This is a genomic window from Stenotrophomonas sp. AB1(2024) (assembly GCF_037482345.1).
Lineage (GTDB): Bacteria > Pseudomonadota > Gammaproteobacteria > Xanthomonadales > Xanthomonadaceae > Stenotrophomonas.
In genome coordinates this window covers 57,672-288,357 of record NZ_JBBHKO020000001.1, presented here as the reverse complement: position 1 = coordinate 288,357, position 230,686 = coordinate 57,672, and the positions used below count along the sequence as shown (strand labels likewise).

The 230,686-nt window shown below is 66.8% G+C and carries 198 protein-coding genes, 1 tRNA gene and 1 pseudogene (2 of these 200 only partly in view); 94 read left to right on the top strand and 106 right to left on the bottom strand.

Features of this window, described 5'->3' with window-relative positions; translation table 11 throughout:
* The 8 genes from WIX41_RS01220 to guaA all read left to right on the top strand — a co-directional run.
* Positions 1–397, top strand: the 3' portion of a protein-coding gene (locus WIX41_RS01220) for a YfgM family protein (protein WP_339445375.1). Its footprint begins 242 nt before the window's first position; the window shows 397 of its 639 coding nt (coding positions 243–639); its start codon lies beyond the left edge, outside the window; its stop codon occupies positions 395–397.
* Positions 397–1,605, top strand: coding sequence for an outer membrane protein assembly factor BamB (bamB, locus tag WIX41_RS01215; protein ID WP_409187292.1), 1,209 nt, complete (start codon positions 397–399; stop codon positions 1,603–1,605). Before WIX41_RS01220 ends, bamB begins: the two co-directional genes overlap by 1 nt.
* A gap of 12 nt (positions 1,606–1,617) precedes the next feature.
* Positions 1,618–3,015, top strand: a complete 1,398-nt coding sequence (der, locus tag WIX41_RS01210; RefSeq protein ID WP_339445373.1) for a ribosome biogenesis GTPase Der — start codon at positions 1,618–1,620, stop codon at positions 3,013–3,015.
* Positions 3,016–3,084: 69 nt separating this feature from the next.
* Complete coding sequence (gene moeB, locus WIX41_RS01205; protein ID WP_339445372.1) at positions 3,085–4,224, top strand: molybdopterin-synthase adenylyltransferase MoeB; 1,140 nt, start codon at positions 3,085–3,087, stop codon at positions 4,222–4,224.
* A gap of 125 nt (positions 4,225–4,349) precedes the next feature.
* Positions 4,350–6,179: a monovalent cation:proton antiporter-2 (CPA2) family protein gene (locus WIX41_RS01200; RefSeq protein ID WP_339445371.1), complete on the top strand. Its 1,830-nt coding sequence runs from the start codon at positions 4,350–4,352 to the stop codon at positions 6,177–6,179.
* 200 nt (positions 6,180–6,379) lie between these two features.
* Positions 6,380–7,255: a bifunctional methylenetetrahydrofolate dehydrogenase/methenyltetrahydrofolate cyclohydrolase FolD gene (gene folD / locus WIX41_RS01195; protein ID WP_339445370.1), complete on the top strand. Its 876-nt coding sequence runs from the start codon at positions 6,380–6,382 to the stop codon at positions 7,253–7,255.
* Positions 7,256–7,462: 207 nt separating this feature from the next.
* Entirely contained in the window at positions 7,463–8,917 is a 1,455-nt protein-coding gene (gene guaB / locus WIX41_RS01190) for an IMP dehydrogenase (protein WP_409187291.1), read from the top strand.
* A 107-nt stretch (positions 8,918–9,024) separates the two neighbouring features.
* Positions 9,025–10,590, top strand: coding sequence for a glutamine-hydrolyzing GMP synthase (guaA, locus tag WIX41_RS01185; protein ID WP_339445369.1), 1,566 nt, complete (start codon positions 9,025–9,027; stop codon positions 10,588–10,590).
* Between the two features lie 442 nt (positions 10,591–11,032).
* Here guaA and WIX41_RS01180 read toward each other — a convergent pair whose 3' ends face one another.
* The gene (locus tag WIX41_RS01180) at positions 11,033–11,419 is read right to left on the bottom strand and encodes a type II toxin-antitoxin system RelE/ParE family toxin (RefSeq protein WP_339445368.1); all 387 of its coding nucleotides are present in this window, start codon (positions 11,417–11,419) and stop codon (positions 11,033–11,035) included.
* Between the two features lie 16 nt (positions 11,420–11,435).
* On the bottom strand, positions 11,436–11,765 hold the full coding sequence (locus WIX41_RS01175; protein WP_409187290.1) for a type II toxin-antitoxin system Phd/YefM family antitoxin: 330 nt from the start codon (positions 11,763–11,765) through the stop codon (positions 11,436–11,438).
* An 80-nt stretch (positions 11,766–11,845) separates the two neighbouring features.
* Between WIX41_RS01175 and WIX41_RS01170 the strand changes: the two genes are divergently transcribed.
* Together WIX41_RS01170 and WIX41_RS01165 are read left to right on the top strand one after the other, a co-directional pair.
* Entirely contained in the window at positions 11,846–12,433 is a 588-nt protein-coding gene (locus WIX41_RS01170; RefSeq protein WP_339445367.1) for a TetR/AcrR family transcriptional regulator, read from the top strand.
* Between the two features lie 86 nt (positions 12,434–12,519).
* Positions 12,520–13,020: a hypothetical protein gene (locus WIX41_RS01165; protein WP_339445366.1), complete on the top strand. Its 501-nt coding sequence runs from the start codon at positions 12,520–12,522 to the stop codon at positions 13,018–13,020.
* A 5-nt stretch (positions 13,021–13,025) separates the two neighbouring features.
* Here the strand turns inward: WIX41_RS01165 and WIX41_RS01160 are convergent, their stop codons facing one another.
* Positions 13,026–14,015 carry a helix-turn-helix domain-containing protein gene (locus WIX41_RS01160; RefSeq protein ID WP_339445365.1) on the bottom strand — a complete coding sequence of 330 codons (990 nt, stop codon included), beginning with the start codon at positions 14,013–14,015 and terminating at the stop codon, positions 13,026–13,028.
* Between the two features lie 169 nt (positions 14,016–14,184).
* Between WIX41_RS01160 and WIX41_RS01155 the strand changes: the two genes are divergently transcribed.
* The 9 genes from WIX41_RS01155 to WIX41_RS01115 all read left to right on the top strand — a co-directional run bounded on the left by WIX41_RS01155 (position 14,185) and on the right by WIX41_RS01115 (position 24,702).
* Entirely contained in the window at positions 14,185–16,740 is a 2,556-nt protein-coding gene (locus tag WIX41_RS01155) for a TonB-dependent receptor plug domain-containing protein (protein WP_339445364.1), read from the top strand.
* 11 nt (positions 16,741–16,751) lie between these two features.
* Positions 16,752–17,324 carry an FMN reductase gene (gene msuE / locus WIX41_RS01150; RefSeq protein ID WP_339445363.1) on the top strand — a complete coding sequence of 191 codons (573 nt, stop codon included), beginning with the start codon at positions 16,752–16,754 and terminating at the stop codon, positions 17,322–17,324.
* A gap of 160 nt (positions 17,325–17,484) precedes the next feature.
* Positions 17,485–17,847: a DUF3088 family protein gene (locus tag WIX41_RS01145; RefSeq protein WP_339445362.1), complete on the top strand. Its 363-nt coding sequence runs from the start codon at positions 17,485–17,487 to the stop codon at positions 17,845–17,847.
* Positions 17,848–17,857: 10 nt separating this feature from the next.
* On the top strand, positions 17,858–18,853 hold the full coding sequence (locus WIX41_RS01140; protein WP_339445361.1) for an MsnO8 family LLM class oxidoreductase: 996 nt from the start codon (positions 17,858–17,860) through the stop codon (positions 18,851–18,853).
* A 17-nt stretch (positions 18,854–18,870) separates the two neighbouring features.
* Positions 18,871–20,214 carry an LLM class flavin-dependent oxidoreductase gene (locus WIX41_RS01135; protein WP_339445360.1) on the top strand — a complete coding sequence of 448 codons (1,344 nt, stop codon included), beginning with the start codon at positions 18,871–18,873 and terminating at the stop codon, positions 20,212–20,214.
* 10 nt (positions 20,215–20,224) lie between these two features.
* Positions 20,225–21,436, top strand: coding sequence for a M20 aminoacylase family protein (locus tag WIX41_RS01130; protein ID WP_339445359.1), 1,212 nt, complete (start codon positions 20,225–20,227; stop codon positions 21,434–21,436).
* The gene (locus tag WIX41_RS01125; protein ID WP_339445358.1) at positions 21,433–21,978 is read left to right on the top strand and encodes a GNAT family N-acetyltransferase; all 546 of its coding nucleotides are present in this window, start codon (positions 21,433–21,435) and stop codon (positions 21,976–21,978) included. Before WIX41_RS01130 ends, WIX41_RS01125 begins: the two co-directional genes overlap by 4 nt.
* Positions 21,975–23,711, top strand: coding sequence for an amino acid ABC transporter permease/ATP-binding protein (locus tag WIX41_RS01120; RefSeq protein WP_339445357.1), 1,737 nt, complete (start codon positions 21,975–21,977; stop codon positions 23,709–23,711). The genes WIX41_RS01125 and WIX41_RS01120 overlap by 4 nt, the downstream gene beginning before the upstream one ends.
* 22 nt (positions 23,712–23,733) lie before the next feature.
* Positions 23,734–24,702 carry an ABC transporter substrate-binding protein gene (locus WIX41_RS01115; RefSeq protein ID WP_339445356.1) on the top strand — a complete coding sequence of 323 codons (969 nt, stop codon included), beginning with the start codon at positions 23,734–23,736 and terminating at the stop codon, positions 24,700–24,702.
* A gap of 44 nt (positions 24,703–24,746) precedes the next feature.
* Here the strand turns inward: WIX41_RS01115 and WIX41_RS01110 are convergent, their stop codons facing one another.
* Positions 24,747–27,836 (bottom strand): discoidin domain-containing protein, encoded by a 3,090-nt coding sequence (locus WIX41_RS01110; RefSeq protein WP_339445355.1) that lies wholly within the window; start codon positions 27,834–27,836, stop codon positions 24,747–24,749.
* Between the two features lie 226 nt (positions 27,837–28,062).
* Between WIX41_RS01110 and WIX41_RS01105 the strand changes: the two genes are divergently transcribed.
* The gene (locus WIX41_RS01105; RefSeq protein ID WP_339445354.1) at positions 28,063–29,088 is read left to right on the top strand and encodes a phosphotransferase enzyme family protein; all 1,026 of its coding nucleotides are present in this window, start codon (positions 28,063–28,065) and stop codon (positions 29,086–29,088) included.
* A gap of 70 nt (positions 29,089–29,158) precedes the next feature.
* Here WIX41_RS01105 and WIX41_RS01100 read toward each other — a convergent pair whose 3' ends face one another.
* Genes WIX41_RS01100 through amaB form a run of 7 tightly spaced genes read right to left on the bottom strand, consistent with a single transcriptional unit; the run spans position 29,159 to position 35,660 of the window.
* Positions 29,159–30,046: a DMT family transporter gene (locus WIX41_RS01100; RefSeq protein WP_339449377.1), complete on the bottom strand. Its 888-nt coding sequence runs from the start codon at positions 30,044–30,046 to the stop codon at positions 29,159–29,161.
* A 32-nt stretch (positions 30,047–30,078) separates the two neighbouring features.
* A complete protein-coding gene (gene murB, locus WIX41_RS01095; protein WP_339445353.1) occupies positions 30,079–31,128 on the bottom strand; it encodes a UDP-N-acetylmuramate dehydrogenase in 1,050 nt (349 codons plus the stop codon).
* A complete protein-coding gene (locus tag WIX41_RS01090) occupies positions 31,125–32,180 on the bottom strand; it encodes a quinone-dependent dihydroorotate dehydrogenase (protein ID WP_339445352.1) in 1,056 nt (351 codons plus the stop codon). The genes murB and WIX41_RS01090 overlap by 4 nt, the downstream gene beginning before the upstream one ends.
* 9 nt (positions 32,181–32,189) lie before the next feature.
* Positions 32,190–32,960, bottom strand: coding sequence for a class I SAM-dependent methyltransferase (locus WIX41_RS01085; RefSeq protein WP_339445351.1), 771 nt, complete (start codon positions 32,958–32,960; stop codon positions 32,190–32,192).
* Positions 32,961–32,967: 7 nt separating this feature from the next.
* Positions 32,968–33,252: a DUF4190 domain-containing protein gene (locus WIX41_RS01080; protein WP_339445350.1), complete on the bottom strand. Its 285-nt coding sequence runs from the start codon at positions 33,250–33,252 to the stop codon at positions 32,968–32,970.
* 51 nt (positions 33,253–33,303) lie between these two features.
* Positions 33,304–34,131: an SDR family NAD(P)-dependent oxidoreductase gene (locus WIX41_RS01075; protein WP_409187289.1), complete on the bottom strand. Its 828-nt coding sequence runs from the start codon at positions 34,129–34,131 to the stop codon at positions 33,304–33,306.
* Positions 34,128–35,660, bottom strand: a complete 1,533-nt coding sequence (amaB, locus tag WIX41_RS01070; RefSeq protein WP_339445349.1) for an L-piperidine-6-carboxylate dehydrogenase — start codon at positions 35,658–35,660, stop codon at positions 34,128–34,130. Before amaB ends, WIX41_RS01075 begins: the two co-directional genes overlap by 4 nt.
* 177 nt (positions 35,661–35,837) lie before the next feature.
* Between amaB and kdsA the strand changes: the two genes are divergently transcribed.
* From kdsA to WIX41_RS01055, 3 genes are all read left to right on the top strand, one after another.
* Positions 35,838–36,683, top strand: a complete 846-nt coding sequence (gene kdsA / locus WIX41_RS01065; RefSeq protein WP_339445348.1) for a 3-deoxy-8-phosphooctulonate synthase — start codon at positions 35,838–35,840, stop codon at positions 36,681–36,683.
* 124 nt (positions 36,684–36,807) lie between these two features.
* A tRNA-Arg gene (locus tag WIX41_RS01060) sits at positions 36,808–36,884 on the top strand.
* Positions 36,885–37,455: 571 nt separating this feature from the next.
* Positions 37,456–37,740: a hypothetical protein gene (locus tag WIX41_RS01055; protein ID WP_339445347.1), complete on the top strand. Its 285-nt coding sequence runs from the start codon at positions 37,456–37,458 to the stop codon at positions 37,738–37,740.
* On the opposite strand, the gene WIX41_RS01050 is transcribed toward WIX41_RS01055, so the two are convergent.
* Positions 37,685–38,206, bottom strand: a complete 522-nt coding sequence (locus WIX41_RS01050; protein WP_339445346.1) for a GNAT family N-acetyltransferase — start codon at positions 38,204–38,206, stop codon at positions 37,685–37,687. The two genes, WIX41_RS01055 and WIX41_RS01050, sit on opposite strands and share 56 nt — an antisense overlap.
* Positions 38,207–38,351: 145 nt before the next feature.
* Here WIX41_RS01050 and WIX41_RS01045 point away from each other — a divergent pair, with 145 nt between their 5' ends.
* The 6 genes from WIX41_RS01045 to thrC all read left to right on the top strand — a co-directional run bounded on the left by WIX41_RS01045 (position 38,352) and on the right by thrC (position 45,229).
* Positions 38,352–39,080 carry a helix-turn-helix transcriptional regulator gene (locus WIX41_RS01045; RefSeq protein ID WP_339445345.1) on the top strand — a complete coding sequence of 243 codons (729 nt, stop codon included), beginning with the start codon at positions 38,352–38,354 and terminating at the stop codon, positions 39,078–39,080.
* A 73-nt stretch (positions 39,081–39,153) separates the two neighbouring features.
* Positions 39,154–40,101, top strand: a complete 948-nt coding sequence (locus WIX41_RS01040; protein ID WP_339445344.1) for a DMT family transporter — start codon at positions 39,154–39,156, stop codon at positions 40,099–40,101.
* A gap of 126 nt (positions 40,102–40,227) precedes the next feature.
* Positions 40,228–40,365 carry a hypothetical protein gene (locus WIX41_RS01035; RefSeq protein WP_339445343.1) on the top strand — a complete coding sequence of 46 codons (138 nt, stop codon included), beginning with the start codon at positions 40,228–40,230 and terminating at the stop codon, positions 40,363–40,365.
* An 87-nt stretch (positions 40,366–40,452) separates the two neighbouring features.
* On the top strand, positions 40,453–42,975 hold the full coding sequence (gene thrA, locus WIX41_RS01030; protein WP_339445342.1) for a bifunctional aspartate kinase/homoserine dehydrogenase I: 2,523 nt from the start codon (positions 40,453–40,455) through the stop codon (positions 42,973–42,975).
* Positions 42,972–43,907 (top strand): homoserine kinase, encoded by a 936-nt coding sequence (locus WIX41_RS01025; RefSeq protein ID WP_339445341.1) that lies wholly within the window; start codon positions 42,972–42,974, stop codon positions 43,905–43,907. The genes thrA and WIX41_RS01025 overlap by 4 nt, the downstream gene beginning before the upstream one ends.
* A gap of 32 nt (positions 43,908–43,939) precedes the next feature.
* Positions 43,940–45,229, top strand: coding sequence for a threonine synthase (gene thrC / locus WIX41_RS01020; RefSeq protein WP_339445340.1), 1,290 nt, complete (start codon positions 43,940–43,942; stop codon positions 45,227–45,229).
* Positions 45,230–45,376: 147 nt separating this feature from the next.
* On the opposite strand, the gene WIX41_RS01015 is transcribed toward thrC, so the two are convergent.
* Positions 45,377–46,126: a Crp/Fnr family transcriptional regulator gene (locus WIX41_RS01015; protein WP_339445339.1), complete on the bottom strand. Its 750-nt coding sequence runs from the start codon at positions 46,124–46,126 to the stop codon at positions 45,377–45,379.
* A 141-nt stretch (positions 46,127–46,267) separates the two neighbouring features.
* Here WIX41_RS01015 and hisS point away from each other — a divergent pair, with 141 nt between their 5' ends.
* From hisS to WIX41_RS00945, 14 genes are all read left to right on the top strand, one after another.
* On the top strand, positions 46,268–47,665 hold the full coding sequence (gene hisS, locus WIX41_RS01010; protein WP_339445338.1) for a histidine--tRNA ligase: 1,398 nt from the start codon (positions 46,268–46,270) through the stop codon (positions 47,663–47,665).
* 374 nt (positions 47,666–48,039) lie between these two features.
* Positions 48,040–48,366: a YerC/YecD family TrpR-related protein gene (locus tag WIX41_RS01005; RefSeq protein WP_339445337.1), complete on the top strand. Its 327-nt coding sequence runs from the start codon at positions 48,040–48,042 to the stop codon at positions 48,364–48,366.
* An 11-nt stretch (positions 48,367–48,377) separates the two neighbouring features.
* Positions 48,378–49,289, top strand: coding sequence for an ATP phosphoribosyltransferase (gene hisG, locus WIX41_RS01000; RefSeq protein WP_339445336.1), 912 nt, complete (start codon positions 48,378–48,380; stop codon positions 49,287–49,289).
* Entirely contained in the window at positions 49,286–50,581 is a 1,296-nt protein-coding gene (hisD, locus tag WIX41_RS00995; protein WP_339445335.1) for a histidinol dehydrogenase, read from the top strand. The genes hisG and hisD overlap by 4 nt, the downstream gene beginning before the upstream one ends.
* Positions 50,578–51,666, top strand: a complete 1,089-nt coding sequence (hisC, locus tag WIX41_RS00990; protein ID WP_339445334.1) for a histidinol-phosphate transaminase — start codon at positions 50,578–50,580, stop codon at positions 51,664–51,666. Before hisD ends, hisC begins: the two co-directional genes overlap by 4 nt.
* Positions 51,663–52,736 (top strand): bifunctional histidinol-phosphatase/imidazoleglycerol-phosphate dehydratase HisB, encoded by a 1,074-nt coding sequence (gene hisB, locus WIX41_RS00985; protein WP_339445333.1) that lies wholly within the window; start codon positions 51,663–51,665, stop codon positions 52,734–52,736. The genes hisC and hisB overlap by 4 nt, the downstream gene beginning before the upstream one ends.
* Positions 52,733–53,335: an imidazole glycerol phosphate synthase subunit HisH gene (gene hisH, locus WIX41_RS00980; RefSeq protein WP_339445332.1), complete on the top strand. Its 603-nt coding sequence runs from the start codon at positions 52,733–52,735 to the stop codon at positions 53,333–53,335. Before hisB ends, hisH begins: the two co-directional genes overlap by 4 nt.
* Positions 53,332–54,066 carry a 1-(5-phosphoribosyl)-5-[(5-phosphoribosylamino)methylideneamino]imidazole-4-carboxamide isomerase gene (gene hisA, locus WIX41_RS00975; protein WP_339445331.1) on the top strand — a complete coding sequence of 245 codons (735 nt, stop codon included), beginning with the start codon at positions 53,332–53,334 and terminating at the stop codon, positions 54,064–54,066. Before hisH ends, hisA begins: the two co-directional genes overlap by 4 nt.
* Entirely contained in the window at positions 54,060–54,836 is a 777-nt protein-coding gene (hisF, locus tag WIX41_RS00970) for an imidazole glycerol phosphate synthase subunit HisF (RefSeq protein ID WP_339445330.1), read from the top strand. The genes hisA and hisF overlap by 7 nt, the downstream gene beginning before the upstream one ends.
* Entirely contained in the window at positions 54,826–55,449 is a 624-nt protein-coding gene (gene hisIE / locus WIX41_RS00965) for a bifunctional phosphoribosyl-AMP cyclohydrolase/phosphoribosyl-ATP diphosphatase HisIE (protein ID WP_339445329.1), read from the top strand. The genes hisF and hisIE overlap by 11 nt, the downstream gene beginning before the upstream one ends.
* A gap of 89 nt (positions 55,450–55,538) precedes the next feature.
* Entirely contained in the window at positions 55,539–57,137 is a 1,599-nt protein-coding gene (locus WIX41_RS00960; RefSeq protein WP_339445328.1) for a calcineurin-like phosphoesterase family protein, read from the top strand.
* 277 nt (positions 57,138–57,414) lie between these two features.
* Complete coding sequence (locus WIX41_RS00955) at positions 57,415–58,404, top strand: glucokinase (protein ID WP_409187426.1); 990 nt, start codon at positions 57,415–57,417, stop codon at positions 58,402–58,404.
* A gap of 54 nt (positions 58,405–58,458) precedes the next feature.
* Entirely contained in the window at positions 58,459–59,457 is a 999-nt protein-coding gene (locus WIX41_RS00950) for a N(4)-(beta-N-acetylglucosaminyl)-L-asparaginase (protein ID WP_409187288.1), read from the top strand.
* A gap of 2 nt (positions 59,458–59,459) precedes the next feature.
* Positions 59,460–60,197 (top strand): copper homeostasis protein CutC, encoded by a 738-nt coding sequence (locus WIX41_RS00945; RefSeq protein ID WP_339445325.1) that lies wholly within the window; start codon positions 59,460–59,462, stop codon positions 60,195–60,197.
* 599 nt (positions 60,198–60,796) lie between these two features.
* On the opposite strand, the gene WIX41_RS00940 is transcribed toward WIX41_RS00945, so the two are convergent.
* Positions 60,797–63,886 (bottom strand): TonB-dependent receptor, encoded by a 3,090-nt coding sequence (locus WIX41_RS00940; RefSeq protein ID WP_339445324.1) that lies wholly within the window; start codon positions 63,884–63,886, stop codon positions 60,797–60,799.
* Between the two features lie 365 nt (positions 63,887–64,251).
* Between WIX41_RS00940 and WIX41_RS00935 the strand changes: the two genes are divergently transcribed.
* The 8 genes from WIX41_RS00935 (at position 64,252) to WIX41_RS00900 (ending at position 75,140) form a co-directional block, all read left to right on the top strand.
* The gene (locus WIX41_RS00935) at positions 64,252–66,714 is read left to right on the top strand and encodes a GH92 family glycosyl hydrolase (protein ID WP_339445323.1); all 2,463 of its coding nucleotides are present in this window, start codon (positions 64,252–64,254) and stop codon (positions 66,712–66,714) included.
* A 72-nt stretch (positions 66,715–66,786) separates the two neighbouring features.
* Positions 66,787–67,857, top strand: a complete 1,071-nt coding sequence (locus WIX41_RS00930; protein ID WP_339445322.1) for a LacI family DNA-binding transcriptional regulator — start codon at positions 66,787–66,789, stop codon at positions 67,855–67,857.
* A gap of 43 nt (positions 67,858–67,900) precedes the next feature.
* Positions 67,901–69,211, top strand: a complete 1,311-nt coding sequence (gene fucP / locus WIX41_RS00925; protein WP_339445321.1) for an L-fucose:H+ symporter permease — start codon at positions 67,901–67,903, stop codon at positions 69,209–69,211.
* A gap of 7 nt (positions 69,212–69,218) precedes the next feature.
* Positions 69,219–70,217, top strand: coding sequence for a carbohydrate kinase family protein (locus WIX41_RS00920; protein WP_339445320.1), 999 nt, complete (start codon positions 69,219–69,221; stop codon positions 70,215–70,217).
* Positions 70,214–71,407, top strand: a complete 1,194-nt coding sequence (locus tag WIX41_RS00915; RefSeq protein WP_339445319.1) for an AGE family epimerase/isomerase — start codon at positions 70,214–70,216, stop codon at positions 71,405–71,407. Before WIX41_RS00920 ends, WIX41_RS00915 begins: the two co-directional genes overlap by 4 nt.
* 49 nt (positions 71,408–71,456) lie before the next feature.
* On the top strand, positions 71,457–74,084 hold the full coding sequence (locus tag WIX41_RS00910) for a beta-mannosidase (protein WP_339445318.1): 2,628 nt from the start codon (positions 71,457–71,459) through the stop codon (positions 74,082–74,084).
* Positions 74,085–74,553: 469 nt separating this feature from the next.
* Positions 74,554–74,820, top strand: a complete 267-nt coding sequence (locus tag WIX41_RS00905; RefSeq protein WP_339445317.1) for a hypothetical protein — start codon at positions 74,554–74,556, stop codon at positions 74,818–74,820.
* Positions 74,820–75,140 carry a hypothetical protein gene (locus WIX41_RS00900; RefSeq protein WP_339445316.1) on the top strand — a complete coding sequence of 107 codons (321 nt, stop codon included), beginning with the start codon at positions 74,820–74,822 and terminating at the stop codon, positions 75,138–75,140. Before WIX41_RS00905 ends, WIX41_RS00900 begins: the two co-directional genes overlap by 1 nt.
* Before the next feature lie 318 nt (positions 75,141–75,458).
* Here the strand turns inward: WIX41_RS00900 and mtnC are convergent, their stop codons facing one another.
* The 5 genes from mtnC to WIX41_RS00875 form a co-directional block, all read right to left on the bottom strand.
* Positions 75,459–76,157: an acireductone synthase gene (mtnC, locus tag WIX41_RS00895; RefSeq protein ID WP_339445315.1), complete on the bottom strand. Its 699-nt coding sequence runs from the start codon at positions 76,155–76,157 to the stop codon at positions 75,459–75,461.
* A gap of 3 nt (positions 76,158–76,160) precedes the next feature.
* Positions 76,161–76,718 (bottom strand): 1,2-dihydroxy-3-keto-5-methylthiopentene dioxygenase, encoded by a 558-nt coding sequence (locus tag WIX41_RS00890; RefSeq protein WP_339445314.1) that lies wholly within the window; start codon positions 76,716–76,718, stop codon positions 76,161–76,163.
* 191 nt (positions 76,719–76,909) lie between these two features.
* Complete coding sequence (locus WIX41_RS00885) at positions 76,910–77,548, bottom strand: methylthioribulose 1-phosphate dehydratase (protein WP_339445313.1); 639 nt, start codon at positions 77,546–77,548, stop codon at positions 76,910–76,912.
* Positions 77,549–77,627: 79 nt separating this feature from the next.
* Complete coding sequence (locus WIX41_RS00880) at positions 77,628–79,052, bottom strand: amino acid permease (protein WP_339445312.1); 1,425 nt, start codon at positions 79,050–79,052, stop codon at positions 77,628–77,630.
* Between the two features lie 4 nt (positions 79,053–79,056).
* Positions 79,057–80,532 carry an amino acid permease gene (locus WIX41_RS00875; protein WP_339445311.1) on the bottom strand — a complete coding sequence of 492 codons (1,476 nt, stop codon included), beginning with the start codon at positions 80,530–80,532 and terminating at the stop codon, positions 79,057–79,059.
* 208 nt (positions 80,533–80,740) lie between these two features.
* On the opposite strand from WIX41_RS00875, the gene WIX41_RS00870 reads away from it, so the two are divergent.
* On the top strand, positions 80,741–81,325 hold the full coding sequence (locus WIX41_RS00870; RefSeq protein WP_339445310.1) for an NUDIX hydrolase: 585 nt from the start codon (positions 80,741–80,743) through the stop codon (positions 81,323–81,325).
* A 75-nt stretch (positions 81,326–81,400) separates the two neighbouring features.
* Here the strand turns inward: WIX41_RS00870 and serA are convergent, their stop codons facing one another.
* The gene (gene serA / locus WIX41_RS00865; protein WP_339445309.1) at positions 81,401–82,642 is read right to left on the bottom strand and encodes a phosphoglycerate dehydrogenase; all 1,242 of its coding nucleotides are present in this window, start codon (positions 82,640–82,642) and stop codon (positions 81,401–81,403) included.
* Positions 82,643–82,884: 242 nt separating this feature from the next.
* On the opposite strand from serA, the gene WIX41_RS00860 reads away from it, so the two are divergent.
* From WIX41_RS00860 to WIX41_RS00845, 4 genes are all read left to right on the top strand, one after another.
* On the top strand, positions 82,885–84,273 hold the full coding sequence (locus WIX41_RS00860; protein ID WP_339445308.1) for an FAD-binding oxidoreductase: 1,389 nt from the start codon (positions 82,885–82,887) through the stop codon (positions 84,271–84,273).
* Positions 84,274–84,335: 62 nt separating this feature from the next.
* Positions 84,336–84,632, top strand: coding sequence for a DUF2388 domain-containing protein (locus WIX41_RS00855; RefSeq protein WP_339445307.1), 297 nt, complete (start codon positions 84,336–84,338; stop codon positions 84,630–84,632).
* Positions 84,632–86,464, top strand: coding sequence for a DUF4105 domain-containing protein (locus WIX41_RS00850; RefSeq protein WP_339445306.1), 1,833 nt, complete (start codon positions 84,632–84,634; stop codon positions 86,462–86,464). The genes WIX41_RS00855 and WIX41_RS00850 overlap by 1 nt, the downstream gene beginning before the upstream one ends.
* Before the next feature lie 26 nt (positions 86,465–86,490).
* Positions 86,491–87,228, top strand: a complete 738-nt coding sequence (locus WIX41_RS00845) for an MliC family protein (protein WP_339445305.1) — start codon at positions 86,491–86,493, stop codon at positions 87,226–87,228.
* Between the two features lie 187 nt (positions 87,229–87,415).
* Here WIX41_RS00845 and yeiP read toward each other — a convergent pair whose 3' ends face one another.
* From yeiP to WIX41_RS00820, 5 genes are all read right to left on the bottom strand, one after another.
* Entirely contained in the window at positions 87,416–87,982 is a 567-nt protein-coding gene (gene yeiP / locus WIX41_RS00840; RefSeq protein ID WP_339445304.1) for an elongation factor P-like protein YeiP, read from the bottom strand.
* Between the two features lie 38 nt (positions 87,983–88,020).
* Positions 88,021–88,791, bottom strand: a complete 771-nt coding sequence (locus tag WIX41_RS00835) for an SDR family NAD(P)-dependent oxidoreductase (RefSeq protein WP_339445303.1) — start codon at positions 88,789–88,791, stop codon at positions 88,021–88,023.
* A 79-nt stretch (positions 88,792–88,870) separates the two neighbouring features.
* Entirely contained in the window at positions 88,871–91,435 is a 2,565-nt protein-coding gene (locus tag WIX41_RS00830; protein WP_339445302.1) for a sensor domain-containing protein, read from the bottom strand.
* The gene (locus tag WIX41_RS00825; protein WP_339445301.1) at positions 91,432–92,325 is read right to left on the bottom strand and encodes a hydroxymethylglutaryl-CoA lyase; all 894 of its coding nucleotides are present in this window, start codon (positions 92,323–92,325) and stop codon (positions 91,432–91,434) included. Before WIX41_RS00825 ends, WIX41_RS00830 begins: the two co-directional genes overlap by 4 nt.
* A 178-nt stretch (positions 92,326–92,503) precedes the next feature.
* Positions 92,504–93,292, bottom strand: coding sequence for an enoyl-CoA hydratase-related protein (locus WIX41_RS00820; RefSeq protein WP_339445300.1), 789 nt, complete (start codon positions 93,290–93,292; stop codon positions 92,504–92,506).
* 117 nt (positions 93,293–93,409) lie between these two features.
* Here WIX41_RS00820 and WIX41_RS00815 point away from each other — a divergent pair, with 117 nt between their 5' ends.
* The 13 genes from WIX41_RS00815 to WIX41_RS00755 all read left to right on the top strand — a co-directional run bounded on the left by WIX41_RS00815 (position 93,410) and on the right by WIX41_RS00755 (position 110,837).
* Positions 93,410–93,664 (top strand): FeoA family protein, encoded by a 255-nt coding sequence (locus tag WIX41_RS00815; protein WP_339445299.1) that lies wholly within the window; start codon positions 93,410–93,412, stop codon positions 93,662–93,664.
* Complete coding sequence (gene feoB / locus WIX41_RS00810) at positions 93,661–95,517, top strand: ferrous iron transporter B (RefSeq protein WP_339445298.1); 1,857 nt, start codon at positions 93,661–93,663, stop codon at positions 95,515–95,517. The genes WIX41_RS00815 and feoB overlap by 4 nt, the downstream gene beginning before the upstream one ends.
* A complete protein-coding gene (locus WIX41_RS00805) occupies positions 95,517–95,765 on the top strand; it encodes a DUF6587 family protein (protein ID WP_339445297.1) in 249 nt (82 codons plus the stop codon). The genes feoB and WIX41_RS00805 overlap by 1 nt, the downstream gene beginning before the upstream one ends.
* A gap of 87 nt (positions 95,766–95,852) precedes the next feature.
* Entirely contained in the window at positions 95,853–96,581 is a 729-nt protein-coding gene (gene dapB / locus WIX41_RS00800; RefSeq protein ID WP_339445296.1) for a 4-hydroxy-tetrahydrodipicolinate reductase, read from the top strand.
* Positions 96,582–96,807: 226 nt separating this feature from the next.
* Positions 96,808–97,938 (top strand): glutamine-hydrolyzing carbamoyl-phosphate synthase small subunit, encoded by a 1,131-nt coding sequence (gene carA / locus WIX41_RS00795; RefSeq protein WP_339445295.1) that lies wholly within the window; start codon positions 96,808–96,810, stop codon positions 97,936–97,938.
* A 93-nt stretch (positions 97,939–98,031) separates the two neighbouring features.
* Entirely contained in the window at positions 98,032–101,274 is a 3,243-nt protein-coding gene (carB, locus tag WIX41_RS00790) for a carbamoyl-phosphate synthase large subunit (protein WP_339445294.1), read from the top strand.
* Between the two features lie 8 nt (positions 101,275–101,282).
* On the top strand, positions 101,283–101,747 hold the full coding sequence (gene greA, locus WIX41_RS00785) for a transcription elongation factor GreA (RefSeq protein WP_409187425.1): 465 nt from the start codon (positions 101,283–101,285) through the stop codon (positions 101,745–101,747).
* A 7-nt stretch (positions 101,748–101,754) separates the two neighbouring features.
* Complete coding sequence (locus tag WIX41_RS00780; RefSeq protein WP_339445292.1) at positions 101,755–102,672, top strand: hypothetical protein; 918 nt, start codon at positions 101,755–101,757, stop codon at positions 102,670–102,672.
* 51 nt (positions 102,673–102,723) lie between these two features.
* Positions 102,724–104,457, top strand: coding sequence for a single-stranded-DNA-specific exonuclease RecJ (recJ, locus tag WIX41_RS00775; RefSeq protein ID WP_339445291.1), 1,734 nt, complete (start codon positions 102,724–102,726; stop codon positions 104,455–104,457).
* An 83-nt stretch (positions 104,458–104,540) separates the two neighbouring features.
* Positions 104,541–105,666 (top strand): peptide chain release factor 2 gene (prfB, locus tag WIX41_RS00770; RefSeq protein WP_099047393.1). Its coding sequence is split into 2 segments (ribosomal slippage): positions 104,541–104,615 and positions 104,617–105,666, totalling 1,125 coding nucleotides; the frame shifts between segments, so codons are not numbered across the junction.
* Between the two features lie 96 nt (positions 105,667–105,762).
* Positions 105,763–107,280, top strand: a complete 1,518-nt coding sequence (gene lysS / locus WIX41_RS00765; RefSeq protein WP_339445290.1) for a lysine--tRNA ligase — start codon at positions 105,763–105,765, stop codon at positions 107,278–107,280.
* Between the two features lie 202 nt (positions 107,281–107,482).
* Positions 107,483–108,622: an HD domain-containing phosphohydrolase gene (locus WIX41_RS00760; protein ID WP_409187287.1), complete on the top strand. Its 1,140-nt coding sequence runs from the start codon at positions 107,483–107,485 to the stop codon at positions 108,620–108,622.
* 1 nt (position 108,623) lies between these two features.
* Entirely contained in the window at positions 108,624–110,837 is a 2,214-nt protein-coding gene (locus WIX41_RS00755; RefSeq protein ID WP_339445288.1) for an ATP-binding protein, read from the top strand.
* A 58-nt stretch (positions 110,838–110,895) separates the two neighbouring features.
* Here WIX41_RS00755 and WIX41_RS00750 read toward each other — a convergent pair whose 3' ends face one another.
* From WIX41_RS00750 to acnA, 3 genes are all read right to left on the bottom strand, one after another.
* Complete coding sequence (locus WIX41_RS00750) at positions 110,896–111,765, bottom strand: crotonase/enoyl-CoA hydratase family protein (protein WP_339445287.1); 870 nt, start codon at positions 111,763–111,765, stop codon at positions 110,896–110,898.
* 297 nt (positions 111,766–112,062) lie between these two features.
* Positions 112,063–113,739: a long-chain fatty acid--CoA ligase gene (locus tag WIX41_RS00745; RefSeq protein WP_339445286.1), complete on the bottom strand. Its 1,677-nt coding sequence runs from the start codon at positions 113,737–113,739 to the stop codon at positions 112,063–112,065.
* A 213-nt stretch (positions 113,740–113,952) separates the two neighbouring features.
* On the bottom strand, positions 113,953–116,706 hold the full coding sequence (gene acnA / locus WIX41_RS00740) for an aconitate hydratase AcnA (protein ID WP_339445285.1): 2,754 nt from the start codon (positions 116,704–116,706) through the stop codon (positions 113,953–113,955).
* 278 nt (positions 116,707–116,984) lie between these two features.
* On the opposite strand from acnA, the gene WIX41_RS00735 reads away from it, so the two are divergent.
* Genes WIX41_RS00735 through acnB form a run of 3 tightly spaced genes read left to right on the top strand, consistent with a single transcriptional unit; the run spans position 116,985 to position 120,260 of the window.
* The gene (locus WIX41_RS00735) at positions 116,985–117,209 is read left to right on the top strand and encodes an AbrB/MazE/SpoVT family DNA-binding domain-containing protein (RefSeq protein WP_079221776.1); all 225 of its coding nucleotides are present in this window, start codon (positions 116,985–116,987) and stop codon (positions 117,207–117,209) included.
* Between the two features lie 7 nt (positions 117,210–117,216).
* On the top strand, positions 117,217–117,615 hold the full coding sequence (locus tag WIX41_RS00730; RefSeq protein WP_339445284.1) for a type II toxin-antitoxin system VapC family toxin: 399 nt from the start codon (positions 117,217–117,219) through the stop codon (positions 117,613–117,615).
* Between the two features lie 59 nt (positions 117,616–117,674).
* Complete coding sequence (gene acnB, locus WIX41_RS00725; protein ID WP_339445283.1) at positions 117,675–120,260, top strand: bifunctional aconitate hydratase 2/2-methylisocitrate dehydratase; 2,586 nt, start codon at positions 117,675–117,677, stop codon at positions 120,258–120,260.
* A 375-nt stretch (positions 120,261–120,635) separates the two neighbouring features.
* Here acnB and WIX41_RS00720 read toward each other — a convergent pair whose 3' ends face one another.
* Positions 120,636–121,889, bottom strand: coding sequence for a LysR family transcriptional regulator (locus WIX41_RS00720; RefSeq protein WP_339445282.1), 1,254 nt, complete (start codon positions 121,887–121,889; stop codon positions 120,636–120,638).
* A 100-nt stretch (positions 121,890–121,989) separates the two neighbouring features.
* Between WIX41_RS00720 and WIX41_RS00715 the strand changes: the two genes are divergently transcribed.
* From WIX41_RS00715 to WIX41_RS00690, 6 genes are all read left to right on the top strand, one after another.
* On the top strand, positions 121,990–122,661 hold the full coding sequence (locus WIX41_RS00715; protein ID WP_339445281.1) for a 4-carboxy-4-hydroxy-2-oxoadipate aldolase/oxaloacetate decarboxylase: 672 nt from the start codon (positions 121,990–121,992) through the stop codon (positions 122,659–122,661).
* A complete protein-coding gene (locus tag WIX41_RS00710) occupies positions 122,654–123,709 on the top strand; it encodes a 4-oxalomesaconate tautomerase (protein WP_339445280.1) in 1,056 nt (351 codons plus the stop codon). Before WIX41_RS00715 ends, WIX41_RS00710 begins: the two co-directional genes overlap by 8 nt.
* A gap of 42 nt (positions 123,710–123,751) precedes the next feature.
* Positions 123,752–125,065, top strand: a complete 1,314-nt coding sequence (dctA, locus tag WIX41_RS00705; protein WP_339445279.1) for a C4-dicarboxylate transporter DctA — start codon at positions 123,752–123,754, stop codon at positions 125,063–125,065.
* An 80-nt stretch (positions 125,066–125,145) separates the two neighbouring features.
* Entirely contained in the window at positions 125,146–126,426 is a 1,281-nt protein-coding gene (locus tag WIX41_RS00700) for a carbohydrate porin (protein ID WP_339445278.1), read from the top strand.
* Between the two features lie 22 nt (positions 126,427–126,448).
* Complete coding sequence (locus tag WIX41_RS00695; RefSeq protein ID WP_339445277.1) at positions 126,449–127,471, top strand: amidohydrolase family protein; 1,023 nt, start codon at positions 126,449–126,451, stop codon at positions 127,469–127,471.
* Positions 127,471–128,358, top strand: a complete 888-nt coding sequence (locus WIX41_RS00690; protein ID WP_339445276.1) for an amidohydrolase family protein — start codon at positions 127,471–127,473, stop codon at positions 128,356–128,358. The genes WIX41_RS00695 and WIX41_RS00690 overlap by 1 nt, the downstream gene beginning before the upstream one ends.
* Positions 128,359–128,385: 27 nt before the next feature.
* Here the strand turns inward: WIX41_RS00690 and WIX41_RS00685 are convergent, their stop codons facing one another.
* From WIX41_RS00685 to flhB, 25 genes and pseudogenes are all read right to left on the bottom strand, one after another.
* On the bottom strand, positions 128,386–129,810 hold the full coding sequence (locus WIX41_RS00685; protein ID WP_339445275.1) for a hypothetical protein: 1,425 nt from the start codon (positions 129,808–129,810) through the stop codon (positions 128,386–128,388).
* 96 nt (positions 129,811–129,906) lie between these two features.
* A complete protein-coding gene (locus WIX41_RS00680) occupies positions 129,907–130,974 on the bottom strand; it encodes a protein-glutamate methylesterase/protein-glutamine glutaminase (RefSeq protein ID WP_339445274.1) in 1,068 nt (355 codons plus the stop codon).
* On the bottom strand, positions 130,971–131,567 hold the full coding sequence (gene cheD / locus WIX41_RS00675) for a chemoreceptor glutamine deamidase CheD (RefSeq protein ID WP_339445273.1): 597 nt from the start codon (positions 131,565–131,567) through the stop codon (positions 130,971–130,973). Before cheD ends, WIX41_RS00680 begins: the two co-directional genes overlap by 4 nt.
* A complete protein-coding gene (locus WIX41_RS00670; RefSeq protein ID WP_339445272.1) occupies positions 131,564–132,430 on the bottom strand; it encodes a CheR family methyltransferase in 867 nt (288 codons plus the stop codon). Before WIX41_RS00670 ends, cheD begins: the two co-directional genes overlap by 4 nt.
* Before the next feature lie 12 nt (positions 132,431–132,442).
* On the bottom strand, positions 132,443–134,710 hold the full coding sequence (locus WIX41_RS00665; protein ID WP_339445271.1) for a methyl-accepting chemotaxis protein: 2,268 nt from the start codon (positions 134,708–134,710) through the stop codon (positions 132,443–132,445).
* Positions 134,711–134,908: 198 nt separating this feature from the next.
* Entirely contained in the window at positions 134,909–137,293 is a 2,385-nt protein-coding gene (locus tag WIX41_RS00660) for a methyl-accepting chemotaxis protein (protein WP_409187286.1), read from the bottom strand.
* Between the two features lie 94 nt (positions 137,294–137,387).
* Positions 137,388–137,771 (bottom strand): hypothetical protein, encoded by a 384-nt coding sequence (locus WIX41_RS00655; RefSeq protein WP_339445270.1) that lies wholly within the window; start codon positions 137,769–137,771, stop codon positions 137,388–137,390.
* Between the two features lie 147 nt (positions 137,772–137,918).
* A complete protein-coding gene (locus WIX41_RS00650) occupies positions 137,919–138,410 on the bottom strand; it encodes a chemotaxis protein CheW (protein ID WP_339445269.1) in 492 nt (163 codons plus the stop codon).
* A gap of 449 nt (positions 138,411–138,859) precedes the next feature.
* On the bottom strand, positions 138,860–139,636 hold the full coding sequence (locus WIX41_RS00645) for a flagellar brake protein (protein WP_339445268.1): 777 nt from the start codon (positions 139,634–139,636) through the stop codon (positions 138,860–138,862).
* Positions 139,637–139,801: 165 nt separating this feature from the next.
* The gene (locus WIX41_RS00640) at positions 139,802–142,039 is read right to left on the bottom strand and encodes a methyl-accepting chemotaxis protein (RefSeq protein WP_339445267.1); all 2,238 of its coding nucleotides are present in this window, start codon (positions 142,037–142,039) and stop codon (positions 139,802–139,804) included.
* A 644-nt stretch (positions 142,040–142,683) separates the two neighbouring features.
* Entirely contained in the window at positions 142,684–144,669 is a 1,986-nt protein-coding gene (locus tag WIX41_RS00635; RefSeq protein WP_339445266.1) for a chemotaxis protein CheA, read from the bottom strand.
* 46 nt (positions 144,670–144,715) lie between these two features.
* Complete coding sequence (locus WIX41_RS00630; RefSeq protein WP_038688521.1) at positions 144,716–145,081, bottom strand: response regulator; 366 nt, start codon at positions 145,079–145,081, stop codon at positions 144,716–144,718.
* Positions 145,078–145,386, bottom strand: coding sequence for an STAS domain-containing protein (locus tag WIX41_RS00625; RefSeq protein ID WP_339445265.1), 309 nt, complete (start codon positions 145,384–145,386; stop codon positions 145,078–145,080). Before WIX41_RS00625 ends, WIX41_RS00630 begins: the two co-directional genes overlap by 4 nt.
* A gap of 176 nt (positions 145,387–145,562) precedes the next feature.
* Positions 145,563–146,327, bottom strand: a pseudogene (locus tag WIX41_RS00620) (chemotaxis protein CheW); the annotation flags it as partial.
* Between the two features lie 101 nt (positions 146,328–146,428).
* Positions 146,429–147,211 (bottom strand): ParA family protein, encoded by a 783-nt coding sequence (locus tag WIX41_RS00615; RefSeq protein WP_339445263.1) that lies wholly within the window; start codon positions 147,209–147,211, stop codon positions 146,429–146,431.
* A gap of 4 nt (positions 147,212–147,215) precedes the next feature.
* Positions 147,216–148,208, bottom strand: a complete 993-nt coding sequence (gene motD / locus WIX41_RS00610) for a flagellar motor protein MotD (RefSeq protein WP_339445262.1) — start codon at positions 148,206–148,208, stop codon at positions 147,216–147,218.
* 1 nt (position 148,209) lies between these two features.
* Positions 148,210–148,950 carry a flagellar motor protein gene (locus WIX41_RS00605; RefSeq protein ID WP_339445261.1) on the bottom strand — a complete coding sequence of 247 codons (741 nt, stop codon included), beginning with the start codon at positions 148,948–148,950 and terminating at the stop codon, positions 148,210–148,212.
* Positions 148,951–149,042: 92 nt separating this feature from the next.
* The gene (locus WIX41_RS00600; protein WP_339445260.1) at positions 149,043–150,884 is read right to left on the bottom strand and encodes a chemotaxis protein CheA; all 1,842 of its coding nucleotides are present in this window, start codon (positions 150,882–150,884) and stop codon (positions 149,043–149,045) included.
* A 4-nt stretch (positions 150,885–150,888) separates the two neighbouring features.
* A complete protein-coding gene (locus WIX41_RS00595; protein WP_339445259.1) occupies positions 150,889–151,503 on the bottom strand; it encodes a protein phosphatase CheZ in 615 nt (204 codons plus the stop codon).
* Positions 151,503–151,895: a chemotaxis response regulator CheY gene (cheY, locus tag WIX41_RS00590; protein ID WP_017357461.1), complete on the bottom strand. Its 393-nt coding sequence runs from the start codon at positions 151,893–151,895 to the stop codon at positions 151,503–151,505. Before cheY ends, WIX41_RS00595 begins: the two co-directional genes overlap by 1 nt.
* Positions 151,896–151,911: 16 nt before the next feature.
* Positions 151,912–152,658 carry an RNA polymerase sigma factor FliA gene (locus WIX41_RS00585; RefSeq protein ID WP_339445258.1) on the bottom strand — a complete coding sequence of 249 codons (747 nt, stop codon included), beginning with the start codon at positions 152,656–152,658 and terminating at the stop codon, positions 151,912–151,914.
* Positions 152,655–153,542: a MinD/ParA family ATP-binding protein gene (locus WIX41_RS00580; RefSeq protein WP_339445257.1), complete on the bottom strand. Its 888-nt coding sequence runs from the start codon at positions 153,540–153,542 to the stop codon at positions 152,655–152,657. The genes WIX41_RS00585 and WIX41_RS00580 overlap by 4 nt, the downstream gene beginning before the upstream one ends.
* Entirely contained in the window at positions 153,529–155,220 is a 1,692-nt protein-coding gene (locus tag WIX41_RS00575; RefSeq protein WP_339445256.1) for an AAA family ATPase, read from the bottom strand. The genes WIX41_RS00580 and WIX41_RS00575 overlap by 14 nt, the downstream gene beginning before the upstream one ends.
* A 151-nt stretch (positions 155,221–155,371) precedes the next feature.
* Positions 155,372–157,474, bottom strand: a complete 2,103-nt coding sequence (flhA, locus tag WIX41_RS00570; RefSeq protein WP_339445255.1) for a flagellar biosynthesis protein FlhA — start codon at positions 157,472–157,474, stop codon at positions 155,372–155,374.
* Positions 157,471–158,601, bottom strand: coding sequence for a flagellar biosynthesis protein FlhB (gene flhB, locus WIX41_RS00565; RefSeq protein ID WP_339445254.1), 1,131 nt, complete (start codon positions 158,599–158,601; stop codon positions 157,471–157,473). The genes flhA and flhB overlap by 4 nt, the downstream gene beginning before the upstream one ends.
* A 568-nt stretch (positions 158,602–159,169) precedes the next feature.
* On the opposite strand from flhB, the gene WIX41_RS00560 reads away from it, so the two are divergent.
* Positions 159,170–159,997: a DMT family transporter gene (locus WIX41_RS00560; RefSeq protein WP_339445253.1), complete on the top strand. Its 828-nt coding sequence runs from the start codon at positions 159,170–159,172 to the stop codon at positions 159,995–159,997.
* A 102-nt stretch (positions 159,998–160,099) separates the two neighbouring features.
* Here WIX41_RS00560 and WIX41_RS00555 read toward each other — a convergent pair whose 3' ends face one another.
* From WIX41_RS00555 to WIX41_RS00370, 38 genes are all read right to left on the bottom strand, one after another.
* Positions 160,100–162,241, bottom strand: a complete 2,142-nt coding sequence (locus WIX41_RS00555) for a putative bifunctional diguanylate cyclase/phosphodiesterase (protein ID WP_339445252.1) — start codon at positions 162,239–162,241, stop codon at positions 160,100–160,102.
* A 213-nt stretch (positions 162,242–162,454) separates the two neighbouring features.
* Positions 162,455–163,246: a flagellar biosynthetic protein FliR gene (fliR, locus tag WIX41_RS00550; RefSeq protein WP_339445251.1), complete on the bottom strand. Its 792-nt coding sequence runs from the start codon at positions 163,244–163,246 to the stop codon at positions 162,455–162,457.
* A 7-nt stretch (positions 163,247–163,253) separates the two neighbouring features.
* A complete protein-coding gene (locus WIX41_RS00545) occupies positions 163,254–163,523 on the bottom strand; it encodes a flagellar biosynthetic protein FliQ (protein WP_017356083.1) in 270 nt (89 codons plus the stop codon).
* Positions 163,524–163,530: 7 nt separating this feature from the next.
* Positions 163,531–164,313 carry a flagellar type III secretion system pore protein FliP gene (gene fliP / locus WIX41_RS00540; RefSeq protein WP_339445250.1) on the bottom strand — a complete coding sequence of 261 codons (783 nt, stop codon included), beginning with the start codon at positions 164,311–164,313 and terminating at the stop codon, positions 163,531–163,533.
* 2 nt (positions 164,314–164,315) lie between these two features.
* Positions 164,316–164,717, bottom strand: a complete 402-nt coding sequence (fliO, locus tag WIX41_RS00535) for a flagellar biosynthetic protein FliO (protein ID WP_339445249.1) — start codon at positions 164,715–164,717, stop codon at positions 164,316–164,318.
* Complete coding sequence (gene fliN / locus WIX41_RS00530; RefSeq protein WP_409187285.1) at positions 164,714–165,055, bottom strand: flagellar motor switch protein FliN; 342 nt, start codon at positions 165,053–165,055, stop codon at positions 164,714–164,716. Before fliN ends, fliO begins: the two co-directional genes overlap by 4 nt.
* Complete coding sequence (gene fliM, locus WIX41_RS00525) at positions 165,052–166,059, bottom strand: flagellar motor switch protein FliM (RefSeq protein ID WP_339445248.1); 1,008 nt, start codon at positions 166,057–166,059, stop codon at positions 165,052–165,054. Before fliM ends, fliN begins: the two co-directional genes overlap by 4 nt.
* Positions 166,060–166,068: 9 nt before the next feature.
* Positions 166,069–166,602 (bottom strand): flagellar basal body-associated FliL family protein, encoded by a 534-nt coding sequence (locus WIX41_RS00520; RefSeq protein WP_409187284.1) that lies wholly within the window; start codon positions 166,600–166,602, stop codon positions 166,069–166,071.
* A 296-nt stretch (positions 166,603–166,898) separates the two neighbouring features.
* Positions 166,899–168,059, bottom strand: coding sequence for a flagellar hook-length control protein FliK (locus WIX41_RS00515; RefSeq protein WP_339449370.1), 1,161 nt, complete (start codon positions 168,057–168,059; stop codon positions 166,899–166,901).
* Positions 168,059–168,514, bottom strand: a complete 456-nt coding sequence (fliJ, locus tag WIX41_RS00510; protein WP_339445246.1) for a flagellar export protein FliJ — start codon at positions 168,512–168,514, stop codon at positions 168,059–168,061. Before fliJ ends, WIX41_RS00515 begins: the two co-directional genes overlap by 1 nt.
* A 3-nt stretch (positions 168,515–168,517) precedes the next feature.
* Positions 168,518–169,900 carry a FliI/YscN family ATPase gene (locus WIX41_RS00505; RefSeq protein ID WP_214903414.1) on the bottom strand — a complete coding sequence of 461 codons (1,383 nt, stop codon included), beginning with the start codon at positions 169,898–169,900 and terminating at the stop codon, positions 168,518–168,520.
* Positions 169,897–170,532: a FliH/SctL family protein gene (locus tag WIX41_RS00500; RefSeq protein WP_339445245.1), complete on the bottom strand. Its 636-nt coding sequence runs from the start codon at positions 170,530–170,532 to the stop codon at positions 169,897–169,899. Before WIX41_RS00500 ends, WIX41_RS00505 begins: the two co-directional genes overlap by 4 nt.
* A complete protein-coding gene (fliG, locus tag WIX41_RS00495) occupies positions 170,529–171,515 on the bottom strand; it encodes a flagellar motor switch protein FliG (RefSeq protein ID WP_409187424.1) in 987 nt (328 codons plus the stop codon). The genes WIX41_RS00500 and fliG overlap by 4 nt, the downstream gene beginning before the upstream one ends.
* 22 nt (positions 171,516–171,537) lie before the next feature.
* Positions 171,538–173,184, bottom strand: coding sequence for a flagellar basal-body MS-ring/collar protein FliF (gene fliF, locus WIX41_RS00490; protein ID WP_339445243.1), 1,647 nt, complete (start codon positions 173,182–173,184; stop codon positions 171,538–171,540).
* A 12-nt stretch (positions 173,185–173,196) separates the two neighbouring features.
* The gene (gene fliE, locus WIX41_RS00485; RefSeq protein WP_339445242.1) at positions 173,197–173,559 is read right to left on the bottom strand and encodes a flagellar hook-basal body complex protein FliE; all 363 of its coding nucleotides are present in this window, start codon (positions 173,557–173,559) and stop codon (positions 173,197–173,199) included.
* A 348-nt stretch (positions 173,560–173,907) separates the two neighbouring features.
* A complete protein-coding gene (locus WIX41_RS00480) occupies positions 173,908–175,395 on the bottom strand; it encodes a sigma-54 dependent transcriptional regulator (RefSeq protein WP_339445241.1) in 1,488 nt (495 codons plus the stop codon).
* Positions 175,392–175,769 carry a response regulator gene (locus WIX41_RS00475; RefSeq protein WP_339445240.1) on the bottom strand — a complete coding sequence of 126 codons (378 nt, stop codon included), beginning with the start codon at positions 175,767–175,769 and terminating at the stop codon, positions 175,392–175,394. The genes WIX41_RS00480 and WIX41_RS00475 overlap by 4 nt, the downstream gene beginning before the upstream one ends.
* Before the next feature lie 14 nt (positions 175,770–175,783).
* On the bottom strand, positions 175,784–177,193 hold the full coding sequence (gene rpoN, locus WIX41_RS00470; protein ID WP_409187283.1) for an RNA polymerase factor sigma-54: 1,410 nt from the start codon (positions 177,191–177,193) through the stop codon (positions 175,784–175,786).
* 301 nt (positions 177,194–177,494) lie between these two features.
* Entirely contained in the window at positions 177,495–178,127 is a 633-nt protein-coding gene (locus tag WIX41_RS00465) for a response regulator transcription factor (protein ID WP_339445238.1), read from the bottom strand.
* A 156-nt stretch (positions 178,128–178,283) separates the two neighbouring features.
* Complete coding sequence (locus WIX41_RS00460) at positions 178,284–178,865, bottom strand: PilZ domain-containing protein (protein WP_339445237.1); 582 nt, start codon at positions 178,863–178,865, stop codon at positions 178,284–178,286.
* On the bottom strand, positions 178,862–179,176 hold the full coding sequence (locus tag WIX41_RS00455; RefSeq protein ID WP_339445236.1) for a hypothetical protein: 315 nt from the start codon (positions 179,174–179,176) through the stop codon (positions 178,862–178,864). The genes WIX41_RS00460 and WIX41_RS00455 overlap by 4 nt, the downstream gene beginning before the upstream one ends.
* Entirely contained in the window at positions 179,176–179,592 is a 417-nt protein-coding gene (fliS, locus tag WIX41_RS00450) for a flagellar export chaperone FliS (RefSeq protein ID WP_339445235.1), read from the bottom strand. Before fliS ends, WIX41_RS00455 begins: the two co-directional genes overlap by 1 nt.
* A gap of 102 nt (positions 179,593–179,694) precedes the next feature.
* Positions 179,695–181,053 (bottom strand): flagellar filament capping protein FliD, encoded by a 1,359-nt coding sequence (gene fliD, locus WIX41_RS00445; protein ID WP_339445234.1) that lies wholly within the window; start codon positions 181,051–181,053, stop codon positions 179,695–179,697.
* Between the two features lie 741 nt (positions 181,054–181,794).
* Positions 181,795–183,024 carry a flagellin gene (locus WIX41_RS00440; RefSeq protein ID WP_339445233.1) on the bottom strand — a complete coding sequence of 410 codons (1,230 nt, stop codon included), beginning with the start codon at positions 183,022–183,024 and terminating at the stop codon, positions 181,795–181,797.
* A gap of 507 nt (positions 183,025–183,531) precedes the next feature.
* The gene (locus WIX41_RS00435; protein WP_339445232.1) at positions 183,532–184,758 is read right to left on the bottom strand and encodes a flagellin; all 1,227 of its coding nucleotides are present in this window, start codon (positions 184,756–184,758) and stop codon (positions 183,532–183,534) included.
* A gap of 216 nt (positions 184,759–184,974) precedes the next feature.
* On the bottom strand, positions 184,975–186,147 hold the full coding sequence (locus WIX41_RS00430; RefSeq protein ID WP_339445231.1) for a flagellin: 1,173 nt from the start codon (positions 186,145–186,147) through the stop codon (positions 184,975–184,977).
* Between the two features lie 247 nt (positions 186,148–186,394).
* Complete coding sequence (flgL, locus tag WIX41_RS00425) at positions 186,395–187,600, bottom strand: flagellar hook-associated protein FlgL (RefSeq protein WP_339445230.1); 1,206 nt, start codon at positions 187,598–187,600, stop codon at positions 186,395–186,397.
* On the bottom strand, positions 187,597–189,483 hold the full coding sequence (flgK, locus tag WIX41_RS00420; RefSeq protein ID WP_339445229.1) for a flagellar hook-associated protein FlgK: 1,887 nt from the start codon (positions 189,481–189,483) through the stop codon (positions 187,597–187,599). Before flgK ends, flgL begins: the two co-directional genes overlap by 4 nt.
* Before the next feature lie 8 nt (positions 189,484–189,491).
* On the bottom strand, positions 189,492–190,718 hold the full coding sequence (gene flgJ / locus WIX41_RS00415) for a flagellar assembly peptidoglycan hydrolase FlgJ (protein WP_339445228.1): 1,227 nt from the start codon (positions 190,716–190,718) through the stop codon (positions 189,492–189,494).
* The gene (locus tag WIX41_RS00410; RefSeq protein ID WP_339445227.1) at positions 190,718–191,776 is read right to left on the bottom strand and encodes a flagellar basal body P-ring protein FlgI; all 1,059 of its coding nucleotides are present in this window, start codon (positions 191,774–191,776) and stop codon (positions 190,718–190,720) included. Before WIX41_RS00410 ends, flgJ begins: the two co-directional genes overlap by 1 nt.
* A 167-nt stretch (positions 191,777–191,943) precedes the next feature.
* Positions 191,944–192,636: a flagellar basal body L-ring protein FlgH gene (gene flgH, locus WIX41_RS00405; protein WP_214903357.1), complete on the bottom strand. Its 693-nt coding sequence runs from the start codon at positions 192,634–192,636 to the stop codon at positions 191,944–191,946.
* Positions 192,637–192,658: 22 nt separating this feature from the next.
* A complete protein-coding gene (gene flgG / locus WIX41_RS00400; RefSeq protein WP_214903354.1) occupies positions 192,659–193,444 on the bottom strand; it encodes a flagellar basal-body rod protein FlgG in 786 nt (261 codons plus the stop codon).
* A gap of 105 nt (positions 193,445–193,549) precedes the next feature.
* Complete coding sequence (locus WIX41_RS00395; protein ID WP_339445226.1) at positions 193,550–194,302, bottom strand: flagellar basal body rod protein FlgF; 753 nt, start codon at positions 194,300–194,302, stop codon at positions 193,550–193,552.
* Positions 194,303–194,337: 35 nt separating this feature from the next.
* On the bottom strand, positions 194,338–195,561 hold the full coding sequence (flgE, locus tag WIX41_RS00390) for a flagellar hook protein FlgE (protein ID WP_339445225.1): 1,224 nt from the start codon (positions 195,559–195,561) through the stop codon (positions 194,338–194,340).
* 31 nt (positions 195,562–195,592) lie between these two features.
* Complete coding sequence (locus WIX41_RS00385) at positions 195,593–196,273, bottom strand: flagellar hook capping FlgD N-terminal domain-containing protein (RefSeq protein WP_339445224.1); 681 nt, start codon at positions 196,271–196,273, stop codon at positions 195,593–195,595.
* 26 nt (positions 196,274–196,299) lie between these two features.
* Complete coding sequence (gene flgC / locus WIX41_RS00380; protein ID WP_214903342.1) at positions 196,300–196,707, bottom strand: flagellar basal body rod protein FlgC; 408 nt, start codon at positions 196,705–196,707, stop codon at positions 196,300–196,302.
* A gap of 3 nt (positions 196,708–196,710) precedes the next feature.
* Positions 196,711–197,106 (bottom strand): flagellar basal body rod protein FlgB, encoded by a 396-nt coding sequence (gene flgB / locus WIX41_RS00375; protein WP_339445223.1) that lies wholly within the window; start codon positions 197,104–197,106, stop codon positions 196,711–196,713.
* Positions 197,107–197,322: 216 nt separating this feature from the next.
* On the bottom strand, positions 197,323–198,267 hold the full coding sequence (locus WIX41_RS00370; RefSeq protein ID WP_339445222.1) for a chemotaxis protein: 945 nt from the start codon (positions 198,265–198,267) through the stop codon (positions 197,323–197,325).
* A gap of 106 nt (positions 198,268–198,373) precedes the next feature.
* Here WIX41_RS00370 and flgA point away from each other — a divergent pair, with 106 nt between their 5' ends.
* The 4 genes from flgA to WIX41_RS00350 all read left to right on the top strand — a co-directional run bounded on the left by flgA (position 198,374) and on the right by WIX41_RS00350 (position 201,062).
* On the top strand, positions 198,374–199,039 hold the full coding sequence (flgA, locus tag WIX41_RS00365) for a flagellar basal body P-ring formation chaperone FlgA (RefSeq protein ID WP_339445221.1): 666 nt from the start codon (positions 198,374–198,376) through the stop codon (positions 199,037–199,039).
* A gap of 82 nt (positions 199,040–199,121) precedes the next feature.
* A complete protein-coding gene (flgM, locus tag WIX41_RS00360; protein WP_339445220.1) occupies positions 199,122–199,424 on the top strand; it encodes a flagellar biosynthesis anti-sigma factor FlgM in 303 nt (100 codons plus the stop codon).
* Complete coding sequence (locus WIX41_RS00355) at positions 199,421–199,759, top strand: flagellar protein FlgN (RefSeq protein WP_409187282.1); 339 nt, start codon at positions 199,421–199,423, stop codon at positions 199,757–199,759. Before flgM ends, WIX41_RS00355 begins: the two co-directional genes overlap by 4 nt.
* A gap of 79 nt (positions 199,760–199,838) precedes the next feature.
* The gene (locus tag WIX41_RS00350) at positions 199,839–201,062 is read left to right on the top strand and encodes an ATP-binding protein (RefSeq protein ID WP_409187281.1); all 1,224 of its coding nucleotides are present in this window, start codon (positions 199,839–199,841) and stop codon (positions 201,060–201,062) included.
* Between the two features lie 51 nt (positions 201,063–201,113).
* On the opposite strand, the gene WIX41_RS00345 is transcribed toward WIX41_RS00350, so the two are convergent.
* Together WIX41_RS00345 and WIX41_RS00340 are read right to left on the bottom strand one after the other, a co-directional pair.
* On the bottom strand, positions 201,114–202,871 hold the full coding sequence (locus WIX41_RS00345) for an EAL domain-containing protein (protein WP_339445217.1): 1,758 nt from the start codon (positions 202,869–202,871) through the stop codon (positions 201,114–201,116).
* 3 nt (positions 202,872–202,874) lie between these two features.
* Entirely contained in the window at positions 202,875–204,968 is a 2,094-nt protein-coding gene (locus tag WIX41_RS00340; RefSeq protein ID WP_339445216.1) for a PAS domain S-box protein, read from the bottom strand.
* Between the two features lie 143 nt (positions 204,969–205,111).
* Here WIX41_RS00340 and WIX41_RS00335 point away from each other — a divergent pair, with 143 nt between their 5' ends.
* On the top strand, positions 205,112–207,916 hold the full coding sequence (locus WIX41_RS00335) for a bifunctional diguanylate cyclase/phosphodiesterase (protein WP_339445215.1): 2,805 nt from the start codon (positions 205,112–205,114) through the stop codon (positions 207,914–207,916).
* Between the two features lie 255 nt (positions 207,917–208,171).
* On the opposite strand, the gene WIX41_RS00330 is transcribed toward WIX41_RS00335, so the two are convergent.
* The 6 genes from WIX41_RS00330 to WIX41_RS00305 form a co-directional block, all read right to left on the bottom strand.
* Positions 208,172–208,426, bottom strand: coding sequence for a hypothetical protein (locus tag WIX41_RS00330; RefSeq protein ID WP_339445214.1), 255 nt, complete (start codon positions 208,424–208,426; stop codon positions 208,172–208,174).
* A gap of 97 nt (positions 208,427–208,523) precedes the next feature.
* Positions 208,524–209,714 carry a methyl-accepting chemotaxis protein gene (locus tag WIX41_RS00325; protein ID WP_339445213.1) on the bottom strand — a complete coding sequence of 397 codons (1,191 nt, stop codon included), beginning with the start codon at positions 209,712–209,714 and terminating at the stop codon, positions 208,524–208,526.
* 156 nt (positions 209,715–209,870) lie between these two features.
* Entirely contained in the window at positions 209,871–210,485 is a 615-nt protein-coding gene (gene hflD / locus WIX41_RS00320) for a high frequency lysogenization protein HflD (protein ID WP_339445212.1), read from the bottom strand.
* On the bottom strand, positions 210,482–211,621 hold the full coding sequence (gene mnmA / locus WIX41_RS00315; protein ID WP_339445211.1) for a tRNA 2-thiouridine(34) synthase MnmA: 1,140 nt from the start codon (positions 211,619–211,621) through the stop codon (positions 210,482–210,484). Before mnmA ends, hflD begins: the two co-directional genes overlap by 4 nt.
* Positions 211,618–212,079, bottom strand: a complete 462-nt coding sequence (locus WIX41_RS00310; protein ID WP_339445210.1) for an NUDIX hydrolase — start codon at positions 212,077–212,079, stop codon at positions 211,618–211,620. The genes mnmA and WIX41_RS00310 overlap by 4 nt, the downstream gene beginning before the upstream one ends.
* A 1-nt stretch (position 212,080) precedes the next feature.
* Entirely contained in the window at positions 212,081–212,545 is a 465-nt protein-coding gene (locus WIX41_RS00305; protein WP_339445209.1) for a hypothetical protein, read from the bottom strand.
* 94 nt (positions 212,546–212,639) lie between these two features.
* Here WIX41_RS00305 and clpS point away from each other — a divergent pair, with 94 nt between their 5' ends.
* Both clpS and clpA read left to right on the top strand, forming a co-directional pair.
* On the top strand, positions 212,640–212,969 hold the full coding sequence (clpS, locus tag WIX41_RS00300; RefSeq protein WP_068851786.1) for an ATP-dependent Clp protease adapter ClpS: 330 nt from the start codon (positions 212,640–212,642) through the stop codon (positions 212,967–212,969).
* A 591-nt stretch (positions 212,970–213,560) separates the two neighbouring features.
* The gene (clpA, locus tag WIX41_RS00295; RefSeq protein WP_339445208.1) at positions 213,561–215,843 is read left to right on the top strand and encodes an ATP-dependent Clp protease ATP-binding subunit ClpA; all 2,283 of its coding nucleotides are present in this window, start codon (positions 213,561–213,563) and stop codon (positions 215,841–215,843) included.
* 76 nt (positions 215,844–215,919) lie between these two features.
* Here clpA and WIX41_RS00290 read toward each other — a convergent pair whose 3' ends face one another.
* The 4 genes from WIX41_RS00290 to WIX41_RS00275 all read right to left on the bottom strand — a co-directional run bounded on the left by WIX41_RS00290 (position 215,920) and on the right by WIX41_RS00275 (position 218,719).
* Entirely contained in the window at positions 215,920–216,273 is a 354-nt protein-coding gene (locus WIX41_RS00290) for a hypothetical protein (protein WP_339445207.1), read from the bottom strand.
* A gap of 219 nt (positions 216,274–216,492) precedes the next feature.
* Positions 216,493–216,711, bottom strand: coding sequence for a translation initiation factor IF-1 (gene infA, locus WIX41_RS00285; RefSeq protein ID WP_005409596.1), 219 nt, complete (start codon positions 216,709–216,711; stop codon positions 216,493–216,495).
* A 146-nt stretch (positions 216,712–216,857) separates the two neighbouring features.
* Complete coding sequence (gene aat, locus WIX41_RS00280; protein ID WP_339445206.1) at positions 216,858–217,592, bottom strand: leucyl/phenylalanyl-tRNA--protein transferase; 735 nt, start codon at positions 217,590–217,592, stop codon at positions 216,858–216,860.
* Complete coding sequence (locus WIX41_RS00275) at positions 217,589–218,719, bottom strand: GNAT family N-acetyltransferase (RefSeq protein WP_339445205.1); 1,131 nt, start codon at positions 218,717–218,719, stop codon at positions 217,589–217,591. The genes aat and WIX41_RS00275 overlap by 4 nt, the downstream gene beginning before the upstream one ends.
* Positions 218,720–218,821: 102 nt before the next feature.
* On the opposite strand from WIX41_RS00275, the gene WIX41_RS00270 reads away from it, so the two are divergent.
* On the top strand, positions 218,822–220,423 hold the full coding sequence (locus WIX41_RS00270; protein WP_339445204.1) for an N-acetylmuramoyl-L-alanine amidase family protein: 1,602 nt from the start codon (positions 218,822–218,824) through the stop codon (positions 220,421–220,423).
* An 18-nt stretch (positions 220,424–220,441) separates the two neighbouring features.
* A complete protein-coding gene (locus WIX41_RS00265; RefSeq protein ID WP_339445203.1) occupies positions 220,442–220,924 on the top strand; it encodes a hypothetical protein in 483 nt (160 codons plus the stop codon).
* Between the two features lie 101 nt (positions 220,925–221,025).
* On the opposite strand, the gene trxB is transcribed toward WIX41_RS00265, so the two are convergent.
* Positions 221,026–221,997: a thioredoxin-disulfide reductase gene (trxB, locus tag WIX41_RS00260; protein ID WP_339445202.1), complete on the bottom strand. Its 972-nt coding sequence runs from the start codon at positions 221,995–221,997 to the stop codon at positions 221,026–221,028.
* Between the two features lie 197 nt (positions 221,998–222,194).
* Between trxB and WIX41_RS00255 the strand changes: the two genes are divergently transcribed.
* From WIX41_RS00255 to WIX41_RS00230, 6 genes are all read left to right on the top strand, one after another.
* A complete protein-coding gene (locus WIX41_RS00255) occupies positions 222,195–224,561 on the top strand; it encodes a DNA translocase FtsK (RefSeq protein WP_339445201.1) in 2,367 nt (788 codons plus the stop codon).
* A gap of 57 nt (positions 224,562–224,618) precedes the next feature.
* Complete coding sequence (locus WIX41_RS00250) at positions 224,619–226,583, top strand: DUF3857 domain-containing protein (protein ID WP_339445200.1); 1,965 nt, start codon at positions 224,619–224,621, stop codon at positions 226,581–226,583.
* A gap of 65 nt (positions 226,584–226,648) precedes the next feature.
* On the top strand, positions 226,649–227,287 hold the full coding sequence (lolA, locus tag WIX41_RS00245; protein WP_339445199.1) for an outer membrane lipoprotein chaperone LolA: 639 nt from the start codon (positions 226,649–226,651) through the stop codon (positions 227,285–227,287).
* 105 nt (positions 227,288–227,392) lie between these two features.
* Positions 227,393–228,694 carry a replication-associated recombination protein A gene (locus tag WIX41_RS00240; protein WP_339445198.1) on the top strand — a complete coding sequence of 434 codons (1,302 nt, stop codon included), beginning with the start codon at positions 227,393–227,395 and terminating at the stop codon, positions 228,692–228,694.
* Positions 228,694–229,101 carry a fluoride efflux transporter CrcB gene (gene crcB, locus WIX41_RS00235; RefSeq protein WP_409187423.1) on the top strand — a complete coding sequence of 136 codons (408 nt, stop codon included), beginning with the start codon at positions 228,694–228,696 and terminating at the stop codon, positions 229,099–229,101. The genes WIX41_RS00240 and crcB overlap by 1 nt, the downstream gene beginning before the upstream one ends.
* 109 nt (positions 229,102–229,210) lie before the next feature.
* On the top strand, positions 229,211–229,483 hold the full coding sequence (locus WIX41_RS00230) for a hypothetical protein (RefSeq protein ID WP_339445196.1): 273 nt from the start codon (positions 229,211–229,213) through the stop codon (positions 229,481–229,483).
* On the opposite strand, the gene WIX41_RS00225 is transcribed toward WIX41_RS00230, so the two are convergent.
* A protein-coding gene (locus tag WIX41_RS00225; RefSeq protein WP_339445195.1) for an ATP-binding protein crosses the window boundary here: on the bottom strand, positions 229,428–230,686 show its 3' portion. Its footprint extends 1,096 nt past the window's final position; the window shows 1,259 of its 2,355 coding nt (coding positions 1,097–2,355); its start codon lies beyond the right edge, outside the window — the gene reads right to left on this strand; the stop codon is at positions 229,428–229,430. The genes WIX41_RS00230 and WIX41_RS00225 overlap by 56 nt on opposite strands.

The window sequence follows — 230,686 nt, the reverse complement described above, 5'->3', positions numbered from 1 at the left end:
GGAAGCGGGCAAGGTGCGGATCTATGGCGACCTGGCAGCCCTGCAGCTGGCCAAGGCCCAGGTCGATGCAGGCAAGAACGAGGAGGCCCTGGCCACCCTTCGTGCCATCAAGGCCGACCCGGAGTACAAGTCTGCGATCGACCAGCGCATCGCGCGTCTGTTGATCGCCACCGGCAAGCAGGATGAAGCCATCACGCTGCTGGGCAGTGCCACCGACAGTGCGAGCCTGGAAATCCACGGCGACGCCTTGATGGCACTGGGTAAGCGTGACGAAGCCCGCGGGCAGTATGAGAAGGCGCTCAAGACGCTGGACGTGGCAGCGCCGCAGCGGCGCGTGCTGGAAACCAAAGTGATGGATGCCGGTGGCACCGTCACCGATCCTGCGGAGTCGGTGTAATGAAGCAGATGGTCATGATCAAGCGTGTCGCCACCCTGGTTCTGATGGGCGTGGCGCTGTCCGGTTGCACCACCGTCAAGGGCTGGTTCGCCGGCAAGGACGCTGAAGCGAAGAAAGCGCTGGAGCCGGCCGAGCTGGTCAAGTTCGAGCCGACCGTGAAGGTCGACCGGATCTGGAGCACCAACCTGGGCAAGGGCGAGAAGCGCATCGGCGTCCGCCAGGGCCCGGTCGTGGCCGACGGTCGCGTGTTTGCAGCGGCGATCACCGGCGGTGTGCATGCGCTGGACCTGCAGACCGGCAAGACGGTGTGGACCTACGAGCCGGCCAAGGTCAAGAAGCAGCCCAAGCTGCGCCTGTCCGGTGGCCCGGGCGTAGGCGAAGGCCTGGTGGTGATCGGGACGCTGGACGGCCAGGTCATCGCGCTGGACGCCAACGACGGGACCGAGAAGTGGCGCGCCAAGGTGCCTGGCGAAGTGATCGCCGCCCCGGCCGTGGGCCAGGGCATCGTGTTCGTGCGCAGCAACGACGGCCGTGTGACTGCTTTCGATGCAGGCAACGGCACCCAGAAGTGGTTCAACCCGCGCGAGCAGCCCATGCTGACCGTGCGCGGCAACGCGCCGGTGGTGGCTGGGCCGGGCGTGCTGTTCATCGGCAATGATGACGGCAGCATCTCCGCGCTGGGAATGCAGGATGGCCGCACCGTGTGGGACCAGATGGTCGCCAACGGCGAAGGCCGCACCGAGCTGGAGCGCATGTCCGATGTGGACGGTGCCCCGGTGCTGGAAGGCAACACCCTGTTCGTAAGCAGCTTCAAGAACCAGACCATGGCGATCGAAGGCCCGACCGGCCGTCCGCTGTGGGCGCGTGATCATGGCGGCGCCGGTGGCGTGGCCCTGACCTCGGGCAATGTGATCGTCACCGACAACAAGGGCGGCGTATTCGGCCTGGACAAGGCCAGCGGCACGGCCATGTGGTCGCAGACGGGCCTGGCCCGGCGTTCGCTGACCGGGCCGGCGGTGCACGGTGATTACGTTGTGGTCGGTGATTACAAGGGCTATCTGCACTGGTTGCGGACAGACAATGGTGAACTGGCCGCGCGCGCCAAGAGTGGCGGCGATGCCCTGCTGGCGCAGCCGGTGGTCGCCGATGGGATTCTGCTGGTGCAGAACGTTGATGGAAAGCTGACCGCGTTCCGGTTGGCACAATAAGGAGTTACCGCGATGCTGCCCTTGGTCGCCCTGGTTGGACGGCCGAACGTCGGCAAGTCCACCATTTTCAATGCGCTGACCCGTACCCGTGACGCCCTGGTCCATGACCAGCCCGGCGTCACCCGGGACCGCAACTATGGTGTTTGCCGTCTGGACGAGGACAACCATTTCCTCGTCGTCGACACGGGCGGTATCTCGGAGGATGAGGAAGGCCTGGCCGGTGCTACCGCCGACCAGGCCCGCGCTGCCGCTGCGGAAGCCGACCTGATCCTGTTCGTGGTCGATGCCCGTGACGGCACCTCCGCGCTGGATGACGAGATCCTGTCGTGGCTGCGCAAGCTGTCGCGGCCAACCCTGCTGCTGATCAACAAGATCGACGGCACCCACGAAGATACCGTGCGCTCGGAATTCGCCCGCTACGGCTTCAGCGAAATGCTGACCGTGTCGGCCGCGCATCGCCAGGGCCTGGACGACCTGCTTGAAGAAGTGGTCCAGCGCCTGCCCGAGGAGGGCAGTGGCGAAGAGATGGTCAACGATCCGAACCGGATGCGCATTGCCTTCGTCGGCCGCCCCAACGTGGGCAAGTCGACGCTGGTCAACCGCATTCTCGGCGAGGAGCGGATGATCGCTTCGGAAGTGCCCGGCACCACCCGCGATTCGATCTCCGTGGACCTGGAGCGCGACGGTCGCGAGTACCGGTTGATCGACACCGCCGGCCTGCGCCGCAAGGCGCGGGTGGAAGAGGTCGTCGAGAAGTTCAGCGTCATCAAGACCCTGCAGGCCATCGAGCAATGCCAGGTGGCCGTGCTGATGCTCGACGCCACCGAAGGCGTGACCGACCAGGACGCCAGCGTGCTGGGCGCCGTGCTCGATGCCGGGCGCGCGTTGGTGGTGGCGATCAACAAGTGGGACGGCCTGACCGACTACCAGCGCGAGCAGGCTGAAACGCTGGTGTCGCGCAAGCTGGGCTTCGTGCCATGGGCCGAAACGGTGCGCATCTCGGCCAAGCATGGCTCGGGCCTGCGTGAGCTGTTCCGGGCGATCCACCAGGCGCACGCCTCGGCCACCCATGAGTTCAGCACCAGCGAAGTCAACAAGGCGCTGGAGATCGCCTACGAGACCAACCCGCCGCCGGCGATCCGTGGTCACGTGTCCAAGCTGCGTTACGTGCACCCGGGTGGCTCCAATCCCCCGACCTTCATCGTGCACGGTACCCGACTCAAAGACCTGCCCGAGTCGTACAAGCGCTACCTGGAAAACTTCTTCCGCAAGCGTTTCAAGCTGATCGGCACCCCGGTGCAGTTCATCTTCCGCGAGGGTACCAACCCTTACGAAGGCAAGAAGAACGTGCTGAGCGAACGCCAGATCGCCAAGAAAAAGCGCCTGATCAAGCACGTAAAGGGCCGCTGAAACACCTCGCCGCGGGGGTGACCCCTCGCGGCGCTGCTCTACGAACCGGGCACGCGCGATAATGCGGCCATGACCGCCATCCCCGAGATCACTCCCGACCAGGCCCGCAAGCGCCTCACCCTCGACGCCCTGCTGATCGACGTGCGCGAAGCGCACGAGCGCGCCACCGGCATGGCCGAAGGTGCGCTGGGTATCGCGAAGGGGGAACTGCAGGCGAACCCGACCGCCCACCTCCCAGCGCGGGACCGCGAGCTGATCCTCATCTGCCAGAGCGGCAAACGCTCCATGGAAGCAGCGCAGGCGCTGATCGACCTGGGCTACCCCAACATTGCCTCGGTCCACGGCGGCACCACCGCCTGGCGTGTTGCCGGGCTGCCTCTCGTACAGCCGTTGCAGAGCGACGACGAGCGCGATTTCAACGAGCGTTATTCACGGCACCTGCTGCTGCCGCAGATAGGCGTTGCCGGCCAACAAAAGCTGCTCGGCGCACGGGTGCTGCTGCTTGGCGCCGGCGGCCTCGGCTCCCCGGCCGCGTTCTACCTGGCGGCCGCCGGCGTAGGGCACCTGCGCATCGCCGATGACGACGTGGTGGACCGCAGCAACCTGCAGCGGCAGATCCTGCATACCGAAGCCAGCATCGGCCAACCCAAGGTGGGCTCGGCACGCGAACGGCTGCTGGCGCTCAATCCGCGCCTGGACGTGGAGGCGGTGCAGGCGAGGGCGACCTCGGACAACATCGATGCGCTGCTCGACGGCGTGGACGTGGTGCTGGACGGGTCGGACAACTTCCCGCTGCGCTACCTGCTCAACGATGCGTGCATCCAGCACGCCATCCCCCTGGTGTACGGTGCCGTGGAGCGTTTCACCGGCCAGGTGTCGGTGTTCGACGCCGGGCGGCACCGTGGGCAGGCGCCGTGCTACCGCTGCCTGTTCCCGGAACCGCCGCCGCCCGAGTTCGCGCCCAACTGCGCCGAGGCCGGCGTGCTGGGCGTGCTGCCGGGCATGGTCGGCCTGCTGCAGGCCACTGAAGTACTCAAGCTGCTGCTGGGCATCGGTGAGCCGCTGGTCGGGCGCCTGTTGACCTTCGACGCGCTGGGCATGCGCTTCCGCGAGATCCGCCTGGGGCCGGACCCCGCATGCCCGCTGTGTGCCCCCGGTCAGGCCTTTCCCGGATACATCGATTACGCCGCGTTCTGCGCCGGCTCGTAGGACGATATGGTGATTTACTGACCGGTCGTTCCACCTGCGGCACGATGATCCGCGCCTGCGTGCTATGTCCCTGCGCCAACTTGCCCTATCGTGACGACTGATCGGAGTTGCAAGGGACGGACCGCATGGCGGTGGAAGCTGGTGCCAGTGAGTTGGTGAAAGTGGTCGCCCTGCTGGGTGCGGCAGTGGTGATGGTGCCCTTGTTCCGCCGCCTGGGGCTGGGCTCGGTGCTGGGCTATTTCGCCGCCGGATTGGCGATTGGCCCGTTCGGCTTCGGTTGGTTCTCCGACCCGCAGGCGATCCTGCACACCGCCGAACTGGGCGTGGTGATGTTCCTGTTCGTGATCGGACTGGAGATGCGGCCCTCCCACCTGTGGAGCCTGCGCCGGGAAATCTTCGGGCTGGGCACGCTGCAGATCGTGGTCTGCGGTGCGGTGCTGACCGGGGTCTGCATGCTGTTTGGATTCCCGTTGCCGGTGGCCTTCATCGGCGCGGCCGGTTTCGTGCTGACCTCCACCGCCGTGGTGATGCAGCTGCTCGTCGAGCGCGGCGACATCGCGCTGCCGTCCGGGCAGAAGATCGTCTCGATCCTGCTGTTCGAAGACCTGCTGATCGTGCCGCTGCTGGCGGTAGTGGCGTTCATGGCGCCCGTGCAGGCCGACGCCGGGACCGGCTCGCGCTGGATCAGCGTGGCCATCGCCGCTGGGGCGATCATCGGCCTGGTGCTGGTCGGCCGCTTCCTGCTCAACCCGCTGTTCCGCATCCTGGCCGCCGCCAAGGCGCGCGAGGTGATGACCGCCGCCGCATTGCTGGTGGTGCTGGGCGCGGCGCTGCTGATGCAGCTGGGCGGGCTGTCGATGGCGATGGGCGCGTTCCTGGCCGGCGTGCTGCTCAGCGAGTCCACTTTCCGCCACCAGATCGAAGCGGACATCGAACCGTTCCGCGGCATCCTGCTCGGGTTGTTCTTCCTCAGCGTGGGCATGGCACTGGACCTGACCGTGGTGGCCAACAACTGGCCGCTGATCGTGTCCGGCGTGCTGGCGCTCATGCTGGCCAAGGCCGTGTGCATCTATATGGTGGCGCGCATCCTCGGCAGCGACCACCGCCAGGCACTGGATCGCGGTGTGGTGATGGCGCAGGGCGGCGAGTTCGCATTCGTGCTGTTCTCGGCGGCCGCCACCGCCGGGGTGATAGGTGTGGAGGTCAATGCCAACCTGACCGCCATCGTGGTGCTGTCGATGGCGCTGACCCCGCTGTTCGTGCTGCTGCACGACAAGCTGATGCCGGCGCGCGAGGTCTCGCTGGAAGGCGTGGACACCGCCGAGGGGATGTCCGGCAGCGTGCTGATGATCGGCTTCGGCCGCTTCGGCCAGGTGGCCAGCCAGTCGCTGCTGGCCCGCGACGTGGACGTGACCATCATCGACAACGACGTGGACATGATCCACAACGCCGAGCGTTTCGGTTTCAAGATCTATTACGGCGACGGCACCCGGCTGGATGTGCTGCATGCCTCCGGCGCAGCCACGGCGCGTGCGATCGCAGTGTGCGTCAACAACGCGCAGGATGCCGACCGCATCGTCGAGCTGGCCGCGCATGAGTTCCCGCAGGCCAAGCTGCTGGTGCGCTCGTTCGACCGCGAACATTCGCTGCGCCTGATCCACGCGGGGGTGGACTATCAGATCCGCGAAACGTTCGAGTCGGCGCTGCTGTTCGGCCAGGCGGCGTTGGTGGAACTGGGTGCGGAGGAAGACGACGCCCGCAACATCGCCGAGCAGATCCGCGAACGCGACGCCGAGCGCTTCGAGCTGGAAATGGCCGGCGGCGATCTGCGCGCCGGGGCCCACATGGTGTTCGGCACCGCGCTGCCCGGCGTACCCACGCCGACCCCGTTCACCGCACCCAAGCGCAGGGCGCGCACCCTCAACGCCGACGAAGTGCCCGAGGAAGAGGAATGACGGTAGCGCCGGCCGTTGGCCGGCCCAGGCGGTAATGAGGGCCGGCCAACGTTATGCCCTCCATCCCTGGAGGCCCCCCTTCGGGCCGTCGCGGCGCGACGTTGCGAACGGCTCCTGCCGTTCGCTTCGGCGCTACCGGGTGTCCGGCACTTCATTAATCGGGGACAATACGTTCCCCGCCGCCCCACGCCGCACATTCGATGACCGACTCCGCCGCCCCCCATCCCGCCCGCATCCTGGACGGACGCCGCATCGCCGAAGACCTGCTGGACAGCCTGAAGGTGCGCGTTGACGCCCGCCTGGCCGCCGGTGGTAGCCGGCCGGGGCTGGCCGTGGTGCTGGTAGGTGGCGATCCCGCGTCGACCGTGTACGTGCGCAACAAGCGCCGTGCCGCCGAAAAAGTCGGGATCGAAGCGTTCGACTACGACCTGCCGGCCGGCACCAGCGAAGCCCAGCTGCTGACCCTGATCGACCAGCTCAATGCCGATCCGAAGATCCACGGCATCCTGGTCCAGCTGCCGCTGCCGGGCATCCCCGATGCCAGCCGCCTGATCCACCGGATCGACCCGCGCAAGGACGTGGACGGCTTCCATCCGGAAAATGTCGGCCACCTGGCCCTGCGTGAATTCGGCCTGCGCCCGTGCACCCCGCGTGGCATCACCACGCTGCTGGGCCATACCGACCAGCCGGTGCGTGGCCGCAACGCCACCATCGTGGGCGTGAGCAACCACGTCGGCCGGCCGATGGGCCTGGAGCTGTTGATCGCCGGCTGCACCGTGACCAGCTGCCACAAGTTCACCCCCAAGGACGTACTGGAGCAGTCGGTGCGCAACGCCGACATCCTGGTGGTGGCGGTGGGCCGCCCGGGCATCGTGCCCGGCGAGTGGGTCAAGCCGGGCGCGGTGGTCATCGACGTGGGCATCAACCGCCTGGACGACGGTCGCCTTGTTGGCGACGTGGGCTTCGAGGCGGCGGCCGAACGGGCCAGCTGGATCACCCCGGTGCCGGGTGGGGTAGGGCCGATGACGGTGGCCACGTTGATGCAGAACACGATAGAAGCTGCGGAAGGGTCCTGACGCCGGGACGCCGTGACGACCAACGGTCGTCACCTACCGGGGCGCTGCCCATCGTCGGTAGCGCACGACCGTTGGTCGTGCGGCCCGCCACGGTCGGTCGCCGCATGAACGGGCGGTCGTGGCGCGACACAGCGTCGCATCCGCCCCCTGCCCATCGGGGCGAAATCAGGGTAAAATGTCGCGCTTCCCCACATCTCGGGTATGCCGATGCTGCGCATCCAGGCTGAAGCACTGACTTACGACGACGTCTCGCTCGTCCCCGCCCATTCCATCATCCTGCCCAAGGATGTCACCCTGGAAACGCGCCTGACGCGCGACCTGCGGCTGAAGCTTCCGATCCTGTCGGCTGCCATGGATACGGTCACCGAAGCACGCCTGGCCATCGCCATGGCACAGCTGGGTGGCATGGGCATCATCCACAAGAACCTGAGCGTGGACCAGCAGGCTGCCGAAGTGGCCAAGGTCAAGAAGTTCGAGGCCGGCGTCATCCGCGACCCGATCACGGTCGGTCCGGAAACCACCATCCGCGACGTGCTGGCGCTGACCCAGGCGCGCAACATCTCCGGCGTGCCGGTGGTCGATGGCGGCCAGCTGGTGGGCATCGTGACCCACCGCGACATGCGCTTTGAAACCGAGCTGGACGATCCGGTCCGCCACATCATGACCAAGAAGGATCGCCTGATCACGGTCAAGGAAGGCGCCGCGTCCGCGGAGGTGCTGCAGCTGCTGCACCGCAACCGCATCGAAAAGATCCTGGTGGTCAACGATGATTTCGCCCTGCGTGGCCTGATCACCGTCAAGGACATCCAGAAGAACACCGATTACCCCAACGCCGCCAAGGACATCGCCACGCGCCTGCTGGTGGGTGCCGCAGTGGGCGTCGGTGGCGATACCGATCGTCGCGTCGAAGCGCTGGTCGCTGCCGGCGTGGACGTGCTGGTGGTGGACACCGCGCACGGCCACTCGCAGGGCGTGCTGGACCGCGTCAGCTGGGTCAAGAAGCACTTCCCGCAGGTGCAGGTGGTCGGTGGCAACATCTGCACCGGCGAAGCTGCACTGGCGCTGCTGGACAGCGGCGCGGACGCGGTCAAGGTCGGCATCGGCCCGGGCTCGATCTGCACCACCCGCGTGGTCGCCGGTGTCGGCGTGCCGCAGATCACCGCGATCGACCTGGTGGCTGAAGCGCTGCAGGACCGCATCCCGCTGATCGCCGACGGTGGCATCCGTTACTCCGGCGACATCGGCAAGGCGCTGGCCGCCGGTGCATCGACCATCATGATCGGCGGCCTGCTGGCCGGTACCGAGGAATCGCCCGGTGAAACCGAGCTGTTCCAGGGCCGTTCGTACAAGAGCTACCGCGGCATGGGTTCGCTGGCAGCGATGGAGAAGGGGTCCAAAGATCGTTACTTCCAGGACGCCTCCAGCGCCGACAAGCTGGTGCCCGAAGGCATCGAAGGCCGCGTGCCGTATCGCGGCCCGGTTGGCGGCATCATCCACCAGCTGATGGGCGGCCTGCGCGCCACCATGGGCTACGTGGGCTGCGGCACCATCGAAGACATGCGCAGCAAGCCGAAGTTCGTCAAGATCAGCGGCGCCGGCCAACGTGAGAGCCACGTCCATGACGTGCAGATCACCAAGGAACCGCCGAACTACCGCGCCTGATGCGCCGGTGAGCAAAGAGGAACGAGGAAGCTGATTCCCGTTCCTCTTTCTCTATCCGCCGCTGCTTTTTTGTCATTCCGTTTTCATTCCTGCTTTGCCTGGGCGCCATGACCAACATCCATAACGACAAGATCCTCATCCTCGATTTCGGCGCGCAGTACACCCAGCTGATCGCGCGCCGCATCCGCGAGCTCGGCGTGTACTGCGAAATCTGGGCGTGGGACCACAACCCCGCCGAGATCGCCGCGTTCGGCGCCAAGGGCATCATCCTGTCCGGCGGCCCCGAATCGACCACGCTGCCGGACGCGCCCGCCGCGCCGCAGGAAGTGTTCGACAGCGGCCTGCCGATCTTCGGCATCTGCTACGGCATGCAGACCCTGGCCGCGCAGCTGGGTGGTGCTACCGAGGCTGCCGACCAGCGCGAATTCGGCCATGCCGAAGTCAACGTGGTCCACCCCGATGCGTTGTTCAAGGGCCTGAGCGACCACGGCGGCGAGCCGCGTTTGAACGTGTGGATGAGCCACGGCGACCACGTTTCCGTGGCCCCCCCGGGCTTCACCATCACCGCCACCACCGACCGCATCCCCGTGGCCGCGATGGCCAACGAGGAAAAGCGCTGGTACGGCGTGCAGTTCCACCCGGAAGTGACCCACACCCTGCAGGGCCAGGCGCTGTTGCGCCGCTTCGTGGTGGACGTGTGCGGCTGCCAGACGCTGTGGACCGCAGCCAACATCATCGACGACCAGATCGCCCGCGTGCGCGAACTGGTGGGCGATGACGAAGTGATCCTGGGCCTGTCCGGCGGCGTGGATTCGTCGGTGGTGGCCGCATTGCTGCACAAGGCGATCGGCGACAAGCTGACCTGTGTGTTCGTCGACACCGGCCTGCTGCGCTGGCAGGAAGGCGACCAGGTGATGGCGATGTTCGCCGAGCACATGGGCGTCAAGGTGATCCGCGTCAATGCCGCGGACCGTTACTTCAGCAAGCTCGAAGGCGTGAGCGACCCGGAAGCCAAGCGCAAGATCATCGGCAACCTGTTCGTGGACATCTTCGACGAAGAGTCCAACAAGCTGAGCAACGCCAAGTGGCTGGCGCAGGGCACCATCTACCCCGACGTGATCGAGTCGGCCGGCAGCAAAACCGGCAAGGCCCACGTGATCAAGAGCCACCACAACGTGGGCGGCCTGCCCGAGCACATGAAGCTGGGCCTGGTGGAACCGCTGCGCGAACTGTTCAAGGACGAAGTGCGCCGCCTCGGCGTCGAACTCGGCCTGCCGCGCAGCATGGTCTACCGCCACCCGTTCCCGGGCCCGGGCCTGGGCGTGCGCATCCTGGGCGAAGTGAAGCGCGAATACGCCGAACTGCTGGCCAAGGCCGATGCGATCTTCATCGACGAACTGCGCAAGGCGGACCTGTACGACAAGACCAGCCAGGCGTTTGCGGTGTTCCTGCCGGTGAAGTCGGTGGGCGTGGTGGGCGACGCACGTGCCTATGAGTGGGTGATCGCGCTGCGCGCAGTGGAAACCATCGACTTCATGACCGCGCACTGGGCGCATTTGCCGTATGACTTCCTGGGTACGGTGAGCAACCGGATCATCAATGAGCTGCGCGGGGTGTCACGGGTGGTGTATGACATCTCCGGGAAACCGCCGGCTACGATCGAGTGGGAGTGAGTTGACGCCCTTCGGGGACAATCTCGCTCACCATGCGGGCTTTTATCGTCTTTGACGGTAAAAGCCTTCTCGAGAATGAACGTAACGGTATTCCCGCGCGGTTCTTCCCGCGTGATGAGTATTTGGATATGTTGTCATTGTCGTAATCAGACTACGACTTGAGACACCAGATCAAATTGGCTTGCGCTTGGGAAAGTTGTAGAGGTCGTGGCATGGCTACGACTATCAAATAAGTTGAATGCCCTCTACATCCGGGCTGGCACCGGGAAGGCCGCTGACGTCTCGTGGCCAGGTTGCAGACACAGCCGCACGGTCTTGACGTTCGTGCAGTGCTGCGACAACTCGCACAACACGTCTCCCTTTAATCACGCGGATTTGCGTGACTTGTTGATGGTCGAGTGGAAGTGAATTGAATGGAAAGGGCGCCGCAAGGTGCCCAATGTCACTCCGGCCAATGCCGGGCCAGATCGAACGAGAGCTGCTGGTGGTGGCGGAGCGAGAGGAGGTACACCGTGCCTTCGATCAACGCATACAGCAGCAGATAATCCTTCATCAGATACTCGCGTACTTCAGCGCCTGCTGCAGCGCGAGCCAGCTCCGCACTCAATCGTGCGGTTGCCTGTGCGGCTTCAACCGAGCGGGTAGGGTGGGCAAGGAAGGATCGGCCCATCCTTGGAAACCGTTCGAGGTTGGGCACAACGAAGTCGGTCAGGTCTTCCAGCAACGCGTCGAATGCATGCGATGCGTCGCTCTCGCGAAGATGGATCTCGACTTCATCCAGGTTGCGTTCGAAGTTCGGCGTCAGCTTGACGGTGCACAGCTCGGTCATGATGCCTGTCGCCCTATCAACCCATTTCTTCAGTGCGACGCCGTTTGCGCGCTTCGAGGGCGCTACGCGCGTCCTTTACGTTGCCCGCAGCCACATCGGCCAGTCCCTTCGTTGCATCGTCGATCAGCAACAGATGGATGCGCTCCCGCTCCAACTGGTGGTAATAGTCCAGTCGTTGCGCATCGATGATGGCGACGTAGCTTTCGCCATTCTTGGTCACGATCTTTTCCGCACCCGCCTTGACCTGATCGGCGAGCTCCGACAGGTTGGCCCGGGCTTGCGATAGCGGGATTACGTCACGCGCTGAGACGGCCATGGGCGCTCCAGTGAACTTGATGATGTACATAATAGCGTACAAAAAAAGGCGCACCACATGGCTCCCGTGTAACGTTGACGGATTGGCCTACCAACTAGTAGAGTGGCTGCATGCAGTCTGACCTCTCTCCCAAAGCCGCTGAAATCGTCGCCCAGGCTAGAACCCTTCTGGAGGCGGGCGGCTACAACGGCTTCAGCTATGCCGATATCTCGGCCCGGGTCGGCATCAGCAAGGCCAGCATCCATCACCATTTCCCGAGCAAGGCCGAACTGGTGCGGACGGTAGTGGCGCTGTACCGCGCGGAAGCGCGGGAGGGCCTGGCCATGCTGGACCGACAGCTGGGCGATCCGCTTCGCGAGCTCAATGCCTACGTCGACTACTGGTCCACCTGCATCACCGGTGGCACTGCGTCGTTCTGCATCTGCGCCATGCTGGCGGCAGAGTCGCCGATGATCCCACCGGAAATTGCGGAGGAAGTTCGCGGGCACTTCGAGGATCTCAGTGGCTGGTTGACCGCCACGTTGGAGAAGGGCGTCGTCCAAGGACAGTTCCGGTTACAGGGCGTTCCCGCGGATGAAGCCAGGGCTTTCATGGCCTCCGTGCACGGGGCCATGTTGGCGGCTCGAGGTTTTGGTGATGCGCAGACCTTCGTGGCGCTGGCGCAGCTGTCGGTTGCCCGGGTGGTCGCACCGCGTTGATTCGTTATCCGTAAGCCCGCTTTGCGCGGGCTTTTTCATGCTCCAGACGTCTACCTACTAGTAGGTTCAATCAAGGATTCGCCGCCATGACACATCCGCTCTCAACACTCGGTGTACTGCACACCGCCATCAGCCTCATCCCCGTACTGGCCGGTCTATACGGATTTGTGCGGCACCGGAAGATCGATCCCGCCACTACCTCCGGCAAGCTCTATCTGCTGGGCCTGGTCCTGGCGGTGGCGACCTCGTTTACCGTCTCCAGCACTGGCGGCCTCAATCCCGGCCATGCCTTCGGCATCATTGTGCTGCTGGTGGCGTTCGGTGGCGTGCTGGTGAACAAGCTGGGCTTTCTGGGCCGACTGCGGCCGTACCTGTCCGCCTTCGCGCTGTCCTTCAGTTTCCTGCTCGGGTTGGTGCCTGCCGTCAACGAATCGCTGACCCGCCTGCCGGTCTCGCATCCGCTGGCGGCTGCACCGATGGCGCCGGTGGTGCTGCAGACCCTGCTGGGCTGCTTCGTCGTGTTCCTCATCGGTATCGCCGCGCAGGGCTGGATGATCCATGCGCGCAACAAACGCGTTCAGCGCTGACGCCGTCAGCAACCGGTCAACGCGTATGCGTTGGTGCTGCCGCGATGTTGCTCGCGATAGGTCGTGGGGCTGAGCTCGGTCTGCCCCCGAAAATGCCGGCGGAACGACTCCTGCGAACCGAAGCCGGCCTGTTCGGCCACCCAGTGCAACGGGCGGTCGGTGGTTTCCAGCAGCTCGCGTGCGAAGGCCACGCGCTCGCGGATCAACCAGTCGATCGGTGACAGGCCGGTGGCTTCAAGGAACTGGCGCTGCAGGGTGCGCTGGCTGAGTGAGGCCTGTTCGGACAGGCTGCGCAGCGAATGTTCTTCGCGCAGGTTGCGGCGGATCCATTCCATCAGTCGCGCCAGTCGCGTGGGTTCCCCGTTGGGAATCGAGCGCACCACGCGCTGGCTGCGTTCGGCGTCGCGCCATGGGGCCAGTACCAGCCGCTCGGCCACCCGATTGGCCACGTGCGCGCCGTAATCCTTGCGTACCAGGTGCAGCATCATGTCCATGCCGGTGGCCGAGCCTGCCGAGGTGATGACGTTGCCGGTGTCGACGTAAAGCACATCCTCGCGCACGGTGATGGCGGGGAACTCGCGTGCGAGTGTTTCGGTCAGGCGCCAATGCGTGGTCGCGCTGCGCCCGTCGAGCAGGCCGGCCCACGCCAGCACGAACGCGCCCGAGCAGATGGAGGCGATGCGGGCGCCACGTTTGTGCGCGCGGATGAGTGCGTCGAGCAGTGGCTGTGGAGGGCGTTCGCCGGGGTCGCGCCAGCCCGGCACGATGATGGTGTCTGCGTTGTCGAGCGCTTCCAGCCCGTGTGGGAGCTGCACCTGGGTGCTGCCGAGCATGCGCAGCGCGCCGGGTTCGGCCGCGCATAGCTGGGTGGTGTACCAGGGGACGTCGAGTTCGGGGCGGATCGGGGCGAACAGGCCTGCCGCGCAGCCGAATTCGAACAGGCCTTGGCCGTGGGCGGCGACGATGGCGACGGTTGGGGGCGGGTGGGGGGCCATGTTCTGGATGCTAGCCGGGTCTGCGCAGCCACGCAGGGCGTGGCTCTACTGAGTTTATAACTGCGTGTCATGTGGGTGGCGGGATGTGGGGTGTGGGTGGCGTGTTGATGGCTGTTGCGGGATGAGCGCTGTTTGTTGAATGGGGGCCTGTCCTCGATCAGGTCCCGACATGCTGCTGCGTCCGCTTTCCGTGATGATCGCCTTCGTCCTTGCCGCCCCTGCCGTGGCCGCCGGTCCCGATACTCCGCCCGAGGCACTGGCCAGCTCGTCAGTGGCTGCCGCTTCCACGCTTGATGCCGTGGTGGTGACCGGCTCGCGCACCAGCAACCGCACGGTGAAGAACAGCTCCACGCCGATCGATGTGGTGTCGGCCGAGGATCTGGTGGCCACCGGGCAGGCCAACCTGCTGGAAGCGCTGCAGCGCAGCCTGCCGTCGCTGAGCCAGATCGGGGGCTACCAGAGCGACCAGGAGAGTCTCATCCGTGGCTACCAGCTGCGCAACCTGTCGCCGGGCTACACGCTGGTACTGGTCAATGGCAAGCGCCGCAACGCCAGCGCCTATGTGAGCGGCGCCAACGGCGGCGGTTTTCCTGGCCATGCGTGGACCGACCTGGCGCTGATCCCGGTGGCGGCGGTGGACCATATCGAAGTACTGCGCGATGGCGCTTCGGCGCTGTATGGCTCCGATGCGATCACGGGGGTGATCAACGTCATCCTCAAGTCGCAGGCGCAGGGCGGCGATGTTTCGGTGGAGAGCGGGCAGAGCATCGATGGCGATGGCACCCGCACCAGCGTGCGCGCCAACGTCGGCCTGCCGTGGGGGGTGGATGGTTTCGTGAACCTGTCCGGTGAGTACACCCGCCAGCACCACGCCATCCGGCCGCGCCGGTATATCGATGACTACCTGAGCTACCCGGCGATCGATGCCGACGGCAACCCGGTGGCGCTGCTTCCCAACAACCGGCTGCCGCCCAACACCACCGAGAACCCGGCCGAGGCCACGCGCAACCCGGAAGCCAACACGATCCTGAGTTCGCCGTCGTACACGCTAAAGGCGCTGGCGGCCAACGTCGGCCATGGCCTGGGTGAGAACGCGCAGTTCTACGCCACCGCCACGGCCAGCGACCGCACCGCGCAGGCGATCCAGAACTTCCGCCTGCCGGCGACGATCTTCGGCACCTACAAGGCACCGACCGTGTTGAACGTATGGCCGGATGGCTTCCTGCCGATCCTGCAGACCAAGGAAAAGCAGACCACCGGCACCGCCGGGGTGAAAGGCAGCGTGGCAGGGTGGGAGTACGACACCAGCCTCACCGCCAACCGCAGCACGGTGCGCACCTACACCCGCGATTCGGCCAACTTCTCGTTGATCTATCCCGGTGCACCCACCGACTTCTACGTGGGCCGGCTGGATTACCAGCAGCGCATCGCCAACCTGGACCTGCGCCGGGGTTTCGACGTGGCCGCGTTCGCATCGCCGCTGCAGGTCAGCGCCGGTGCCGAGTACCAGCATGAGAAGTACGAACGCGGGGCAGGGCAGTGGGAGTCCTACATCGGTTTCGGCGCCGCTGCCTTCGTCGGCTATTCCACCGCCGACGCTGTGGAGGCCACGCGCAACAGCAAGGCCGTGTACGCCGGGGCGGCCACCAACGTCACCTCGCGCTGGTACCTGGACGCGGCGGCACGCTGGGAAGACCACTCCGACTTCGGCAGCGTGTCCACCGGACGCCTGACCACGCGCTTCGACTTCACCGACGCCTTCGGCGTGCGCGCCACGGTCAGCAACGGTTTCCATGCACCCAGCCTGGGCGCCCAGTACTACCAGGCTACCGGCAGCTGCCCGTGCGGCACCACGCTGGTGGCACAGGTCTCTTCACCGGCCGCCATCGCGCTGGGCGCAACGCCGCTGCAGCCGGAAAAGGCCAACAACTACAGCCTCGGCGTGACCTGGGATCCGAGCCCGGCCTTCCACGTTGCGCTGGATGCGTACCAGATCGACATCCGTGGCCAGCTCGGACAGTCCAGCCAGATCGGCTACAACGCGCAGGATCCCAACCGCATCACCGACAACAGTGGCACGGTGCTCACTCCCGCGCAGAAGAACACCATCGATACGCTGCTGGCCAGCGCCGGCATCAGCATCCTGCCGGGCGATGCGTTCTACGCCAGCTACTTCACCAACGTGGGCGACACCCGTACCCGCGGGTTGGAACTGACCCTGGAAGCCAACCAGGAAACCGGCTGGGGCAAGCTGCGCTGGACCTACGCCGCCAACGTGGGCCGCACCACCATCCAGAAGGTGCGCGACATCCCGGTAGTGCTGCAGGGCCTGCCCAACATCAACCTGCTGACGAAATCGAGCGAGTACGCGCTGCGTTTCCGCACGCCGTCCTATACGCAGGTGGCCGGGCTCGGCTGGCAACAGGGCCGCTGGCGTTCCAACCTCGATTTCACCTGGTACGGTCCGATCAAGCGGCTCAACAACGGGGTGGAGTACCGGCAGCCGCCGGTGCTGGTCACCAACCTGTCCGGCGGCGTCGAGTTGGGTTCGGGCTGGAGCGCGACGCTGGGCATCAACAACCTGTTCGATGAGCGCACCCGCAAGGTGCCCGAGCACGCACGCAGCGCCACCGACGTGGCCAGCATCGAAACCACCTGGGACACCGGCGATGTGCTGAGCACCATCGGCGCCTTCTGGTATGGCCGCGTCCACTATCGCTTCTGAGGGAGAGCTGCATGACCACCGCCTTGAATGTCGTTGCCCTGGTCGGTTCGCCGACCGCTTCGGCCACCTCGCGCACCCTGCTGCTCGTGCGCCACCTGCTTGACCAACTTCGGCTTCGGTTGCACATGGACGTGCAGCTGATCGAACTGGCGCCCATCGCGCGCTCGCTGGGCCAGGCCCTGAGCCGCGACGAGGTGGAACCGCGCATCGAACAGGCGCTTGCCCGGATCGAATCGGCCGACCTGCTGATCGCCGCCGCCCCGGTGTATCGCGGTTCGTACCCGGGGCTGTTCAAGCACCTGGTCGATTTCATCGGGCTGGACGCGCTGGTGGATACGCCGGTGCTGCTGGCTGCCACCGGCGGCAGTGAACGCCATGCGCTGGTCATCGACCACCAGTTGCGTCCGTTGTTCAGTTTCCTGCAGGCGCACACGCTGCCGATCGGGGTGTATGCCACGCCGGCCGATTTCGACGAGGTGGAAATCCGCAGCGTCGCGCTGCAGGCGCGCATCGAGCTGGCGGCCGAACGTGCGGCCAGCCACCTGCAGACGGCACCACCGGTGGTACTGCGGCGGATCGCCTAGATGCCGCCATAACCACCAGCAGTCTGGTCATGTCCAACGCGCATCTGCGTGGCCGGATCCGACCGCCGATTGTCGAATTGCGGCGCAGCCCCGCGCCGGTCCTTCTCTAGCATCGATAGTCCAACGGCACTGCGGTGCCGGCCAGATCGAGGAGCGTTTCGTGTCTGCACAGTCCACCCACAAGCCGATCCTGTTCCTGCTGGATCGTGAATTCGAAGATGGCCAGCTGCCTGGGCAGCGGTTCTTCTGCCGGCACAGCCTGCTGCTGGAGGGAGCGCTGTCGAGCATCGACGGGCTGGATACCCAGTTGGATGTGCGCCGCATTGGTTTCGCACGGCCACGACGCGAGGTGATCGCCGAGATCGGCGAGCAGGACCAGTCGCTGCCCAAGCTGGTGCTGCCGCAGGGCGTGCAGTCGGCGCATGCCACTGGCATCCACGAAGAGCGCCAGGTCGTATCCGGGGCCGAGCCGATCCTGGCCGCACTGAACGGGTTGCTCGGCATTCCCGTGGCCCATCCGTGAGGACGCTGCGATGAGCTATCTGATCAGCGTGCTCGACAAGAGCCCCGTGGCCGAAGGCGGCAACGCCGAGCAGGCGCTGCGCGACAGCCTGCGGTTGGCGCTGCATGCCGAACACCTGGGCTACCACCGCTACTGGTTCGCCGAACACCACGCTGCGCCGCAGCTGGCCAGTCCTGCGCCGGAAGTACTGGCGGCGTGGGTGCTGGCGCAGACGCGGCGGATCCGGGTCGGTACCGGCGGCGTGATGCTGCGCCACTACGCGCCCTATAAAGTCGCTGAAACCTTCAACCTGCTTGCCAGCCTGGCCCCGGGGCGGGTGGATCTTGGCGTGGGCAAGGCACCGGGCGGGCTTCCTGCGTCCACGGCGGCACTGGCCGCAGGGCGCCCGCCAGTGGGCCCGTTCGAACAGCAACTGCACGATCTGGAAGGCTTCCTCTCGGGAACGCTCGCCGCTGACCATCCGCATGCCGATGCGCAGGCGCGCCCGCTGCCGCAGACCGGGCCGGCGCGGTTCCTGCTCGGCGCCAGCGCGCAGAGTGCGCGGCTGGCCGGGGAACTGGGATGGGGTTTCGTCTACGCAGCCCATTTCGATGGGGATCCGCGCAGTATCGAAACGGCCTTCAGCGCGTACCGTGAGGTGTCCACGCACGCCCCGCTGTTGGCCACGGTGGCCTTTGCCGCACGCAGTGCCGAGGCCGCCGCCGCGCAGCTGGGCGCACTGCGCATCTACAAGCTGCACCTGGGCCCGGGACAGACCGTCAACCTGCCCAGCGCAGAAGGTGCTGCCGAGTACGCGCGCCAGGTCGGCGTGACTGATTACCGCATCGAGGAAACCCATCCCAGCGTGCTGTCCGGCGATGGCCACCAGGTGCGCCGTGCACTGGACGAGCTGCACCAGCGCTTCGGCGTCGGCGAATTCATCCTGGACGCGCCGGTGGCTGACGTCGATGCGCGCCTCACCTCACTTGAACTGCTGTCGCCCGCGCCCCGCGCGGCGGTGGCCTGACCCGCAGGAGCGTCGCCATGAGCAAGACCCCGCGTCCCATTCCCTTCGGCATCATGCTGCAGGGCCCCGGCAGCCACATGCATGCCTGGAAGCATCCCTCCAACGTGGCCGATGCCAGCGTCAACCTCGATTACTACATCGATGTGGCGCGCACGGCCGAGAACCACGGCATTGCGTTCGGTTTCGTTGCCGATGGGCTGTACATCAACGAAAAATCCATTCCGCATTTCCTCAACCGCTTCGAGCCGATCACCCTGCTGTCGGCGCTGGCCACGGCCACCTCGAAGATCGGTCTGGCGGGCACGCTGTCCACGTCGTACAGCGATCCGTTCACCGTGGCGCGTCAGTTTGCTTCGCTGGACCTGATCAGCGGCGGGCGTGCCGGCTGGAACGTGGTGACCTCGCCGCTGGAGGGATCCGGGCGAAACTATGGCCGTGCGCACCCCGAGCACGCGCTGCGCTACCAGATCGCCGATGAGTACCTGGAGGTGGTGCAGGGCCTGTGGGATTCATGGGACGACGATGCCTTCGTGCGCGACCGCGACAGTGGCACCTTCTTCGCGCAGGAGAAGTTCCGCCGCCTGGACCACAAGGGAAAATTTTTCCAGGTTGAAGGCCCGCTCAACATCCAGCGCTCGCCGCAGGGCCAGCCGGTGATCTTCCAGGCCGGCGCCTCCGACGATGGCATCGCCCTGGCCGGCAAGTACGCCGATGCGGTGTTCACCCACGCGCCCTCGCTGGAGGAGACCCGCGCGTTCACCCAGAAGGTGAAGAACGCAGCGATTGCCCATGGCCGCAGCGCGTCAGATGTAAAGATATTCCCCGGCATCGGCCCGATCGTGGGCCGCACCGCCGAAGAAGCGGAAGCGAAGTACCAGGCCATTACGGCACTGGCCACCCTCGATGACGCGCTGGCGTACCTGGGCCGCTTCTTCGACCACCACGATTTCAGCCAGTACGACCCGGATGCGCCATTCCCGGCGCTGGGAGACATCGGCAGCAATTCGTTCCGCTCCACTACCGACAAGATCAAGCAGGACGCGCGCGAGCAGGGCCTCACCCTGCGCCAGGTGGCGCTGCAGGCGGTCAGCCCGCGGCCCAACTTCATCGGCACGCCGGAGCAGGTGGCCGACGAACTGATCCGCTGGTTCGACGCCGGTGCCAGCGACGGTTTCATCCTTGGCTTCTCCGTGCAGCGCGAAGGCCTGGATGATTTCGTCGGCCTGGTGCTGCCGATCCTGGAAGTGCGCGGTTATCACCGCGGCACGCTGGACGGCGGCACGCTGCGTGATCACCTGGGCCTGCCGCGCAAGGCCAGCCGCCATGCGGCCGACGCCGTGCCCGCGCGCAAGGTCGGCTGAGGAGAACGCCATGACGGTCCTGCACCGCCCACCCCTGGATCTGTCCGCGACGACCGGTGGCGTACTGCCGCAGATCGCGGCACGCATCGACGATGCCATCGCCACCCGCCACGACCTGCACCAGCACCCCGAGCTGGCCTTCGAGGAGCACCGCACGAGTGCGCGGGTGGCTGAGCTGCTGCAGCAATGGGGCTACGCGGTCACCACCGGTATCGGCGGGACCGGGCTGGTCGGTACGTTGCAGCGCGGGCAGGGCACCCGCCGCCTGGGCCTGCGTGCGGACATTGATGCGCTGCCCATCCATGAAGACTCCGGCCTGTCTTATGCCAGCCGGCGCGACGGCTTGATGCACGCCTGCGGCCACGACGGGCACACCGCCATCCTGCTGTCAGCCGCGCACTATCTGGCACACCACGGCCGCTTCGATGGCACGCTGCAGCTGGTGTTCCAGCCGGCCGAAGAAACCGGATCAGGCGCGTCGAGGATGATCGCCGACGGCCTGTTCGAACGCTTTCCGGTGGATGCGATCTACGGCCTGCACAACTGGCCGGGCGTGCCGACGGGTCACTTCGGCTTCGTCGACGGACCGGCGATGGCGTCGGTGGACTGGGCGCAGTTGCGGGTGGTCGGCAATGGCGGCCATGGCGCCGAGCCGCAGCATGCGGTGGATCCGATCCTGGCCGCCGCGCATATCGTCACCGCGCTGCAGAGCGTGGTGTCACGCAACGTGGATCCGCGCCAGATGGGCGTGGTCACGGTGGGCTCGATCCATGGCGGCAAGGCCGCCAACGTGATTCCCGACGTGGTGGAGTTGACCCTTACCGTGCGTGCGTACCTGCCCGAGGTACGCGACACGTTGCGCCGGCGGGTGATTGAAATTGCCGAGCAGACCGCTGCCGCGTTTGGGGCGCGCGCGGAGATCTCCTTCCCGCGCGGATTCCCCAGCGTCATCAACCATCCCGAACAGACCGCGCTGGTCCGCGAGGTGGCACACGCAGCGTTCGGACGCGGGCAGGTGGTGGAGGACTTCGCGCCGCGCACCGCGAGCGAGGATTTCGCGTTCCTGCTGCAGGCACGCCCGGGCAGCTTCGTGTTCGTCGGCAACGGCGACAGCGCGCCCCTGCACAGCCCGCGCTACGTGTTCAACGATGCGGCGATCGCGCCGGCCGCCAGCCTGTGGGCGCGGCTGGCCGAACACTACCTGGTGGAGTCCACGACATGAGCGAGCGCTTCCTGTACACCTCGGTGAACGACCCGCTGGCGCAGCCGCTGTTCGACGGGCTGGAGCAGGAGTACGAACACCGCTACGCCGACGTGCAGCGCCGGATCGGCGGAACCGCCCGCGAAGAGCTGCAGCGCTATCCCGCCGAAGCCTTCGCCGCGCCGGTGGGGGCCTTCGTGCTGCTGCTCCGCGATGGCCAGGCCATCTCCGGCGGTGCGTTCATGCCACACCGCGATCCGGACACGGCCGAGTTCAAGCGGATCTGGACGCTGCCGGGCCTGCGCCGCCAGGGCATCGCCCGGCGCGTGCTGCAGGAGCTGGAAGACCAGGCCGTGCGCCAGGGCTACCGGCGCGTGTTCCTGACCACCGGCTTCCGACAGCCCGAAGCGGTGGGGCTGTACCTCAGCCATGGCTACGCCGCCCTGTTCGATCTGCAGGCAGACCCGGAGACGGTGGCGCACCTGCCATTCGAAAAGCATCTTGGCGCAGTGCGGCCTGTCATCGCTGACGCGTACGCGCTGGTGCCTGGAGCACATGCATGAGCGCCCCCTCATCCACGCTGGGCGGCATCGCAACACCAACCCCCGCGCTGCACATCGTGCCCGCGCGGCATCCGCTGCAGCTGTTCGGCACGCTGTTGGCGCTTGCGCTGATCCTGCTTGCGGCGCAGTCGGTGCTGGGCAACCCGCGTTGGGGTTGGGGCACCTTTGCAGAATGGTTCTTCGCGCGGCCGGTGCTGGAAGGCCTGGCGCGCACGTTGTGGCTGACCGCGCTGGGTACTGCCTTCGGCTTCGCGCTGGGTACGGTGCTGGCGCTGGCACGGGTCTCCGGCTCGCCGTTGCTGGCGGCGGTGTCCTGGGGCTATGTGTGGCTGTTCCGCTCGATCCCGCTGCTGGTGCTGCTGTTGCTGCTCAACAACCTGGGCTACCTGTACAGCACCATCGTGCTGGAGGTGCCGTTCACCGCGATCACGCTGTTTTCCTATCCCACCACGCAGCTGATCGGGGTGTTCACCGCGGCGGTGCTGGGGCTGACCCTGAACCAGGCGGCGTTCTCGGCCGAGGTCATCCGCGGCGGCATCCTGTCGGTGGACCACGGGCAGTATGAAGCGGCGGCGGCGCTGGGCCTGCCGCGCGCACGCCAGATCCGCCGCATCATCCTGCCGCAGGCGATGCGTTCGATCCTGCCGGCGGCGTTCAACGATGTGATCGGGCTGGCCAAGAGCACCTCGGTGGTCTACGTGCTGGCGCTGCCCGAGCTGTTCTACACCGTGCAGGTGATCTACCGGCGCAACCTGGAGGTGGTGCCGCTGCTGATGGTGGCGACGGTGTGGTACCTGGTGATCCTGACCGCACTGTCGCTGGCCCAACACCGGATCGAGCGACGTTTCGCACGCGGCCAGCTGGAGCGCGAGCGCAGTGTGTCGCGGGTAGTGTCACGACCACGCAGCATGCCAGGGGCAGCACCCCGCGTCACCACGCGGCCGGGGCTTGCCAACCCGGTGGCGGCGGGGCAGGGCGCGGCAGTATCGCTGCAGGGGGTGAGCAAACACTTTGGTGATACTCCCGTGCTCGACGATGTACGGCTGGAATTGAAGGCCGGCAGCGTTACCGTGCTGATCGGTCCCTCGGGTGCCGGCAAGTCCACCCTGCTGCGGCTGATCAATCATCTGGAGCGCGCTGACGGCGGCTTCATCACCGTGGGCGGGCAGCTGGTGGGCTACCGCCGCGACGGCGACACCCTGTACGAGCTGCCCGAAGCCGAGATCCGTCGCCGCCGCGCAGAGGTAGGCATGGTGTTCCAGGCGTTCAACCTGTTCCCGCACCTGACCGTGCTGGAGAACATCATCGAAGCGCCGATCGCGGTGCGTGGGGTATCGCGTGCGCAGGCCGAGCAGCAGGCGCATGACCTGCTGGAGCGCGTGGGGCTGTCGGAGAAGGCGAACGCCTACCCGCGCCAGCTCTCCGGCGGGCAGCAGCAGCGCGTGGCCATTGCCCGTGCGTTGGCGCTGCAGCCGAAGGTACTGCTGTTCGACGAGCCGACGTCGGCACTGGACCCGGAGCTGGTGTCCGAAGTACTCGGTGTGATCGAAGAACTGTCCCGGTCTGGCACCACGCTGGTCATCGTCACCCATGAGCTGGGCTTCGCGCGGCGGGTGGCCGACCACGTGGTGATGATGGACCAGGGACGGGTGATCGAGCAGGGACCGCCGGAGCAGGTGTTCGACCGGCCGCGCCAGCAGCGCACTGCCGAGTTCCTTGCCAAGACGCTATGACCGCCTCCTTCCAGGAATCCACATGAGCAGCCCGCGCACCCGCCGCCTTCCCGTCAGTACCATTGTCATCGCCACTGCGTTGATCGCCGGTGTCGGCGCCATCGTCTACTCGCGCGTGACAGCAGCCCCCGAACCGACCCACGCCGCCGCATCCCACCAGGCTGACGTGGCCGCACTGGCCGGTACGCCTGATCCACAAGCGCAGGCCCTGATTCCAGCGGACTACGCGTTCGTCACCCCGGGCACGCTGACAGTGGCCACGCACCCTGGGCAGCTGCCGCTCGCCGATTATGGTGCCGACAGCAGACAGATCATCGGCGTGGAGCCGGATATCGCCAAGCTCATCGCCGATGGGCTCGGCTTGAAGCTGGTGCTGGTGCCGGTGGCGTGGGCGGATTGGCCGCTGGGGTTGGAGTCGGGCAAGTACGATGCGGTGCTGTCCAACGTGACCGTTACCGAAGAGCGCAAGAAGAAGTTCGACTTCTCCAGCTACCGTTTCGACCTGCTGGGCATCTATACCCGCACCGACGGCCCGCTGCAGAAGATCGAACGTCCCGCCGACGTGGCGGGATTGAAGGTGGTGCTGGGGGCCAGCACCAACCAGGACCAGATCCTGCGCCAATGGGATCGCCAGAACATCGCCGCCGGGCTCAAGCCGGTGGAGTATCAGTACTTTGATGATGCCGTGGTGGGACGGTTGGCCGTCATCACCGGGCGTGCCGATGTGTCGTTCGAACCCAATGCCACCGGCGCCTACTCCGCGCGCGATGGCAAGGTGCGGCGGATCGGCCTGTTCCCGGGCGGCTGGCCGAACGCGGCGGCGATCTCGGTGACCACGCGCAAGGGCAGCGGCCTGGCCGCCTCCATCACCCAGGCGCTCAACACCCAGATCGCCTCCGGCACCTACGCCCAGGCGCTGACGCGCTGGAACGTAGGCGAAGAAGCAGTAGCCCGCTCGGAAACCAACCCCCCAGGCCTACCCGCCCCGTAGAGCCACGCCCTGCGTGGCTGCACCAACAACCGGGTCGCCCGTAATCACCACACCGCCTCCAGCGTCCTGAAGGGCTTGCCCACCAGTACCCCCTTGGCATCGAAGTCCTGCACTACGCGCCCATCCACACGCACCTGCGTCGGACGGGTGCGCGAAGGCCACCACACCCGCACCGGCGTGTCCTTGCGCAGCCCCTTGCCCACCGTCACCTGCAGCGCATCGCCACGCTGCACCGCCTGCATCTGCAGCGTTCCAAACGCCGTCGGCAAGCGCTCCACCGCCAGCCCATCGCCGCCCAGCCACGACGGCGGCGTGCCCGGCAACAGCGACAGCGCATCATCGTCCTCGCGCATCAACATGCCGAACAACGTGCGCCCGTATTCGGCACCAATCCAGGTATGCGGCATGTCACCAAGGTAGCGCGGGAAGCGCAGCCGCGAATGCACCACCTCGGCCAGCACCTGCCATTCCAGCGGGCGGCGGTCGCGCAGCAAACCCTGCAGCAGTTCATCGGCGGCCTCGGGCTGATCCAGGTGCACATAGCTGAGCACGTTGCGGATTTCATACGGCGTGTAGGCGTACAGCGCGCCGGGTTGATTGCGCTTGCGCACGTCATCCAGGTAACGCGCGAAGGTGGTGCGCAATGCCTGTTCGGGCAGCACGTCCTGCGCACCGGTGGGATCCAGCGCGATGGACACGCCGGTCGGGTCGCCATCGCCGAGATCGGCCGAGGAGGGAATGAAGTCGATGCCCTTCCACGCCATGGTGGCGCGGATCGACGCGGCCAGCGCGTCGTGCAGGGCGCGGTATTGCTCCCGGGCCCACTTGGCGGTTTCGTGATCGCCCAGCGACTCGGCCAGCCACGCGCCGTCATGCCAGCCCTTCAGGCCCCAGTAGTCGTCCCAGTAGCTGTGGGTCGGCGAGGGGTAGCCTTCGTGGCTGATCGACGGCGCCAGGATGCCGGCAAAGCGTTCCGGCGCCGGCTGGCTGGCCATGTAGCCGGGCACCAGCGTGCGTTCTCGCAGTTCCTGCAGGAAGCGCAGGGCCGCCTTCACCTTGGGCAGGTAGGCGCGCACCGATTCCGGCCCGCCATCCAGCCGCGCGACATCGGCGACCAGGGCAACGTACTGGCCCTGGCTGTCGTACTCGATATCCGAGCCGAAGCCGGTGTTGACGCTGCCATCGTTGTTGAGGATCGGTGAAACCAGGCCATTGGCATGCACGCCATGCCCGGTGTACCAGGCCAGGTAGTCACGGGCGATGCGCGCTTCGCCCATGCGCAGCAGCACCGCCGAGGTGGCCATGCCATCGCGGATGAACGAGCGGTTGTAGTTGCGCGGTCCAGGTTGCATCGCCGGGCCGGTCTGGTTGATCAGCATGTACGCCGCCTGGGCGCGCAGCATGTCCACCAGCGAAGGGTCGGGCAGGCGCAGGCCGACCTGGCCAAGCCGGGCCTGCCAGTCGTTGGAGACACGGGTTGCCAAGGCATCGAAAATGGCATCCGGATCGCGCCCTTTGATGCCGAACGTGATCGGTAGCGGCTCCGGGAGCGCGCCGTCGCTGCTGGCAGGCGCAGTGCCCAGCGGGAAAGCAACCACGACCGATCGGGTGGCGCCGGGCGCGAGCTGGATGGTGTAGGACAACGCCGCTGCGGCCAAGCCATCCGGGTCATCGGCCTGCTGCGCGCGTGGCAGTTCGCCCTTGGCCACCGCGGCGGTGACCTCGGTGCTGCCATCAGTGCCGAATGGCGCCACGCCGGCGGCATCCACCGGCGTGAGCGAGTTCAGCAGCGAGCGACCATTGACCCGCACCGTGGTGCCGTCGACGGCAATCGCACGGATGGGCGAGAGACCCCCGTTCTGCCACGGCGGGTTCATCTGCATCGGGCGCACCACCAGTGCCAGGCTGCCGGCGATGGGGGACGTGCCAACATTGCGCAGCCGGTGGCGCACCAGCGTGACCGGTTGGCCGTCCAGCTCCACGGCGAAGGCCTCGCTCTTCAACTCCAACCCGGGCTGCGGCTTCCACGTGACCGAGGGCATCGGCTTCCAACCGTCGCGCAGGGCATGCTGCACCGGCTGCTCGGCCGCTCCGGCGGTGACGCCATCGGCGTTGCGCCAGATCGGCTGTACCAGCGGTGCGCCCTTGAACGCCTCGATGTTGCCGTACTCGTCGAAGATCGATTTCTGCAGGCCCCCATGCACGCCTACGGCGGTCCAGTAGGTCTGCTGCATGTGCAGGGAGGCCGGGAACAGGGCACGCTGCGCGCCGCTGGCGGCGGTCTGGTAGCGCTTCATCGGCGTCATTACCGCCGCCGGGCCAAGCAGGCGCAGGCGCGCGATCTTCGGTGCATCGCCCTCCACCTGCAGGCGCAGCGCCTGTGCCATTACCGGTGCGGTGCCAGCCAGCCAGCTCTGCTGCCGGCTGCCGGCTTGAGGGTCGTACGCGAGATCGCTCCAGCGTCCCTGTGCGTCCTGTACCTGCAGGCGGGCGCTACCATGCGCGCCGGCCCAGTCCACTGCCAGCCCGGTGGTGGAGATGACCTGTGGCAGCGCTATCGCCAGGACGTGGCTGCCGTCCTTGCCGACAGGAACGGGAACCGCACCGCCGCCTTGCCACACTGCCGCTGCCTGTGTCGCATCCAGCCCGGAAATCCGGGCGGATGCGCGCTTGTCCAGCGGCTCAAGTTCGAAGATGGACACGCCCCAGTCCGACGTCCGCTCGGGACTGGCCAGCCGCAGATACCGGGCAGGGCGGGGCGCGAAGTAGAGGGTCTCAATGCCGCCGAGCGAATCGCGCATGGTGTAGGCGGTCTGCCACTGCTTGCCATCCAGCGACGTCTGCAGGCTGTACCCCTCAGGATTGGACACGTCCCAGGTCAGGCGCGCGCCGCTGAGCGCACTGGGTTTCCCCAGGTCCACCTGGAACCAGTGGCCCGGGCTGAACGCGCCGCCGGTGACCGTCTTGGGGTCGCCGTCGATCAGATGGCCCACCGCCATGGCGGGAACCTGCTGGGAGGAGCTGCTGGCGCGCCACTGGCTGCGGTCTGGAAGATCCTGGGCGAAACTGGACGAAGCGCAGGCCATGCTGAGCAGGGAAAGCGCCACCACGCGTCGATCAACATACAAACCCATCAAAAAGTTCCTTGATTGATATGCCTCGCTGATGAGGCGGCGCCAACGCTAGCAGGGGATGTAATCGGTTACATGACGCGGCGCAATATCGATCCGTGGTGATGCGGTGGCGAACTGAAGGCCAGCGAGACAAATGATTAATTGCGTCTCTTCGTGACGCATTTCCCTGTGTGCTTTAGAGCGATTCTGAGATAGTGGTGCGATGTTCGTGCGCCACGGCGGAGTGATGCTGCATCCCCAGGAATTGTCTTCGTCGCAGATCGGCGCCGTATTGGCGCAAGCTTATGGCGTGCACGTCAGCCACGTAATGCAACGGCCGGCAGGTGCCGATGCCGGAGCCACGGTGTACCAGGTGACTGCTGGCGGTGGTGCGCGCTGGTGGTTGAAGTGTCGCCGGTATGCCGTGCCCGATGCGGTCTGGAACGTCGTCCAGTATCTGCGCGGTTCGCTTGGGCTGGACGAGGTGGTGGCCCCACAGCCTGCCCTCGATGGTGCCCCGGCACTGCAGGCCGAAGGCCTGCAGTGGACGCTGTTTGCCTATGTCGATGGCGAGTCGGGTTTCGAGGCGGCACTGTCGCAGGCGCAGTGGCACCGGCTTGGCCAGGTGTTGCGCCGCGTGCACGACACGACATTGCCGGCCTCGCTGGCGTCAGGTCTGGCGCAACCCGGTTTCGATGACGACACGGCGGTGGAACGGGTCGGGGCGTGGTTGCAGCGCGGTGATGACCGTTGGCCGATTCCCGACGCTCTGGCCGAAGCGTACCGGCGTATCTGGCGGCAGCGGCAGGCGCAGGTTGCCGAGGTCTGGCAGCATTGCGTGGGGTTGCGCGAGCGCCTGGCGGGCCAACGCTGGTCGCGTGGCCTGTGCCATGGCGATCTGCATGCCGGCAACCTGCTGCTGCGTGCCGATGGGGGATTGCGCCTGATCGACTGGGACGACATGGTCCTGGCGCCGCGCGAACGCGACCTGATGTTCGTCGGCGCCGGCGTGGGCGGTCGCTGGGGGCGTGATGATCCGCCGCGCTTCCGCGAAGGGTATGGCGCGGTTGCACTGGACCCGGTCCGGCTCGCGTATTACCGCCACTGGCGGATCCTGCACGACCTGCAGGAGTTCCATGACCTGCTGCTTGAACCAGGTGCTGCGTCGCGTCCGCCGAGCCAGCGGCGACAGGCATTGCGCTACATGGAGGAGCAGTTCGCGCCGGGCAACGTGGTCGACGCGGCCACCCGCAGTTGGAGGGCGCTCCCATGACGCCGCCGCGAAGACGCCAGAACTGGCCAGTAAACCCGGTATTTCCGCAGTAAGTGGACCGTTGTGGTGCTTACTCGCCCGGCTTTGCGCCAGCCGTGGCGGCTTCCGATGCCGCGCGTCGCACCAGCACCGCCTCGCGGTGGGCGATGTAGGCATTGGCGGCAAGAATGATGCCCGCCCCGATGACGGTCCATCGGTCCAGCGTTTCATTGAACAGCAGCCAGCCCAACAGGCTTACCAGCGGCAGCTGCATGAAGCTGATCGGGGTCAGCGCTGAGACTTCGCCCAGGCGCAGCGCGCGGGTCCACAACAGCTGTCCCAGCGTGCCCAGCAGGCCGGTAGCGGCCAACCAGACCCACGCAACGCCGCTGGGCCAGACCCAGCCGAACAGGGCAGGTACCAGCGACAGCGGTACCCAGAACACATAGGTGTAGAACACCACCGTGTCGGCCCCGTCCACGCGGGTCAGCTGCTTGATCTGGATGGCCACCAGCGAGCTGAGCACGGCGGCCAGCACCGCCACCAGCACGCCCGGGCTGAATGTCGCAGCGCCCGGTCGTACGATGATCAGGACCCCGATGAAGCCGCAGATCACTGCCGCCCAACGGCGCACGCGCACGGTTTCACCAAGGAACAACACCGCGGCGATGGTGACGAACAGGGGCGTGGAGTACGAGAGCGAGATCGCCTGCGACATCGGCAGGTGGCCGATGGCCCAGAACGCGCACAGCATCGAGGCCAGCCCGATCAGGCTGCGCACGAAGTAGCGCGGCAGCTGCCGGGTGCGGAACGGCGAGCTGCCCGGGCGCAACAGGAACGGCAGCAGGGCCAGCAGGCCGAACGCATTGCGGAAGAAGGCCACTTCCTGGGTGGGCACGTAGCGGGTGGCATAGCGGATCGCCACGGCCATCAACCCAAAGGCCATGGTGCTGCCAAGCATCAGCAGCGCCGCACGCATCGGTGTCGGCGCTGGAAGAGCGAGCGGCGGGGTCACCACTGCGCGCCGATCAGGCGCGGCTCCGGTTCGATGGGAACGCCGAATTTCTCCAGCACCGATGCGGAAATGCGCCGCGCCAGTGCCAGCAACGCTGCGCCGGAAGCGTTGCCGTGATTGACCAGCACCAGCGCGTGCTGGGGCGCCACGCCGGCATCGCCTTCGCGATACCCCTTCCAGCCGCAGGCTTCGATCATCCAGGCGGCCGAGAGCTTGCGCCGATCGTCCTGGTCGCACGGGTATACCGGCAGGTCGGGGAAGTGCTGAAGCAGCACCTCCACCTGTTCCAGCGGCAGTACCGGGTTCTTGAAGAAGCTGCCGGCATTGCCCAGCACATCCGGGTCGGGCAGTTTGCGCCGCCGGATCGCGATCACCGCGTTGGCCACATCGGCTGCCACCGGTAGCTCCACGCCCATGGCCTGCATTTCCTCGGCGATGCCCGCATAGCCCAGGCGCAGGTCGTGCAGCAGCGGCAGGCGCAGTTCGATCGTGCTGATCAGGTAACGGTCGGCGTCATGCTTGAAGATGCTGTCGCGGTAGGCGAACGCGCATGCGTCAGCGTCGAAGCGCACCCATTGGCCGGTCTGGCGATCCCAGGCGTCCACGGCCTGGATGAACTCGTCGACCTGCACGCCATACGCGCCGATGTTCTGGATCGGTGCCGCTCCGGCAGTGCCGGGAATGAGCGCCAGGTTCTCCAGCCCGGACAGGCCGTTCTGCAGCGACCACATCACCAGGCCGTGCCAGTTCACGCCAGCGCCGGCCCGCACCACGGTGTGGTCGGCACGGTGTTCCAGCACCTCGATTTCGCGGTTGGCAAACACCAGCACGGTGCCAGGCACATCATCGGCGATGAGCACGTTGCTGCCGCTGCCCAGCACCAGCAAGGGATGGCCGGCGACCTGGGGCAGGGCCAGCACCTCGGGCAGCAGGGTGGGGTCGTGCAGTTCCAGCAGCTGCGCCGCCATGGCGTCGACGTGGAAGGTGTTGAGGGCCTTCAGTGAGGCGTTTTCGGTCAGCGACCAGGCAGGCATTGCAGTACTCATAGGGGGGCCACCGCGCCCCGGCTTGGCGCTTCGCGGCGTCGGCGGATCGCTTCGACGCAGTCGTGCACCAGGGCCGGGCCGCGGAAGATCAGGCCGCTGTAGCACTGCACCAGTGCAGCACCGGCGGCCATCTTGGCAACGGCATCGGCACCGGACTGGATGCCGCCGACGCCGATCAGCGGCGTGGATTCGGGCAGGCGCGCGCGCAGGCGGCGCAGCACCAGGGTGGACTGGCCCAGCAGCGGCGCACCGGACAGGCCGCCGGCTTCGCCGGCGTGCGGATCGCCCGCCACCGCACTGCGGTCGACGGTGGTATTGGTGGCGATCACACCGTCGACCTTCAGCTCACCCAGCACGCGCGCGGCGGCATCGATGTCGCGGTCGCTGAGATCCGGGGCGACCTTGACCAGCATCGGGACCCGCTTGCCATGCCGGGCGGCGAGGGCTTCCTGGCTTTCGCGCAGTTGCGATACCAACTGGCGCAGTGCGGTTTCTTCCTGCAGTTCGCGCAGGCCGGCGGTGTTGGGCGAGGAGATGTTGACGGTGATGTAATCGGCCAGCGGGTACACCTTCTGCAGGCAGTGCTGGTAATCGTCGAACGCGCGCTCGTTGGGCGTGTCCTTGTTCTTGCCAATGTTGATGCCAAGCAAGCCGTTGCGGCGCTGTGTGCGCTCGACATTGCGCACCAGCGCATCCACGCCCTGGTTGTTGAAGCCCATGCGGTTGATGATGGCTTGGTGGGCCGGCAGCCGGAACAGGCGCGGCTTCGGGTTGCCCTCCTGCGGACGCGGGGTGATGGTGCCGATCTCGACGAAGCCGAAGCCCAGCGCGAACAGCGCATCGATATGTTCGCCGTTCTTGTCCAGGCCGGCGGCCAGGCCGACCGGGTTGGGGAAGCTCAGCCCGAATGCATTGGTCGGCAACGGGGCCGGGCGGCGCGCCACCAGCGGCGTGGTGCCGGTGCGGTAGGCGAGCTCAAGCGCACTCAGGCCCAGGCCATGGGCGCGTTCGGCGTCCAGGGAGAACAGGAAGGGGCGGGCTAGCGAGTACATGGCGTCCAGTCAGTCCAGCGTGCCGATGAAGGCACGGGTTTGGTATTCAAAAGCGATGCTGCCATCCACGGCGTGCGCGTCGAACAGCTGCTGCAGCGCTTCCAGCATCGGCGCGTGGCACGGGTGGCCTGGCGGTGGTGCGTATGAAGAGGACAGCAGGCGGCCGCGCAGGCCATCGGCGTCCATGTGCTGCGCGTTGGGGAACTGCGCGATGCCCCGCAGGCCGGGGCCGAACCACGCGCGCATGGCCTCGTCGTCCTGGTAGCGCTCGGCGACCTGGGTGTAATCGGTACCGAACTCCAGCAGCAACTGCTCATAGCCGACCAGGAACGGCGAGGCGTCGAGCAGGCGCGAGTTCCAGAACACCAGCGCCAGGCCGCCCGGGCGCAGAATGCGCTTCCATTCGGTGCGCACCGCGTCGGTGTCGAACCAGTGGAACGCCTGCGCCGCAGCGACCAGGCCCACGCTGTCGTTGGCCAGGGTGGTGGCTTCGGCGGTGCCGTCCACCAGCTTCAGGCGCAGGTATTCCTTGCCCAGCAGTTTCTCGGCCGCCTCGCGCATCGGCGCGTTGGGTTCCACCGCGATCACCGGGTGGCCGCTGGCCAGGAACAGCCGGGTGGAGATGCCGGTGCCGGCGCCGATGTCGGCGACCAGGGTTTCAGTCGGCACGCCCATTTGGCCATGGACCCAATCCAGCAGCGCCGGCGGGTAGTCGGGCCGGTAACGGACGTAGTCCGCCACCCGGTTGCTGAAACGTTCGGTTGCGTCCGATCCGCTCATGGGCACCTCACGATTGCAGGGAAACGAACCAGGCCAGCCCGCCGAAGAACAGCACGATGGCCAGCAGCGCCAGCAGGCTGCCGATCACCACCACCCAGCCCATGATCAGGCCGGCCAGCGCCAGGCCATCGCCTTCCAGTTCCAGCGGGCGGCGGCGGATCTCGGCGCGGGCCATGTGCCCGGTGATGATCGCCACCACGCTGCCCAGGAAGGGAAGGGCGGTCCAGCCGAGGATGCCGGCGATCAGGCTGATCAATGCCATGACGCTGGTTTGACGCGGCGGGAGGCTCATGCGACTCCTGGGAGGTGGGGGGACAAGGGAATGATAGGGCCAGCCAGGGGTTTATCCCATCAGGACCTGGCCGCCATCGACATTCAGGGTGTGGCCGGTGATCCAGCGTGCCATCGGCGAGCACAGGAACAAGGCGGCATCGGCGATCTCCTGCGGCTGCCCGAAGCGGCCGAACGGAATCCTGGCCAGCGTGCCGTGGTACAGCGCCGGGTCCTGCTCGCGCCGACGCGCCCACAGCCCGTCCTCGAACTCGATCGATCCCGGGGCAATGGCATTCACCCGGATCCGGTCCGGGGCCAGCGCCAGGGCCTGTGAGGTGGTGTAGTGCATCAGCGCCGCCTTGGCCGCACCGTACGGGGCCGCGCCGGGTCGCGGTTGCTGGGCCGCGATCGAGGCCAGATTGAGGATGCAGGCATCGTCTGACTGCTTCAGCCAGGGCAGGGCAAGCCGGGAGGCGCGCACCGCCGACATCAGGTCCACGCCCAGGCTGGCTTCCCAGCCGGCTTCGTCGTCGGTCATGCCGTAGCCGGTGGCGTTGTTGATCAGCACATCGATGCCGCCGAGTGCTTCGGCAGCACTGGCCAGCCAATGCTCGATATCGTCCAGGCGCGACAGGTCGGCGACGGTGGTATGCAGCAACAGCCCTTGGGCAGCAGCGTCATCGCGCAGCGCGGCCAGGCCGGCCTCGCCGCGGGCGCACACCGAAACACGGGCACCGGCAGCAGCGAAGGCCAGCGCCATCGCTCGGCCGATGCCTTTGCTGCCACCGGCCACCAGCACCCGGCGCCCGGTGAAATCGAGGGTAGGGCGGCGCAACGCCGCTTCACCCGCCAGGTACCGACCGTGGGTCGGCACGCCTTCGCCCGGTTCGACCATCACAGGTCGAACTTGATGCCCTGCGCCAGCGGCAGCGAATCGGAGTAGTTGATGGTGTTGGTCTGGCGGCGCATGTAGACCTTCCATGCATCCGAACCGGACTCGCGACCACCGCCGGTATCCTTCTCGCCGCCGAACGCGCCGCCGATCTCCGCACCGGAGGTGCCGATGTTGACGTTGGCGATGCCGCAGTCCGAACCGGCCGCAGACAGGAAGCGCTCGGCCACCTTCAGGTTCTGGGTGAAGATCGACGAGGACAGGCCCTGCGGCACGCCGTTCTGCATGTCGATGGCTTCATCCAGCGTGCGGTACTTCATCACGTACAGGATCGGTGCGAAGGTTTCGTGCTGCACCACTTCGTCGCTGTTCTTCAGCCCGGTCACGATCGCCGGCAGCACGAAGTTGCCGGCGCGGTCGATGCGCGTACCGCCGGTTTCGATGGTGCCGCCGCTGGCCTTGGCCTTCTCGATGGAGGCCAGGAACTGCTGCACGGCGCTGTCGCTGTTGAGCGGGCCCATCAGGTTGGCCGCATCGGTCGGATCGCCGATCTTGCCTTCCACCTGCTTGTAGGCCTTGACCAGCGTGGCCAGCACGTTGTCATGGATGGATTCATGCACGATCAGGCGGCGCGTGGTGGTGCAGCGCTGGCCGGCGGTGCCGACCGCACCGAACACGATGCCCGGGATGGCCAGCTTCAGGTCCGCGCTCTCATCCAGGATGATGGCGTTGTTGCCACCCAGTTCCAGCAGGCAGCGGCCCAGGCGATGGGCGACCTTCTCGGCGACCTGGCGCCCGACCTGGGTCGAACCGGTGAAGCTGATCAGCGGCACGCGCTTGTCGGCCACCAGCTTCTGCGACAGCTCGGTGCCGGCGTCGTTGACCAGGAAGAAGATGTCCGGGAAACCTGCGCCACGCAGCGCTTCGTTGCAGATGCGCATGGACGCGATGGCGGTCAGCGGGGTTTTGTTGGACGGCTTCCACAGGCACACATCGCCACAGATCGCGGCCAGGAACGAATTCCACGCCCACACCGCGACCGGGAAGTTGAACGCACTGATGATGCCGACCAGGCCCAGCGGCTGGTACTGCTCGTACATGCGGTGGCCGGGGCGTTCGGAATGCATGGTATAGCCGTACAGCATGCGGCTCTGGCCCACGGCGAAGTCGGCGATGTCGATCATCTCCTGCACCTCGCCGTCGCCCTCGGGCTTGCTCTTGCCCATTTCCAGCGCGACCAGCGAACCCAGCGTATCCTTGTTGGCGCGCAGCGCTTCGCCGCACAGGCGCACGGCTTCGCCACGGCGCGGGGCCGGGGTCGTGCGCCACACCTTGAAGGCTTCCTGGGCACGGGCCACGATGGTTTCGTAGTCGGCGTCGGTGGTGGCGTGCACCTGGGCGATGGCCTCGCCGGTGGTCGGGTTGACCGAGGTGATCACGCCCGCGCTGGTGGCCGACGACCACTCGCCGTTGCCAAGGTAGGTGCCAGCGTTGGTCGCGTCGAGGCCGAGCGCCTTGAGCAGGTCAGAGGACATGCAAACTCCTGTTGCGGATCGTAGAGGGCGCAGCCGCTGGCAGGGTGGGGGTGCGGCGTGCAGACCCATGATTCTATCAGGACGGCCCACCGGGCATTGCCGCAATGCCACACGGCGCTGCCCTCCGGATTGCGGCGGCCGGTAGAATGAACCCATTGTTCGCCCCCAGGAATCTGAATGAACGTTACCGTTGCAGAAGGCGTGGTGGTCGGGAACCGTCTCCCGTTCGTGCTGTTTGGCGGCCTGAATGTGCTTGAAGACCTCGATTCGACCCTGCATGCGGCCGAACACTTCACCACGGTGACCGCCAGGCTCGGCATCCCGTACGTGTTCAAAGCCTCGTTCGACAAGGCCAACCGCTCCTCGATCCATTCCTTCCGTGGCGTGGGCCTGGATGAAGGGCTGCGCATCTTCGAAGAGGTCAAGCGCCGTTTCGGCGTGCCGGTGATCACCGACGTGCATGAAGTGGCCCAGGCCGCCCCGGTGGCCGAAGTGGTCGACGTGCTGCAGATTCCGGCATTCCTGGCCCGCCAGACCGACCTGGTGGTGGCCATTGCCCAGACCGGCCGTGCGGTCAACATCAAGAAGCCGCAGTTCCTGAGCCCCACGCAGATCAAGCACATCGTGTCCAAGATCCGCGAAGCCGGCAACGAGAACATCATCCTGTGCGAGCGCGGCGCGCAGTTCGGCTACGACAACCTGGTCGTGGACATGCTGGGCTTCCGCGAAATGATCGAATCCACCGGCGGCCTGCCGGCGATCTTCGACGTCACCCACAGCCTGCAGCGCCGCGATGCCGGCAGCGAAGCCTCCGGTGGCCGCCGCCGCCAGGTGGCCGAACTGGCCCGTTCGGGCATGGCACTCGGCCTGGCCGGCCTGTTCCTGGAAGCGCACCGCGACCCGGACCATGCCCGTTGCGACGGCCCCAGCGCCCTGCCGCTGAACGCGCTGGAACCGTTCCTGGCCCAGATCAAGGCCGTGGACGAGCTGGTCAAGGGCTTCGCGGAACTGGAAATCCGCTGAGCCGGCGGTACCCAAACGGCGGCATCGGCCTTGGTCCGGACGCTGAATGTGGGTATCCTTCACCGCTGCATGTACGCAATGTGCGTGCAACCTGCGGCCAGGCACGCTCGCCTGGCCCGCACATGGCCCCGTAGCTCAGCTGGATAGAGCGTCCCCCTCCTAAGGGGAAGGTCGCCCGTTCGAATCGGGCCGGGGTCACCATCATCAAGGGACCATGCGAGGCACTCGTCCTGCCCAACCCGAAAAACCGGTTCCTGTTCAACCGCGAGTCGGGGCTGAAGTGCGTGACGCGGGTGGATCCGTGACAACGCGACGGGCGTTGCACGCTGCCGTCGCTGGGAATTGACGATCCGCCTGTCAAGGTGGCTGCAACGCCACTGCGCAGTAAGGTCACCATGTCATACATCGATCACCACCTCGAGTTTCCGTGGCAGCCGGTAGCGCAGGTGCCGGCGCCTGATCCGTCGCCGGAGGCTCCTTCGCCGCCCCTGGAATCGCCGCCGGCGCAGGATCCACCAAACGAAGTGCCGCCCGACCAGGACCCTCTGCCGGAACAGCCTCCATTGGAAGCGCCGGAGCCCCCGAAGCCGGAATGAAATACATCAGTACCCGCGCCGCGTTCCACGCGGCGTTTTCATTTTGATGTGTAACCGCAAGCACGCCGGTTCAGCCGGGGCGCATGCGTATCAGTCAGGTGCGCGACTCCAGACGCTCGTCTACGGCCCTCCCGGATATGGTGCATACTCGATTACATATACCGCCGGGATTGCTCATGGAACACATGCGTTGGCTCACGCTTCGTCTTGGCAACAATCAGTCCATCGGACCGGGGGTTCTGAAGGACCTGTGGTCCAACGCGTGCGAGACAAATCAGTCATCCGTGACCCGGGATACCGACGGTCGTTCGACAGCCTATGCGCTGCATGCGCCTACTTCGTTGGCCTACCCGAAGCGGGCCGAGCTGCGCATGCGCAAGCTTCTGGAAGAAGCCGGCTATACCTTCACCATGGGCTCGCTGGCCGATCGCCCGGCGCCGCAGCCGGTGCGCTTCCGCTGAGCGGCAGTGCGCGGCGCATGATGCGTACGGCCACGCCGGTGCGATGTGTCTGCTGTTCCAGCCGCTCCCAACCCAGCGGTGCATACAGGCCGCCATCGTCGTGCTCGGTCTGCAGGAACACTTCGCGCACGCCGTAACCGTATGCCTTGCGCATCAGTTCCCTGATCAGTTCGCTGGCCAGCGCGTGCCCGCGGTACGCCGGACATACGAAGACCCCGCCCAGCCAATGCAGGCGCTCGGGGCGTTCGGTGCGTTCATGGAACTTCAGCTGCGCCGCCGCGATGGGGGCGTCGTTGTGCGTGGCCATCAGCAACACCGGAAGCTCGTTGTCGTGAAGGAATACTTCCAGGCGCTGCTGTTCGTCTTCCAGCGTCCAGCCCGTCACGCGGTGGCCCCACGTGTCGAAGTACCAGCGCGCAACAACGGGCAGCAGATGCGGGGCCTGGCTGAGGGTGAGGAACGGCATCGAGTACTCCCTGTACTAAGCGGCGGCACTGCCCAACGCGATAACTCCGTTATACCACCGGGGTATCAGGCCCTTGCCGTGACCGATTGCAGGTTTTGGCAACCGCGCGCAGACTCATGCGCTCAGGTCGCCGCTGTTTCACGCCATGTCTTCACCTGCTTTCAACCTTCGCTGCTATGGCCCTTCCTCGAACGTGGACCATCACGCGTTCGCGCAATGGGTGGTGCCGGTGCGTGGCGAGCTTGCGTTCGAGCTGGAGGGGCGGAGCGCACGATTGGATCGGTTGCAGGGGGCGTTCGTGGCGCCAATGGCCGGTCATGCGCAGGCCGCGGGCGAAGAAGACCGGTTTCTGATCGTGGACTGTCCGGCCGACATGTTCGACGACGATACCCTTGAGCGTCTGCATCGCCAGCCAGTGTTGGCCCTGCCGGCCCAGGTGCGGGCGATGGCGCAGCGGGTAGGAGGAACCCCGCACGAGCGGGTCAACGACGACACGGTGCGGTGCGAGTTGCCCGGACTGCTGCAGGCGTTCTCGCTGGCTGGCAGTGCGACCCGCCTGCAGGCGGTCTGCGCGCGCATTGAAGGTTCACCTGGCCAGGCGTGGCCGGTGGAGCGCATCGCCAGCGAGGTCGGGGTCAGCGGCAGCCGACTGCACGCCTTGTTCCGGCAGGCGTTCGGGCTCAGCCCGCAGGCCTGGCTCAGTGCGAGCCGGTTGCGCTGGGCGCGGGGCAGGCTGACGGCCAGCGATGCGTCCATTGCCGACATCGCCCAGCATGCCGGCTACTCCGAGCAGAGCGCGCTGACCCGTGCGCTGCGCCGGGAGTGGGGCATGACCCCGGCCGATTACCGGCGCCGCTACCGCCCCGCGCAGTAGTCCGGGTCAAGATCGTCCGCCACACCGTGCCTACACTTGCGCGGTCTTTCCATTGCCGGGCATGTGGTCGCTGATGAATCGTTCGATGGGCGTGGGTATTGCCAATGGCGTCGCCGCCGGTGCGCTGTGGGGCGTGGTGTTCCTGGCACCGGCGGTACTGAGCCAATTCAGCGCCGTGCAGCTGTCGGCCGGACGCTACCTGGTCTACGGGCTGATCGCGGTGGTGCTGCTGGCACCACGCTGGCGCGAACTGCGTCAGCGGATCGGCTTGGCCGAATGGCGTGGGCTGCTGTGGCTCAGCCTGGCCGGCAACCTGGTGTACTTCGTGCTGTTGGCCCACGCGGTGCAGTGGGCAGGCGGGGCGGCGGCCTCGCTGATCGTCGGTTTGATCCCCGTGGTGGTGACGGTGGTCGGTGTGCGTGAGGAGGGCGCGGTGCCGCTGCGCCAGCTGGCGCCGGCGCTGGCCTTGTGCCTGTTGGGGGTGGGGCTGGTCGGGCATGAGGCGCTGCAGTCAGACCATGCCCAGGGCTCGGCCAACCAGCGATTGCTGGGCTTGCTGTGCGCGTTCGGCGCGCTGTTTTCATGGGCGTTGTACTCCATCGGCAACAGCCGCTGGCTGGCGCGTCGCCCGGACATTTCCGGCCACGACTGGTCGTTGTTGACCGGCGTGGCGACCGGTGCGCTGGCGTTGCTGCTGGTGCCCGGTGCATTTGTCGTCTCCGGCCCGTCGCATGCGCCGGTCGACTGGCTGTGGTTCTGGGTCATCAGTGCGGGCGTGGCGGTGGTCGCCTCGGTGCTCGGCAATGCCTGCTGGAACCGGGCCAGCCGCAACCTGCCGCTGACCCTGACCGGGCAGATGATCGTGTTCGAGACGCTGTTCGCGCTGTTGTACGGATTCGGCTGGCAGCGCCGCTGGCCCACCCTGATGGAGGCGCTGGCGATCGTGTGCCTGGTCTCCGGCGTGCTGCTGTGCGCGCATGCACACCGGCCACCCCGGGCGGTGGCCGAACATGCGGGCTGATGACGTTGCGCAGTGCGAATGGTCACATTCGCAACTTTTTTGCCGACGATGCCTGCTGATCGCTGCATTCGACTTTTTGCGGCGCAGCACTTGACAAGCAGTGGGCCGGCGTAGTTTTCTTGGCCCATGGTCCTTGCCGCCGCCACCGTCACGCTGTTCTCCACCGCCTTCACCGGCGGCATGCGCAGCGTTGCCCTGGCCACCGGTACCACCACCATTACCACCGTCACCACTCGCCTGGTGCGGCCCGTCGTCTTCGCGTAATTTCCGAAAACAACGGCCCCGCACCAGATCAGGTTGCGGGGGATCTCCTTCAGCCTGAATGACGCGGGGCCTCGAATCGAGGTCAGCATGTCTTCTGTCGCCGCTTCACCCGATGCCGTCGCATCGCCTGCATCCTCCTCGCCGCTGCGTGCGGCAACCTCGACCGTCGTGCACAAGTTCGGCGGTACCTCCGTGGCCGATGCCGATCGCTATCGGCACGTCGCCCAAGTGCTGCTGGCCCGCGACGAGGCGGTGCAGGTCACCGTGGTGTCGGCCATGAAGGGCGTGACCGACGCGCTGATCGCGCTGGCCGGTGCCGCCTCGGACAATGCCCCGCAGTGGCGCGACGATTGGCACGCATTGCGCGCACGCCATCGAGGCGCCGCCGTGGCCCTGCTGGGCGAGCAGGCGGGCGACACGGTGGAATGGCTGGATGCGCGTTTCGACCATCTGGCCGAGGTGCTGGGCGCACTGGCGGTGATCGGCGAACTGCCGGGCGAGGTGCTCGACCGCGTGCAGGGCCTGGGCGAGGTGTATTCCGCACATCTGCTCGGCCACTACCTGCGCAGCATCGGCGAGGACTGCGCGGTGCTGGATGCGCGCGAGGTGCTGGTGGTGGACCGCGGCGAACTGGGCGTGGATGTGGATTGGGTGCAGAGCGCGCAGCGTCTGGCACGGTGGCGGGAAGTGCATGCCGCGGCGCGCGTGGTCGCGACCGGATTCGTGGCGCGCGACCGCCGCGACCGGGTAACCACGCTGGGGCGCAACGGCAGCGACTATTCCGGCGCGATCTTCGCCGCGCTGTTCAACGCCGACGAGCTGCACATCTGGACCGACGTGGACGGGGTGCTTTCGGCCGACCCGCGGGTGGTGCCCGAAGCCGTGCAGCTGGAGGCGCTGAGCTACGACGAAGCCTGCGAACTGGCCTACTTCGGCGCCAAAGTGGTGCATCCGCAGACGATGTCGCCGGCCATCGAGCGTGGCCTGCCGATCATCATCCGCAACACCTTCCGTCCCGATCATCCCGGTACCCGGATCACCGCCGAGCGCACCACCTCCGGCCCGATCAAGGGACTGACCCTGAGCCCGGAACTGGCGCTGCTCAACCTGGAAGGCACGGGGCTTATCGGCGTGCCGGGCACGGCCGAGCGCGTGTTCGCCGCGCTGCGTAACGCGCACGTGTCGGTGGTGATGATCTCGCAGGGATCTTCGGAACACTCGATCTGCTGCGTGGTGCGCCAGGCCGAAGCGCAGCGTGCGCGTGACGCCCTGCTGCATGCGTTCGCGCACGAACTCAGCCTGGGCCAGGTGCAGCGCGTGCAGCTCACCGACAACGTCAGCGTGCTGGCGGCCGTCGGTGATGGCATGGCCGGGCAACCGGGGGTAGCCGCGCGTCTGTTCGAATCGTTGGGACGCGCCCAGGTCAACATCCTGGCGATCGCGCAGGGCTCTTCCGAGCGCAACATCTCGGTGGCGGTGGACAGCCGCCATGCGACCAAGGCCCTGCGCGCGGCGCATGCCGGTTTCTGGTTGTCGCCGCAGACCTTCTCGGTGGGTGTGATCGGCCCGGGCAACGTGGGCGCTGCGCTGCTGGACCAGCTGCTGGCCGCGCAGCCGACGCTGCTGACGCGGGCCAATGTGGACCTGCGGGTGCGTGCGGTGGCATCGCGCAGCCGCATGCATCTGGATGCGCGCGGCGTACAGGGCGACTGGCGCGCTGCGCTGGCCGGGCAGGCGCAGGCGACCGACCTCGACCAGTTCACCGGGCATCTGCTGTCGGCGCACCTGCCGCACGCGCTGATCATCGATTGCAGTGGCAGCGCCGACGTTGCCGACCGCTATGCCGGCTGGCTGCAGGCCGGCATCCACGTGGTCACCCCCAACAAGCAGGCCGGCGCCGGCCCGCTGCAGCGCTACCATGCCATCCGCGAGGCGGCGGCTGCCACCGGCGCGCGCTTCCGCTACGAGGCAACCGTTGGCGCGGGGCTGCCGGTGATCACCACGCTGCGCGACCTGGTCGATACCGGAGATGAAGTGCTGGCCGTTGATGGCATCTTCTCCGGCACGCTGGCCTGGTTGTTCAACAAGTACGACGGCCTGGTACCGTTCTCCGAACTGGTCGCGCAGGCGCGGGCAATGGGCTACACCGAACCCGACCCGCGCGACGATCTTTCTGGCGTGGATGTCGCGCGCAAGCTGGTGATCCTGGCGCGCGAAGCCGGCCGCGAGCTGAGCCTGGAGCAGGTGACGGTGGAAAGCCTGGTGCCCCAAGCGCTGCGTCAGGCCAGTGTGGATGAATTCATGAGCGGACTGGCATTGGTCGATGGCGTGTTCGCCGAGCGCCTGGCACAGGCGCGCGCGCGTGGCGCGGTGTTGCGTTACGTGGCGCGTCTGTCGGCTGATGCGGCGCAGGTCGGCCTGGTGGAACTGCCGGTCGATCACGCGTTCGCCAACCTGCGCCTGACCGACAATGTGGTGCAGTTCACCACGCGCCGCTACTGCGAGAACCCCTTGGTGGTGCAGGGCCCGGGTGCCGGCCCCGAAGTGACCGCCGCCGGTGTGTTTGCCGATGTGTTGCGGGTTGCCGCTGGCGAAGGAGCGCGCTTGTGAATACAGGTAGTGCAGCGAGGCAGGCACGTGCATTTTCGCCGGCATCGGTGGGGAACGTTGCGGTGGGGTTCGACATTCTTGGTCATGCCATCGCAGGTGTCGGTGACACGGTGACCGTGCGCCGCACCGATGTGCCGGGCGTGCGGATCCTCGCGATCCGGGGCACCACGGTTGATCTGCCGTTGGAGGCGGCCGACAACACCGCAGGTGCGGCGTTGCTGGCGATGATCGATGCGCTTGCGTTGCCGTTCGGGTTCGAACTGGAGATCGACAAGGGCATCGCATTGGGTTCGGGCATGGGGGGCTCGGCGGCGTCGTGCGTGGCCGCGCTGGTGGCGGCTAATGCGCTGCTGGATGCGCCGCTGTCGCGCGAGGCGCTGTATCCGTTTGCGCTGACCGGCGAAGCGGTGGCCAGTGGCGGCCGGCACGGCGACAACCTGGGGCCGATGCTGCGGGGGGGGCTCGTGCTCAGCACAGCGGATCGGTTGGTGAGCATTCCCGTCCCCGCCGAGTGGCACAGCCTGCTGGTGCACCCGGACGCGGTACTGGAAACCCGCCGCGCGCGCGCGGCGCTGCAGGGCAGCTATGGCCTGCCGGAGTTCGTCACCCAGAGCGCGCATCTGGCGCTGGTCCTGAGCGGCTGCTTTCTCGGCGATGCCGAGCTGGTCCGCGCCGGCCTGCACGACGTGCTGGTGGAACCCCGCCGTGCCGGGCTCATTGTGGGGTTCGCTGCCGCCCGCAAGGCCGCGTTGGGTGCTGGTGCGCTGGGCGCCAGCATTTCCGGGGCCGGCCCCAGCGTGTTCGCGTGGTTCGACAACCAGGCGGCTGCGCACGCCGCGCAACCCCTGGTGCAACAGGCCTTCGCTGCCGCCGGCTTCGACAGCCAAGGTTGGGTATCGCCGCTGAACGCGCCCGGGGCGCGGCTGCTGTGAGCGCTGCTTTTTCTCTTCTGCCAGGATCTGCCATGCATTTCGTTTCGACCCGACACGCCGCACCCGCTGCAACTCTCAGTGCCGCCATCGCGGCCGGTCTGGCCCCCGACGGCGGGCTGTATGTCCCGCAGCTGCGACCGCAGCCGCAACGCTGGCAGGCGCAGGGCAGCCTGGCGCGAAACGCGGAAGCGGTGCTTGCGCCGTTCTTTGCCGGCGACGCGCTCGCGCCGCACCTGGCCGCGCTGTGCGAAGAGGCGTTCAACTTCCCCGCACCGCTGCGTGCGCTGTCCACCCCGGGCGACCACGTGCTGGAGCTGTTCCATGGGCCGACCGCCGCATTCAAGGATTTCGGCGCGCGCTTCCTGGCGGCCAGCCTGGCCCAACTTCAACGTGACCGTGCGCGGCCGTTGACCATCGTGGTCGCCACCTCCGGCGACACCGGGGCGGCCGTCGCAGCTGCGTTCCATGGCCAGCCAGGCATCCGCGTGGTGGTGCTGTATCCGGATGGCCGCGTGTCGCCGCGCCAGGCGCATCAGTTGGGATGCTTTGGCGACAACATCCAGGCGCTGCGCGTGGCCGGTTCGTTCGATGACTGCCAGGCGATGGTGAAGCAGGCACTGAGCGACCGCGATCTGCAGGCAGAGGTCCCCCTGAGTTCGGCCAACAGCATCAGCCTCGGTCGTTGGCTGCCGCAGATGAGCTACTACGCCGATGCCGCGCTGACCCATCATGCGGCCACTGGCGAGGTACTGAACCTGGTGGTACCCACCGGCAACCTCGGCAATGCCATGGCGGCGGTACTGGCACGTGCGATGGGCCTGCCGCTGGGGAAGATCGCGTTGGCCACCAACGCCAACGACGTGCTGCCGCGTTTCTTCCAGGGCGGTACCTACCGGCCGCAGCACAGCGTGGCGACACTGGCCAACGCGATGGATGTCGGCGCGCCAAGCAACTTCGAACGACTGCGCTGGCTGTTCGATCAGGACGACGACGCACTGCGCGCCGCCTTCCGCGCCGAAGCAGTGGGCGATGTGGCAATCCGCGAACTGATCGCGCGGCGCTACGCAGCGGCGGGCGAGGTGTTCTGCCCGCACACCGCCACGGCGGTGAAGCTGCTGGAAGCGCTTCGTGCTGAAGGCGTGCAGGGCGATTGGGCGGTCGCAGCGACGGCGCACCCGGCCAAATTCGAATCGGTGGTGGAACCGCTGATTGGCCGCGCCGTCGAGGTGCCGCCAGCCTTGGCCGCACTGCTGGAACGTCCCGCACACGCCGAACCCTGTCCGCCGCATTACGCGGCGCTGCGCGAATTCCTGCTTTCCTGATGTATCCAGATCCCAACCCGGGACGTAGAAATTCGTGGGGTCGACCGTTGGTCGACCACCGCGCAACGCGCGGCGCAAGCCTCCGAAACCGGATCATTTACATGGGTGCATGCCCGACCGGCGTTTAACAACAACCGAAGCCGCGCCTCAGGCCCCGCACAGCCCCTGCAACCCAGCCTCGTCCAGAATCTCAACGGTATTCAGATGGGGCAGGGCAATCAAACCCTGCTGCCGCAGTTTGGTGAACGTGCGGCTGACCGTCTCCATGGTCAATCCAAGATGGTCGGCAATGTCGCTGCGGCCCATCGGCAGGGTCACCCGCAACCCATTGCCGCCCAACCGGGCTTCACGCGCGGCCAGCCGCAGCAGGAAATCGGCCAGCTTCTCCGTCGGTTGCAGGCGGCCCAGCGCCAGCGCCGCATCGGCGGCCTCGTCCAGCGCCTGACAGGCGCGCTGCAGCAGCTTGCGCTCCAGGTGCGGGTAACGCGCGCGCAGGTCCTTCATCGGGGCCAGGGCCACGCGGCAGACGCGGCTGTCGGCAATGGCTTCGATGTCGTAGCGGTGGTGGTCGCTCCCGGTCAGTCCCAGGTAATCGCCCGGGAGCACGAACCCGTTGATCTGGCGGCGGCCGTCGGCCAGGGTGCGCACCAGCCGCAACGCGCCGGAGGTCAAGGTATAGACATGTTGGCGCGGCTCACCCGCGCGGGCCAGGGTGCCCCCCAGCGGCAGCGGCTGCGACACTGTGACCCGTTCCAGCGCCTGCACTTCGTCGGGCGACAGCGCCGAACACACGGCCAGGTGCCGCACCGAGCAGTGCAGGCAGTCACCCAGCGGCGAGCAGCCCGGGGCGGGGTCGTCTACGGCGGCAACGGCGGTTCCGGAGTGGGGCCGGGTCATGTCGAACCAGGAAGCTGGGCCTGCCTATGATACGGCATGCGGCCGTTGGGCCGGTCCGGCAGGGTCGATGACGGCTGCGGCGGCCGGCTGCGGCTAGAATATGCAGCTCGCTCATCCCCACGTTCCGCAGGAGTTCCGCAAGTGATCAAGCCCCGTACGCCGCCCGGCATCATGGAATTGCTGCCGCGCGAGCAGATCGCGTTCCAGCGCATGCTGGACGTCATCCGCCGCAACTACGAGCGGTTCGGGTTCCTGCCGGTGGAAACCCCGGTGTTCGAGCTGTCCGACGTGCTGTTGACCAAGTCCGGCGGCGAGACCGAGCGCCAGGTGTATTTCGTGCAGTCCACGGGCGCGCTGGCCAATGCGGCCGAAGCCGGCGACAGGAGCCTGCCCGAGCTGGCGCTGCGCTTCGACCTGACCGTGCCGCTGGCGCGCTACGTGGCCGAGCACGAGCACGACCTGACGTTCCCGTTCCGCCGCTACCAGATGCAGCGCGTGTACCGCGGCGAGCGCGCCCAGCGCGGCCGTTTCCGCGAGTTCTACCAGTGCGACATCGACGTGATCGGCAAGGACAGCCTGAGCACCCGTTATGACGCGGAAGTGCTGGCCGTCATCCACGCAGTGTTCGCGGAGCTGCGCATCGGTGACTTCTCGGTACAGCTGAACAACCGCAAATTGATGCGCGGTTTCTTCGAAAGCCTGGGCGTGGCCGACGGCGAGCGCCAGATGGCGGTGCTGCGCGAGGTCGACAAGCTCGACAAGCGCGGCCCGGATTACGTGCGCGAAACCCTGACCGGCGAAGGTTTTGCCATCCCCGCCGAGCAGGTCGACCGGATCCTGGCGTTCGTGGCGGTGCGCTCGAGCAGCCACGCCGATGCGCTGGCGCAGCTGGACGCACTGGTGGCCGATGGCAATGCCAGCGAGACCTTGAAACTCGGCGTGGCCGAGCTGCGCGAAGTGCTGCAGCTGGTCAAGGCGCTGGGCGTGCCGGAAAGTGCGTACTGCCTGAATTTCTCGATTGCGCGCGGCCTGGATTACTACACCGGCACGGTGTACGAGACCACGCTCACCGACCACCCGCAGATCGGGTCGATCTGTTCGGGCGGCCGTTACGAGGACCTGGCCAGCCACTACAGCAAGTCCAGGCTGCCGGGCGTGGGCATCTCGATCGGCCTTACCCGCCTGTTCTGGCAGCTGCGCGAAGCCGGACTGATCGCGGGCATCGAAGACAGCAGCGTGCATGCACTGGTGGCGCTGATGGACGACAACGGCCTGGCCGATTCGCTGGACATCGCCCGCCGCCTGCGCGTGGGCGGGATCAACGCCGAAGTGCAGATGGAGCCGAAGAAGATCGGCAAGCAGTTCCAGTACGCGGCCAAGGCGGGCATCCGTTTCGTGGTGTTGGCCGGTGAAGACGAGCTGGCGCGCGGCGTGGTGGCGGTGAAGGATCTGCTGCGCGAGCAGCAGTTCGAGGTTGCCCGCGATGAGCTGGCGAGTGCATTGCAGGTGGAGCTGGAGCAGACCCGCGCCATGGCGTGACGGGCTCCCGCGACTGTGTATCCAACAATGGCACCTTCGGGTGCCATTGTTGTTTCTACGGTCGCGCCCACCGTTGGTCGGCCCTGGTAACCCATGATCGTTCGGGGTCGTTCCCGGTAGCGCCGACCGTTGGTCGGCCTTGGGAGCCCGTGACCGTTCGTTGAAGTCCAGCGTGAACGTCAACGGCGTACAGCCGACGTCTCATTGCCGGCCGCCCCGTACCGTGTCGTGTGCGGCGGGGAAGAGCAGCCGGGCACAGCAGCCGGGCACAGCCCGGATTTATGGGTTCCGATCCACGCTGAATGGAAGGTTCGATGAATTTGGCATTTCGTTCCGTTTGCGCTAATGTAATAGCACGCTATTACATTGATACGATGAAAATCCGTCCTGTCCCCCGCGAAAAAGACCCCCAGGCCGACCTGGATAGCCTGGCCAGCGCCTTTGCCGGCCTGTCCAGCGCCGACCAAGTAACCGCCTTCCTGCGCGATCTGTGCACCCCGGCCGAGCTGGAAGCGCTGTCGGACCGCTGGAAGGTGGTGCCGCTGCTGCGCCAGGGCGTGCCGTATCGCGAAATCCATGAATTGACCGGTGTCAGCGTGACCACCACCGGGCGCGTGGCGCGCTCGCTGGACCACGGCCACGGCGGCTATGCCGCCGCCATTGCCGCGACCGCCACGCCTGCAGTCCCCGAATCCGAGTAGAGACCTCCCCCATGAGTGCAACCCAGACCGCCCCGGCACGTGACCGGCTGCGCATTGCCATCCAGAAGAACGGGCGCCTGGCCGAACCGGCGCGCGGCCTGCTCACCGCATGCGGGCTGAGCTGGCGGCAGAGCCGCGACAAGCTGTTCTGCTACGGCGAATCGCTGCCGGTGGACCTGCTGTTGGTGCGCGACGACGACATCCCCGGGCTGATCGCCGATGGCGTGTGCGATTTCGGCATCGTCGGCCGCAACGAGCTGGACGAACAGGGCGCCGCGCGCCGCCGGATCGGCCTGCCGGATGCCTACCAGGCCCTGCGCGGGCTGAACTTCGGCCAGTGCCGGCTGATGCTCGCTATACCGGAAGAATGGGATTGGCAGGGCGTGAAGCAGCTGGCCGGCAAGCGCATCGCCACCAGCTACCCGGCCATCCTGGCCAACTGGCTGGCCGAGCGTGGCGTGGACGCGCAGGTGGTGGAACTGTCCGGTTCGGTGGAAATCGCCCCGCGTCTCGGCACGGCCGATCTGATCTGCGACCTGGTCTCCAGCGGTGCCACCCTCGCGGCCAACCAGCTCAAGCCGGTGGAAACGTTGCTGGAAAGCGAAGCGGTGCTGGCCGGCCCGGTGAAGACCCCCGACGATGCCCGCGCCGGCCTGATGGCGATGCTGCTGCGCCGCCTTGACGGCGTGGTGAAGGTGCAGGACAGCAAACTGCTGATGTTCCGTGCCGAACTGGACCGCGTGTCCGAGCTGGCCCGCCTGCTGCCCGATGCCGACCCGCTGGTGCAGTTGCCCGATGACGGCGGCCGCCTGCGTTTGCAGACCATGTGCCACGGCGCATTGACCTGGCAGCGGCTGGAAGAGCTGGAGCGCGCGGGCGCCCAGGGGTTGATGGTATTGAGCGTGGAGCGGTCGCTGGCATGAATCGTCTGCAATGGTCCCAGTTGAGCAGCACCGCCCAGGCCGAGGCGTTGCAGCGCCCGGTGCAGGCGGTAGCTGCACGTACGCGTGAATCGGTCGCGGCGTTGATCGCGGTGGTGCGCAACGATGGCGATGCCGCGTTGCGCGAGATCAGCCTGCGCTTCGATGGCGTGGCGCCTACCTCGTTCGAAGTGAATGACGAAGAGTTCGCCGCCGCCGAGCGCGCGGTACCGGCTGAGCTGCGCCAGGCGATGACCGAAGCGGCCGAACGCATCCGCCTGTTCCACAAGGCCGGCATGAGCCAGGGCTACGCGGTGGAAACCGCACCGGGCGTGCGCTGCGAACGCATGGTACGGCCGATCGGCCGGGTCGGCCTGTACGTGCCGGCGGGCAGCGCGCCGCTGCCATCCACCGCGTTGATGCTGGGCGTGCCGGCGCAGCTGGCCGGCTGCCGTGAAGTGGTGCTGTGCACCCCGCCGCGCCGCGATGGCAGCGCTGATCCGGCGGTGCTGGTGGCCGCACGCCTGACCGGCGTGCACCGGGTATTCAAGCTGGGCGGCGCGCAGGCGATTGCGGCGATGGCTTACGGCACGGCCAGCGTACCGGCGTGCGACAAGCTGTATGGCCCGGGCAACAGCTACGTGACCGAGGCCAAGCAGCAGGTCGCGCAGGATGGCGCGGCGGCCATCGACATGCCGGCTGGTCCCTCCGAAGTGCTGGTGATCGCCGATGCGGGCGCCAACCCCGCCTTCGTCGCCGCCGACCTGCTCTCGCAGGCCGAACACGGCCCCGATTCGCAGGTGCTGCTGCTGACCGATGACGCCGACATGCTGGCCAAGGTCGAAGCACAGGTACAGGTGCAGCTGGTGCAGCTGTCGCGCGCCGACATCGCCGCGCAGGCGCTGCAGTGCTCGCGCCTGATCCTGGTCGATTCGCTGGTGCAGGCGTTCCAGATCAGCAACCGCTATGCGCCCGAACACCTGATCCTGGCGTTGCGCGCGCCGCGCGACTGGCTGGCGCAGGTGGAAGCGGCCGGCTCGGTGTTCCTCGGCGACTACACCCCCGAAGCGCTGGGCGATTATTGCAGCGGCACCAACCACGTGCTGCCCACCGCCGGTGCCGCACGCGCCTACAGCGGGGTGAGCGTGGCCAGCTTCCAGAACATGATCAGCGTGCAGGCTGCCACCGCGCAGGGCATCGCCGCCATCGGCACCTGCGCCCGCGTGCTGGCGCGTGCCGAAGGGCTGGATGCGCACGAGAACGCCGTGGCATTGCGCATGGAGACGGCCGCATGAGCGCCGCCACCGTGCTCGATCTGGTTCGCAGCGACCTGCGCGTGTTCGCCGGGTACTCCTCGGCGCGCAGCAGCGCGCTGGTGGGTGACGTGTGGCTCAACGCCAATGAATCGGCCTGGGCCAATCCTGCGGACGCGCAGGGGATTGCCCGCCGCTATCCCGAACCGCAACCCGAAGCGCTGCGTGCGCGGTTGGCGGCGCTGTACGGCTGCTCCCCGGACCAGCTGCTGATCGGCCGGGGCAGCGATGAGGCCATCGACCTGCTGGTTCGCGCATTGTGCGAACCGGGCCGCGATGCCGTGCTGGTGACCCCACCGGTGTTCGGCATGTACGCGGTGTGCGCGCGACTGCAGAATGCACCGCTGCTGGAAGTGCCGCTGCGTGATTCGGGTGATGCGCTGGAGGTGGATATCGACGCCATCGTCGCCGCTGCGCTGGCTGGCAATGCCAAACTGGTGTTCCTGTGCACGCCGTCGAACCCGGCCGGCAGCACGATCTCGCTGGAAGAAGTCGAACGCGTCGCCCGGGCGCTGCAGGGCAGGGCGCTGGTGGTGGTGGATGAGGCCTACGGCGAGTACGCGGAGCAGCCATCGGCCGCCACCTTGCTGGCGCACCGCGACAATGTGGCGGTGCTGCGCACCCTGTCCAAGGCACACGCCCTTGCAGCAGCACGTATCGGCAGCCTGATCGCCGCCCCCGCGTTGATTCAGATGCTGCGCCGTTGCCAGGCGCCGTATCCGGTGCCGGCGCCGTGCGCGGCGCTGGCCCTGGCCGCGCTGGACCCCGCCGCGCTTGAAACTACCGCCGGGCGCGTTACCCAGGTCAAGAGCGAACGCACCCGCCTGGCGGCTGCCTTGCAGCGGGCGCCAGGCGTGGTGCGCGTGTATCCCTCGCACGGCAACTACCTGCTGATCCGTTTCAGTGACGCACAGGCCGCGTTCGATGCGCTGCTGGCGGCCGGCGTGGTGGTGCGCGACCAGCGTGCCGCGCCGCAACTGCACGATGCGCTGCGCATCACCGTTGGCAGCCCGGAAGAGAACGACCGCGTGCTCCAGGTACTCAGCGCCCGGAGGGCCGCCGCATGACCCCCATCCTGTTCGTCGACCGTGACGGCACCCTGATCGAAGAACCCGCCGATTTCCAGATCGACGCCTACGAGAAGATCCGCTTCGTGCGCGATGTGATCCCGGCGATGCTGAAGCTGCGTGACGCCGGCTACCAGTTCGTGATCGTCAGCAACCAGGACGGGCTGGGCAGCGAAGGCTACCCGCAGGCGTCCTTCGATGGCCCCAATGACCTGATGCTGCAGATCTTCGCCAGCCAGGGCATCGTGTTCCGTGACGTGCTGATCGACGGCAGCTGGCCGCACGACAACGCGCCCACGCGCAAGCCGGGCATCGGCATGATGCTGCCCTACCTGCAGGACCGCAGCATCGACTGGGCGCGCTCGGCGATGGTCGGCGACCGCCCGACCGACATCCAGTTCGCGCAGAACATGAACATCCGCGGCTTCCAGCTGCGCACGGAGCAGTTCGGTGGTGAGTGGGACTGGAACGGCATCGCCCACGAGCTGGCCGACGCGCCTCGCCGCGCCACCGTACAGCGCAATACCAGGGAAACGCGCATCCGCGTCGAGGTCGACCTGGACCGCACCGCCGAACCGCAGACCCACACCGGGCTGCCGTTCTTCGACCACATGCTGGAGCAGATCGGCAAGCACGGCGGCTTCGCGTTGAGTGTGCAGGCCGAGGGCGACCTGCACATCGACGAGCACCACACCATCGAAGACACCGGGCTGGCCCTGGGCCAGGCGCTGCGCGAAGCACTGGGCGACAAGCGCGGTATCGGTCGCTACGGCTTTACCCTGCCCATGGACGAGACCCTGGCCAGCGCCGCGCTGGACTTCAGCGGCCGCCCGTACTTCGTGTTCGAAGGCGAGTTCAAGCGCGAGCGCGTGGGCGACATGCCGACCGAGCTGGTGCCGCACTTCTTCCGCTCGCTGTGCGATGCCTCCGGCCTGAACCTGCACCTGAGCGTGCGTGGCGACAACGACCACCACAAGGTCGAAGCCTGCTTCAAGGCACTGGCCCGCGCATTGCGCCAGGCATTGCCGCGCCAGGGCACGGCGCTGCCCAGCACCAAGGGGGCGCTGTGACCGACGTTGCACTCATCGATGCCGGCGGCGCCAATCTCGGCTCGGTGCGCTACGCATTGGAACGCCTTGGCGCGCGCGTGACGCTGGTGCGCGATGCGGCGGGCCTGCGCGGGGTATCGAGGGTGATCCTGCCGGGCGTCGGCGCCGCACCGCACGGCATGGCGCGGCTGCACGCACAGGGGCTGGTGCAGCCGCTGCGCGAGCTGCAGGTGCCGTTGCTGGGCATCTGCCTGGGCATGCAACTGCTGTTCGAGCATTCCGAGGAAGGCAACGTGGAATGCCTCGGCCTGCTGCCGGGCGTGGTCCGCCACCTGCACCCGGCCACCGGCATCCGCGTTCCCCACATGGGCTGGAACCGGCTGCTGCCGCTGCGCCAGGCGGCGCTGATGGACGGCGTGGCCGACCGCGCCAGCGCCTACTTCGTGCACAGCTATGCCGCGCCTTTGAACGAACACACCGTGGCCGCGTGCGACCACGGCGGGCTGTTCGCGGCGGTGGTGCAGCGTGGCCGCCACAGTGGTGCGCAGTTCCACCCCGAGCGTTCCGCCGCCACCGGCGCGCGGATCCTGCGCAACTTCATCGAGAACGAACCTGCATGAGTTTCACCGTCTATCCCGCGCTGGACATCCGTGAGGGCCGCGTGGTGCGCCTGCTGCAGGGCGACTACGCCCAGCAGACCACCTACGGCGACGACCCGCTGCCACGCGCGCGCGCGTTCGCCGCTGCCGGTGCGACCTGGATGCATCTGGTCGACCTGGACGCCGCGCGCGCCGGTGGCTACACCCTGGCGCCGCTGCTGTCGGCGATCGCCAACGAAAGCGGCCTGAACGTGCAGACCGGGGGTGGCATCCGCCGTCGCGACGATGTGGCGCGGCTGCTGGATGCCGGCGCGGCGCGGGTGGTGGTGGGCTCGGTGTCGGTGCGTGAACCGGACACCGTGATCGACTGGCTGCGGGAGTTCGGCGCCGAGCGCCTGACCATCGCACTGGACGCGCGCCAGGCCAACGATGGCCGCTGGCTGCTGCCGGTACATGGCTGGACCGAAACCGCCGATGTGACCTTGGACGTGCTGGCCCAGCGCTACGCGCAGGCCGGCATGCGCCACCTGCTGTGCACCGACATCGCCCGCGACGGCATGCTGTCCGGCCCGAACATCGACCTCTACCGGCATCTGTCCGCGCTGCTGCCCGGCGTGGCGGTACAGGCCTCCGGCGGCGTACGCAGCGCTGCCGACGTGGCCGAAGCCAGGGCCGTGGGCTGCGGCGGTGCGATCCTGGGCAAGGCCTTGCTGGAAGGCCGCATGACCCTGCAGGAGGCGCTGGCATGTTGAGCCGCCGGCTGATTCCCTGCCTGGACGTGCGCGATGGCCGCGTGGTCAAGGGCGTGCGCTTCCGCGACCACGTGGACATGGGCGACATTGCCGAACTGGCGCTGCGCTACCGCGACCAGGGGGCTGACGAACTGGTGTTCTATGACATCGGCGCGAGCCCGGAAGGGCGCGCCGTGGATGTAGGCTGGATCGAGCGCATCGCGCGCCGGATCGATATTCCGTTCTGCGTGGCCGGCGGCATCAGCGACGTGGAGACCGCCCGCAGGGTGCTGTATGCCGGCGCGGACAAGATTTCGATCAACTCGCCCGCGTTGGGCCGTCCGGCCCTGATCGAGGAGCTGGCCGATGCCTTCGGCGTGCAGTGCGTGGTGGTCGGCATCGATTCGGTCCGCGAGCCCGACGGCGAGTGGCGCGTGCGCCGCTTCAGCGGCGACCCGGAAAAGACCCAGGCCGTACCGGTGCGCACCCTGGACTGGCTGGTCGAGGCACAGCGCCGTGGCGCCGGCGAGATCGTGCTCAACTGCATGGACAGCGACGGCGTGCGCCGCGGCTACGACGTGGCCCAGCTGCGCCGGGCGCGGGCGCTGTGCCACGTGCCGCTGATCGCCTCCGGCGGCGCTGGTGACATGCAGCACTTCGCCGATGTGTTCGACCAGGCCGACGTCGATGGCGCGCTGGCCGCCAGTGTTTTCCACAGTGGCGCCATCGCCATTCCCGCGCTCAAGCAGTTCCTGCGCGAACAGCAGATCGAGGTACGGGATGTCTATTGAAGTATTGCCCTCGCACGAGGCGCTGGAGCAGCTGGCCTGGGCCAAGGGCGATGGCCTGCTGCCGGTGGTGGTGCAGGACGCCGATACGCTGGCTGTGCTGATGCTGGGCCATGCCAATGCCGAATCGCTCGCCCTGACTCTGGAAACCGGGCACATGACCTTCTACAGCCGCAGCAGGCAGCGGCTGTGGACCAAGGGCGAATCGTCCGGCAACGTGCTGGCGGTGGTGGCCATCCGGGTGGATTGCGACCGTGACACCCTGCTGGTGAGCGCGCGTCCCGCTGGGCCGACCTGCCACACCGGCAGCGAAAGCTGCTTCGCCCAGGCGCCCGGCAACTTCCTTGGCCGTCTCGACGCGCTGGTACGCGATCGCGAACAGCGCCGCCCGGCCAACAGTTACACCACCACGCTGTTTGAACAGGGTCTGCACCGGATCGCGCAGAAGGTGGGCGAAGAGGGTGTCGAAACGGCGCTGGCCGGCGTCGTCCAGGACGATGGCGCGCTGCTCGGCGAATCCGCGGACCTGCTGTTCCACCTGACCGTGCTGCTGCGCGCCCGTGGGCTGTCGCTGCAGGATGCGGTCGGGGTGCTGGTGGCCCGCCACGCCGGATGAGCGGGCGGCATGTCGTTTAACGTCGTTGAAACGGGCCACACGCGATCATGTGCCGCTTTACAACCGCCCACCTCCAACGGAACGCCTCGATGACCCGCACTGCTGCCTGGCTGGCCTGCCTGCTGTTGATGTCCGCACCTGCCTGGGCCAGCGAGGCGACCGTGACCGGCAAGGTCTACCAGGAGCGCGACGGCAAGCCCGGCCGCGGTCCGACCGATCCGGCCCTGGCGGGGGTGCAGGTCTCCAACGGTGAACTGATCGTGCGCACCGCGGCCGATGGCAGCTACAGGCTGCCGGTCCGCGAGGGCCAGACCGTGTTCGTGATCAAGCCCGACGAGTACCGCTTCCCGGCGGCCGCCAACGGCATGCCCGGCTACTGGCGGCACTATGCCCCGCAGGGTTCGCCGCGGCTGAAGTACGACGGCATCGCCGCCACCGGCGGCAATGTCGGCAACTGGGATTTCGCGCTGGAGCCGGTGAAGGACGCCGATGCGGCGCGGGCCGGTTTCGAGATGCTGGTGTTCACCGATTCGCAGACCGCCAGCCGCCAGGACGTGGACTACTACCAGCGCGCCATCGTCGAACCGATCATCGGCAAGCATCCGGCGCGGCTGGGCACCACGCTGGGCGACATCGTCAACGACGATCTGTCCCTGTATCCCCAGATCAACCAGGTCACCGCACAGCTGCAGGTGCCGTGGTTCCATGTGCCGGGCAACCACGACCTGGACATGGATGCCGGTGACGACCGCCATTCGCTGGACAGCTGGCGCGCGGTCTATGGCCCGGATACCTATGCGGTGGAGGAGGGCGGAGCCAGCTTCGTGTTCCTCGACGACGTCGTCTACGACCCGACCGCCAAGCCGAAGTACGTCGGTGGCCTGCGCCCCGACCAGTTCACCTTCCTGGCCAACTACCTCAAGAGCGTGCCGCGCGACCGCCTGCTGGTGCTGGGCATGCACATTCCGCTGTTCGACGCCGCACCGGGCCGCGAGACCTTCCGCCATGCCGACCGTGCGCGCCTGTTCGCGCTGCTCAGGGACTTCCCGAACGTGCTGGTCCTGAGCGGGCACAGCCACACCCAGCAGCACTACTACCACGGTGCCGCCGAAGGCTGGCAGGGCAGCCGGCCGCTGCATGAGTACAACGTCGGCGCGGCCTGCGGCGCCTTCTGGTCCGGGGTCAAGGACAGCAGCGGCATACCCGATGCCACCATGAGCGATGGCACGCCGAATGGTTATGCGGTGCTTTCGGTGAAGCCCGGCGGCGAGTACGGCCTGCGCTACTACGTGGCACGCGCACCGGACGACTACCAGATCGCGCTGCACGCACCGAAGGTGCTGCGCAAGGGCGCATACCCGGCATGGGGCGTGTACGCCAACGTGTTCATGGGCCAGGACGACACGCTGGTGGAGTACCGCGTCGACGACGGCGCATGGCAGGGCATGAAGCGGGTGGAGCAGCCCGACCCGCGCCTGCTGGTCGAAAACGTTGCCGATGACACGGCAGAGCGCCTGCGTGGCTTCGACCGCTCGCCCGAAGCCACCCCCTCACCGCACCTCTGGCGCGGCGCCCTGCCCACCGACCTGGCAGCCGGCCCCCACAAGGTGGAAGTACGCGCAGTCCATGCCGATGGCCCCACCACCACCGCCAGCACCACCTACCGCCTCCAGGTAGCCAAACCGTAGTGCCAGGCCCTGCCTGGCAACCAAGCGGTCCAAACCGTAGTGCCAGGCCCTGCCGGGTAACCAGGCGGTCCAAACCGTAGTGCCAGGCTCTGCCTGGCAATCAGGCGGTGCTGACCCAAGCCGCAGTACGCCCGCGTACGGCACACCACAGCTTTGCAAAGCCAACACGATCACCGAAAATCCCGGCGATGCATTCAACCCAACCCAAGGCCCGCGAGTGAGCGTTGCGACACCGTTTCCGGACGCCCATCCGGTCCACCCTGATGTTTCCAGCGCGCTGCGGCCACGCCCGGGTTCCCGCGACACCCTGATCGTTGCCGATGTCGGCGGTACCTATGCGCGCCTGGCCTTGGCAGACGTGGTGGTCGGCCAAGCCCCACGCATCCGCAACCTGCGTCGCTATGCCTGCGCCGAGTTCGCCAGCCTGGCGGCAATTCTGGCGGCATTCCGTGGTTCGCAGCATCTCGCGCCTGCCACGGCGGTGGTGGCCATTGCCGGCCTGCTTGAGGGCGACCACCTGGTCAACACCAACCTGCCATGGCCGGTATCGGTGGCGGCGACACGCCGCGACGCAGGGCTGGCTACGCTCGATCTGATCAACGATTTCGAGGCTGTTGCTTACGCCATCCCGCACGTGGCACCGGACACGCTGGCGCCATTGAACGGCGAACCGGGCGATGGCGGCCGCTGGCCGGCATTGGTGCTGGGGCCAGGTACGGGGTTGGGCGGTGCATTGCGTTTTGAGGCCGGTGCACGTGCGGTGCTGGCCAGCGAGGCCGGGCATGCCGCGCTCGGTGCCGGCACTGCGCTGGAACTGCAGGTGCTGCAGCAGATGCTGGCGCGCTGGGAGCACGTGGACAACGAGCGCATCCTGTCCGGCAGCGGCCTGATGAACCTGTATCCGTGCCTGTGCACGATTCGTGGGGTGGCGCCGCAATGGACCACGCCGGAAGCGTTGATCGCCGCCGCGCATGCGGGCGAGGATGCACTGGCGGTTGAAACGCTGGAGGTGTTCTGCGGCTGGCTGGGCAGCCTGGCCGGCGACCTGGCGGTGACCTTCGGCGCGCGCTCGGTCTACCTGGCCGGCGGCATCTCCAGCCACGTCGCCCCGTTCCTCGATGACGGCCATTTCCGCAACCGCTTCCTGGCCAAGGGCGTGATGCGCCGGGTGCTGGAGCAGGTGCCGGTGTGGCGGGTCGAGCACGGCGAGCTGGGCGTGGTTGGCGCAGCCGTGTGGCACGCCGAACATCGCTGCGCGGCGGCGTAGATTTTCTTTTCCCGGCCCTCCCGGGGCGGGTTGATGGCATTGGGAGAGCAACGAGTGACTGATCGCAGGCAATTCCTCCAGGCCAGTGCGCTGGCCGCAGGTGTCATGGCATTTCCGCACGTGCAGGCCAGGGCCAGCGGACGTGCGCGGGTGGTGTCCACGTGGGATTTCGGGGTGGGCGCCAACCAGGCGGCGTGGAAGGTGCTGTCGGCCGGCGGCGGTGCACTGGATGCGGTGGAGAGCGGCGCACGCTGGGCGGAAAGCGAGCTGTGCAACCCCACGGTAGGGCGCTGCGGCAATCCGGACCGTGACGGGGTGCTGAGCCTGGATGCCAGCATCATGGCCGGCGATGGGCACTGTGGTTCCGTGGCGGCGTTGACCGACATCCTGCATCCGGTGTCGGTCGCGCGAAAGGTGATGGAACAGACCCCGCATGTGATGCTGGTGGGCGAGGGCGCCCGGCAGTTCGCGATGCAGCAGGGCTTCAAGCGCGAGAAGCTGCTGACCCCGGCGGCGGAAAAAGCGTGGCGCGAGTGGCTGAAGACCGCGCAGTACACGCCGGAGATCAATGCCGAACGACGCACGCGCCCGGGCGACAGCAGCAATCACGATACGTTGGGCATCCTGGCCATCGATGCGCAGGGCCAGCTGGCGGGTGCGTGCACCACCAGCGGCATGGCGTGGAAGCTGCATGGACGGGTCGGCGACAGCCCGATCATCGGTGCAGGGCTGTACGTGGACAACGAGGTGGGCGCGGCTACGGCGTCAGGGGTTGGCGAGGAAATGATCCGCAACGCGGCATCGTTCCTGGTGGTGGAACTGATGCGCCAGGGCCGTTCGCCGGCCGAGGCCTGCCGGGAGGCGATCGCACGGGTGGTGCGCAAGCGCCCCGAAGCCAGCAAGACGCTGCAGGTGTGTTTCCTGGCGCTGGACCGCAATGGCGAGGTGGGCGCGTATGCACTGCATCGCGGCTTCGTCTACGCGGTGTGCGACAAGGACCGCCAGGACGACCTGCGCGATTCGGCGTCGGTGTATACGAGCGAGCAGACCTGAGCATGCCGCGGCATACCCTCGAGATCGCCTCGAATTCGGTTGCATCGGCACTGGCGGCGCAGCAGGGCGGTGCCGACCGGATCGAGCTGTTCGACAACCTGGCCGAGGGCGGCACCACGCCCTCCCACGGCAGCATCGCGGTGGCGAGGGAGCGTCTCCGGATTCCGCTGTTCGTGCTGATCCGGCCGCGTCCAGGCGACTTCCGTTACGACGCCCTCGAAGCCGACATCATGCTGCGCGATATCGCGCAATGCCGGCAGCAGGGCTGCGACGGGGTGGTGATCGGTGCGCTGGATGCGGAAGGCAACATCGACACCGCGCTGTGCCGCGAGCTGATCGCCGCCGCCGGCCCGCTGGGGGTGACCTTCCACCGCGCCTTCGACGCCGCGCGCGACCTGCCGGCCGCCCTGGAGCAGGTGATCGCACTAGGCTGCCATCGAGTCCTGAGCTCCGGCGGCCAAGCCAGTGCGGAAGCGGGCAGCGACATGCTTGCCAGGCTGGTCGCACAAGCAGGTGATCGCCTGTCGGTGATGGCTGGCGCGGGTATCGGGCCGGGCAACATCGCCAGCATCGCCACAACGACTGGGTGCCGCGAACTGCATGCGTCGGCCAAGGCGGTCCGCGCCTCGGGCATGCGTTATCGCAATGACGACCTGCGTGGCCTGGACAACGACTGGACGCAGACGGATCCCGCGACCGTGGCCGCGCTGCGGGCTGCGTTGGACGGGCTCGTCTCGTAAGGCAACTGCAACCGCAACGGCAGCGTCTCCGGTGCTACGAGCAGGGAGGCAGTCGGGCAGCCCCTTACGGGACACGCCGTAAACCCATCCTTGGGGGCTTGGCAAAAACATCCATGTTTTTGACAGTCCCTACAGGGGCTACCCGCCTGCCTCCCCGACGGATTGCGTGTGCGGTTGGGTAAAGCAGCCACGCAGGGCGTGGCTCTACGAGGGTGCAAGCCGCTACGGCGGGGTAGCGTCGGTTCCCAAACGACTGCCGTGAAACACACCGCGCCCGGTAACGCATGAAAATAATCGAAGCCGAATTTGATCTCCGTTGGCCACCAACAGACTGTCGGAGGGTCGGCGGGTGTGGGGGTACGGCGGCTTTACCAAACATGGATGTTTGGTAAGAGCCCCCATGGAAGGGTTCACGGCGCCCCCCGTACCCCCACACCCGCCGGCCCTGCACGCGTACCCGCGCAAACGACGGGTTTTGGCATGCGTACCGACCAACGGTCGGTACCTACCAATGGCCAAAAAAAACGACAACCGCCTGTGAAAGCGCGGTTGCCGTGGAGGAGCGTTTCCCCCGCCCGAAGGCGGGGTTGGGTTGACGCTTAGAACTTGTAGGTCGCGCCGAAGTACAGCTGGCGGCCCGAGTACAGGCTGGAGATCAGACGGGCATCCGTATCGTTGCCGAGGTGGATGCGCTGCTCTTCCTTGGTGGCATTCAACACCGAAGCGGTGAAGGTCAGCGCGTCGGTGAAGTTGTAGGCCACGTTGAGGTCGAGCTGTGCGTACGGCTCGGTGTACTCGGTCATGCCGCCGTTCAGGCCGCCGACCACTTCGCCACGGCGGTTGTACGAGGCGCGCGCCAGGAACTTTTCGTTCTCGTAGAACACCGTGACGTTGGCCTGGTTCTTGGCGCTGCCAACCAGCGGCGACGAACCGATGCTTTCACCGTCGAGCACGATCGATGCCAGGTTGGTGTCGTTGTAGGTGTAGTTGGCCTGCACGCCAAAACCCATGTCGAAGGTGTACTGGCCGTACAGCTCCACACCCTGCGACACACCGTCGCGGCCGTTGGCCTGGGTCTCGTAATCCTGCACCGTGACCGACTCACCGCCGATCACCATCTGCACGTCACGCACCACCGGCACGGTGAAGTTGTCCACGTTCTTGCGGAACAGGCCGATACCCGCCACCGCACCCGGCTGGAAGTACCACTCCAGGCCCACGTCGAACTGCGTGGCCTCGAACGGCTCCAGGTCCTTGTTGCTGCCGTGGCCCTGCCAGCCTTCCTGCGGTGCACCGCCGGCGACCCGGCGGTCATTGACGTACTCGGCGCTGAAGTAGCTCAGCGCGCCCGGTGCGGCGATGCTGGTGTAGCTGGGGCGTGCAATGACCTTGGACGCCGCACCGCGCAGCACCAGGTTCTCGGTGATGTCCCAGGCGATGTTGAAGCTCGGCAGGAAGTCCGTATAGGTCTTGTCCGTGCCGATCAGTTCGAACGACTTCTCGCGCGCCAGGCTGTCAGGCAGGCGGACGAAGCCGCTTTCGCAACCGAAGGTCGGGAAGGCCGCCGCCGCCGGGTCGTTGCACGACATCGGCGCGCCGGACGCGTTGTCCAGGAAGTAGTCGTTGAAACGTTCGATCGAGTCGCTGGACTGGGCGAACTGCTCGGTACGCACCACGCGCACACCCACGTTGCCGCGCAGGCGCTCGGTACGGAAGTTGGCCTGGAAGTAGCCTGCGTAGACCTTCTCGTTGACGTTGTAGACGAAGTCGTCTTCGGTGCGGTTATGCGAACCGCCGTAGCGATCGTTGAGGTAGTTGATGTACGCCGGGTAATCGATGCCCGGGAACACGTTGGCGTCGAAACCGCCACGGATGCCGGAAATCGGATTGGACAGGAAGAATCCGGGCTGGGCGATGCCTGCGGTGTTGTCACAGCCCGCCTGGTAGCGGTTGTTGTCGTAGTCGGCCGGATCGGTGCCCGGGCAGACCCAATAAGTGTTGCCGGTATTGCGGTGGACCTTGCCATCACTGTACTTGGCGCCGAACTGGAACGAATCCAGCCAGCCGGTCTCGAACAGCTTGGTGAAGTCGGCCTGGAAGTGGTTCTGCTTGACCTCGGTCCGCATCCATGACGAATCGGTGGAGCCGGTGTCCACTTCGGCGATGCCGTTCATCAGCTGCTGCTGCAGGTCAGGCGAGAACGTGGCCGACGGGGTGCCGGTCAGGTCCCATGCCGAATACCGGTTGCCGGTCTCCCACACGCCATCAACGCGGCGGCGCGGCTTGGCCGACATGCGGAAGTTCATCGACGGGCCACCTTCGGACCACGTGCGGCCGCCGCTGAAGGAGGCTTTCCACAACGGGCTGATGTCCCAGTCGATGCTCAGGTCGGCGCTCTGCGACAATGCCTTTTCGCGGCTGTAGCCGCCGGTCAGCTGCGGGGTGGGGATGGTGCAGTCGTCCGGACCCCAGCCACCCGGCGGCAGGCCGGCCGCTGCGGCCTCCTCTTCGCTGCAGTAGTAGGTCTTGCCGGCCAGCTTTTCGAACTGCGCACCGGTGACGATGCTGCCGCTGGGATCCATGGTCAGCCCGTTGAGCAGGCGACCACCGGCCCAGTTGCCGTCCTGGTTGTAGCGCGCCATGTTCCATTCCGGAATCTTGAGCATGTTCTGGGTGTAGTCACCCTCCAGCTCGAAGCGGAAGTAGTTCGCGGTCAGCGTGACGTTGTCCACCGGCTTGAACTGGAAGGTGAACTGGCCACCCTTGCGCTGACGTTCTTCTTCCTTGACGGCGAAGTTCACCGACGTCGGCATGAAGAAGTCGGTGTAGTTACGCCCGTTCTGGTCGTTGAAACCGGAGTTGCCCCACCAGTAGTTCACGCCGCCCTGGTTCATCGGGTTGCCATTGACATCGCGGGCGGTGGTATCGGTGCCATACCACTGGTAGTTCTCAGTGGTGGCTTCCATGGTGCGGCTGGTGCGCTTCTGCTGGGTCACGCCGACCAGCACGCCGAAGCGTTCGTCCTGGCTGTGCCAGGAATACAGCGCCGATGCCTGCGGATCGACGTCATGGCTGGTGTCCGAGGAGGTGCCTTCCAGGGTCACGTAGCCGGAATTGGATTCCATCTCCAGCGGGCGACGGGTATGCAGGATGACCGTGCCGCCGATACCACCTTCGTCGATGCGCGCTTCGGGCGACTTGAACAGCTCGGCGCTGGACAGCATGTTCGACGGCAGCAGGGTGTAGTTGAAGGAACGGCTGGCCTCGTCGTTGGTTTCCGAGGTGGCGATGTAGTTGCCGTTCAACTGGGTCAAGGTCAGGTCCGGATCCAGGCCACGCACGCTGACGCTCTTGCCTTCGCCGCCGTCGCGGGTGATCACCACGCCAGGTACGCGCTGCAGCGAATCGGCCACGTTCTTGTCGGGGAACTTGCCCACGTCTTCGGCGGTGATCACTTCGACCACGGCGTTGGCGTCGCGCTTCTGTTGCAGGCTTTTTTCGATGGCGAAGCGGTAACCGGTGACCTGCACGCTGTCGAGCGTGGTCGCGGTGGGGGTCTCGGTCGGTGCCGCCGCCGGGGCGGCCTGCTGGGCAAAGGCAGTCGCCGGCACGAAGGCGGCAGCAGCCAATGCGAAGGTAATGGCCGCCGACAACGCGTCGCGGCCGTGCTTGCGGGACATCTGGTTCATTCCACTCTCTCCCTTGGATTGAATCGTTTGGCTGACACGTTGAATCGATCTAAATTCGGAGGCCAAATCGGCAGGGGTTGTCGGCTGGGGTTTCAGGTGTCCCCAGCCCGCCATGGCCGGTTGTGTGACGGTTTCGAGTTGGATCGATCTAAACCGTTGGCGGCGAATTTTTAACACGGCCAGCCCAGGGAAGCATGCTGCTGCGCAATATGGACGGGGAGGGTGCAGATGTGCCAATGGCCAGCGAGGAAGGCCGTCATGTTGCGCCGCAGAATGCATCCCGCAAATTGTCCGTGGTTTACTTAAATCGATCTAAATTCACGCCGCCGTGACTTTGGAGCGATCCAAACCATAGGACCCACTGCATGCGCCGATTGCCGTCCCGCCTCGCCCTTCCGCCCCTGCGCGGCCCCCTGGTGGGCCTGGCCTGCCTGGTCGTGCTGGCCTTCACTCCGATGCTGCAGGCCGCCCCGGCCGCGCTCGAGCGTGAGGTCAACACCTTCATCGGCAGCAAGGATGACGGCAATACCTTCCCGGGCGCCTCGGCCCCGTTCGGCCTGATCCAGGTCAGCCCGATCGGCGAGCACTACGCCGGCTGGCGCTACGACGATCCCAAGATCCGCGGCTTTGGCCATTCTTTCCTCTCCGGCGCCGGCTGCTGGGAGCAGGGCGGCCAGGTCTCGGTGCTGCCGGTGACCGGCACCATCGGGCCGGGCGGTGATTTCGATACCGACAATGCCAAGAGCTTCGACCACAAGGCCTACGCCTCCGGTTACACCCATGAGGGCGAAGTCGGCCAGGCCGGCTACTACAAGGTGCGCCTGACCAGCTACGGCGGCATCGATGCCGAGGCGACCGCACGCACCCGCGCCGCGGCCGAGCGCTACACCTTCCCGGCCGAGGCCGGCACCGGCCATGTACTGGTCAACGTGGGCCAGGCCAACGAGCGCCATTCGGTGATCGGCAGCGTGATCGACGTGGTCGGCGATCGCGTGGTGGAAGGCAAGCTGGTCACCAAGAGCTTCTGCGGCGGCCACCAGTACACCACCTGGTTCCGCATCGAGTTCGATCGTCCGTTCAAGGCCTATGGCACCTGGGGCGAGGGCGGTGGCCTGCCCGGCGCCCGCCACGGCATGGAAGGCGAACTCAAGCCCAGCGGTGCCTGGTTGAGCTTCGACCTGTCCAAGGACCGCGCGGTAACCGCCGTGAGTGCGATCTCGCACGTGGATGCCGAAGGCGCGCGCGCCAACCTGCGCAGCGATGGCATGCAGGACGGCCGCCTGCTCGGTTTCGAGCGCATGCGCGGCCTGTCACAGCAGCAGTGGCGCAGGGAGCTGTCCACCGTGCGCGTGGACAGCAGGCACGCCGATGATCGCACCGTGCTCTATACCGCGCTGTACCACGCGCTGCTGCAGCCGCTGACCGGCAGCGACGCCGACGGCCGCTACCGTGGTTACGACGACAACATCCACCGCGCCGACGGCTGGACCTACTACGAGTATTTCTCGCTGTGGGATACCTACCGTGCGCAGAACCAGTGGCTGGCACTGACCCGGCCGCAGGTCACGAAGGATATCGGCCGCAGCCTGCTGGCCATCAACGAACAGGGCGGCTGGCTGCCGCGCTGGGGCTATGCGAACTTCGAAACCAACATCATGACCGGCGATCCGGTCACGCCCTTCATGGTCGACCTGTGGCGCTTCGGCGCGCTGGCCGGACGCGAAGGCGAGGCTTACACCGCGTTGCGTCGCAATGCGTTCGAACTGCCGCCGATGAACTCGCGGCACGCCGGTCGCTCGGGCAATCCGGGTTATGTGGAGAATGGCTACGTCGCCTATGACCGTGCCTTCCCGTCCAAGGGCATGGACGTCGATCCGCACCACGGCGGTTCGGCCACCCTGGAATACGCACTGGCCGACTGCGCGCTGGCGCAGATGGCCGATGGCCTGGGCCACGCCGACGATGCCGGCGTGCTGCGCCAGCGCGGGCGCAACTGGCAGAAGGTGTGGGACCCGGACGTGCGTGACGAGGAAACCGGCATGAGCGGCTTCCCGCGTCCGCGCATGGACGATGGCAAGTGGTACCTGCCGGCCGATGGGCACTACAGCCCGCGCTCGCACCATGGCTTCCACGAAGGCACGGCATGGCAGTACCAGTGGCTGGCGCAGCAGGACATCCCGGGCCTGGTGCAGGCCATGCACGGCCGCGAAAACGCCGGCAAGCGCCTGGATGCCTTCTTCGCCTACGACGCGCTGCTGCAGTCGCCGCTGCAGGCCGCGCGCAAGGAATGGGTGGTGGGCCCGTACAGCTACTACAACCAGTACCGCTACAACCCCAACAACGAGCCGGACCTGCATACCCCGTGGATGTACACGCTGATCGGCCAGCCGTGGAAAACCGCCACGGTGGTGCGCGCCGCGCAGCAGCTGTTCACCAATGCACCCAACGGCGTCACCGGCAACGATGACCTGGGCACGATGTCGGCGTGGTACCTGTTCAGCGCGCTGGGCCTGTACCCGGCGGTGCCGGGCAGCGGCCAGTTCCTGCTGCACACCCCGCGCTTTGCCAAGGTCGAGGTCGATCTTGGCCAGGGCCGCACGCTGCGCCTGCAGGCGCCGGGCGCCGACGGCCGCAAGCTGCAGTACGTGCAGGGCGTGCAGGTGGATGGCCAGGCGCATGCCCCGGTCTGGCTGGACTGGAACCGCCTGCAGCAGGGCGGCACCATCGCCTACACCCTGGGCGACAAGGCACCGGAAGCCGGCTGGGGTACCCAGGTCGATGCGCTGCCGGTGTCGTACTGCGCCACCCCGGGGGCCGCGCTGGAATGAGCCCGCAGGCCGCGATCCGTTGACCGATGTGATCGTTTAGGCTTGCAGGACCATGAGGACGCCGACGCCAGTATGAAAAAGGACACTTCCGCTGCCAAGGGAACCCGCGCCAGCACGCCCCGTGCCGGCGCCGCACGTGCGGTCACCGTGACCGACATCGCCGATGCCATCGGCGTGTCGCGGGCAACGGTGTCGCTGGTGCTGCGGGGCAGCCCGCTGGTCAATGTCGACACCCGCGCGCGGGTGGAGGCCGAACTGCGCCGGCAGCGCTATGTGTACAACCGTGGCGCGGCCAACCTGCGCCGTCGGACCTCGACCAGCGTGGCGCTGGTGATCAACGACCTGTCCAACCCGTTCTTCGCCGAATTCGCCTCCGGTGTCGACGAAGCGCTGGGCGCGAAGGGTTTCGTGACCCTGCTGGGCAGCACCGGCGAATCGCCGGCGCGGCAGCAGGCGGTGCTGACCACGCTGATGGAACACACCCCAGCCGGCCTGATTCTGTCGCCGGCCGAAGGCAGCGATGCCACCGAGGTGCGCCAGGCCGTGGGCTTCAATGCGAACGTGCTGCTGTTCAACCGTGAGCTCAAAGGTGGCGACTGGGACTTCCTGACCCTGGACAACCAGCAGGGGGCCTACCTGGCCACGCAGCACCTGATCGAGCGCGGCCATCGCCGCATCGCGTTCTTCGGCGGCCATGCCGAGTCCAGTTCCTGCCACCAGCGCCGCACCGGCTATGCGCAGGCGCTGGCCGAGGCCGGGCTGTCGGTGCAGCCGGACTGGCTGATCGAATCGGCGCCGAACCGCCTGGAAGCCGCTGCCCGCTCGGGCGAGCTGTTCGCCGGCGACGTGCCCACCGCTGCGGTCTGCTACAACGACACCGTTGCGCTGGGCCTGATGCTGGGCCTGGCCTCGCGCGGTGTGCAGCCTGGCCGCGATTTCGCGGTGACCGGGTTCGATGACATTTCCGAAGCGGCCGTGGCCTTGCCACCGCTGACCACCCTGACCGTCAATCCGCGCGAGCGCGGTCGCCAGGCGGCCGAACTGCTGCTGCAGCGGCTGGACGATCCCACTGCGGCACCGCGCCATACCGTGGCACCGGTGCAGCTCCGTATCCGTGACAGCAGCGGCCCTGCCGTCGGCTGATCCCGTTCCCTTTCACCTGCCCGCATACTGAGGCGCGTTACGCATGCCCATTTCTCCAACGCATCGCCTGCCCACATCGTCATCCACCGCACCCGTGGTCAACACGCGCATGGCGTTGGCGGTGGCCACCACGATCTTCTTCATGTGGGGCTTCCTGACCTGCCTCAACGACATCCTGATTCCGCACCTGAAGGCGGTGTTCGAACTGAACTACGCCAAGGCGATGCTGGTGCAGTTCACCTTCTTCGGCACCTACTTCCTGATGTCGCTGCCGGCCGGCCGGCTGGTGGCGCACCTGGGCTACAAGAAGGGCATCGTGGCCGGCCTGGCCATCGCCGCCGTCGGCGCGCTGGGCTTCTGGCCGGCTGCGGAACTGCGTGTGTATGAAGCCTTCCTCGGCGCGCTGTTCGTGCTGGCCACCGGCATCACCGTGCTGCAGGTCGCAGCCAACCCGTACGTGGCGCTGCTGGGCCCGGAGCAGACGGCCTCGAGCCGCTTGACCTTGGCGCAGGCGTTGAACTCGCTGGGCACGGCGATCGCACCGATCTTCGGTGGCCTGCTGATCCTCGGCAACACGGTCAAGAGCGCTGACGAACTGGCTGCGTTGCCCGCTGCCGAACAGATCGCCTACCGCGTGCAGGAAGCGCAGTCCGTGCAGGGCCCGTATGTGGGCCTGGCGATCGCACTGGCGCTGCTGGCGGTGTTTGTGTACCTGTTCCGCCTGCCGGCACTGACCGAAACCACCGAACAGGCCGACAGCAGCCGGCATACGCTGCTCGATGCGCTGCGCCACAAGCATGTGCTGTTCGGCGTGCTGGCGATCTTCTTCTACGTGGGCGCCGAGGTGTCGATCGGCAGCTTCCTGGTCAATTATCTGTCGATGCCGAACATCGGCGGCTTCACCGAGCAGCAGGCGACCCACTTCGTGTCGGCGTACTGGACGCTGGCGATGATCGGTCGCTTTGCAGGTTCGGCGATCATGACCCGATTCTCGCCGCGTCTGCTGCTTACGATGTTCGCGGTCGCCAACGTGGTGCTGCTGGGCCTGACCATGCTCGGTTCCGGCCAGGTGTCGTTGTATTCGGTGGTGGCGGTGGGCCTGTTCAACTCGATCATGTTCCCGACCATCTTCGCGCTCAGCGTCGAGCGCCTGGGGCCGCTGACCAACAAGGCGTCGAGCCTGCTGATCATGGCCATCGTCGGCGGCGCCGTGGTGCCGACCCTGCAGGGCGTGCTGGCGGACCATATCGGGCTGCAGATGTCCTTCATCCTGCCGTTGGTCTGCTACGGCTACATCATTTTCTACGGCCTGTCGGGTTCGCGCCCGAGCGCCGGTTTCAGCCAGGGAGGCTGAGCGCGTCATGACCAAGATTGTTTGTTTCGGCGAAATTTTGATCGATCTACTTGCGCAGCCACCGGCCACACCCGACACGCCGCGCGCGTTCCTGCAGTACGCCGGGGGTGCCCCGGCCAACGTCGCCGTGGCCGCCGCGCGGCTGGGTGCGGACACCCATTTCGCGGGCATGCTCGGCCAGGACATGTTCGGCGACTTCCTCGCCGACAGCCTGGCCAGCGCCGGGGTGGCCACCGACTGCATCGTGCGTACCAATGCAGCCAAGACCGCGCTGGCGTTCGTGGCGCTCGACGCGCACGGCGAGCGTAGTTTCAGCTTCTACCGGCCGCCGGCCGCGGACCTGCTGTTCCGCGCCGAGCACTTCAGCCCGGCCTGTTTCGACGGCACCCGCAGCTTCCACGTATGCTCCAACAGCCTGACCGAAGCGGCCATCGCCCAGGCCACGCTGCAGGGCATGCAGCGCGCACGCGCCGCAGGCGCAATGGTCAGCCTGGACCTCAACCTGCGCCCGGCGCTGTGGCCGGCCGATGTCGACCCGACCGCGCAGCTGTGGGAAGCGCTGGTGCTGGCCGACCTGGTCAAGCTCTCGCGCGAAGAACTTGAGTACCTGGCTGCGCCGCTGGGCGCCGATGGCAATGCCGTGGTCATCCAGCGCCTGCTGGCCGCCCATGCGCAGGCCGTGGTGGTCACCGACGGTGCCGCCCCGATGCGCTGGCATACCCGCCATGGCAGCGGCGTGGTCACCGGCTTCCAGGTGCCCACCGTGGATACCACCGCCGCCGGTGATGCCTTCGTGGGCGGGTTGTTGTTCGCGCTCGGTGAGCGCGGTGCCGATGGCGATGCCTTCGTCGACTTCTGCCGCGATCCTGCCGGCCTGCAGGACGCCATTCGTTTCGGTGCCGCCGTCGGCGCGCTGGCCGTGACCCGCAAGGGCGCGTTCGCCGCGATGCCGAGCCTGGCCGATGTCCAGCAATTGCTGCAGCAACAACAGGAAACCGCCGCATGACCACCGCCATTCCCGCCCAGCCCGATTTCCGCTCGCCGGCATTCCTGCGTGCGCATATCGCGCAGACCATGGCGTTCTACCAGCCGCACGAGATCGATCCCGGCGGCGGCTTCTTCCACTACTACCTGGACGATGGCACGGTCTACGACGCCGGCCACCGCCACCTGGTGAGCAGCACCCGTTTCGTGTTCAACCACGCCATGGCCTACCGCGAGTTCGGCAAGCCGGAAGACCTGAAGGCGGTCGAGCATGGTATCCGCTACCTGCGTGAGGTGCACCGCACCCCGGTTTCCGGCGGCTACGCGTGGACCCTGCGCGACGGCGTGGTCGAAGATGCCACCAACCACTGCTACGGCGTGGCCTTCGTGCTGCTGGCCTACAGCTGCGCATTGAAGGCCGGTATCGGCGAAGCGCGCGCATGGATGGACGAGACGTGGGAACTGTTGGAGAAGCGTTTCTGGGAGCCGGAATTCGGCCTGTACCGGGACGAAGCGGATGCGGACTGGAACTTCAGCGACTACCGCGGCCAGAACGCGAACATGCACATGTGCGAAGCGATGCTGGCCGCGTTCGAGGCGAGTGGTGAAGCGCGCTACCGCGACCGTGCGCTGCTGCTGGCCGACCACATGACCCGTCGCCAGGCGGCGCAGGGCAACGGACTGGTCTGGGAGCACTACGACCGCAACTGGCAGATCGACTGGAACTACAACCTCGACAATCCCAAGCACCTGTTCCGCCCCTGGGGTTTCCAGCCGGGCCACCAGACCGAGTGGGCCAAGCTGCTGCTGATCCTGGACCGCCACGTCCAGGCCGACTGGCTGGTGCCGACCGCGCGCCACCTGTTCGACGTTGCAATCGAGCGCAGCTGGGACGGGGAACGCGGCGGGCTGTACTACGGCTTCGCGCCGGACGGCAGCGTGTGCGATGACGACAAGTACTTCTGGGTGCAGGCCGAGTCGCTGGCCACCGCCGCGCTGCTGGCCGCGCGCACCGGTGACGCGGTGTACTGGGGCTGGTACGACCGGCTGTGGGCCTATGCCTGGCAGCACATGATCGACCACCAGTACGGCGCGTGGTACCGCATCCTGGATGCGGACAACCGCAAGTACAGCAACGAGAAGAGCCCGGCTGGCAAGACCGATTACCACACCATGGGCGCGTGTTACGAAGTACTCAACGTGGTGCGCTGAAGATCAGGCGGATGACAGCCGGGCGCTGCCCGGCATTACGGGGTGGTGCATGAAGCAGTGGGCATGGGGTGTTGGACTGGTTCTTCTGCTTGCGCTGCATGCGCTTCCCACCGTTGCGGCGCCGCTGCAGGCGCAATGGTCGTTCCGGCTTCTGCCGGGCAACGCGCAGCTGAAAGCCCATCCCGAAGCAGCGCAGTGGCGACCGGCGTCGGTTCCCGGCGCGGTGCACACCGACCTGCTGGCAACGAAGCTGATACCGGACCCATATGCGGGTGCACCCGAAGCCGGGCTGCAATGGATCGGCCTGGCCGATTGGGAGTACCAGGCGCGGTTCGATGTGGATGCCGCCACGCTGGCGCGCAGCCACGCCGAATTGGTGTTCGACGGTCTGGACACGTTCGCCGAAGTCATGCTCAACGGCCGGCCGCTGTTGCGTGCCGGCAACAGCCACCGCACCTGGCGGGCGGCCGTGCAGGGGCAGCTGCGCGCCAGCGGCAATGAGCTGCGCGTGGTGTTCCGTTCGCCGATCACTACACTGTTGCCCGGCGTGCAGGCCATGCCGCACAAGATTGCCGGCAATTACCCGTCGCCGTACGGGGATGAACCCCGCGATGCGATGGTCGGCAACTTCGTGCGCAAACCCGGTTACCACTTTGGTTGGGACTGGGGGCCGCGCTATGTCACCGCCGGAATCTGGCGCCCGGTGCGGCTGGAGAGCTGGAATGCGCAGCGCATCACCGATGTGGCGGTGCAGACCACGGCGCTGGACGCACAGCGCGCCGTGCTGCAGGTAGCCGTCGAGGTGGAAGCGGCGGTCGCGCGGCAGGCGCGGGTGCAGGTAGAGATGCTCGACCCCGACGGTCGTGTCGCGGCCACGGTGGGACAACCGGCCGCGCTGCACGCCGGCGCGCAGGTGGTGTTGGTACCGGTGCAGTTGGCGCAGCCCCGGCGCTGGTGGCCGGTCGGCCATGGTGAACAGGCCCGCTATACCGTGCGTGCGCGCATTGATGCCGATACGCCGGAGGCGGCAGAGCACAGCATCCGCACCGGGCTGCGTACCGTCGAGCTGCGCCGGGAGAAGGACGCCAAGGGCGGGCAGGGCTTCGCGTTCGTCGTCAACGGCGTACCGATCTTCGCCAAGGGCGCCAACGTGATTCCCTTCGACATGTTCCCGGCCCGCGTCGATCCGTCGCGGATCCGTCGCGAGCTCACCGCCGCCCGCGACGCCAACATGAACATGCTGCGTAACTGGGGTGGCGGGTACTACGAGGACGAGGCCTTCTTCGACATCGCCGACGAGCTGGGCCTGCTGGTCTGGCAGGACTTCATGTTCGGCGGCGGCATGCAACCAGGCTACGATCCGGCGTTCCGCGCCAACGTGGTGGCCGAGGCGCGCGACAACGTACGCCGCCTGCGCCGCCATCCCAGCCTGGTGCTGTGGTGTGGAAACAACGAGGAAGAAACCGCCTGGAAGGATTGGGGCCACGGTCGCGACCTGAAGGCGGCCGATCCGGCGTTCGCCGCACGTGTGTGGCAGGGCTATGTGGACCTGTTCGGCAACGACCTGCGCAAAATGGTGGCCGACGAGGGTCTGGGCGTGCCGTACTGGTCCAGTTCGCCCAGCAACGACCTGGATACCGTGGCCAACGACTCGACCCGTGGCGACAAGCATTACTGGCAGGTGTGGGGCAACCCGGCGCTGCCGGTGCAGGCCTACCTGCGCGAGACGCCGCGCTTCATGTCCGAATACGGGCTGCAGGCCTGGCCGGTACTGCGCACGCTGGAGGGCATCATCCCGGCCGAGGAGCTGCGCGTTGACAGCCACACCGTGCGCGCGCACCAGAAGTTCATGGCGGGCGAGGGCAACCAACGTTTGTTGCAGTACATCGAGCGCGAGTTCGGCACCCCGCGTGACTTCAGCGACTTCGTGTACCTGGGCCAGGTGATGCAGGCTGAAGGCATCCAGCTGGCCGCGCTGCATCACCGCGCGTCGCGGCCCTACACCATGGGCTCGCTGTACTGGCAGCTCAACGATGTGTGGCCGGGCGCGTCCTGGTCCAGCATCGACTACGCCGGGCGCTGGAAGGCCCTGCATTTCCACGCGAAGCGGTTCTTCGCCGACCATGCGGTGGCGGCACTGCGTGACGAAGGCGTTACCCGCATCAGCCTGCTCAACGACCTGCAGCAGCCGCTGAACGCGCAGTGGCGGTTGCGGATGATGGATGTGGATGGCCGACAGGTTTCGAAACAGCAGCACGCGGTGACTGTGCCTGCGCTGTCGGCGCTGGAGGTCGGGCGCTTCGCCGATGCCGAGCTGCTTGGCAGGGCAGACCCCGCGCGCACGGTCGCGGTGGTGGAACTGCTGGATGGCACCCGGGTGCTGTCGCGCCAGGTGGTCTACTTCGCGGCAGCCAAGGACATGCAGCTGCCGAAGGTGCAGATCGACAGCCGCTGGACGCAGGACGGCGATGAAATCGTGCTGGAGCTGCGCTCGGCGCAGCTGGCGCGCGGCGTATGGGTCGAATTCGAGCGAATGGACGCCACCCTGGACGACAACGCCATCGACCTGGTCCCCGGCGAGCCGGTGCGGATCAAGGTGAAGGCCGGTGCCGGGCTCGAAACGCTGCGCGAGGCGCTGCGGATACGCTCGGTAACAGACGCGATGGCTAGTCGGTAACCACCGACGCCGTGCTGGAATGACTGGCACGGATGGCGATCGGTTGGGGCGGGTCCCAAACGACCGCACGTAACGCGGATCGGCGCCGGGACGCATGACCTCAAACGGAGAGGCCTGCCGCCCTCAGACCATACGTCAAACACCTTACGAGCTGAGCTGTGTCGGCAACGGAGCGCTGATGCAGCCGTTGCGACGTCGGAAACAGCTCTTGATTCGTACATATGCGGGCGTAGAGTCCGCGGACCAACTGCTTGCGTTGTTTGGGCGGGAGGCAACGGCTGCATCCATTCGCGGAATACGCGTTGAGACTGATGAGGATCGAATGATCTCCAAGGTTTCCGATGGCCTCCGCAATACGGACTACATGGACTATTGGTGCCGCACCACGTCGACCTGTACGAGAAAGCTTGAAGATATCTGCGTTGCGCCTGGCTGCTAGCTCCGTGCATGGCGCCATCAGGAGGAAGACGTGAAATTTTATCCTGCGTTGACGGCGTTCGGGCTCCTGATGTCATCCCCGGCTATGGCCGGGGACATATCGAGTTCGGAAGCCACGTTCAATGAGTACTATGGAAAAGTGCGCAGGATTGATGGTGCTGACGCCACGTCTGCAGCCAGGGAGGCGGCGAAACTGTTCGACGCTTCCTACCTTGGGTTCCTGGAGAATCAGGCGCTGGAGAACAGTCCCCCGGAGGCTCTTCACTTCTTCATACGAGCCACTGCGGCACGGCATTAATGATTGCATTCGAGTCAGACCCTGAGTTGCGCGCTCTACCCGTGTTATGGGTCGTCCCGCCGGAGCGCGACCTGAATTTCGATCTGGTGGGCAGCTGGAACTCGGAACATCCCACCGTGCCCGTGCGGCTTGTTGATAGAACCTCGCAATGGAATTTCGAGCATTGGTCGACGCCGTCCTTTTACGTGCTGAAGGATGGGGAGGTCATTGGTCACAGGACAGGCTGGGCAAACGACGGCCGCGGCCGTGCTGATGTTCTCGATCTCATCAGCCAAGCGCGAAGCGCGGATCATGGGCCTGCGGGCGAGCTGGGGCAGTAGCCGCCGAGGTTGATTCCGGAGTCAAATGTCGATCTGACGATCCAGGGACAGCCGGCGCAATCGTGCAGCGAACGCAGGCGGGTAGGGTCGGTTCCCTAACGACCGCACGTAACGTCGATCGGCGCTGGGACGCATGACCTCAACCGGAGAGGTTCTCCGTTGAAGGTCATGCGGTAAAGAGGCATCGACCGCTATCGGCCGTGGCATGCTCATCCGCATCCTGCGGCTGCACCACTTGTGCATCCATGCACGGCGTCGTTTGGGAACCGACGCTACCAGATGCGGTCCGGCGTTCCCTTTTCGTTCGCGCGGCTTGGCTTACAGCGTGATCTGCTGGAAATTTTCCACGCGATCATGGCCGTGCGTCGCTTCGCCGGTGCGCGGCATCGCGTAATCCTCGCGTCGATCCAGCAACCGGGTCTGCAGGCCCGCCTCATGTGCGGCATCCAGCTCCTCGACCACATCGGAAAGGAACAGGATCTCGCCGGCCGGCACGCCAATGGCCTTGACGATGTTGCGGTAGCTCTCCGCTTCGCGCTTGCCGCCGATTTCGGTGTCGAACCAGCCCGAGACCAGCCCGGTCAGGTCGCCGGCCTCGCTGAAACCGAAGAACAGCTTCTGCGACGGTACCGAGCCGGACGAATACACGTACAGCGGCTTGCCTTCGGCATGCCAGCCCTTCAGCACCGTCGCCACTTCCGGATAGAAGTGCGCCTTGTAGTCGCCATTGCGGTAACCGGCTTCCCAGATCATGCCCTGCAACGCCTTCAACGCCGTGTGCTTGCGATCCTGGTCGATCCAGCCCTGCAGCGTCTCCGCGATCAGGCTGTCCTGGCAGGCACCGCCGATCTCCACGGCCACCGCGTCCAGCCAGCGACGCACCTCCGGCTGCTGGCCGCGCGCGGCGACGAACGCCGGCAGCGCCTTGCGCGCATACGGAAACAGCACGTTCTTGACGAACGAAATGCTGCTGGTGGTGCCTTCGATGTCGGTGAGGATGACGGTGGGGTGGGGCATGGATCAGGACGCCTTGGTCGGAACGTAACGGGGGAATTTCTGCGCGATGTCGGTGCCGGTGAAGTGCCCGACCCAGCCATCCGGCTCGGTGAAGAAGCGGATCGCCACGAAGCTGGGTTCATCGCCCATGTCGAACCAATGCGTGGTGCCGTCCGGCACGGCGATCAGGTCGTTCTTCACGCATTCAATTTCGTAGACCTTGTCGACCACGTGCAGGGTGAACAGGCCCGACCCGGCGACGAAGAAGCGGACCTCGTCTTCCTTGTGGAAGTGCTCGTCCAGGAATTTCCTGCGGAGTTCGGCGCGGTTGGGGTTGTCCGGGGCGATCGAGGCCACGTCCACGCTTTTGAAGCCGTGTTGGGCAACCAGGCGGTCGATGTCGCTGCGGTAGGCGGCGAAGACTTCGTCCTGGCTGGCGCCCGGAGCCACCTCGTGGGCGGCCTGCCAGCGTTCGAATGTCACCCCGATCTTCTTCAGCTCGGCAGCAATGGTCGCGCCGTCCTGGGTATCCAGCAGCGGGGCGTCGGGGACATCGTGGTCGTAAATGCGCAGTCGGCTCATGGCGGCAGCTTGAACGGCGGAGGGGGAGCACAGTGTGTAGTGCCGGGCTCTGCCCGGCAACCCGATACGCCTGCGCGGAAAACAGTTTCCCGGGGGAGAAACCGGTAGCGCCGGCCGTTGGCCGGACCCGACACCGCCTGGGCCGGCCAACGGCCGGCGCTACCGAGGGGCGATCCCCCGGTGGTCCGGCGTTATGGACCGCGCAGCTTGCGCAGCTCCAGCTCGCAATGCAGCAGGAACTCGAACGCCTCCATATGGCGGCGTGCCTCGGCCATGTCCCGGCCCCAGGCGTACAGGCCGTGCCCGTCGATCAGGTAGCCCCACATGCAGCCTTCATCCAGCTTGGCCTCGACCTTGGCGGCCAGCTCGTCCATGTCCTGGGTGTTGGCGAACACCGGCACGTCCACGGCGGTTTCATGGGTGCTGTTGCCATGGAAGGCCTTCAGCAGCTCATAGCCCTCCAACCGGATATGGCCATTGGCGGCATACAGCCGCGAAGCAATGGTCTGCACCGGCGAATGGGTATGCAGCACGCAGCCGATTTCCGGGAAGCGGCGATACAGCTGGGTATGCAGCAGCGTCTCGGCAGACGGCCGCAGCGGCCGGCCCACGGCCTTGCCGTCGAAGTCGACCACCATGATGTCGTCTTCGATCAGGCGGCCCTTGTCCTTGCCGGACACCGTGATCGCCGCATGCTGGTCATCCAGCCGATGCGAGAAGTTGCTGCTGGTCGCCGGCGTCCACCCGGCCTGGGCCAGTTCGCGGATGTTGTCGATCAGCACCTGGGCCAGTTCGCTGAGCCGGGCCGTGTCGTAGGGGGTGTTGTTCATGGCTGGCATTTTAGCGGCGTTGCGCGTTAAAAGCAGGTTCCCGGGCGCCGGGCCGGGTCAGGCCCGGCCCGGCTCGCCGTCAGCCGCGCAGGCGGCTGTGGCGGAAGCTGTAGCCGAAGTAGATCGCGAAGCCGAACACCGTCCAGACGCCCATCAGCATCCAGTTGTGCATCGTCATGGCCGACAACAGGGCCAGGCAGCTCAACACGCCCAGGCTGCAGATCAGCCAGGCCGCCGGGATGCGGAACGGGCGGGGCAGGTCCGGTTGGGTGCGGCGCAGGATCAGCACGCCCGCGCAGACCGCCGCAAACGCGATCAGCGTGCCCATCGACGTCAGCTCGCCCAGCACGTCCAGCGGGAACAGCGCCGCCAGCAGCGCGATGCCGATGCCGGTGATCACCGTATTGATGTGCGGCGTGCGGTACTTCGGGTGGATCGTCGTGAACACCTTCGGCAGCAGACCGTCGTTGGCCATGATCATGAAAATGCGCGGCTGCGCGATCACCATCACCAGCACCACCGACGACAGGCCGATCAACGCACCGATCTCCACCACCACCCGCAGCCAGCCCAGGCTCGGATGCGCGGCGACCGCTGTCACCACCGGCTCGTCGGTGCCCAGCATCGTGTATGGCACCAGCCCGGTCATCACCGCCGCCATGGCGATGTACAGCACCGTGCAGATCACCAGCGACAGCAGCATGCCGATCGGCATGTCGCGCTGCGGCCGGTGCGACTCCTGCGCCGCCACCGACACCGCCTCGAAGCCGATGTAGGCGAAGAACACCATCGCCGCGCCACGCAGCACGCCTTCGAACCCGAACTTGCCCGGGCCTTCATTGGCCGGAATGAACGGCGTCCAGTTGGCCGGGTCCACGTACTTCCAGCCGACCACGATCACCAGCACGATCAGGCCCGTTTTCAGCACCACCATCGCCATGTTCATCGCCGAGGACTTGCTGATGCCCACATAGCACAGCCAGGTCAGCAGCAGCACCAGGATCGCCGCCGGCAGGTTCGCGATGGCGCCGGTGGGACGCAGCTGCGCATCCAGCGGGGCACTGACCAGTGCCGAGGGCAGGTAGATGTCGAAATGACTGAGCAGGCTCAGGAAGTAGCCGGTCCAGCTGACTGCCACCGCCGAGGCAGATACGCCGTATTCCAGCACCAGCATCCAGCCGATGAACCACGCCGCCAGCTCGCCGAAGGTGGCGTACGTGTACGTGTAGGCGCTGCCGGAGACCGGCACCATCGACGCGAACTCCGCATAGGCCATCGCGCAGAATGCGCAGCAGATCGCCGCCAGCACGAAGCTCAGCATGATCGCCGGGCCGGCGTGGTTGGCCGCGGCCTGGCCGGTGATGACGAAGATGCCGCCGCCGATCACCGCGCCGATACCCAGCGCGGTCAGCCCCCAGGGACCGAGGGTGCGCTTCAGGCTCAGCCCGTTGGCGTCTTCATGGGCGGCGTGCGGGTGTTTGGTGGCCCACAGTTGTTTCAGCATGGGATCACGAAGCCTTGTTGAGCTTGCTGTGGCGGATGCCGTAGCCGAAATAGATCAGCAGGCCCAGCACCGTCCAACCCACGAACAGGTGCCAATGCACCACGAATGCCTGCCAGAACAGGAACAGGCACGACAGCGCGCCTATCGGGCAGATCACCCACACCAGCGGCACGCGGAACGGACGGGGCAGTTCCGGACGCGTGTAGCGCAGCACCAATACGCCGATGCAGACCGTGGCGAAGGCCAGCAGCGTGCCCATCGAGACCAGCTCGCCCAGCACGTTCAGCGGCACCAGGCCGGCCAGCGTGGCGGCCAGCACGCCCACCACGATGGTGGCCCAGTACGGGGTGCGGAAGCGCTTGTGGACCTTGCCGAACAGCTTCGGGATCAGGCCATCGCGCGAGATGGTGTAGGCGATGCGGGTCTGGCCCATCATCATCACCAGCACCACCGAAGACAGGCCGGCGATGGCACCGATTTCCACGGCCGTCTTCAGCCAGGACAGGCTGGCGTACGGTTCCAGTGCGGTGGCCACCGGCTTGTCGGTGCCCAGCAGGTGGTACGGCATCATGCCGGTCAGCACCGCGCACACGATGATGTAGACGATGGTGCATACCGCCAGCGAGCCGAGCAGACCGATCGGCATGTTGCGCTGCGGGTCCTTGGTTTCACCGGCCGCGGTGGAAACCGCATCGAAGCCGATGTAGGCAAAGAACACGATGGTCGCCGCGCGGAACACGCCGCTCCAGCCGAACTCGCCGGGTACGCCGGTGTTTTCGGGGATGAAGGGGGTCCAGTTGGCCATGTCGATGTGCTGCGAGCCAAAGCCGATGAACAGGCAGATCACGGTGACCTTGATCGCCACGATGATCGCGTTGACGAAGGCCGACTGGGTCACGCCGACGTACAGCAGGCCCGACACCGCCGCCACGATCAGCACCGCTGGCAGGTTGAACAGCTTGCCCGATGAAATGAACTCGTGCCCGGTCCAGGCGATCGGCGCCGCACTGAGCGCGTCCGGGAATGGCATGTGCAGCGTGGTGGTGATGAAACTGATCAGGTAGGCCGACCAGCCCACCGCGACCGAGGCCGAGGCGAACAGATACTCCAGCACCAGGCACCAGCCGATGAACCAGGCCATGCCTTCGCCCAGGGTGGCGTAGGAATAGGAATAGGCACTGCCGGAGACCGGCATCATCGCCGCGAACTCGGCGTAGCACAGGCCGGCCAGGGCGCAGGCGAAGCCGGCGATCACGAACGACAGCATCACCGCCGGGCCGGCGTGGTTGGCCGCAGCCTGGCCGGTCAGCACGAAGATACCCGCGCCGATCACGGCACCGATACCCAGCATGATGAGATGTTTCGCCGTGAGGGTCCTTTTCAGCGAGGCTTCGCCGTCCAGGCTGCCTTCAATCGGTTCGCCGGCATCGACGTGTCCGGCCGGCTCGACCGGTTTGACCCTCAACAGAGACTTCAGCATGCAGTGCTTCCCAGGTGGACGTAGAGCGGGGCCATGCCCCGCTGAAATGAAAGGTAAGCGCGCAATACGTTGTCGCGCGCTTGATTGGTGACCGGCCGCCCCAAGGGAACGGCCCGCTGTACCTTAGCCAAAGCTGAAGCCTGCGCACAAGCGCAAATGCAGCATGCCGGGCGATAATCTGCCAAATCCGCCCGATTGCCCGGTTGCCATGTCGTCAAACCCTGAATCCGTTGTAGCACTTGACGCCGCCCTGCGCGGCCAACTGGCCGATTACGCCCGCCGGCACCCCGAACACGCCGCCTTGGCTGACGAATTCGGCACATTGCTGGACGACCCGGAAAACCCGTTCCTGCGTGATCGGCTGGCGGGGCATTTCACCGGTAGTGCCTGGTTGGTCAGTGCCGATGGCGCGCGTGTGCTGCTGACCCACCATCGGAAGTTGAACCGCTGGCTGCAGCTGGGCGGGCATGCCGATGGCGTGCGCGACCTGGCCCGGGTGGCACTGACTGAAGCCGGGGAAGAGTCCGGCCTGACCGGGCTGGTGCTGGAGGACGGGGCCGCGCTGTTCGATATCGACAAGCACTGGATTCCGGAGCGGCATGACGTGCCGGGGCATTGGCACTACGACGCCCGCTACGTGGTGCGGGCGCTGGGCAGCGAGGCCTTTGCGGTGAGCGAGGAGTCGCTGGCGTTGGCATGGCGCGAGGTCACCGATGTGGCCAATGCCGCGATTGAGACGCCGGACGGGGACGATTCGTTGCCGCGAATGGCCAAGCGCTGGTTGGCACGTTGATTCAAACCCGTCCGGGCAAATGGGGTCCCCACACGAATCATCGTTCCGCCCTGTTCGGGCATTCGCGCGATCGCCTCAATACAGAACGCGCGTCCGCAACGTGCCAGGAATTGCCGCCAGCTCTTCGCGCACGGCCGCGGCCTGCTCCTCGCTGGCGGTGATGTCGATCACCACGTAACCCACCTTCGGGTCGGTACGCAGGAACTGGCCGTCGATGTTGACGTTGTGGCGCGAGAAGATCTCGTTGACCTTGGACAGCACGCCCGGCACGTTCTGGTGGATGTGCAGCAGGCGCAGGCTGTCTTCGTGTTCGGGCAACGTCACTTCCGGGAAGTTGACCGCCGACAGGGTGCTGCCGTTGTCGCTGTAGCGCACCAGCTTGGCCGCCACCTCCACGCCGATGTTGTCCTGCGCTTCCAGCGTGCTGCCACCCACGTGCGGGGTGAGGATCACATTGTCGTGTGCGGTCAGCGGCGATACGAACGCATCGCCGTTGCCCTTGGGCTCCACCGGGAACACGTCCAGCGCTGCGCCACCGATATGGCCCGAGCGCAGCGCCGCATCCAGCGCATCGATGTCTACCACAGTGCCGCGCGCGGCATTGATCAGGTGCGCGCCCGGGCGCATGCGGGCCAGCTGTGGCGCGCCGATCAGCCACTGGGTGGCCGGGGTTTCGGGCACGTGCACGGTGACGATATCGGCGCGGGCGAGCAGGTCGTCCAGGTCGATGGCGGCGCGGGCGTTGCCCAGCGACAGCTTGGTTTCGATGTCGTGGAAGATCACCTGCATGCCCATGGCTTCGGCCATCACGCCGACCTGGGTGCCGATATGGCCATAGCCGATGATGCCCAGGGTCTTGCCGCGCACTTCATGGCTGCCGGCGGCCGACTTGGACCAGCCGCCGCGATGACATTCGGCGTTCTTCTGCGGAATGCCACGGGTGAGCATGATCGCTTCGGCGATCACCAGCTCGGCCACGCTGCGGGTGTTGGAGTAGGGCGCATTGAACACCGGGATGCCGGCCAGCTCGGCCGCTTCCAGGTCGACCTGGTTGGTGCCGATGCAGAAGCAGCCCACCGCCATCAGGCGCTTGGCATGGGCCAGCACCTCGGCGCTGAGCTGGGTGCGCGAGCGGATGCCGACGATGTGCGCTTCGGCAATGCGTGCCTTGAGCATGTCCTCGGGCAGGGCCTTGCTGTGCAGTTCGATCTGCGAATAGCCGGCGGCACTGAACACGTCGATGGCCGTCTGGCTCACCCCCTCCAGCAACAGCACGCGGATATCCTGCTTCGGGAACGAGGTCTTTTTCGGCGACATGGGCAAGCGGCAGCATGTTGGACGGGAGCTGCTCACTATGCCAGATCGGGGCGGGGATGGTGCGGTGCGCCAAAGCGCAGTTCGACGGTTTCAGTTGCGACCAATATCTGCTGAGGTCGCACGACCAACAGTATGCCCGCCAAGGTGGGCACCCTTCGGGCCGTCGGCAAGCGACGTTGGGAACGGCGACACCGTTCCCTGCGTGCGCTACCCTTTTGGATTGCCCTGGCTCTCTTGTTCATATGACCGATCCGCGCCTTGATTCGCTGTTGCAGGACTGCCCCGGGCTGCGGCTCGCTACCGATCCGGCCGACCTGGAGCATTACGGGCGCGACTGGACCCGGCGCTGGACGCCGGCGCCGCTGGCCATCGCGCTGCCGGGCAGCGTGGAGGAGGTGCAGGCCATCCTGTGCTGGGCCAGCGCCCAGGGCGTGGCGGTGGTGCCGTCGGGTGGCCGCACCGGCCTCAGTGGTGGCGCGGTTGCTGCCAATGGCGAGCTGGTGCTCAGCCTGGAGCGCATGAACAAGCCGCTGGCCTTTGATGCGGTGGACCGCACGCTGACCGTGCAGGCTGGCATGGCACTGGAAGCGGTGCACAACGCGGCGCTTGAGCACGGGCTGATCTATCCGGTGGATTTCGCCGCACGCGGTTCCTGCTCGATCGGCGGCAACATCGCCACCAATGCCGGCGGCATCCGCGTGATCCGTTACGGCAACACCCGCGAATGGATCGCTGGCCTGAAAGTGGTCACTGCCAGCGGCGAGCTGCTGGAACTGAACAAGGGACTGATCAAGAACTCCAGCGGCTACGACTTCCGCCAGCTGCTGATTGCCTCCGAGGGCACCCTCGGGGTGATCGTCGAAGCCACGCTCAAGCTCACCGATCCGCCGCCGGCCAGCAATGTGATGCTGCTGGCGCTGCCCTCGTTCGAAGTATTGATGCAGGTGTTTGCAGCCTTCCGCGAGCGCATGCAGCTGCAGGCCTTCGAATTCTTCACCGACCGGGCGCTCGAGCACGTGCTGGCGCATGGGGCGCAGGCACCGTTCACCGAAGTCCACCCGTTCTACGTGGTGACCGAATTCGCCGCCGGCGACGAGGTCCAGGAGGCCGCCGCCATGGCCGCCTTCGAGGCCTGCATGGAGCAGGGCTGGGTCAGCGACGGCGTGGTCAGCCAGAGCGATGCGCAGGCCGCGCAGCTGTGGCGCCTGCGCGAGGGCATCACCGAGGCGGTGGCGCGCTACAAACCCTACAAGAACGATGTGTCGGTGCGGATCTCGGCGATGCCCGCGTTCATGGCGCGTACCCAGGCGCTGATCGGCGACGCCTACCCGCACTTCGATGTGGTCTGGTTCGGGCATATCGGCGACGGCAACCTGCACATCAACGTGCTCAAGCCCGATGCCACCGACGATGCGCAGTTCCTGCAGCAGTGCGAGCACGTGACCAAGCTGCTGGCGCAGGTGCTGAAGGAGTTCGATGGCAGCATTTCGGCCGAACATGGCATCGGCCTGGTCAAGAAGGGCTACCTGGACAGCACCCGGGGCGTGGCGGAAATCGCGCTGATGAAGGCGGTCAAACGCGCGTTTGATCCCCAAGGGCTGCTGAATCCGGGCAAGGTATTCGACCTGTAGCAGGCGACAGAATTCCATGCAGCCGATACGCTCTGCGCTTTCCTGTCTTGAATGACCCGAACATGATGCGATCGATCCTGCTCCTTGCCGTGCTCGCCCTGCCGCTGTCGGCCTTCGCCTCCAGCTTTGCCGGTTCCTCGGCCGGTTCCGCTTCCGGCGCCTCGTCGGCCGGTTCGTCCAGCTCGGACGACGACAAGGTGGTGGTTGACGCCCGCGAAGACGCCGCCGCGTTCGTGGCCACCGACGGTGCCATCCGTGGTGCCCGCCTGGAAGCGGCCCTGCTGCACCTGCGCGAAACCGGCGCCGCCCAGCGCGAGGCCAGCGACATGCAGCTGGCCCAGGCATTGCTGGCCCGCTGATGCTTCCGCGCCGCCGGGCCCTGCGCCGATGCGCGGCGGTCCTGGCGGCGTTACTGGCCGCCCCGACTGCCCAGGCTGCGTTGCAGCTGCAGTTGCAGGCGGACGGGCTCGCCCCTGATCAGGTGGCGAAAGTCGATCTGGTGCTGCAGGCGGCTCCTGCGTTGCTGCCTGCGTCGTGGCAGGAGCGCTTCGTGGCGCCGGTAACCGTGTCGTGGTCGGACCGGCTCCCCGATACGGTGCACGGACGTACCCGGCAGGGCGCGATCACGCTGCGGCGCAGCCTGCTGGATGAGGTCCAGCCCGGCCAGCCGCTGCCGCGCGCGGTGCAGGCCGCGCTGATCCATGAGTTGACCCATGTGCTGGACCGTGCCGCCGACGGTGGCTGGTCGTACAGCGCACGCTGGCGTGACCTGGCCGGCTGGCAGCAGCGCCCGTGGCGGCTGGGCCGCGGCGCCAATGCGTTCACCGAGCGCAGTCCCGATCCCTACGAACGCCACAGCCCGGCCGAGTACCTGGCAGTCAATGCCGAGCATTACCTGCTCGATGCCGATTACGCCTGTCGCCGCCCGGCGCTGGCGGCGTGGTTTGCGGACCAGATTGGCCCAGGGCCGCAGGCCGCGTGCGACCCGCGCGTGGCGCTGGTGCAGGCAGGCGATGTCACCGGCGAAGCGTCGTTGCTGGAGTTGGATCCGCAGCGGGTGTATGCGGTGGATTACCTGTTGGCCGAGGGTAACGACCAGCTGATGAGCCGCTGGGGCCACAGCATGCTGCGGCTGGTGATCTGTGCACCCGGCCGGCCGCGCGGCCCGGACTGTCGGCTGGATCTGGCCGAGCACCGGGTGCTGTCGTTCCGCGCCTTTGTCGGCGACGTGCAGATTTCCAGCTGGCGTGGCCTGACCGGCGCGTATCCGTCGCGCCTGTTCGTGCTGCCGCTCAATCAGGTGATCAACGAATACACCCAACTGGAGCTGCGTGGGCTGCAGTCGGTGCCGCTGGCGCTTGATGAAAGCGACATCACCAGCCTGCTGGAACGGGTGGGCCAGGTGCATTGGAGCTATGACGGCCGGTATCGCTTTGTCAGCAACAACTGCGCGGTGGAAACCGGCAAGCTGCTGCAGGAAGGCGTGCCGCGCTGGGCCGACCCCGGGCTGAACCGGCTGAGCCCCGGTGGCCTGCTGCGTCGGCTGGAGCGGCAAGGTCGTGCAGACGGCACGGTCCTGGACGACCGGCGCGAGGCGATGCGGTTGGGCTACTACTTCCCCTCGGCGCAGGCGCATTACCAGCAGCTGTTCGATGTGGCGCGTGCGGAACTGGCGTTGCCGACCACGCAGGTGACCGGGTGGTTGGCGCTGCCTGCGGCACAGCGTGCGCAATGGGCGGAGCGCGGCGGGTTGCGTGCGACCTCGGCGCTGTTGTTGTTGGAGCAGGCGGCGCGGTACCGGGAGGAGTTGCGGGCGCGCGATGGGTTGAAGCGGGCGCTGGGCGGTTCGGGTGTGGGTGGCGATGACGCGCGCGCGGCGTTGCTGGCGCTGTTGGACGATGCGGGGCAGCTGGTCAATCCGGCTGGGCTTGTTGGTGGTGACGGGTATGGGTTGCCGACCGCGGATGAGCGCGTTGCCGCTGCGGACGCTGCCCGGCAGATCAGCGCACGCGGGGTGCCGGCATGGGCGGCCTTGCAGGCGCAGATGCGTGCCCGCCTGCCGGCGGCGCAGCAGCGGGAGTTGGTCACGATTGACGACACGCTGGTGAGGCTGGGGAGCCGGATGCGCCAATTGGCGCGCGACCCGCATTTCACCCCCGGTCACACCCGCAGGGCTAGGATCTCCGGTTGAACCAGAACATCGGCAAGGAGTCGAACATGCGCGCATCTCCCATCATTCTCAGCCTGGCCATCGCTACCGGCCTTGCCGCCTGCCAGCCGGCCCAGCAGGCCGACAGCGCTGCCCCTGACGCTGTCGCGGCCGGCAACGAAGCGCCGCCGCCGGCGGCAGCGCCGACCTCCGATGAGCGCGTGTACGCCTTCCAGTGCGGTGACCTGGCCGTGCAGGCGACCTACCGCGGCCAGGATTCAGCCACGGTGGTGGTCGGCGGCCGCACCTTCGTGATGGCCTCGGACATCGCGGCCTCTGGGGCGAAATTCAGCGACGGGCAGGGCAACGTGTTCTGGACCAAGGGCACGACCGAAGGCACGCTGACGCTCAAGGATGAGCCGGATCGCAGTTGTACCGGCTCGGGCAGGGAAGGTGAGGTTGCCGTCGCCGCCGCCACCGCAGAAGCAGCCCCGGCGTTCCGCGCCACCGGCAACGAGCCGGGCTGGCTGGCGCAGGTCAGTGCCGGGGAAAACCCGGTGCTGCGCGTGGAGACCGGTTACGGCGAGCAGAAGTTCGAAGTGGTATCGCCGACCCAGGGCAAGGATGGCTGGTCCGGCAAGGCCGCCGATGGGACCGACATCAAGGTCAGCTTCCAGCGCACGGTGTGCCACGACGACATGAGCGGGCAGGGCTTTGGCGCCACCGTGATGCTCACCGTGGGCGCACGCCAGTACCACGGCTGTGGCGATTTCGCCGGCGCGCCGGCCTTGGCCGAGCGCCCCTGACGACGGAACAATTCGCGTAGCGCCACGCCGCGCCGCGTGAACGCTGGGGGCAATGCGAAGAACGCGTCGCCACGCGCCCGGGACCTGCCCATCGCACGGGGCATGATTCTGTTGCGTGGCGTCGCGGTGCCGGATCGAGAGCAGCCACGCAGGGCGTGGCTCTACGATCCGGCCGTCAGCATGACCCTTAGTCCGCCCGACCCGCGAACTCGCCGGTGGCGGTGTTGACCAGCACGCGTTCGCCGTTGGAAATGTACTCGGGCACCATGATTTCGATGCCGGTGTTGAGCTTGGCCGGCTTCGGGCGCTTGGTGGCGGTGCCGCCCTTCAGTTCCGGCGGGGTCTCGATCACTTCCAGCACCACGCTGCTCGGCATCTGCACGGCCACCGGCTGGTCGTCGATGACCTGCACATAGATGCCGGTCAGGCCGTCGGTGATGTAACCGGCGTCATCGCCGATGACGTCCGCATCCAGGGTGTACGGGGTGTAGTCCTCATCGTCCATGAAGACGAACGCATCGCCGTCCTTGTACGAATAGGTGGACTGGCGACGCAGCAGTTCGACTTCCGGCAGGTTGTCGTCGGCATCGAAGCTGGCATCGAGCTTGTTGCCGCCCGGCACGCTGTACATGATGAAGCGGAAGCGGACGTTGCCGCCGCGACCCTGCGGCGAGCTGCGCTCGATGTCGCGGATCTGGTAAACGCCGCCGTTGTATTCGACGACGTTGCCTTTCTTGATGTCGTTGGCTTTCATGGGATGAAGGTCGGTTCGTGGGAGGTAAAGGTGCTTGCTTACTTCGGTGCCAGGCGCACTGCACCGTCCAGGCGGATGGTTTCGCCGTTGAGGTAGGTGTTGGTCAGGATGTGGCCGACCAGGCCGGCGAAATCTTCCGGCTTGCCCAGGCGTGGCGGGAACGGGATCGAGGCGGCCAGCGATTCCTGCACGGCCGCCGGCATGCCATCGACCATCGGGGTCCAGAAGATGCCCGGGGCAATGGTCATCACGCGGATGCCGAAGCGCGACAGCTCGCGCGCCATCGGCAGGGTCATGCCGACCACGCCGCCCTTGGAGGCGGCATAGGCGGCCTGGCCGATCTGGCCTTCATAGGCGGCCACGCTGGCGGTGTTGATGATCACGCCGCGCTCGCCGTCTTCGCCGGCGGTGTTGTGCTGCATGCGGTTGGCGGCGGCCTTGGCCACGTTGAAGCTGCCCACCAGGTTGACCATGACGGTGTTCTGGAAGGTGGCCAGCGGCATGGGTGCTTCCTTGCCCAGCACGCGACCGGCGCCAAGGATGCCGGCACAGCTGACCACGGTGTTCAGGCCGCCGAGGAAGTCGTGGGCGGCGTCGATCTGCGCGGCCACGGCGGCTTCATCGCTGACGTTGGTGGCGAAGTAGCGGGCCTGCGCCGCGCCGAGCTCCTCCACGGCGGCCGCGCCCTTGTCGTCGTTGAGGTCGAACAGGGCCACCTTGGCGCCATGGGCGACCAGGTGGCGGGCCACCGACAGGCCCAGGCCGGAGACACCGCCGGTGACGACGGCGCGTACGGAAGACAGCTGCATTGCACGATCCCGAGGGTTCAAGAGCCGCCGATTCTAGCGGATGCGGGCCCATTCGCCGTTGTGCAGCGCATGCAGGCGCTCAGCGGCGCGGGGGCAGGCGGCGGGCTAACTCGTCCGGGGCCAGTCCGGGCGCGAACAGGAAGCCCTGGCCCACGGTGACCCCCATGTCGTGCAGGAACCGGCGCTGTTCCTCCGATTCGATGCCCTCGGCGACCAGGCCCAGGCCCAGGCTGCGGGCGATCCCGCAGACGGCCTCGCACACGGCCACGTCCGAGCGATTGCCGGGCACGCCCTCGACGAACATCTGGCTGAGCTTGAGCCCGTGGATCGGCAGCCGGCGCAGGTAGTTGAGCGCGCTGTAGCCTTCGCCGAAATCATCGATGGTCAGCAGCACCCCCATCTCGCGCAGGCGGGCGAAGGTCTGCAGGGTGTCGGGCGCATCCTCGATCAGCACCCGCTCGGTGAACTCCAGTTCCAGCGCGCTGCCGGGCAGGCCGTATTGGTCCAGCGCCTGGCGCACGTTGCGGGCCAGGTCCTCGCCGACGAACTGCCGGTAGGAGACGTTGACCGCCACCCGCACGATGCCCAGCCCGTCGTCCTGCCATTGGCGCACCTGGCGGCAGGCTTCGTTGAGCACCCATAGGCCGATCCGCACGATATCGCCGGTGCTTTCGGCGTGGCCGATGAAGATGTCCGGGCGCAGTTCGCCCAACTGCGAGTTGCGCCAGCGGATCAGCGCCTCGGCGGCCACCAGCTGCCCGGTGTGCAGGTTGACCTGGGGCTGGTAGACCAGGTGGAACTCGTCATCGTCCAGGGCGCGATGCAGGCGGCTTTCGATCTGCAGGCGGTCATGCTGGCGCTGCGCCAGCTCGGGCGAAAACACCTGCCAGCCGTTGCGGGTGCGACGCTTGCAGTCGTACATGGCAATGTCCGCATTCTGGATGAGCTGCTGCGGGCGCAGCCCGTCCTGGGGCGCGCGCGCGATGCCGATGCTGGTGGTGACCGCGAACTCGTCGCTGCCGAACCGGAACGGGGTGGAAAACGCACGGGTGATCGCCTCGGCCAGGTGTTCGGGCTGGTCGGGCTGGTCGCGGGTATCGCACACCACCAGGAACTCGTCGCCACCAAAGCGGGCGACCAGGCCTTCGGTGCCGATCGCCGTGGCGATGCGGCGGGTGGCGTCGATCAGCAGTTCGTCGCCGGCATTGTGGCCAAGCAGGTCGTTGACGGTCTTGAACCGGTCCAGGTCGATGTACAGCACCGCGATCCGGCAATGGGTAGGGCTGGCCATGCGCGTGGCCAGGTCGGTCAGCACCGCATCGCGGTTCATGATGCCGGTGAGCGGGTCGGTGCGCGCCTGGATGCGCAGGGTTTCTTCGGCCTGCTTGCGCGAGGTGATGTCCTGCACGGTACCGGCGATGCGCGCGGCGTTGACATCCCCGGCCTCGGCTTCGCCGATCATGCGCACCCAGAACGAATGACCGTCGCTGCGCTGGCCCTGCAGTTCCAGCTCGAACGGCACCTGGCGGTCGATCACGTCCAACAGCGCCTGCTGCAGTTGGGATCGGTCATCCAGCCGCAGGCACTCCATCAGCTGCGCCATGTCCTGCAGCGGCACTTCCTGGCCCAGAATGCGCGCCGCTTCGTCGGTCAGGTACAGGCGCTGCAGGCCGCGGTCCCATTCCCAGCCACCGATGTGGGCCAGCGACTGCGCGCGGTCGAACAGGGTGTTGTTGCGCTTGAGTTCGGTGATGTCGCTGAACAGTGCGAACACATGGTCGGGTATGTCGCGCCCGTTCCCGTACACCGGCACGTTGGTGGTGGAGATCCAGATCATGCGCCCGCGCGGACGGTGGTACAGGCCGACGATGGTGCTTCGGATGATGCGCCCGCGGTGCAGCGATTCGCTGGCCGGCCACTGCTCGCGGGTCAGTGGGTGGCCGTGTTCGTCCACGCTGATCCAGTCGTCCGGGGCGAGCATGGCCTGCAGGCTGCCGCCGTTGTTCTGCGTGCCGAGGATGCGGTGCGCGGCCGGATTGGCTGAAACCACATGCAGGTCGCGGTCGAACAGGATCACGCCCTTGTCGATGGATTCCATCAGCAGCCGGTAGCGCGATTCGGCCTGCCAGCGGCTGCTCAGGTCGCGCGCCACCGCCACGATGCAGTGCTCGCCCTGGTGCTCGAAGCCGGCCGAGTGCACCTCGACCGGGAAGCGGCTGCCGTCGCCGCGCATGTTGGTGACTTCGATGACGTAGGTCTCGCCCCGGTGCAGCGCTTCCCAGACCGGGTCGAGGTGGTCGTTGGGCAGGTCCGGATTGAGCAGTTCGATCGGCTGGCCGACGATGTCCTCGCGGCTGCGCCCGTAGGCGCGCACGCCGGCCTTGTTGAGGTCCAGCACCACCCCCGATTCGCTGAGGATGCTGACCGGGTCGGGTACCGCATCGAACAGCGCGGCGTAGCGTCGCAGCGCCAACTGGCGTTCGTCCATCGCTTCCTGCAGGGCCTGCTGCACGTCGCGCAGCAGCGCATGCACGTCTTCGCCCGGCGGTTGCGCCAGCGCCTGTTCCAGGGCCGCCAGCGCATGCACATGCCCGGCGAGGTGATCACCGACCGCAGCATCCCTGCGCGGGCGGCGTCGGCTCATGTCGCGGCCAGGGCTCTGCCGGCCTTGCTGCCGGTCTCGCGGCCGAGTCGTGCGGCCAGCCAGCGGCCGGTCGCGGCCAGGGCGGGCAGGTCGATGCCGGTACGCATGCCAATGCCGTGCAGCAGGTACACCACGTCCTCGCTGGCCACGTTGCCGCTGGCGCCCTTGGCGTACGGGCAGCCACCGGCACCGGACACGGCCGAATCGACCACGCGCACGCCTTCGTCCAGGCACGCGTCGATGTTGGCCAGCGCCTGGCCGTAAGTGTCGTGGAAATGCACGGCCAGCGCCGGCATCGGCACTTCGCTGGCCACCGCGCGCAGCATCGCGCGCGCCTTGCGCGGGGTGCCCACGCCGATGGTGTCGCCCAGCGAGATTTCGTAACAGCCCATGGCATGCAGCGCGCGGGCCACGCGCACCACCTCGCTGACCGGCACCTCGCCCTGGTAGGGGCAGCCGAGCACGGTGGACACATAGCCGCGGACCTTGACCCCGTCGGCGTGGGCGCGTTCGAGGATCGGCGCGAAGCGGGCCAGCGATTCGTCGATGCCGGCATTGGTGTTGGTGCGGTTGAACGTTTCCGAGGCTGCGGTGAACACCGCCACTTCTTCCACGCCGACCGCGCGGGCGCGGTCGTAGCCCTGTTCGTTGGGTACCAGCACCGGGTAGGCGATGCCGGGCCGACGTTCGATGCCGGTGTAGACCTCGGCCGCATCGGCCAGCTGCGGCACCCACCGTGGGCTGACGAAACTGGTGGCTTCAATGGTGCGCAGGCCGGTGAGCGAGAGCTGGCGGATCAGCTCGATCTTGTCGGCGGTGGCCACCGGCTGGGCTTCGTTCTGCAGTCCGTCGCGCGGGCCGACTTCGACGATGCGGACGAAATCATCCATGACGGGTCACCTGACGGATGGGAAACGGGTGGAGCGGGAAAGCGATCACGGAACATCCTGGTTGGTAGTAGCGGTGCGCAATTCCCTGGCGGTCCACGACTAGGGAGATACGTGGGATGGGAGGCAAAGCGGCCACGCGACCGCCCCGGTAGATACCGACCGTTGGTCGGTAGGGGTATCAATCCTGGGTCACCCAATGGGGCGCGCGCTTGTCCAGGAACGCGCCCAGGCCTTCCTGGCCTTCTTCGGACACCCGCAGGCGCGCGATCAGGGCGGCGTTGTCGCGATCCAGCGCATCGCGGTCGTGACCCACCGCCACCCGCCGCACCAGCTCCTTGGCCAGGGACGAGGCGACCGGGCCGGCCTTGTCGAGCAGGCCCAGCTGGCGCTGCACCGCTTCGTCGATCCGTTCAGGTTCGATGAGCTGATGGACCAGGCCGATCCGCAGCGCGGTTTCGGCATCGAAATGCTCGCCGGTGGCGAACCAGCGCCGCGCCTGGCGCGGGCCGATCGCGTCGATCACATAGGGGGAAATCACCGCCGGCAGCAGGCCCAGCCGGCTTTCGGTCAGCCCGAAACGGGCCGTGGTGCTGGCGATGGCGATATCGCAGCAGGCGACCAGGCCAACCCCGCCGCCGAACGCCGCGCCATGGACCCGGGCGATGGTCGGCTTGGGCAGTTCATCCAGGGTCCGCATCAGCCGGGCCAGGGCCAGCGAGTCCTGGCGGTTGTCCTCTTCACTGGCGGCGGCCATGCCACGCATCCACTGCATGTCCGCGCCGGCCGAGAACGAGGCACCGGTGGCGGCCAGCACCACCGCGCGCACCTGGTTGTCGCGCCCGGCCGCTTCCAGCGCGGCGGTGAGCTGGGCGATCAACCCGGCATCGAAGGCGTTGTGCAGGGTGGGGCGGTTCAGCCACAGGGTCAGCACGGCCGCGCTGCGTTCAATTCGTAAAGCGTCACTCATCGGGGGCCTGCGCCTGCTCCATACATGTATGGATCATAGCGGGCCATGGGGCGCGGGCCATGACGCGGCGCGGCGATGCTAGAATTGATAACCATTCTTATCGACGGAAGGCGACCTGTGACGTTGTCCGATCTGCCGCTGCACGGCTCCGCTCTGGTGGAATCGGTGCGCGACCTCCATGCAAATGACGCCATTGCCCGCCGGCTCAGGGAGCTGGGTTTCGTCAAGGGTGAAGATGTGCGTCTGGTCGCCCGTGGTCCCATCGGCGGCGAACCGCTGCTGGTGCAGGTCGGGTTCACCCGGTTCGCGCTGCGGCTTTCCGAAGCCAGGCGCATCGACATCACGGCGGTCGCAGAAGGAGTCGCCGCATGAGCGCCGCCGCTACCCTGCGCATTGCCCTGGTCGGCAACCCCAACAGCGGCAAGACCGCGCTGTTCAACCAGCTCACCGGCAGCCGCCAGAAGGTCGCCAATTACACCGGCGTGACCGTGGAGCGCAAGGAAGGCCGCCTGCGTGCGCCGTCCGGGCGCGAATTCGCCATACTCGACCTGCCCGGCGCCTACAGCCTGCAGCCGGCCAGCCTGGACGAGGCGATCACCCGCGACCTGTGCCGGGGCTTCTATCCGGGCGAGGCCGCGCCGGATGTGCTGCTGTGCGTGATCGACGCCACCAACCTGCGCCTGCACCTGCGTTTTGCGCTGGAGCTGCGTGAGCTGGGCAAGCCGATGATCGTGGCGCTGAACATGGTCGATGCGGCCCAACGCCGCGGTATCAAGATCGATGTGCCCGCGCTGGAACAGGCGCTGGGCGTGCCGGTGGTGGAAACCGTGGCGGTGCGCCGCAACGGCGCCCAGGCGCTGGTCGAGCGCCTGGATGCGATGGTGCCGCACCTGGATGCCCCGGTGGCGGTGCCCGCAGGCGAGGTGGATTACCACGCGCAGGTGCGCGGCATCCTGGCTGCGGCGGTGAGCATGCCCACCCGTACCGCGAAGATCGACGACGCGCTGGACCGCTGGCTGCTGCACCCGGTGTTCGGGCTGCTGACCCTGGTGGTGGTGATGTTCCTGATCTTCCAGGCGGTGTTCGCGTGGGCCACGCCGATGATGGACGGTATTGAAGCCGGCTTCGGCTGGCTGGGCGAGACCGTCGGGGCCACGCTGCCCGAAGGCCCCCTGACCAGCCTGCTCACCGACGGCATCATTGCCGGCGTGGGCGGGGTGGTGGTGTTCCTGCCGCAGATCCTGATCCTGTTCGCCTTCATCCTGGCGCTGGAGGAATCGGGCTACCTGCCGCGCGCGGCGTTCCTGCTCGACCGCATGATGGCCTCGGCCGGCCTGTCCGGGCGTTCGTTCATCCCGCTGCTGTCCAGCTTCGCCTGCGCGGTGCCGGGGATCATGGCCACCCGCAGCATCCAGGACCCGCGCGACCGCCTGGCCACGATCCTGGTCGCGCCGCTGATGACCTGTTCGGCGCGCCTGCCGGTGTATGCGCTGCTGATCGGCGCGTTCATTCCGCAGAAGACCCTGTGGGGCTTCGTCAGCCAGCAGGGCCTGGTGTTGTTCGGCCTGTATGCGGCCGGCATCTTCAGCGCGCTGGCGATGTCGTGGGTGATGAAGAAGTGGCGCCGCGACAAGAGCGAGCACCCGCTGATGCTGGAACTGCCGTCGTACCGCATTCCACACCCGCGCGACCTGGCCGTGGGCCTGTACGAGCGCGGCATGATCTTCCTCAAGCGGGTGGGCGGCATCATCCTGTCGCTCACCATCCTGCTGTGGGTGCTGCTGTCGTTCCCGGGTGCGCCGGAGAACGCGACCATGCCGGCCATCGACTACAGCTTCGCCGGCCAGATCGGCCATGCGATGGCGGTGTTCTTCGCGCCGCTGGGCTTCAACTGGCAGATCTGCATCGCGCTGATCCCGGGCATGGGCGCGCGCGAAGTGGCCGTGTCCTCGCTGGCCACCATCTACGCCCTGTCGGCGGCCGATGACGATGCCGCCATCCAGGCCCTGACCCCGGTGGTTGCCCACGGCTGGTCGCTGGCCACCGGCCTGTCGCTGCTGGTGTGGTTCATCTACGCACCGATGTGCATTTCCACGCTGGCCACCATCAAGCGCGAGACCAACTCCTGGAAGCAGGTCGGCTTTGCCACCTTCTACCTGTTCGCGGCCGCCTACGTGGCGGCGCTGGTCACCTACCAGGTGACCGTGGCGCTGGGCGGCGGCTGATGAGCGCCGGCCTGCTCCTGCAGTACATCGTCGTCGCGCTGATCGTGCTGGCCAGCGCCTGGGTAGTGCTGAAAAAGCAGTTCCCCGGCACGGTGCGCAAGGCACGCGGCGCTATCGCGCTTGGGCTGGTGAAGCCGCAGCGTGCGACCTGGCTGCAGGCACTGGGCCGAAGGATCGCACCGCCGGCCACCGGCGGTGGCGGCGCGTGCGGTGGTTGCGACAGCTGTGGCCCGACCAAGCCCCGGTAGCGCCGGCCGTTGGCCGGCCTTGGGATCGCGTGGGCCGGCCAACGGCCGGCGCTACCGTTTCTACAGGCTTTCCTTTAGCCTGCGGGCATGACTACTCCCCCCATTCGTTTGCTCATCCACGGTGCGTCCGGCCGCATGGGCCAGGCCCTGCTGCGCCTGGCCGCCGAGCGCGACGATCTGCAGGTTGTTGCCGCCGTCACCCGCCGTTCCCCCGCCCAGCGCGTGGTCGAAGGCGTGCCGCATTTCGCCGCCAGCGAACTGCACGGCGCACCGCCGTTCGACGTGGCTATCGACTTCAGCCTGCCGGAGGGTTTCGACCCGGTGCTGGCCCTCTGCGTGGAGCGTGGGGCAGGGTTGGTCTCCGGTACCACCGGGATCAGCGAAACCCAGCGCCAGGCGTTGATCCAGGCCGCCACGAAGATCCCGCTGGTCTGGGCCTCCAACTTCAGCCTCGGCGTGGCCGTGCTCGATGAACTGGTCGAGCGTGCCGCCGCCGCCCTGGCCGGCTGGGACTGCGACATCGTCGAATCCCACCACGTGCACAAGCAGGACGCCCCGTCCGGCACCGCGCTCACCCTGGGCGCCGCCGCGCAGAAAGGCGGCGCGCAGCCGCACTACGCCAGCCTGCGCGCCGGCGACATCGTCGGGGAGCACCTGGTCCAGTTCACCGGCCTTGGTGAGCGCATCGAACTGACCCATCGCGCCACCAACCGCGACATCTTCGCTCGCGGGGCTCTGTTCGCCGCCGTCCAGCTGCACGGGCGCGCCCCCGCCAGCTACCGGGTGCGCGACCTGCTCGCCGGCAGCGCAACCTGAACAGGCGTGCCGACCACGCCTGAACCCCAGGGTGGCCGGACGCTGCCGTACGCTGGCGATTGCATGCAAACGCTGGCGTTGGAGGGGGCTTGCCTTTACAATTCCCGCTCGCCGAATCACGACAGCCGGACCGGTCCCGCACCGCAGTCCGCGCTTTTTTGCAACCGCTTTTCCGTGAAGCGTGGCGTGACTTCGGTGACCCCTCGGTAGCCAAAGTGAGATTCCCGTGACCCAAGCCGCAATCCTCGTCCTCGAAGACGGCACCGTATTCGAGGGCGAATCCGTAGGCGCGCCCGGCCTGTCCGTCGGTGAGGTGGTGTTCAACACCGCCATGACCGGTTACCAGGAAGTGCTGACTGATCCCTCCTACGCCCGGCAGATGGTCACGCTGACCTACCCGCATATCGGCAATACCGGCATGACCGACCAGGACGACGAAGCCCACAAGGTGTGGTCGGCCGGCCTGATCGTGCGCGACGTGCCGCGCCGTCCCAGCAACTGGCGCAGCCAGGTGTCGCTGCAGGACTGGCTGCTGCAGCGTGGCGTGGTCGCCATTTCCGGCATCGACACCCGCAAGCTGACCCGCATCCTGCGCGAACGCGGCGCGCAGAACGGCGCGCTGATGGCCGGCGACGACATCAACGTGGACATCGCACTGGAAGCGGCACGCAAGTTCCCCGGCCTGAAGGGCATGGACCTCGCCAAGGTGACCAGCACCGACAAGGCCTACAGCTGGAACGAGGGCCAGCTCGACCTGGATTCCAACACGTTCGCCAGCGCCGCCCCGCAGTACAAGGTGGTGGCCTACGACTTCGGCGCCAAGCTCAACATCCTGCGCATGCTGGCCGAACGCGGCTGCGACATCACCGTGGTGCCGGCGCAGACCCCGGCCGCCGAAGTGCTGGCGATGAACCCGGACGGCGTGTTCCTGTCCAACGGCCCGGGCGACCCGGAACCGTGCGACTACGCCATCGAAGCCATCAAGGTGTTCCTGGACAAGAAGCTGCCGGTGTTCGGCATCTGCCTGGGCCACCAGCTGCTGGCGCTGGCCTCCGGTGCCAAGACCGTCAAGATGGGCCACGGCCATCACGGTGCCAACCACCCGGTGCAGGACCTGGACGATGGCCGGGTGATGATCACCTCGCAGAACCACGGCTTCGCGGTGGATGAAGCCACGCTGCCGGCCACCCTGCGGGTGACCCACCGTTCGCTGTTCGACGGCACCAACCAGGGCATCGCGCGCACCGACGTGCCGGCGTTCTCCTTCCAGGGCCATCCCGAAGCCTCGCCGGGCCCGCACGACGTCAGCCCGCTGTTCGACCGCTTCATCACCCTGATGGCGCAGGCCAAGGCCTGATGCGCCCCGCCGACGGCTTGGCCGGCGGCAGAGGTTTCCTGATCGACAGCGTGCGATCACCCCCAGACACGCTGTACTGACTTAGAGAAGACAATGCCCAAGCGCACTGACCTAAAGACCATCCTCATCATCGGTGCCGGCCCGATCGTCATCGGCCAGGCCTGCGAGTTCGACTACTCCGGCGCCCAGGCCTGCAAGGCCCTGCGCGACGAGGGGTACCGCGTGGTGCTGGTCAACAGCAATCCGGCCACCATCATGACCGACCCGGAGATGGCCGACGCCGTCTACATCGAGCCGATCAACTGGCAGACGGTCGAGAAGATCATCGCCAAGGAAAAGCCCGACGCGCTGCTGCCGACCATGGGCGGCCAGACCGCGCTGAACTGCGCGCTGGACCTGGCCGACCACGGCGTGCTGGAGAAGTACAACGTCGAGCTGATCGGCGCCAAGCGCGATGCAATCCGCATGGCCGAAGACCGCGAGCTGTTCCGCGTGGCCATGGGCGAGATCGGCCTGGAATGCCCGAGTGCGGCAGTGGCGCACACGCTGGAAGAAGCGATCGAGATCCAGACCCGCGTCGGCTACCCGACCATCATCCGGCCCAGCTTCACCCTGGGCGGCAGCGGTGGCGGCATCGCCTACAACCGCGAAGAGCTGGTCGATATCGTGACCCGCGGCCTGGAACTGTCGCCGACCACTGAAGTGCTGGTGGAAGAATCGGTACTGGGCTGGAAGGAATTCGAAATGGAGGTGGTGCGCGACACCGCCGACAACTGCATCATCGTCTGCTCGATCGAAAACCTGGACCCGATGGGCGTGCACACCGGTGACTCGATCACCGTGGCCCCGGCCCAGACCCTGACCGACAAGGAATACCAGCGCCTGCGCGATGCTTCCATCGCCGTGCTGCGCAAGATCGGCGTGGATACCGGCGGTTCGAACGTGCAGTTCGGCATCAGCCCGACCACCGGCCGCGTGGTGGTCATCGAAATGAACCCGCGGGTGTCGCGTTCGTCGGCGCTGGCTTCCAAGGCCACCGGTTTCCCGATCGCCAAGGTCGCCGCCAAGCTGGCGGTGGGTTACACCCTGGACGAGCTGAAGAACGAAATCACCGGCGGCCTGACCCCGGCCTCGTTCGAACCGTCGATCGACTACGTTGTCACCAAGATCCCGCGCTTCGCCTTCGAGAAGTTCCCGGCCGCCGATGCGCGCCTGACCACCCAGATGAAGTCGGTGGGCGAGGTGATGGCGATGGGCCGCACCTTCCAGGAATCGCTGCAGAAGGCGCTGCGTGGCCTGGAAACCGGCAAGATCGGCCTCGATCCGACCGGCCTGGACCTGGCCAGCGAAGACGACATCACCACCCTCAAGCGCGAACTCAAGGCCCCGGGCCCGGAGCGCCTGTTCTTCGTCGGCGATGCGTTCCGCGCCGGCTTCAGCGTGGAAGAAGTGTTCGCGCTGTCGCACATCGACCCATGGTTCCTGGACCAGATCGAAGAGATCATCCAGGCCGAAACCCAGCTGGCCGCCGATGGCATCGACGCGCTGGATGCCGCACGCCTGCGCAAGCTCAAGCGCGCCGGCTTCTCCGATGCGCGCCTGGCCGAGCTGACCGGTACCAACGAAGCGGCCGTGCGCGCGCTGCGCCGTGCGCACAAGGTGCGCCCGGTCTACAAGCGCGTGGACTCCTGCGCCGCCGAGTTCTCCACCAGCACCGCCTACCTGTACTCGACCTACGAGGACGAGTGCGAAGCGGCGCCGAGCAACCGCGACAAGATCATGATCCTGGGCGGCGGTCCGAACCGCATCGGCCAGGGCATCGAGTTCGACTACTGCTGCGTGCACGCGGCGCTGGCGCTCCGCGATGACGGTTTCGAAACCATCATGGTCAACTGCAACCCGGAAACCGTGTCGACCGATTACGACACCTCCGACCGCCTGTACTTCGAGCCGCTGACCCTGGAAGACGTGCTGGAAATCGTCGAGCTCGAACAGCCCAAGGGCGTGATCGTGCAGTACGGCGGCCAGACCCCGCTGAAGCTGGCGCGCGCGCTGGAAGCCAACGGCGTGCCGGTGATCGGCACCTCGCCGGACTCCATCGACCTTGCCGAAGACCGCGAGCGCTTCCAGCAGCTGGTGGACACGCTGGGCCTGAAGCAGCCGCCGAACCGCATTGCCCGCAATGACCAGGAAGCGCTGCTGCTGGCCCGCGAGATCGGTTACCCGCTGGTGGTGCGCCCGAGCTACGTGCTGGGCGGCCGTGCGATGGAAATCGTCTACGGTGAAGCCGACCTGGCGCGCTACGTGCGCGATGCGGTCAAGGTCTCCAACGATTCGCCGGTGCTGCTGGACCGCTTCCTGGACAACGCCGTGGAAGTGGACGTGGACATCATTGCCGACAAGGACGGCAACGTGCTGATCGGCGGCGTGATGGAGCACATCGAGGAAGCCGGCGTGCATTCGGGCGATTCGTCCTGCTCGCTGCCGCCGTACTCGCTGTCGGCCGAAACCCAGGCCGAACTGCGCCGCCAGGTGGTGGAGCTGGCCAAGGCCCTGAACGTGGTGGGCCTGATGAATACCCAGTTCGCGATCCAGGCCGGCGAGAACGGCGAGGACATCGTGTACCTGCTGGAAGTGAACCCGCGTGCCTCGCGTACCGTGCCGTTCGTGTCCAAGGCCACCGGCATGCCGCTGGCCAAGATCGCCGCGCGCTGCATGGCCGGCAAGACCCTGGCCGAGCAGGGCGCGACCAAGGAAATCGTGCCGGACTACTATTCGGTCAAGGAAGCAATCTTCCCGTTCGCCAAGTTCCAGGGCGTGGACCCGATCCTCGGGCCGGAAATGCGCTCCACCGGTGAGGTGATGGGCGTGGGCCGCAGCTTCAGCGCCGCTTTCGCACGTGCGCAGGAAGCCGGCGGCATCAAGGCCCCGCCGCTGGGCAAGGCGTTCGTGTCGGTCCGCGACCCGGACAAGAAGCGTGTGTTGCCGGTGGCCCAGGCGCTGCTGGAGCGCGGCTACAGCCTGGTGGCCACCCGCGGCACCGCCGCGTGGCTGCAGCAGCACGGCATGGAATGCGAGATCGTCAACAAGGTCGTCGAAGGCCGCCCGCACATCGTCGATTCGATCAAGAACGGCGAGATCGTGTATATCGTCAACACGACCGAAGGTCGTGCGGCGATCAACGACTCGTTCTCGATCCGTCGCGAGGCGCTGCAGCACCGCGTCACCTATTCGACCACCATTGCCGGCGCCAAGGCGCTGGTGCAATCACTGGAATTCCGCGGTACCGGCCCGGTCTGGTCGCTGCAGGAGCTGCACAAGGAGTTGAACGCATGAGAGCACCGATCACCCTGAAGGGCGCGCAGCGTCTGCGCGAAGAGCTGGACCACCTGAAGTCGGTCAAGCGCCCCAAGGTCATCGCGGCGATCGCCGAGGCGCGTGAGCATGGCGATCTCAAGGAGAACGCCGAGTACCACGCCGCGCGCGAAGAGCAGGGTTTCATCGAAGGCCGCATCAAGCAGCTGGAAGGCGAGCTGTCGCATGCCGAGATCATCGACATCAGCAAACTCAACGCCGGCAGCAAGGTCGTGTTTGGCGCTACCGTCGAACTGTCCGATGTGGAAAGCGAGGAAGAGAAGCGCTACCAGATCGTGGGCGACCTGGAGGCCGACATCAAACTTGGCCTGATCGCGATCTCCTCGCCGCTGGCGCGGGCGCTGATCGGCAAGCTGGAAGGCGATGCGGTCACCATCGACGCGCCGGCCGGCAAGCGCGACTACGAAATCGTCAGCGTCCAGTACCTGGACTGACCTGGGCATGGCCACGGCAACCCTGTTGCTGCCGGCACGCAGCCGCTTTCCGGCGGCGGCGTTGCCCAACGACGTGGCCAAGGCGCTCGGCCGTGCCGAGCGCAGCCGGGTCGATGCCGGCGAACGGGCGCAGCTGCTGCGGCATTTCCAGCTGCAGCCGGCCGATTGGCCGGTGGCCGCGCTGACCCGCCAGCTCGACGTGGGCGATGCCCATGATGGCGTATGGCTGCGGGCCGACCCGGCCAACGTGGTGCCGGACATGCACGGCGCGCGGATGATGGGGCACGGCGAGACGCTGCGGCTGGAAGCGGACGATGTGGCGGCACTGCTGCCGGCGCTGCAGCCGCTGTTTGCCGGCTATGGGTTCACGCTGGACGCGCCGACGCCGTCGCGCTGGTACCTGCGGTTGCCGCCGGGGACCACGCTACCGGTGTTCGCCGCGCCCGACGACGTGCTCGGCGATGACCTGTTCGCGCATCTGCCGGAGGGCGATGGCGGGCGGCGCTGGCGTGCGTTGTTGACCGAGGCGCAGGTGGTACTGCATCAGCATCCCTGGAACGTGCAGCGTCTGGCTGCGGGCAAGCGGGCGATCAACTCGCTGTGGTTCTGGGGCGGCGGTGAGCTGCCCGAGGCGGTGCGTACCGCGCATGCGCAGGTGCGCAGCCGCGATGCGTTGCTGCAGGCATTGGCCAAGGCGGCGGGCGTGCAGGCCGATGGCGACCAGCAGGTGGATGCACTGGTGGACCTGCGCCAACTGCGTTCGCTGGAGCAGCTGGGCAACGATGCGATCCGGCCGTTGCTGTCGGCGTTGCAGCGTGGCGAGCTGCGCCGGCTGGTGCTGGATTTCGAGGATGGCGCGCGGTTCGAGCTGGACAAGGGCCAGCGCTGGCGGTTCTGGAAGAAGCCGGTGCAGCTCCACGATTGACTGCGGGTATCATGGTGGCCACCGGCGTTCGCGCTGTTTACCGAGCCCGCCTTGACCCCTGTTGATTCCCTCCAGATCCAACGCCGTCCTGCTGCTGCCCCCGGCGATTGGCCGGGCGACATGCTGCCGCTGCTTCAGCGTCTGTACGCCGCGCGCGGCGTCACCGATGCGGCGCAGGCGCAGCCGAAGCTGGCACAGCTGCATCCGCCGGAGCTGATGGGCAGCATGCAGGCGGCGGTGGACCTGCTGGCGGCGGCCATCGCGGCCGATGAGCGCATTCTGGTGGTAGGCGATTTCGACTGCGATGGTGCTACTGCCTGCGCGGTTGGTGTGCGCGGCCTGCGCATGCTCGGCGCACGCGATGTGGTCCATGCGGTGCCAAACCGCATGCTGCATGGCTACGGCCTGTCGCCGTCGCTGGTGGCCGAACTGGCGCCGCTGCAGCCCGGGCTGCTGGTCACGGTCGATCACGGCATCGCCTGTCACGCGGGGGTGGCGGCGGCCAAGGCGCTGGGCTGGAAGGTGCTGGTCACCGATCACCACCTGCCCGGCGAACAGCTGCCGCCCGCGGATGCCATCGTGGACCCCAACATCAACGGCGATGCGTTCCCGAGCAAGGCGCTGGCCGGGGTCGGGGTGATCTTCTATGTGTTGATGGCGCTGCGCCGCCACCTGCGCGTGCAGGGCGCCTTCGCAGCCGGTGCGGAGCCCGACCTGCTGACCCTGTTGGACCTGGTCGCGGTCGGCACTGTCGCCGATCTGGTCGCACTGGACGCCAACAACCGGGCGCTGGTCTCTGCCGGACTGCGCCGGCTGCGTGCCGGGCAGGGCAGCGTAGGCCTGCAGGCGCTCATCGAAGCAAGCGGCCGGGATGCGGCGCGGCTGAGCGCCACCGATATCGGGTTCGCCCTCGGCCCACGCCTCAACGCTGCTGGCCGGCTGGAAGACATGGCACTGGGCATCGAACTGCTGCTCACCGAAGACCGCACCCAGGCCCGCGACATCGCCCGGACATTGGAGCAGATCAACGCCGAGCGGCGTGCCGTGCAGCAGGTGATGACCGATGACGCCGAACTGGCGGTGTCGCGCGCGGTGCTGAGTGCCGAAGGCGAACGCCCGATCGCGGCCTGCCTGTTCGATGCCGAATGGCACCCGGGCGTGGTGGGCCTGGTGGCATCGAAGATGAAGGACCGCCTGCATCGCCCGGTGATCGCGTTTGCGCCGTCCGAACCCGGCAGCGATTCGCTGCGTGGCTCGGCGCGCTCCATCGCCGGCTTCCACATCCGTGATGCGCTGGCGCTGGTCAACGCCTCCCACCCGGGCCTGATCGACAAGTTCGGCGGCCACGCGATGGCCGCCGGCCTGAGCCTGCCGCACTCACGCCTGCAGGCGTTCCAACAGGCGTTCGTGGCCGTGGTCGAAGCCAGCATGGACCCGGCCGCGCTGCAGCAGCTGCTGTTGAGCGATGGCGAGCTTGCCCCGGCCGAGTTGGATTTCCAGCACGCCGAAGCGCTGCGCCTGGCCGGTCCGTGGGGGCAGGGCTTCCCGGAGCCGCTGTTCGACGGCCACTTCCAGGTGGCCCGCTGGCAGGTGCTGAAGGAAAAACACCTCAAGCTCAGCCTGCGCGTACCCGGCCGGCCCGAGCCGATCAACGCCATCCACTTCAGCGGCTGGCGTGGCAACGCCCCGGCCAACACCGTGCATATCGCCTACCGCCTGGTCAGCGACGACTACCGGGGCGGCGGTGCGATCCAGCTGATCATCGAGCACTGCGCCGACGGGTAGAGCCACGCGGCTGCCGACGAACATGAACGGGGTTGCTGGCGCTATAATCTGCGGTCTTGTCCCAAGCCTTCATTACCGCCGATATGATCGAGCTCAATCCCGTGCGCCAGCGAATCACCGATCTCACCGATCGCGTGCTCTCGCTCAGGGGGTATCTTTGACTACGACGCCAAGAAAGAGCGTCTGGAAGAAGTAACCCGGGAACTGGAAAACCCCGATATCTGGAACAACGCCGAATACGCCCAGACCCTGGGCCGCGAGCGTTCCAGCCTGGAAAAGACCGTGGGCGGCATCGCCACCATTCTCGATGGGCTGACCGAATCCGGCGAACTGCTGGAACTGGCTGAAAGCGAACAGGACGAAGATACCGCCCTGGCCGTGGTCGCCGACCTGGACAAGTACCAGAAGCACGTCGAGCAGTTGGAATTCCAGCGCATGTTCTCCGGCAAGATGGACAACGCGCCCGCGTTCGTCGACATCCAGGCCGGTGCCGGTGGTACCGAAGCCCAGGACTGGGCCGAAATCCTGCTGCGCATGTACCTGCGCTGGTGCGAATCGCGCGGCTGGAAGACCGAGCTGATGGAAGTGTCCGGTGGCGATGTCGCCGGCATCAAGTCGGCCACGCTGCGCGTGGAAGGCGATTACGCCTATGGCTGGCTGAAGACCGAAACCGGCGTGCACCGTCTGGTGCGCAAGTCGCCGTTCGATTCGGACAACCGTCGCCATACCAGCTTCACCTCGGTGTTCGTCTCGCCGGAAGTCGACAACAACATTGAAATCGACATCAATCCGGCCGACCTGCGTACCGATGTGTACCGTTCCTCCGGCGCCGGTGGCCAGCACGTCAACAAGACCGAATCGGCGGTGCGCATCACGCACATTCCGACCAATACGGTCGTGGCCTGCCAGACCGGGCGCAGCCAGCACCAGAACCGCGACAACGCGATGAAGATGCTGGCCGCCAAGCTGTATGAGCTGGAAATCCAGAAGCGCAACGCCGAACGTGATGCGGTGGAAGCCACCAAGTCCGACATCGGCTGGGGCAGCCAGATCCGCAACTACGTGCTCGATCAGAGCCGTATCAAGGACCTGCGCACCGGTATCGAGCGCTCGGACACGCAGAAGGTGCTCGATGGCGATCTCGACGAATTCGTCGAAGCCAGCCTGAAGTCGGGCCTGGAAGTCGGTTCCAAACGTCTCGACGCCTGACGGTCGGGCCGCCGCGCGCGGCCCGATCCGCTCCACCCCGGCACGCCCCGGGTTTCGTATTCCCCGTCCATATCCCCCCAGACATAGACCCACGCCATGAACGATCAGATCCCCGCGCCGCAGCCCCCCGTCGACGAGAACAGCCTCATCGCCGAGCGCCGCGCGAAACTGACCGCGCTGCGCGGGCAGGGCATCGCCTACCCCAACGATTTCCGTCGTGAGGATTTCGCCGGCACCGTGCAGGGCGAATTCGCCGACGCCGAACAGTGGACCGCCGAAGCGCTGGAAGCCACCGACCGCCAAGTGAAGATGGCCGGCCGCCTGATGGCCAAGCGGGTGATGGGCAAGGCCAGCTTCGCCCAGATCCAGGACGAATCCGGCCGCATCCAGCTGTTCCTGCAGGGCAGCACGCTGGGCGATGCCTACACCGCCTTCAAGGGCTGGGACGTCGGCGACATCATCGCCGTCGAAGGCGGGCTGACCCGCACCAGGACCGGCGAGCTGTCGGTCAAGGCCACCAGCACCCGCCTGCTGACCAAATCGCTGCGCCCGCTGCCGGACAAGTGGCACGGCCTGGCCGACGTCGAGCAGCGCTACCGCCAGCGCTACGTTGACTTGATCGTGACCCCGGAATCGCGCGAGGTGTTCATCAAGCGCTCGCGGATCATCCGCGCCATGCGCGCCTGGCTGGACAACCGCGACTTCCTGGAAGTTGAAACGCCGATGATGCATTACATCCCCGGCGGCGCGGCGGCAAAGCCGTTCACCACCCACCACAACGCGCTGGACCTGGACCTGTACCTGCGCGTGGCGCCGGAGCTGTACCTCAAGCGCCTGGTCGTGGGTGGGCTGGAGCGCGTGTATGAGATCAACCGCAACTTCCGCAATGAAGGCGTGAGCACCCGGCACAATCCGGAATTCACCATGATGGAGCTGTACGAGGCCTACGCCACGTACAACGAAGTGATGGACCTGACCGAAGGCGTGATCCGTGACGTGGCCAGCAAGGTGCTGGGCACCACCACGGTGGAGTGGGACGGCGCCACCATCGACCTGGCCCCGGCGTTCCGCCGCTGGCGCATGGACGAGGCCGTGCGCCACCACAACCCGGACATCAGCCTGGCCGACTGCACCGACCGCGAGGCGCTGCTGCGCCATTGCGAGCGCCTGAAGATCCGGGTCAAGCCGTCCTATGGCTGGGGCAAGCTGCTGCTGGAGATCTTCGAAGCCACCGTCGAGCACACCCTTGTGCAGCCGACCTTCATCACCGACCACCCGGTCGAGGTCTCGCCGCTGGCACGCGCCAACGACGACCAGCCCGGCTACACCGACCGCTTCGAGCTGTTCATCAACGGCAAGGAGCTGGCCAACGGCTTCTCCGAGCTGAACGACCCCGAAGACCAGGCGGCGCGCTTCCAGGCCCAGGTCACGGCCAAGGAAGGCGGCGATGACGAGGCCATGCACTACGACGCCGATTACATCCGTGCGCTGGAGTACGGTATGGCCCCGACCGGCGGCCTGGGCATCGGCATCGATCGCCTGGTCATGCTGCTGACCGGCAGCAGTTCGATCCGCGATGTGCTGCTGTTCCCATATATGCGTCCCGAAAGCTGAGATGCAGGTCCGGATTGCCCGCTGGGCCGTCCGGGCGGGTTCCCCTGCCGTGGCCGGACGAGTATGGTTTCCGCGTGACCCATTGAGGTGCCCTATGGGCGCGGTGGCGATGGAACATGAGAACTGGGCGGAGCCTGCGTGACATGCGCATCACGCTGCGACCACGATCATGAACGGGGGAATCATGAGCGGAGGTGGTCCGATGCAAGGTGCCGGTGTACAGAGCGGCGGCGTATCCTTACCGCACCATGTTCCAGTGTGGTCCAGAAAGACGACGGAAGCAGCCTTGAATATTGTCATCGTTGACGATCAGACGTCCGCGCGCACCATGCTGCGGCATGTCATCGAGGACATCGCGCCTGTATTGAGCGTGCATGATTTCGGCGACCCGCTCACCGCCCTGGCCTGGTGCGAATCGCACGGGGTGGATCTGCTGCTGCTCGATTACCGCATGCCGGAAATGGACGGGCTGGAATTCGCCCGGCGTTTCCGTCGCCTGCCCAAGCATCGCGACATTCCGGTGATCCTGATCACCGTGGTCGGTGACGAACCGATCCGCCAGGCCGCGCTGGAAGCGGGTGTCATCGATTTCCTGGTCAAGCCGATCCGACCGCGTGAGCTGCGCGCGCGCTGCTACAACCTGCTGCAGCTGCGCCAGCAGTCGGAAAACGTGAAGCAACGCGCCTTGTCGCTGGAACAGCGGCTGCTGGCCAGCATGCACGAGGTCGAGGAGCGGGAACGTGAAACGCTGTCGCGGCTGGCCCTGGCGATCGAGTTCCGTGACGCCGGCACCAGTGCCTACCTCGAGCGCATGGCGCACGTGGCCGGACTGATCGCCGAGCAGCTCGGGTTGCCGGAAGAAGAGGTCAAACTGATCGAGATGGCCGCGCCCCTGCACGACATGGGCAAGATCGCCATTCCCGATGCCGTGCTGCTCAAGCAGGGCAAACTCAATGACGAGGAACTGGCGATCATGCGCCGGCACCCGCGCATCGGTTACGAGCTGCTCAGTGGCAGCCAGAACCGCTTCATCCAGGTCGGTGCGCTGATCGCGCTGCGCCACCACGAACGTTACGACGGCAGCGGGTATCCCGACGGGCTGATGGGTGAAGCCATCCCGCTGGAAGCGCGGATCGTGGCCGTCGCCGATGTCTTCGATGCCCTGATCTCGCCGCGCCCATACAAGGAAGCATGGACGATGGATGCCACCCTGGCCTATCTGTACGCACAGCGCGGGCGCCTGTTCGACCCGCGCTGCGTGGATGCGCTGTTGCGCGGCCGGCAGCAGCTGGACGATATCTGCGCGCAGCATTCGACTGCGTCTTCCCGCCCGGGGATGTGACATGGCCGGTCTGTTCCAGGTTCTGAAACAGCAGCTCGGTGCGCTCCCCGGCCTTGCGCTGCTCAAGCGCCAGCTGGGTAACCGCCCTGACAGCGAGCATGGCCAGGCGATCGTGCGCATCGTCCTGATCGTGCTGATCCTGGGCTATGTGCTGATGCCTGGCGTGCGCAACGACCTGCCGCACCACCAGTACCAGGTGGTGCTGGGCATCGTGTTGACCGGTTTGACACTGTCGGTACTGCTGTTCTCGTGGCTGCTGGTGCGTCCCGGACGCTCGGACCCGCGCCGGGTGGCAGGCATGCTGGCCGATTACGGGCTGATCGCCGCCGGCATGGTGCAGATGGGCGAGCCGCTGTCGTGGGTCTACATCGTGGTGATGTGGGTCACGGTCGGCAACGGCATGCGCTACGGCAACAAGTACCTGTACGCCGCCGTGGGCATGGCGCTGGTCAGCTTCGGGGTGACGGTGCTGGCCACTGGCTACTGGCAGGCCAATGCGCGGCTGGGCTTTGGCCTGTGGCTGGGGCTGGCGGCGGTGCCGCTGTATTTTGCCAGCCTGCTGCGCCAGTTGACCCACGCCATGGACGAGGCGCGCCGTGCCAGTGAGGCCAAGAGCCGCTTCCTGGCCAACATGAGCCATGAGTTCCGCACCCCCCTCAATGGCCTGTCCGGCATGACCGAGGTGCTGGCCACCACCACGCTGGACGAAGAGCAGCGCGAGTGCGTCAACACCATCCAGGCCTCCTCGCGCAGCCTGCTGGCGCTGGTGGAGGAGGTGCTGGACATCTCCGCCATCGAGGCCGGCAAGCTGCGGGTGGTGGCCGAAGACTTCTCGCTGGATGACGTGGTCCAGGCGATCGGCCTGATCCTGATGCCACAGGCGCGCTTGAAACGGCTGGACTACCAGGTCAAGGTCGCCAACGGCGTGCCGCGCCTGCTGCGCGGCGACCTGGGTCACCTGCGCCAGATCCTGCTCAACCTGGCCGGTAATGCGGTGAAGTTCACCGAGCATGGCAGGGTCGAAATCCGCGTGTCGCAACTGGGCGAGGAGGGCCACGGCCAGGTCCGGCTGCGCTTCGACATCCTCGATACCGGCATCGGCGTGGGTCCGGAAATGCGCTCGCGCCTGTTCCAGGCGTTCGAGCAGGCCGATGTCAGCCTGGGCCGGCGGCACGAGGGCAGTGGGCTGGGCACGTCGATCTCGCGCGGGCTGGTGGAGGCCATGGGCGGCCAGATCGGCTATGCCGAAAACCCGCCGCAGGGCAGCTGCTTCTGGTTCGAACTGCCGTTCGTACTGCCACCAGTGGTCGCCGGTGAGTTCACCCCGGCCGTGCTGGGCAGCGGCCTGCAGGGCACGCCGGACAACGTGATCGCCTTTGCCGATCCGTTCCTGCGCCACCGCGCGCGGGTGCGCAGCATGAAGGTGCTGGTGGCCGATGACCACCAGGCCAACCGGCTGGTACTGCAGCGCCTGCTGCAGAAGGCCGGGCACAAGGTGGTATGCGTTGACGGTGGCGAAGCGGTGCTTGATGCAATGGCCGAGAGCGACTACGACGTGGCCATCGTGGACCTGCACATGCCCGGCATGAGTGGCCTGGACATGCTCAAGGAGCTGCGCGTGCTGCAGGCCGGTGGCGCCCCGCGCACGCCGGTGCTGGTGCTCAGCGCCGATGTCACCCCTGAATCGATCCAGCAGTGCACCCGGGCCGGCGCGCACACCTTCTTCGGCAAGCCGGTGGTGCCGGTGAAGCTGCTCGATACCCTGGCCGAGATCGCCACCCACGATGGCCTGAAAGCACGCACGGCGGTGGTGCCTTCCACGCCGGTGGCGGTTGGCGTGCTCGATACCGGCGTGCTTGATGAGCTGGCTGCGCTGGGCATGGGCGAGGGCTTCGAACAGGAATTCATCCGCCAGTGCCTGGCCGACGCCAACCAGTGCGTTGGCGTGGCCATGGAAGCGGGCGAACGTGGCGACTGGGCGCACCTGCGCGAGCAGGCCCACGCCATCAAGGGCGTGGCCAGCAACCTGGGCCTGGTGCGGGTGGCTTACCGTGCCGGCGAGGTGATGCATATGGCCGACTGGCAGCTCAAGAGCGAATGGCGCGAGCGGATGAAGCTTATCCATGCGGCGGTGAAGGAAGGCAGGCAGGCGCTGGAAGAACGCAGGCGCCCCGGCGCTTCATCCACGGACGACGGCGGCATCGACATGCGTTGAAAAAAGCCCGGCTCCTACCGGGCTTTTTTACTGGAACCCCCTGCTTGCAATGTCGCAGTTACGCGGCATCGGACTGGGCACGACGGGTCTGCGCCTTGATCAGCCGGTCCATGGTGCGCAGCGACTTGTCTTCAAGGGCCAATGCCGAATCCACCCAGATCCTGGTGATTTCCAGCAGCTCGTCGTAGCCCACCGCCTGGGCCAGGTTGCGCGCGGCGTTCATCGCCAGATACGTGCGCGGGGTGCGCTGCTGCTGGCGGATCAGGTCTTCGGTGGCCTTGACGCCCTGGCCCTTGGGCACCAGCACGTCGACCACGCCCATGGCATACATCTCTTCGGAGGAGTAGACGCGGCCTTCGAGGATGATCTTTTCGGCCAGCTGCGGCGCCACCCGGCGGCACAGGAACGAATAGGCGCCCATGCCCGGGAACAGCCCGAACAGCACTTCGGGCAGGCCCATGCCGCAGCCTTCCTCGGCAATGATGGTGTGGCAGGCCAGCGCCATTTCCAGGCCGCCACCGAGTGCGTCGCCCTGGATCAGCGCGATCGAGCGGACGTCGCCGCCGAATCCGGTGTGCAGGTGGTGCACGCCTTCCACGCAGCGCTGGGCATAAGCGAGCAGGCGGTCGCGGTTGCCTTCGCGGATCAGCTGGGCGAACAGCGCCAGGTCGCCGCCCAGGTTGTAGGCGGTGGCGTTGGAGGCCAGCACGAAGTGGCGCAGGCGGCCACTGTTGCGCTCGGCCGGCGACAGCGTGATCTGGCTCATCATGCTCCACATCTCATCGAGCATGTCCTTGCGGCAGCAGGGGCGGATGCCGGTGGCGGCATCGGCATGCATGAACAGCCAGTGGGCGGCGTTGTCGGAGGTCGATTCGGTGCGGATGGTCGCATAGCCGCGGGAATACGGAAGCCTGTCGATGGATTGCATGGTGATTGCCTCGGCGGGTTGGCCTGCGGGGAGGACGGTGGGCGGCAGGCCGGACGGGTCCACACGCCGCGATCCTACACCGCCGGCCCGGGCCGGAATGCAAACGCCGTATACACCCCCCGCAGGGTCCAAAAGGCCGGCGGAAATCTTGTTCAGCCTAGTGCCGCAAGCGTATCCAGTGGCCAGCATCGCGCAGCGCCAGGCGCAGCGGAGCTCACGGGCGAAGATAGGAATTCGACGAAAAAAATGCCCGCAGGGCGATGCCGTGCGGGCGTTCAATGTTGCAGTTGCGGTTGCTTACGCCGCAGGCGTATCGCGCAGCTCGCGGCGCAGGATCTTGCCGACGTTGGTCTTCGGCAGCTCCTTGCGGAACTCGACGATGCGCGGGTGCTTGTAGCCGGTGAGGTTGGCGCGGGCGTGTTCCTTGACCATTTCGGCGGTCAGGTTCGGGTCCTTCTTGACGATGACCACCTTGACGATTTCGCCGGACTTTTCATCCGGTACGCCCACTGCGGCCACTTCCAGTACGCCGGGCATCATCGCGATGACGTCTTCGACTTCGTTCGGGTACACGTTGAAGCCCGACACCAGGATCATGTCCTTCTTGCGGTCCACGATGTAGAAGAAGCCGTGCTCGTCCATGCGCGCCATGTCGCCGGTGTGCAGCCAGCCGTCGGCGTCGATCGCCTTGGCGGTTTCCTCCGGGCGCTGCCAGTAGCCCTTCATCACCTGCGGGCCACGGATGCACAGTTCGCCGACCTCGCCCGCGGGCAGGGTGACGCCGTTGTCGTCCTTCACGCAGGCGTCGGTGGACGGGATCGGCAGGCCGATCGCGCCGTTGTATTCGGCCAGGTTGAGCGGGTTGATGCAGGCCGCCGGCGAGGTCTCGGTCAGGCCGTAGGCCTCGACCAGGGTCACCCCGGTGGCCTTCTTCCAGCGTTCGGCCACCGCACGCTGCACCGCCATGCCGCCGCCCAGGGTGACCTTCAGCGAGGAGAAATCCACCTCGTCGAAGCCGGGGGTGTTGAGCAGGCCGTTGAACAGCGTGTTGACGCCGGTGATGGCGGTGAAACGGGTCGCCTTGAGCTCCTTGACGAAGCCCTTCATGTCGCGCGGGTTGGTGATCAGGTGGTTGCAGCCACCGAATTTCATGAAGACCAGGCCGTTGGCCGTCAATGCGAAGATGTGGTACAGCGGCAGGGCGGTGATGATCCACTCCTTGCCCATTTCAATGCCCGACGAGGAGATCCACGCCGAGGCCTGCTGCATGTTGGCCACCAGGTTGCGGTTGGTCAGCATGGCGCCCTTGGCCACGCCGGTGGTGCCGCCGGTGTACTGCAGGAAGGCCACGTCGTCGTGGTCCAGCTCCACCTTCGGCAGGGTGTGGCCGCTGCCCAGCTTCAGCGCCTGGTTGAAGCGCACCGCGCCGCGCAGGCTGTAGTTGGGCACCATCTTCTTGATGTACTTCAGCACGAAGTTCACCACCACGCCCTTCAGGCCGAGCATGTCGCCCAGGCCGGTGGTGATGACATGCTTGACCTGCGTGTCGGCGATGACCTGCTGCACGGTGTCGCCGAAGTTGTCCACGACAACAAGTACCGACGCGCCGGAATCGACCAGCTGGTGCTTGAGCTCGCGGGCGGTGTACAGCGGGTTGACGTTGACCACGGTCAGGCCGGCGCGCAGCACGCCGAAGGTGGCCACCGGGTACTGCAGGCAGTTGGGCATCATCAGGGCGACGCGGTCGCCCTTCTTGAGCTTCAGCTCGCCCAGCAGGTAGGCGGCGAACTGTTCGACCAGGGCATCGGTTTCACCGTAGGTGAGCACCTTGCCGAAGCTGGAGTAGGCGGGGCGGTCGCGGAACCTGGCCACCGACGTGTCGAATACGGCCGATACCGAATGGAACTCGTTGACGTCGATTTCGGCGGGTACGCCGTTGGGATAGCTCTGCAGCCAGGGACGTTCCAGACTCATTATTCCCCCTCCAGGAAACGTTGATGGTGTGATGCTGACGGAGAGTATCCGCCGTTTCGGTCCCCGGCAGCATACCGGTCCGAATGGAAAACGCGAAGAGTCTGTGAATATCGCGTGCAGGCGACGTGTAGAACGGTGCGGGGTCCGTAAGGAGCCGGCCAGAGGCCGGCTCTACGAAGCGCGGGGGGACCGGGAGCCGGCCAGAGGCCGGCGCTACCTCGCTGCCAGCTGGCGCAGCACGTACTGCAGCAGGCCGCCGTGCTTGAAGTACTCCACTTCCTTGGGGGTCAGCAGCATCACGTGGGCCTGGAAGGTCTTGGCCGTGCCGTCGGCCTTGGTGGCGGTGATGGTGGCGGTCTTGCTGGCGCCATCGGCCAGGCCGGTGATGTTGACCACCTCCGAGCCGTCCAGGCCCAGGCTCTGGGCGTTCTCGCCCGCCTGGAACTGCAGCGGCAGCACGCCCATGCCGACCAGGTTGGAACGGTGGATGCGCTCGAAGCTCTCGGCGATCACCGCTTTCACGCCCAGCAGGTTGGTGCCCTTGGCGGCCCAGTCGCGCGAGGAGCCGGTGCCATATTCCTTGCCGGCGAAGACCACCAGCGGCACACCCTCGGCCTTGTACTTCATGGCCGCATCGTAGATGGCCAGCTTCTGCGGCTCGCCGCCTGCCTTGGGGAAGTACAGGGTGTTGCCGCCTTCCTCGCCGCCGAACATCAGGTTCTTGATGCGGATGTTGGCGAAGGTGCCGCGCACCATCACATCGTCGTTGCCGCGGCGGCTGCCGTAGCTGTTGAAGTCGGCCGGCTGCACGCCGCGTTCCTGCAGGAAGCGGCCTGCCGGCGAGTCCTTCTTGATGTTGCCGGCCGGGGAGATGTGGTCGGTGGTGATCGAATCGCCGAACAGGCCCATCACCCGTGCCCCGTGCACGTCCTCGATATGGCCGACCTGCATGGTCATGCCCTCGAAGTAGGGCGGGTTCTTGATATAGGTGGAGCTGCCATCCCACTCGTACAGGTCACCATCCGGCGACTGGATGGTGTTCCAGCGGGTATCGCCCTTGAACACGTCGGCGTAGTTCTGCTTGAACATCTCCGGGCCGATGGTGGCGGCGATGACATCGCCGATTTCCTTGTTGCTCGGCCAGATGTCGCGCAGGTACACCGGCTGGCCATCGCTGCCGGTGCCCAGCGGCTCGGTGGTCAGGTCGATGTCGGTGGTACCGGCGATGGCATAGGCCACCACCAGCGGCGGGCTGGCCAGGTAGTTCATCTTCACTTCGGGGTGCACGCGGCCCTCGAAGTTGCGGTTGCCCGAGAGCACCGAGGTGACCACCAGATCGCCGCTGGCGATGCCGGCGCTGACTTCGGTGGGCAGCGGGCCGGAGTTGCCGATGCAGGTGGTGCAGCCGTAGCCGACCACGTAGAAGCCGACCTTCTCCAGCTCGGTGAGCACACCGGCCTTTTCAAGATAGTCGGTGACCACGCGCGAGCCTGGGCCGAGCGAGGTCTTCACCCACGGCTTGCGATCCAGCCCCTTGGCGGCCGCGTTGCGGGCCAGCAGGCCGGCACCGATCATCACCGCCGGGTTGGAGGTGTTGGTGCAGGAGGTGATGGCGGCGATGACCACCGCACCGTCCTTGAGCCGGAACCGGGTGCCGCCCAGCTCCACATCGGCATAGCCCTTGGCCAGCTGCTCGTTGCCGACCGCCGCGCCGCCACCTTCGTTGACGAACTTGGAGATTTCTTCGTTGCGCTTGTCGCGGTTGGTGGTCAGCCCGCCCAGGTTGTCGCGGTAGTTCTGCTTGACGTCCTGCAGCAGCACGCGGTCCTGCGGGCGCTTGGGGCCGGCCAGCGACGGCTTGACCTCGCCCATGTCCAGTTCCAGCGTGGCGCTGTAGCTGGCGTGGGCGGTGTTGGCGTCGTGCCACAGGCCCTGGGCCTTGGCATACGCTTCCACCAGCGCGATCTGTGCTTCGCTGCGGCCGGACAGGCGCAGGTAGCTCAGCGATTCGTTGTCGATCGGGAAGATGCCACAGGTAGCGCCGTACTCGGGGGCCATGTTGCCGATGGTGGCGCGGTCGGCCAGCGGCAGGTGCTGCAGGCCTTCGCCGAAGAACTCGACGAACTTGCCCACCACCCCGTGCTTGCGCAGCATCTGGGTGACGGTGAGTACCAGGTCGGTGGCGGTGGCACCTTCGGGCATGCGCCCGGTGAGCTTGAAGCCGACCACCTGCGGGATCAGCATCGACGAGGGCTGGCCAAGCATGGCCGCTTCGGCCTCGATACCGCCCACGCCCCAACCGAGCACGCCGATGCCATTGATCATGGTGGTGTGGCTGTCGGTGCCGAACACGGTGTCCGGATAGGCGACCTGCCTGCCGCCCTTGTCGGCGGTCATCACCACCCGGGCCAGGTTCTCCAGGTTCACCTGGTGGACGATGCCGGTGTTGGGCGGGACGACCTTGAAGTTGTCGAACGCCTTCTGGCCCCAGCGCAGGAAGCCGTAGCGTTCCTGGTTGCGCTGGAATTCGATCTTGCCGTTGAGGTCCAGCGCGTCGGGGGTGCCGAACACATCGACCTGCACCGAGTGGTCGATGACCAGTTCGGAGGGGATCTGCGGGTTGATCTGTTCCGGGCGGCCGCCGAGCTTGACCACCGCATCGCGCATCGCGGCCAGGTCGACCACGCACGGCACGCCGGTGAAGTCCTGCAGGACCACGCGCGCGGGCATGAAGGCGATTTCGATGTCCGGCTCGGCCTTGGGATCCCAGCGCGCCACCGCTTCGATGTGGTCCTTGCCGACGGTGACCCCGCCATCCTCGTGCCGGAGCAGGTTCTCCAGCAGGATCTTCATCGAGTAGGGCAGGTGGGAGATGTCGAACTGCTGTCCGAGCTTAGGCAGGCTGAAGTAGTCGTAGGTGGTGCCGCCGACGTCCAGCTGGCTGCGGGTGGAGAACGAATCGCTCATGCGGGGTGACTCCTCTTGCGGATGGCTTGCAGTGGCCCATGCGGGCCTGCTTGCGGTTACCGGTGTCCCGACGGCCCGGCAGTCGGACTGAGTATGAACCATTCAGCCGGACGCGGTCGGTGGCAGGGTTCTCAGGCTACATACAAATATGTATCGCCGATGTCATCGATAAGGCGGATCCTTTGCGCGGTAAGGGCCTTGGCTGGCTGAACCACGCTGCAGTGGAAGTATGCCCGGGGAAGTATGTATAATTTGTGCATACTTTGGAGGGCCTACCGATGGAAGCCACCGTTGCAGAACGCGGACAGATCACCTTGCCCAAGGCGGTCCGCGATGCGCTCGGCCTGACCAAGGGCACCCAGTTGAAGGTGGAGCTCGACGGCAGCCGCATCATCCTGCGCAAGAGCGTGGACGATGCCATTTCCCGTGCCCGCGGCAAGTTCGCGCTGGACGGCTTCGATTCGGCCGAGGCGGCCGTGCGCGCCGTGCGCGACGAAGAATGAGCCGCGCATGATCGCCGTCGATTCCCCGGTCCTGATCGAACTGCTCAGCAATGGCCCGCAGGCCGACGCGGTGGAAGCCTGCCTGCGCCAGAGCCTGGTCGGCGGGCGGGTGGTGATCTGCGGGGTGGTGCTGGCCGAGATCTGCGCCGCGCTGCGCGGCGGGGCCGAAGTGCAGGAAGCGCTGGAAGAGATGGGCATCCATTTCAGCCCGCTGGAAGCCAAGTCGGCCCTGCGCGCCGGTGAGATGCATCGCCGCCACCGCCAGCGCGGCAACGACCGCCGCGGCATCGACGATTTCATGGTCGGCGCGCACGCGCTGCTGCAGTGCGACGGCCTGATCACCTGGAACGACAGATTTTACCGCGATTACTTCAAGGGCCTGAAGCTGATCGTGCCGAACGCCTGAGCCCGTTTTTTTACCGTTTTACTCAACCGCATTCTTCAAAGAATCACCCGGGAGTTGTCATGTTGGAAGCCTACCGCCACCACGTAGCCGAGCGCGCCGCGCTTGGCATCCCGCCGCTGCCGCTGAGCGCCCAGCAGACGGCCGACGTCATTGAACTGCTGAAGAACCCGCCCGCCGGCGAGGCCGGGTTCCTGCTCGACCTGCTGACCCAGCGCGTGCCGGCCGGTGTCGATGACGCCGCCAAGGTCAAGGCCTCGTACCTGGCCGCCATCGCCTTCGGCAGCGAAACCAACGCGCTGATCCCGCGCGAGCGCGCCACCGAACTGCTGGGCACCATGCTGGGCGGTTACAACGTCGCGCCGCTGGTCCAGCTGCTGGACGACGCCGTGGTCGGCGCCATTGCCGCCGACGCGCTGAAGAAGACCCTGCTGGTGTTCGACGCCTTCCACGACGTGCAGGAAAAGGCCAAGGCCGGTAACGCCAACGCCCAGGGCGTGCTGCAGAGCTGGGCCGATGCCGAGTGGTTCACCAGCCGCCCGGAAGTGCCGCAGAGCCTGACCATCACCGTGCTCAAGGTGACCGGCGAAACCAACACCGACGACCTGTCGCCGGCCCCGGATGCCACCACCCGCCCGGACATCCCGCTGCACGCCCTGGCGATGCTGAAGAACAAGCGCGATGGCATCGAGCCGGAAGAAGACGGCAAGCGCGGCCCGGTCAAGTTCATCGAATCGCTGAAGGACAAGGGCCATCTGGTCGCTTACGTGGGCGACGTGGTCGGTACCGGTTCCAGCCGCAAGTCGGCCACCAACTCGGTACTGTGGTTCACCGGCGAAGACATTCCGTTCATTCCGAACAAGCGTTTCGGCGGCGTGTGCCTGGGCTCGAAGATCGCCCCGATCTTCTACAACACCATGGAAGACGCCGGCGCGCTGCCGATCGAGCTGGACGTGTCGCAGATGAACATGGGCGACGTGGTCGAGCTGCGTCCCTATGACGGCAAGGCGTTGAAGGACGGCCAGGTCATCGCCGAGTTCCAGGTGAAGTCCGACGTGCTGTTCGACGAAGTGCGCGCCGGTGGCCGCATTCCGCTGATCATCGGCCGTGGCCTGACCGCCAAGGCGCGCGAAGCGCTGGGCCTGGCCCCGACCGATCTGTTCCGCCTGCCGATGGACCCGCCGGACACCGGCAAGGGTTTCTCGCTGGCGCAGAAGATGGTCGGCCGCGCCTGTGGCCTGCCGGAAGGCCAGGGCATGCGCCCGGGCACCTACTGCGAACCGAAGATGACCTCGGTGGGCTCGCAGGACACCACCGGCCCGATGACCCGCGACGAGCTGAAGGACCTGGCCTGCCTGGGCTTCTCGGCCGACCTGGTGATGCAGTCGTTCTGCCACACCGCCGCTTACCCGAAGCCGGTGGACGTCAAGACCCACCACACGCTGCCGGAATTCATTTCCACCCGTGGCGGCGTCTCGCTGCGCCCGGGCGACGGCGTGATCCACAGCTGGCTCAACCGCATGCTGCTGCCCGACACCGTGGGCACCGGCGGCGATTCGCACACCCGTTTCCCGGTGGGCATTTCGTTCCCGGCCGGCTCGGGCCTGGTCGCCTTCGCCGCGGCCACCGGCGTGATGCCGCTGGACATGCCCGAATCGGTGCTGGTGCGCTTCAAGGGCAGGATGCAGCCGGGCGTGACCCTGCGTGACCTGGTCAACGCGATTCCGCTGTACGCGATCAAGTCCGGTCTGCTGACCGTGGCCAAGGCTGGCAAGAAGAACATCTTCTCCGGTCGCATCCTGGAAATCGAAGGTCTGCCGGACCTGAAGGTGGAGCAGGCGTTCGAACTGTCCGATGCCTCGGCCGAACGTTCGGCTGCCGGTTGCTCGGTGCACCTGAACAAGGAGCCGATCATCGAGTACCTCACCAGCAACATCACGCTGCTGAAGTGGATGATCGCCGAGGGTTACCAGGACGCGCGTTCGCTGGCCCGCCGCATCGAGAAGATGGAAGCCTGGCTGGCCAACCCGGAGCTGCTGCAGCCGGATGCCGACGCCGAGTACGCCGCCGTCATCGAGATCGACCTGGCCGACATCCACGAGCCGATCGTGGCCTGCCCGAACGACCCGGACGACGTCAAGACGCTGTCGGACGTGGCCGGTGCGGCCATCGATGAAGTCTTCATCGGTTCGTGCATGACCAACATCGGTCACTTCCGTGCGGCGGCCAAGCTGCTGGAAGGCAAGCGCGACATCCCGACCAAGCTGTGGGTGGCTCCGCCGACCAAGATGGATGCCTCGGAGCTGACCAAGGAAGGCCACTACGGCACCTTCGGCACCGCCGGTGCGCGCATGGAAATGCCGGGCTGCTCGCTGTGCATGGGCAACCAGGCACAGGTGCGCGAGGGCGCGACGGTGTTCTCGACCTCGACCCGCAACTTCCCGAACCGCCTGGGCCGCAACTCCAACGTGTACCTGGGTTCGGCCGAACTGGCCGCGATCTGCTCGCGCCTGGGTCGCATTCCGACCAGGGAAGAGTACATGGCCGACATCGGCGTGCTGGATGCCAGCAGCAAGGACATCTACCGCTACATGAACTTCGACCAGATCGAGGATTACCAGGATGTGGCCAGGACGGTCGCTGCCTGATCCTGATCGGCTGATGTGTTGAACGAGAACCCCCGGTGAAAACCGGGGGTTTTTGTTTGCCGGGACGAATCGCCGCCAGCCCAGGCTGATGCTTGGTCGCCCGTTGGTGATGTATCCGTGTCTTATCGCGTTCGCCAGCAATTCGTAGCGCCGACCGTTGGTCGGCGACCGCGCGAAGCGCGGCGCAAGCATCCGAAGCCACGGCAATGCGGCGCGGATGACATCATCGGCGCTGACATGTGTCCGAAGCCGTCTGTCCGGTGTTCATGGCGCCGGAACGGAGAGCCGTTTTTCGTTTCGGGTCATGCGTTACCGGGCGTCGAGCCGTTATCGGCAGTCGTTTGGGGACCGACCCTACCGCCATCGCGATGATCATCAACGCGCGGGATAACGGAACGGCCATGCGTTGTCTGCGTCGTTGCTGCGTTCGGCGCAGATGGCGCGGAAGGTTTCCACGAACGCCTGCTGCAGGCGGGTCGGGTGCCAGTCGGCGCGGGTGGTGAGGCCGATGCGGCGACGCAGGTCGTCGCCGGCGCTGCCGATTTCGCAGAGCAGGCCGGCGCGGCGTTCGATCACGAACTGGTCGCGTGACATCAGGGTGAGCCAGTCGTCTTCCAGCAGCAGGCCGCGGGTGATCAGCACCGAGCCGCATTCGATGCGGAGGCGGGGCGGTTCGTGGCCATGCCGGCGGAACATCCGCTCCCAGCGTGCGCGCACCGGGGCGCCAGTGGCTGCGATCACCCAAGGGAAAGCCAGCAGCCGGTCGAAGTCGAGCGCGTCGCTGCCGGCCAGTGGATGGTCGCTGCGCGCGACGATCACCGGGTCATCGTCGAACAGGCCCTCCTGCGCGACATCGCGTACGGGCAGGGTGTCGCGCATCGCACCGATCAACAGATCCAGACTGCCGGCGCGCAGGTCGCCCAGCAACTCCGCATAGGGCCCTTCGATCACATTGACCGATGCACCGGGATGGGCGCGGGCGAAGCGCGCCAATACCTGCGGCAGCAGGATCGCACGCGCAAGTGGCATTACCCCGAGCGTGACCCGGCCGCCCTGTTCCGAGCGCAGCAGGGTCACTTCGTCCAGGCCCGCCGCCAGTTCGGACAGCGCCAGCCGCACCAGCCGCAGCATGCGGGTGGCGGCTGGGGTGGTCTGCACGGTCTTGCCGTGGCGTTCGGTCAGCGGCGTCTCAATTGCGGTGCCGAGTTCGTGCACCGCGCGGTAGATGGCCGGCTGCGAGATGCCGGCGCGGCTGGCGGCCAGGGTGAAGCTGCCGGCATCGTCCACTGCCACCAATGCGCGCAACTGGCCCAGCGTGACGCGCCGTTCCACCGCCGGCAGCGCAGGCAGGCGTTGTGCACGCCGCGCCACCCGCACGCCATCGGCGATGTAGCCCAGGGCGCGCGCTATGCGTGGGACCAGCAGCTCAGCTGCTTCGGTAGGCGCCATGCCACCGGGCTGGCGGTCGAACAGGGGCGTGTCGAGTTGACTCTCGAGCCGGGCAATGGCCTGGGTCAGGGCAGGCTGGGAGAGATTCACGTGCGGGGCAGCGGCGCTGATGCCGCCGTGGTGGTGCACGGCGACCAGGGCGTGCAGATGCTTGAGGTTCAGCTCGAAGGGCCGGTTCATGCATCAACTATAACCAAACCAAATGGCTGTTGCGGAAATCGATCTTGAGGGGTTGGCGCTTGCGGACAAGACTGCATCATCGTCATTGAAGGATGGATGGATGTCCCGCGTCGTCACCCATGTCGAACGCGCCGCTGCTGGCGCACTCCAGGTTCTTGCCCAGGCCGGTGTCGCCACCGCGCACGAGTCCCAGGGCCGCACTGGCCTGCTGCACCCGCGGCTGCGCCCGATCTACAGCGGCGCGCGCATTGCCGGCAGCGCCATCACCGTGTCGGTGCCGCCCGGCGACAACTGGATGATGCATGTGGCCATCGAGCAGCTGCGCGAAGGCGATGTGCTGGTGGTGGCGCCGACCAGCGACTGCACCGACGGTTATTTCGGCGACCTGCTGGCCACCTCGGCGCAGGTACGTGGCTGCCATGGGCTGGTGATCGATGCCGGCGTGCGCGATGTGCGCGACCTGACCGCGATGGGCTTCCCGGTCTGGAGCCGGGCGATCCATGCACAGGGCACGGTGAAGGAAACGCTGGGCTCGGTGAACGTGCCGGTGGTCTGCGGCGGGGCGTTGGTACACCCCGGCGATGTGGTGATCGCCGACGATGATGGCGTGTGCATCGTGCCGCGTGCCGATGCCGCGCGCGTGGCGGCCGAATCGCAGGCACGCGAGGCACGCGAGGCCGAAAAGCGCGAGCGGCTGGCCAAGGGTGAGCTGGGCCTGGACATCTATGCCATGCGCGAACGCCTGGCGGCCAAGGGCCTGCGCTATGAGTAAGGGCGTGCCCGCGATGTGGATGCGCGGTGGCACCTCCAAGGGCGGCTACTTCCTGGCCGCCGACCTGCCTGCGGAAGCGGCCGCACGTGATGCGTTCCTGCTGCGTGCCTACGGCTCGCCGGACCCGCGCCAGATCGATGGCATGGGCGGCGCCGATCCGCTGACCTCCAAGGTCGCGGTGGTATCGCCTTCCAGCCAGCCCGGTGCGGACGTGGACTACCTGTTCCTGCAGGTGTTCGTCGACCAGGCCATGGTGAGCGATGCGCAGAACTGCGGCAACCTGCTGGCCGGGGTGGGGCCCTTCGCCATCGAGCGTGGGCTGGTCCAGCCCACCGGCGAAAGCACCGACGTGCGCATCTACATGGTGAACACCGGCAAGGTGGCGACCGCCAACGTACAAACCCCCGGTGGCCAGGTGCGCTATGACGGCACGGCCCGGATTGACGGGGTGCCGGGTACGGCGGCGCCGATTCCGCTGACCTTTGCCGACATTGCCGGTTCGAGCTGCGGCGCGCTGCTGCCGACGGGCAAGGCGCGCGACGTGATCGATGGCGTGGACGTCACCCTGATCGACAATGGCATGCCATGTGTGGTGCTGCGTGCCAGCGATGTGGGTGTGAGCGGCTACGAAGACCGCGCCACGCTCGATGCTGACGATGCGTTGAAGGCGCGGCTGGAGGCGATCCGCCTGCAGGCCGGGCCGTTGATGAACCTCGGCGATGTCACCGCGCAGTCGGTGCCAAAGATGATGCTGGTGGCGGCGCCGCGCGATGGTGGCGCGATCTGCGTGCGTTCGTTCATCCCGCACCGCTGCCACGCCTCCATCGGCGTGCTCGGTGCGGTGACCGTGGCCACGGCCTGCCTGCTGCCCGATTCACCGGCCAGCGCACTGGCGGTGGTGCCCGACGACAACCGCCTGCAGCTGGATATCGAACACCCCAGCGGCAGCACCGGCTGCGTGCTGGAGCGCGACACACAAGGGCAGGTGGCCGCTGCGGCCATCCTGCGCACCGCCCGAAAGCTGTTCGACGGCGTGCTGTTCGACTGAATACGCGCGACGTCTCTATTCTTGTGACCTGGGAGGGTTGTTATGTCTGTTGTCGAGAAGCGGCAGGGCCGCTTCGGCGTCTTTGGCCAGTTGTGGTTCCAGGTGTTGGCCGGCACCATCATCGGCGTCGTGCTGGGCTGGCTGCAGCCGGACTGGGGTTCGGCGATGAAGCCGTTCGGCGATGCGTTCATCAAGCTGATCCGCATGATGATCGGCCCGATCATCTTCGTGACCGTGGTGCACGGCATTGCCGGCATGCGCGACATGCGCAGCGTGGGCCGGCTTGCGCTCAAATCGTTGATCTACTTCGAGGTGATCACGATCCTGGCACTGATCGTCGGGCTGGTCGTGGTCGACCTGTGGCAGCCCGGTGCGGGCATGAACATCGACCCGGCCACCATCGACATGGCCAGCATCCAGGGCTACGTGCATACCGCGCACGACCAGTCGATCGTGTCCTACATCATGGCGATCATCCCCAACACGCTGGTCAGTGCGTTCACTGAAGCGCATGTGCTGCAGGTGCTGTTCGTGGCGGTGCTGTTCGGTGTGGCGCTGGCCTCGATCGGTGAGCGCGGCGCGCCGGTGATGAAGGTCATCGAGGGCACCTCGGCGGCGCTGTTCAAGATCATCGGCTTTGTCATGTACTTCGCGCCGATCGGTGCGTTCGGTGCGATCGCCTTCACTGTGGGCCAGTTCGGTGCCGGTTCGCTGCTGTCGCTGGGCGAACTGATCATCGAGTTCTTCGTGGTCTGCGCCGCGTTCACGGTGTTCGTGCTCGGCGCGGTGTGCTGGTGGACCGGCGCCAGCCTGTGGCGGCTGCTGGCCTACCTGCGCGATGAGATCGTGATCGTGGCGGCCACCACGTCCACCGAAACGGTGCTGCCGCGCCTGATCGAGAAGATGAAGAAGCTGGGCTGCGAAGAAGGCGTGGTCGGTTTCGTGATTCCGGCCGGCTATTCGTTCAACCTCGATGGCACCTGCCTGTACCTGACCACGGTGGCGCTGTTCCTGGCCCAGGCGACCAACACCGAGCTGACCGTGTGGCACCAGCTGGGCCTGATCGCGGTGCTGCTGCTGACCTCCAAGGGCGCCGCCGGCGTTGCTGGCGCGGCGTTCGTGGTGTTGGCAGCCACGCTGGGCACCACCGGCACCATTCCGGTGGCCAGCATCGCGCTGATTCTTGGCATCCATCGCATCCTGGCCGAAGGCCTGACCTTCGTGAACCTGGTCGGCAATGCGATCGCGGTACTGGTGATCGCCAAGTGGGAAGGCAAGCTGGACGAGAAGGTGATGGCCGAGCAGATCGGCACCCGCCGCGCCCGCTTGCGCCACCTGGGCGTGCGCGAAGCCTGACCGACGCGCCGCGGATTGCCCGCGGCGCCCACCCCGAATGTATTGAACCCGCTGCCCACGGCAGCGGGGAGGGAGATTTCATGTCCATCCTCCGCCACACCCCGCTGGCGCTGCTGTTGAGCGCTGCTTTGGCCGCACCGGCCGCCGCCGAGGGCACCCTGCCCAAAGGCGTCGACCTGACCCTGGATTTCGTCGGCAACGTTGCCTCCAACCCCGTGGGCGGGGTGGAGCAGGGCACCGAAGGTTCCTATTGGATCATGGCCCAGTCGAAGTTCGACCTGGACGCGTTGTTCGGCGTGCACAACACCGACGTGGACGCGCAATGGGCCTGGTTCGCCGGGCGCAACCTGGCCCGCGAGAAGATCGGCAACTCGATCAGCGCGCAGCAGACCTGGCGCCCGGTGGCCGGTGGCCGCCTGACCCGGCTGACCGTGCGCCACCGTTTCGACAACGGGCTGAGCATCACCGCCGGGCGTGCACCGGTGAACAGTTACTTCAACAACTCGGCACTCAACTGCGTGTTCATGAGCAATGCGATGTGCCTGACGCCGTACGGGGCGATCACCGACCTTGGCATCACCGCATTCCCGAACTCGTCCTGGGCCGGCATCCTGCGCTACGACGTGAATGATCGGTGGTACGTGCAGGGCGGGGCGTTCGACTACAACAACGAGCTGAACAAGGCCGGCAAGAATGGCCTGGACTTCTCGGTCGGCGAGGGCACCGGCACCATCACCGCCTATGAGGCCGGCTACCAGACCAGCTTCGCCAACGACAGGCTGCCGCGCACCTACCGCGTGGGCATGTACCGCAACACCGATGGTGGCAAGAGCTCCTACTTCGACGCCAACGGCAACTCGGCCGCACTGACCGGCAAGCCCACGGCCATGCAGGATGGGGCGCGGATGGGCTGGTATGCGATGGCCGACCAGACCGTGTGGCGTGGGGAGGGCAAGCGCAACCTGGCGCTGTTCGCCCGCGCTTACGTCAACACCGGCAACGAAGCGCCGGTGGACCAGTTCGCTGCGGTTGGCTTCGTCAAGACCGGCACCTTCGCCGGCCGCGACCAGGACACGCTGGCGATGTTCGTCTCCAACACCCACTTCAGCGATGAACAGATCGCCTTCCTGCGCGACCGCCGCGCGCGCAACGGCGGCAGCGGCGCGCCCAATGCCGACGAGATCATCGCCGAGCTGAGCTATGGCTGGGCGGTGCACAAGGGCGTCCGGCTGATGCCCAACCTGCAGTATGTGATCAACCCCGATCCGATCTACGCGCCCACGCGCACCACCGACATCCCCGATGCGTTGATCGTCGGGCTGCGCGTGGATGTCCACTTCGCCCAGCTGTTCGGCTGGTAACTCCTCCCCCACGAGGCCCCTGATGATCATCGATTGCCACGGTCACTACACGACCGCCCCCGCCAGCCACGATGCGTTCCGCAAGGCGCAGGTGGCGCATTTCAACGACCCGTCGCTGCCCGCGCCGGCATACCCGACGATCAGCGACGACGAGCTGCGCGAAAGCGTGGAAGGCAACCAGCTGCGGCTGCTGCGTGAGCGCGGCGCGGACATGACCATCTTCTCGCCGCGCGCCAGCACCATGGCCCACCACATCGGTGATGAGGCGGTGAGCGCGGAGTGGACCCGGCGCTGCAATGACCTGATCGCGCGGGTGGTGGCGCTGTACCCGGAAACCTTCATCGGCGTGTGCCAGCTGCCGCAGTCGCCCGGCGTACCGATCGCACACTCGATCGCCGAACTGGAGCGCTGTGTCAACGAGCTGGGGTTCGTGGGCTGCAACCTCAACCCCGATCCATCGGGCGGGCACTGGACCGGCCTGCCGTTGACCGACCGTGCCTGGTACCCCTTCTTCGAGAAGATGGTGGAGCTGGACGTCCCGGCCATGGTGCATGTATCGGGCAGCTGCAATGCCAACTTCCACGCCACCGGCGCGCATTACCTCAATGCCGACACCACGGCGTTCATGCAGTTCCTGCAGGGCGACTTGTTCCGTGATTTCCCGGCGCTGCGCTTCATCATCCCGCACGGCGGCGGCGCGGTGCCCTACCATTGGGGCAGGTTCCGGGGGCTGGCCGACATGCTGGGCAAGCCGCCGCTGAACGAGCATGTGATGAAGAATGTGTTCTTCGACACCTGCGTTTACCATCAGCCGGGTATCGACCTGCTGTTCAAGGTAATCGACATCGACAACATCCTGTTCGGCTCGGAGATGGTGGGCGCGGTGCGCGGGATCGACCCGGAAACCGGGCAGTACTTCGACGACACCCTGCGCTATGTGGAAGCGCTGGGGCTGTCGGCGGCTGACCGCACCAAGGTGCTGTCGGGCAACGCGCGCCGGGTGTACCCACGACTGGATGCCCAGCTGAAGGCGAGGGGGCTGTGATGGCGGATTTCGTGAAGGATGCCGACTGGCTGGATTTCTGTCCCGACCCGAGCCGGCCGGTGTTCGTACCGCCACCGGGTGCGGTGGATGCCCATTGCCATGTGTTCGGGCCCGGTGACCAGTTTCCGTACGCGCCCGAGCGCAAGTACACGCCGTGTGATGCGGGCAAGGCGCAGCTGTTCGCGCTGCGCGACCACCTGGGCTTCGATCGCAACGTGATCGTGCAGGCCACCTGCCACGGTGCCGACAACCGGGCGCTGGTCGATGCGCTGCGTAGTTCTGGTGGGCGTGCGCGTGGCGTGGCCACGGTGCGCGATACGGTCACCGACGACGAATTGCACGAGCTGCATGAGGCCGGTGTGCGCGGGGTGCGCTTCAATTTCGTGAGGCGGCTGGTGGACCCGAAGCCGGATGCGTATTACCACGCCATCATCGAGCGGATCGCGCCGCTGGGCTGGCATGTGGTGGTGTATTTCGAGGCGGCGGACCTGGCCGAGCGGTGGGACTTCTTCACCTCGCTGCCGACCACGGTGGTGGTGGACCATATGGGGCGGCCGGACGTGACCCAGGCGGTGGATGGGCCGGAGTTCCAGCGTTTCGTGAAGCTGATGCGCGAGCATCCGAACGTGTGGAGCAAGGTGAGTTGCCCGGAACGGCTGTCGCAGTCGGGGCCGCCCACGTATGACGATGTGGTGCCGTTCGCACGGCACCTGGTGGAGCAGTTCCCGGACCGGGTGCTGTGGGGCACCGATTGGCCGCACCCGAACCTGAAATCGCACATGCCCGATGACGGCACGCTGGTGGATTTCATTCCACGGATTGCGGTCACCGCCGACCAGCAGCAGAAGCTGCTGGTGGACAACCCGATGCGGCTGTATTGGCGGTAACAGCGTAACCGCGTCGGGCAGGTTGCGTCAGGTCTGTTCGGTAGCCGTCGCCGGCGCTTCGCTTGTCTGCGCCGTTTCCTGCTCCGGCGGGGCAAGCTCCGGGAATACCTTCGGCAGTTCCGCGACGAAACTGGCGACGCAGCGCTCGGCGAACGCCTGCGAGGCGGCTCTCACCTTGGCGTAGTCGTCGGCCTGCCATTCCTCCAGCGGGGCCTGGAGCCGTTCATCGGTGCAATACACGATGGTCTGGGTCTGGCCGTCCTTCGGCAACAGGAAGCCGATGCTGGCCTGGTGGCGAAGCTCGTACGGAACGTTGGAGCCGGCGAGCTTCTGGTACGCCAGCGTCCAGGTGCCGGCGCTGGCCTGCACCGTGCGGCGCTCGTAGGGAATCGCATCGGGGTGGGCGCGGAAGAACGCGGCCAGTTCCCCGCGCAGCAGGTCCGGCATGTGGACCACGGCCGGGCTTGGCACGCTTTCGATGGTGTCACCGCGCAGGTTGTTCTTGTTGAATCCATCCACGCGCCCCACATAGGCACGGCCGGTGACGGCCAGCGCCAGGACCCCCAGTTTCAGGCCGACGACCTTGCCGGTATCGCCACGGCTCACCAGACGCAGCGCCAGATCGCCGTAGCGATTGTTGTCCTGCCCGCTGCCCTGGGTGGACATGATGCCCACGGTACGGGTCCAGTCGCGCGGCGCGACTGCCCCGACGACGGGCGCCGCAACCGCATTGCTGTCCGGCGCTGCAGCGGCCGCGACCAATGCCGTCGCGTCGGCGGCAACGGTCGTCATTGCTTCGCCCGTCCCGGTGCTGTCAACGGGCGTGGCTGGCGCGACCTCCGCCGGTGCCTCGCACCGCTGCGGCGGCAAGCTCGTGGCCTGTGCCTGCACGCTGCCATCCGCGCCCACGTGATTCGCACTCAAGCGGCAGATGCTGCCCGCGGTGCTCATGAAGACTTCATAGTCCTGGCCCGGTTCAGCGGTGAACTGCAGGGTCAGTTCGCGATCGCACCGATAGTCGTTGGTGTTCTCGACGCGGGCGTCGAAGATCAACGGCCGCCCGCCGGCAACGGCGTACTCCTGGTAGTTCGGCTTGGAAAACAGCACGCTCTTCATGTTGCGTACGGTTGACGTTTCCGGCATTCCCAGCGCGATGTTGGCGGGTGCGCCGCCGAACAGGCTGCCAATCGCGCGTGCACCCGAGCGGGCGACCTCGACCTTCTCGGTATAGGTGTCCCGGCAGGCCGCGTCGGTATACATGGTGATGCCCTGTCCGTTCTGGCCGAAGATGCGGACACGGGCCTTGGCGGGGGCAGGCACGGGCGCTACGTCAGGCGTGGCGGACGTTTCGGCGCTTTTTGCGGTAGCGGTGGATTCCTGCGCGTGGGCCGAGCCGGCCAGCAGAACGGTGGCCAGCAGCAGGCCGGTGACGGTGTGAAGTGATGCACTCACGGTGTTGCTCCTTGTTGAAATCGGTAGTGCGTGACGCACGCGTTGACGACGGCCGGGCAGAGCCCGGCGCTACGCCGCCAACGCATCGTCATGTTTTCAGCCGCGTGCCAGCGACATCAGGCGTTCGGCGATGCGCTCCAGCGGCACCTGTTCGTCGGTAGCGCCCAGTTTGAACGCGGCGCCCGGCATGCCCCAGACCACGCTGGTGGTTTCGTCCTGGACCAGGGTGGGCGCGCCGGCGTTCTTCAGTTCGAGCAGGCCGCGTGCGCCATCGTCGCCCATGCCGGTGAGGATCGCGCCGATGGCGTTGGCGCCGGCACTCTCCGCCACGGAACGGAACAGCACGTCCACGGCCGGCTTGTGGCGATTCACCGCAGGGCCGTCGTCGACGCGGCAGCGCCAGCGCGCGCCGTCACGGATCACCCGCAGGTGCTTGCCACCCGGCGGCAGATAGGCATGGCCCGGCAGCACGGCTTCGCCGTCGGTGGCTTCGCGCACCGACATCGCCGAATGGCGGTCCAGGCGCTCGGCAAACGCGGTGCTGAAGGTGGCGGGCAGGTGCTGGGTCAGCACCACGGCCGGGGCGTCGGCGGGCAGGCCTTCGAGCACTACGCGCAGTGCTTCGGTGCCGCCGGCCGAAGCGCCGATGGCGATCAGGCGATCGGTGGTGCGGAAACGGATCGAGCGCGCGGGCGCGGGCGCCACGGTATCCAGGGTGATGCGGGGGGCGACCGGGCGGGCCAGGGTGCGCACGCGCGAGCGCGCCGCCATCTTGACCTTGCCGATGATCTCTTCGGCATAGCCCTGCAGGCCACGCGCCACGTCGAACCTGGGCTTGGAGATGAAGTCGACCGCGCCCAGTGCCAGCGCCTGCAGGGTGGTGTCGGCGCCACGTTCGGTCAGCGAGGAAATCATCACCACCGGCAGCGGATGCAGGCGCATCAGGTTTTCCAGGAACGCCAGGCCATCCATGCGCGGCATTTCCACGTCCAGGGTGATCACGTCGGGGGCGAGACGCTTGATCTTCTCGCGCGCCAGCAGCGGATCTGCGGCGGTGCCGATCACGTCGATGGCCGGGTCGCTGGCGAGGATCTCGCTCAGTATCTGCCGCACCACCGCTGAATCGTCGACGATCAGGACCCTGCAGGGTGAACCGTGGATCATTCGAACAGCTCCACGCCACCGGTGACCGGGGTCTTGGACAGGCGCGCGCGCACGGCCGACTCGGTGGCGGCCACTTCGGCTTCGTGGGCATGCGGCAGGCGCTGCACGACCACGCGGCCGGTGTCGGCGAAGAACCACACCTTGCGCGGATGGATACCGCACAGGTCTTCAGCCAGCACGGGAATGTGCTCGGCCTGCAGGTACTGGCGCACGAACTCGGCATTGCGCGTGCCCACCGGGTTGCTGGTGAAGCCCTTGAGCACGTTGGCGCCGCCGAACACCTTGGCTTCCAGGCGCTTGCGATGTGCGCCGCGCTTGAGCAGGTCGTTGATCAGCAGTTCCATCGCATAGCTGCCGTAACGTGCCGGGGCACCATCGCCGACGTTGCCTTCGGGCAGCAGGAAGTGGTTCATGCCGCCGATCCTCAGCACCGGGTCGCGCAGGCAGGCCGCCACGCACGAACCCAGGGTGGTGGTCAGCGCGGTGTCATCGTCCACCACCAGGTACTGGGTAGGCAGCAGCTTGGCGGCGGTAACCTTGAAGCGGCTGTCGAAGTAGCGCATCACATCGTCGGTACGCGCGGCCAGGTTCATGCCGGGGCTCCGGGCGCGCGCTTGTACAGGGTGCGCCCGCAGGGCTGGATCAGGTCGGCGGCGTGCAGGTAGTTTTCCGAATGGCCGGTGTAGAGCAGGCCATCGTCGCCCATGTGCTGGATCAGCCGCGACAGGATGCCGCGCTGGGTGGGCTTGTCGAAATAGATCATGACGTTGCGGCAGAACAGCGCGTCGAACGGGCCACCGATGTCGTAACGGGGCGCCAGCAGGTTGAGCGGGCGGAAGTCGATCAGTTCGCGCAGCGCCGGGTGTACGCGGCACTGGCCCTCGTTCGGGCCACTGCCACGCTGGAAATAACGCTTCCTGATCGCCGGATCCAACCCCGACACACGGTCGATGGCGTACACGCCGCGGCTGGCGGTGGCCAGCACCTGGGTGTCGACATCGGTAGCCAGGATCCGCACCGGCGGTTTCAGCGTGCCGAACGCCTCGCAGGCGGTGATCGCCATGGAGTAGGGCTCTTCTCCGGTGGACGCCGCGCACGACCACAGCTGCAGGGTGCCGTGGCCGGCACGCGCGCGCAGTTCAGTGTCGAGCTTCTCGAAGTGGTGCGGTTCGCGGAAGAACGCGGTGAGGTTGGTGGTCAGCGCGTTGGTGAACGCCTGCCACTCATCACCGCCCTTGCTTTCCAGCTGGTCCAGGTATTCCTGGAAGCTGCGCAGGCCCAGCGTGCGCAGCCGGCGCGAGAGCCGGCCGTAGACCATGTCGCGCTTGGCTGGTGCCAGCGAGATGCCGACGCGCTGGTAGATCAGCTCGCAGATCCGGCGGAAGTCGCGGTCGGCGAACTCGAATTCGCGACCGGTCGAAGAGGCAGCGGCAGCAGGAGCGGTAGGCGTGGTCACGGGTGGGGTTCCTTAGAACTCTTGCCAGTTGCCGTCATCGGCGGTGGTGCGCGGTGCCCGCGCCACCGAAGCAGGCTTCACCGGGCTGGCCTTGGCGGCCGCTGCCGGCTTGGCGCTGCGCGACGGGGCGGGCGCGGCGATGCGTGCGGTGACCGCGCTGACCGCCTTGGCGACCTGGTTGTCGAGGCGGAAGATCGACACCGCATCGGCCAGCTGGGTGGCCTGTTCTTCCATGGCGCGGGCGGCGGCGGTGGCTTCTTCCACCAGTGCCGCGTTCTGCTGGGTGGTTTCGTCCATCTGCACCACGGTCTGGTTGACCTGTTCGATGCCGGCGGACTGTTCCTGCGAGGCTGCCGAGATCTCGGCCATGATGTCGGTCACGCGCTGCACCGAGGCGACGATCTCGCCCATGGTGGTGCCGGCCTTGTGCACCAGGGCCGAGCCATCGGCCACGCTGGCCACCGAATCGTCGATCAGGCCCTTGATCTCCTTGGCGGCCGCAGCCGAGCGCTGGGCCAGGGTGCGCACTTCGGAGGCCACCACGGCGAAGCCGCGGCCCTGCTCGCCGGCACGCGCTGCTTCCACCGCCGCGTTCAGGGCCAGGATGTTGGTCTGGAAGGCGATGCCATCGATCACCGAGATGATCTCGGCGATGCGCTTGGAACTGGCCTCGATGGTGCTCATGGTGGTGACCACCTGGCCGACCACGTCACCGCCCTGCGAGGCGACGGTGTGTGCGCCGATGGCGAGCTGGTTGGCCTGGCGTGCGTGTTCGGCGTTCTGGCGCACGGTGGAGGTCAGTTCCTCCATCGAGGCGGCGGTTTCTTCCAGGTTGGCGGCCTGCTGTTCGGTACGGCGCGACAGGTCGCTGTTGCCGGTGGCGATTTCGCCAGCCGCCATATTGATGTTGCCGGCGGCCTGCTGGATCTGGCCGACGATCTGGGTAAGCTGCGCGACGGTAGCGTTGGCGTCGTCGCGCATGGTGGCGAACACGCCCTGGTACTGGCCCTGCATGCGCGCGGTGAGGTCGCCTTCGGCGATGGCCGACAGCAGCTGCGACAGCTTGCCCAGGTTGTCGTCGCTGACCTGCATCATGGCGTTGAGGCTGGCGATCATCTGGCCGAAATCGTGGTCGAAGCGGGCCGCGTCGCCACGCTGGGTGAAATCGCCCGCAGCCGCGGCAGCGCCCAGGCGCTTGATCTCGGCGTTGATGCTGGCCAGGTTCTGTTTGACGGTGTCCACGGTGGTGCTGATGGCGGCCTTGTCGCCCGGGTAGCGGGCGATGTCGGCGCTGAGGTCGCCCACCGCATAGCGCTGCACCACGGCCAGCACGTCCTGCATGGTCTGCACGTGCGCGCCGACCAGGCTGTTGGTTTCATGCACCATCAAGCCGTACTCGCCCGGGAAGGCGGATTCGTCCATGCGGAAGCCGGTCTGGCCGGCATCGTGCTGGCTGGCCATCTCGCGCTGGGCGCCGATGACGGCGTGCATCTGCTGCTGCATGCGGCCCATGCTTTCCAGCAGGCGGCCCGGTTCGTCCTGCGCCTGGGCACCAATACGGGTATCCAGCTTGCCGCGTGCGATGCTGTCGGCCACGCCGGTGGCCTGGCGCAGCGGGCCGGTGATGCGGTTGCCGATCAGCCAGCTCAGGGCCAGCACCAGCAGTACCAGCGCACCGCCGCTGGCGGCCATGATGCCGGTGAAGGCCAGCGCGTTGGACTGCACATCGTCCATGTAGACACCGCTGGTGACCACCCACTGCCACGGTGCGTACATGCCGGCGTAGGTGGACTTCTCGATCAGCTTCTCACCCTCGCCGGGCTTGGTGGTGGAGTAGTAGGTATAGCCACCGCCGGTCTTGGCCATGTCCACCTGCTGCAGGTACAGCGGCACGCCGTCCTTGGACAGGTAGTCCTTCTGCACCTTGCCGACCCGGTCGGGCGCGAAGGGGTGCATGAGCAGGGTGTAATCGGTGGCCAGCACGTTGTAGTAGGCGCTCTCGCCGTCGGCGCGCATGCTGTGCAGCGCCTGCAGCGCGGCGCTCTTGGCCGCTTCCTCGGTGAGTTCGCCGGTGCCGGCCAGGCGCTTGTAGTGGTCGAAGATGCCGTAGGTCAGTTCGACCTGGGTCTTCAGGCCTTCCTTCCGGGTCTCGGCCAGGTCGAGGTACTGCATGCGCGCGGCGATGATGGCCAGGGCAATGACGCCGAGGGCGATCAGGGCGGTAAGCAGGTTCAACTTGCCGCGGACGGACAGGTTGGAGAAGCGACTGGAAAGATTCATGGGCGTGGGGGTCTACTCTAGCGGGGGCGTACAGCGGAAGCCGACATCGACGAACGTGTCGAGGCAATGCTGTTATCGGCAGAAAACGGCACCTATTGAGGTGCGCGAGCTGAGCGCATTCAGCTTCAGATACGAAACGGCCCCGATGCCGGAGCATCGGGGCCTGTGCTTCATTGCTGCGCGTGCAGGCGGTGCGGCTTAGAACTCCTGCCAGTCGCCCTCGGCAAGTTCGGCCGCCACCGCGCGGCTGGCTGGCTTGCGCGCCGGTGCCGGTGCCGGTGCCGGTGCCGGTGCGGCAGCCGGGCGGCTCACGGCGCGCGGTGCCGGGGCCAAGACCGGTGCAGCGGCCACCACATCCTGCTCGTCGAGGCGGAAGATCGACACGGCGTCGCTGAGCTGGCCCGCCTGTTCTTCCATCGAACGCGCGGCGGCAGTGGCTTCTTCCACCAGCGCGGCGTTCTGCTGGGTGGTTTCGTCCATCTGCACCACGGTCTGGTTGACCTGCTCGATGCCGGCTGACTGTTCCTGCGAAGCCGCCGAAATCTCGGCCATGATGTCGGTCACGCGCTGCACCGAGGCGACGATCTCGCCCATGGTGGCGCCGGCCTTGTGCACCAGCGCCGAACCGTCGTTGACCTTGCCGACCGAATCGTCGATCAGGCCCTTGATCTCCTTGGCGGCACCGGCCGAACGCTGGGCCAGGGTGCGCACTTCGGAGGCGACCACGGCGAAGCCACGGCCCTGTTCCCCGGCACGTGCTGCTTCCACGGCGGCGTTCAGGGCCAGGATGTTGGTCTGGAAGGCGATGCCGTCGATGACCGAGATGATCTCGGCGATCTTCTTGGACGAGGTCTGGATCGCGCTCATGGTGGTGACCACCTGGCCGACCACGTCACCGCCCTGCGTGGCGACGGTGTGCGCGCCGATGGCGAGCTGGTTGGCCTGGCGCGCGTGTTCGGCGTTCTGGCGCACGGTGGAGGTCAGTTCCTCCATCGAGGCGGCGGTTTCTTCCAGGTTGGCGGCCTGCTGTTCGGTACGGCGCGACAGGTCGCTGTTGCCGGTGGCGATTTCGCTCGCGGCCGAGCTGATGGCCTGGCTGGACTGCTTGATGCGGGTGACGATGCCGCTGAGCTGTTCGGCGGTGGCATTGGCGTCGTCGCGCATGCTGGCGAACACGCCTTCGAACTCACCGTGCATGCGCACGGTCAGGTCGCCCTGCGACAGGGCGGTGAGCAGGCTGGAGATCTGTTCGATGCTGGAGGCATTGGCGTCGAGCAGGCCGTTGATCTGCTGGGCCAGCTGCAGGAAGAAGCCATCCTTGCCTTCGGCGGCGATGCGGCCGGACAGGTCACCGGCGGCGGCCTGGGCGATGACGCGGGCCACTTCGGCTTCGACCAGCGCTTCGGGCGTACGGTCACGCCATTCGACCACGTGGCCGACGCTCTCGCCGTCTTCATTGCGGATCGTGGACACGACCTGGGCGAACTGGGCATCGCCGAACTGCATGGCGCGGCGGGCCACGCCGTGCTGCTTGAGGTTGGCCAGCAGGTTGGGGTCCATCTCGCCGTGATGCTCCAGCACGGTCAACGGACGACCGACCAGCGAGGTGGTGGCGTCGAAGTCCGGCAGGCTCTTGCGCAGCTCGTCCTGGTACTGGGACAGGGTCTGTTCCAGCGCGCGGTTGGCGTAGACGATGTTGAGGTGGTTGTCGGTGAGGTATACGCCGGTGGAGCTGTAATCCAGCGCGGTACGGATGCGCAGGTTCTCGCGGGCCACGGCCTGTTCGGTTTCGGTGCGGTCGCGCAGGTCGCGCTGCATGCGCTGCATGGCCTGCATCAGGTCGCCGACTTCATCCTTGCGGGTGACGTCGATATGCCCGTCCAGCTTGCCGCCGGCCACTTCGTTGGCCACCGACACGGCGCCACGGACGCTGCCGACCAGCGAGCGGGCGAACAGGTACACCAGCACCAGGCCGAGCGCGGCGCCACCGAGCAGGGCGATGATGGTCAGGGTAGCCGAGGTGGCGTAGGTGGATTCAGCCTCTTCGCGCGAGGCGCGGGCGAGGCGGTTGTCTTCGGCGATCAGCGTTTCGAGCGCGACCGAGGCCTTGCCGTGCTTGGCACGGGTTTCGCCGACGAAGGTATCGATGGCATCGTCCGGCAGGTCCAGCTCCAGCATTTCGGCGACGGCATCGTAGGAGGCCAGCGAGTCGTTCCAGTCCTTGGCGAAGGCATCGAACAGCTTCTTCTGCTGCGGGCCATCGATCAGCGAGGGGTACTTCTTGATCGAGGCGTCGATCTTGCCGCGCAGGTCGGCGGTGCGGGTCTTGGCGTCGGCCTTGACGTCGTCGCTGGCGCGGATAAGGCCCTGGTAGGCGGCGCTGCGGTATTCACCGAGCATGCCACGCATTTCGCCGGCCATGCGGATGCTTTCCATCCGGTTGCCGGCCAGTTCGGTGGTCACGTTGTTGAGGGAATGCAGGCCGCGATAGGCGACCACGCCCTGCAGCAGCATCACCAGCAGGATTACGCCGAAAGTCAGCATCAACTTCGGCATCAGTTTGAGGTTGTTGATCCATTGCATGGTGGTGCACTCTCCGGTGGCAGATGCGTCCGGGCGTGGCGCCCGGTTGCAGCGGCCACGCCGGCCTGTGCCGGCGTGGCGGGGCGTGGGGCGATTACTTGATGTTGGCCAGCTTCAGGCCGGCCGGCGAGCTGACTTCGATTTCAGCGCGCGAGGCGTCGCGGGCGATCTTGCCGATCACGCACACGGTCTTGCCTTCGAGGGTTTCGAGCGGGAAGCTGAACTTGCTGCGGTTCTCGCCGGCGATGCGGGCCGAGAAGGTGTGGCGCGGGAAGGCGCCGCCCATGTACAGGAAGGTCGGCTGGCCTTCGGAACCTTCGGCGTAGCGGGCCTTTTCGACCTTGCCGCAGACCATGCCATCCTTGCCGACCGAGCGCGGGGCCAGCTCCGGCGGGATCATTTCAGCCGACTGGGCGAAGGCGGACGAGGCGGACGAGGCGAGGACGGCGACCGAAAGCAATGCGAGCAGGGACTTCATTGGGAGATTCTCCGGGGGATAGGGATAAGTGGTCCGGGGTGGGGCGATGCCACGCAGCCGGTTCCTGAATCCAGCTATCGGCCAGTTGCGACAGAACTGAAGGACTTTGTTGATCGAAAGTCGTTTCGGCCTGTGGCGGTGGCCGGATCAGGCGGCGGCGTCTTCGGCAATGGCCGGCTGGCCCATGTCGGCGCTGTCGAGCAGGGTTTCGATATCGAGCAGGATCAGCATGCGGTCGTCCTGGGTGCCGATGCCGGAAATGAACCGGGTATCGACGGCGGCGCCGAACTCGGGGGTCGGGCGGATCTGGTCGGCGCTGAGCGGGATGACGTCGGACACGCTGTCGACGACGATGCCGACGACGCGGTTGTCGACGTTGAGCACGATCATGACGGTGAAGGCGTCGTAGCGTGCTTCGTCCAGGCGCAGCTTGAGGCGCAGGTCGATGACCGGAACGATGGTGCCGCGCAGGTTGATCACGCCCTTGATGTAATCGGGGGCATCGGGCACGCGGGTGACGGAGTCGTAGCCGCGGATTTCCTGCACCTTGAGGATGTCCACGCCGTAGTGCTCGGCGCCGAGGGTGAAGCTGAGGTACTCGCCACCACTGCTGGCGGCGTTGGGGTTGCTGTCGTTCATGGAAGGAATCCTGGGTCGGGCGTGGCGGTCGGAAAACCGGGGCGTCACGCTGGATATCGGCCTGGGATGCCGCGACTTTAGAGGGTGTCGCGAAAGGCAGCCGGCCAACGGCCGGCGCTACCGGGACCTCGCCGCCATGCGTCCGAAGCCCCGGGTTGATTGATCCCGATCCCAATGGCCCCGCAACGGTTCCTGGCCTTCGGTTGATTGATCCCGATCCCAATCGGCCCGCAACGGTTCCTGGCCTCTGGTTGGTTGATCCCAATCTGTGGACGTTACGTAACAATTCGTAGCCCCGGCCGTTGGCCGGACACCGCGCGCAGCGCGGCCCAAGCATCCGAAGACGGCAAAATGCGGCTCCGGTAACACCTCCGATGTTTAGACCATCCGAAGCCACCCATCCGGCGTTCATGGCGCCGGAACGAAGAGCGTCCGGCCAACGGCCGGGGCTACTCGCCGTTCTTCCGGGCGCTGCGCTGGCGGTCGATGCGGAAGATGTAGCGCTGGATGGCGGTGTCGCCGCCGCGCGGAAGGCCGTCGAAACGCATGCCGATGCGCTTCATTTCGACGCCGCTGGGGAGCTTGACCGCGAGTTGGTTGCAGACGATCAGCGAGATCTGCAGCGGGCCGCTGTCGGGCATGTCCAGGCGGGCGTCGTAACGCTTCTGCATGCTGAAGACGTTGCAGTCTACCGGGACGGTCACGGCCAGGCCGCCGCCACTGATGTCCGCCACGCGCAGGTGCAGGGCTTCGCTGCGGTCTTCATTGATCGGGAACCGCAGGTGCGGGGAGTCGGTAAACGGGGTTTCCAGCCGGTACAGCTCGCGGCGCTGCAGGTGCACCAGTTCGGTGGGGAATGGCACGCGGAAGGCGACGTGGCGGTGGCCGCCGGTGCGTTCGAGGTGGTCCAGGCGGAAGCGGACCATGACCCGGTCCAGCTGCGCGAAGCAGAGCAGGTGGCCGGTGTCTTCGGCGGCGCGGTTGGCCGGTTCGGAGGGGCTGCCGTCAAGCAGCAGCCAGTCCTCGTCTTCGTCCAACTCCAGGATCGCGGTCGGGAACGACTGGTCGCGCCCGCAAAGGTGGGCGTTGATCAGCGAGCGCCGGTCGATCAGGGCCTGCAGCAGCTGACGGATCTGCCGGGGATTGCGGACCAGGTAACGATCTTCCGTGCCATCGTCGTGGACGGCAGGGGCGGTGTCGTTTGGGTCAGGGCTGCCTTCGGACATGGATTCTGCTGCATTGGGCGGGTACCGACATCGTGTGATATCGGGTCTCTGTCCGTTTATCGGCAGGGGTTCACAATAATGTAGGGTGAATGTGCGTAGCGATGCTGCCAAACGGACAACACCCCGCCGGGGTGGGGTGTTGTCGGAGCGACGCGTTGGCGTGGGTCAGAATTCCTGCCAGTCGCCTTCGCCGGCCGGCGCCGGTTCGCGCACCGCGGTTCGGCGGGCGGGAGTGGACGGGGCGCGCGGGCGGGCCGGGGCGGCGTGGCGGGCTGCGGGTGCGGCGGCAGTCACGACCGGAGCAGTCTGGCCTTCCAGCTTGAACAGCGACACCGCGTCGGTGAGGTGGCCGGCCTGTTCTTCCATCGAGCGGGCGGCGGCGGTGGCTTCTTCGACCAGTGCCGCGTTCTGCTGGGTGGTCTCGTCCATCTGCATCACGGTCTGGTTGACCTGCTCGATGCCGGCGGACTGCTCCTGCGAGGCGGCCGAAATTTCGGCCATGATGTCGGTCACGCGCTGCACCGACGCAACGATTTCGCCCATGGTGGCGCCGGCCTGGTTGACCAGGGCCGAGCCCTCGGCGACCTTGCCGACCGATTCGTCGATCAGGCCCTTGATCTCCTTGGCCGCACTGGCCGAGCGCTGGGCCAGCGTGCGCACTTCGGAGGCGACCACGGCGAAGCCGCGGCCCTGTTCGCCGGCACGCGCCGCTTCCACGGCCGCGTTCAGGGCCAGGATGTTGGTCTGGAAAGCGATGCCGTCGATGACGGTGATGATGTCGGCAATGCGGCGCGAGGAGGCGTCGATCTCGAGCATGGTGCTGACCACCCGGCCGACCACTTCACCGCCCTGTGAAGCAACGCTGTGCGCGCCGATGGCGAGCTGGTTGGCCTGGCGGGCATGCTCGGCGTTCTGGCGCACGGTGGAGGTGAGTTCCTCCATCGAGGCGGCGGTTTCTTCCAGGTTGGCGGCTTGCTGTTCGGTGCGGCGCGACAGGTCGTTGTTGCCAGACGCGATCTCACCGGCGGCGGTGCTGATGCTGCCCGAGGCGTGCTGGATGCGGCTGACGATCTGGGTCAGCTGGGCCACAGTGGTGTTGGCATCATCGCGCATGCTGGCGAACACGCCGTGGAATTGGCCCTGCATGCGCGCGGTGAGGTCGCCGCTGGCAATGGCCTGCAGCAGGTGCGACAGCTGCGACAGGTTGCCGTCGGCCACTTCCATCATGGTGTTGAGGTGCTCGATCATGACCCGGAAGTCGTGGTCGAAGCACAGCGCATCGCCGCGCTGGCTGAAATCGCCGGCCGCCGCGGCCTGGGCCAGGGTCTGGATCTGGGTGTTGATCGCCAGCAGGCTGGCCTTGGCCGCGTCCATCGATTCGTGCAGGATCGCGCGGGTGCCGGGCAGGCGGCGCGCGTTCTGCGACAGGTCGCCGGCCGCGTACTGGTTGAGCACGTTGATGGCATCCTTGATCGAATCGAGGTGCTCGAAGATCACGGTGTTCACGCCCACGGCAAGTTGGCCATACACGCCCGGGAAGTCTTCCGGAATGCGGTGGCTGATGTCCGGGCCGGCGTGCATTTCGACCATCTGCTGGGTGTCGCTGGAGAAGCGGCGCAGCATCAGGGTCATGTCGCGGGTGGCGGCCAGCATGCGCCCGGCTTCATCGGCGGTGGTGCTGGCGGCGATGGTCACCGACAGATCGCCGCGCGCCACTGACTGGATGGCGTGCATGGCGTGCCGGATCGGGCCGGTGATGGCGCGTGCGATCAGCACGCCCATCGCCACCGCCAGCAAGGTCAGCAGCGACACGGTGATGATGATCGCCACCACGCTGGTGCGGTGGGTGGCGTTGGCGTCGGCGATCTTGGCCTGCATCAGGCTGCTGCTGACGGCGCCAAGTTCCTTGAGGTCCTCGAACATCTTGCGGCGTGCCGGGCGCGACTTCTCGTCGGAGACCTGCTGGGCCAGCACGCCGTCGGCGGCGGCGATTGCCGCACGCATCTCGGCATTGGCGGCGAAATACACCTCCAGGTCTGCGGCCACTTTTCGGTACAGCACTTTTTCCTGGTCGGCGGCGGGTAAGGCAGCGTAGGCGTTCATCTCGTCGCGTACGATCCCGGCCGTGGCGTCCATGCGCTTGTTGTAGTCGGCCACCTTGTCGGGCTGGTCCAGCATGGTGAGCTGGGCCAACTCGAAGGTGCGGAATTCGCCCAGCTGCGCGCGTACTTCGCCCAGGTGCTGTACCGACGGAATGTCGTTGCCCGCCATTTCGGCGAGCTCGGCATTGAGGCTGTTGAGGCGCACCAGGGCGAACACGCCCAGCGCGACCGTCATCAGGGTGGTGAGGGCAAACCCGACCGCGAGTTTGCGGGCGATGGGCAGATCGTGGAACCACTTCATGCTGGAAACTCCGGGCGGGACGGGGGCGCGCAGCGATGGGCTGCTGGGCGAAGGTCGAAAGCAGCGAGGCGATGGGGCGTCAGGCAGGCAATGAACGTGTCATCGCTATTGCGGATAACGGCGGCGCGCGGTGGTTTCTTGAGTGTTGGATGTCACATTTTTTCGCGGTCCCAGGTATGGCGCGGTTTGCGGCCGATGGTTGCGAAAGCAGGCAACACCAACGGTTTTGCCATCCGGTAGCGAATGGGCCATCGATACACGGCCGTATTCCCCCCGACCGACATCACGGTTTTCCATCAGGCGTTCATGGCGCCGGGACGAAGAGCATCCGGCCAACGGCCGGGGCTACCGGGATGCCGGCCAACGGTTGATTGATCCTGATCCCAATGGGCCCGTAAAAATTCGTAGCCCCGGCCGTTGGCCGGACGCGACCCTGCATCACACCGCGCGCTGCGCGGCACAAGCATCCGAAACCGCGATACCCAACGGTCGGGACGACCCATCCGGCGTTTACACCCACCGAAGCCGCCCGTCAGGCATTCATGACCCTGGAGAAGCGCATCCGGCCAACGGCCGGGGCTACCGTAAATAAAAAACGCCCCCGCGTTTGGGCGGGGGCGTTTTCCAGTGTACGCGCGCGTCGCTCAGGCCGCCTGCGGTACCCGCAGCGAACGCACCAGCCCACCAATGTCCACGATCAATGCAACACGCCCATCACCCAGGATGGTCGCACCGGACACCCCACCAATACGCCGGTAGTTGTTCTCGATGTTCTTCACCACCACCTGCTGCTGCCCCACCAGCTCGTCCACTTCCAGCGCGATCTTCTGCCCATCGCCTTCCACCACCACCACCAGCGAATCATCATGGGTGCGGCGGCCAAAGCCGTAGTATTCGCTCAGCGACAGGATCGGCAGGTACTCGCCCCGCACGCGCAGCACGCGGCCTTCGCCGGCCATCGAACGCACGTCTTCGGCCTTGGGCTGCAGCGCTTCCAGCACATAGGCCAGCGGCAGGATCACGGTTTCGCCAGCGACCGAAACGGTCATGCCGTCCAGGATGGCCAGGGTCAGCGGCAAGCGGATCAGCACGCGGGTGCCATTGCCGGCCTTGCTTTCCAGTTGCACTTCGCCACCCAGCGCCTGGATGTTGCGGCGGACCACGTCCATGCCCACGCCACGACCGGACAGATCCGTGACGGCATCGGCGGTGGAGAAACCGGGCTGGAAGATCAGGTCCCAGACCTGCGCGTCCGTGGGGTTGTCCGGAACGCTCAGGCCGCGTTCCAGTGCCTTGGCCAGGATCTTGTCGCGGTTCAGGCCACGACCGTCGTCGCTGACTTCAATCACGATATGACCACCCTGGTGCGATGCGGCCAGGGTGATGGTGCCGGTTTCGTCCTTGCCGGCGTCGCGGCGGACGTCGGGCATTTCCAGCCCGTGATCGATCGAATTGCGCACCAGGTGGACCAGCGGATCGGCGATCTTTTCGATCAGGCCCTTGTCCAGCTCGGTGCCTTCGCCGATGGTGCGCAGGCGCACGTGCTTGCCCAGGCGCGAGGAGAGGTCGCGCACCAGGCGCGGGAAGCGGCGGAACACCGCATCCACCGGCAGCATGCGCACGCCGATCACCGCTTCCTGCAGGTCGCGGGTGTTGCGTTCGAGCAGGTCCAGGCCGGCGAACAGCTGTTCGGCATGCACCGGGTCCAACGCGTGCGAGACCTGCTTGAGCATGGCCTGGGTGATGACCAGTTCGCCGACCAGGTTGATCAGTGCGTCGACCTTTTCCACAGCGACGCGGATGGAGGTTTCAGCCTCGCTCGTGGTGGTCGCAGGCGCGGCGGCGGCGGTGGGTGCGGTAGCCGGGGCGGCCACGGGTGCAGCAGGCGCGGCGGTAGCCGGGGCGCTGGTAGCCAGGCTGGGCGGCGCGGCCGGACGGATGTCCAGTTCGCAGTCATCCACGACCCAGGCAAACGTGTCTTCGATCTTGCTGCGTGGCACTTTACCGACCAGGCCCAGGTCCCAGGCAAGGTGGGCTTCAAGCGGGTCGAGCTGGTCGAAGCCGGGCAGGCGGTCCAGCCGCGCGGCAACCTGCAGCGAGCCCAGGTGTTCCAGTTCGCGGATGATGCGCAGCGGATCGTTGCCGCTCATGAACAGCGACGGTGCCGGCACGAAACCGATCTGCCACGCTTCAGGGGTGTCATCGGTCCTGGTGGCGGCCGGCGCGGCCGCGGTGGGTGCCTGGCCGGACAGCACCGCTTCCAGGCGCGTCTTGACCGCAGCAACCGCCTGCGGATCGGCCGGCTGGCCGTGTTCGGCTTCGCGCAGCAGGGCGCGCAGCACGTCCACCGAGGACAGCATGGCATCAACGGCAGCCGCTTCGAGTGCACGCTTGCCGGCGCGCAGTTCGTCCAACAGCGTTTCCAGCACGTGAGTCAACGCGGCGATGGCATCGAAGCCGAAGGTGCCGGCGCCGCCCTTGATGGAGTGCGCGGCACGGAACACCGAGTTGATGATTTCCGGATCCTGCTGGCCCGATTCCAGCGCCAGCAGCCCGGCTTCCATCGCGTCCAGGCCCTCGCGGCTTTCCTCGAAGAAGGTGGCGTGGAAGCGTTGCAGGTCCATGCTCATGGCAGTTCGGGTCCGGTTACCAAAGGGGGAGGAAGGCGGGTGGGGATCAGCCCAGGACTTTCTGGACGGTCGCGACCAGCTGTTCCGGGTTGAACGGCTTGACCAGCCAGCCGGTGGCGCCGGCGGCCTTGCCTTCGGACTTCTTGTCGGCGGCCGATTCGGTGGTCAGCATCAGCATCGGGGTGAACTTGTAGTCCGGCAGCTGGCGCAGTTCGCGGATCAGCGAGATGCCGTCCATGTTCGGCATGTTCACGTCCGTCACCACCGCATTGAAGCGTTGGCCCTTGGCCCGGCCCAGTGCGACGGCGCCGTCTTCGGCTTCCTCGACGGAGAAACCGGCCGAGGTGAGGGCGAAAGAGACCATCTGGCGCATCGACGCCGAATCGTCCACCACCAAGATACGTGCGCTCATGCCGCGTTCTCCACAGATTTCAGGTTGTCATGGGTTGCGTCCAGGCCCAGGGCCTGGGTGACACCGAGCAGGCGCGCGGCATCGTGGAAGGTGGCCGTGCAGCCGTCGAACGCGGTCGGGTGACCGGCCTGGCGGCGGGCCTCGACGAACGCGCACAGGACCTGCACCGACGCGGTATGGATACGGCCCACCTGGCTGGCATCCAGCGTCAGGTCGCCGCCCTGGTCCACCAAGGGGGCCAGGCGTGTTTTGAGCTCGGTGCTGGTCTCGATACCGAGATCATCACCCAAGGCCACAGTGCTCATCGTTGCTCCGGACAAACGGTTCCGATGTCTATAACGGCGCATTTCGCGAAACCTTTAGCATTGTTCGCCAACGGTACCCTCCAGACGGTAGAGCCACGCCCTGCGTGGCTGTGCAGGGCCCGGACAGCGTGCAGCGACGCAGGGCGTGGCTCTACCGTCCGGGGTGTGCAGGGCTGTCAGTTGAGCAGCTGTGTGGCATCCAGCAGGATCATCGGCTGCGCGGTCACCCGCGCCACGCCGCGGAACAGGTCGTTGGAGATCTGGCAGATGCGCGCGGTATCAGGCGGCTCAATCTGCGAATCGGTGAGGTTGGCCACGTCTTCCACGGCCGACACACGCAGGCCCATGGTTTCGCCGTCTTCCTCCAGCACCACGATGCGGGTGTTGGCATCGTCGCGCGCCGGGCCGGTGCCCAGGTGGATGCCCAGGTCCATCACCGGCACCACCTGGCCACGCAGGTTCATGATGCCCAACATGGCCGAGGGGGTGCCGCGCAGCGGCAGCAACGGCACCGGCAGCACTACTTCCTGCACCTTGAGCAGTTCCAGCGCATAGGCCTGTGCGCCACAGCGCAGGCGCAGCCAGCGCGAGGTGCGCTCGCTGGCGCGGCGGTCGCCACGCGGGCTGGAGGCGGGGTTGCGGGCCTGGGCCTGCAGTTCCTGCCAGCTGCTGGGCCGGCCCGACAGCGCGGGTGCGGGTGCGGGGGCTGGCGGCGCCGAGCGCGGAGAAGGCGGTGCCGTCAGTGGTGTCGGTGGTGTCGGCGCAGTTGCGACCGGTGCTGCCACGGGGCCGAGCGCAGGATCATTGAGCAGCTCCTCCAGCAGCGCCAGGGCGGCAGGCGAACCGGGCGACGTTGGTGTATCGAAGGCCGGTGCTGTGGCAGGCACATCCGCGACAGCGACAGTGTCGCCAGCGGCGAACTCCGCGCGGATCGCTTCGGCCACGCCCGTGGCTTCTTCTGTGTCTGCGATGACGACGGTGGCTACGGGCACCGCATCGCCGAGCAGTTCCTCAAGATAGTCGTCGAGTACGCCAATGCTGTTCATGCCGCGCGGTCCATCTGCAGCGCGTCATCGGCCAGGATCCAGTCGAGCGCACGGCGGTATGCGGCCAGACCACGGCCGGGATAATCGTCCGAGGTCGCCGGCACGGTCAGGCTGGCCGCGTTGCAGATGCGGGTGTCGACCGGGATCGCGTCTTCCCACACGCGGTGGCCGTGGCGGTCCTGCATCTGCTTGACGGTTTCGTTGCCGGCACGAGTGCGGCGGTCGAACAGGGTCGGCAGGATCGACATCGGCAACGGACGGCGGCGCGACCGTTCGACCATCTCGCCGGTGCGCACCATGCCATCCAGACCGTGCAGGGCCAGCGGTTCGGCCTGGGTGGGAATGATCAGGCGATCGGCCGCGGCCAGCGCATTGATCATCAGCAGGCCCAGGGTCGGAGCGCAGTCGAGCAGGATGTAATCGTGCTGGTCCTGGTGGCGGGCCATGGCGTGCTGCAGGGCCAGGCCGAGGCCGGGCTGGTTGGCGCTGCGTCGCTCCAGCGTGGCCAGCGCGGCCTGCGCGCAGATGTAGTCCAGGCCGGGCACCTCGCTGTGGCGGGCGAGGCTGCCCAGTTCGGCCGGTGGGGTGGCGAACAGTTCCAGCACGCCTGCGGGCGGCGGATCCAGCGGCACGCCGAAGGCGCGGGTCAGCGAAGAATGCGGATCCAGATCGATCAGCAGCACGCGGTGGCCCAGGGCAGCCAGGCCGCGGCCCAGCGCGAGGGAGGTGGTGGTCTTGCCCACGCCGCCCTTCTGGTTGGCGATTGCCCAGATACGCATCGGCTTACTCCTTCATTGCAGGGGGAACGGCGGCGCCAACGCGGCTGCCGGCCGGCACCGGTGGCAACTGCACCGGGGCGAGGGGGGAAACGGGGGAGGGGGCGGCCGACGCCGGCGCGGCGCCGGTTTCGGCGGTGAGCTGCGGGCCCAGCGGGTCCATGCCCTGCGCGGTGTCGGCCAGGATGATCACCATCACGCGGCGGTTGCGGTTGCGGCCCTGCGCGCTGGTGTTGTCTTCGCGCGGGCGGAACTGGCCGTAGCCGACCATCGCCAGCCGCGCCGGTTGCACGCCCTGGTCGGCGAACAGGTGCACCACGCTGGCTGCACGCGCGGCCGACAATTCCCAGTTGGACGGGAACAACGCGGTGGCGATCGGCACATCGTCGGTATGGCCTTCCACGCGCACGCCATTGGGTGCGTCGTGCAGCACCTGGGCCAGCGAGGCGAGGGTGCTCTTGGCCTGCAGGTCGAGCGTGGCCGAGCCGGTGGTGAACAGGATGTCGCTGTTGATCTCCACTTCGATCCACAGCTCGGTGCGGCGCACGGTGATCATGCCGCGGTCGATCAGCGGCGCCAGCGTGGCGGTGAGGCGGTCGGCAATGGCGGTGAGCTGGCGCTCGGCACGCTGCAACTGCTCCTGGTTGTGCACCGACACCGGCAAGCGCATCTGCGAGGCCATCGCCGGGAGCAGGGTGGGGTCGTTGCTGGGCGAGGGCGCGGACGGGCCAACCCGGTTACCGGCCTTGATCACCGACGGGCTGTCCCAGCCGCCGCCCTGCACCTGCTGGTTGCCGACCTGCACCGGGTTGATGGTGCGCGGGGCGCCACCGAAGGCGGTGGTCAGCGCATCGGCCATGACCCGGTACTTGCCTTCATTGAGCGAGGAAATGGCGTACATCACCACGAAGAAGGCCAGCAGCAGCGTCATGAGGTCGGCGTAGGGAATCGCCCAGGCCTCATGGTTGGCATGCTCTTCGTGGGCTTTGCGGCGGGCCATGTCAGTGCAGGAACCCGGACAGGTTGGTTTCGATGTTGCGCGGGTTCTCGCCCTGGGCGATCGAGATCAGGCCTTCGATGATCATTTCGCGGTCGCGGCTGTTGTGGTGGATCACGCTCTTGAGCTTGGCCGACACCGGCAGGAACAGCAGGTTGGCCGAGGCGATGCCGTAGATGGTGGCGGTGAACGCGGCGGCAATGCCGTGGCCGAGCTTGCTCGGGTCGGCCAGGTTCTTCATCACCGCGATCAGGCCCAGCACCGCGCCGATGATGCCCAGCGTGGGCGCGTAGATGCCCATGCCTTCAAATACCTTGGAGGCAGCCAGGTCCTTGCTTTCCTGGCTGCCCAGTTCGATTTCCATCATGTGCCTGATGGTTTCGGGCTCCACGCCGTCCACCAGCAGCTGCAGGCCCTTGCGCAGGAACGGGTCGTCCTGGGCGTCGACCTGGGCTTCCAGGCCGAGCAGGCCCTGGCGGCGGGCGATGTTGCTCCATTCCACGATCTGGCGGATCAGCTCGGCGCGGTCGCTGCTGGGTGGGCGCACGACCCAGCTGACGATCTTGAAGGCATGCTTGAAGACTGCAGGCGAGGTGTGCAGCAGGATCGCGGCGATGGTGCCGACGATGACGATCAGGAAGGCGGCCGGCGACCAGAGCGAGGCCAGCCCGGCACCCTTGAGGATGCTGCCGCCGACCAGCGAGGCCAGGGCGAGGAAAAGTCCAATGAGGCTGAGTCTGTCCATTTGTCCGGTATCGGCTTGCGGGTGGGGGACTTGAATGTGGGGGCTATCGGCGGTTCAGCCACGCAGGGCGTGGCTCTACCGTTCTCCTGAAATCAATCGTGCTGGGTGCGCAGGCCGTCCACGTCGAGGATCAGCGACATGCGGCCGTCGCCGATCAGGGTGGCGCCGGCATAGCCGCGCAGGCCGCGCAGCGCCTTCGGCAGCGGCTTGATCACCACTTCCTCGCGGCCGCGCACCTGGTCCACCACCAGGCCGAAGCGGGCTTCGCCGGCCTGCAGCACCACGATGGTAAGCAGCGGCGAGAGCGCCGGGTCCACCGCCAGCCAATGGCGCAGGTCCACCAGCGGCAGGGTATGCGACTTGCGGTCGAGCACGGCGCGGCCGTCGAACCAGCCCAGCGAGGTGTTCGGTGCGTGCAGCACTTCCATCACGCGCGCCAGCGGCAGCGCGTAGACGTCCTCTCCGGCCTGTACCAGCAGGGTCGGCAGGATCGCCAGGGTGAGCGGCACGCGGATCATGAAGCGGCTGCCACGGCCCAGTTCGGACTGGATCTGGATCTGGCCGCTGAGCTCGCGGATGCGCGACTGCACCACATCCATGCCGACGCCACGGCCGGAGATGTCGGTGACTTCCTGCTTGGTGGAGAAGCCCGGCAGGAACACCAGGTGCAGGCATTCCTCGCTGGTCAGGCGGGCGGCGGCTTCGGGGTCGATCAGGCCCTTCTCGCGGGCCTTGGCGCGCAGGCGTTCGGGGTCGATGCCGGCACCGTCGTCCTGTACTTCGATGCTGACGTAGTCGCCTTCCTGCTGCGCGGACAGGCGTACGTTGCCGCTGCGGGACTTGCCCTGCGCTTCGCGCAGCTCGGGCATCTCGATGCCGTGGTCGATCGCGTTGCGCACCAGGTGCACCAGCGGGTCGGCCAGCGCTTCGACCAGGTTGCGGTCCAGCTCGGTTTCGGCGCCGATCAGTTCCAGCTCCACTTCCTTCTTCAGGTTGCGGGCGACGTCGCGGGCGACCTTGGGGAAACGCGAGAACACTTTGCCAACCGGCTGCATGCGGGTGCGCATCACCGCCGATTGCAGGCGGGCGGTGGCGATGTCGAGGGTGGAGACGGCGCGGTCCAGTTCTTCGTCGTGCAGGCGTGCGCGCAGGGTCTTGAGCCGGTTGCGCGACAGCACCAGTTCGCCGATCAGGTTGACGATGGCATCCAGGCGCTTGGTATCCACGCGCACGGTGTGTTCGGCTTCTGCCACCGGCTTGTTCGCGGCGGGCTTGGCCGGGGCGGGGGCGGCCGCCGGGTGTGGTGCGGCGGCCGGGGTGGGTGCCGGTGCGCTCGGGGCCTGCGCACCGGGGGCGGCGCCGCCATGCAGCTGGTCGAGCAGCGCTTCGAATTCGTCTTCGCCGATCAGGCCATCGTCGTGTTTTTTCGTGGGCGTCACGGCAGTCGGCGCGGCGCCGCCGTGCAGTGAATCGAGCAGCGCTTCGAACTCATCGTCGGTGATCAGCTCGCCACTGGCCGGCGCCGCAGCGGAGGCCGCCGGGGCGGGCGTGGCCGGACCGTTGACGTCGAACTGCGCGATCAGCTCCGGCGGGGCATAACCCGGCTCGGTGCCGGCAGCCACCGAATCCAGCATCGACTGCAGGTAATCCAGCGATTGCTGGGCGGCGTCGAAGTGGTGGGCCTGCAGCACGGCCTGGCCCGAGCGGGCCATGCCGAGGGTTTCTTCGGCGGCGTGGCACAGCTCGACCATGGCTTGGATGCCCAGGAAGCCGGCACCGCCCTTGAGCGTGTGGAAGCCACGGAACACCGCGTTGAGCTGGTCGCTGTCCTGGGGCGACTGCTCCAGCGACACCAGCTGTTCGCCGAGGCGATCCAGGATTTCCTGGGCCTCGAGGATGAAATCTGCGGCAATGTCGTCTGGAACAGCACTCATGGTTTCAAAGTCCCAAATCGGAAAGCAGATCGTCGGCGTCCACCTGCGACACCTGATGGCGGTCCAGGCCGCTCACCGCGGGCCCGGCCAGGCCGTTGTCGCGCTTGTGCGCGCTTTCTTCCGGCGGCGGCAGGCCGAGTGCGCCGAAGCCTTCATGCACGCGGCGCACGATGCCCACCACGCGGCGGATGATCTGGCCGGTGAGGTCCTGGTAGCTCTGGGTGAGCGCGATCTCGGTCAGGTTGTGGCGGATGCGGTCCAGTTGCTGGTCCTGGTCCGGGCTCAGTCCGTTGGCCCGCAGCTGCTCGGTGAGCGCGCGGCATTCTTCGGCCAGGTCCAGGGTGCGATGGGTGGCCTGTTCGGTCATCGCCACCACGTGGTCCAGGCGCGCGCAGGCATCGTCCAGCTCGCCGGCCTCGCTGGGCACGGTGGGCAGTTCGCCCAGTGCCTGGCCCAGCTCGCGGGCCAGGCGGTTCAGGCCGGCCATCATCGGCTGGGTGCGCAGCGCGGCCAGCGCGTCGATTTCCCGGCGCCAGCCGGCTTCATCGCCGCTTTCCAGCGCGGCCAGGGCATCCTGCAGGCGCTGCACCAGCGCCGATTTGTCGCCAAGGGTTTCCATCAGGCGCTGGCCGCCAGGCGCTCGAAGATCTTGCCGAGCTTCTCTTCCAGGGTCTGGGCGGTGAACGGCTTGATGATGTAGCCGTTCACGCCGGATTGGGCAGCTTCGATGATCTGCTCGCGCTTGGCTTCGGCGGTGACCATCAGCACCGGCAGGGTCTTGAGCTTGGCATCGGCGCGGATCGCCTTGAGCAGGTCGATGCCGGTCATGACCGGCATGTTCCAGTCGGTCACCACGAAATCGAACGGCTGGCTCTGCAGCAGGGCCAGCGCAGCATGCCCGTCCTCGGCTTCGGCCGTATTGGTGAAGCCCAGATCGCCCAGCAGGTTCTTGACGATACGACGCATGGTCGAGAAGTCGTCGACGATCAGGATACGCATGTTCTTGTTCAAAGCACTTTCCTCGCTATCAAGTGTTCTCGAGGCCGGCGTCGGCCGCCTCGAAGATCTTCAGTCGGCCACGCAGGCGCAGCACTGCCTGGCCATGGATCTGGCACACGCGCGATTCGCTGACGCCGAGCACCGCGCCGATCTCTTTCAGGTTCAGTTCCTGCTCGTAGTACAGCGACAGCACCAGCTGTTCGCGCTCGGGCAGCAGGCCGATCGCGTTGCCCAGTTCGCGGCCGAACTCACCGCGCTCCAGCACCTGCTGCGGGGTCGGGCCACCCTGGGCAACGGTATCCAGTTCGCCCTGGTCTTCGATCCGCGATTCCAGGCTCAGCACCTGCCCGCGTGCGGCGTCTTCCATCAGGCGCAGGTAGTCGGGCAGCGGCATGTCCATCGCGGCGGCCACTTCGCTGGCGCTGGCCGCGCGGCCGGTGCTCTGCTCCAGCCGCCGGATGGTGGAGGCAGCGTCGCGGGCACGGCGGTGCACCGAGCGCGGCACCCAGTCGCCCCGGCGGATCTCGTCGATCATCGAGCCGCGGATGCGGATGGAGGCATAGGTTTCAAACGAGGCGCCCTGGTCGGCATCGTAGCTGCGCGAGGCTTCGATCAGGCCCATCATGCCGGCCTGGATCAGGTCGTCCACTTCAACGCTGGCCGGCAGGCGCGCGGCCAGGTGGTGGGCGATGCGCCGGACCAGGTCCGAGTGCTGGGCAATGCACTCGTTGGCAGCGGCGCGCTGCACCTCTTTGTATTGTGCGGCGCCTTTCATGCGGTCACCCCGCGTTGCTTGAGGATGCGTTCCAGGAAGAATTCAACGCCGCCGCGGGGCTCGGTCGGGGCCTGCCAGCGCGCGGTGCGGCGGGCGATCTCGGCGATCGCCTGCGCGGCCGGGCTGGACGGGTAGGCCTTCACCACCGGCTGCTGGCGCTGCACCGACAGGCGCAGCCAGTCGTCCTGCGGTACGCAGCCCAGGTAGTTCAGGGACACGTCGGCCAGGAACTTGTCGCAGACCCGGCTCAGCTTTTCGTACAGCACGCGGCCTTCATTCGGGTCGCGCACCATGTTGGCCACCACCTGGATGCGGTCCACGCCGCGTTCGCGCGAGAGCACCTTGATCAGGGCGTAGGCGTCGGTGATCGAGGCCGGCTCGTCGCAGACCACCACCACGGTGTCCTGGGCGGCCTGGCAGAAGGTCAGCACGCCGTCGGTGATGCCGGCGGCGGTGTCGACCACCATGAAGTCCAGCTCGCGCTCCAGTTCGGAGAACACGTTGACCAGGCCTACGTGTTCGGCCGGCTGCAGTTCGGCCATGTGGCGGCGGCCGGACGCGGCCGGTACCACCAGCACGCCGCCGGGGCCTTCCAGGATCACTTCATCCAGCGCGCAGCGCCCGGCGACCAGGTCGGCCAGGGTCAGCTTGGGCTGCAGGCCCAGGATCACATCGATGTTGGCCAGGCCCAGGTCGGCGTCCAGCAGCAGCGTGCGCTTGCCCATGTCGGCCAGCGCCACGGCCAGGTTGGCCGACACGTTGGTCTTGCCCACACCGCCCTTGCCGCCGGTGACGGCGATGGTGCGGACCGGGCCCAGTGGCTGGGGGCGGGTGGCCGACAACGGGAAGGTCCTGGTCAGGTTTTCGTACTCACGCGACGGCATGGTTCAACTCCGGGTTGCAGGGCATATCGGCCGCGCGGCGCAAATCTTCAAGGCGAAGTACAAGATTGGCTGCACTGGCCCGGTGCAGGTCTTCGGGAACATCCTGGCCATCGGTGACCCAGGTGATCGGCAGGTGGTGGCCGACGGCCACCGACAGGGCGGTGCCGAAGCGGCCGGTCTCGTCCAGTTTGCTCAGCACCACGCCCTGCGGGTTGGCGGCGCTGAAGCGGCGGACCACTTCGTCCATGTCGCCGAAGCTGGTGTTGGCCGGCAGCACCAGCAGGGTGCGGATCTGCGGCGCGGCGCGCAGCCACTGCAGCTGGGCGGCCAGGGCGCGATCGCGCGGGCCCAGCCCGGCGGTGTCGATCAGCACCAGCTTGTAGTCCTTCAGGCGCTCCAGCAGCTGGGTCAGGTCGCTGCCGCTGCTGGCTTCGTGCACGGCAATGCCAAGTTGGCGGCCGAAGCCGTACAGCTGTTCGCGGGCGCCGATGCGGCCGGTGTCGGTGGTGACCAGGGCTACGTCGCGGGCGGCGTGGGCCTCGGCGAAGCGGGAGGCCAGCTTGGCGATGGTGGTGGTCTTGCCGGCACCGGTGGGGCCGACCAGGGCGATCACACCGCCTGCTTCGAGCGGGTCGATCGGGGCGATCGGCAGCTTCCTGGACAGCAGGCCCAGCATCAGCCCGCGGCCACGGTGGGCTTCGGTGTCCAGCGGGATCTGCAGGGCGACATCGCGGCAGATGCCGGCGTCGAAGCCGTATTCGTCCATCAGGTCCAGCGCGGCGGCGCGCACCGCCGAGCCGCGCAGGCGCTCGTCGGTGAAGCGGTTCATTTCGCGCTCGATGACGGTGCGCATGCCGGCCACTTCATGGCGCAGCTGGCGCAGCTCTTCATCGTCGCGGACCAGGGTCACCGGTGCGACGGCGACCGGTGCCACGGCGGCAATCAGCTCAGCCGGAGGCGACGGTTCGTTGGCGGCCTGCAGCGACGGCACGACCGGCACGGTGTCCCACAGCGGCGCCACCGGTGCTTCCGTCGGTGCGCGCTGCATCTGCTGGGCTGGCATCTGCGGCAGCTGCGGCGGCACGCTGGTGCGGCAGGCCGGGGCATGCATCTCCAACAGCGGTGCCTCGTCCAGCGGCGGGTCGATGATGAAGCGGGCGCGGTTGGCCGGTGCAGCGGCGGCACGTTCGGCGGCGGCCGCCTGCTCGACGTTGAACGGCGCGAAGACATGTTCCGGCAGGGCATGTGCCGGCGGCACGTTGGCACGCGCCAGGGTGGCGGCAAAGCCGGCGCTGCCCGGCGGCGGCACGATTTCGTTGGCGCTGTCCAGGGTGCGACCCGTCGCGCCGACCGCGGCGCGGGCAAGTGCGGCCACCGCCGAGGTGGTAGCGGCCACCGGTTCCGGCGCGGTGGCCGGCGCCTTGCGGCGGGTGACCGCGGCGATCACCGCATCGGCGGCGTTGCGCGGGCGCGGGGCCGGCGGCGGCGGGGCCACGTCCTTGCGCGCCGCTTCCAGCGCACGCTGCACCGCGCCTTCGTCATAGTTGGCGGCGGCCACGATTTCCACGCCTTCCTCGATCCGGCGATTGGACAGGATCACGGCATCCGGACCGTGTTCCTTGCGCACCAGGTTCATGGCCGAGCGCATATCGGGAGCGACGAAGCGTTTGATTTTCATGCTGTGGTACCGGGACTGGGGCGGCTGGGCGGTGGAAGGGAAGCGCTGGTTGTCGGTGGTCTGCACGGTCCGGGGTTCCCTTCTTGTCCTGCTGCGGTGATGGCGAAATGGGGGTGTCTGTTTTCTGACGCGTTGCTGTCGGAGTTCCGGCTCAGCTGATCGTGCCGACCAGCTTCAAGCGTTTGTCCTCGGGTACCTCGCTGTAGGCCAGCACGGACAGCGACGGAACGCTGTGGCGTACCAGCCGTGCCAGCGCGGCACGTACCGGGCCGGGCACCAACACCACCGCGGGCTCGTTCTTCGCTTCCTGCTTGCCGACACATTCGGCCAGGCTCTGGTGCAGTCGCTCGGCGAGTCCGGGTTCCAGCGCGGCGCCGTTGCCCTGTGTGGACTCCTGCAAGACGCGTTCCAGTTGCGGGTTGAGGGTGAATACCGGCAGCTCCGCCGACATGCCGGCGATCTCCTGCACGATGAAACGTCCCAGCGCGTTGCGCACGGCGGCGGTGAGCACGCCCGGGTCCTGGCTCATCGGCGCGTTCTCGACCAGCGATTCGGCGATCTTGCGCAGCTGGCGTACCGGGATGCGTTCGATCAGCAGGTTCTGCAGCACGCGAACCACCACCGACAGCGGCAGCGCCTTGGGGGTGAGGTCTTCGACCAGCTTGGGCGCGCTCTTGGCCAGGTTGGCCAGCAGCTGCTGCACTTCTTCGTGCCCAAGCAGCTCCGGCGCGTGTTCGCGGATCAGGTGCGACAGGTGGGTGGCGACCACGGTGGCCGGGTCGACCACGGTGTAGCCCATCGATTCGGCGTGGGCGCGCTGGTGTGGCTGGATCCAGGTGGCATCCAGGCCGAACGCGGGGTCCTTGCCGGCGATGCCTTCCAGCGCACCGAGCGCGCTGCCCGGGTCCAGCGCCAGTTCGCGGTCGGGGTGGATCTCGGCGGTGGCCACCGGCACGCCGTGGATCAGCAGGCGGTAGGCGCTGGCACCCAGTTCCAGGTTGTCGCGGATGTGTACCGAGGGAATCAGGAAGCCGATGTCGTGGGTGAGCTTGCGGCGCACGCCCTTGATCCGCGCCATCAGTTCGCCGCCCTGGTTCTTGTCCACCAGTGGAATCAAGCGGTAGCCCACTTCCAGACCCAGCGGATCGACCGGGCGCAGTTCGTCCCAGGTCAGTTCGGCGGTGGGCGAGGGCGTGGCACCGGACAGGCCGAGCGCATTGGTCGGGCCGGCGGCCGGCGCGGCAGCAGCGCGTTCGGCGGCCACGCTCTTCTTCCAGATTTTCCAGGCGATGAAGCCGAGGATGGCAGCCAGCGTCAAGAAGGCGACGTTGGGCATGCCCGGCACCAGGCCGACCAGGCCCAGGATCGCCGCGGCGATGGTCAGTGCGCGGTGCTGGCCGAACACCTGGCCCATCATGGCCTGGGCCATGTCCTGCGAGCGCGAGGCGCGGGTGACCAGCATGGCCACCGCCGACGAGACCAGCAGCGCCGGCAGCTGCGCCACCAGGCCGTCACCGATCGACAGCAGCGTATAGGTCGCTGCCGCTTCGCCGAACGGCATGCCGTGCTGGAGCACGCCCACCGCCAGGCCGCCGATCATGTTGATGAACAGGATGAGGATGCCGGCGATGGCATCGCCGCGGATGAATTTGCTGGCACCGTCCATCGCACCGTAGAAGTCGGCTTCCTCGCGGACTTCTTCGCGGCGCAGCTTGGCTTCCTCGCGCGTCAGCAAACCGGCGTTGAGGTCGGCATCGATCGCCATCTGCTTGCCGGGCATGGCGTCCAGGATGAAGCGCGCGGTCACTTCGGACACGCGGCCGGCACCCTTGGTGATCACCACGAAGTTGATGATGGTCAGGATCGCGAAGACCACGATGCCCACCGCGTAATTGCCGCCGATGACGAATTCGCCGAAGGCAGCGATCACCTTGCCGGCTGCTTCGTGGCCGTTCTGGCCATTGAGCAGGATCACGCGGGTGGAGGCCACGTTCAGCGCCAGCCGCAGCATGGTGGTGATCAGCAGCACGATCGGGAAGATGGTGAAGTCCAGCGGGCGCTTCACGTAGACGACCGCCAGCAGCACCATCAGCGAGATGGCGATGTTGAAGGTGAACAGCGCGTCCAGCACCGGGGCGGCCAGCGGCACCACCACCATGGCCAGCAGGGCCAGCACGATCAGCGGGGCGCCCAGGCCCTGGCGGATCATGTCCAGGGCACGGCGGGTGTTCATGCCGGCGGGCTGGGCGCTCATGGGCGGCCTCCCTTGCCGAACTCATCCACGTCGATGCTGGGCGTGGCCGGCATCGGCCCACCCCGCCAGGTACGCAGCTGGTAGACGTAGGACAGCACCTGGGCAACGGCCGAATACAGTCTCACGGGAATTTCCTTTCCAAGTTGACCTTCCCGATACAAGGCGCGTGCCAAAGGCGGGGCCGAGACGATGGCGACCTTGTTGCCGTCGGCTACCTGGCGGATGCGCAGGGCGGTTTCGTCCACGCCCAGGGCCACCACGGTGGGGGCGCCCATCCTGCCGCCGTCGTACTTGAGGGCCACCGCGTAATGGGTGGGGTTGACCACCACCACGTCGGCGGTGGGTACCGCTTCCATCATCCGGCGGTTGGACATCTGCTGCTGCAGCTGGCGGATGCGGCCCTTCACTTCGGGGCTGCCCTCGCTTTCCTTCATTTCCCGGCGCAGTTCCTCACGGGTCATCTTCAGTTTGCGCATCCAGTTCCAGCGCTGGTACGGGGCATCGATGGCGGCCAGCAGCATCATGGCGCCGCCGGTGGCCAGCATGAGCTTCAGGGTGAAGCCGAGGCCATTGACCATGGCCGCTTCCAATGGCTGGTGGATCAGGTCGCGCAGCGGGCGGATGCCGTGCCACACCACCAGCCCGGCGGCGGTGCCGACGAAGACGATGCGCAGCAGGGACTTGGTGAACTCGGCGATGGCCTCGGCGCCGTACAGGCGCTTCATGCCGGCCAGAGGGCTGAGCCGGCTGAACTGCGGCATCAGCGATTTGTTCGACCAGCGCAGCCCGCCCATGACCACCGGCGCCAGGAAACTGGCCAGCAGGCAGACCAGCAGCAGCGGCCAGAGCGCCAGCATCAGCTGCAGGAACAGGTGGCCGAAGTGGTTGAACAACCCCAACGGTTCGAAGCGCAGGCCCGGTTCCGGGGTGAGGGCCAGCTTCATCCAGTCCTTGGCGCTGTTGGCCATGCCACCGGAAAACGCCATCAGTGCCAGCACTGCAGCACCGAACACGGCGGCGGTGGCCAGCTCGCGAGAGCGCGGGATGTTGCCCTGCTCGCGGGCGTCGCGCAGGCGCTTTTCGGTCGGCTGTTCGGTCTTTTCGCCGGCTTGTTCGTTTTCGGACATCGGGAGCAGGGCACCGCAGGGATTACCCCGGGCGATGCAAGAACCGTTCCGATACCGGCAGCCGGGTCGAATGATCCAGATCCCGATGGGCCGTGCCAATTCGTAGCCCGCGCCGCGCGTGGGGTCATTCGATGCGTGGGCCGGCCAACGGCCGGCGCTACCGAATGTGTCCGGCGCCCATGGTTGATTGATCCAGATCCCAATGGGCCCATAACAATTCGTAGCCCCGAAGAGAACGGCAGGAGCCGTTCTCAACATCGCGCAGCGATGGCCCGAAGGGTGCCCGCCAGGGACGGCGGGCATAAGAGAACGGCAGGAGCCGTTCTCAACATCGCGCAGCGATGGCCCGAAGGGTGCCCGCCAGGACGGCGGGCATAACGTTGGCCGGACACCGCGCGCAGCGCGGCGCAAACATCCGAAACCGATGGGCAACCGGTCGCGGGCATCCTTCCGGCGTTTAGACGAACCGAAGCCACCCATCAGACGTTCATGACCGCGGAACGAAGAGCAGCCACGCAGGGCGTGGCTCTACGGCATCATTGGGGTCCCATGGCTGCTGCGTGTTCCGATGTCGCCTTTCCTGTTCTGCACCGTGCTGGTGGCCGGGCTGTTGCACGCCAGCTGGAATGCCATCGTCAAACGCGGCAGCGATACGTTGTTCACCACGATCCTGGTGACCGGTTCGGCGGCGCTGATCGCTGCGCTCTGCCTGCCATTCGTTGCCGCACCGGATCCGCGCAGCTGGCGATGGCTGGCGATGTCGACCGTGCTGCAGGCCGGCTACTACCTGCTGGTCGCGCGCACTTACCGGTTGACCGACATGAGCGCGGCCTATCCGCTGATGCGTGGCTGCGCGCCGATCATCGTGGCGGTGCTGGGCGGAGTATTGCTGGGCGAGCGCTTGCCGGAAGGCGCGTGGGCGGGCATCGGGCTGATCTGCGTAGGCATTCTGTGCATGGCGCACGGGATCGTGCGCCGGCAGATGTGGCTGCCGCTGATCAATGCCGGGGTGATTGCCACCTACACGCTGGTGGATGCATGGGGTGCGCGGCAGTCGGGATCGGCGGTGGGCTATACGCTGTGGTTGTTCCTGTTGTCCGGGCTGCCGTTGCCGATCTGGGCCCTGTGCACGCGGGTGCCGCAGTTGAGCGCCTACGCGCGCGCCAACTGGGGTTACGGCGTGGTGGGCGGCGTCGGCACGCTGACATCGTATGGGGTGGTGTTGTGGGCGATGACGCAGGCGCCGGTGGCGATGATTTCGGCACTGCGCGAAACCTCGATCCTGTTCGGCGTGCTTATTTCGGCCCTGGTGTTGCGGGAGCGGGTCACCCGGCGCAGGTGGATGGCCGCCGGGCTGATCGTGGCAGGCGCGGTGCTGCTGCGGTTGTGTGCGTGATCCTGGATGGTCGCGCATGGTTCGGCGCGGCGATCATGTCGCCACGCGTCCAGCACGAGGACACCGCCGGTAGAGCCACGCCCTGCGTGGCTGCGCCTGCCGTCAATCCAGAAAATGGCCGCCCTGAGAGGTTTTGTACTCCCGTGACACCACCATGCGGGGGCGGGGCAGGTCGTGCAGTTTCATGAAGCGCTCTGCATCGACGGGGCGACCGAGCAGGTAGCCCTGCAGGAAGTCGCACCCCAGCCGCTCCAGGTAGGCGCGCTGGCCGGCGCTTTCCACGCCTTCGGCGACGATGTCCATATCCAGCGCGTGCCCCAGCGCCACGATCGCCGAGACGATCACCACGTCCTCGGAGCTGTTTTCCAGGTCGCGCACGAACGCATGGTCGATCTTGATCTCGGTGGCCGGCAGGCGCTTGAGGTACAGCAGGCTGGAATAGCCGGTACCAAAGTCGTCGATGGAAATGCCCACGCCCAGCCTGGCCAGCGCCTGCAGCAGGCGCAGGCTGGTTTCGGTGTCACGCATCACCGCGCTTTCGGTGATCTCCAGCACCAGCCGGCGCGGTTCGACCCGGTGCAGCTTCAGCGCATCGTCTACCTCATTGAGCAGGTTGGGTGAGCTGAACTGGATGGGAGACAGGTTCACCGATACCGACCAGCCGTCATGGCCGGCTTCATGCCAGCGTCGCAGCTGGTGGCAGGCTTCGTTGAGTGCCCACCGCCCGATCTGGTGGATCACGCCGCTGCGTTCAGCCAGGCGGATGAAGCGATCCGGCGGAATCAAGCCATGTTCGGGGTGGTTCCAGCGGATCAATGCTTCGGCGCCGCAGACCAGGCGGGTGCTGACCCGCACCTTCGGCTGGTAATGCAGGAACAACTGGTTTGACTGGATCGCGCGGCGCAGGTCTGCCAACAGCCGGAACTGCTGTTCGGCGGTGTCGCTCATCCACTCGGCGAACACCACGAAGGCGTTGCGTCCAGCCTCTTTGGCCTGGTACATCGCCGCATCGGCATAGCCCATCAACTGGCGTTCGGTGGTGGCGTGGTCGGGACAGATGGCGATGCCGATACTGGCGGTCACCTGCAGCTCATGCCCGGGCACCAGGCTGCCGGTACCGACGGCCTGGATGATGCGGCTGGCCAGGCCGGCCACGTCATCGTCGTTCTCGATGCCCACCACCAGCACGAATTCGTCGCCGCCCAGGCGCGCCATCACATCGGTCGCGCGCAACAGTTGGCGGGTGCGCGTGGCCACGGCAACCAGCAGGGCATCGCCGGTCTGGTGGCCGTAGGCATCGTTGACCTGCTTGAAGCCGTCCAGGTCCATGAACATCACCGCGAAGCGCCCGCCACGCTGTTCGGCATCCACCAGTGCCTGTTCGATGCGCTGCTGCAGCAGCAGGCGGTTGGGCAGGTGGGTCAGCGGATCATGCAGTGCCGCCTGGCTGAGTTCGGCCTGCGCATCGTCCAGCGAACTGCGCAGGTGCCGGTTGCGCAGCCGCAGCAGCTGCGCCTGCTGGCGCTGGTCCAGCCACGACACCAGCAGTACCACGGCGAGGATGGCGATGGTGAGCACCATCACAAGCGCCGCCAGCCACTGGGTCTGCAGGCCGGTGCCGGCGGCTGCGCCACAGACACTGTCGGCCGGGAAGCGCGCTGCCGCCATGCCGGTGTAGTGCATGCCGACGATGGCCGCTCCCAGCACCACAGCTGGTGCCACGCGATGTTGCAGCCGGAGCTCGTTGTGGCGCAGGCGGAAGGCGACGAACAGCGCTACCCATGACGCCGCCACCGCAATGATCAATGACAGGGTGAACCAGCCACCGTGGTATTCGATGCCCGGGCGCATGCGCATCGCCGCCATGCCAAGGTAATGCATGCTGGCGATGCCGCTGCCCATCAGCAAGGCGCCGAGGGCCAGACGCGAGTGTGGAAGCGTGGCCCGCGAGACCAGCCATAGCGCAAAAATCGAAGAGGCCACTGCCGCCAACAGCGAAACGACAGTCAGCTCCAGGTCGTACCCCAGTGGGATGGGCAGGCGGAAGGCGAGCATGCCGATGAAGTGCATGGACCAGATGCCCAGGCCCATGGCGCAGCCGCCGCCCAGCAGCCACAGCACGCTGATTCTCGGCGAGGGCGCGGTGGTGACCCGGTTGGCCATGTCCAGCGCGGTGAAGGACGCAAGCATGGCGACCAGCAGTGAAACCACGACCAACCATGGGGTGTAACTGCCGATGAGCATCATGACTCTCCTTGGCGTACACAGCTGCAATCGAATGAAGATTGGCCTGCGCTTGCGATCAGCGCGGGCTGCTCCGGCACGTTCCCCCTGCCATGCGGGCATGGTAATGACACAGGGGGGGGCGAGCGCAAGCGAAAAAAGGCCGGATTTCATGCGGGCATCACGCAGCTTTCACCTGGCCTGCAGGCCAGGGGTATGCGCGTGATGGTCGGCCTACTGCGTAAGGCCGTCTGCGGCCTGGAACGCCGCATCGAACAGGCGTTGTACCGGCGGGCCCATTTCACCTGCAAGGACGGTGAGCAGGAACAGGCCAAGCAGCAGCGCGACCGGCAGGCCGAGCTGGATGGGATTGAGCGCGGGTGCGGCGCGGGCCAGCACGCCAAAGGCCAGGTTGACCGCCAGCATGGCCACCGTCAGCGGCAGCGAGAGCGTCAACGCGCCGCGAAATACCTGCAACAGGAAGTTCGGTGCAGCGCTCAGGAACGCATCGATATCGGGCAGCGATGCGCCGATGGGTACCGCCTTGTAGCTGTCCATCAACAGCGAGATCAACGCCAGATGGCCGTTGGCGGCGAAGAACAGCAGGCCGAACAGCAGATAGAACCATTGCCCGATCACACCCGAGGTGCCACCGCGCATCGGGTCGCTCATCTGCGCGAATGCCAGGCCAGTGCCCTGCGAGACCAGTTCGCCGGCCATCGCGCCGGCTTCGAACACCAGACGCAGCAGGAAGCCGATGGAGACGCCGATGGCCAGCTCGCGCGCGATGCTGAGCACCGTGGCCGCATCGAAGCCGGTCCATGTGGGCACCGGCGGCAGCATCGGCGAGAGTGCGATGGCCAGCGCACCGGAAAGCATCACGCGCACGCGCGCCGGCACCGCGCGGCTGCCGACCAGCGGCATCGCCATGATCATCGCGCCGATGCGCAGCATGGTCCACAGCACGGTGCCGATCATGCCGAAGGCATTGAGTCCGTCGGCGGCCATCTGGGTTGCCGAATCCATCGCGCTGCTATCCGATCAGGTGCGGTATGCGCTGGAACAGCAGCGTGGTGTACTCGACCAGGTGGCCGATCAACAGGCTGCCCAGCGCGAACAATACGGCAGTGAGCGCAGCCGCCTTGGCGACGAAGGCGATGGTGGGTTCGTTGAGCTGGGTGGCGGCCTGCACCACGCCGACGACCACGCCGACGATCAGTACGGTCAACAGCAGCGGGCCGGCCACCCACAGGACGGTGATCAGGCCACCGCGCAGTTCGGTCAGGGCAAGTTCGGGCGTCATGTCAGCCTCAGGCGGCGTTGAAGCTGGCGGCGAGCGTGCCGACCACCAGCACCCAGCCGTCGACGAGAACGAACAGCAGGATCTTGAAGGGGGCCGAGACCAGCATCGGCGAGAGCATCATCATGCCCATCGACATCAACACGCTGGCCACGACCAGGTCGATGATCACGAACGGAATGAAGATCAGGAAGCCGATTTCAAAGGCGGTCTTCAGTTCGCTGGTGACGAACGAGGCGACCAGCACCGGGAACGGAATGGCATCGGGGCTGGCGTAGGTGCCGTGCCCGGCCATGCCGGCGAAGGTCATCAGGTCGGTTTCGCGGATCTGCGCCAGCATGAAGGCGCGCAGCGGCTGGGTGGTCAGGGTCCAGGCGGTCTGGAAGTCGATCTCGCCGTTGAGGTAGGGCGCCATGCCACTGCCCCAGGCTTTCTGCCACACCGGCAGCATCACCATCGCGGTCAGGAACAGGGCCAGGCCCAGCAGTACCTGGTTGGACGGGGTCTGGCCGGTACCCAGCGCCTGGCGCAGCAGGCCGAGCACGATGATGATGCGGGTGAAGGCGGTGAGCACCAGCAGCATCGACGGGATCAGGGTGATCGCGGTCATCAGCAGCAGGGTCTGCAGCGGCAGGCTCACCGGCTGGCCGCCGATCCTGCCGACATTCACGTCCGGCAGTGCGGGGCTGCCAGGCAGGCCGGGCGCGGCCATGGCCAGCGCGGGCAATGCGCACAGCAGCACGGCCAGCAGCAACGGCAGGTAATGGGTCCAGGATGCTCGGGGGCCACGCATGATCAGGGTTCCTTGCGCAGCCGCTGTTGCAGCAGCTGGGCGAAATTCGGCAGGTTCTTGAAATCCGGCAGGCGCGCCGGTTCCGGGGTGGGCAGCGGTTCGGGCAGGCGGTGCAGGGTGTTGATGCCGCCGGCGGTGACGCCGAGCAGCAGCTGTTCGCCGTTGACGTCGACCACGACGACGCGTTCCTTTGCACCCACGTTGAGGCTGGCCACCACGCGCAGGCCTTCGGCAGGCTTGAAGCCGCTGCCGGGCATGCGCTTGAGCACCCAACCCAGGCCGACGATCAGTGCCAGCACCGCAAGCAGGGCGAGCACGGCACCGAACATGCTGGGTGCTGCGGCGGCGTGCTGGCCCACCTTGGCCGCCGGTGTACCGGCGGCGATGAGTGCCAGGGCGATCAACGCAGTCTCCGGATCCGTTCGCTGGGGCTGACCACGTCGGTCAGACGCACGCCGAAGCGGTCGTTGATCACCACGACTTCGCCGTGGGCGATCAGGGTGCCGTTGACGAACACGTCGAGCGATTCGCCGGCGCCGCGTTCCAGTTCCACCACCGAGCCCTGGTTGAGCTGCAGCAGGTTGCGGATGGGCAGGCGGGCGCGACCGACTTCCAGCGACAGGGTGACCGGCACATCGAGGATCACGTCCAGGTTGAGGTCGGGACCAGCGCTGGTATCGTCCGATTGCAGTGTGGTGAACTGCGCCGGTGCCGCTTCGTTGGTTTCGATGTCGTCGTTCATTGCGGGTCTTCCTGGATGACGGGAACACGCGGGCGTGCGCCCGGCGGGTGGGTAGCGGTGATCTTGACGGCGTTCATGCCGTTGGCCACGCCGAACTGGCCGGTGAACACGGGAATGTTCTCCACGCACAGCGGCACCTGCGGCGGCAGGTCGATGGGCAGGATGTCGCCGATCTTCAGCTGGGTCAGGTCGCGCAGGCTCATGCGTTTGGTGGCGAGCACGCTGGACAGGGTGACTTCGGCGATGTTCAGCTGTTCGCGCAGCATGGTGCCCCAGCTTTCGTCGCGGTCGTTGCGGTCGCTCTGGATGCCGGCGTCGAGCAGTTCGCGGATCGGCTCGAGCATCGAGTAGGGCAGGGTGACGTGGATGTCGCCGCCACCGCCGTCGAGTTCGACATGCAGGCGGCAGACCACGACGTACTCGCGCGGGGTGACGATGTTGGCGAAGTGCGGGTTGATCTCGGAGTTGATGTATTCAAGCTCGACATCCATCACCGGGGCCCAGGCTTCGCGCAGGTCGGCGAAGGTCTGCTTGAGCAGGAGGTGGATGACGCGCATTTCGGTGGCGGTGAATTCGCGGCCTTCGATGCGGGTGGGGTAGCGTCCGTCGCCGCCGAAGAAGTTGTCGACGATGGCGAACACCAGGGTTGGTTCGAACACGATCAGGCCGGTGCCACGCAGGGGCTTGAAGCGGATCAGGTTGAGGTTGGTGGGGACGTACAGGGAGTGCATGTAATCGTTGAACTTGATCAGTTCGATGCCGCGCACGGACAATTCGGCGGAGCGGCGGATCAGGTTGAACAGGCCGATGCGCCAGAGGCGGGCGAAGCGCTCGTTGACCATTTCCAGGGTCGGCATGCGGCCGCGGATGATGCGGTCCTGGCTGGCAAAGTCGTAGTTGCGCGCTTCGCCGGGGGCGATGGCGTCGACTTCGGTTTCGACGGCGCCGGAATCCACGCCATGCAGCAGGGCATCGATTTCGTCCTGGGAAAGCAGGTCATTCATGGGATGCCCTTACTGGGTGACGAAGCTGGTGAACAGCAGTTCGTCGACGCCCTTGCTGCCGGTTTCGGCTTTGAGCAGGTTCTGCACTTCGGCCAGGGAGTCGGCCTTCAGGCGTTCTTTGCCGGCGCGGTCGGCGATCTGTGCCGGTTCGACCTGGGAGAACAGCATGAGCAGTTTGGCGCGGATGGCGGGGGCGTGGAGCTTGATGGCTTCGAGGGCAGCGGGGTCGCGGGTCATGAGCTGGACTTCGACCTGGAGGTAGCGGGGGCCGTCGAAGCTGCTGCTGAGGTTGACGACGAAGGGGGGTTCGAGGCCGAAGTACTGGGCAGGGGCGGGTACGCCCGATTTGGCGGCGGTGGCCTTGACCAGGGTCTTCTCGTCGTGGGACTGGGTGAAGTACCACACGCCGCCACCGGCGGCGCCAGCGGCGACGACGGCAATGAGGGCGGTGAAGAGGAGGGGGCTGCGCGGTTTGGCGGCCTTGTCCTTGTCGGTGGATTTCTTGGTTTTGTCAGCGGCTGCGGCCACGAGGGGAAGCTCCATAGGATTGCTTCCTGGCTACATGCAAAGGGCGTGCCGAACCCCGACGGTTTTGCGTTGCCGGGATTTTGACGGGCTTCGAAGGCGCCTTGATCGTTCTGGAGGAGAGAGCCCCCTGAGTCAGGGGGCGGCCGCGAAGCGGCGGGGGTGTGGGTGCTGAGACCCACCTTTGACGGTGTCCTATTGACGGTGGGAAAAACCAACGCTCAACCGAATCGACGACGGTAGCGCCGGCCGTTGGCCGGCCCACGGAGATCTCTGGTCCAAGCGGTAGGGCCCGACCGTTGGCCGGGCCGGCCTTACGCGTATGCGTCCAACAATCCGCGCTGGCGCATCAATTGCGATGGGGAAATCGTTGTTTCGACCAATGCCGCATCTCCGTCTCCGTCTCCGGTTCCGTGACCTGGCTGGCCGCCGTTTGCCTTGCCGTCCTGCGCGGTCTGCTGGTGTCCAACGTCGGCATTACCCAGCTGGAATCCCTGCTCGTTCAGCATTTCGCGCAGGCGCGGGATGCTCGATTCGAGGGCGTGGCGGACGTCGGCGTGGGCGCTGCTGAAGCTGGCGTGGACCTTGTCGCCGTCCATCTGCAGGCGCACTTCGATCTGGCCGAGGTCGTGCGGGGTGACTTTGATGGTGGCGTGGCCGATCTTCTGGTCGGCCAGCCAGCCAATGCGGGCGCTCACGGCGTCGTCGAAGTCGTCGCCGCCGACGTGTGGGGTGGCGGTGGGGTCGCCCTGGAACGGGGTGCTGGCGGTGGCGGCGGCTTTGAGTTCGGCGGCCGCGTGCAGGGCGTGCAGGAGCGGGGTGGTGGGGGCGTCGGTGTCGCCGCCGGCGTTGGCGATGGCGTCGGTGAGGGCCTTGGGCAGGGGGGTGTCTTCGGCTACCTCGGCGTCCAGCGGCAGGGCGATGGCAGCGGGGCTGCTGTCGGTGGCAGCGGTTGCGCCAGGCAACGCGGGCGTTGCAGGGGTGGTTGTGGCGGTCGGCAGGGTGGGCGGGGCGGGATCTGCCTTGGCCAGGGCTGCGGCGTCGGCGCTGGCGGCGGGGGCGGGGGCGGGGGCGGGGGCGGCCATCACGGTGACCGGTTCGAGGCCGGCCAGGGCCAGGCCGGCGAGGCCGAGCGGAGGCCAGGGGGCGGCGTCGGTGTCGTCGGTGGGCTCGCTGGTCGTGGTTTTTTCGGTGGCGGCGGTGGCGGGTGCGGCCGCAGGGTCGGCGGCGTCGGTCGCTTCGTCGCTGGCCGGGCGGCGCTTGGCGTCGCCTGCGGCGTTGCCGCCGGTGTCGGCGGTGGTGGGCTTGTCGGCGGTGGTTTTGGCGGGCGCTTCCTTGCTGCCGCTGTCGGTCTTGAGCAGGGCGTCAAAGTCTCGACGGTCGCTGTCGCTGCCGCTGGCGTTGCTGCGGCTGGCGGGGGGGGCGCTGCTGCCGGCGGTGGGGCCGGCGCTGCTGCCGAGCAGGCTGGGGGGCATCACGGGGTGTCTCCGCTGTCGGTGTCTTCGCTGCGGGCCAGGCGGCTGCGGCGGGCGCCAAGGTCGTCCATGTCGCGCTGGTCGCGGCGGTCGACCAGGACTTTTTCCTGGGCACGGTAGCTGGCCGCGAGCTGTTCGAGCACGGCCTTGTCGCGGCTGGCCAGGATCAGGCGGGCGCGTTCGGCTTCGACCTTTTCGCGGTTGCTGTCCACGGTCTGGCGCTGCTGGGCCACGGCAGTGTCGAGGCGGTCGAGGAAGGCGCGGCGGTTGAGCAGCTGGGCCGGGCTGGTGGCGGCCATCTGCGCGTTGGCGTACTCCTCGGCATAGCGCCGCAGCTCTTCCAGACGTGAAAGGTGGGTATCGAGCACGCGCTGGCGTTCGGCCAGGTCCCGGGCGACTTCGTCTTCGTGGTCCTGGGCCCGCTTGAGCAGGGGATCGATGCGCTTGGATTGCATGGCTTAGCCCTCAGGTTCCACCAGGCGCTTGAGTGCGGCCTGGCTGTGCGGCAGGTCGGCGGCTTTGCCAACGTCCTGGCCGAGGAAATCGACGATGTCCGACCAGCGTTCCAGTGCTTCGTCGGTGGCCGGGTCGTTGCCGCGCTGGTAGGCGCCGATGGCGATCAGGTCGCGGTTGCTGGAGTAGGCCGAGACCAGGCGCTTGAGCTTGCGGATGCGCAGGCGCCAGGGTTCGTCGGCGATTTCGGTGACGACGCGGCTGACCGACGATTCGACGTCGATGGCCGGGTACAGGCCGCTGTCGGCCACCCGGCGCGAGAGCAGGATGTGGCCGTCGAGGATGGCGCGGGCGGCGTCGGCAATGGGGTCCTGCGGGTCGTCGCCTTCGGTCAGCACGGTGTAGAAGGCGGTGATGGAGCCGCGGCCCTTGGCGCCGTTGCCGGCGCGTTCGACCAGCGCGGGTAGTTTGGCGAACACCGACGGCGGGTAACCGCGGGTGGTCGGCGGTTCGCCCACCGACAGGCCGATTTCGCGCTGGGCCTGGGCGAAGCGGGTCAGGGAGTCCATCAGCAACAGGACGTTCAGGCCCTGGTCGCGGAACCATTCGGCGATCGCGGTGGCGCGGTAGGCGCCATGCAGGCGGGCCAGCGGCGGTCGGTCGGCGGGGCTGGCCACCACTACGGCGCGGCGCAGGCCTTCTTCGCCCAGGGTGCTTTCGACGAAGTCGCGCACTTCGCGGCCACGTTCGCCGATCAGGCCGACCACGATGACGTCGGCGGCGGTGTAGCGGGTCATCATGCCGAGCAGGGTGGACTTGCCGACGCCGGAGCCGGCGAACAGGCCTACGCGCTGGCCACGGCCGATTGGCAGCAGGGCGTTGATGGCGCGCACGCCGACGTCGAGCGGCTGGGTGATGGGTTCGCGGGCCAGTGGGTTGATCGAGACGCCGGCCATGCCGACGGTGCCTTCGGCGCGGATCGGGCCCTTGCCGTCCAGCGGCACGCCGTCGCTGTCGATGACGCGGCCGAGCAGGCCTTCGCCGACTTCGACGCCGCCACGGCCCAGCGAGGGCACCACGCGGGCGTTGGGCAGCAGGCCGTGCAGTTCGGCGCTGGGCATCAGGTAGGTGCGTTCGCCGGCGAAGCCGACCACTTCGGCATCGACCCAGCCGCCATCGGCCACTTCGACCTTGCAGCTGGCGCCCATCGGCGATTCGCAGCCGACCGCTTCCAGGGTGAGGCCGACCGCGCGGCGCAATACGCCTTCGCGGATCAGGCCGCGGCCATGCGCGCCATCGGGCTGGATGCCGTCCAGGCGCGCGGCCAGGCGCAGGTTGCGCGCGGCCGACCAGTCCGCCGCAGGCGGGGGCAGGGGTTCGGTGTTCATGCGCTGGCTCCGGATTTGCGCAGCACCGCATCCAGCGCGCCACGCAGGCGCGCTTCCAGGGTGCCGTCGATGCGCACGGCCTCGGCATGCACGCGCAGGTCGCCGCGGCTCAGGCTGAGGTCGGGGGTGAGGCGCTGGGTGGGCGAGAGCTGCAGCAGCGGGGCCAGTGCGGCGATGTCGTCCGGGTGCAGGCGCACTTCGACGTCGCGGTTGGCGCCGCCCACCGCATCGACCGCTTCGCCGACCAGCTGTGCGAGCAGGGCCGGGTCTGCCTCGTAGGCGCGGCCGACCAGGGTGCCGGCGATGCGCACGGCCAGTTCGCCAAGTGCGGCCACCACTTCGTTTTCCAGCCGCGCCAGCGGCCGGCCGAAGTTGTCCAGGATGCCTTCGATCTGTGCGATCAGACGGCGCACTTCGGCCTGGCCCTGGGCCTGGCCGTCGGCGTGGCCCTGTTCGAAGCCATCCTTTTCCGCCGCGTCCTGGATCGCCTGGATTTCTTCCAGGGTCGGCAGTTGCAGCAGTGGTTCGGGGTCGTGCTCGGCAACCGGTTCGTCGAGGTCGTAGTGATCGTCCTGCGGCGCGGCGGGGGTCGCGAGCAGGTCCGGGGCAAGCCAGCGCACGGCGTTGTTCACAGCATCGCCTCCGCGTTGCCGCCGATGGTGACGGTGCCTTCATCGGCCATGCGCTTGACGATGGCCAGGATCTCGCGCTGCGCGGTTTCCACATCCGACAGGCGCACCGGGCCGCGCGCTTCCATGTCTTCAAGCAGGATCTCGGCGGCACGCTGGGACATGTTGCGGGTGATCTTGTCGCGCACCTTGATGTCGGCGCCGCGCAGGGCCAGGCCCAGGCGCTCGCCGCTCACTTCGCGCAGCACCAGCTGCAGTTCGCGGTCTTCCAGATCGATCAGGTCGTCGAACACGAACATCTTTTCCTGGATGCGTGCGCTCAGCGGCGCATCGATGCGCGAGATCTCGCCCAGGATCGCCTGGTCCTGGCCGCTGTCCATGAAGTTGAGGATGTTGGCCGCGCACTGCACGCCGCCGATGTTGGAGGACTTCAGGTTCTGGTTGCCGGCGAACTGGCGCTCCATGATCTCGTTGAGCTCGTTCAGCGCGTTGGGCGGAATGCCGTCCAGGGTGGCGATGCGCAGCAGCACGTCGACCCGGGTGCGTTCGGGCAGCAGCTTGAGCGCGTCGGCGGCCTGGTCGGTTTCCAGGTGGGCCATGACGATGGCGATGATCTGCGGGTGCTCGTTGCGGACCAGGTCGGCCACCGCACGCGGGTCCATCCACTTCAGCGCATCCAGGCCGGTGGTGTTGCGGCCGAGCAGGATGCGGTCGATCAGGTTGCCGGCCTTCTCGCTGCCCAGCGCCTGCACCAGCATGTTGCGGATGTAGTCGTCCGAGCCGACGCCCAGCGAGGTCTTGGAGCCCAGTTCGCTGCTGAACTGGTCCATCACCCGCTCGACCTGCTCGCGGGTGATGTCGCTCATGGTCGCCATGGCGATTCCGATCTTCTGGACTTCCTTCGGCTCCATGTGGCGCAGCACGTCGGCCGCTTCCAGTTCGCCCAGGGAAAGCAGCAGCACGGCGGCGCGCTGCACGCCACTCAGCGGGGCGGGGGGGGCGGCGGGATCAATCATTGGCCACCCAGCCCTTGACCACCTGGGCCACGCGCTTGGAATCGGTCTTTACAGCTTCACGCGCCATGCGCAGTCGTTCCTCATAGGAGTCCACCGGCAGCGCCAGCGGCTCATGACCTGACAGGTTTACCCGGTCCGACCCCAGTGCGGGCAGGCCTTCGCCATCGTCCACCAGCTGCACGTCGGCGCTGTGTGGTTCGAGGGTGTCGTCCTTGCCGAGCTTCCTGGGGGTACCGGTGATCGAGCGCAGCGCCGGGCGCAGCGCGCCGAACACCAGCGCCAGCACCACGATGGCGCCGAGCAGCAGGCGCAGGCCGTCCTGCACCTGCGGCAGCTCCCACCACCTGGGGCTTTCCACCGGGGTGACTTCGCGCACGAACGGGGCGTTCATCACCGACACGGTATCGCCACGTTCGGCATCGAAGCCGACGGCCTGCTTGACCAGCGCTTCGACGCGGGTGAGCTCGGCGGCCGACAGCGGCTGTTCGGTGGTCTTGCCATTGGCGCCGGGGCGCGGAACGTTGTCCAGCAGCACCGCCACGGAGACGCGCTTGATGCGGCCGCCCGGCTGGCGCGAGTGCTGCAGGGTGCGGTCCAGCTCGAAGTTGCGGGTGGCGTTGCGCGAGGTCTCGGTCGGCGTGGCGGCGGTGGCCGGTGCGGCAGCGGGGCCCGGCGGGGTATTGCTGGCCGCACCCGGTACGCCCTGCGGGCCCGGCGTGCTGGTGCTGTTTTCGCTGGTCTGTTCGCTGCGCAGTTTCTGCGGCTCGCCGTTGTACAGCTCACGGGCTTCTTCGATCACCGAGAAGTCCATGTCCACGCTGACTTCCGGGTTGACCCGGCCCGGGCCGGTCATCGGCTCGAGCAACTCGCGGATGCGCTGGTTGAACGAGGTCTCCTGGCGGCGCACCTGGTCGAACTGGGCGGCATTCAACGCCGCTTCGCTGTTCGGGTCGGACACGCTGAGCATGCGCCCGCTCTGGTCCACCACGGTCACGCGTTCGGGGGCAAGGTCGGGAATGCTGGCGGCCACCATGTGCACGATGGCGTCGATCTGGCCGCGTTCGAGCTGCTGCCCGCCGCGCAGTTCCAGCACCACCGAGGCGCTTGCCACGTCGCGCTGCCGGGTGAAGGCGCTGGGCTTGGGAATGGCCAGGTGCACGCGCGAATCGCGCACCGGACGCAGCGTGTTGATGGTGCGCGACAGCTCGGTTTCCAGCGAATGCTGGTAGCGGGCGTTTTCCATGAACTGGCTGACGCCGAAGCCCGGGTCACGTTCCATCAGCTCAAAGCCGAGGCGGCCGCTGTCGGTCAGGCCGGAGCCGGCGAGCTTGAGGCGCGCATCGTGCAGGTTCTTTTCCGGCACGGTGATGCCGCCGGTGGCGGCATCCAGTTCGAATGGAATCTGCGCGGCGCGCAGCAGGTCGGTGGCTTCGGCGGTGGCCTTCTGGTCCAGGCCGGTATACAGCGGCACCATGCCCGGCTTCTGCGACCAGAAGAACACGAACAGGCCTGCCGCAACCGCCACGGCGATCATCGCCATCAGGCCGAGCCGACGGGTGATCTGCAGGCTTTGCAGGCGGTCGAACCACTGGCCCGCCTTTTCGGCGTTCAGGGATTCCTTGGTGAGCGACAGGGCCATGCGGTTCTATCCTTACAGCGGCATGTTCATCACGTCCTGGTAAGCCTGGACGAGACGGTTGCGGACTTCCACGGTGGCGCGGAAGGCGATCTGGGACTGCTGCGAGGCGACCATCACCTTGGCCAGGTCGGCGCCGGGTTCGCCGAGCTCGAAGGCGCGGGCGAGGGCGCCGGATTTCTGTTGGGCGTCGTTGACGCCGGCGATCGCGCCGCGCAGGGTCTCGGTGAAACTCGGGCCCTGGACATCCTGCGGTGCCAGCAGTCCCTGCAGGGCATTGGTCTGGGGGGTCTCGGCCAGCGGGCTGGCAACGGACTGACCGACCTGGGTCTGGTAGGTGCGGATCTGGGAAAGAATCGAGGTGACGGAGTGTGACATCTGGAACGTTCCGGCTGTTTGGGGGTTTCGAGTGATGACGTTGCAAGCCCCGTGCCGAAATGCCTGAGTGGTTCAGCGAGGTGGTGATGGCGTGGTGTGTAGGGCTGCCGCGCAACCGGTTACAGGACCGACGCGACGGAATGCCGCTGCGTCAGGCCGACGCAGCGCCGGCGTCGGAACCCCGGCGTCGGGAAACCGACGCCATGCCCGGTAGCGCCGGTCGTTGGCCGGCCCACGTCATGTCCGGAAATTGCAGCGGGCCGGCCAACGGCCGGCGCTACCGGCAGATATGAAGACGCCCGGGGGTACCCGGGCGTCCTGAGCGAATCCGTCGGAAGAACACGGGCATCAACTCACCAGTTCGGCCTGGTCACGCTCGATTCCATACTTGCGCAGCTTTTCCACCAGTGTGGTGCGGCGCAGGCCAAGCAACTGGGCCGCGTGGGCGACCACGCCCTGGGTGCGTTCGAGCGCCTCGTTGATCAGGTTCAACTCGATGTTGGCCATGTGGTTGCGCAGGTCCAGGCCGGCGTCGGGGAGGGCGACCGCCTTGCCATTGGCGCCGGTGCCGTTCGCCGCTGCCGCAGCGTCAGCGGCGTGGAACGAGAAGCTGCGCAGGTCCAGCCGCTCATCGCCTGCGGGTGCCGGTGCGGCCGCTGCAACCGGCGCGGCCACTGCGAAATCGCCGCGGTAGCGTGCCGGCAGATCCTGCACGCGTACGTTGCCGCCCGGGTGCAGCACGGCCAGGCGCTCGACCAGGTTGGTCAGCTCGCGCACGTTGCCGGGCCATTCGTAGCAGGCCAGCGCCTGCAACGCTTCGGGGCTGAAGCGTACCTCGCCACGGCCGGTACGGGCCAGCTGGCCGGCGATGGTGCCCACCAGCGCGGGCAGGTCTTCGCTGCGCTCGCGCAGGGCGGGCACGTCGATCGGGAACACGTTGAGCCGGTAGAACAGATCCTCGCGGAACTTGCCGTCGGCGATGCGCGATTCCAGGTCACGGTGGGTGGCGGCGATCACGCGTACGTTGCAGCGGATGGTCTGGTTGCCGCCCACGCGCTCGAAGCTGCGCTCCTGCAGCACGCGCAGCAGCTTGACCTGCATCGGCAGGCTCATGTCGCCGATTTCATCCAGCAGCAGGGTGCCGCCTTCAGCCATTTCGAAACGGCCCTTGCGCGCACTCAGCGCACCGGTGAAGGCGCCCTTTTCGTGACCGAACAGTTCGCTTTCCAGCAGGTCGGCGGGGATCGCACCGCAGTTGATCGCCACGAACGGGCCATCCCGACGCGGCGAGCGCTGGTGGATCGAGCGCGACACCACTTCCTTGCCGGTGCCCGATTCGCCCAGCACCAGTACGGTGGTGTCGAAGGCAGCTACCTGTTCGATCATCCGGCGCAGCGCGCTGACCGCCGCACCGTCGCCGGTGGGACCCTGGTCCTGCGCGGCACCGGCCTGGTGTTCGGCATCCAGCCGCTTGAGGCTGGCGCGGCGCAGCAGTGCTTCCATCTGCGCATGGCGCAGCGGCGCTTCCAGCAGCCACACATTGGCCTCGTGCAGGCCATGGCGCTGGGCGAAGGCGCCCGCATCGCCGTCGATCAGCATCACCGGCGGCGGCAGCGCGCCCTGGCCGGCCCAGGCGAACAGCGCTTCGCTGCGTGGGCCGGGTTCCAGGCCGCCAATGATCACGGCCATCCAGTCGGTGGCACGGTGGCGGGTGGTATCAAAGTCGGCCGCGTCGGCAATCCAGCGCGGGTTGAAGTCCATGAATTCCAGCAGGCCCACGGTGCGCTCGGCGCGTACTGCGTCGTTGTCCAGCACCAGGATGCGTGACTCGCTCATGGCGCGGTCTCCTTCAAGCCCTCCAGGATCGGCATGACCTCCTGGATGTAGGACAGTTTGCTGACGAAGTTGTCGGCACCGGCACGCAGCGCGTGCTCGCGGTGTTCGACGTCGTCGAAGTGGCTGGCAATGACGATGTAGGGCGCATCATCCTGCGACTTGATCAGGCGGGTGGCCTGCAGTCCGCCCATTTCAGGCATGGCCAGGTCCATCAGCACGACCTGCGGGCGTAGTGCTTCGGAACGCTCGATGGCTTCCAGGCCATTGGCGGCGCTGCCGACCACGTTTAACCACTCGACCTTGCGGAAGTGGCGCATGGCGGCGTTGATGAAGCCCTCGTGGTCATCGACCAGCAGGACGGTGAGCTTGTTCATGTCGTGTACTTCCTTCAGCCCACCCGGGCCATCAGCGGGGTGCGGGCATTGTGCCGGCGGCGTTCCCGGGCCGGGGCGATGTCCAGTTGTTCGCGGTATTTTGCAACGGTCCGGCGCGCAATGTTGACGCCTTGACGTGACAGAAGTCCCGCAATTGCTTCGTCAGCCAGCGGCCGGCCGGCCGGTTCGGCGTCGATCAGGCGTCGCACCATGGCCTTCACGGCCTGGCCGGAGACACTGGCACCTTCCAGACGAACGGCAAAGAAGTGCTTCAGCTCCAGGGTGCCACGCGGGGTCTGCAGGTACTTGCCGGTGGTGATGCGCGATACGGTGGATTCGTGCATGCCGATGGCATCGGCCACTTCCTTCAGGGTCAGCGGCGCCATCGCCTCTTCGCCGCGGGTAAGGAAGCCGGCCTGGCGTTCGATGATCACCCGGGTGGTGCGCAGCAGGGTGTCGTAGCGCATGGACAGGCCGCGGGTCAACCAGCGGGCTTCCTGCAGCATGTCGCGCAGCGGCTGGGCGCTGTCACCGGCATCGGCCAGTGCGCTTTCATAACCAGGGTTGATGCTCAGGCGGCGGCTGGTGGCCGGGTTCAATGCCACGCGCCACTGGCCATCGGCATGCCAGGCGACCACATCGGGGATGACCACGCCTGCCGTGCCCGGCAGCAGGTCCTCGCCGGGGCGCGGCTGCAGTGACAGGATCAGCCGCACCGCTTCGTGGATGTCGGCCACTTCGGCATCCAGCTGGCGGGCCAGGGCGGGGTAATCGTGGGCGGCCAGGCTTTCCAGGCCGTTGTCCAGCACGCGCAGGGCCAGGTGGCGGGCCGGTACGCGGCCGTGCAGGGCATGCAGCTGGACCGACAGGCATTCGTGCAGGTCGCGGGCGGCCAGGCCGGCCGGGTCGCCGTGCAGGATGTGCTGGCGCACCGCTTCCACGCCGGCCGCATCGACATCGCAGTGGGCGCTGGCCAGCAGGGTCAGCTGCTCCAGCGGCGCGTCCAGGTAGCCGGCGGCGTCGCAGTGTTCCAGCCAGAAGCGGGCCACGGCCAGCTCGCGTGCGTCCAGTTCCAGCGACAGGCGCTGCAGGGCGCGCAGCTGCGGGTCGCTGGATTCATCGGCGGCGATGCGCTGCAGGCGGTCGTCGTCGCCGTCGTGCCAGCTGGCGCCGGGCACATCCCACATCGCCGGTTCGGGCAGCTCGTCGTACGCGGCCACTTCCACGGTGGTGCCGGCTTCGCCGGTGTCCGCAGTGTCGGGCGCAGGCGCTTCTTCCAGCTCCAGCAGCGGATTGGTGTCCAGCGCGCGGCGGATTTCCAGTTCCAGCTGCATGCCGTCCAGTTGCAGCAGTCGGATCGACTGCAGCAATTGCGGCGTGAGGTGCAACTGCTGACCCATCTGGGTCGACATCATCGGCTTCATGTGGTGTATCCCCGTCGCACCGACTGCCCGGTGCGTTATGGAACACATCTTGCTTCTGATCCCTTGTCGGGGAAATCAGGGGGTTCCCTAGTGGGGTCGTCAGGTTCCCGACAGCGTGTAGGGAGATTCCCGACAGTAATCCGGTTATTTGACGCCGGGAGCCGCTGAAGCCCCATGTTTTCGTGGTCGGGCCGGCTGCGCGCGGTTCAAAAAGTCGACGATTGTGGCCGGCGGGGTCAGGAAGTGTCGGGGAGCTGACACATTGCCTGCGCGGACGCCTGCAGCGGGGCAGGGCCCGGCTCTATTCGAGTTCGTGCTGGTGGCGGGCGGCGAGCAGGAGCAGGTCATTGGCGCGGCGGCAGCCGAGCGATTCCATCATGCGGGCGCGGTGGGTTTCCACCGTCTTGACGCTGATGCCCAGGTCGGCGGCGATTTCCTTGTTGCTTTCGCCCTTGCCGATCTGGCGCAGGATCTCGCGCTGGCGTGGCGACAGGGCGGCGATGCCGACCGGCTTTTCCTTGCCCAGCATGGGCGCGAGCATCTTGGCCGAGATCTGCGGGCTCAGGAACACCTGGCCGGCATGTGCGGCGCGCAGGGCCAGGTCCAGCTCCTGCGGGGCGGCATCCTTGACCACGAAACCGACCGCGCCCCGGTCCAGGGCGTCGCGGACGTGCACGGCGTCGTCGTGCATGGTCATCATCACCACGCGGGTGCCGGGCGCGCGCACCAGGATGTCGCTCAGGGCTTCCAGCCCGGTACGGCCGGGCAGGGACAGGTCCATCAGGATCACATCGGGCGAATGCAGCAGGGCCATCTGCAGGGCCTGTTCGGCATTGCTGGCCTCTGCGGCGACCTCCACGTCGGCAAAGCCCTGGAGCAGGCGGCTGAGGCCGGCGCGGACCAGGGTGTGATCGTCGACGATGAGAACGCGCACGGGCAGGGACGATGTGAAGACAGGAAGTTCTTCACATTAGCCTAGCGCGAGGCGCTAGCCAAGCGCGAAGGCGACGCCAAGCGCGGTAGCCCCGACTGTCAGTCGGATTCCGCGTTTCGAGGATTGCCTGGAGCCGGCCAGCGGCCGGCCTTAGGATTACCGGCCGCGCCGCGCATCGGCCACCTGCCGCCGGTGCAGCCGGAACAGGTGCCGCTCCAGCGCCATTTCCAACGCATCGTTCATCGGCTCAAAGCGCAGCCAGAGAAGGCAGGAGCCGGACCCGGTGGCCGCTTCGGCCAGCACGGCCACAGGCAGGTCGATATGGTCGGGCAGCCAGTCGCAGGGCTGCAGGCGGATCACCCCCAGGCTGCCGGCCGGCGCGCCGGTGCGGGCACCCAGCTCAAGCCGGATGCCCCGGCGCGACCAGCGCAGCGGGCGCAGGTCCAGGTCCTGGGCACTCTGCCGGACCAGGCGGCCGAGCAGGACCATGGTCAGGTCCAGCTTGGCCTCCAGGCGCTGCAACTGGGTGCTGGACTCGCCCCGGTCGTCATGGCTGTCGTCACCCCGGGAATCCTCGACCAGGGCGACGCCGCGCAACAGGGTTTCGGCGTTGCCCGGGCGGATGGCGCTGCTGCCCAGGCGGAATTCGGCGGGCAGAGCGACGTCGCAGCTCAGCGTTTCATCGAACAGCTCGCTTTCGGCCGGATGATGGATGTCGCTGGGGCGAAGGTCGCTCATGTCAGGGATTCTGCCCGGAGGTAGGCGAGGGACGCGCGAACGGCGCGTCGGTCGGCGGTGATATGGGTGGCCGCTTCGTCGCGACGGGCGGCCATGCGGATGCTGACCTGCTGCTGGCGGGCGATCAGTCCCCGCAGCGAGCCGGCGTCGATGCGGGCGTCGTGTTCGTCCAGGTACGCCCGGACCTGCTGGTCGTAGGCATCCATCAGGCGCTGGGTGAGGTCGTGGTCTTCACCTTCGACGGCGCGCGACAGCTCGTCCAGCGCGTCGTGCAGGGGTTGCAGTACGTCGGTGGCGAGTGGGTCGTGCATCAGGCGCCTGCCGTAGCGGGCTGGCGCTGGTCGTGCGGGATGGCATTCCACGCGGCGTCGATTTCGGTAAGCAACTGCAGGGCTTCCTGCAGGGCGGCACCGTCGTTGTGCAGGTTGGCATCGGTCAGGCGCTGCATGACGTAGTCGTACAGGGCCGACAGGTTGCCGGCGATGTCGCCGCCGGCTTCATGGTCGAGCGAGCCGTTGAGGTGGCCGACGATGGCGCAGGCCTCGCCGATCGCCTTGCCCTTGCGGGCCTGGTCGTTGCGCTCCAGGCAGGCTTCGGCCAGGCGGATGCGCTCGCAGGCACCGGTCAGCAGCATGGCGACCAGTTTATGCGGGTCGGCATCGTTGACGGCGCTGGACACGCCGACCTTGCGGTATTGCTCTGCGTACTGGCGGCTGGAACCGTACATTGGAAATCTCTCCTCTGGGCCCCACGCCAGACATCAGGTGGTGGGTGCTGCCATGAATATCGGCGGTGCAATGCGGAAACTTGAGCGTTGCCGCACCGCGGATCAGCTGCTGGACTTCTTGGCCAGTGCCTGGGTCAGGCCGTCGCTGGTGGTCTGCATCTGGGTCACCAGGGTTTCCATGGCCGTGAACTGTTTGGTGTAGCGGTCGGAGACCTTTTCCATGCGCGCATCGAGCGCGTCCAGGCGGCTTTCCAGGTCCTTGATCTGCTTGTTCAGCGAATTGGTGCGCTGGGTGAGGGTGCCGGTTTCCTTGTCGAGGTTGCTCTTGATCAGCGTGTCCATCGGCTTGCCGATGGCGCCCTCCTTGCCGAACAGGCGGGCCACGGCGTCGGGATCCTTGCCGATGGCGGTTTCCATCTTGCCGCTGTCCAGGGTCAGACTGCCGTCGGCGGCCATGGTCACGCCCATGTCCTTGAGGCCGTTGATGTTGCTGCTGAACTGGCTGCGCAGCTGCTGTTGCAGGCCACGCACCATGGCGTCGCCGGTCAACGCGGCGGAGGTCCTGCTGGTGGCGTTGTAGGCGCTGGCGGACTTCAGCGCGCCGTTCATCGCGTTGTAGGCGGCGACGAACGCGGCCATGTCGGTTTTGACGGTGGTGTTGTCGCGGGTGATGGTCAGGGTCTGTGTCTTGCCCTCCTCGGTCCCGGCCTTGGTCAGGGTCAGGTTCACGCCGGGGACGATGTCGCTGATCGTGTTGGAGCTGGAGGTGCGGGTGAAGCCGTCGACGACCACCACGGCGTCCTTGGGCTCGACCATCTGGGTCATGCCCGAGCCGGCGGTACCGTCGTAGGTCAGGGCATCCAGGCCGCCATTGCCGCCCGTGGCGGTGATCGTGACCGCGCCGGCCAGGCCGGTGTCGACAGCGCTGAGCACGAGGTGCTGGCCATCGTCGGCGGTGATGACGCTGGCGGTGACGACCTTGCCACCGGCCGCTTTGTTGATGGCAGCGGCGATGTCGCTGAGCTTGCTGTCTGCGTTGACCGTCACTTCCAGGGTCTTGTCGCCATAGGCGATGGTCAGCGTGCCGTCGCCGACCACGTCATCCTTGCCGAACGCGCCGGAGCTGAGTTTCTGGCCCTGCGCCAGCGACTTGACTTCGACCTGGTGGGTGCCGGCGGACGCAGAGGGCGCGCCCTCGCTGGTATCGATGCTGGCGGTGAAGTTGGAATCGGTGATGGTGCTGGTCTTGAACGCCGGCTTGTCGGCGCTCTTGATCAGGCTGGCCAGCGTGGTCTGCAGGTTGGTCATGCCGCTGGTCAGGGTGGCCAGCGCCGACAATTTGGCACTGGCGGCGGTGCCGGCTGCGTTGATCTGGTTTTCCTGCGGTTCGCGCTCCTTGGCGACCAGCTGGGCCACCAGGGTGGGAATATCGAGGCCGGTACCAATGGAACCAATCGCCATGTCTGCAGTCCTGTCTTGAAAAGTGGGCACGCAACCGCCTGCGCTTCCTGCAGGTGATATCGGCCCGGAACGGGGAGGCTTGAGCCGCAGGCACCAAAAGGTGCGCGCGGCGATGCCAAGGCGGATGCAAGTCCCGTGCCGCGCGAGGGGTCATTCGATGCGTGGGCCGGCCAACGGCCGGCGCTACCGGATGTGTCCGGCGCCCATGGTTGATTGATCCAGATCCCAATGGGCCCGTACCAATTCGTAGGTCCGTGTCGCGCGAGCGGTCATTCGATGCGTGGGCCGGCCAACGGCCGGCGCTACCGGATGTGTCCGGCGCCCATGGTTGATTGATCCAGATCCCAATGGGCCCGTACCAATTCGTAGGTCCGTGTCGCGCGAGCGGTCATTCGATGCGTGGGCCGGCCAACGGCCGGCGCTACCAATGTGTCCGGCGCCCATGGTTGATTGATCCAGATCCCAATGGGCCCGTACCAATTCGTAGCCCCGAAGAGAACGGCAGGAGCCGTTCTCAACGGCGCAACGCGCCGGCCCGCAGGGTGCCCGCCAGGACGGCGGGCATAACGTTGGCCGGACACCGCGCGCAGCGCGGCGCAAGTGTCCGAAACCTGCGTCTCAACGATCACCGTACTTCTACCGACGTTTAGACCAGCCGAAGCCGCCCGTCAGGCGTTCATGATCCCGGAACGAAAAAACCCCGCCGGGGCGGGGTTTTTCGTTACGCACCCTTTGCAGGAATCACCCCTGCAGCAGGCTCATCACGCTCGACGGCGACTGGTTGGCCTGGGCCAGCATCGCGGTACCGGCCTGCTGCAGGATCTGCGTGCGGGTCAGTTCAGCGGTTTCCTTGGCGTAGTCGGTGTCGCGGATACGGCTGCGCGAGGCCGACAGGTTTTCCGAAGTGGTGTTGAGGTTGGCGATGGTGGAGGTGAAGCGGTTCTGGATCGCACCCATGTCGGCACGCGAGGAGTTCACGGCGGTCAGTGCCTTGTCCACGATCGACAGGGCCTGCTGGGCGCCGACCACCTTGGAGATGTCCAGGTCGCTGGCGAACTGGTTGGCCAGCAGGGCGCCATTGGCGGCGGTGGTGGCGGTGTAGCCGGTCGGGGCGGTGGCGCCACCGGTGTAGGTACCTTCGGTCAGATCGATGGCATTGAACGTGCCGTCCGAACCGACGCTGTTCTGCACCGAGGTCAGGTTGATCTTGCCGGCGGCGCCGTCGACCGAGGCGTACACGCCGGTCTGGTCCATCTTGGCGTTGATCGCGGCGGTGACGGCGGCGACGGTGGCCTTCTGGGTAGCGGCTTCGTCGACGCCGGCCTTCACATTGATGTCGTCCAGGGTATAGGACTTGCCATCGGCACCGGTAATGGCCATGCCGGTGATCTTGACGTCGGCATTGTCGCCAGGGTCGGCCGCGCCGATGGTGAAGGTATTGCTGTCGAACTTGGCGCCGCCCAGTGCGCTGGCGCTGGCGTCGACGATGCTGTTGATGCCGATGGTCTGGCCCGAATCGGCGCCGACCTGGAACAGCGCACCGGAGAACGTACCGTCCAGCAGCTTGGTGCCGTTGAAGTTGGTCTGGCGGGAAACGCGGTCGATTTCCGAAACCAGCTGCTTCACTTCGGCGTTCAGCGCTTCACGGTCGCTGTCGGAGTTGGTGGCGTTGGCCGACTGCACCGACAGCTCACGGATGCGCTGCAGGTTGTTGCCGATTTCGACCATCGCGCCTTCGGCGGTCTGGGCCAGCGAGATGCCGTCGTTGGCATTGCGCACGGCCACGTCCAGTCCGCGGATCTGGGTGCTGAAGCGCTCGGAGATCGCCAGGCCGGCGGCATCGTCCTTGGCGCTGTTGATGCGCAGGCCCGAGGACAGGCGCTGGATGGTGGTGGCCAGGCTGGAGCCGCTGGTCGACAGGTTGCGCTGGGCGTTCAGCGACATCACGTTGGTATTGATGACTTGTGCCATTTTCTTGCTCCTGGTGGCGATGATGTCGCCGGGTTGTAGAAGTGTTTCCCGCTTGCGGGAGCGCCAAGCGATGTCGATCTGCCGTGGCTGAAATCAATAACGACCCGATGTCAACAACCTTTAACCCATTGAGGCAGAAATGTGCCGGTGTGCCGGGATTTCATTGGCATCGATCATTCCGTGGGCCGGCCAACGGCCGGCGCTACCAAATGTGTCCGGCGCCCATGGTTGATTGATCCAGATCCCAATGGGCCCGTACCAATTCGTAGCCCCGAAGAGAACGGCAGGAGCCGTTCTCAACGGCGCAACGCGCCGGCCCGGAGGGTGCCCGCCAGGACGGCGGGCATAACGTTGGCCGGACACCGCGCGCAGCGCGGCACAACCACCCGACGCCAATTCTGCATCGGTGCCGATCATGCAGCCGACGTTTAGACCCACCGAAGCGGCCCGCGTAAAACAAGAACCCCGCCGAAGCGGGGTTCTTGTTTTACGCGGTAACGCTCTGGATCAACCCTGCAGCAGGCTCATCACGCTCGACGGCGACTGGTTGGCCTGGGCCAGCATCGCGGTACCGGCCTGCTGAAGGATCTGCGTGCGGGTCAGTTCGGCGGTTTCCTTGGCATAGTCGGTGTCGCGGATACGGCTGCGCGAGGCCGACAGGTTTTCCGAGGTGGTGCCCAGGTTGGCGATGGTGGAGGTGAAGCGGTTCTGGATGGCACCCATGTCGGCGCGCGAGGAGTTCACTGCGGTCAGCGCCTTGTCGACGATCGACAGGGCCTGCTGGGCGCCGGCGACCTTGGAGATGTCCAGGTCCGACGCGAAATTGACCTTCAGTGCGGCCTGGGCGGTGTCATCGCTGGGAGCGTAGGCCGCAGCCGGCAGGGCCACGGCGGTGCCCGTCAGGGAGCCGAAGTCCACATCGATCGCGTTGAACACCCCCTTGTCGTCGACGCTGTTCTGCACCGAGGTCAGGTTGATGGCACCCGTGTCATCGGTTTCGGCGAACACGCCGGTCTGATCCATCTTTTCGTTGATCGCGGCGGCGATGGCGGCGTTGGTGGCTTTCGCCGTGGCGGCCATGTCGGCACCGGCCTTGACCTTGATGTCGGCCAGCGTGTGGGTGGTGCCGTCAGCGCCGGTGATTTCCATGCCGCTGATGGTGACGTCGCTGTTGGCCGTGCCGGCGCCGAGCGAGAAGGTGCCCTTGTCAAACTTGGCGCCGCCCAGCGCGCCGGCACTGGCGTCGACGATGCTGTTGATGCCGATGGTCTGGCCCGAATCGGCGCCGACCTGGAACAGCGCGCCGGAGAACGTGCCATCCAGCAGCTTGGTGCCGTTGAAATTGGTCTGGCGGGAAACGCGGTCGATTTCCGAAACCAGCTGCTTGACTTCGGCGTTCAGCGCTTCACGGTCGCTGTCGGAGTTGGTGGCGTTGGCCGACTGCACCGACAGTTCACGGATGCGCTGCAGGTTGTTGCCGATCTCGACCATCGCGCCTTCGGCGGTCTGGGCCAGCGAGATGCCGTCGTTGGCATTGCGCACGGCCACGTCCAGGCCGCGGATCTGGGTGCTGAAGCGCTCGGAGATGGCCAGGCCGGCGGCATCGTCCTTGGCGCTGTTGATGCGCAGGCCCGAGGACAGGCGCTGGATGGTGGTGGCCAGGCTGGAACCGCTGGTCGACAGATTGCGCTGTGCGTTGAGCGACATCACATTGGTGTTGATGACTTGTGCCATTTCCGTGCTCCTGGATATGAAGGTAATGCGGGTGTGATGGGGTGCCTCGGGGGGAGGCAGTGGGCGATGTGCCCTGGTTGAAATCATTAACGACACCCCGGCGGGAACCTTTAGGCCCGGATGGCGGAAATTTCGCGGATGTCAACGGTTGGCGGCGGGCCGGCAACAAAAAACCCCGCCGAAGCGGGGTTTTTCGTTACGCACCCTTTGCAGGAATCAGCCCTGCAGCAGGCTCATCACGCTGGACGGCGACTGGTTGGCCTGGGCCAGCATCGCGGTACCGGCCTGCTGCAGGATCTGCGTGCGGGTCAGTTCGGCGGTTTCCTTGGCGTAGTCGGTGTCGCGGATACGGCTGCGCGAGGCCGACAGGTTTTCCGAGGTGGTGTTGAGGTTGGCGATGGTGGAGGTGAAGCGGTTCTGGATCGCACCCATGTCGGCGCGCGAGGAGTTCACCGCCTTCAGCGCGTCGTCCACGATCGACAGGGCCTTCTGGGCACCGGCGACGGAGGAGATGTCCACGCCGCTGACGGTGTCGCGGGCGTCCGCGTCGGCATCGGCGAAGTCGTCCAGTGCCATGACCAGCCCGGTAGCGTCGGTGGTGGCGGCGGTGAACTCGAAATCCTTGCCCGACTTCAGCGAGGTCAGTTCCAGCTCGCCGTCCTCGCTCAGCGACGCGTAAACGCCGCTCTGGTCCATCTTGTCATTGATGGCGTTGACCAGTTTCTTGCTGACATCGGCCGCCTTGTCGCCCACGGCCACGTCCACGGCATCAATGGCGATGCCGTTGATTTTCATGTCGCTGACGGTGCCGGCGACGGTCGCCACGCCGGTGATGGGGGCGGCGGTGGAGGACTGCTTGGCGGCATACAGGCCATTGCCCAGCTCGGAGGTGCTGGAGTTGACGATGCTGTTGATGCCGATGGTCTGGCCCGAATCGGCGCCGATCTGGAACAGCGCACCGGAGAACGTACCATCCAGCAGCTTGGTGCCGTTGAAGTTGGTCTGGCGCGAAACGCGGTCGATTTCCGAGGTCAGCTGCTTGACTTCGGCGTTCAGCGCTTCACGGTCGCTGTCGGAGTTGGTGGCGTTGGCCGACTGCACCGACAGCTCACGGATGCGCTGCAGGTTGTTGCCGATTTCGACCATCGCGCCTTCGGCGGTCTGGGCCAGCGAGATGCCGTCGTTGGCATTGCGCACGGCCACGTCCAGGCCGCGGATCTGGGTGCTGAAGCGCTCGGAGATGGCCAGGCCGGCGGCATCGTCCTTGGCGCTGTTGATACGCAGGCCCGAGGACAGGCGCTGGATCGTGGTGGCCAGGCTGGAACCGCTGGTCGACAGATTGCGCTGGGCGTTCAGCGACATCACGTTGGTATTGATTACTTGTGCCATTTATCTCATTCCTGTGGGCAAGTTCCGGCCGCGGCGTGCACCCGGAGTTGACGCAGAGACCGCACCCGTGCCGGATGCAGCTGTTGCAGGAGAGATAGCGGCGGTTTGACGGGAGGCTTGAGAAAAAATACGCAGAAAACATCACCCGGGCAGGGTGATGGTCGGGGGTTGCGCGTGTCCGGCGAGGGCCGGAACAGGCGCAACAGCCTGCAGCGCGGGGCGTGTGGCGCCCGGCGTGCGCGCTATGTCAGCGGATCGCGTTGAACAGCGACATCTGCTGCATCTGGGTGAAAATGGTCTGCGCGGCCTGCAGGGAAATCTGTTCCAGCTGGTACTGGCCGATCGCCTCGGCGTAATCCAGGTCGCGCATCGCCGACAAGGTGGTCTTGAGGGTCACGCCGTTGGCGTCGCGCAGCGCGCCGGCATCGTCAATGGCCTTGAGCTGAGCGCCACCGGCCGCGCGCGCGTCGATGAATTTCTCCGATGCCCGGGCCACATCGCGGATGCCGGCCTGCAGGATGTTCTGCTGGTGGGCCACCGCGGTCGGGTCATCGGCGGCGTTGTCCAGCGCGTTGATCATGCCGTCCAGGGTGGCGAAGATGTCGCGGGCATCGGCGGCGCCGATCCCGAAGCTGTCGCCGGCCTGGGGTTCGCCTTCGATCCGCATGGAAACGCCCTCGAACGTGATGTCTTCGCCGGCCTTGAAGGTGCCGGTTTTCACCACCGTGTTGGTCGCATCAACCACTTCATAGGCATCCGGGCCGGTGAAGCGCAGCGTGTAGCTGGCGCCGTCCCAGCTGCCCGAGGCCGGGTCGCGGCCGAAGGTGGTGAGTACGCCGGTACCGGTGTTGGTGCCACTGGCGCTGCCGTCCAGGGTGCCGTCGCCGGTGCGGATGCGCAGGAAGATCTCGCTGCCGGGCAGGGCGTCCTTGACGAAGGTGTCCGGGGCCACTTCCACCTGGCGCTGGGTCTGGTCGCCGTTGTAGGTGACCACGCCGTTGCTCAGCGTGAACGGCGCATCGGCGTCGTCGGTGCCGCCAAAGAGGTAGCGCCCGGTGCCGTCGGTGGAGTTGGCCAGCGACAACAGGCCATCGCGCACGCTCTTGAGCTCGGAGGCGATCGACTTCAGGTCGGCCGCCGACAGCGCGGGGTTGTTGGCCTGGATGGTCAGTTCGGTGATGTGCGCCATCATTTCGCCGGCCTGGGCCAGTGCGTTCTCCTGCAGGCCCAGGCGGTTTTCCACCACGTCGCCGTTGCGGGCGAAGCGGTCCAGCTCGGCCACAGCGCGGTCCAGGCCCACGGCAGTGCCGGCGGCAACCGGGTCGTCCTTGGCGCTGACCAGCTTCTTGCCAGTGGCCAGCTGCTGTTCGAGGTGGTTCATCTTGCTCTGCTTGGCCATCATCATCGAGATGGACTGGTTGAACATCATCCCGGTGGAGATACGGTTGTTCATCGCGAAACGGCTCCCAGGATGGTCTGGAACAGGGTGTCGGCAGTGGAAATCAGCTGCGAGGCGGCCTGGTAGGCCTGCTGCAGGCGGAGCATGTCGGCGGCTTCCTCGTCCAGGTTGACCCCGGACACCGAGTCGCGCGAGGCCTGTGCCTGGTCGGTGATGACCTGCTGGGCCTGCAGCGAATAGTCGGCCGCACGCGCGGCCGAGCCGACCAGCGTGGTCAGGCCGCCCAGGGCCCCATTGAGGGTGACCGTGCCGGCGTTGAAGGTCTTGGCGTCCTCCACCTTGGCCAGCAGCAGGGCGTTGCTGTTGTCGCTGGAGCCAGCCGGGGTGGGGCTGATGTTGAAGCTGTCGCCGACCTTCGGCGCGCCATCGAGCACGAAGCTCCAGCCATTGGCGCTGATGGTCTGGCCGGCGGTGTAGGTGAACGGCCCGGTGCCATCGATGGTGTATTCGGTGGCGCTGGTGAATACGATCGCGGCCGGATTGCGCAGGTTGGCGTTGGTGTAGTCGCTCACGGCCACGCCGCTGACCTTGCCGGTGCCGGTATTGCTCAGGCCTGCGGCGGCCTTGATCGGCGCAGCCGCGGCAATGCGCGAGGTATCGGTGATCGCCACCGACAGGGTGCCGGCCACGCCGGCGGTGGGCTGCAGCAGGAAGCGGTCGTTCTGTGCCGGGGTGCCGGACATCACCATTTCCACCCCGTTGAGCACCAGCGGATCGGCGGCGGTGCCGGTGCCGGTCATCGGGATAGCGGCGCCGGTATCGGCGCGCGTGGCCTGCCAGGCGCCACCGTCGAACTTCAACACGATGTTCTGGCCGTCCAGCTTGGACAGGTCGCCGAAGCTGGCGCTGAAGCTGGCAGTGCCGGTATTGCCGGTATTGCCGGTGTTGCCGGTGACGCGCGGGCTGCCGTAGTTGAAGAAGTCCCCACCCATGTTGCCGTACAGGTCAACGCCCTGGTGGTGGGTGTCGTTGAAGGTGCTGGCCAGGCCCACGGCGAGCTTGCCCAGCTCGGCCTGGGTGGGCGTGAGCACCGAATCGCGGAACTCGAGCAGGCCGCCGATCTGGCCGCCCAGGCTTTTCGGGTCCAGGGTGATCTTCTGGCCCTGGGTTTCCAACGCCAACTGCAGGCGCTCGGGCTGGTAGGGGTCGGTGACCGTGGTGACCTTGCTGGCGGTGGTCCCTACCACCATGGCCTGGCCGCCGGCGGTGTAGACGTTCATGAAGCCGCCGTCCTGGATTACCGCAGTGCCACCGGTGTAGCCGATCAGGTTGGCCACCAGCTGGTCGCGGCGGTCGAGCAGGTCGGGCGCTGCAGTATTTGCGTTGCTGCCGATGGCGCCGTTGAGCTGGGCAATCTCGGCCGCAAGCCGGTTTACCTCCGAGGCGCCGGCGATCAGGCCGTTGTTGACCTCACCATTGAGCGAGTTGAGGCTTTCGTTGAGCTGCTTGAACCGGCTGGCGAGGGTGCCGGCATTGTCGAGCATGTTCTGCCGGTCGGCGGTGCCGGAGGCATTGGAGGACAGGCCGCTGACCGTATCGAAGAAGTTCGACCACACCCCGGACACGTTGGTGGCGGTATCGGAGAACAGCGAATCCACGCGGTCGGCCAGGGTGGACAGCTGCTTCAACCGCGCCAGTTCGCCGCTGCTGTCGAGCAGGCGCGAGATTGCCAACTGGTCGGCCACGCGGCGCACGTCGGTGATGCGGGTGCCGTTGCCGATATCGCCATAGCCCAGGTTCTGCGGGCTGGCGGTGGCGAAGTCCACCTTCTGCCGGCTGTAGCCGGGGGTGTTGATATTGGCGACGTTATGGCTGGTGGTGGCCAGTGCACGCTGGAAGGCGAGCAGGGCGCTGGTGCCGGTGGAAAGTACGGACATGGATTACCTCAACGACGGATTGCCCCCAGCCCGGCGGGGCTGGCGGTGCTGGCAAAGGTGCGGCCCAGACGCTGGCTGGCATCGCCCACGGCGGCGACGGCGCGCTCGATGGTCGGGCCGCCGGCGATCGCGGCGATCTTGGCCGCGTAGCTGGGGTCGGTGGCGTAGCCGGCCTTCTGCAGGCCCTGGGCGAAGCTGCGGACATCGCCGCCGGCCTGCAGCGCGTTCTGGTAGCGCGGGCTGTTCTTGAGCAGCTTCACGTAGTCGGCGAAGCTGTCGCCTACCGAGGTGTAGGCGCGGAAGCTGGCGGTTTCGTTGCGGCGCACGCCGTCGACATACTCGTGGGTGCCGCTGGTGGCGCGCTCGCCACTCCAGCCGGTGGCCTTGATCCCGAACAGGTTGTGCGAGCTGCCGCCGCCATTGCGCTGCACCAGCTTGCGGCCCCAGCCGGTTTCCAGTGCGGCCTGCGCGACCAGTGCCTTGGCATCCACGCCCAGTTCGCGGGCGGCCTGCTGGGCATGGCCCCAGATGCTGGCCACGAAGCCTTCCGGGGTGTGGGTGCCGAGCTGGGCGGCGGCGGTGCTGCCGGCCAGCGTGTCCACGGCACTGGGGCCGGTGCTGGTGGCGGCGGTGGCGCCGACATCGCGCCAGCGGTCGTCGGCCATCGCCCAGTTTTCGCTGGACGTATCGGTGCCGGGCGCGGCGCCATACGGATCGCTGCGCCCGATCGCTTCGTGCATCTGGCTGCTTTCGCGTCCGGCAATCAGGTCCAGCGCACGCTCCATTGGTTGCAGCACCGCCGACGGCGCCTGCCCGTCGAGCTGCTGCAGCAGATCCACTTCGCTTGGCGCGGACGGCGCTGCACTGGAAGCGGGCAGGGCCATCGGCGCGGCGGCCGGCGCGTTGAGCCGGTAGGCGCGCAGCGCAGCGGCCGGATTCAGGCTGGTGTCGGTGGGCTTGGTAGCCTCGGTTTCGCCACCGCCGAGCTGGCGCGAGATCATTGCCGACAGCCCCAGGCCTCGGCCCTTGGTCATCGCTTCAGCGATCTTCTGGTCGTACATGTCGCGGAACATCTGGTTTTCGCCGGGCAGCAGCGAATCGCCGAAACTGGCATCGCGCATGCTCTTGACCAGCATCTGCGCGAACTGGCCTTCCAGCTGGCGCGCGACCTTGTCCACCTTGGCCGGGCTGTTGGCCTGGGCCGGGTTGAGTTCCAGTGACGGTTGGATGCGCATCAGATCACCTCGAGTTCGGCACTCAGCGCGCCGGCCTGCTTGAGCGCCTCCAGGATCGCGATCAGGTCGCCCGGTGCTGCGCCCACGGCATTGACCGCGTGCACGATCTCATCCAGCGTGTTGCCGCCGTTGAACTTGAACATGCGGCTGCCGTCGTTGGTGGCGGTGATGGTCGACTGCGGCGTGGCCACGGTCTGTCCCCCGGCAAACGCGTTGGGCTGGCTGACGTTGGTGTTTTCGTTGATGGTCACGGTGAGCGAGCCATGCGAGATGGCCGCCGCGCCTACCCGTACCTGTGCGCCGATGACCACGGTGCCGGTACGTGAGTTGACCACCACCTTCGCCGGCGCGGTGCCAGGCGTGAGTTCCAGGTTTTCGATGCGAGCCAGCAGGCCGATGCGTGCACCCGGGTCGTTGGGCGATTGCACGGCCACGGTCACGCCATCCACCGCACGCGCCGCGCCTTCGCCGAACGCGTTGTTCAGCGCGGCGACCATGCGCGATACGGTGGTGAAGTCGTTCTTGTGCAGGTTCAAGGTGATCTCGCCACCGGCGCTGAACACGTCGGGCAGGGCGCGTTCGACGGTGGCACCGTTGGGAATACGGCCCACGCTGGGCACGTTGACCGACACCCGCGAACCGTCCTTGCCCTGAGCACCGAAGCCGCCCACCACCAGGTTGCCCTGGGCGATGGCGTAGACCTGGCCATCGGCACCGCGCAGGGGGGCCATCAGCAGCGAACCGCCGCGCAGCGACACCGCGTTGCCGATCGAGGACACCGTGATGTCGATCGGCTGGCCGGGCTTGGCGAACGGCGGCAGCTCGGCATGGATCGCCACGGCGGCCACGTTCTTCAGCTGCGGGTTGACGTTGGCCGGCACGTTCACGCCCAGCTCGCCCAGCAGGTTCTTCAGGCTCTGTACGGTGAAGGGCGCCTGGCTGGTGCGGTCGCCGCTGCCATCGAGACCGACCACCAGGCCGTAACCAACCAGCGCATTGCCGCGCACGCCGCCGACCTGCGCCAGGTCCTTGATCCGCTCAGCCGAGGCCGAAGACATGCAAAGGAATGTCACAAGAATGCCGTAGAGCCACGCCGCGCCGCGTGACCAGCGTGCGCCGGTGCGATCAACGCGTCGCCACGCGCCCGTGACCCACCGCATTGCTTCGTAAAGCGATTGTGGGCGTGGCTGACTAACCAACCGAAGAGAAAATTTCATCATCAGCCTCAGAACGGCACCAGCGCCGAGTTGAAGAACCGGCTCAACCACCCCATCGCATTGGACTGCGCCACAGGACCACGCCCGCCATACACGATGCGCGCATCCGCCACACGGCTGGAAGGAATGGTGTTGTCCGGGAAAATGTCTGCCGCACGCACGACGCCCTGCACCTGCACCAGCTCATCGCCCTGGTTCAAGCGCAGGTTCTTGGCGCCCTGCACGACCAGGTTGCCGTTGGGCAGGCGCTGCATCACGGTGACGGTCACGCTGCCCTGCAGGCGGTTGCTCTGCGCGCTGGTGCCCTTGCCGGTGAAGTCGCGCGAGCCGGTCGCGCTGGCACCCAGGATGTCCTTGCCGCCCAGGGTCACCGGTGCACCGAACAGGGTGGGCGTGCCCAGCGCGAGGTTGGATTCCTTGTCGGTACTGGTGTTGGCGGTGGTCTGCGCGGTGGTGCTTTCGGTCAGGGTGATGGTCAGCAGGTCACCGACATCACGCGCGCGGCGATCCGAATACAGCTGCAGCCCGGGGCCGGCAGCGTAGATCGCACCGGCCGTGGCGGGCGCGCTCGGCGCGACCACCGGTACCACCGGCGCCATCGCCGGGTAGGGGCGCACGTCGCCTGCAATGACGCAGCCGCCAAGCAGGGCGATCACGGCGCTGGCAAGCAGCAGGCGAAGGGTAGGGCGCAGAGGCGACATGGCAGGTTCCCGGTTCAACCGATCAGACGTTGTTGTTGAGATAGCCGAGCATGGAGTCGGTCGTGGAGATCGCCTTGGCGTTCATTTCGTAGGCGCGCTGGGTTTCGATCATCGACACCAGCTCTTCGACCACGTTGACGTTGCTGCCTTCCAGTGCACCCTGCACCACGCTGCCCAGGCCGTTCAGGCCGGGGTTGCCGTTCTGTGCCGGGCCGGAGGCGGTGGTTTCCAGGAACAGGTTTTCACCGCGTGCCTGCAGACCTGCTGGATTGACGAAGTCGGTCAGGGTGAGCGCGCCAATTTCGACCGAAGCGGCGTCGTCGGCCATCTTCACGCTGATGGTGCCGTCGGTACCGATGGTCAGCGATTGCGCCCCTTCCGGAATCTGGATGCCCGGCTGCACCGGGTAGCCGCTGTTGGTGACCAGCTCGCCATCCTGGTTGCGCTGGAACGAACCGTCACGGGTGTACGCCGACGAGCCGTCGGGCATCTGCACTTCGAAGAAGCCGCGGCCGTTGACCATCACGTCCAGCGCGCGGCCGGTCTGCTGCTGGCTGCCCTGTTCGAAATTCTTGGAGGTGGCCACCACGCGAACGCCGGTACCCAGTTGCAGACCCGTGGGCAGCTGCGTCTGTGCGGAAGAGGACCCGCCCGGCTGGCGCACCTGCTGGTACAGCAGGTCCTCGAAGCTGGCACGGTCCTGCTTGAAGCCGGTGGTGTTGGTGTTGGCGAGGTTGTTGGAAACCACCGACATGCGCGTCTGCTGCGCATCCAGTCCGGTCTTGGCGATCCACAATGCCTGGTTCATGGCCTTGTTCCTGTGTTGGTGCGGGTGGCCACCCGGGGTGGCCGTTGTTCTGGCTGATGCATGGCGCGTGCCACAACCGCGCCAGGATTACGTCGGGGCTGCCGCTCAGCTGCCCAGGCGCAACAGGGAATTGGCGCTGCGGGCGTTTTCGTCGCCGTGCTTGATCACCTTCACCTGCATTTCGTACTGCCGCTGCAGCTGGATCATCTGCACCAGCGCGCCGGCGGCATCGACGTTGCTGCCTTCCAGCTGGCCGCTGTCCAGCGACTTGCCCTGGGCCTGCACGAACGGTTGCTGCGGGTCGGTGTTGCGCATCAGCCCGTCCAATCCGCGTTCCAGCCGTGCATCCTCGGCCGCGACCACGCGGATGCGACCGATCACGGCCATGGTCTGCGGGCCTTCGCCCTGCGGGATGATCGAGATGGTGCCGTCGTTGCCGATGTCCATTGCCTGGTGCGGCGGAACCGCGATCGGGGCGCCGTTCTCGTCCAGCACCGGGTGGCCGCCGGCGGTAACCAGCTGGCCGTTGGGGGTGATCGAGAGCGACGCGCCGCGCGTATAGGCCTCACCGCCGCCGGTCGGGGCCTGCACCGCCAGCCAGTTGCCGGCCTGCAGCGACAGATCCAGCGCATTGCCGGTGATGTGCTGCGCGCCCTGGCGGCGGTTGAAGCCGGCATCGACGTGCAGGGCGTCCACGCGCGAGGCGTAGCCGTTCCCCTTGATCGGGAAGGCCTCGGTGTTGGCGAGGGCTTCCTTGAATCCGGGGGTGTCGGTGTTGGCCAGGTTGTGCGACAGCGTGCCCTGCGCCTGCAGGGACGCACGTGCACCGGTCATCGCGACGTAGAGCGCCTTGTCCATCGTTGTATTCCCGTGCTGCGTGGATCAGTGGCTCATCAACGGATGTTGATGATGGTCTGGGTGATCTGGTCCATCGTGGACACCATCTGCGAGTTGGCCTGGAAGTTGCGCTGGGCGGTAATCATGTTGACCAGCTGCTCGGTCAGGTCGACCGTGGAGGCTTCCAGCGAACCGGCCTGGACCTTGCCCAGGTTTGAGCTGTCCGGTGCGCCGGTGCGCGCGGTGCCGGAGCTGAAGGTTTCCACCCACAGGTTGTTGCCCTTGGCTTCCAGGCCCTGCGCGTTGTTGAAGGTGGTCAATGCGACCTGGCCCAGCGGCTTGTCGTCACCATTGGTGTAGCGGGCGTAGACCACGCCGTCTTCGGAGACGGTGATTTCGTTGAGCTTGCCGGCCGCGTAACCATCCTGCTGGGTGTTGCGCAGCGCGAACTTCTCGCCGTACTGGGTCGAACCGGTGACATCCAGCGTCATCGCCAGGGTGCCGGCGCCGGTGGTCGGGGTGAACGGATCCATCACGATCTGGCCGTTGGCCGGGTTGGTCAGCGCGCCGGCATCGTTGAAGTTCAGCGTGGTCGGGGTGCCGACCGCCTGGCCATCGACATAGTTGTAGACCTGCCATTCGTTGGCGTTGGCGGTTTTGACGAAGTACGAGGTCTGGGTGTGGCTCACGCCCAGCGAGTCGTACACGGTGATGCCGCCGGTGGACTGGTTGTAGCTGTTGGAGTCGGTCGGGTCGAACGTGCCCAGGGTCGGTTCACTGGCGTTGGCCGGGAGGGTGAAGGCAACGTTGACCTTGCCGGTCTGCTGGGGCGGGCTGTCGGTGGTGAGCAGCTGCAGGTCGGTGAGGCGGCCGCTGTCGAAGCCGGTGCCATCGGCGTTCGGCGCGAACACCTGCAGGCGCGCGCCCTGCGGGTTGGTCACGTAGCCGGCCTGGTCGGTCTGGAAGTTGCCGGCGCGCGAGTACACGCGGGCACCGTTCATGCTCATGGTGAAGAAGCCCTCACCGGAAATCGCCATGTCCAGGCTGCGCCCGGTCTGCTCGTTGTTGCCCTGCGAGAACTGCTGGGCCACGTTGCTCAGGCGCACGCCCGAACCTATTGCGTTCTTGGACAGGCCGTAGCTGGTGGCCGAGAACAGGTCGGCGAACTCGGCGCGTGATTCCTTGAAGCCGGTGGTGTTGACGTTGGCGATGTTGTTCGCGGTGACGTTCAGGTCGGCATTGGCGGCATTGATGCCGGACAGCGAAACATTGAAGCCCATGGGGTTCTCCTTGGATGCGTGACGAAGGGACTCAGCTGACGCGCAGCACGTATTCGATCGGGGCCGTGCCCAGGCCCTTGAGGTTGAGGTACAGGCCGTCCGAGCCGACGGTGACGCTTTCCACCGGCGCTTCGACGTAGGTATTGATCTTGGTCTGGGTGCCGGCGCTGTCGGTATGGGTGGCGGCGATGGTGTAGCTGCCGGCGGCCATGCGGTTGCCGTTGGCATCCTTGCCGTCCCAGTCGAAGGTGACTTCGCCGGCTTCCTTGGCTTCCACGCTGAGCTGGGTGACCTTCACCCCATTGGCATCGGTGATGTCCACGGTGACGTAGCCGGCGCCGGGCGCGGCGACCATGCCGCTGGTATCGCCTTCGGCTTCCAGCTGCCACTTGGTGGACGGCACCAGCACGTCGTGACCGACCAGCGCCGCGCCGCGCAGCACCTGGTCGCCGGCCATCGATTCCTGGAACCCCTTGACCGTGCTGTTGAGGTCGTTGATGCCCTGCACCTGGGACAGCTGCGCCATCTGCGCCACCATCTGGGTGTTGTCCATCGGCTTGAGCGGGTCCTGGTGCTGCAGCTGCTCGGTCATCAGGCGCAGGAAGTCAGCCTGGTCCAGGGTGTCCTTCTTTTTGGTGGTATCGCTGTTGGGCGCGTTCAGACCCAAGGCGCTGTAGATGTCGGTGCTGCCGACGCCGCTGGTGGTGCTCATGACGGTATGTCCTGCGATAAGAAGGGTCAGCGACCCATGGTCAGGGTGGCCAGCGCCAGTTCCTTGGCGGTGGTCAGCATTTCCACGCCTGCCTGGTAATTGCGCGAGGTCGAGATCAGGTTGACCATCTGCGCGACGGGGTCGACGTCGGGCTGGTAGATGTAGCCATCGCCATCGGCCAGCGGGTGGCCGGGCTCGTAGCGCTTGATCGGCGCGGCGTTGCTCTGGCTGATTTCCTTGACCTGGACGGTGGTGATGTTCGGGTCGGTGCGGCTGGTGACCGACTGGAAGATCGGCTCCAGCGGCTTGTAGACGGCATCGGCCGAGCCGGCGATGGTGTCGGCGTTGGACAGGTTGGAGGCCAGCGTGCTCATGCGCACGGACTGGGCCTGCAGCGCGGAGCCGGCGATATCGAAGATGGGCAGGTTGCTCATGGCTTATTGCCCCGTGATCGCGGTGAGCATGGAGCGCACCTTGGATTCGACGAAGCTCAGCGAGGCGCGGTATTCCAGCGCGGCGCGGCCATAGGCGGCGCGCTCGGCATCGGGATCGACGGTGTTGCCATCGATGCTCGGCTGCACGCCGTCCTTGGTGATCTGGAACGGGTTGAGCCCGCCGCCGATGGCGAAGTGCTGCTCATTGGTGGTGCGCATCAGCCCGTTGCTGTCGGCACCCTGGGCATTGCGCAGGGCGGCATCGAAGTCCAGGTCCTGGGCCTTGTACCCGGGGGTGTCGGCATTGCTCAGGTTGCTGGCAATCAGCTTCATCCGCTGCTCGCGCAACGGCATTGCCTGGGCATGGACCCCCAGATAGTCGGAAATCAGATTGGGCATGGCGCTCTCCCACGGGACGATGTGGGGGAGGGTGCAAGGCGCGTGCCAGAACGGGGGGCCTGGTTGGTTGATCCAGATCCCAATGGGCCCATCGGGACCAGGATCAATCAACCATGGGCCCATCGGGATCCCGATATCTCATCCCGGGGCCAGCCACCCGGTAGCGCCGGCCGTTGGCCGGCCCTCGGGGTGCCCGGCGTCACGCAGGGCGTGACCCTACGCGGCCTCGGCGACCTTGCGCAGGCGATCCAGCACGAAATCGGCCAGTTCGTGCGGGGAATACTTGGCCACGAAGGCGTTGGCGCCGACCCGTTCGACCATGGCGTTGTTGAACACGCCCGACAGCGAGGTGTGCAGCAGCACGTACAGGCCGGCCAGGCCCGGGTGGCGACGGATTTCCGTCGTCAGGGTGTAGCCGTCCATGGCCGGCATTTCGATGTCCGAAATGACCATGGCGTAACGCTCGGCCGGGTTTTCGCCGGCGGCGTGGATCTGCAGCAGGTGGTCCAGCGCCTGCTTGCCGTCCGAGAGCAGGGTGGCACCCACGCCCAGCTGGTCCAGCACGCTGCGGATCTGCTGGCGGGCCACGCGCGAGTCGTCCACCACCAGCACCTGCAGCTGCGGGGCGTCGGCCGGCAGCGCCATCGACGGGTCCAGCACGGCTTCGCCACGGATCTGGGCGATGTCGGCCAGCACGCTTTCCACGTCGATCACCTGGATCAGCTCGCCCTGGAAACGGGTCACCGCAGTCAGGTAGCTTGATTCGGCGCCCAGCTCCGGCGGCGGGTGGATGTCTTCCACCGCAATGTTGACGATCCGCTCCACGCCGCTGACCAGGAACCCCTGGATAGAGCGGTTGAATTCGGTCACCACCAGGTAGCCCGGCGCCTTGTCGGCGTCCGGCTCGCGCTCGGGGTGGCCGATCGCCAGGCCCAGGTCCAGCACCGGTACAGAGCGACCCCGTACGTCGGCCACGCCAGCGAACTGGCTGGGCAGCCCGGGGACCTGGAACAGGTCCGGTCGGCGCAGGACTTCCTGCACCTTGAACACATTGACGCCAAAAAGCTGACGTCCGCCAAGGCGGAACAACAGCAGGGCGAGGCGATTGTGGCCAGCCAGGCGCGTGCGCTGGTCGATGCGGTTGAGCAGGTCATGTGACATGGGGGTGGTATCGGCGCCAACGGCGATCACTTGAGCGGGCAGGTGATCGCGTGAACGGCACGGCGCTTGCATGACGCTGCGCATGTGCCATGCCCCCGGAGCCGCCATGCGTACCCTTCTTATAGCTGCCGCCCTGATCGCCACCTTGGCCGGTGCATCCCCGCACGCCTGGGCGGCGGGCGGCTGGCAGCCGGTGGACAGCATTCGTGCAGCCGCACTGTCCACCTTGCCTGCCGGCAGCGACGGCGACACCACCCTGGATTCCGCCCTGCGCCTGCCGGCCTGCGGCCAGGACCTGCGCGCCCAGCCGACCGGCACCAGCACGGTGGAGGTCAGCTGCCCCGACGCAGGCGGCTGGCGCCTGTTCGTGCCGGTGAAGGTGCGCCGCAACCAGACCGTGCTGATCCTCAATCGTGGCATCGCCGCTGGAGAAACGCTGGGGTTGGCCGATATCACCACTGCACAGCGCGACGTGGCCCGCATCGCCGGCGCCGCCCTGGCCGATCCGGCTGCAGCGGTGGGGCGGGTAGCGCGGCGTACGCTGAGTGCCGGCAGCCTGCTGTCGGCCAATGACCTGGTTGCCCAGCGTCTCATCCGCCGTGGCGACAGCGTGGCCCTGGTCTCCCGCTTTGGCGGGGTCGAGGTCCGCGTGGCGGGCAAGGCGCTGGCCGATGCAGGCGAAAATGAACGCGTATCCGTGGAAAATCTGTCGTCACGCAAGGTGGTCCAGGGCACGGTGGCGGCCAGCGGCGACGTTTTTGTGACGCGCTGACCACTCCGACGTGCAGAATCTCCTAAAGATGACCACCGCACTGCCGTTATCCCTTGTGAACCGTAACTCCCAGGACTATTCCATGAGCCAGAAAATCGACGGCAACCTGCAGGCGACCGCCCATCTGCGCAGCATTGCGCCGGGCAACAAGCCCAGCGTTAGCACCGATGCCCCGGCGCGACCGGTGGAAGCGGCCGACAGCCTGAAGCTGACCGGCGAGGCCACCAGCCTGCAGGCGCTGCAGCGCGAGCTGAGCACCGCCCCGGCGATCGACGCGGGCCGTGTGCAGGCCGTGCGCGAGTCGCTGCAGAACGGCACCTACAAGATCAATCCGGACGCGATCGCCTCGCGCATGCTTGAGCTGGACCAGCAGCTGCAGGGATGAAGCTGGCCATGAGCGCGCCATTGCAACGCCTCAGTGATGCGTTGGACGTCGAACGCCAGGCATTGGTGGAACATGACGTGCAGTCGCTGATCCGCGCCACCGGCGCCAAGCTCGATGCGCTGCGTGAGCTGGAGCAGGTGCTGCCGGTGGGGCAGAACGAACAGCTGCAGGAACTGGCCGAGCGCAACCGCGCCAATGGCGTGCTGCTGGCGCGCCGCCGCCGCGAGGTCAACTGGGCATTGCGCCAGCTGGGCCGCAGCGAAGACGCCTCGGCGTACGACGCCAAGGGTCAGGCCAACACCCTGCACACGCGGCGGCCGCTGGCCGTCGCCTGATCGGGCAGGGCGCTCCCGGCGCCCACTGCGCTCCAACACGGATATAGTGGGCGCCTGTTTCGACTGCCCCGATGTGACCGTGACCGTGTCCACCACTTTTGTCACCGCGCCGCTGCCGCCGCAGCCGGTTCTGCTTGCGCTGTTCGAGCGCATCAACGAAGGCGTGCTGCTGTTCCGTGATGACGGCAACGTGGCCGTGGCCAATGCTGCGGTACGCGGCATGCTGGGCCAGGCCGAGATCGACGCCGGGGTGGATCCGGCGCAATGGTTGCGCCAGCTGTTGCCACCCGATGCGCTGGAACACGCACGGCTGCATGGGCACTGGAACGGCAGCCTGCCCGTCGGTGAACGCATGGTCATCGCCCATGTCTACCAGCAGGAAGAGGCTGGAAAACGCCATTACCTGGCACTGTTCCGGCGCATCGAAGGCCAGGAAGATTACGAACGCGAGCTGCAGCAGCGCCATGCCGAGTTGCGCCAGGCTTACCTGCGCCTCAACGGCACGCAGGAAAAGCTGTTGCAATCGGAAAAGATGGCCTCCATCGGCCAGCTCGCCGCAGGCGTGGCGCACGAGATCAACAACCCGATCGGCTATGTGCACTCCAACCTGGGCAGCCTGCAGGAATATCTGCGCAGCCTGTTCACGGTGATCGAAGCTTACGAGCGGGCGTTGCGTGCGCCGGATCCGAAGGCGCTGATTCCCGAAATCGATGATATCCGCAACCGCTTCGACATCGATTTCATCAGCCGCGATTTGCCGCAGTTGATGGCCGAGTCCCGCGAAGGTATCGAGCGCGTCACCCGGATCGTGCGTGACCTGAAGGATTTCTCGTATTCGGGCCGCGATGAGTCGTGGAAACTGGTGGACCTGCACTCGGGTCTTGAGTCGACGATCAACATCATCTGGAACGAGCTCAAGTACAAGGTGACGCTGCATCGCGAATTCGGCCAGCTGCCGCTGGTGGAATGCCTGCCGTCCGAGCTCAACCAGGTCTACATGAACCTGCTGCTCAATGCCGGCCATGCCATTGCCGAACGCGGCACCATCACGGTGCGCAGCGGCGTGGATGGGGACCATGTGTGGGTGGAGTTCGAAGACACCGGCGGCGGCATTTCGCCGGACCTGCGCCAGCGCATTTTCGATCCGTTCTTCACCACCAAGCCGGTAGGCAGCGGCACCGGGCTCGGGCTGTCGATCTCCTACAGCATCATCAACAAGCACCACGGGCGCATCGATCTCGACAGCACCCCGGGCGTAGGCTCGAAATTCCGCCTGGTGTTGCCGATCAAACAACCGCGTTGACGGGGCTACGAACCGTTATGGGCCCATTGGGATCGGGATCAATCAACCGGTTCATTCGCCTTCCGGCGCCGGTATCGCAACAGGTTGGGCGGTATTGGCGCGCCGTTGTTCTTCGTGCGTGCGGAATGCCTGGTGGATGTGCTTGCGCAGCTCGTCGTCGTTCCAGGGCTTGGTCAGGAAGCGGTAGATCGCGCCGCGGTTGATCGCGTCGGTCACGGTGTTGAGGTCGGTATAGCCCGACAGCACCAGCCGGATCGTGTCCGGGTAGAGCATCTTCACCCGGCCCAGGAACTCGGTGCCGCTCATGTCGCTCATGCGCTGGTCGGACAGGATCACCTGCACGTCGTTGATCGCCAGCAGGTCGAAGGCATCGCGCACGTTGCCTGCCGCCAGTATCCGGTAACCATCGCGCCGGAACAGGCGCACCAGCGAGCGCAGTACGTTCTCTTCGTCGTCCAGCAGCAGCAGCGTGCGGTCCGGGCGGGTTTCGGCGAACGCTTCCGGGCGCAGGTAGCGGCGGCGCAGGGTCATGCCGGCCGCGTCGGCCGACATCGGCTCGCCGAACAGGTAACCCTGGAACACGTCGCAGTCGTTGCGGCGCAGGAAGCCCAGCTGGGCCTGCGATTCCACCCCGTTGGCGATCACCGTCATGCCCAGCTGGTGGCCCATGGCGATGATCGCGCGCGCGATCGCCGCCTCGCGGTTGCCCGCTGGCGCGCTCTTGATGAAACTGCGGTCGATCTTCAGCTTGTCTACCGGGTAGCGCACCAGCGCGCTCAGGCTGGAATCGCCGGTGCCGAAGTTGTCCAGGCTCAGGCTGATGCCTTCATTACGCAGGTTCACCAGCGTTTCATGCACGAAATTGACGTTGTTGGTCAGCGCGCTTTCATTGATCTCCAGCGTGAGCATCTGCGCCGGCACGCCGGCGGTCTGCATCAGCGCCATCACCTCGGCGAAGAAGTTCGGGCGCAGCAGCTGCAGCGTGGACACATTCACCGCGATGGTGAAGTCGTCGAAACCCTGGTCGCGCCACAACCGTGCCTGCTTGAGCGCGCCTTCCAGCACCCAGGTGCCGATCTGCACGATGATGCCGAGCCGTTCGGCGGTGCGCATGAAGCGCTCCGGCACCAGCATGCCCAGCGTCGGCGACTGCCAGCGCAGCAGCGCCTCCATGCCCACCACGTGGCCATCGCGGGCGCTGACCAGCGGCTGGTAGCGCAGCTTCAACTCACCATTGGGAATGGCGTCCACGATCTGGCGCGCGATGATGCTTTCGCTGTGCGCGCTTGAGGGTGTATTGACCGCATGGATGCGTACCGCATTGCCGCCTTCGCGGGCGGCCTGGTACAGCGCGTCCTCGGCATGGTCGAGCAGGCGCGAGGTCTCGGTGGCGTGCTCCGGGCACAGGCTCACGCCCAGCTTGCCGGTCATGAACAGCGTGTACGGCAGCACCGACAACGGCAGTTCCAGCTGCTGGCGGATCTCTTCAGCCAGGTCATCTGGCAGTGGCAGGTCTGCGGTGCGTGGCACGGCGATCAGGAACTCGTCGCTGCCGTGCCGCCACAGCTTGCCGCGCCCGCGTAGATGATGCTGCAGGCGCTGTGCCACCAGCACCAGGGCCTGGTCGCCCACTTCGGCGCTCATGTTCTCGTTTACCGATGCGAAGTGGTCGATGTCCACGTGCATCAGCATCAGCGGCGTGCCGCCGGAGGCCGCCTCGGCGACCATCGCCTGCAACGCGGGGTTGCCGGCGCCAAGGCGTGGCGGCGCGTCCTCGATGCTGACCAGGGGCAGGGAAGGGTTCCACATGACTCACTGTTCCAATGTATCGGGGGTGGCCGCGCTGTCGGTGCGGTAAGGCAGGAACAGGTCGACCAGGGTGCCGGCGCCATGCGCCGACGCGATTTTGAGGGTGCCACCGGCGCTCTGCGCGCGTTCGCGCATCACGATCAGGCCCAGCCCGCGCGGGCCGCTGGGGTCGAAGCCTTCGCCGTCGTCGCGCACCTGCAGGTGCAGGCCACGATCCTGCACATCCTGCAGCGTGAGGTGCACCTGGCTGGCGCGCGCATGGCGCAGCACATTGGTCAGGCTTTCCTGGGCGATGCGGAAACAGGCCTGTTCGATCTCGCCCTGCGGGCGGCGCGGCAGCGCGTCGATGTCGGCCAGCAGCTCGGTCGGCGAAGAGCGGAACAGCACGCCGGCCTGCCAGCGCAGTGCTGCTTCCAGGCCCAGGGCATCCAGCTGCGGTGGGCGCAGCAGGGTGGAGATGTCGCGCAGCTTGCCCACGGTGGCGTCGGCCAGGTGGATGATCTGTTCAAGGTCTTCGCCGCGCCGCTGCGCATCGGCCTCGTCCTGCGCAGCATACGCCGACAGCTTCATGGCCGTGATGGCCTGGCCGATGTCGTCATGCAGATCGCGTGAGATCGCCCGGCGCTCATCTTCCTGCAGCGAGAACAGCCGCCCGGCCATCGCCTGCAGCTCGCGGTTGCTGGTTTCCAGCGCTTCACGGATGCGCTCAGGCTCGCTCAGGTCGCGCACGATCAGCAATTTGCAGTTGCGCCCGCCATAGCGCACCTCGCCCACCGCCAGGCCGGCCTGGAAGCATTCCCCCCCAAGGCGGCGCATGCCGATCACTTCGCTGCCGCTGCCCGGCAGCGGGATGGTCGCAAACAGCTGCGCGCGCACCCGTGCCAGGTCCGTGGCCACCACCAGCGCGGACAGCGGCTCGCCAAGCAGGGTGTGCTGGCCGTAGCCAAACTGCGCGGCGGCGTAGGCGTTGGCATACAGCACGTGTTCGTCGGACAGGATCACCACCCCGTCAGGCAGCACCCGCACCAGCTCCCGGAACTGTTCCTCGCGCTCACGCAGCAGTCGCCGCGACTGTTCGCGCTCAGTGACATCCTGCAGGGTACCGAGCACGCGCGGCCGGCCGGCGTCATCGGTACCGCTCTCGGCACGCAGGTGCACCATCAGCGCGCGACCGTCCATGGCCAACAGCGGCAGCAGCACGTCGATCTGCACCCGTTCGCCACGCATGTCCTGCAGCAGCTGCTCGCTCAGCGCGGCGGTGGAGGGGTCAGTGGGCACCAGTAGTTCTTCGAAACGATGCCAGCGCCGGGCTTCGGGCGGACGCCGACCGAGCAGGTGGTAGACTTGGTTGGAGTAACGGCCCAGCCCGGTGGAGGGGTCGACCTCCCAGGCGCCGATCCGGGCCATTTCGTGCGCTTCCTCTACCCGGGCAAGCGCCTGGTCGCGGCGGCGCAGCGCCTGGTCTTCGCGGGTACGGTCAATGGCGATCAGCAGTCGCGCCGCCCGCCCGGCATAGTCGAGGTGGTTGCTGCGCATCTCCATGCGCCGGGGCGTGCCGTCCTTGAGCACCAGATCGGCAGTGATCACGCACAGCTGGTCAGGTTGCGCGCGGACATGTTCCAGCTTGGCCGCCAGCGCCGCTTCGTCGCCAGGCGGCCACAGCGCGGTCATCGACATGGCGGTGAATTCGTCGCGGCTCCAGCCGAACAGGCTGCAGGCGGCCGGGTTGACGTCCAGGATCTCCAGCGACGCCAGGTCGTAGACCAGGATCGGCCCCGGGTTGCCTTCGAACAGTTGGCGGTGGCGCTGTTCGGAGTGTTCCAGCCGCGCATGGGTCCGCAGCACGTGCAGGGCCAGCGGGCGCAGCAGAAGGTAGATCAGGGCGCCGCTGAGGACGACGAAGAGCGCCCCCTTGGCTGTCTGCCAGCGCGCGGCCGTCGCCAGGTCGGCGGTCAGCACCTGGACGGCGGCGTCACTGCACAGTATCCACACCAGCGCCAGCACCAGGTAGCCGATCACCACCCGCCAGCGATCGCGGCGCAGGGCCTGGGCGAGCGGCTGGTCACGACGGTGCGGGGCGGGCGGGACGACAGGCATGGGGTGCGACGGAACCAGGTGCGGTGGGCGCCCCATAGTAGTGGCTGGGATGCCCCGGGCGCACGCCGCACTCAACTATCGAGCGCAACCGCCGCTAACGATTGCGTTCCCGGCTGTCGGGTGCGTTATCGGAGTCGTACCGCGTGGACCAAGGCATCATCGCGAGTCTGCTGCAGCACCCCCTGGCGTCGGCCCTGGTCATCCTGGACCGGGCCGGGCGCCCGCTCGCGGCCAACCCGGCCGCGCGCGAACATGGGCTGCCGGCGACTGTGGCCGCCTACGGGGACCTGCTTGAAGACCTGCGCCTGATGGCCGCCGATGGCGGACAGGTGCCGTGCCAGCTGCCGGGCGGCCCACGCGGCCGGTTCGACGGCTGGATGCGCGCCGTGCACGATGCCGACGGCAATCTGCTGGCCTTCACCCTCAGCGTGCCCGAGCCGGTGGCCCACTATGCCGGCAGCCGCTGGGAAGTCGCGCTGGACCATGCCGGGCACGGTCTATGGGACTGGGACCTGCCCAGCGACGCGGTGACCCGGTCCCAACGCTGGCACGACGTGCCCGGTAGCGCAGACGAACACGCTTCGGCCGATGCCGGGCGCGCCTTGCTGGCGCCGGTACACCCGGATGACCAGGCGCAGGTGCGCGCGGCGCTGGGCGCGCACCTGCGCGGCGAGGGTGAGGGGTACACCGCCCAGTACCGCCTGCGTCATCCCGGGGGCGACTGGCGCTGGGTGCTCGACCGCGGCCGGGTGGTTGCACGCACCGTCGATGGGCAGCCGTTGCGCATGGTTGGCACGCATACCGACATCCAGGCGCAGAAACAGATGGAAGCACTGCTGCTGGAGCAGCAGGTGCACCTGCGCGAGGCACAGCGTATCGCCAGCATGGGCAGCTGGTCGTGGGATCCGGGCAGCCGCCAGTTCTGGTGGTCGCCGGAGTTGCGGGCCCTGCTTGGCGTGGAAGATGCCCCGTTGACGGGCCGCCGGCACTGGCTGCGCCTGCTCGAACCGCGATCGCGCAGCCTGCTGCGCCAGGCCTGGCGGCGCATGCTGCGCGATGGCAAGGCCAGCATGCTGGCGCTGGAATTGCCCCGCGAAGGCAGCGGGGCGCTGCACCTGCGGCTGTGGATGCAGCCATTGCTGGGCCCGGATGGACACATCCAGCGCCTGCTGGGCCAAGTGCAGAACATCACCGAACAACACCAGACCGATGCGCTGATCCGCTGGCGTACCGAGCTGCTCAACCGGGTGTCGGCGCTGGGGCGCATCGGTGGCTGCGAGATCGAGGTGGCCACCCGCCACATGCAGTGGACCGAGGAGTGCTACCGCATTCACGGCCTGCGCAAGGAGCCGATCACCCTGGACCAGGCGCTGGCGCTGTACACGCAGGACTCGCGCGATGCCTTCGAAGCCGCGCTGGCCAGGATCGCCACCGGCGGCCTGCCCGAACAGCTGGACCTGTGCTTCTACCGCCAGTCCGGCCTGCGCATCTGGGTGCAGGTGCTGATCGAACTGGACCACCGTGATGGCCTGCCGATCCGCTTCGTGGTGCTGTTCCGTGACATCACCCGTGAGCGCGAGGCCAACGAGCGGATCGAGCTGCTGGCCCATTACGACCTGCTTACCGGCCTGCCCAACCGCATGCTGCTGCGCGAGCAGACCGCCGATGCCATCGAGGAAGCCCGCGATCGCGGCGCACCGCTGGCAATGCTGTTCATCGACCTGGATGGCTTCAAGACCATCAACGATACCTTCGGCCACGCCACCGGCGACGCCCTGCTCAAGGCCGCCGCCGCGCGGCTGCACCAGAACCTGCGTAATGCCGACCTGTTCGGGCGCTTCAGCGGCGATGAGTTCATCGTGGTGCTGCGCGACCTGGCCGATCCGGAAGACGCCGGCCAGGTCGCGCGCACGCTGATCGCCTCGCTGGCCGAACCGCTGCAGCGTGGGGACTCCACTTTGAAGGTGGGTGCCAGCGTGGGCATCGCGATGCTCGACGAAGGCCGCACGGATTTCGATTCACTGCTGCGCGCGGCCGATGCGGCGATGCATGCGGCCAAGGAAGCCGGACGCAATACCTACCAGTACTACAGCCAGGATGCGTTGCTGCGCATCCAGCGCAAGCTGGAAATCGAACATGCGCTGCTCGGCGCGATCGAACGCGAAGAATTGAGCCTGGCCTACCAGCCGTTGCTGCACGCCGCGCACGATCAGCCGCCGGCCATTGAAGCGCTGCTGCGTTGGCATCGCCCAGGCATCGGCTACTGCAGCCCGGCCGAGTTCATTCCCATTGCCGAAAAGTGCGGCGAAATCGTCCGTATCGGCGACTGGGTCCTGGCCGAGGCCTGCCGCCAGGCCGCGGCCTGGGACAGGGCAGGCCTGCGGTTCGACCGGATTGCGGTAAATGTATCGGCGGTGCAGCTGCGCGACCGTGGTTTTGCCGAACGCGTGATCGAGATCTGCCACGCCCATGGCTGGGCGCCACAACGGCTTGAGCTGGAGCTGACCGAATCGGCATTGATCCGTGACACCGACGTGCTGCGGCATTGCTTCGATGTGCTGGAGCGGCATGGTGTACCGCTGGCGGTGGACGATTTCGGTACCGGCTTCTCCAACCTGCATTACCTCAACCGCTTCCCGGTCGGCCGGCTGAAGATCGACCGCAGTTTCGTGCAGGGCATGCTCCACGATGACGGTACGGCCGAAGTCACCCAGGCCATCGTGCACCTGGGCCACGCGCTGGGCATGAAGGTGGTGGCCGAAGGCGTGGAAACCGAGCAGGAAGAGGCGATGCTGCGCCGGCAGGGGTGCGATGAGATACAGGGTTACCTGTACTCCAGGCCGCTGACCCCGCGTGATCTGGCGCAATGGTTGAGGCAGGGTGGGGCGCAGATGGCGGCGATTCCCACTGGGGCTGGCGACGCGTTGCGGATTCCGGTTGCGCCTTGACGGTGCGTGGGCCGGCCAACGGCCGGCGCTACCGGTGTCCGGTGCCCGTTTATGATCCCGATGCCGTCGTGTCCATGACCGTTGGCGGGCCTGTGGTTGGTTGATCCCGATCTACGGACGTTACGTAACAATTCGTAGCCCCGAAGAGAACGGCAGGAGCCGTTCTCTTCGGGGCTACGAACCGTTACGGGCCCATTTGGATCCGGATCAATCAACCGGCAGCCAGGAATTTTTACGGGCCCATTGGGAGCGGGATCAACCGACCCTGTCTCCGCTCAATCCCAGGTCCCACGCCAATCCCGCCAACGCGGGATCCAGCGGCGCTGCCGTCGGCGCCGTTGCCATCATCCCTGCCAGTTCCCATTGCGCCTGCTGTTCCAGCACCGCCAGCAGCGCACGCCCGCTCTTCGGCGCCACGGGCGCCGGGGCAGGGTGGATGACCTCGCCCACGGCATCGGACGACGCACCGTTACCGGCAGTAATCAATTGGTTGGGGGTGTTCAACAGCATGGGGAAATCTTCAGCAGGTGGGTCAGGGGACTACACGCACGAAAGCCCCGGAAATACCGGGGCCATCGTGGATGCCGTTCCCGGCACGAAACAAGGATCAGAACAGTTCGACCGCACCGGCTGCCATGCTCTGCTGGCTCACCGCCTTGTGCGGCGGGCGCTCCCATTCGCTGCGCATGTCGCGCAGCCGGTTGCCGGTGCGCTGCAGGGCCGTGGCCACTTCGGCGTCGAACACGCCGCCGTTGCGGTGCAGCAGCTCCTGCAGGCCCACCGCTTCGCGGTTGATCGAGTTCAGGCGGTCCAGGTGGGTGTGCACGCCGCCTAGGGCCTGGGTGGCGATGTCCTCGAACTGCAGGGCGCGCACGGCTTCGGCAACGCTGCTGTCGATGGCACGGCCGCATTCGGATATCTCGCGCATGCCTTCGCCCAGCGAGGCATTGATCTGGGCCACGTTGTCGAGCATCGCCGCCGCTTCGTGGCGCGCTTCACGGGAGCGGTCCATGTCGCGCGAGGCCATGTTGGAGACCGTCTCGCGGACCTTGGCAATGGCGTCCTTGGAGCTGTGCGCCAGCTTGCGGATCTGCTCGTTGAAGGTGGTGGAGCGTTCGGAAAGGTTGCGCACCTCGTCGGCCACCACCGCAAAACCACGGCCGGCTTCACCGGCACGGGCTGCTTCGATGGCCGCATTGAGCGCGAGCAGGTTGGTCTGGTCGGCGATCGATTTGACGTCTTCCAGCAGCGCGAAGATGCCATCCAGGTGCTGTGCCATCTGGTCGATGTGCTGCACGGTGTTGCTGCTCTGGCCGCTGACCTGTTCCAGCGCTTCGACCAGCTGTTCCATGCGGTGGCTGGCGTGCTGGGCGAAACGGGCCACGTCGACGCCGGCGCCACCGTCTTCACCGGCGCGGTCGACGATGCGGGCCAGTGCCTGGCTCTGCTGGCGGGACTTGCGGTTCATGGCATCGAAGCTGCCACCCAGGCCGGCCACGGCCTGGCGGATCAGGTCGCGGGCACGCTCGATTTCGCCACGCGAACCGTCGATTTCGTTGCCGACGAACGAGCGCAGCTCGGTCAGCAACTGGTCCTGTTCCCGCATCATGCGGGCATGCTCGGGCGAGCGCTGGGTCTGGGCGCGGGCGGTCCACCAGGCAAACCCCAGCCAGCTGAGCGTCATCGTGGTCAGGATCGCCCAGCGCAGGGCGGCCGGCCATTCAAAGCCGATGGCGAAGGGGAGCAGCAGGGTCAGGACCAGGGGGGCGGCCAGACTAGTGAAGATGCGTGAGTACATGGACGTTCTCGGGGAGGTGCACGGAGGATGTATCGGCCGTACCCCCGTTTGCTTTAGGCATGGCGCACATTTTTTCGCGCGCCTGCCGCCGGCAGCCACGCAGGGCGTGGCTCTACACCGATGTAGTGCCACGCCCTGCGTGGCAAACGGACACCGTCAGCGCAGCTGACGGTCCACCGCTTCGATCATCGCCTTGCGCGAGATCAGGAAATCCCAGTACTGGCCGCCGGTCTGGCGCCACAGCACGGCAGAACGCACCGCGGCCAGCAGCAGCGCACGGATCTCGGCCACCACCCCGGCCTGGGCCAGGTAGTGCGGGTTGCCCTGGACCATCACCCGCGGCTTGAGGTGGCTGATGGTGTCGGCGTACAGCCCGCCCAGGCTGGACAGCACGTCCGGGTGGGCGCTGTCGTTCAGCTCGGCCGCCTGGCGCTGGGCGCGGGCGATGCCCTGGCTGACCTGTTCCACCACGGCGTGCTCGCGCACGAAGCGGCGCTCCAGCTGCAGCACGGCCAGTGCCAGCCGCGGCAGAATTTCGTCCTGGCCCTGGCTGCGGAAATAGTTGTGCAGCAGGCGCAGGCCCGGTGCCAGGTTGGCGGCGCTGCCGTAGATGGCCTGCGGGCTGTCGGCGTCGATGCGGAACACGCTGTCGATCGCGGTGCCGACCACGCTGGCCTCGGAATGGCCGGTTTCGGCGATGCGGCGCACCTGCTGCAGCGCCTGGGCGATGCCAGCCAGGGCAAGGACGCGGTCGTCGATGGAAAAACTCATGCAGCAGATACCTCGAAGGGGGAAGGGGCGGTGCGCAGGCGCTGCTCCAGCGGTGCATCGGTGGCGGCGATCACCGCGCCACCCAGGCAGACCTCGTCGTCATACAACACCAGGGATTGCCCCGGGGTGACGGCACGCTGCGGCCGCGCGAAGCGCACGTCCACGCTGCCGTCGTCGCGCACCCGTACCGTGCAGGGCTCGTCGGGCTGGCGGTAACGGGTCTGCGCGGTGCATTCGAATTCCCGGGCAGGTGGCGCCCCGGCGATCCAGTGGGTGGTTTCCGAATGCAGCCGGGTCGACTGCAGCCAGGGGCTTTCGCGATCCTGGTCCACGTACAGCACGTTGCTGGCCACGTCCTTGCCGACCACGTACCAGGGCGCTGCCGGGCGGCCACGCACGCCGCCGATGTTCAGGCCTTCGCGCTGGCCCAGGGTGAAGTAGAACACCCCGGGGTGCTCGGCGATCCGGTTGCCATCCGGGTCCTGGATCTCGCCCGTTCGCGCCGGCAGGTAGCGGCCGAGGAACTCGCGGAAATCGCGCTCGCCGATGAAGCAGATCCCGGTGGAATCCTTCTTGGCGTGGGTCGGCAGGCGCGCGTCGCGGGCAATGCGGCGCAGATCGTTCTTCTGCAGGTCGCCGATCGGGAACAGGGTGGCGGCCAGCTGGGCCTGGCCCAGCTGGTGCAGGAAATAGCTCTGGTCCTTGCTGCGGTCGGCGCCGCGCAGCAGCGCCCAGCGCCCGCCCAGCCGGGCCACGCGGGCGTAGTGGCCGGTGGCGATGCGCTCGGCCCCCAGTTCGCGGGCCGCGTCCAGGAAGTGCTTGAACTTGACCTCGCGGTTGCACAGCACGTCCGGGTTGGGCGTGCGGCCAGCGGCGTATTCGGCCAGGAAGTGTTCGAACACGCCCTGCCAGTACTCGCTGGAGAAATCGCGGAAATGGAACGGGATGTCGAGCAGGCCGCATACGGCGACCGCGTCGCGGCGGTCGTCTTCGGCGCGGCAGTCGCCACTGCCGTCGTCGGCCCAGTTCTGCATGAACAGCCCGGCCACCGGCTCGCCCTGCTGGACCAGCCGCCAGGCGGCTACGGAGGAGTCCACGCCGCCGGACACGCCGACCATGATGCGCGGGGTGCTCATGCGAGCTCCTTCAGGATGGACAGGGGATGGCGCTGGCCGGCCAGGAAGTCGGCAACGACCTCCCAGACCAGCGGACTGCGCAGGCGCGAGGGTTCGGCCTGGAGCTCGGCCGGGTCCAGCCACAGCGCGCGCAGGATGCCCGCGTCCAGCGCACGGGCAGGGTCGTGCGACACCGGTTCAGCGGCGAAGGCAAAGCGCAGGAACGGCGTGCCATCGGGCGCGGTCCACTGGTAGGTGCCGATGAAGGCGGTCAGGCGCACCGTCCAGCCCGATTCTTCCAGCGTCTCGCGCACGGCGGCAGCGGCCAGGCTTTCACCCGGCTCCAGGTGCCCGGCCGGCTGGTTGAGCACGGCGCGGCCGGCGATGGCTTCCTCCACCAGCAACAGGCGCCCGTCCCGTACCACCACGGTGGCCACGGTGACGTGTGGTGCCCAGCGCAGGTCCTGCACTTCGTTCACGTCAGTATTCGTCCGTTCCGGTCAGTTCGTTTTCCATGGCATCGGCGGTATGCATGGCTGCATCGATCGCATCGCTCAGGGTGTCAGCGCCGGCATTGGCATCCACCTTCACCACGAACATGGCCAGCTGGTCCTGCTTGACCCACGCGCCCAGTTTGGCGTCCTGGGAGTCTTCCAGCAGGCGGTTGGCCACCGCGGCGGAGAACTGCTTGCCCGGTGCGTTGTAGCCCGGCGACCAGATCTCGCGGATGCTGTGCTTGCCGTACTCTTCCACAGCCGAGCGCACGAACACCAGCTGGGTGCGGTCGCCTTCCACATCGAACACCAGCTTGTAGTCGCCGTCCTCGTCGATCTCATAGGGGTACTTCAGCGTGTCCAGCACGCGGCCGACGGCCTTGTCGGGCGTTGCGGCCTGGGCCCCGAACACGGTGGCGGTCAGCAGCAGCGCGGTGGCAATCCTTTTCATGAAATCCCTGTGAAAGTTGGTGCGGATACGTGGATTGTGACGGGGGCAGGGGCCCAACGTCCAATCCGGCCGATGCGGCGGCTATAATGTCTGGATGCCCCGCGAGCCCTCCCAAGAACCCCACCACGACCACGGCGTAGCGCTGGAACCGGCCCGCCCGGAGGTCGCACCGCCGCCGTTCTACCAGGTGATGCTGCTGAACGACGACTACACCCCGATGGATTTCGTGGTGACCGTGCTGCAGCACTTCTTCTCGATGGATCTGGAAAAAGCCACCCAGGTGATGCTCAACGTGCATACGCGTGGGCGAGGGGTGTGCGGGGTGTTTACCCGTGAGGTGGCCGAATCGAAGGTTGCCCAGGTCAATGAATTCTCGCGCATGAACCAGCATCCGCTGTTGTGCACGATGGAAAAAGCCGGGTAATTGGGGTTACTGGCGCCTGATGGGGGGCTTCGGTGGGTCTAAACGTCGGATGGATTGTTCCAGCCGTTGATCCATCGGCTTCGGACGCTTGGGCCGCGCTGCGCGCGGTGTCCGGCCAACGTTATGCCCGCCGTCCTGGCGGGCACCCTGCGGGCCGGCGCGTTGCGCCGTTGAGAACGGCTCCTGCCGTTCTCTTCGGGGCTACGAATTATTACGGGCCCATTGGGATCTGGATCAATCAACCAACGGCCGGGGCTACGAATTCTTGCGGGCCATTGGGGTCTGGATCAATCAACCTTTGCCGGGCGCACTTCGGTAGCGCCGGCCGTTGGCCGGCCCACGCATGGCCCGGGTGTGGCCGTTTCCCGTCCGCTTGCCCGTCCCTGTCTGAAACAACGCCGGGGCCGCCGGGTGGGCGGGGCGCTTGCCATGGGGAAATGACGTCGCCATCACGGCCAGGCAGCCAATGCTGCCCTCGTCTGGGGCATGATCGCGGAAACGATAACGCCATCTGAACGCACCGATCCGCTAGGGTGATGGAAATTGTGCAGGTAGGCCGCATATTGTTCTCAACTGCCGCCGGAGTAGAACATGTTCAGTAAAGACCTCGAACACACCATCGGTCAGTGCTACAAGCGCGCCCGTGAGGCCCGCCATGAGTTCATGACGGTGGAACACCTGCTGCTGGCACTGCTCGACAACCCGTCCGCCCAGGCCGTGCTCAAGGCCTGCGGGGCTGACGCCGACCGCCTGCGCCAGGAACTGGAGCAGGCCATCGAGGCCTCCGTGTCCCGCCTGGCCGAAGATGACGGCCGCGACACCCAGCCCACCCTGGGCTTCCAGCGCGTGCTGCAGCGCGCCGTCTACCACGTGCAGTCCTCGGGCAAGAAGGAAGTGACCGGCGCCAACGTGCTGGTGGCGATCTTCGGCGAAAAGGATTCCCATGCGGTCTATTACCTCAACCAGCAGGACGTGACCCGGCTGGATATCGTCAATTACCTTTCCCATGGCATCGCCAAGCTGGGCGAGGAAGGCGAAGTGCCGCCGTCGTCCGACACCGAAGGGCGTGCCGAGGGCGGTGATGGTGAAGGCAAGGGCGATGCCCTGGCCGAGTTCGCCAGCAACCTCAACGATGCCGCCCGCAATGGCCGTATCGACCCCCTGGTGGGCCGCCGCGACGAGATCGAGCGCACCATCCAGGTGCTGTGCCGGCGCCGCAAGAACAACCCGCTGTACGTGGGCGAGGCCGGCGTGGGCAAGACCGCCATCGCCGAGGGCCTGGCCAAGCGCATCGTCGAAGGCTCGGTGCCCGAGGTGCTGGCCGACGCGGTCATCTACTCGCTCGACCTGGGCGCGCTGGTGGCCGGCACCAAATACCGTGGCGATTTCGAAAAGCGCCTGAAGGGCGTGCTCACTGCGCTCAAGAAGATGCCCAATGCGGTGCTGTTCATCGACGAGATCCACACCATCATCGGTGCCGGGTCGGCGTCGGGCGGCACCATGGACGCCTCTAACCTGATCAAGCCGGCCCTGGCCTCGGGCGAGCTGCGCTGCATCGGCTCCACCACCTTCCAGGAATATCGCGGCATCTTCGAGAAGGACCGGGCGCTGGCGCGCCGCTTCCAGAAGATCGATATCGTCGAGCCGACCGTCGGCGAAACCTACGAAATCCTGCAGGGCCTCAAGCCCAGGTACGAAGCGCACCACGGCGTGACCTACGCCGATGACGCGCTGCAGGCTGCAGTGGACCTGTCGGTCAAGCACATCGGCGACCGCCTGCTGCCGGACAAGGCCATCGACGTGATCGATGAGGCCGGTGCCCGCCAGCGCCTGCTGCCCGAGGGCGAGCGCAAGGAGCTGATCGACATCGAGGAGATCGAAACGATCGTGGCCAAGATGGCGCGCATTCCGGCCAAGCAGGTCAGCGCGACCGACAAGGACGTGCTGCAGCACCTGGAGCGCAACCTGAAGATGGTGATCTTCGGCCAGGACCCGGCCATCGAGACCCTGTCTTCGGCGATCAAGCTGGCCCGTTCGGGCCTGGCCAACCCGGAAAAGCCGATTGGCAACTTCCTGTTCGCCGGCCCCACCGGCGTGGGCAAGACCGAGGTGACCAAGCAGCTGGCGCTGCAGCTGGGCATCGAGCTGGTGCGCTTTGACATGAGCGAATACATGGAGCCGCATTCGATCAGCCGCCTGATCGGCGCGCCCCCGGGCTACGTCGGCTTCGACCAGGGCGGCCTGCTTACCGAGAAAATCGTCAAGACCCCGCACTGCGTGCTGTTGCTGGACGAGGTGGAGAAGGCCCACCCGGACATCTTCAACATCCTGCTGCAGGTCATGGACCGTGGCGTGCTCACCGACACCAACGGGCGCGAGGCCAACTTCAAGAACGTGGTGCTGGTGATGACCACCAATGCCGGCGCGGCGCAGGCCTCGCGGCGGTCGATCGGCTTCACCCGGCAGGACCATGCCACCGACGCGATGGAGATCATCCGCAAGAGCTTCACGCCGGAGTTCCGCAACCGCCTCGATGCGGTGGTGCAGTTCCAGCCGCTGGGCTTCGAGCACATCCTGCGCGTGGTGGACAAGTTCCTGATCGAGCTGGAAATGTTGCTGCAGGAGAAGCACGTCAGCCTGTCGGCCACCCCGACTGCGCGCGACTGGCTGGCCCGCCACGGCTTCGACCCGCTGATGGGCGCCCGCCCGATGGCGCGTGTGATCCAGGACAAGGTCAAGCGCCCGCTGGCCGACGAACTGCTGTTCGGCAAGCTGGTCAATGGCGGCCGGGTCAGCATCGACGTGCGCGACGACGAGCTGTTCGTCGAAGCCCAGGCCGAGCCGGAGCGTTTGCTGCCGGCGACGGTCGAATGACGGCAGGTCACGACCGTTGGTCGTGACGCCTCAGCAAAAAAACGCCCCGGGAGGGGCGTTTTTTGTGGGCCAGGCCTTACCGGGCGCGCGAAGCGAATTCCCCTGCGCTGATGGGCTTTACTTTAGCCACCGAGCAGGACTGGCTATCGGTCACCAGCCGGCTGGTGCCTGCGCACAACTGGTTTTCCTGGGAGGGGGTTTCGAACTTCGCCTTGCGCGACGTCGCCGCGCTGCTGCAGGAGCTGGTGAAGCGAACCACATAGTGGTCGCTGCCATTGCGCAGCAGCACGTTCTGGCCGGCATTGTTGCGCACGATCTGGTGGTCGCTGGACAGGGCAACACAATCGTCGCCAGCAGGCGCGGTCTGAGCCGCCGCGGTACCGGCAAGGGTGGTGACGGCAAGCAGGCAAAGCGGGATCAGGGTCTTCATGTTGGGGGCCAGTCGTAAACGGTCCGGAGTGGACCTGTGACCACAATGCGCGCGAACTGCCCAGTGCGAATCTGCAGCAAGGCAGGCTGACTGAAGTCAGGGTGCAGGCGGTCACAGTGACTGCCGGCACGGTAGGTCGGGCTGAATGGCGCCCACGCAAAAAGGCCAGCACTGGGCCGGCCTTTGAACGCGTCTTCCGATGGAAGCCGCCCCTGCCGCTTACTTCATGCGGTAGGTGATGCGACCCTTGGTCAGGTCGTAGGGCGTCATTTCGACCTTGACGCGGTCGCCCGTCAGGATGCGGATGTAGTTCTTGCGCATGCGGCCGGAGATGTGGGCGATGATTTCATGCCCATTTTCCAGTCGAACGCGGAAAGTGGTGTTCGGCAGCGTCTCGCTGACGGTGCCTTCGAACTCGATGGAGTCGTCTTTCGACATGTAGTCCTGTGCAGTTCTATAAACGGCCGAGCTGGCCTTAAGAGCGGGCATTTTACGCGTTCTTCCCCTTGGATGCAAAGATTGTGTTAACCACCCCGGATTCCGGTAGCGCCGGCCGTTGGCCGACCTTCAGGAAGCGGGTCACCTCACGCCAGCGATGCGGCGGGAAACTCCCCAAGCCGCTCCGTCCAGGCCCCCGGCAGCTCACCGGCATTCACCTGCTCCCGCACGACCCCAAGAAACCGCTCCCGCGACCAGTGCTCGGCCCCCATCCGCAACAGGTGGTCGTTCTCCACCTGCGCATCGATCAACGGCCAGCCCCATCCGCGCAGGACGTGCGCCAGCCCGGCCAGCGCCACCTTCGAGCCTCCGCTCTCGGCGCTGAACATGCTCTCCCCGAAGAACATCCGTCCAATCGCCACCCCATAGATCCCGCCCACCAACCGGTCGCCGTCCAATACCTCGATCGAATGGGCAAACCCCAGCGCGTGCAGCGCCTCATATGCCTGCACCATGTCCCGGGTGATCCACGTCCCGTCCTGACCGGGGCGCGGGCTGGTGGCGCAGGCCTCGATCACCTCGCGGAAACGGGTATCGGCCCGCAATACCCAGCCGCTGGCGCGCAGGCTGCGCCGGAAGCGGGAGGACAGGCGCACCCGGTCGGTACGAAACACCATGCGCGGGTCCGGCGACCACCACAGCAGCGGCTGGCCTTCGGAGAACCACGGGAAGATGCCGCCAGCATAGGCATTGAGCAGGCGCACCGGCGAGAGGTCGCCGCCGAGTGCGAGCAGGCCATCGGGATCGCGCAGCGCGGTCTCGGCCGGCGGAAAGGGGGCGTCCGGCCGGTCGTCCAGCCGCCAGGGCAAATGCCGGGTCATGCAGGCTCGATGCGCTTGAAGGGCGTGTGGGCAGCCAGCGCCTGCGCATAGCGCCGCACTTCCCCGCGTTCCTGCTCGCACCAGCCGGCCAGCGCACCGGCGAAGTCCGGCTGGGCAATCCAGTGCCGGCTGCGCACCGGGTGCGGCAGGAAGCCGCGCGCAAGCTTGTGCTCGCCCTGCGCACCGGGCTCGAAGCGGGTCAGGCCTTCGCGCAGGCAGTACTCGATACCCTGGTAGTAGCAGGTTTCAAAATGCAGGCCGGGTAGCGTTGCGCCACCCCAGTACCGGCCGTAGAGCGTGTCGCCACCGCGCAGGCACAGCGCGCCGGCCACTGGTTCGCCATCCAGCATGGCCAGGAAGATCACCAGCTGGCGCGGCATTGCCGTGGCCAGGTGCTGCAGGAACGCCAGGGTCAGTGCCGGCGAATTGCCGTACTCGCTGAAGGTCTGCAGGTAGAAATCGTGCATGGCCTGCGGGTCGGCGGTGCTGGCCTCATCGCCGTGCACGATCCGGTAGGTGACCCCGGTACGGCCCAGCTTCGCGCGCTCCTGGCGGATGTTCTTGCGGTGTTTATGGTCCATCGCCGCCAGGAAGCTGTTGAAATCGGTCCAGTCGCCCGGGTTGTGCCACTGGAACTGGATGTCCTCGCGCAGCAGCCACTCGGGTCCGAATGCGGCGTCGTCATCGGCCAAGTGGAAGTTCACGTGCGCCGACGACCAGCCCATCCGCGCGACCTCGCCGCGCAGGGCGGCCACCATTGCTTTGGCGGTATCGGCATCCCGGGCCAGCAGGCGCGGCCCGCTCACCGGCGAATACGGCACCGCCCCCAGCCACTTCGGGAAGTAGTCCAGTCCATGCCGGGCGTAGGCATTGGCCCAGGCGTGGTCGAACACGAACTCGCCATGCGAGTTGTCCTTCAGGTAGCCCGGCACCGCCCCGACCAATTGCGCTCCGTCCCACAGGGTGAAGTGGCGCGGCCGCCAGCCCCATTCCGCGCGCAGGCAGCCGTGGCGCTCCAGGCCCTCGAGAAAGGCATGGCTGACAAACGGGTTGCGCCCGTCATGCAGGGCATCCCAGTCGGCAGCGGGAAGGTCGGCGAGGCGATGGAGAAAGCGTGTATCAGGCATGGCTAGAGGATAGGGCAGGCCGATGGCAAATGGGTGCTTTTAGGTTCGGTCGATGGCTATGAGGAATTCGATCAGAACGTCGTTCAGCGCGAAGGATGAAGCGTGCTGTCGAGCGCGTTCGTGCAGGTCGGAAGGGAGGAGATTTCGCTGGCGCATCCGGAGATGCGTCAACTACCTTCAAGGAGAATTGAGATGGTAAGTAAACGCCTACAGTTGATCGCGGTTGGTTGCGGCGTGTTGCTCGTTGCCGGTGGCGCGCTCACTTTGCAGAATGCGTCGGCACAAGGGGGAGGCAATGAAGTGAAGGACGAGGTTTCGCAGACAACCTGGTATGTCGATGCCGAGCTGATCCATCTATTGGAGAAGGAGGCCTCCAGGAAGGTGTCTGCGTACATCCAGGCTAAGGGGCGACTAAGCGTGGTTGACGTAAAGGTGTCCTTCAACATGAAAGGCAGGATGATCGTCGCGGACATCGGCGAAGGTTTCCTTCCAAAGCCCGATGAAGGAGATATGTTTTTCCAGGAGCTGGCGGTAACACTTCGCCATGTTGCGGAGCAGGCGGGTCTGTCCATCATCGGCGTGGATTTCCTGTTCCAAGGCAAACCGCTCAAGCACTATTACCCTGAAGAGCTTGCCGTTCCGCCACGTGCGCGTGCCAGTGCTCAGGCCCAGACGGCTTTGGTGTCCGCCAGCCATGGGTTGGTTCGCGTCCATCCTTCGCAGCAATGGGAGTATCAGCGCCCCGACGCGTTTGGGTTCCGCGAGGATATGATCACGCCGGCGTACGGTGATGCATTACAGCGGCTGCTCGAGGAACGGAGCGAGGTAGGTGTCAGTAGAGCGCGGAGTCGCTCGATGGAGCCTCATCCCGAGTCGAGCCGACCGTGGGAACAAATGTCCTCCCGATATCACCTGAAAGCGTTGCTGCCTGATCGGGCGGATATCTGGAACTCTCTTCCGAATGACACGGACAGTGATCGCGAGGTGAAAGAAGATATTCGCGCCCGCCCGCTGTATGCGAACGATCTCGGAGTTGGCGGGATGATCAGCCTGCATACCAATGGGCACGAGAGAAGTGACGTTCGTGGCCTGGAGGTGTACTACCACGGCGACAAGCCGGGAGATCGGCCTTTGGCCGAAAACATCCTCTGTGGAATGCGCGAGCTGATCCGTGCACAGCCTGGCTATGAAAGCTTTCCCGTGCGGCAGGACGCCATCCCGGGCCGACACGGTGAGAACCGGATTGGCACCATGCCGTCCGTGCTGGTCGAGATCGCCTATCACTCCAATCCGGATGACGCTGCGGCGCTGCAGGATCCGGTGTTCCGGACTGCTTCTATGAAGGGCGCAGAGAAGGGCTATCGCCTTTTCCGCGAAGGCAAAGTCTGCGAGGGTTTTTCGCTGCACCAGATCCAGGATGTTTCCCTGCCTGCCGGCTCGTCCCAGGAGATCACGCTGCCCTTTGCAGGGCATCCGCAGTTTCCGGTCACGATGGAGTTCACCACCGCCAACTGCAGCAGCCCCGGGGCGTGCACACCAAGCAAGACTACCTTTGCGGATCCGGCCATTCCGGTGACTGTGAAGATGCGTTGCTCGGGCAACCTGGCGGGGGAGGCTCGCTGGAGCGTGGTGTTGCGCGACACTGACGGCGTTGCCACTGCGCCGATTGAGTTCCAGCACACGTGCTTCAAGCCTGAAGCGTGATGGGGCAGGGAGACGACGATGGCAAGTAAACAATCGCAGCATTGGATGGCAGTAAGCGGGCTGCTGCTGATCGTCGGTTCGGTGGGGGCTACGGTCGTGCCGCCGCCGTTCGTGGACAGCGCCAGGGCCGCCGATCCGTCGGCCGAAAGTTCGACGACCTGGTATGTGGATGCTGAGTTGATTCTGCTGCTCCAGAGACAGGCATCAATGGCGGTGGCTCTTTACCGGGGGGATGCGGATTCGGAGCGCGCGATCGATGTGAGCGTTGCCATAGACATGAAAAGTCGTGCGATCACAGCCGATTTCGGCCCAGGATTTGTCCCGGGCTCCGACGTTGCAGCGAAGATGCTGACTCCACTCGCCATCAACCTTCGGCATCATGCCGAGCAGGCGGGTCTTCCCATCCATGACGTGGTGTTTCACATTCAGGGAAAGCCACTCAAGCGCTACGGGCCAGAAGACATGTTCGTGTCGGCAAAGGAGGATGAGGTCACTCTGTAGCAGACATGTTGGAATGGTTGTCTGGTCTGGGTGCATGTCTTTCCTGTTGAAATGAAAAGGCCGGCTTCGGGGCCGGCCTTTTCTCTGCGCTTGCGTGCCGCTCAGCCCAGCTCGCCCTTCGCGTCCAGGTAGCGCTCCGCATCCAGCGCGGCCATGCAGCCGAAGCCGGCCGAGGTGATGGCCTGGCGGTAGTGCTGGTCGGCCACGTCGCCGGCGGCGAACACGCCTTCCACCGAGGTCTGGGTGGCGTTGCCGCCCAGGCCCGAGCGGATGTCCAGGTAACCGTTGTTCATGGTCAGCTGGCCTTCGAACAGGCTGGTATTGGGGTGGTGGCCGATGGCCACGAAGAAGCCGTGGGCGTCGATGTCGCGGGTGCTGCCGTCCAGGGTGGACTTCACGCGTACGCCGGTGACGCCCGCCTCGTTGCCCAGCACCTCTTCCACCTGGTGGTGCCACACGGTCTCGATCTTGCCGGAGGCAACCTTGGCGAACAGCTTGTCCTGCATGATCTTTTCCGCCTTCAGGGTGTCGCGGCGGTGGACCAGGTAGACCTTGCGGGCGATGTTGGACAGGTACAGCGCTTCTTCCACGGCGGTGTTGCCGCCGCCGACCACGACCACGTCCTGGTCACGATAGAAGAAGCCGTCGCAGGTGGCGCAGGCCGACACGCCGCGGCCCTTGAAGGCTTCTTCGGTCGGAATGCCCAGGTACTTGGCGGTGGCGCCGGTGGCGATGATCAGCGCGTCGCAGGTGTACTCGGCGCTGTCGCCGATCAGCTTGAACGGGCGCTGGGTGACGTCCGCCGTGTGGATATGGTCGAAGATCACTTCGGTTTCGAAGCGCTCGGCGTGGGCCTGCATGCGCGCCATCAGGTCCGGGCCCATCAGGCCGTGGGCGTCGCCCGGCCAGTTGTCCACCTCGGTGGTGGTCATCAGCTGGCCGCCCTGCTGCAGGCCGGTGATCACCACCGGGTTCAGGTTGGCGCGCGCGGCGTAAACCGCTGCCGTCCAGCCGGCCGGGCCGGAACCGAGGATGACGAGCTTCTGGTGGCGGGAAGGCTTGGAATTGCTCATGTAGACTCGCAAAGAGATGATGGGGCGGGGCGCTGGCGGCAGATTGCCGGGCGTCCAAGGCAGGTCATAGAGTGGCGGCAGGGGCGGGCCGATTCAAGGCGAGCGGTGGAACGGCGCAACCCAGGCGGTGGTGGTTGGCATGGCCTCAGTCGTTTATTATCAAGCACTAACAGTGCATTCCCAAGGTCTGGTCTAAGGTGGCGAAACAGGTCCCGGAACGTTCCAAGTCTCCCGACGGCAAAGCGGCGTCGCGCCGTGCTGCGGCCGCAGCGGCGGTCGAAAACCCCCGCCGGCAGCGCCTGTGGCGCGACCTCGGCCTGATCGCGATCGCGCCCGCGCTGCTGTATCTGGTCGCCAGTCTGTTCACCTATTCGGCCAGCGATCCCGGCTGGTCGCATACCGGCAGCGTGGTCGCACCCATCCACAACATGGGGGGGCGGGTAGGGGCGTGGGTGGCCGATGTGCTGCTGCAGCTGTTCGGCTACATGGCCTTCCTGCTGCCCATCGTGCTGGGCGCGCTGGCGTGGTTTGCCATGTTCGGGCTCAAGCGGGAAAGCAAGGGCGAACACGACCTTGACCCGGCGCTGCGACTGGTCGGCCTGGTCGGCTTCCTGATTGCCGGCACCGGCTTCCTGCACCTGCGCCTGTTCAGTGGCGATGTCGGGCATGCCGGCGGCATTCTTGGTCGGCTGGTCGGCAACTCGCTGAGCGCGGGCTTTGGCGCGCTCGGCGCCAACCTGTTCGTGGTCGTGCTGTTGCTGGCCTCGATTACCCTGGCCACCGGCATTTCGTGGTTCGTGGTGATGGAGAAGATCGGCCGTGCCGTACTGGCGCTGCCGCCGCTGCTCAACAGAAAGAAGGAGCAGGCCACCGAATGGCAGCAGACCCGCGCCCTGCGCGAGGAACGCCAGGAAGTGCGCAAGGTCGATGCCGAGGTGCGCGCCAGGCGCGAGCCGGTCAAGATCGAGCCGCGACCCGAGCCGGTGCTGGAAAAGAGCGATCGCGCCAAGCGCGAAACCCAGATTCCGATGTTCCGGGGGGTCAATGGCGATGGCTCGGACCTGCCGCCGCTGGCCCTGCTGGATGACCCCAAGCCGCAGCCCAAGGGTTACGACGAGGAGACACTGGAAACGCTGTCGCGCCAGATCGAGTTCAAGCTCAAGGATTTCCGCATCGACGCGCAGGTGGTGGGTGCCTATCCCGGTCCGGTGATCACCCGCTTTGAAATCGAACCGGCGCCGGGCATCAAGGTCAGCCAGATCAGTTCGCTGGACAAGGACATCGCCCGCGGCCTGTCGGTCAAGTCGGTGCGCGTGGTCGATGTGATCCCGGGCAAGTCGGTGGTGGGCCTGGAGATCCCCAACGTCACCCGCGAAATGATCTACCTGTCCGAACTGCTGCGCTCCAGGGAGTACGACAAGTCCGCCAGCCCGCTCACCCTGGCGCTGGGCAAGGACATCGCCGGGCGCCCGACCGTGGCCGACCTGGCGCGCATGCCGCACCTGCTGGTGGCCGGTACCACCGGTTCGGGCAAGTCGGTGGCGGTCAACGCCATGGTGCTGAGCCTGCTCTACAAGGCCTCGCCGAAAGACCTGCGGATGCTGATGATCGACCCGAAGATGCTCGAACTGAGCGTCTACCAGGGCATTCCGCACCTGCTGGCGCCGGTGGTCACCGACATGAAGGAAGCCGCCAACGGCCTGCGCTGGTGCGTGGCCGAAATGGAGCGGCGCTACAAACTGATGAGCGCGGTGGGCGTGCGCAACCTGGCCGGCTTCAACAAGAAGGTCAAGGATGCCGAGGATGCCGGGCAGCCGATGATGGACCCGCTGTTCAAGCCGAACCCGGAGTTGGGCGAAGCCCCACGCCCGCTGGAAACGCTGCCGTTCATCGTCATCTTCATCGACGAATTCGCCGACATGATGATGATTGTCGGCAAGAAGGTCGAAGAGCTGATCGCGCGTTTGGCGCAGAAGGCGCGTGCGGCCGGCATCCACCTGATCCTGGCCACCCAGCGCCCGTCGGTGGATGTGATCACCGGCCTGATCAAGGCCAACATCCCCACCCGCATCGGCTTCCAGGTCAGCTCCAAGATCGATTCCCGCACCATCCTGGACCAGTCCGGCGCCGAAACGCTGCTGGGCCACGGCGACATGCTGTACCTGCCACCGGGCACCGCATTGCCGGATCGCGTGCACGGGGCATTCGTCTCCGACGAGGAAGTGCACCGCGTGGTCGAGCACCTCAAGGCCAGCGGCCCGGCCGATTACATCAGCGGCGTGCTCGATGAAGTGCAGATGATGGGCGATGGCGTAGTGGTTGGCGCGGGCGGGCTGCCCGAGTCGAGCGGTGGCGCAGGGGATGAGTCGGACCCGCTGTACGACGAAGCCGTGCGGATCGTCACCGAGACCCGCCGTGCGTCCATTTCCGGTGTGCAGCGCCGCCTCAAGATCGGCTACAACCGCGCCGCGCGCCTGATCGAGGCGATGGAAGCGGCCGGGGTGGTAACCCCGCCCGAACACAACGGCGACCGCAGCGTGCTGGCCCCACCGCCGCCGAAATAACCTGAAGGCCCGGGTAGAGCCACGCCCTGCGTGGCTGCGCACCAGAAAGGAACCGCAATGATCCGCATGACATGGATGACCGCGTGCGCGCTGGCCCTGGCGCCCCTGCAGGTGTCGGCCCAGGCCGTCGCCCCGACACGGGCTCCCGTGCCCGCGATGGCGCCCGCACCTGCTCCCGCCGCCGCCCCGACCGACACCCAGGCCAGCAACAACTTCAGCTTCGTCAGCTACCGCGCCGACTACGTGGTCCGTCCCGATGCCGGCAATGTCCAGACCGAGTCCTACGACATCCTGCTCAAGACCAAGGCAGCGGTCGAGCAGTTCAGCCAGGTGCGCCTGAGTTACAGCGAGAAGATGGAAACCCTGGAGGTCCTGTCGGCCTACACGCTCACCGCCGATGGCCAGCGCCGCGACGTGCCGGCCGATCGCATCTACACCCAGGAAAGCTATTCCAGCGCCGCTGCGGCCATGTATGCCGACCGCAAGGTGCGGGTGGTGGTGTTCCCCAACCTGGCGCCGGGCACCCGGGTGGTCTACCAGACCCGTCGTACCCAGAACCTGCCGTACTTCCCGGGCTATTTCAGCCTGTGGGAAACCTTCAGCGTGTTCTCCCAGTACGACGATGCGCAGGTGACGTTGAGCGCGCCGGCATCGCTGCCCATGCATGTGCAGCAACGCGGCGTGCAGGGCAGCCAGACCCCGACGATTCGTAACGGGCAGGCCACGTGGGCCTGGCGCTACCGCCGCCCCGATCCCATGCCGGTGCAGAACTGGACCGCCGCGCCCTGGGAGTTCAGCCCGACCATCATGGCCAGCACGTACCGCGATTGGGCGCAGGTGGCGCAGGCTTACCAGGTCAAGGGTGGCGAGGCGGCACGGGTGACCCCGGGCATCCAGGCGCTGGCCGATGAGGTCACCCGCGGCATCGACGGTCGCCGCGAACAGGCGGCCGCGCTGTATCGCTGGGTGTCGCAGAACATCCGCTACGTGGCGGTGTACCTGGGCAACGGCGGGCTGGAGCCGAATCCTGCGCAGAGCATCCTCGACAACCACTATGGCGACTGCAAGGACCACGTGGTGATCCTGGAAGCACTGCTGGCCGCAAAGGGGATCGACAGTACAGCGGTGCTGATCGGCGCCGGCGGAGGCCCGACCCTGCCGGCGATTCCGATGCTCGGCCGCTTCAACCACGCCATTACCTACATCCCCGAGTTCGACCTGTACCTGGACTCCACCAGCGCCTATGCGCGGTTCGGCCAGCTGCCCGACGGCGACCTTGGCGCGCCGGTGTTGCTTACGCGCCAGGCCACGGTCGCGCGCACACCCGCCAACGACGCCGCGCGCAATGGCAGCGGTTTCGGGGTGACGTTCCGCTTCGACCCGGCCGGCAATCTGGATGGGCAGACCGTGCCGCAGCCCCGCGAGGTCGGCGAGATCGGCATGCGCGGCTCGTTCGCCCGGCTCAACGCGCAGAACCGGGCGCGCGTGGAGGAATCGATCATGGCCTCATCCGGCTTCGACGGCAGTGGCACCCTGACCCTGCTCGGCGACCCGCAGGACCTGACCCGGCCGTTCAACTACCGCTACGATTTCCACGCACGCGATTACGTCGATTTCGGGGTGGTCGGTGGCATGGTCCTGCCCGATCCGCCCGGCGGCGAATCGTTCCGTGACATCTACACCACCACCTCGGCCCCGGACAACCTCACCCCGTTCTACTGCAACGACAACCTGCGCGAGGAAACCTACCGGCTGGAGTTCCCGGCAGGGGTGCCGATCATGGCGATGCCGCGCAACCAGCAGTTCCGTAATGCCGCCGGTGAGTACGCGCTGCAGTGGAGCCGCGAAGGGCAGGCCATCGTGGCCCGCCACCGCCTGCACCAGAACGCGGTGCGCGGCGCGGATGCGCTGTGCCAGCCGGGCGACTATGCTGCCTTCCGCGAGCTGTACCAGCAGGTCCGGCGCGGTTTCCGTGGGCAGGTGGTCTACGGCGACCTGCGCACGGTGCAACCCATCCCCTGATCCCCCATTCAGGGTTGCGTCGGCACACTGCCGGCCATCCTCCTTCTCGTTTACTGGATACCCGCATGTACAGCACCTTCCGCCGCTATCTCGTCGCCGCCACGCTGGTCTGCGCCAGTGTCGGGTCGGTGTCTGCCTGGGCTGGCGCCCGCGATGAGCTGAACCGCTTCACCAAGGACCTCAAGGGTCTGGATGGAAAGTTCGAGCAGAAGGTGTTGGACAGCAAGGGCAAGGTAAAGGAAGCCACCAGCGGCACCGTGGCGCTTAGCGCCCCGAGCTTCTTCCGCTGGGAGTACCAGAAGCCCCATGTGCAGCTGATCGTGGCCGACGGCAAGTTCGTGTGGGTGCATGAGCCGGACCTGGAGCAGGTAACCAAGCGTCCGCAGGGCACAGAGGAGCAGAACAGCCCGCTGATCGCGCTGATCACGCCGGCGCTGCTGGACAGGCAGTACGACATCAGTGAAGAGGCCGCGCCGCGCGATGGCCTGCAGTGGTTGTCGCTGACTCCCAAGCGTGAAACCGAGACCTCCTTCCAGTATGCCGCGCTGGGGTTCAATGCCCAGGGCCTGGCGCGGATGGAAGTGACCGATGCGGTGAACCAGCGCACCGTAATCGACTTCAGCGGGTGGAAGCGCAATCCCACGTTCCCCAAGGGTACCTTCAGCTTCACGCCGCCCAAGGGCACTGACGTCATCGGCAATTGATCGTCTGGATGTGCAGCCGGGCAGGGCCCGGCTCTACAATGGGGCGTGGCCAGAAACCGAACTTCATTCAATGAACCCGATCTGCTGACGGTGGATCGGGACAGCATGCGCCCGCTTGCCGAGCGCATGCGCCCGCAGACCCTCGATGAGATGGTGGGGCAGAAACGTCTGCTCGCGCCTGGCAGCGCACTGCGCCGGGCGGTCGAATCGGGCCATGTGCACTCGATGATCCTGTGGGGGCCGCCGGGCTGCGGCAAGACCACGTTGTCGCTGCTGCTGGCGCACTATGCCGATGCCGAATTCCGCGCGATTTCCGCGGTGCTGTCCGGCCTGCCCGAGGTGCGGGTAGTGCTGGCCGAGGCCGCCCAGCGCTTCGCCGAAGGCCGCCGCACAGTGCTGTTCGTGGACGAAGTGCACCGTTTCAACAAGGCGCAGCAGGATGCGTTCCTGCCGCACATCGAGCGCGGCACCATCGTGTTCGTCGGCGCAACCACCGAAAACCCCTCGTTCGAACTCAATTCGGCACTGCTCTCGCGCTGTCGCGTGCATGTGCTGGAAGCGGTATCGCCTGCGGACATCGTCGAGGCGCTGGAGCGGGCGCTGCACGATGGCGAACGCGGGCTTGGCGGCGAGGCGCTGCAGGTCACTCCAGAAGCGCTGCTTGAGATTGCCACCGCTGCCGACGGCGATGTACGGCGCGGCCTGACCCTGCTGGAAATCGCCGCCGAACTGGCCGGCGGCGAAGGCGGGCGGATCAGCCCGGAAATGCTGGTGCAGGTATTGGCCGACCGCACCCGGCGCTTCGACAAGGGCGGCGAACAGTTCTACGACCAGATCTCTGCACTGCACAAGTCGGTGCGCAGCTCCAACCCGGATGCGGCGCTGTACTGGCTCACGCGCATGCTCGATGGTGGCTGCGATCCGTCCTACCTGGCCAGGCGCCTGACCCGCATGGCGATCGAGGATATCGGCCTGGCCGATCCCCGCGCGCAGTCGATGGCGCTGGAAGCCTGGGACATCTACGAGCGGCTGGGCAGCCCGGAAGGCGAGCTCGCCTTCGCCCAGCTGGTGCTGTACCTGGCCAGCACCGCCAAGTCCAACGCCGGCTATGCCGCCTTCAACCTGGCCAGGCAGGAAGTGCGCCAGACCGGTACCCAGGAGGTGCCGCTGCACCTGCGCAACGCGCCGACCAGGCTGATGAAGGAGCTGGGCTACGGCAAGACCTACCAGTACGACCACGATGCTGAAGGCGGCATCGCGCTGGACCAGACCGGCTTCCCGGATGCAATGGGTGAGCGCGTGTATTACCAGCCGGTGGCGCGTGGCCTGGAAATCAAGCTGAAGGAAAAGCTCGACCGCCTGCGCGCCGAGCGCGAACAGGCACGTGCACGCAAGGTGCAGGAATGATGGGTGGCTTCGGCGCGTGGTGGCAGCAGCTGGGGCTGGTCATGGCCGGTGGCGCGCTCGGCGCAGCGCTGCGTTTCATCGTTGGCGATGCCATGCTGCGCCAGTTCGGCACCGGTTTCCCGTGGGGCACGCTGACGGTGAACCTGATCGGCGCCTTCGCGGTGGGTTATGTGGTGGTCTGGCTGCAGACCCGTGGCAGCGCCGCGCTGTATTGGCGCGCCTTTGCCATCGTCGGCATCATCGGTGGCCTGACGACGTTCTCTTCGATGATGCTCGAGGCGGTGTTGCTGGTCCGCAATGGGCGGGGGTGGGTCATGCCAGCGTACCTGGGCCTCAGTTTGCTTGCCGGTTTCGCATTGGTCTGGCTGGGTGCCCGATTGGCAGAGTCAACTCTCAGCACGCCTTGAACCTATCAGGCGAAGCGCCCCCTTCATGCACAGAAATCCAGCGTTGCCCGCTGGATTTCTGTGAGCTCTCACGATATTGTTCCGCCCCCGTTTGCATCCCTTGTCCGTCATGCGTGATGAAGAAGATCCCGGCACCCTGGAGCTGATGCTGCCGCGCAAGCGCGGCCGTCCGCCCACGTTCGGCTACGCCATGACCGATGCGCAGCGTGCGGCGCGCTACCGGGCACGCCGTGCCGGGCAGGCCGACGACGCCGATGTGCGCACCTGCAGCGACATGGTGCTGCTGGACAAGATCCGTGCCGCAATCAGTGCCAAAGATGCCGAGCTCACCGGATTCCTGGTGCATGTGTTGTGGCAGCGCTATCCCCTGCAGTTGAAGTAGTCGCGCCGCGTATCAGCGCAGCTACGGCCGGGCGCAGGTAGCCCAGCAGGCGCTCGGCCTCCAGCCAGTCGCTGGCGTGGTCCAGGTCCAGTTCGTGCAGGTCGCCGGCAATCCCGGCCAGGTCCGGCTGCCCCAGCATCTGCAGTACGCCGGAAAGCCGGTGGGCATGGTGGCGCAGGCGGGTGCCGGCCTGCGCGCTCAGCGCGTCGTGCAGCGCCATCTGCTCTTCCTGCAGGGAGTGCAGGAAGTCGGCCCAGATCGGGTCGGTGCCGCCCCCTGCACACGCTGGGAGGGGCGGTGCAGCATCCGCTGCGTCCATGCGTAATGCCCGCAGCAGTTTGCCGATGTCCAGCGGTTTGCACAGCACCGCATCCATTCCGCAGGCCAGGCAGCGTTGCACGTGGCTGGGCGAATCGTTGGCCGATACGGCCACCAGTACCGCCGGCGTGCGCCCGTGGCGGCGTTCCAGCTGGCGAAGCTGCACGGCCAGCTCGTAGCCACTCATGTCATCGAGCACGCAATCGAGCAGCACGATGCCGCAGGGCTCGGCCGTCTGGCAGTGCAGGGCGCTCGTGCCGTCGGCGCAGCTGCTCACCGAGGCGCCCAATGCCTCCAGTTGGCGGCAGACCACTTTCCGGTTCAGTGCATGGTCTTCGACCAGCAGCAGGGTGCGCCCGGCCAACGGTCGTCCGCTCGGGCAATGGCCGGCGCCTTCGATCACCACCGGCAACCGCACCTCGAAGCAGCTGCCTTCACCCGGGGCGCTGCGTAGCTGCAGGGTTCCGCCCATGCCCCGCACCAGGTCCTGGCAGATCGACAGGCCCAGCCCGGCGCCGCCCATCTGCCGCGAATGGCTGTCGTGCGCCTGCGCGAAGGGCAGGAAGACCTTTTCCTGTTGTCCCGCCGGGATACCGATTCCGGTGTCGCGAACCGCCAACAACAGGTGTGCGCTGTCCTCGCCCAGATGCAGCGACAGCATCACCTGCACCTCGCCCAGGTCGGTGAACTTCACGGCATTGCCGAGCAGGTTGCTGAGTACCTGGCGCAGCGCGTCGCCGTCCAGCCACATGCGCGGCAGCGGGTCGGTGTCCTGCAGCAGTGCCATTGCCAGGCCCTTGGCTTCGGCAGCCGGGCGGGCCACCGCCAAGCAGTCGCGGGCCAGTTGCCGGACATCCTGCCAGCCCGGCGTAGGGTGATACTCGC

Bases quoted from the DNA above. Each gene is read 5' to 3' on its own strand.
- fliD (WP_339445234.1), bottom strand. From the start codon at position 181,053: ATGGCGATTGGTTCCATTGGTACCGGCCTCGATATTCCCACCCTGGTG.
- WIX41_RS00660 (WP_409187286.1), bottom strand. From the start codon at position 137,293: ATGCAATGGATCAACAACCTCAAACTGATGCCGAAGTTGATGCTGACT.
- WIX41_RS00710 (WP_339445280.1), top strand. From the start codon at position 122,654: ATGAGTAAGGGCGTGCCCGCGATGTGGATGCGCGGTGGCACCTCCAAG.
- fliN (WP_409187285.1), bottom strand. From the start codon at position 165,055: ATGAACGACGACATCGAAACCAACGAAGCGGCACCGGCGCAGTTCACC.
- WIX41_RS00875 (WP_339445311.1), bottom strand. From the start codon at position 80,532: ATGCTGAAGTCTCTGTTGAGGGTCAAACCGGTCGAGCCGGCCGGACAC.
- WIX41_RS00910 (WP_339445318.1), top strand. From the start codon at position 71,457: ATGAAGCAGTGGGCATGGGGTGTTGGACTGGTTCTTCTGCTTGCGCTG.
- WIX41_RS00410 (WP_339445227.1), bottom strand. From the start codon at position 191,776: ATGTCTTCGGCCTCGGCTGAGCGGATCAAGGACCTGGCGCAGGTCGGC.
- WIX41_RS00750 (WP_339445287.1), bottom strand. From the start codon at position 111,765: ATGCAATCCATCGACAGGCTTCCGTATTCCCGCGGCTATGCGACCATC.
- bamB (WP_409187292.1), top strand. From the start codon at position 397: ATGAAGCAGATGGTCATGATCAAGCGTGTCGCCACCCTGGTTCTGATG.
- WIX41_RS00575 (WP_339445256.1), bottom strand. From the start codon at position 155,220: ATGAAAATCAAACGCTTCGTCGCTCCCGATATGCGCTCGGCCATGAAC.
- WIX41_RS00430 (WP_339445231.1), bottom strand. From the start codon at position 186,147: ATGGCACAAGTAATCAATACCAACGTGATGTCGCTGAACGCCCAGCGC.
- der (WP_339445373.1), top strand. From the start codon at position 1,618: ATGCTGCCCTTGGTCGCCCTGGTTGGACGGCCGAACGTCGGCAAGTCC.
- WIX41_RS01105 (WP_339445354.1), top strand. From the start codon at position 28,063: ATGCTGCATCCCCAGGAATTGTCTTCGTCGCAGATCGGCGCCGTATTG.
- fliP (WP_339445250.1), bottom strand. From the start codon at position 164,313: ATGCGTGGCCCCCGAGCATCCTGGACCCATTACCTGCCGTTGCTGCTG.
- WIX41_RS01165 (WP_339445366.1), top strand. From the start codon at position 12,520: ATGACACATCCGCTCTCAACACTCGGTGTACTGCACACCGCCATCAGC.
- WIX41_RS00915 (WP_339445319.1), top strand. From the start codon at position 70,214: ATGACCACCGCCATTCCCGCCCAGCCCGATTTCCGCTCGCCGGCATTC.
- lolA (WP_339445199.1), top strand. From the start codon at position 226,649: ATGTACAGCACCTTCCGCCGCTATCTCGTCGCCGCCACGCTGGTCTGC.
- acnA (WP_339445285.1), bottom strand. From the start codon at position 116,706: ATGAGCGATTCGTTCTCCACCCGCAGCCAGCTGGACGTCGGCGGCACC.
- WIX41_RS00630 (WP_038688521.1), bottom strand. From the start codon at position 145,081: ATGAGCGCACGTATCTTGGTGGTGGACGATTCGGCGTCGATGCGCCAG.
- WIX41_RS00480 (WP_339445241.1), bottom strand. From the start codon at position 175,395: ATGAGCGAGTCACGCATCCTGGTGCTGGACAACGACGCAGTACGCGCC.
- rpoN (WP_409187283.1), bottom strand. From the start codon at position 177,193: ATGAAGCCGATGATGTCGACCCAGATGGGTCAGCAGTTGCACCTCACG.
- WIX41_RS00850 (WP_339445306.1), top strand. From the start codon at position 84,632: ATGCTTCCGCGCCGCCGGGCCCTGCGCCGATGCGCGGCGGTCCTGGCG.
- WIX41_RS00945 (WP_339445325.1), top strand. From the start codon at position 59,460: ATGCCGCGGCATACCCTCGAGATCGCCTCGAATTCGGTTGCATCGGCA.
- fliM (WP_339445248.1), bottom strand. From the start codon at position 166,059: ATGAATGACCTGCTTTCCCAGGACGAAATCGATGCCCTGCTGCATGGC.
- WIX41_RS00720 (WP_339445282.1), bottom strand. From the start codon at position 121,889: ATGAACCGGCCCTTCGAGCTGAACCTCAAGCATCTGCACGCCCTGGTC.
- guaB (WP_409187291.1), top strand. From the start codon at position 7,463: ATGCTGCGCATCCAGGCTGAAGCACTGACTTACGACGACGTCTCGCTC.
- WIX41_RS00640 (WP_339445267.1), bottom strand. From the start codon at position 142,039: ATGAAGTGGTTCCACGATCTGCCCATCGCCCGCAAACTCGCGGTCGGG.
- hflD (WP_339445212.1), bottom strand. From the start codon at position 210,485: ATGAGTTTTTCCATCGACGACCGCGTCCTTGCCCTGGCTGGCATCGCC.
- dapB (WP_339445296.1), top strand. From the start codon at position 95,853: ATGACTACTCCCCCCATTCGTTTGCTCATCCACGGTGCGTCCGGCCGC.
- thrA (WP_339445342.1), top strand. From the start codon at position 40,453: ATGTCTTCTGTCGCCGCTTCACCCGATGCCGTCGCATCGCCTGCATCC.
- WIX41_RS01050 (WP_339445346.1), bottom strand. From the start codon at position 38,206: ATGCCGTTCCTCACCCTCAGCCAGGCCCCGCATCTGCTGCCCGTTGTT.
- flhB (WP_339445254.1), bottom strand. From the start codon at position 158,601: ATGTCCGAAAACGAACAAGCCGGCGAAAAGACCGAACAGCCGACCGAA.
- fucP (WP_339445321.1), top strand. From the start codon at position 67,901: ATGCCCATTTCTCCAACGCATCGCCTGCCCACATCGTCATCCACCGCA.
- WIX41_RS00665 (WP_339445271.1), bottom strand. From the start codon at position 134,710: ATGAATCTTTCCAGTCGCTTCTCCAACCTGTCCGTCCGCGGCAAGTTG.
- motD (WP_339445262.1), bottom strand. From the start codon at position 148,208: ATGGCCCGCCGCAAAGCCCACGAAGAGCATGCCAACCATGAGGCCTGG.
- hisD (WP_339445335.1), top strand. From the start codon at position 49,286: ATGAATCGTCTGCAATGGTCCCAGTTGAGCAGCACCGCCCAGGCCGAG.
- WIX41_RS00275 (WP_339445205.1), bottom strand. From the start codon at position 218,719: ATGCCTGATACACGCTTTCTCCATCGCCTCGCCGACCTTCCCGCTGCC.
- WIX41_RS00860 (WP_339445308.1), top strand. From the start codon at position 82,885: ATGACCGATCCGCGCCTTGATTCGCTGTTGCAGGACTGCCCCGGGCTG.
- WIX41_RS00695 (WP_339445277.1), top strand. From the start codon at position 126,449: ATGATCATCGATTGCCACGGTCACTACACGACCGCCCCCGCCAGCCAC.
- fliJ (WP_339445246.1), bottom strand. From the start codon at position 168,514: ATGCAATCCAAGCGCATCGATCCCCTGCTCAAGCGGGCCCAGGACCAC.
- WIX41_RS00305 (WP_339445209.1), bottom strand. From the start codon at position 212,545: ATGAAAAGGATTGCCACCGCGCTGCTGCTGACCGCCACCGTGTTCGGG.
- hisC (WP_339445334.1), top strand. From the start codon at position 50,578: ATGAGCGCCGCCACCGTGCTCGATCTGGTTCGCAGCGACCTGCGCGTG.
- clpS (WP_068851786.1), top strand. From the start codon at position 212,640: ATGCCCCGCGAGCCCTCCCAAGAACCCCACCACGACCACGGCGTAGCG.
- hisB (WP_339445333.1), top strand. From the start codon at position 51,663: ATGACCCCCATCCTGTTCGTCGACCGTGACGGCACCCTGATCGAAGAA.
- WIX41_RS00395 (WP_339445226.1), bottom strand. From the start codon at position 194,302: ATGGACAAGGCGCTCTACGTCGCGATGACCGGTGCACGTGCGTCCCTG.
- WIX41_RS00330 (WP_339445214.1), bottom strand. From the start codon at position 208,426: ATGCTGTTGAACACCCCCAACCAATTGATTACTGCCGGTAACGGTGCG.
- amaB (WP_339445349.1), bottom strand. From the start codon at position 35,660: ATGTCCTCTGACCTGCTCAAGGCGCTCGGCCTCGACGCGACCAACGCT.
- WIX41_RS01085 (WP_339445351.1), bottom strand. From the start codon at position 32,960: ATGAGCGGATCGGACGCAACCGAACGTTTCAGCAACCGGGTGGCGGAC.
- WIX41_RS00690 (WP_339445276.1), top strand. From the start codon at position 127,471: ATGGCGGATTTCGTGAAGGATGCCGACTGGCTGGATTTCTGTCCCGAC.
- cheD (WP_339445273.1), bottom strand. From the start codon at position 131,567: ATGAACCTGGCCGCGCGTACCGACGATGTGATGCGCTACTTCGACAGC.
- WIX41_RS00780 (WP_339445292.1), top strand. From the start codon at position 101,755: ATGGCCACGGCAACCCTGTTGCTGCCGGCACGCAGCCGCTTTCCGGCG.
- WIX41_RS00655 (WP_339445270.1), bottom strand. From the start codon at position 137,771: ATGAAGTCCCTGCTCGCATTGCTTTCGGTCGCCGTCCTCGCCTCGTCC.
- WIX41_RS00635 (WP_339445266.1), bottom strand. From the start codon at position 144,669: ATGAGCATGGACCTGCAACGCTTCCACGCCACCTTCTTCGAGGAAAGC.
- WIX41_RS00960 (WP_339445328.1), top strand. From the start codon at position 55,539: ATGACCCGCACTGCTGCCTGGCTGGCCTGCCTGCTGTTGATGTCCGCA.
- flhA (WP_339445255.1), bottom strand. From the start codon at position 157,474: ATGAGCGCCCAGCCCGCCGGCATGAACACCCGCCGTGCCCTGGACATG.
- WIX41_RS00735 (WP_079221776.1), top strand. From the start codon at position 116,985: ATGGAAGCCACCGTTGCAGAACGCGGACAGATCACCTTGCCCAAGGCG.
- WIX41_RS00940 (WP_339445324.1), bottom strand. From the start codon at position 63,886: ATGAACCAGATGTCCCGCAAGCACGGCCGCGACGCGTTGTCGGCGGCC.
- moeB (WP_339445372.1), top strand. From the start codon at position 3,085: ATGACCGCCATCCCCGAGATCACTCCCGACCAGGCCCGCAAGCGCCTC.
- WIX41_RS00920 (WP_339445320.1), top strand. From the start codon at position 69,219: ATGACCAAGATTGTTTGTTTCGGCGAAATTTTGATCGATCTACTTGCG.
- WIX41_RS01015 (WP_339445339.1), bottom strand. From the start codon at position 46,126: ATGACCCGGCCCCACTCCGGAACCGCCGTTGCCGCCGTAGACGACCCC.
- WIX41_RS00715 (WP_339445281.1), top strand. From the start codon at position 121,990: ATGTCCCGCGTCGTCACCCATGTCGAACGCGCCGCTGCTGGCGCACTC.
- flgM (WP_339445220.1), top strand. From the start codon at position 199,122: ATGAGCCAGAAAATCGACGGCAACCTGCAGGCGACCGCCCATCTGCGC.
- clpA (WP_339445208.1), top strand. From the start codon at position 213,561: ATGTTCAGTAAAGACCTCGAACACACCATCGGTCAGTGCTACAAGCGC.
- WIX41_RS00240 (WP_339445198.1), top strand. From the start codon at position 227,393: ATGCGCCCGCTTGCCGAGCGCATGCGCCCGCAGACCCTCGATGAGATG.
- WIX41_RS00325 (WP_339445213.1), bottom strand. From the start codon at position 209,714: ATGTACTCACGCATCTTCACTAGTCTGGCCGCCCCCCTGGTCCTGACC.
- flgG (WP_214903354.1), bottom strand. From the start codon at position 193,444: ATGAACCAGGCATTGTGGATCGCCAAGACCGGACTGGATGCGCAGCAG.
- WIX41_RS00230 (WP_339445196.1), top strand. From the start codon at position 229,211: ATGCGTGATGAAGAAGATCCCGGCACCCTGGAGCTGATGCTGCCGCGC.
- WIX41_RS01055 (WP_339445347.1), top strand. From the start codon at position 37,456: ATGGAACACATGCGTTGGCTCACGCTTCGTCTTGGCAACAATCAGTCC.
- kdsA (WP_339445348.1), top strand. From the start codon at position 35,838: ATGAACGTTACCGTTGCAGAAGGCGTGGTGGTCGGGAACCGTCTCCCG.
- WIX41_RS00870 (WP_339445310.1), top strand. From the start codon at position 80,741: ATGTCGTCAAACCCTGAATCCGTTGTAGCACTTGACGCCGCCCTGCGC.
- WIX41_RS00460 (WP_339445237.1), bottom strand. From the start codon at position 178,865: ATGAGCGACCTTCGCCCCAGCGACATCCATCATCCGGCCGAAAGCGAG.
- WIX41_RS01130 (WP_339445359.1), top strand. From the start codon at position 20,225: ATGACGGTCCTGCACCGCCCACCCCTGGATCTGTCCGCGACGACCGGT.
- WIX41_RS01035 (WP_339445343.1), top strand. From the start codon at position 40,228: ATGGTCCTTGCCGCCGCCACCGTCACGCTGTTCTCCACCGCCTTCACC.
- acnB (WP_339445283.1), top strand. From the start codon at position 117,675: ATGTTGGAAGCCTACCGCCACCACGTAGCCGAGCGCGCCGCGCTTGGC.
- WIX41_RS00855 (WP_339445307.1), top strand. From the start codon at position 84,336: ATGATGCGATCGATCCTGCTCCTTGCCGTGCTCGCCCTGCCGCTGTCG.
- msuE (WP_339445363.1), top strand. From the start codon at position 16,752: ATGACCACCGCCTTGAATGTCGTTGCCCTGGTCGGTTCGCCGACCGCT.
- WIX41_RS00825 (WP_339445301.1), bottom strand. From the start codon at position 92,325: ATGGATGATTTCGTCCGCATCGTCGAAGTCGGCCCGCGCGACGGACTG.
- WIX41_RS00890 (WP_339445314.1), bottom strand. From the start codon at position 76,718: ATGAGCCGACTGCGCATTTACGACCACGATGTCCCCGACGCCCCGCTG.
- WIX41_RS01045 (WP_339445345.1), top strand. From the start codon at position 38,352: ATGTCTTCACCTGCTTTCAACCTTCGCTGCTATGGCCCTTCCTCGAAC.
- fliS (WP_339445235.1), bottom strand. From the start codon at position 179,592: ATGTACGGTTCCAGCCGCCAGTACGCAGAGCAATACCGCAAGGTCGGC.
- WIX41_RS00580 (WP_339445257.1), bottom strand. From the start codon at position 153,542: ATGCCGTCGCGTGAGTACGAAAACCTGACCAGGACCTTCCCGTTGTCG.
- hisIE (WP_339445329.1), top strand. From the start codon at position 54,826: ATGTCTATTGAAGTATTGCCCTCGCACGAGGCGCTGGAGCAGCTGGCC.
- flgE (WP_339445225.1), bottom strand. From the start codon at position 195,561: ATGGGCTTCAATGTTTCGCTGTCCGGCATCAATGCCGCCAATGCCGAC.
- WIX41_RS00370 (WP_339445222.1), bottom strand. From the start codon at position 198,267: ATGTCACATGACCTGCTCAACCGCATCGACCAGCGCACGCGCCTGGCT.
- serA (WP_339445309.1), bottom strand. From the start codon at position 82,642: ATGTCGCCGAAAAAGACCTCGTTCCCGAAGCAGGATATCCGCGTGCTG.
- WIX41_RS00265 (WP_339445203.1), top strand. From the start codon at position 220,442: ATGGCAAGTAAACAATCGCAGCATTGGATGGCAGTAAGCGGGCTGCTG.
- WIX41_RS00250 (WP_339445200.1), top strand. From the start codon at position 224,619: ATGATCCGCATGACATGGATGACCGCGTGCGCGCTGGCCCTGGCGCCC.
- flgK (WP_339445229.1), bottom strand. From the start codon at position 189,483: ATGTCCGTACTTTCCACCGGCACCAGCGCCCTGCTCGCCTTCCAGCGT.
- WIX41_RS01125 (WP_339445358.1), top strand. From the start codon at position 21,433: ATGAGCGAGCGCTTCCTGTACACCTCGGTGAACGACCCGCTGGCGCAG.
- trxB (WP_339445202.1), bottom strand. From the start codon at position 221,997: ATGAGCAATTCCAAGCCTTCCCGCCACCAGAAGCTCGTCATCCTCGGT.
- WIX41_RS00340 (WP_339445216.1), bottom strand. From the start codon at position 204,968: ATGCCTGTCGTCCCGCCCGCCCCGCACCGTCGTGACCAGCCGCTCGCC.
- WIX41_RS01200 (WP_339445371.1), top strand. From the start codon at position 4,350: ATGGCGGTGGAAGCTGGTGCCAGTGAGTTGGTGAAAGTGGTCGCCCTG.
- WIX41_RS00560 (WP_339445253.1), top strand. From the start codon at position 159,170: ATGTCGCCTTTCCTGTTCTGCACCGTGCTGGTGGCCGGGCTGTTGCAC.
- WIX41_RS00385 (WP_339445224.1), bottom strand. From the start codon at position 196,273: ATGAGCACCACCAGCGGCGTCGGCAGCACCGACATCTACAGCGCCTTG.
- fliF (WP_339445243.1), bottom strand. From the start codon at position 173,184: ATGGCCCTGTCGCTCACCAAGGAATCCCTGAACGCCGAAAAGGCGGGC.
- WIX41_RS00455 (WP_339445236.1), bottom strand. From the start codon at position 179,176: ATGCACGACCCACTCGCCACCGACGTACTGCAACCCCTGCACGACGCG.
- WIX41_RS01110 (WP_339445355.1), bottom strand. From the start codon at position 27,836: ATGGGTTTGTATGTTGATCGACGCGTGGTGGCGCTTTCCCTGCTCAGC.
- WIX41_RS00830 (WP_339445302.1), bottom strand. From the start codon at position 91,435: ATGAGCCGACGCCGCCCGCGCAGGGATGCTGCGGTCGGTGATCACCTC.
- crcB (WP_409187423.1), top strand. From the start codon at position 228,694: ATGGGTGGCTTCGGCGCGTGGTGGCAGCAGCTGGGGCTGGTCATGGCC.
- WIX41_RS01080 (WP_339445350.1), bottom strand. From the start codon at position 33,252: ATGAGCCTCCCGCCGCGTCAAACCAGCGTCATGGCATTGATCAGCCTG.
- WIX41_RS01135 (WP_339445360.1), top strand. From the start codon at position 18,871: ATGAGCAAGACCCCGCGTCCCATTCCCTTCGGCATCATGCTGCAGGGC.
- aat (WP_339445206.1), bottom strand. From the start codon at position 217,592: ATGACCCGGCATTTGCCCTGGCGGCTGGACGACCGGCCGGACGCCCCC.
- WIX41_RS01115 (WP_339445356.1), top strand. From the start codon at position 23,734: ATGAGCAGCCCGCGCACCCGCCGCCTTCCCGTCAGTACCATTGTCATC.
- WIX41_RS01160 (WP_339445365.1), bottom strand. From the start codon at position 14,015: ATGGCCCCCCACCCGCCCCCAACCGTCGCCATCGTCGCCGCCCACGGC.
- WIX41_RS00650 (WP_339445269.1), bottom strand. From the start codon at position 138,410: ATGAACGACAGCAACCCCAACGCCGCCAGCAGTGGTGGCGAGTACCTC.
- WIX41_RS00730 (WP_339445284.1), top strand. From the start codon at position 117,217: ATGATCGCCGTCGATTCCCCGGTCCTGATCGAACTGCTCAGCAATGGC.
- flgA (WP_339445221.1), top strand. From the start codon at position 198,374: ATGCGTACCCTTCTTATAGCTGCCGCCCTGATCGCCACCTTGGCCGGT.
- WIX41_RS01040 (WP_339445344.1), top strand. From the start codon at position 39,154: ATGAATCGTTCGATGGGCGTGGGTATTGCCAATGGCGTCGCCGCCGGT.
- WIX41_RS00900 (WP_339445316.1), top strand. From the start codon at position 74,820: ATGATTGCATTCGAGTCAGACCCTGAGTTGCGCGCTCTACCCGTGTTA.
- WIX41_RS00835 (WP_339445303.1), bottom strand. From the start codon at position 88,791: ATGCAGCTGTCTTCCGTACGCGCCGTCGTCACCGGCGGTGTCTCCGGC.
- mnmA (WP_339445211.1), bottom strand. From the start codon at position 211,621: ATGAGCACCCCGCGCATCATGGTCGGCGTGTCCGGCGGCGTGGACTCC.
- murB (WP_339445353.1), bottom strand. From the start codon at position 31,128: ATGAGTACTGCAATGCCTGCCTGGTCGCTGACCGAAAACGCCTCACTG.
- WIX41_RS00355 (WP_409187282.1), top strand. From the start codon at position 199,421: ATGAAGCTGGCCATGAGCGCGCCATTGCAACGCCTCAGTGATGCGTTG.
- WIX41_RS00520 (WP_409187284.1), bottom strand. From the start codon at position 166,602: ATGGAGCTTCCCCTCGTGGCCGCAGCCGCTGACAAAACCAAGAAATCC.
- WIX41_RS00820 (WP_339445300.1), bottom strand. From the start codon at position 93,292: ATGAGTGACGCTTTACGAATTGAACGCAGCGCGGCCGTGCTGACCCTG.
- WIX41_RS00645 (WP_339445268.1), bottom strand. From the start codon at position 139,636: ATGTCCGAAGGCAGCCCTGACCCAAACGACACCGCCCCTGCCGTCCAC.
- hisA (WP_339445331.1), top strand. From the start codon at position 53,332: ATGAGTTTCACCGTCTATCCCGCGCTGGACATCCGTGAGGGCCGCGTG.
- WIX41_RS00555 (WP_339445252.1), bottom strand. From the start codon at position 162,241: ATGCTCATCGGCAGTTACACCCCATGGTTGGTCGTGGTTTCACTGCTG.
- flgB (WP_339445223.1), bottom strand. From the start codon at position 197,106: ATGCCCAATCTGATTTCCGACTATCTGGGGGTCCATGCCCAGGCAATG.
- infA (WP_005409596.1), bottom strand. From the start codon at position 216,711: ATGTCGAAAGACGACTCCATCGAGTTCGAAGGCACCGTCAGCGAGACG.
- WIX41_RS00615 (WP_339445263.1), bottom strand. From the start codon at position 147,211: ATGCGTATCTGGGCAATCGCCAACCAGAAGGGCGGCGTGGGCAAGACC.
- guaA (WP_339445369.1), top strand. From the start codon at position 9,025: ATGACCAACATCCATAACGACAAGATCCTCATCCTCGATTTCGGCGCG.
- WIX41_RS00515 (WP_339449370.1), bottom strand. From the start codon at position 168,059: ATGCCCCCCAGCCTGCTCGGCAGCAGCGCCGGCCCCACCGCCGGCAGC.
- WIX41_RS00700 (WP_339445278.1), top strand. From the start codon at position 125,146: ATGTCCATCCTCCGCCACACCCCGCTGGCGCTGCTGTTGAGCGCTGCT.
- fliE (WP_339445242.1), bottom strand. From the start codon at position 173,559: ATGTCACACTCCGTCACCTCGATTCTTTCCCAGATCCGCACCTACCAG.
- thrC (WP_339445340.1), top strand. From the start codon at position 43,940: ATGCATTTCGTTTCGACCCGACACGCCGCACCCGCTGCAACTCTCAGT.
- WIX41_RS01155 (WP_339445364.1), top strand. From the start codon at position 14,185: ATGCTGCTGCGTCCGCTTTCCGTGATGATCGCCTTCGTCCTTGCCGCC.
- WIX41_RS00880 (WP_339445312.1), bottom strand. From the start codon at position 79,052: ATGCTGAAACAACTGTGGGCCACCAAACACCCGCACGCCGCCCATGAA.
- yeiP (WP_339445304.1), bottom strand. From the start codon at position 87,982: ATGAAAGCCAACGACATCAAGAAAGGCAACGTCGTCGAATACAACGGC.
- WIX41_RS00760 (WP_409187287.1), top strand. From the start codon at position 107,483: ATGCAAGGTGCCGGTGTACAGAGCGGCGGCGTATCCTTACCGCACCAT.
- hisG (WP_339445336.1), top strand. From the start codon at position 48,378: ATGAGTGCAACCCAGACCGCCCCGGCACGTGACCGGCTGCGCATTGCC.
- WIX41_RS01170 (WP_339445367.1), top strand. From the start codon at position 11,846: ATGCAGTCTGACCTCTCTCCCAAAGCCGCTGAAATCGTCGCCCAGGCT.
- WIX41_RS00545 (WP_017356083.1), bottom strand. From the start codon at position 163,523: ATGACGCCCGAACTTGCCCTGACCGAACTGCGCGGTGGCCTGATCACC.
- WIX41_RS00680 (WP_339445274.1), bottom strand. From the start codon at position 130,974: ATGATCCACGGTTCACCCTGCAGGGTCCTGATCGTCGACGATTCAGCG.
- WIX41_RS00440 (WP_339445233.1), bottom strand. From the start codon at position 183,024: ATGGCACAAGTCATCAATACCAACGTGATGTCGCTGAACGCCCAGCGC.
- WIX41_RS00755 (WP_339445288.1), top strand. From the start codon at position 108,624: ATGGCCGGTCTGTTCCAGGTTCTGAAACAGCAGCTCGGTGCGCTCCCC.
- flgC (WP_214903342.1), bottom strand. From the start codon at position 196,707: ATGAGCAACCTGCCCATCTTCGATATCGCCGGCTCCGCGCTGCAGGCC.
- WIX41_RS01175 (WP_409187290.1), bottom strand. From the start codon at position 11,765: ATGTACATCATCAAGTTCACTGGAGCGCCCATGGCCGTCTCAGCGCGT.
- WIX41_RS00935 (WP_339445323.1), top strand. From the start codon at position 64,252: ATGCGCCGATTGCCGTCCCGCCTCGCCCTTCCGCCCCTGCGCGGCCCC.
- WIX41_RS00585 (WP_339445258.1), bottom strand. From the start codon at position 152,658: ATGAAAGGCGCCGCACAATACAAAGAGGTGCAGCGCGCCGCTGCCAAC.
- WIX41_RS00805 (WP_339445297.1), top strand. From the start codon at position 95,517: ATGAGCGCCGGCCTGCTCCTGCAGTACATCGTCGTCGCGCTGATCGTG.
- WIX41_RS00845 (WP_339445305.1), top strand. From the start codon at position 86,491: ATGCGCGCATCTCCCATCATTCTCAGCCTGGCCATCGCTACCGGCCTT.
- hisF (WP_339445330.1), top strand. From the start codon at position 54,060: ATGTTGAGCCGCCGGCTGATTCCCTGCCTGGACGTGCGCGATGGCCGC.
- lysS (WP_339445290.1), top strand. From the start codon at position 105,763: ATGAACGATCAGATCCCCGCGCCGCAGCCCCCCGTCGACGAGAACAGC.
- WIX41_RS00930 (WP_339445322.1), top strand. From the start codon at position 66,787: ATGAAAAAGGACACTTCCGCTGCCAAGGGAACCCGCGCCAGCACGCCC.
- WIX41_RS00745 (WP_339445286.1), bottom strand. From the start codon at position 113,739: ATGAGTCTGGAACGTCCCTGGCTGCAGAGCTATCCCAACGGCGTACCC.
- WIX41_RS00600 (WP_339445260.1), bottom strand. From the start codon at position 150,884: ATGAGTGCTGTTCCAGACGACATTGCCGCAGATTTCATCCTCGAGGCC.
- WIX41_RS01090 (WP_339445352.1), bottom strand. From the start codon at position 32,180: ATGTACTCGCTAGCCCGCCCCTTCCTGTTCTCCCTGGACGCCGAACGC.
- WIX41_RS00505 (WP_214903414.1), bottom strand. From the start codon at position 169,900: ATGAACACCGAACCCCTGCCCCCGCCTGCGGCGGACTGGTCGGCCGCG.
- fliR (WP_339445251.1), bottom strand. From the start codon at position 163,246: ATGGATTCGGCAACCCAGATGGCCGCCGACGGACTCAATGCCTTCGGC.
- WIX41_RS00625 (WP_339445265.1), bottom strand. From the start codon at position 145,386: ATGAGCACTGTGGCCTTGGGTGATGATCTCGGTATCGAGACCAGCACC.
- carB (WP_339445294.1), top strand. From the start codon at position 98,032: ATGCCCAAGCGCACTGACCTAAAGACCATCCTCATCATCGGTGCCGGC.
- WIX41_RS00435 (WP_339445232.1), bottom strand. From the start codon at position 184,758: ATGGCACAAGTCATCAACACCAATGTGATGTCGCTCAACGCACAGCGC.
- mtnC (WP_339445315.1), bottom strand. From the start codon at position 76,157: ATGCCCCACCCCACCGTCATCCTCACCGACATCGAAGGCACCACCAGC.
- WIX41_RS01180 (WP_339445368.1), bottom strand. From the start codon at position 11,419: ATGACCGAGCTGTGCACCGTCAAGCTGACGCCGAACTTCGAACGCAAC.
- WIX41_RS00475 (WP_339445240.1), bottom strand. From the start codon at position 175,769: ATGAACAAGCTCACCGTCCTGCTGGTCGATGACCACGAGGGCTTCATC.
- WIX41_RS01120 (WP_339445357.1), top strand. From the start codon at position 21,975: ATGAGCGCCCCCTCATCCACGCTGGGCGGCATCGCAACACCAACCCCC.
- WIX41_RS00605 (WP_339445261.1), bottom strand. From the start codon at position 148,950: ATGGACAGACTCAGCCTCATTGGACTTTTCCTCGCCCTGGCCTCGCTG.
- WIX41_RS00595 (WP_339445259.1), bottom strand. From the start codon at position 151,503: ATGGAAACCCTTGGCGACAAATCGGCGCTGGTGCAGCGCCTGCAGGAT.
- WIX41_RS00885 (WP_339445313.1), bottom strand. From the start codon at position 77,548: ATGAACAACACCCCCTACGACACGGCCCGGCTCAGCGAACTGGCCCAG.
- dctA (WP_339445279.1), top strand. From the start codon at position 123,752: ATGTCTGTTGTCGAGAAGCGGCAGGGCCGCTTCGGCGTCTTTGGCCAG.
- feoB (WP_339445298.1), top strand. From the start codon at position 93,661: ATGAGCGCCGCCGCTACCCTGCGCATTGCCCTGGTCGGCAACCCCAAC.
- flgJ (WP_339445228.1), bottom strand. From the start codon at position 190,718: ATGCGCATCCAACCGTCACTGGAACTCAACCCGGCCCAGGCCAACAGC.
- WIX41_RS01005 (WP_339445337.1), top strand. From the start codon at position 48,040: ATGAAAATCCGTCCTGTCCCCCGCGAAAAAGACCCCCAGGCCGACCTG.
- folD (WP_339445370.1), top strand. From the start codon at position 6,380: ATGACCGACTCCGCCGCCCCCCATCCCGCCCGCATCCTGGACGGACGC.
- WIX41_RS00290 (WP_339445207.1), bottom strand. From the start codon at position 216,273: ATGAAGACCCTGATCCCGCTTTGCCTGCTTGCCGTCACCACCCTTGCC.
- flgL (WP_339445230.1), bottom strand. From the start codon at position 187,600: ATGAACAACCGTATCTCCACCGGGATGATGTTCAACCAGTCCATCTCG.
- WIX41_RS01140 (WP_339445361.1), top strand. From the start codon at position 17,858: ATGAGCTATCTGATCAGCGTGCTCGACAAGAGCCCCGTGGCCGAAGGC.
- flgH (WP_214903357.1), bottom strand. From the start codon at position 192,636: ATGTCGCCTCTGCGCCCTACCCTTCGCCTGCTGCTTGCCAGCGCCGTG.
- WIX41_RS01100 (WP_339449377.1), bottom strand. From the start codon at position 30,046: ATGCGTGCGGCGCTGCTGATGCTTGGCAGCACCATGGCCTTTGGGTTG.
- WIX41_RS00345 (WP_339445217.1), bottom strand. From the start codon at position 202,871: ATGTGGAACCCTTCCCTGCCCCTGGTCAGCATCGAGGACGCGCCGCCA.